The sequence below is a fragment of the Streptomyces sp. NPDC018019 genome, assembly GCF_044327805.1.
In the GTDB taxonomy this organism is placed as follows: Bacteria; Actinomycetota; Actinomycetes; order Streptomycetales; family Streptomycetaceae; genus Streptomyces.
The window spans coordinates 1-230686 of record NZ_JBIRGD010000013.1; the positions used below are offsets into that span (position 1 = coordinate 1).

Here is a 230686-nt window from a genome sequence, read left to right on the forward strand (position 1 = left end):
GCGTCCTTCACCACCGCGAAGGCCGACAAGGTCAACAAGCTCACCAACACCCCGTCCGACGGGCAGACCGTCGGCACCGGCATGCCGATCTCGATCCTCTTCGACAACCCGGTCGCCAAGGACCGGCGCGCCGAGATCCAGAAGGCGCTCAAGGTCACCACGCAGCCGCAGGTGGAGGGCGCCTGGGGCTGGGTCAGGGACTGGTCGGGCAAGGACCGGATCGACTGGCGGCCCAAGACCTACTGGCCGTCCGGCACCAAGGTGTCCGTCAAGGGCGGCCTGGGCGGGATCGACTCCGGCAAGGCCGGCGGCTGGTTCGCGCGCGACTACGACTTCGGGTTCACCATCGGCCCGGACCACAAGGCCGTCATCGACGTCCCGTCGCACAGCATGACCCTCTACGAGAACGGCAAGGCCGTCGGGACGATCCGCGGCTCCGCGGGCTCGCCCCAGGACCCGACCCGCGGCGGCGTGCACACCGTACGCAGCAAGAACGCCGCCGAGACGATGGACTCCTCCACCATCGGCCACGGCAACGAGTGGATGCTGGACTCGAAGTGGGTGACGCATCTCACCGCGTCCGGCACCTTCCTGCACTCCGCGCCCTGGAACAAGTCGGTCGGCGTGGTCAACAACAGCCACGGCTGCTTCGGTATGACCACCTCGGACGCCAAGCGCGCCTACGACTTCCTGACGATCGGCTCCACGGTCGAGGTGAAGAACACCACCAGCACGAAGAAGACCGATGTGGGCAACGGCCTGGAGGTCTGGCAGGAGAGCTGGGAGCAGTGGCAGCAGCGGAGCGCCGTGAAGTAACCGTCACGGCGGCGGTGCCGCCCGGGCGCGTCGGCGCCTGAGTGTGCGAGCGTGCAGGTGGGGCTCCCCCGTCAGGCGGGGCGAGCCCCACCTGTGGTTGCGGACGTGTTCGGACCACACCCCCGTGCCGGTCCGAACTGTCCGCCCGCTTCACACCAGAGTCTTTGACTCAGGTGTGAAGAATAGAGGCTCCGGGCGGAGCGTGCCAGCCCACGGGGGTGGGAGTGCCGATCCGCCCCGCCGACCGGACCACTACAGTGGAAGTCTCACGTTTGGCCTTGAAGGGAGCGCGGCGCGATGGGGGACGAGGACCGCGGGCCGGTCAGCCTGGCCGAAAAGCTGGACCGGCTGTTCCAGGAGAGAAGTCGTGAGCGGGGCAAAGCGCTGTCCGCCAACGATGTCGCCACCGAGATCAACATCAGGGCCGGCGAGCAGGTGATCTCCGGCAACTACATCTGGCAGCTGCGCAAGGGCAAGCGGGACAATCCGACCAAGCGCCACATCGAAGCGCTTGCGGAGTACTTCGGCGTGCCGGCCGCGCACTTCCACGACCAGCAGGACGCGGGCCCCGGTGGCGCGTCCGCCGACCGGGCCGGGCAGGCGCCCGAACTGCTGGAGGCGATGCAGGACGCGGGGGTCATCGCGATGGCCGCCCGCTTCATGGACATGTCCGCCGAGTCCCGTACGGCCGTGCTGGAGATGATCGACCGGGTACGGAAGCTGGAAGGGCTGCCGGACGTCGGCGGTACGGCGGCCAACCCGGCCGGCAATCCGGGAGAAACCTGGCGTACCGCTCGCTGAGCCATGCCCCTGACCGACGTACGCTCCGCACCGTCCCCGGCCGCTCCCCCGCCCGCTTCCGGGCCGGGGAACCGGCCGGCCGGGACCGCGGCAGCCCGCGGAACCGTCCACGACCCCGTCCGGGAGGGGCCATCCCGCGCTGCATGAGACTGGCACGTGTACCTTTCATGGCCGAGGCCGAAGGAGAGCACGCCATGAAGTTCACACGGCGACCGGACCGTGTGGTGGCCGACTGTTCGGACCGGCTGCGGGAACTGCACATCCCGCGCCCCTTCGAGCTGGGTGCCTTCCTGGACCGGCTCGCCGGACAACGCGGTCGCCCGATCCATCTGGAACCGCAGGTCACCCCGCCCGCCGGGCCCTGCGGCCTGTGGATCGCCACCAGCCGGGCCGACTACGTCTTCTACGACGCGGCCACCACCGCGCTGCACCGCGACCACATCGTGCTGCACGAGGTCGGCCACATGCTCAGCGGCCACTCCAACCTGCTCTCCGGTGAGGTCGCGCAGACCCTGGTGCCCGACCTCGACCCCGGGTCGGTGGAATCCGTCCTGGGCCGCAGCCACTACAGCGACCAGGACGAGCAGGAGGCCGAGATGATCGCCTCGCTGATCCTGCGGCGCGCCGACCGCACCCCCGCCCGCCGTCCGGCGACGTCCCAGCAGGCCGAGGTCCTCAGCCGTATGGACGACGTGTTCGGCTCTCCCAAGCGACGGCAGAACTGAAGATGGTCAACGTTCTCTTCCTCTCCATAGCGGCCGTCCTGCTGCTGGCCGCCGCCTACAAGGCGCGGCCGCTGCTGCGCCGGCCACGGCCGCGCGGCCTGGGCGCCCTGTGCGGTTTCCTGACCGGACTGGGCGCCTCACTGGTGTTCCTGACGCCCGCCGTCGGCGACGCGCTGAGCGTCGTCACGCCCAAACTGGGCCGCCTGCTGGGCAACTGCAGCACGCTGGCCGCCGCCACCTGCATCTCCATCCTGCTGCTGCGCTTCAACGAGGAGCCGCCGGACGCGGACCGCAAAGCGCGCCGCCGGCTCGTCTCGCTGGGCGTCGTCCTGGTCGCGATGGCCGTGCTCTTCTTCTCCTCGCCGGTGGACGACGCCCCCGGCGCACCCACCTTCGGCGAACTGCCGCGCACCGAGCCGCTGCTGAACGTCTATGTGCTGGTGTTCACCGCGCACCTCGGCGCCGCGATCGTGGACCTGCTGCGCCAGGCCCTGCGCTACTCCCGGCACGCGCCGCGCACCAGCCTCCGGTACGGGCTGCGCGTCATCGCCGGCGGCTGCGCGCTGGGCATGGTCTACATCGGCTACAAGATCGTCCACGTGGTCGGGCTGTGGACCGACGCCGCCTGGCTGCCGCCCGAGCAGCTGTGCACCTCGCTGGTGACGCCCGCGACCTGCACCTTCAGCGTCGGTCTGCCCGCGATCTGCAGCCTGCTGCTCGTCATCGGCGTCCTGCTGCCCGCCGTCGGCCCGGCGCTGGCCTGGCCCTGGCGGCGCATCCGGCTGTGGCAGCTGCACCGCGGGCTGCACCCGCTGTGGGCCGCGCTCTCGGCGGCGGTGCCGGAGATCCAGCTCACCGCCACCGAGCACCTGTACGCGGCGCCCGACCCCGAGTTCCGGCTCTACCGCCGGGTGATCGAGATACGGGACGGCATGCTGGCGCTGCGTCCGCACCGCAGCGACGAGGTCAGCCGCGCCGCCGCGGAGCGGCTGCGGGCGGACGGGGCCGACGCGCGGGAACTGGACGCCGGGGTCGAGGCGGCGGTGCTGGCGGCGGCGCTGGAGTCCCGGCGCAGCGGACGTACGCCCGCGCACCCGGTCAGTGTCGAGGACGCGACGCTGACCCGTCCCGAACTGACCAACCTGATCGACGAGGCCCGCTGGCTGCGCAGGGTCTCGCACGCCTTCGTCGCGTCCGGTGCCGGTCCCGCTCCGGCGCCGGAGTCCCGGCCCGCCGCAGGAATCTGAGGTCACACGTGAGCCACCCCATGGAGTCACCGGAGTTCTTCCGCGATCCGTACCCGCTGCTCGCCGCGCTGCGCGAACGCGGTCCCGTCCAGCGGGTACGGTCCGGGCCGCACGGCGCGACCTGGCTGGTCACCGGCTGGGCCGAGGCCCGCACGGCGCTGGCGGACCCCCGGCTCTCCAAGGACACCACCCGCTACTTCGCCGACAAGCCGTCCAAGCGCGATCTGGCGCCGGCCGTCAGCGCCACCATGCTGGCCACCGACCCGCCGGACCACACCCGGCTGCGCCGGCTGGCCGTCAAGGCGTTCACCCCGGCGGCGGTGGCCCGCCTGGAGCCCCGCGTGGCCGCCCTCGCCGACGGCCTGCTGGACGGGATGGCCGCGCGCGGCGAGAGCGCCGACCTCGTCGAGGACTTCGCCGTCCCGCTGCCCATCGAGGTCATCGGCGACCTGCTCGGCGTCCCCCGTGAGGACCGCCCCGCACTGCGCCGCTGGTCCAACGACCTCTTCGCGGCCGGTGCCCCGGACACCATCGACGCGGCCTCCCACGCCATCAGCGACTACATGACGGAGCTGATCGCGAAGAAGCGGGCCGAGGGTGCCACCGGGACGGACGGCGGCACCCGCACGGACCGCGACCTGCTCACCGAGCTGATCGCCGCGCGCGACGAGGGCGACCGGCTCAGCGAGTTCGAACTGGTCTCGCTGGCCGTCCTGCTGGTCGTCGCCGGTCACGAGACGACCACCAACCTGATCGGCAACGGCGCGCTCGCCCTCCTTGGGGACGACGCGCTCCGTACCCGTCTGCGGCAGGACCCCGCGCTCATCCCGGACGCCGTGGAGGAGTTCCTCCGGTACGACTCCCCGATCACCACGGCCACGTTCCGGTACGCCGCCGAACCGCTCGCCCTCGGCGGCGCCGAGATCGCGGCGGGCGACGTCGTGCTGGTCTCGCCGGGCGCCGCCAACCGCGACCCCGCCCGCTTCACCGACCCCGACACCCTCGACCCCGCGCGCCGTGCCGGCCACCTCTCCTTCGGGCACGGTCCGCACCACTGCCTGGGCGCCCCGCTGGCCCGCCTCGAAGCCCGGATCGCCTTCCAGGCGCTGCTCACCCGATTCCCGGGCCTGCGCCTGGCCGTCCCGCCCGCCGACGTCCGGTGGCGCCACACCCGCCTGATGCGCGGCCCGGTCCGCCTTCCGGTGACCTGGTCCGCTCAGGAGTTGTTCAGGTAGGCGAGGACGGCGAGGACCCGGCGGTTGCCGGACTCGTCGTCGGTGATGCCGAGTTTGCCGAACAGGGACGTCGTGTACTTGCTGATGGCGCTGTCGCTGAGGAAGAGCCGCTGCCCGATGGCCTGGTTGGACAGCCCCTCCGCCATCAGGGCGAGCACCGCGTGTTCCCGTTCGGTGAGCCCGCCGAGCCGCCGGTTCGAGGAGCCGCTGGACAGCAGTTTGGCGATGACGGCCGGGTCCATGGCGGTCCCGCCGCCGGCGACGCGTTCCAGCGCGTCGATGAACTGGTCGCCGTCGAACACGCTCTCCTTGAGGAAGTAGCCGATCCCGCCCGCGCCGTCGGCCAGCAGTTCGCGGGCGTACAGCTGCTCGACGTGCTGGGAGAGGATCAGGACCGGCAGTCCGGGCACCTCCGCGCGGGCGGCGAGCGCCGCGCGCAGCCCCTCGTCCGACTGGTCCGGCGGCATACGGACGTCCACGACGGAGACGTCCGGCCGCCACTTCAGCAGCGCGTCGAGCGTCTCGGGTCCGGTGGCCGCCGTCGCCACCACCTCGTGCCCGTACGCCTCGATGAGGCGGACCATCCCGTCACGCAGGAGGTAGAGGTCTTCGGCTACAACGATACGCATGGCACCATCATCCTCACCCGGGTCGGGCCGCCGGCCGGGCTGGTGATTTCCAGGGTGCCGTCGAAGACCGCGAGGCGGCGGCGCAGCCCCTCAAGTCCGCCGCCGGGCCGCACGGCGGCCCCGCCGCAGCCGTCGTCCTCGACCTCGGCGACGATGCCGGTGCCGTCCCACGTGAGGGAGATCCGCGCCTGGGTCGCTCCGGCGTGCTTGACCGCGTTGGCCGTCAGTTCGGCGACGCCGAAGTACACGGCGGACTCGACCGGCGGGTCCAGGCGCGACGGCACATCGGCGCTGACCGTCGTTTCGAGCGGGCTGTCCAGGGCGAAGGCGCGCACGGCGTCGGCGAGTCCGCGCTCGTTCAGCACCGGCGGGTTGATGCCCCTGACCAGGTCGCGCAGCTCGGTCAGGGACGCGGCGGCACCGGCCCGCGCTTCCCGCATCAGCGCCTTGGCCCGGTCGGGGTCGGTCTCCATCAGCTTCTCCGCCGTCGCCAGGGAGAGTCCGAGCCCGACCAGCCGGGCCTGCGCCCCGTCGTGCAGGTCCCGTTCGATCCGCCGGATCTCGGCGGCCTGCGCGACCGTGGTGTCCGCGCGCTGGGCGGTCAGTTCGTCCACCCGGTCCGCCAGCGCCATCGCGGGCGACGGGCGCAGGAAGCGTACGGCCACCGGCTCGACGGGCCGCCAGGCGTACGGGGCGGTGGCGACCGCCAGGACCAGGCCGAGCGCTCCGGCCAGGCGCCCGGGCAGTGCCGGCTGGCCGAGCCCGAGGACCGCCACCGCGACCCCGGCCGGCGGGACGGCCGCCACCACCCCCGCGGTGAACGGCACGATGGCCACGAACCGCAGGTCACGCCAGGTCGCGGGGTCGCTCCACCGGTTCCGCCACCGCTGGTCCAGAAGGGCGTCCCGGCGGGTGCGCTCGTAGGAGGAGCCGTTCCACCAGAAGCCGGTGGACATCTGTACCGGCGGCGCGGCCTGCCGGTACCCGGCGGGCACGACGGTGGCCGTCCACCGCGCGACGAGGTGGCGGACCGTCCGGCAGACCGGGCGGGACAGCGCGAGCGTGCCCACGCACACCAGCACCAGCGGCCCCACCCAGGACCACGGATTCTGCGCTCCCCACCCGATCCCCCACGCCACGGCACCGGCCCACACGGCCGGGACCAGCATGCTGACCACCGTCACCGCGCAGGCCCGTACGAATCCCCCGCAGGCGCTCGCCGCCCACGACACCACCTTCTGCATGGCTCTTCCTTCTGCTCCGACCAGGTGCGTTCACTGCGCACCGAACGGAGTCTGGCACCCGCCGGGCCTGCTCCGAAGTGGGTCTGGACCCACTCTTGCGTACGTCTGGACGGATACCGCGCGGCCTCGCCGCTCCCTAATTTCGACATCACGCCAGAGAACACAAGGGAGCAGCGAAACCATGGACACCACCATCCGCACCACGACCGAGGCCGTCCCCACCGACCGGCCGGGCCCCCGACGGGACTTCGGCCGGGCCAAGATCCTCGTCGCGGCCTACGGCGCGCTGAGCGCCGTTGTCCTCCTCACGGTCGCCGTGCTCGCCGGCACGGGACACGAGGTGACGCCGTTCATGTGGGGCCGGTCGGCGGGCGTGCTCGCAAGCGCCGGGGTCGCCTACTGGTTCACGGTGCTCGCCGCACGCGGCGCGCGCTGGGCCTACCGGCGGATACGCGTCCTCTCGGCCGTCATGCCGGTCGCGATCGTCGCCATCGACTCGATCCCGGGTGCGCTTCCGGGCTGGTTCATCGCGATGCAGGCCGTCTGCGCCGTGGCCATCGGCGCGGCGGCCTGCATCGTCAACGGATCGGGGCCGCGTGCGGCCTTCCGCGCAGGGCGCTGATCCTTCCGGGCCGGTCCCGCTCACTCCCCCAGCGCGAAGTCCTCCACCACACGGAACACCGCGGCAGCGTGCTCGGCGAGGTAGAAGTGGCCGCCGGGGAAGGTCTCCTCGCGGTACTCGGCCGCGGTGTGGGTCTTCCAGGCAGCCGCCTCCTCCCGGGTCACCCGGGGGTCCGCGTCGCCGGTGAGGCACAGCAGCGGGATGTCGAGCACGGCGTCGGCGGGGGGCCGGTACGTCTCGACCACGCGGTAGTCGTTGCGGATCGCCGGGAGGATCAGCCGCACGATGTCCGGGTCGTCCAGGAGCTGCCCGGCGGTGCCGTCCAGGCGGGCGACCTCGGCGAGGAGTTCGGCGTCGGTGCCCTGGTGCAGGGGCGCCTCGTCCCGGAACATCGAGGGGGCGCGGCGCCCGGACACGACCAGCCTGCGGTCCGCCGGCCGTCCGAGGTCCGCCAGCCGCCTGGCGACCTCGAAGGCGATGGACGCGCCCATGCTGTGCCCGAAGAGCACCAGCGGGGTGGGGTCGTGCGGGTTCAGGCAGCCGGCCACCTCGTCGGCGAGGCCCTCCACGGAGGGGACGAAGGGGTCGTTCCACCGGTCCTGGCGCCCCGGGTACTGGATCGCCGACACGTCGAGCCGCTCACCGAGGTGGGCGGCGAACGGCCGGTAGTACGAGGCGGATCCCCCGGCGTGCGGGAAGAAGATGAGGTGGGCGGCGGGCCGCGGCCCCCGGCGTACGTCCCGTATCCAGGCGTTCTTCCCCGTCATGTTCCGTGCTCCTGTGCTCATGGGCCGCTGGTCGGGCCGCTGGTCGGGCTGCGCGTCCACGGGCCGCCGGACCGTGTCCGGGCGGACCGGTGGACGGGTCAAGGATGACCGGTCCGGGCCCGTCGGGCCAGCAGGAAATCGATCAAGCTGAGATTGGATCAGGTCGGCCGGATCCGGCCGTACCCCGTCACCGGCCTCCGGTGACCGGCTCCCTCAGCGGGACAGCGCCGCGGCCCCTTGCGCCGCCTGCTCGGCGGCCCGGGTCCGGGCGGCAGCCGCCTTGGCGGTTTCGCCGAGCCGGTCGGCCAGGCGCGCCTGGGCCAGCCAGTTGTACGGGCAGACCGGGCGCAGGTTGATGCGCTCGCTGAGCAGGGTGCGGGCCGTCTCCGCGCGTCCGGCCCGGAGCGCGGCCTCCAGCAGCGTCTTCTGTACGGCGTCCCGCTGGGCGTGGCTGCCGCCGAAAGTGTTCAGGCGGTAGCGGACGGGTGCGAGCAGGTCGACGGCTGCCGCGTAATCCTTTCGCCCGTAGGCGATCAGGGCGCGGCAGACGGGCAGGCCGGTCTCGGCGGTCATGGCGTGGTTGGACAGTTCGGGCCGCGCGCGGCCGAGCCATGCCTCCCGCTCCGCCACGAGGCGTTCGGCGTCGGCGATGCGGCCCGCGCCGACGTACGCCATGACCGCGTGCACGTCGTTGAAGGCGTAGTACGGCGGGTCCTGGCGGGCCGCCCAGGCGTCGGCGAGGCGCGCCCAGCGGTCGCCGGTGGCGCGGTCGGCCAGCAGCAGCCGCCACAGCAGGGCCGCCGCGTCCAGCAGTTCCATCGCGAGCCCCGCCGATTCCTCGTTGTGCAGCACGGCGTCGTAGATGTCGAGCGCCCGGCCGGTGTCACCGGCTTCGAGGGCGTAGAGGCAGTAGTGCCACCAGTTGTGGACGTTGAGGTAGTTGCCGGAGCCCCAGTCGTCGGTGCGGGCGTCCAGGAAGCGGATGCCCTGCGCGAACCGGCCCTGCATCTCGTACGTGTGCACGACCGCGTGGATGCCCCACACGTCGCGGGGGTGGTGTTCGACGGCGGCCAGGCCGGCCTCCTCCGCCCGGGTGTAGTGCCCCGACTCCTCCAGACCGAAGGCGTACATGCCCAGGAGGTGGCCGTAGTGCGGGTCGTCCTCGGGCCAGGCGGTCAGCGCGCCGCCGACGCGGTCGCGCAGCCGGGCGGCGTCGCCGGTGAAGAAGTCGATCTGGTGGCCGACGGCCAGCGCGAGTTCGTCGCGCGGATGGACGACGGTCAGTTCGCCGAGGACCTGGCCGGCCCGGTGGATGTCCCCGTTCAGCCAGGAGGTCGCGGCGGCGACGTGCATCCGCTCACGCGGCGTCAGTTCCTCGGGGCGGACGCCGTCCGTGAAGCGCGCGAAGGCTTCGCCGGCGGCGGTGGCGTCCTTCGCCTCCGTGCCGATCAGGCCGAGGTAGGCCGCGAGGACGTTGCCCATGACGGACTCGGGCGCGGCCTCCAGGAGGGCCTGCGAGGCGTCGGCGACCTCGCCGCGGAAGAAGAGCAGGGCGTGCAGCGCGTCCTCGTAGTGGGACACGGCTTCCGCACCGGTCCGGGACATCGCGTGACCGTGCCGGTCGCTCACCGTTCGCGGCATCATCGGCTCCTCCCGACACTCTGGCGCCGTTCCGTCCCCCGCCTTACCTTGTCAGGGGTAGGAATTCTGTTCGATCACCTTGTCATGTCCTGGACTTGAGACCACAGACAAGAGGTGCGCTGTGTTCCTTCCCCACAGACCGGCCCGGGCATACCGCGGCAGGGCCGGCAGGCTGGGTGTTCTCGCCCTCCTCCTCGGTGTGCCGGCGGCCGTCGCCGCCGGGCCCGCCCGGGCGGCGCCCGAGGCCGCGCCCGCGGCCCGGCCCCCGCTCGTACGGCCCATCGACCCGCAGAACTGGCGCAATCCCGACGACATGACCTGGGCCGAGTACCGTTCGGTCCCCGGCACGAACTGGGCCGACCCCGCCGTCGAGCCCACCCGGCGCACGTTCAAGGGCGCACTCGTCCTGCTGGACTACCCGGACGAGGAGTTCAGCGTCAGCAAGCCGGCCGGCTCGACCGTCTTCGGCAACCCGCAGCCGAGCGCCCACGACATCCCGCGCGCGCAGGTGCCCGCGTTCTACCGGGACTTCCTCAACAAGCCGGGCAAGCTCAACCACGGCCACACCATCAACGAGTACTGGATGGAGGACTCCGGCGGCCGGCTCGGCGTCGAGCTGACCGCGTTCGGCGTCTACCGGATGCCGTTCAAGTCGTACCAGTACGGCATCGAGCCGTCGATGAACCCCGGCGCCTGCCCCGTGGGCGACAGCTGCGGCAAGAACATCCGCACCGACGGCAAGGCCGCCTGGGTCGCCGACGTCGGCAGCGCGGAGACCAGGAAGTACGACTTCGTCTTCTACCTCACCGCCGGGCAGGACGAGTCCGCCGCCTGGCAGGAGTTCGGGCAGATGAAGTTCGCCTCGCCGCAGGACGTGCCGGCGGCGTTCGGGCCGCCCTCCCCCGTCCAGGGCGGCGGCAACGCGGCCCGCACCCGCTACGTGCCGTGGACCTCCTGGAAGGCCGCCGCCCGCATCTGGCCGAACGCCGAGACCGGCTCCTCCACCCAGGCCGAGAGCTCCGGCATGGCTGTGTACGCCCACGAGCTCAGCCACATCCTGGGCATCGCGGACAACTACAACAACCCGTACGGCACCCCGCTGCGCCGCGCCTACACCGGCATCTGGAGCATGCTCTCGCGCGGCTCCTTCAACGGCCCGGGCGGCCCGCACACCCGCTGGCGGATACCGGCCGCCGACGGCGCGTCGATGGGCTCGCAGCACGTCCTGCGGGACAAGCTCAAGCTCGGCATCGTCGACGAGAAGAACGTCCTGCGCCTGGACCGGGACGCGCTGAAGACGACCGGGGTCGCGGTCGCCCGGGTCACCGCCCGCTCCGCGCCGCCCGGCGCCGGGGGCCTGTCCGGCGTCAACATCACGATGGGCCGTGACCTGGCGCCGCCCTGCTCCGTCAGCACCGATCCGCTGTGCGACGGCGGCGGCTACGACAACTACACCGTCGAGGTCGTCGACCGGATGGGCATGGACTCCTTCACCCCGGACCACGGGGTCCTGCTCAGCAAGACCAAGAACGAGGACCGGGCGCCGTTCGCCTGGGTGGTCGACGCCCACCCGGAGGACATCCGCATGGTGGACTTCCGGCGCCCGGACGGCACCCCGCAGATGATCACCATGGGTGACTACCGGCAGCTCAGCGACGCGCTGTTCCACGCGGGCGCGGACTCCGGCAGCCAGTACGAGTACATCGACCGGGCCAACCGGCTGCACTTCTACGTCCTGGACATCCAGCGGGACAAGAAGGGCGTGCTCAGCTACACCGTCGCCGTCCGCTCCCTGGACGGCGCGGGCCCGCAGCGCCGCGGCGTGAAGCTGCGGCACGGCACGGCGTACGGCACGCCCGCCAAGGGCCGGGCCGTGTGCGCCTTCCCGCTGGCCAACACCGGACGGCCGGGGAGCGGCGGCGCGCACCTGGACTCGGACGTGTACCGGCTGACGGCCACCGCCGCCGGGCGCGGCTGGTCCGCCTGGCTGCCGAACCGGCTGGCCACCGCGGAATCCGGGAGCACGGTGAGCGTGCCGGTGGCGGTCGCGGCGGAGCCGGGTGCCGCCCGGCACGGCCGGGTCGTCCTGAAGGCCCGCTCCGAGAGCGATCCGCGCAAGTCCGTACAGGCCACCTGCACGCTCGGTCGCTGACCGGGGGTACGGGCCGTGCCGCTCACCGGGGTGAGCGGCACGGAGGCCGGCGGGGACCGGTCAGCCGGCGCGTACCGCCGGTGCGCCCGGCCGCGCCGCGAGTCCCGGCCCGGCCCCGGTCCCGCCCGGGTACCCGGCCCTGGCCTTGGCCTCGGTCGCGTACGTGTCGACGTACTCCTGCCCGGACAGCTTCAGGATGGCGTACATGATCTCGTCCGTGACGGCCCGCAGCACCAGCCGCTGGTCGGCCAGTCCGGCGTAGCGGGAGAAGTCCAGCGGCTCGCCGAAGCGGATGGTGATCGGGACGACGCGGGGCAGCCGGCGGCCGGCCGGCTGGGCCTCGAACGTCCCGATCATCGCGCACGGGATCACCGGCGCGCCGGACCGCAGCGCCATCTCCGCCACGCCGGTCCGGCCCTTGTACATCCGGCCGTCGTGCGAACGGGTGCCCTCCGGGTAGATGCCGAGGAGTTCACCGCGGCCGAGCACCCGGAGCCCCGCCTCGACGGCGGCCTGCCCGGCGCCCCGCCCCGAGCGGTCCACCGGGATCTGCCCGCAGCCCCGGAAGAAGGCCGCCGTCAGCCGTCCTTTGACGCCCCGGCCGGTGAAGTACTCCTGCTTGCACAGGAACGTGATCCGACGCTTGACCGTCGCCGGCATCAGGAAGCTGTCGCAGAAGGAGAGATGGTTGCCGGCGATGACGGCCGCGCCCGTTTCCGGCAGGTGCTCCGCCCCCTCGACGCGGGGGCGGAACAGGCACCGCAGCAGCGGCACGAGGACGATGGATTTGAACAAGTAATAGAACATGTAACTGATCCCCTCCCCAGAGTGATCCCCCCGCGTCGGGGGACGGTAGTGCCGCTCCTGGGGCGGGAGGGAGAGGGCCTATTGAGCCATCGTCAGCGGGGCGGCCGCAGGCACCGGATCACGCCATGCCGGGCGCGCCCCCGGCGGTCCCCGGTCATCGGTTCGCCGGTGTCTCGTCGGCGAAGATCTTGGTGACGACGCGCCCGTCCTCGGTCAGGTAGCCGTGCAGCATGCCTTCGCTGCTGTGCGGGGCGTCGAACACGCCGTCGGCGTTCAGCGCGATCACGCCGCCCGTGCCGCCCAGCTTCGGCAGCCGCTCGACCAGCACCTCGTACGCGGCGCGGGCCAGGTCCCGCCCGCCGAACTCGATCAGGTTCGAGAGGGTGACGGTGGCGGCGCCCCGCAGGAACACCTCGCCCGCCCCGGTGGCGCTGGCCGCGACCGTGCTGTTCTTGGCATAGGTGCCCGCCCCGACGACGGGCGAGTCGCCGACCCGGCCGGCCATCTTGTTCGTCAGCCCGCCGGTGGAGGTCGCCGCCGCCAGGTCCCGTTTCCCGTCCACGGCCACCGCGCCCACCGTGCCCTGGGTCAGCGTCTCGCCGGAACCCTCGATCCGGCCCTTGGCCTTGAGCAGTTCCCGCCAGCGCTTCTCGGTCCAGTAGTAGTCCTGGGTCACGGTCGGCAGGCCGCTGCGGGCCGCGAAGTCGTCGGCGCCCTCACCCGCCAGCAGCACGTGCTTGGTCTTCTCCATCACCAAACGCGCCGCCGAGATGGGATTGCGTACGTTGCGGACCCCGGCCACGGCGCCCGCTGCCAGGTCCGAGCCGCGCATGATCGAGGCGTCCAGTTCCTGGCCCGCGTCCTCGTTGAACACCGCGCCCTTGCCCGCGTTGAACAAGGGGTTGTCCTCCAGCCTGCGCACCGCGGCCTCCACGGCCGCCACACTGCTGCCGCCCTTGCCCAGCACCTTCTGCCCGGCGCGCAACGCCTCGGCCAGCCCGTCGCGGTACGCCTTCTCCTGGGCCGGAGTGGTGTCCTCGCGTTTCAGCGCGGTGCCCGCGCCGCCGTGCACGGCGAGGACGACGTGGCGGGCGTCGGGCCGCGGCTCGCCCTTGGCGGCCTGCGCCGCAACGGGCTCCGCCGTGCCGGGGCGCCCCGCGGAGACCGCGCTGCCGGGCACGATCGCCAGCAGCGCGGCCACCGACAGCGCCCCGGCTCCCACACCCATCAGCCGCCGTGTCGAGTTCCTGGTCATGGACTCACTCCCTTGGAAGAGAAGGTCATTCCCCTGGAAAGAGCAGGACTGCCCGCCCCGGGCCGGGGCGGGCAGCCGCGTCAGGCCGTACGGATCGCCGGATCGCTCACGCCCTCGGCGCCGGTCTCCACATGCCCGGCGAACCGGCGCAGAAAGGTTTTGTCCGCGTCGCAGACCACGGTCACGTCGTACCACCGCCGGCTCGCCCGCAGGTCGACGGTGTGCGTCAGCCGCTGCCCCGGCCGCACGGTGAGCTTGCGGGACGCGCCGTCGTACGCGTTGCCGATCGTGAGGGTGTGGGCGCCGTCCCCGGCGTTGGTGAGCGTCAGGACCAGGTTCCCGGTGGCCTTGTCGTGCCGCGCGGTCGCCTCGGGCCCCGCGGTCCTGCCCGGCCCCCGGAAGGTCCGCAGGAATCCGTTCGGCCCGAACACCGAGAGGTCGTACGTGCCCTTCGAGTACACCGTGTTCCAGCTGTCCGAGACCGACTTGCCCCGCTCGGTGGTGTACGTCCACGGGCCGTCGCCGCGGTTCGGCGCCGTGACGTGGAACTGCGCGCCGGCGGCGGCACCGCCGCTGAAGGTCAGCCGGAACTTCCCGGCCGCGACGTCGGCGGCGCCGTCCACGTACGGCGCGTAACGCAGCGGCCGGGTGGGGCGCGAGCCGCGCTCCTGCCGGGGCAGGCTGCCCCGCGCCGGCGGCACGGGGTGGAAGTCGGCAGGCCTGGGTTGCGTCGGCGCGTACCCGCCGGTGTCCGGCAGCGGGCCCGGCCGCCCGGTCCGGCTGAAGTCGAAGGCCGAGGTCAGGTCGCCGCAGACGGTGCGCCGCCACGGTGAGATGTGCGGCTCGGACACGCCGAAGCGGCGCTCCATGAAGCGGATGACCGAGGTGTGGTCGAAGGTCTCCGAGCACACGTACCCGCCGGTACTCCAGGGGGAGACGACGAGCATCGGCACCCGCTGGCCGAGCCCGTACGGCCCGGCCTGGTAACCGCCGCCGCCCTGGTAGTGCTCCCCTTCGGTGGAGACGGTGGACAGGCCCTGGTGCGCGTCGGCCGGCGGGTACGGCGGGACGACATGGTCGAAGAAGCCGTCGTTCTCGTCGTACGTGATGAACAGCGCGGTCCGGCTCCACACCGCCGGGTCGGAGGTCAGCACGTCCAGCACCTTGGCGATGTACCAGGCGCCGTAGTTGGCGGGCCAGCTCGGGTGCTCGGTGTACGCCTCGGGGCAGGCGATCCAGGAGATCTTCGGCAGCCTGCCGTTCTTCACGTCGGCCCGCAGGTCGTCGAGGAGCCGGCCGCCGCCCTTCACGTCCGAGCCCCGGCGGGCCTTCTCGTACAGCGGGTTTCCGGGCTTGGCGTTGCGGAAGCTGTTGAAGTACAGCAGGGAGTTGTCGCCGTAGTTGCCGCGGTAAGGGTCCTTGGTCCAGCCCCAGTGGCCTGCCGCGTCCAGGCCGTCGCCGATGTCCTGGTAGATCTTCCAGGAGACGCCCCCGGCCTCCAGCCGCTCCGGATACGTCGTCCAGCTGTAGCCCTTCTCGTCGTTGCCCAGGACCGGGCCGCTGGGGTCGCCGACGCCCTTGCCGTCGTTGCCCGTGTAGCCGCTCCACAGGTAGTAGCGGTTCGGGTCGGTGGAGCCGATGAAGGAGCAGTGGTACGCGTCGCAGACGGTGAACGCGTCGGCCAGCGCGAAGTGGAACGGGATGTCCTTGCGGGCGAGGTGCGCCATCGTCGTGGCCGTCTTGGCGGGGATCCACTGGTCGTAGCGGCCGTTGTCGAACGCCCGGTGGCTGCCGGCCCAGTCGTGGTTCAAGTCCTCGATGAAGGTCAGGCCGAGGTCGTCGTCCGCGACCTGCGGCCGGAACGGCAGGACCTCCTTGCCCTTGCCGTCCGTCTGGTGCCAGACCGGTTTGCCGCTGGGCAGCGTCACCGGCCGCGGGTCGCCGAAGCCCCGTACGCCGCGCAAGGTGCCGAAGTAGTGGTCGAAGGAGCGGTTCTCCTGCATCAGCACGACGATGTGCTCGACGTCCTCGATGCTGCCGGTGCGGCGGTGCGCGGGGATCGCCGCGGCGCGGGCGATGCTCTCGGACAGCACGGAGAACGCGGCGGCCCCGCCGGAGAGTTGCAGGAACCGCCGCCGGTTGAGTTCGGGCATGGCTGAAATGACCCCTTGGGTGGGAGACAACGGGCGCGTCTGGAGTGTTCCAAGAGGAACGAGGCCGTGGGAAGACGTCGTGACACCGGGGTGAAAGGTCGCAAGACGGGACGTGAACACCCGGAATCCGGTCCTCCGGTCCGATCGGCGCCGGACATACCGGGCCGCCACTGCCCATATCACCCCGCCCCCTTCGCAGCCGGCCGGTTGACGACGCGTCCGGTCGAAACACCGCCGGGCAGCACCCCCTCCTGCGCTCTGGCATATGCCAATTGCATACCGCCCATTTTCCGACGCCGCACGATGGACCGATTTCACCGCCAATGTCACGCAGGACACCGAAGCGGAATCAGGTAATTCCGATCACCAGTTTCGAACGGACCAGCCGCTGAGTAGGGTGTGGCACTGCCGGTGGAACTGGGGGAACAGGGCGTACCGGTCGATTTCGGCATGGCTGAAAATGCGCCGGTGGCCGACCTCACCGGCAGAACGGCAGGAGCGGCAGGGGACATGACCGCTGGGTTATTCGAGGGACAGTACGTGTGGCATCCGGCAGCCGACGACCTCCAGCTCGCGCGGGCATGCGTGGACATACGGGCGGGCCGCTACTTCAGCGCGCGCGAAATCCTGCGGGAGGCGCGCGGGGACCACGGCGTACGGGCCCACCGCTCCCTGGTGCTGGCCTCGGAAGCGGCCGACTCGGACCTGGCGGAGCGCTGGCTGGCCGAGCAGCCGGAGCCGGAAGCGGCCCTGGTGTGGGCGCGGGTGGCGGTCCTGCGGGCGGTCCGCGCGGCCGACGGCGGTGACCGGCGGGCCGAGGCCCTGGGCCGTATCGCGGTGGCCGCCTGCGACCGGGCGGCCGAAGCGGCTCCCGACGACCCCACACCGTGGGCGGCCCGCCTGACCCTGGCGCGTCTGCAACAGCCGCGCGACCCCGCTCCGCAAGGGCTGCTGACCGCGCCGCCCGGCCCTTGGACCCTCTTCTCCCACATCCTGCGGCTCGACCCCTGGAACCGTGAGGGCCACCACCGCTTCCTGTCGTTCTTCTTCCCGCGCTACGGCGGCGAGGCGAACGCCGCCTGGGACGTCGCCGCGTTCCTCAGCCAGCGCGCGCCGGTCTCCTCCCCCCTGCGGCTGCTGCCCCTGGTGGCCCTGGTCGACGGCTACAACCCGGACTCGCTCCTGGCGGAACGCACCTGGGAGCAGCCGCAGTGGAAGGCCACGGCCCTGGGCATCTACCGCAACTGGCTGCCGCACGTCGCCGGTTACCGTTTCACGCCGGTGCTGGACCTGGCCTACCTGGCGCACGCGCTGCACATGGCGCAGTGCTCCTTCGAGGCGCGGGCGGTCTTCACGGCCATGGGCCCGTACGCCTCCCGTATGCCGTGGAGTGTCTTCGGCGACCCGGAGGAGCAGCTGAACAAGGCGAGACGCGCGTGCGGCCTCCCGGTGCCCGATGCCTCCTGACCCGCCGCTCCCCGGTTCCGCGTTCCGCCGCCCGCCCGGCGGGCCGGTGCTCTCCGTACCCCCTTCCCCACCGATGTCACACGTCCCTCCCCCGGCCTGCCGGCGGCCGCCTCCGTGCGTCCCGGCACGCCCCGAAGACAGGTGCCGACACCGCGTATCGACGCTCCGCGCCGATGTCTTCCTGTCCCCACCAGAAAGGTTGCGGTTGTGTCCGATCCCGTGTCCCCCGCCCGTACGAGATCCCGCCGTGCCGCGGAGCCCGTCACCCTCGACGACGACGCGACGCTGCACGCCATGGGCTATCCGCGGAAACTGACCCGGCGGTTCCGCGCGTTCGACAATTTCGCGATCTCTTTCACCATCATCAACATCATTTCCGGGATCTTCTCCTCCTTCGGGTTCGGAATGAACGCCGGCGGGCCGGTGATCCTGGTCTTCGGCTGGATAGCCGTGGCCGCGATGGTGCTGTTCGTCGGCGCCTCGATGGCCGAGATCGCCTCCGCCTACCCGACCAGCGGCGCACTGTACTTCTCCGCCGGGAAGCTGGCCAAGCGGCACCGGGGCGCCTGGTCCTGGTACACGGGCTGGCTGAACTTCGCCGGGCAGGTCGGCGGCACCGCCGCCACCGGCTACGCCGCGGCCACCTTCATCCAGGCGTTCATCGCCATGCAGTGGCCGTCCTACGAGGCCACCCCGCAGCGGGCGGTCCTGATCACCGCGGCGGTCCTGCTGGTCCAGGCGCTCGCCAACACCTTTACGGTGCAGCTGGTCGCGGTGCTGAACCGGATCTCCGTCTGGTGGCTGCTGATCGGCCTGGTGGTCATCGTCGGCGCGCTGATCGCGCTGCCCGCGCACCACCAGTCGCCGTCGTTCGTGACGCACTTCGTCAACAACACCGGGTTCAGCAACGGCCTGTACGGCGCCCTGCTCGGCCTGCTCGTCACCAGCTGGACGTTCACCGGGTTCGACGGCAGCTTCCACATGTCCGAGGAGACGGTGCAGGCCACCGTCAACGCGCCCAGGGGCATCATGCGGGCCATCGGCTACTCCGCGGTGGCCGGCCTGGTCCTCATGCTCGCGCTGGTCTTCGCGATCCGCGACTACGCGGGCGCGGCGAGCGCCGAGGCGCCGCCGGTGCAGATCCTCATCGACGCGCTCGGCGCGGGCACCGCCAAGTTCCTGCTGCTGATCGTGATCGGCGCGATGCTCTTCTGCGGCCTGGCCAACATGACCAGCAACACCCGGCAGATCTTCGCCTTCTCGCGGGACGGCGCGATGCCCGGCTCCCGCTGGTGGCACTCGGTCTCCTCGCGCACCCGTACGCCGGTCAAGGCGGTCTGGCTGGCGGCGGCCTGCTCGCTGGTCCTCGTCATCCCGGGCTGGTGGTCGCACACCGCGTTCACCGCCGTCGTCAGCATCAACGTCGTCGGGCTCTTCCTCGCCTACGCGGTGCCGATCTTCCTGCGGCTGCGGCTGGACACCTTCCGGCCCGGGCCGTGGAACCTGGGGCGGTACGGCAAGCTGGTCGCGGCGGTCGCGGTGGTCTGGATCCTGATCAGCAGCGTGCTGTTCATGCTGCCGCAGGCGTCGCCGATCACCGCTGAATCGTTCAACTACGCGCCGATCGCGCTGGGCGTGGTGCTGATCATCGCTACGGTGTGGTGGTTCGCCACCGCACGGCGGCGCTTCCAGGGACCGGTCAGCTACGGCCGGCCCGACGAGGTGGCCGCGATGGACCTGATCTGACGGCCCGCCACCGCCGTACGGCCGCGAGAACCCACCAGGCCGGCCGTCCCGGGCCCCGGGACGGCCGGCCGACGACCGCTTCGCCCCGCCGTCCCGCACGGCGGCGGGGCCCGACAGCCAAGGACGTGCACCAGGTATGACCTCCCCCGGCGAGTTCCCGCGCCCGCACACCTCCACCGAGGCCGCCACCGACGCCACCACCGGCGCCCCGGCCGCGACGCTCACGGCCGGGCCGGACGTCCCGGCCGGATTCACCGTCCGGCCCGCCACCTCCGACGAGTGGCGCCGGGTGGCCGAGTGGGCCGCCGCCGAGAACTGGAACCCGGGCCTCGGCGACGTGGACTGCTTCCACGCCACCGACCCGGACGGCTTCTTCGTCGGCCACCTGGACGGGCAGCTCGTCTCGTCGGTCTCCGTCGTCGACTACTCCCCGGACTACGCGTTCCTCGGCTACTACCTGGTGCACCCGGACTTCCGTGGCCGCGGGCTGGGGCTGGCCACCTGGCGCGCCGCCGTGCCGCACGCCGGGGACCGGACGATCGGCCTGGACGCGGTCCCGGCCCAGGAGGACACATACCGGCGCTCCGGTTTCAGCACCGCGTACCGGACCACCCGCTACCGGGGCCGCCCCGTGCGCCCCGGCACGCCGGCGGCGCCGGTCGTGCCCGTCACCGCCGACCGCCTCGACGAGATCGCCGCCTACGACCGGCAGTGCTTCCCGGCCGACCGGCGCCCGTTCCTCGCGCGCTGGCTGACGGCCGCGGGACATCACGCGTACGCACAGGTACGGGACGGGCGGGTGGCCGGTTACGGGGTCATCCGGCCGGCCCGGGACGGATACCGCGTCGGGCCGCTGTTCGCCGACACCTCGCGTGGTGCCGAGGCGGTCTTCGACGCCCTCACGTCGCACCTCGGGCCACAGGACGAGGTGCATCTCGACATCCCCGACCCGCACCACAGCGCGAGGTCCCTGGCCCTCTCCCGCGGTCTGGCGCCCGACTCCCACACGATGCGCATGTACACGGGCCCCGTCGCCCCGGTCCGCCCCGAACGCGGTTACGCCGTGACCAGTCTCGAACTGGGCTGACGGGCGGGGCCGCACGGGCCCGATGGCCGCCGGGCCTCGGCGGCCTCGCCCGCACCGAGCGCGAAGCCACGGAGACACCGAACCGCCTGGGGAGAAGCAGCACACCCGTTCCCGGGACTCAAGTCCGCCGAATTGGTGAGGAGTTACCCAACGTCAGTACCCTCGCTACTGAAGGGTGTGACGTGTGTGACGGGTGGGGTTCAGGAGGTTGCGATGGGTGAGGGCGGGGTGGGCGGAGCGGGCGACGACGACGCGGCGGCGTTCGCGCGGCTGGTGGCGCGGTACCGGCCGGAGCTGCACGTGCACTGCTACCGGCTGCTCGGATCGTTCGAGGAGTCCGGTGAGTTGGTGACCGAGACGCTGTCCCGGGCGTGGCGGGAGCGGGAGACCTTCGCCGGGCACGCGGCGTTCCGCACCTGGCTGTACCGCATCGCGACGCACGCGTGCCTGGATCACCTGGCCGCCGCCCCGCGCGCCCCGTTGCCCCGGGAGGTCCGCGGCAACGGTCCGGTTCCGGCGACCGCGCTCCCCTGGCTCCAGCCGTGCCCCGACACGCTGCTGGAACAGGTCTGCGCGCAGGAGACGGGATCGGACGAGGTGGTGGCCGAGGAGACGGTCTCACTGGCGTTCGTGGTGGCGTTGCAACTGATTCCGCCCCGGCAGCGGGCCGTGTTCGTCCTGCGGGAGGTCCTGGGGTGGCCGGCGCGGGAGACGGCCGCAGCGCTGGGGGTCAGCGTCGCGGCGGTGAACAGCGCACTGCAACGGGCCCGGCCGGCCGTCAGGAAACGGCTGCCGGGCACCCATGAGCCGACGGACCCGGAAGATACGGCGGCCCCGAAGACACCGGGCGGCCCGGACACACCGGCGGTCCCGGACACACCGGCGGTCCCGGCTCGCGGTGAGGACGCCGTACTCCGGTTGTACGCCGACGCGTTGGCGCAGGGGGACGCCGCCGCGCTCGCCACCGTACTGCGCGAGGGCGCCAGGACCACTCGCCGTCCCGACCCACCGGACTGCCGCCACCTGCCCACCCGGATGAACCGCCAGCCCGCCGTCGCCCACTACGCCCGCAGGCCGGGCGAACACGTGCACCGTGCCCACGGCCTGGAAGTCCTCCGTATCGAGGGCGGGCACATCACCGAGATCACCGTATTCGCCCCCGGCCTCTTTCCGGCCGTGGGTCTGCCCCTTGCCCTGTGAGGACGCTCGGATGAACACAAGTGACCCCACCGGCCTGCTCGCACGCCTCGACGAGGAGCGCCGGGCGTCCGGGACGCCCGCCCCGCACGGCGCAGTCGTCCGGGAGACCTCGCCGGACGGGACGGAGTGCCGGATCGTGTACGCGCGGTGCACGGCGGAGAACGCCGACGCGGTCATCCGCGCGGAGGCCGGCCGTGCTCGTGCGCGCGGCTACGGACTGGAGTGGAAGCTCTACGGCCATGATGTCCCGGCCGGTATGGCTGATCGGCTGCGTGCCGCCGGCTTCGCGCCCGGTGACGTGGAGAAGGTGCTGATGCTGCCGCTGAGCGGGAGCAAGGTGGCGGCGTTCGCAGCCGCTCCCGGGGACGGGGCGTACGAGATACGCCATGTCCGCGATGCCCGGGGGCTGGACGACGTTGCCGAGATCTCCCGCGACCTGGGCCGCCGCGATGTCGCTGCGGAGCGGCGGCAGTTGGGCCGGATGCTGCGGGACGCGCCCGGCGCGATGAGTGTGCACGTGGCCTACGTGGACGGCGTGCCCGCGGCGTGCGGGCGGGTGCACTTCCGGCCGGGCGGCGTCCTCGCCGAGCTGGCCGGCGGGCGGACCAGACCGGCGTACCGGAAGCGGGGGCTGTTCACCGCGCTGGTCGCGGCGCGGCTGCGGGAGGCGTGCGCCCGCGGGCGCGCCCATGCGTGCGTCGACGCGCTGCCGACGTCCGAGCCGACGCTGGTCAAGCACGGGTTCACCTGTGTGGCGACCACACAGCCGTTCGTGTACGAACCGTAGACGGCGGGAAGAGGGGCGGGCGGTGCTCATGCGGACGCCGACGGCGCGCCCGCCGCGTGCGCCGCGTGGCCGCCGTCCTCCGCGTCCCAGCCCTCGGCGGTGATCCGGGCGAGCAGCGGACCGGCCACGGCGGCGGGCACCGCCAGCCGGACCGTCAGGTCGTCGCACGGCTCGGCGCCGGGGCGCACCTCGGCGTCCTCGGGTCCGACGCCCAGCTCCGCGGTGGCGCGCAGCAGCCGGGACAGCTCCCCGGGGCGGTCGGCGATCCGGACGCGTACGGACGCGGAGCGCGACGGGTGGCCCGGGTGGCCGGCGGACATCTCGTCCAGCCCGGCGATGCCCCGGTCGAGCAGGTCCACGACGGTCCGCAGGCTCTGCGCGCTGCGCCGGCCGGGCGGCCCGGCCAGGTCGTGCAGGGCGGCGAGGAGTTCGGCGAGGTCGGTCTGGAGGTCGGTGAGGACGCCCGCGACGGCCCCGGCGTTGGCCTGGAGGATGTCGCTCCAGAGCCGGGAGTCGCCGCCGGCGATCCGGGTCACGTCGCGCAGTCCCTGGCCGGCCAGCCGCGGCGCCTGCGGCGGGCCGCTGCGCAGCCGGGCCGCCATCAGGCTGGCCACCACGTGCGGTACGTGGGAGGTCAGCGCCACCGCGTCGTCGTGTGCCTTGCTCTGCATCACCAGCGGTACGGCTCCGCAGAGCCCGATCAGGGAGAGCGCGCGGTCGAGCGCCGTGCGCGAGGTCAGCCGGGACGGGGTGAGCACCCAGGCGCGGTCCTGGAAGAGGTCCACACGGGCCGCGAGGGGGCCGGACCGCTCGCGGCCGGCCAGCGGATGGCCGCCGATGTAGCGCGTCGGGTCGGGCGCCCCGGCCAGGACCGCCCGTTCCGGTTCGTGTTTCACGCTGGCCACGTCGGTGTAGGTGCTGGCCAGCCCGCGCGCCTGCTGCTGGGCGAGTACGGCGGCGACCTGGCTGGGCGGGACCGCGATCACGGCCAGGTCGACCGGTTCGGGCGGCGGTCCCGCCGTTCCGGCGCCCAGGGCCGCGGCGGTCCGCGCGGCGGCCTCGTCGCGGTCCTGGAGGTGCACCGTGACGCCCTGCCGGGCCGCGGCCAGCGCGAGCGAGGTGCCGATCAGTCCGGTGCCGACGACGGCCAGGGTGCGGATCACCGGGCACCGCCCGGACGCGGCCCGGCCGGTGCGGCGGGCGGGGTGGCGGCCCCGTCCGCCGCACCCTCCTGGTGGGCCGCGCCGCCGTTGGCGCGGAGCCGTTCGGTGATGAGCGCGGCGAGCCGGTCGAGGCCCTTCTCGATCCGTTCCGGCGTCAGGGTGCTGATGGACAGCCGGAGCTCGCGGCACTGCGCGGACGCGCCGTAGAAGTGGTGCATCGGGGTGAACAGCACGCCGTGCCGGCGGGCCGCGTACTCCAGGAAGTCGTCGGTGACCGTGAACGGCACGCTGAGCACCACGAAGAAGCCGCCGGTCGGCTCGTTCCAGGTGACGCCGGGGCAGTCGGCGAAGCGCCGGGCCAGGCCCGCGAGCACCTGGTCGAGGTTGCGCCGGTACACGGCCGTCTCGCGGCGGTTCGCCTCGACCATGCTGCACCCGTGGCTGAGCAGCTTGCCGCCGATGACCGCCTGCGCGATCGGCGAGGTGTTGACGGTGAGCATGCTCTTGATCTTCGAGAGTTCGTCGGCGAGCATTCCGTCGCCCTGGGCGCCGCCGGTCACCCGCTGGTCGGCCACCACGTACCCGACCCGGGCCCCGGGGACACCGGTCTTGGCGAACGAGCCCAGGTAGACGACCCGGCGGCCGCGGTCCAGGGACTTCAGCGTCGGCGGGCGTTCGGCGGACGTGTGGAAGACGCCGTACGCGTTGTCCTCCAGCAGCAGGAGGTTCTCGCGCTCGGCGATCTCCAGCAGGCGGTGCCGGTCGGCGAGTTCCATGCTCGCGCCGACCGGGTTGGCGAAGTCGGGCGTCACGTAGCAGGCGCGCACCCGGCGGCCCGCCGCCCGCGCGCGGCGCAGCTGGGTGACCAGGTCGTCGAGGTCGATGCCGTGCTCGCCGGTGCGCACGGGCAGGACGGGCATGTCGGCGAGGAGCGCGGCGCCGGTCAGGCCGACGTACGTGGGCCGGGGCGCGAGCACCGCGTCCCGGCTGTCGGCGCGCAGCGCGCGCAGGACGAGGAACATCGCCTCCTGGCAGCCGACCGTGACGACCACGGACCCGTCCACGGCCTCGATGCCCTCGTCCACCGCCAGGCCCCGTGCGATCAGCCCGGCGATGATCCCCTTGGTCTCGCCGTACTGGAACAGGGTCCGCGCGATTTCCGCTTCCGTCATCCGGCGCTCGGTGCCCAGGTGGTCGCAGAAGACCTGGAGGTATTGGTGCACCTGGGATGCGTCATAAAATCCTTCGTACGGCCGCCCGGCCGCGAAAGAGATCGCTTCCGGATATGTGTCCGCGATCTGATTCAGAAGATTCATGGACTCCATCGCGGCATCGGCCAGCGAGGCGTGCAGCGATGCGGTATTCAGCTCGGCGGCGGCGATTTCCGGTTGCATGATTTCCATGGCTGCCTTCTGTCAGTCAGGAAGGGGTCGGCGCGCCGGTCCGTGGCCCGCGCCGCCGGGCCCTCGGCATCCCCAGGGCCGGATCGACAGCAATGGTTGTCCGCGGGGCGTGGCGGGGTCAAGGTGATACGCGGCGGGCGGCCGGGGCGTCAATTCTTGACAGGTGCGACGGCGGTAGCGCCGGTGTAATGTCTGGCAGCACCGTAATTGTTCGCCTTCCGCCTGTCCGGCGGCAGTGGCGAACTCGCTGAAGAGGTCCGCGGATTAGGCCGGTGCCGACCGTCGGCGTGGGTCTACGGCAGGTAATCCGTCCGCTCCGGTAGGCGAGCCGGCTCGATGAGCCATGCCCAGATCAATCCTTCAAACGGGGACTCTCATGACAGTTTCACAGAGCGCAGCGGCAACGGCTGCTGTCAGCGACCTCGCGATCGACCACATCGAGATGTACGTGGAGGACCTGGACGCGGCGGCGTTCACGTGGGTCGACAAGTACGCGTTCACCGTCGTCGGCACCGGCGGCTCCGCCGACCACCGCAGCATCGCCCTGCGGCACGGCACGATCACCCTGGTGCTCACCATGGCCACCTCCGACCGGCACCCGGCGTCGGTCTACGTCGCCGACCACGGCGACGGCGTCGCGGACATCGCGCTGCGCACCGCCGACGTCGAGGGGGCCTTCGCCCGTGCGGTCGCGGGCGGCGCCCGGCCGCTGCACCGGCCGGTCCGCAACGGCGGCCGCGGCGCGGGCGTCACGGCCACCGTCAGCGGCTTCGGCGACGTGGTGCACACCTTCGTGCAGCGCGCCCCGGAGGAGGGCCCGGGGCTGCCGGTCGGCTTCGAGCCGACGCTGAAGTCCGGGCAGCCGGTGCCCAGCGAGGTGGGGCTGCTGGAACTGGACCACATCGCGGTGTGCCTGAACAACGGCGACCTCGCCGGGACCGTCGAGTTCTACCGGCGCGCGCTCGGCTTCCGGGAGATCTTCGAGGAGCACATCGTCGTGGGCGCGCAGGCGATGGACTCCAAGGTCGTCCAGAGCCCCACCGGCCGGGCGACGCTGACCCTCATCGAGCCGGACACCACGGCCGACCCGGGACAGATCGACGACTTCCTCAAGAGCCACCACGGCGCGGGCGTCCAGCACCTGGCGTTCTCCTGTGACGACGCGGTGCACGCGGTCCGCACCCTGGCCGGCCGCGGCGTGGAGTTCCTGAGCACCCCCGGCGCCTACTACGACCTGCTGGGCGCCCGGATCTCGCTCAGCGACCACAGTCTGGAGGACCTGCGGTCCACCAACCTGCTGGCCGACCAGGACCACGGCGGCCAGCTGTTCCAGATCTTCACCGCCTCCGCCCACCCGCGCCGCACGATCTTCTACGAGATCATCGAGCGGCAGGGCGCGGAGACGTTCGGCAGCTCCAACATCAAGGCGCTGTACGAGGCCGTGGAGCTGGAGAAGAAGGGCCAGCGTGTCTGACCCGGCGACCGCCGGCGGCGCGGCGGCGGCACCGCTCCTGACCCTGGAGGACGTGGAGCGGGCCGCCGCCGCGGTGCTGCCCGCCGGAGTGCGGGACTTCATCGCGGGCGGCAGCGGGCGCGAGTGCACCCTCGCCGCCAACCGGGCCGCGTTCGACCGGGTCTTCGTGCGGCCCCGGGTGCTGCGGGACGTGTCGCACTGCTCGACCGGCGCCCGGTTGCTGGGCCGGCCGGTGTCGATGCCGGTGGCGGTCGCCCCGGTGGCCTACCAGGGCCTGGTGCACCCCGAGGGCGAGCTGGCGGCGGCGCGGGCGGCGAAGACCGCGGGCGTGCCGTTCACGGTGAGCACGCTGAGCACCGTGCCGGTGGAGGAGATCACCGCCCTCGGCGGCGACGTCTGGTTCCAGCTGTACTGGCTGCGCGAGCCCGGCCGGGCCCTGGAGCTGGCGCGGCGCGCGGAGGACGCGGGCTGTACGGCGCTGATGCTGACCGTGGACGTCCCGTGGATGGGCCGGCGACTGCGCGACGTGCGCAACGAGTTCACGCTGCCGGAGCAGGTGCGGGCGGTCCATCTCACCGGTGGCGGCGCCTCTGCGGCCCACCGGCGCACCGCCGGTGCCTCGGCGGTGGCCGTGCACACCGGCCAGGAGTTCTCCGCGGCGCTGACCTGGGCACAGGTGGCGGAGCTGCGGGCGAGCACCCGGCTGCCGCTGCTGCTCAAAGGGGTGCTGGCGCCGGAGGACGCGGTGCGCGCCGCGGAGTTCGGCGTCGACGCCGTCGTGGTGTCCAACCATGGAGGTCGTCAGTTGGACAGCGCCCTGCCGAGCGTCGAGGCACTGCCCGAGGTGGCCGAGGCGGTCCGCGGGAGCTGCCGGGTGCTGCTGGACAGCGGGGTCCGCTCCGGTACGGACGTGCTCAAGGCCCTGGCGCTGGGCGCGTCCGGGGTGCTGGTCGGGCGCCCGCCGGTGTGGGGCCTGGCCGTGGCCGGGGAGGACGGCGTGCGCCGGGTGCTCGGTCTGCTGGCCGCCGAACTGGCCGACGCACTGGGGCTGGCGGGCTGTGCCACGGTCGCGGACGCGCGGCGGCTGCGTACCGTACGCGGCGGGACCGCGGCCGGTCCGGACGGCACCGGGCGCCGGGCCGGACCCGCCCGGACGGCCGGGGACCTCACAGGTGGTGACCTGACGAGCGAGGATCTGACCGCCGGCGAGGGAGCCGCCGGGCCGTAGTCCCGGCAGGGGCCTGAACACACGAAAGCTCCTGGTGGCCGAGGTTCCGAAGCATGCGGACCCCGGACCGCCGGGAGCTTTCGCCTTACCGTCACCGGTGGTGGCCCCGGTGGCCCGCTGCGGGGGCCCGGGGGCGCGCGGTCACGTACCGGAGGCGCCGGTCTCCATCTCGTGCACCGCGATGGCGCCCGCCGGGCACCGCAGGGCCGCCGTCCGCACCTTCGCCGCCAGTTCCTCGGGCGGCGCCGCGTCGGTGAGCAGCACCGTGCCGTCCTCCTCCGACTGGTCGAAGACCGCGGGCACCAGCAGCTTGCACATGCCGGAGGCCGCGCAGATCTCCGCGTCCACCCGTACCTCGACCATCGTCCCCTCCTCGTTTCCGGGCGCCGCGCGCCCTGGTCGGGCCGCACCGTCACCAGGCGACCGGCAGGCGCTCCAGGCCGTACGCGATGGAGTTCGTCTTGTGCGGCACGTCGGCGGCGGGCACGGCCAGCCGCAGGTCCGGGAACCGGCGCCACAGGGCCAGGTAGGCGGTGCGCAGTTCCATCCGGCCGAGCGCGGCGCCGATGCAGTGGTGGATGCCGTGCCCGAAGGCGATGTGCGGCAGCGGGTCGCGGTTGACGTCGAGCCGGTCGACGTCGGGGGCGAGCACCGGGTCGCGGTTGGCCATCGGGATCGAGCAGACGACCTCCTCCCCCGCCTTGATCAGCTGCCCGGCCACCACCACGTCCTCGACGGCGGTGCGCGGGGTCGGCGCGTGGGCGACGGACAGGAAGCGGAGCAGTTCGTCCACCACCCGGTCCACGTTGTTCTCGGGGTCCGCCAGCAGCACGGCGAGCTGGTCCGGGTGTTCCAGGAGGGCCAGTACGCCGAGGCTGATCATGCCGGTGACGTTGTCGAGGCCGGCCAGCACCATCAGGCCGCAGATGCCGAGCAGTTCCTCGTCGTCGAAGTTGTCGCCGTGGTCGCGGATGAGCTGGCCGATGAACCCCTCGTCGGGGTCCTTGCGCTGCCGTTTGACCAGCGCGCGCAGGTAGTTGGAGGTGTACGCCTGGGCCGCGGCGCGCTCCTTGCGGCTGCGGTCCTGCTCCAGCTGCCACTGGTGCTTGACCAGGAACTCGCGCCGGTCGTCGCGGGGCACGCCGAGCAGCTCGCACAGGACCGCGCCGGAGATGGGGCTCGCGTACAGCCCGACGAGGTCGGCGGGCGGCCCGTGCCGCTCCATGGCGTCCAGGCAGCGTTCCGCGATCTGTTCGGTCACCGGCTTGAGCCGCTGGATGCGGCGGACCGTGAACTCCGGTGTGAGCATCTTGCGGAGCCGGGTGTGCTCGGGCTGGTCGTAGTCCATGAGGTGGCCGGACATCTCCTGCGGGCGGTGCTTGCTCCCGCCGCGGGTGACCTGGGCGCGGAAACGGCGCTGGTTGCTGAAGCGGACGTGGTCGCCCATCACCTGCCGTACCGCTTCGTAGCCCAGGGCCATCCAGATGGGCTCGGGCGCGGCGCCGGGCGCCGGGGCCACCTCCTCCCGGATGAGGGCGCCCTCGGCGCGCTGCCGGCGGATGTCGTCCGACGGGCCGAAGCCCGCCCGGCGGGCGTGGTCGAACTGATGCTGGGACTCGTCCGGCATTGCTGCGTCTCCTCCTACCATTCGACGGGCAAGGATTCCAAGGCGTACTGACGGGACCGGGCGGGCCGGAAGCGGACGTGCTCGTGCGGTACGGCCAGCCGCAGGTCCGGGAAGCGGCGCAGCAGCGCCGGGAAGGCGATGCGCAGTTCCATCCGGGCCAGCGGGGCGCCGAGGCAGTGGTGGATGCCGTGCCCGAAGGCCATGTGCGCGGCCGGCTCGCGGGTGATGTCGAAGCGGTCGGCGGGCTCGCCGGCGGCCGGCACGCGGTTGGCGGCCAGCAGCGAACAGGCCACGCTCTCCCCGGCCTTGATCACCTGGCCGCCGATGGTCACGTCCTCCAGCGCGGTGCGGGGCGAGGCGGTGTGGATGACCGTCAGGTACCGCAGCACCTCCTCCACCGCGCGGTCGGTCAGCTCCGGGTTCTCGCGCCACAGGGCGAGCTGTTCGGGGTGCTCCAGGAGCAGCAGGGTGCCCAGTCCCAGGATGCTGGCGACCTGTTCGAAGCCGGCCGCCATCACCGTCGCGCCGATGCCCGCCAGCTCTGCGTCGGAGACGGCCGCGCCCTGTTCGCGGACCAGGCTGCCGAGCATGTCGTCGCCGGGGGCGCGGCGGCGCCGCTCGGCGAGCTGGCCCATGTACGCCCAGTACGCCTTCCCGGCGGCCAGCTGCTGTTCCTGGCTGCGGCCCACGTCCCGGGTGATGTCCAGGTAGCGCGCCAGTTCCGTCTGGTCGTCCCGGGGGACCCCGAGCAGCTCGCAGCTGGCCAGGCCCGGGATCGGCCAGGCGAAGTACCGTACGAGGTCGGCCGGCCGCCCGACGCGCTCCATGGTGTCCAGGCAGTCCTGGACGATCTCCTCGATGCGGGGCTCCAGCCGGCGCATCTTGCGGACCGTGTACTCCGGCGTCAGCAGCTTGCGCAGCCGGGTGTGGTCGGGCGGGTCGTACTGGAGGAGGTTGCCGGCCTGGACCAGGCTCTGGGCGTCCTCCTCGCTGTCGGCGGGCGGGCGGGTGCTGAACCGGTCCGCGTCGGCGAGCACCGCCCGCACCTCGGCGTGACCGGTGGCCACCCAGCCCACCTGCCGGGAGGGACCGATGGTCACATCGGTCTCGACCAGCGGAGTCTCCCTGGCCATCCGGACGAGTTCGGGAACCGGGTCGAAGCGGTCCCGTCGGTAGTGCGCGGGAATCTCGGGTGTCTCGGGCATCCGCTGATCCTCTTCTTCGTCGTCGTCACCCACTGCCGGTGCCGGCGGGGAGCCAGAACATGCCGTCCGGCGACGACACCAGCCCGCCGGGCAGCAGCGGCGTCTCGGGCTCGGCGTCCGCGCCGAGCAGCGCGCGCATCTGCACCTGGGAGCCCTCCCGCGTCACCTGGCCGACCACCGAGGACTTGAACAGCGGCAGCATGCTGCCGTCCTCGCTGTGCGCCATCTGGTCCACCGCGCCGGCGAACTCCGCGGAGTCCGCCCGCAGGCGCTCCGCCATGGCTTCGGCGTCGGTCAGCGCCGCCTCGCCCGAGGAGACCCCGCCGACCAGGTCGACGAACGCCTCGATCTCGGAGCGCTGGTGGTGCGTGACCTTCTTGGCCCGCCAGAAGTAGGACTGCTCGCTGTGGTGCATCTCGTAGAACGAGAGCAGGAACTCGTAGAAGACGCTGTACTCCCGCCGGTAGCGCGCCTCGAACTCCCGCAGCGCCGCGGCTTCGTCCACCAGTCCCGCCAGGACACTGTTGATGCTACGCGCCGCGAGCAGTCCGCTGTAGGTGGCCAGGTGCACGCCCGAGGAGAAGACCGGGTCCACAAAGCACGCCGCGTCGCCCACCAGCAGCATCCCGGGCCGGGAGAACGTCGTCTGGTGGTACGAGTAGTCCTTGCGCACCCGCAGCTGCCCGTACTGGCCGGTGGTCACCCGCCGGGCGTCCGCCAGGTACTCGCTGATCAGCGGGCACTCCGCGATCAGCGACAGCAGGGCCTGCTCCTGGTCGCCCCGGATCTTCTCCGCCATCTCCCGGCGCACCACCGCGCCGACGCTGGTCAGGGTGGGGCTCAGGGGGATGTACCAGAACCAGCCGCTGTCGAACGCCACCGAGAGGATGTTGCCGGAGTTGGGCTCCGGGAGCCGCTTGCCGCCCTCGAAGTAGCCGAACAGGGCCAGGCTGCGGAAGAATTCAGAGTACTTGCGCTGCCCGCCGACGCGCTGGAACAGCCGGCTCCGGTTGCCCGACGCGTCCACCACGAACGTGCCGTGCGCCTCGCGTTCGGCCCCGTCGGCGTCGGTGTAGCGCACGCCCCGGACCCGTTCCGCATCCGCGATCACGTCCGCGACCGCGCAGCCTTCGCGTACCTCCGCGCCGCAGCGGCCCGCGTGGCGCAGCAGGATCTCGTCGAACTTCGAACGCTCCACCTGGTACGCGAAGGACGTCGGGCCCGCCATGTTCTCGGAGACCGAGAACGAGAACGTCCAGGGCTCCGGTGTCGCGCCCCACCGGAAGGTGCCGCCCCGTTTGCGGGTGAATCCCGCCGCCGCCAGGTCGTCCGCCACCCCGGTCAGCCGGCACACCCCGTGCACGGTCGACGGCAGCAGCGACTCGCCTATCTGGTAGCGGGGGAAGAATTCCTTCTCCAGTATCAGCACGCGATGTCCCTGCCGCGCGACGAGCGCGCCGAGCGTCGAGCCAGCGGGGCCACCGCCGACGATCACCACGTCGTATGGCTCCGGGTTCGCCGGGTTCCCTGCGTTCGCTGAATTCGCCACGGCCCTCTCCCCCATTCTCGGCGGAATGCATCCGGCATGTGCGCACGGATTCGGCGTCCGCCTGCTATTCGATTGTTAATTTTCGCTGAGAACCCGTCAAGGAAGACGCTTTGACAGTGGAGCCGGGTGTAGTCAGCCGCCCGGTCAAGGACAGCAACGGGCCGGTCATGAAGGTGGTGATCAGAGCCATCAGCACCAGGACGGTGAACATTTCCGGGCCGATGATCCCGGCCTCCAGACCCACGTTCAGCACGATCAGTTCCGTCAGTCCGCGGGTGTTGACCAGCGCGGCCACCAGCGCGGACGGCTGCCGGCCGAGCCGGCACAGGCGCGCCGCCGCGTACGCCGGGGCGATCTTGCCGACGGTGGCGACGGCCACGATGAGCGCCAGCAGCAGGACGGCGTCGCCGTCCAGCGACCCGATGTTGAACGACAGGCCGGTGGTGACGAAGAACAGCGGCAGCAGCAGGCCGGCGCTCTGCTCCATGGGGCGCAGCACGTCGGCGTCCGGTACGCCGTCCCGGCGGGGCATCGTCAGGCCGGCCAGCAGCCCGCCGAAGACCGGGTGCAGGCCCAGCGACGCGGTGACCCAGGCGCTGCCCAGCGCGAGGGCCAGCGCGATGGTGACCTGGTTGGCCAGCAGTGCCCGGGACCGGCGCAGCCACCAGCCGAGCACCGGGCGCACGACGAGGAACATGGCGGCCACGAACGCGGTGATGAGCAGCAGCGTCAGCGCCCAGTGCCGGCCCGGCGCGTGGCCGGTGCCGACGAGGGCGGCGGCCAGCACCAGCCATGCGGCCACGTCCATGAATCCGGCGGCGGTGGTCGCCACCGTGCCGGCCGAGGTGCCCGCGAGGCCGCGCTCGCGGATGATGGCGACGAGCACCGGCAGCGCCGTGATGGACACCGCCACCACCATGAACAGCAGGAACGACTGGCCGCTCGCGCGCCGCGGATCGACCGACGAGAAGGCGCCGGGCAGCAACTGCACCGCTCCGGCGGCGAGTCCGGCCGGTGTCAGCAGCGCGCACAGCGCGACCACGGCCGCGGTCCGGCCGCCCCGGCGCAGCTGCCGCGCGTCGATCTCGTAGCCCGCCACGAACATGAAGAGCACGATGGCGACCTGGGACAGCACCGACAGGAAGGGCAGCACGTCCTTCGGGAACAGGTGCGCGGTCGGATCGCCGGGGAGCCGGCCCAGGAGGGTCGGCCCCAGGGCGATGCCCGCCACGATCTGGCCGATGACGACCGGCTGGCCGCACCGGCGGGCCGCAGCGCCCAGCAGCCAGGACACCACGACGATCAGCGCCACATCGCCGATGACCACGGTCACCACTGCGTCGGTGTTCACTTCGCACCTCCCCCACGAGGGCGGCCGGTGTCCCGGCCGCCCTCTTCATGGCTTCCCCCGTGGCGGCCTAGGACCCGTCCGCGCTCCCGCTCATTTCGGCGATGAGGCTCTTCGGCCGCATGTCGGTCCAGTGTTCGTCGATGTAGTCCAGGCATTCCTGCCGGCCGGCCTCTCCGTGTACGGAGGTCCAGCCCTCGGGAATTTCCGCGAAAGCGGGCCAGAGAGAATGCTGCCCTTCGTCGTTGACGAGAACCAGGAAGGTGCCGTTCTCGTTGTCGAACGGATTGGTCATGACGGGTTCCTTTCCCCTGTCGGCCGCGCGGCCTGGAGCTTTTCGGTGACGATGCGCCCGATCTGTGCCAAGGGCGCCGGCTGGAGCATGCTGTAGTGGTCGGTGGCGATGTCGTGCGGTTCGATGGTTCCTCCGATGAAGGGCCGCCAGCTCGCCGTGGCGTCCCACGCCTGGGAGTTCTCGGGCCGGTCGACGGTCGCGACGAAGATGACCAGGTCGCCGCCGAACCGCGGGGGCGTGTAGCCGAACGAGAGCCGGCCCGCGTTGACGGTGACCTCCCGGATGTTGGCCAGCAGCTGCTCGTCCAGGCCGCCGCCGTCGCCGCCCTGCGGGCTCTGCTCGCCCAGCTCCCGGCGGAGCACCACGTCCTCGCTCTCCCGGGCGGCGGGCGTCTCGGTGAAGACCTCGCCGGTGTCGCCGTCGAGGTAGGTGTCGAGCAGCGCGAGCAGTGCCACTTCCTCGCCCCGGGCCTCCAGCGCGGTGGCCACCGCGTAGGCGACCGTCCCGCCGAAGGACCACCCGAGGAGGTGGTACGGGCCGGTGGGCTGGACGCTGCGGATCTGCGCGACGTAGTCGGCCGCCATCTCCTCCATGGTCAGCGGCAGCGGTTCCGGCCCGGCCAGACCGCGCGCCTGGAGGCCGTAGACCGGCCGGTCGGCGGGCAGGTGCGGGAGCAGGCCCCGGTAGCCCCAGCTCAGCCCCAGGCTGGGGTGGACGCAGAACAGCGGCGGCAGGCTGCCCTGGGACCGCAGCGGCAGCAGCACGTCCAGGTCGCCCCGGCCGCCGCGGGCCGCGGTCCTGTGCCGCCGCTCGCTGCCCGGGTCCACCATGGCGATCAGACCGTCGGCGGTGCGCCGGGCCCGGTCGCCGGTGCGCAGCATCCGCGCGCCCGGCGGGCCGAAGGGACCGGCGACGAACCGCTCGGCGGTACGGGCGGGACGGTCCGCGTAACCATGGGCCGTCGCCGCGCCCGCCACGTACAGGTCGCCCGCCACCCCGGGCGGCACCGGCCGCAGCAGGTCGTCGAGCACGTACGCGCGGGTGCCGGGCACCGGGCGGCCGGTGGGCGGCGCGGCCGGTACGGACTCCCCGGGGGCGAGCCGGTGTTCGAGCCAGTGCCCGGCCGTCTCGGCGGCACCGTGGGCGGTGACCACGGTGACGTCCGGGTGCAGGGCGCGCCACTTCACCAGGTCGTCGTCGGCGGCCGGGGTGCCCGTCGACACCGCGAGGACCTCCACGGCCTCGGCCGCGTCCGGCAGTTCGGTGAGCGTCGGCAACAGCGCCCGGGTGGTCACCAGCAGCCGGATGTCCTCGGGCCCGATGGGCGTACGGACGTCCTCCGGGGCGCCGAGCCGGACGCTGCCGCCGCCGCACAGCGCCGCGAGCAGCGGGGTGACCAGCGCCGCGACGGGCGCCCGGGTGTCCAGCAGCGTGCCGCGGCGGACCGCCGGGGTGGCGTGGGCGCGGTGTGCCGTGTGGTGGGCCAGTGTCCGGTGGTCGACGACGGCGGCGGCACCGTCCGCGGTGCTGTCGAGCACCAGGGCGGGCCGGGCGGGCAGCGGCGGCCGGTGCCCGGCCGGGGCCTTCCCTGCGGTCCCGTCGGGCGCCGCCGTCACCGGGTCGTCCAGCGGCACGACCGGCACCGGGCCGCCGGCGCGCAGCTGCCCGGCCGTGGCGGTCGGGCAGACCAGGGCGGCGGGGCGGGGCTCCCGCAGGACGACCTCGATGATCTCCTCGACCGGCCGGTTGGAGTCCACCGGACGGCAGGCCGCCCCGGCCTTCAGGACGCCGGTCAGGGCGACCAGGAACGCCGTGCTGAGCGGTTCGGCCACGGCCACGACGTCCCCGGGGCCGGTCCCCTGCCCGGTGAGCCGGTGGGCCAGCAGACTGCTAGCGGCATCCAGCTCGCCGTAGGTGAGCACGCCGTTCCGGTCCACGGCCGCCACCGCGTCGGGGGTGCGGGCCGTCTGTTCGGCCAGCAGCTCGACGACGGTACGGTCCGGGACCTCGGCCGCGGTGTCGTCGGAGTCCGCCACCAGGCGGCGGAACTCGTCGTCGCCCAGCAGTACGTCCACCTGGCTCAGCCGCAGCTCCGGGTCGGCCGCGAGCTGTTCCAGGACGCGCACCAGCCGGTCGGCGAGCGCCTGTGCGGTGTCCCGGTCGAACAGGTCGGTGGCGTACTTCAGCTGTCCGTCGAGGCCGTCCGGGCCGCCGTCGGCGCCCTGGCGTTCGGTCAGGCTCAGGGCCAGGTCCAGCTCGCCGGTGGCGGCGCCCACGTCCAGCCGTGTGGTGCGCAGGCCGGGCAGCTCCCACGGGTCCCACAGTTCGATCTTGCCTTCCTCGACCTCCAGGCCGACCTGGAAGACCGGGTGCCGGTCCACCGAGGGCGGCAGGGGCAGAGCGTCCACCAGGCGCTCGAACGGCACGTCGTGGTTGTCGCGCGCGCCCCGGTCCGTCTGCTGCACCCTGCGCAGCAGTTCGAGGAAACCGGGGTCGCCGGAGGTGTCGGTACGCAGCGCCAGCGGCCCGTCGAACGGACCGACCAGACCTTCGAGGCCGTCCTCGTCCCGGCGGGGCTGGATTGTGCCGATCGTGATGTCGGTGCCCGCGCCGAGCCGGGTGAGCAGCAGGGCCAGCGCTGCCTGCACGACCATGAACGTGGTGGCCTCGCGGGGTTCGGCCGCCGCCGCGAGCCGGGCGTGCGCCGCGGCGTCCAGGCGCAGCGGCACGCTCGCCAGGCGCCGGGAGGGCAGTGCGGGCCGCGGCCGGTCGGCCGGCAGCACCGGCTCGTCGGCCAGGTCCGCCAAGGTGTCCTTCCAGTAGGACAGCTGGTCGCCGGCCAGGGTCTCCGGCTCCTCCGCGCCGCGCAGCAGCTCCTGCTCCCATCGGGCGTAGTCGGCGAACTGCAGGGCCAGCGGGGCCCGTTCGGGGGCCCGGCCCTCGCAGCGGGCGCCGTACGCCGCCGCCAGGTCGCGGAAGAGCGGGTCGAGCGACCGCTCGTCGGCGGCGATCCGGTGCACCGTGACCATCAGGACGTGTTCGGTGTCCGACAGCGCGAACAGGCGCGGCGACCAGGGTGCTTCGCGCGTCAGGTCGAACTCGTGGGCGGCGTGCGCGGCCAGCAGGTCCGGCAGTTCCGCCTCGGTCGCCGGGGTCACCGTCAGCCGCGGGCGGGCGGCGTCGTCGGTGGCGGCCAGGATGTGCTGGCGCAGCTCGTTGCGGGCACCGGAGAAGGTGGTCCGCAGGATCTCGTGGCGCGCCGCCACGTCGCCGAGCGCCGCATGGAGGGCGGCCCGGTCGAGGTCGCCGGACAGGCGCAGGGCGGCCGAGAACTGGAACGCCGCGCCGCTGTCGTGCAGCCGGGTCATCAGCCACGTCCGCAGCTGGGCGACGGTGGCGGGCGCCTCGCCGTCGTGGTCGGCCGGGGCCAGCACCGGGCGGGCCTTGGTGGCCAGCGTGCGGGCCACGCCCGCGGCGGTCGGCGCGCTGAAGAACTGCCGCAGGTTCAGCGCCGCGTCGAACTCCTCGCGGATCCGGCCGATCAGCCGCATCGCGAGGCCGGACTCCCCGCCCAGCTCGAAGAAGTCGTCGTCGGCGCCGACCTGTTCGAGCTTGAGCACGTCGGCGAAGAGGCCGCAGAGCCGTTCCTCGGTCTCGTTCTGCGGTGCCCGCCGGGCGACCCGCTCGGCGAAGTCGGGCGCGGGCAGGGCCTTGTGGTCGACCTTGCCGTTGGCGGTGACGGGCAGCGAGCCCATCACCATCACCGCGGCCGGCAGCATGTAGCCGGGCAGCACCTTGGCGGCGTGCTCGCGGACCTCGTCGGCGTCCACCTCCTGGCCGTCCGGTACGACGTAGCCCACCAGCAGCCGCTCGCCGGGGCGGTCCTCGCGGGCCGCGACCACGGCCTGGCCGACGCCGGGGTGCGCGGCCAGGGCCGCCTCGACCTCGCCGAGTTCCACCCGGAAGCCGCGGATCTTGACCTGGTCGTCGGCCCGGCCGGCGAACAGCAGCTCGCCGTCCTCCGTCCAGCGCACCAGGTCGCCGGTGCGGTACATCCTCCCCCCGCCTTCGGCCGGGGGGACCCCCATGCCGGGGGCGAACGGGCACGCCACGAAGCGCTCGGCGGTCAGCCCGGCGCGGCCCAGGTAGCCCCGGGCCAGCCCGGTGCCGGCCACGTACAGCTCGCCCGCGGTGCCCGCCGGCACCGGCTGGAGGAACGCGTCCAGGACGTAGACCTGCCGGTTGCGCAGCGGGCGGCCGATCGGCAGCACCGCGGCCGGTTCCTCGCCCGGCCGGGTCAGGTGCCAGGTCGCGCACAGCGTGGTCTCGGTCGGGCCGTACAGATGGCGTACGGCGGTGTCCGGGCAGGCCGCGCGCACCCGTGCGACGGCCGCGGCGGGCACCACGTCACCGCCGGTCAGCACCTCGCGCAGGCCGTGCAGGCACTCCGGCGACTCCTCGGCCACCACGCGGAACGTGCCGGCCGTCAGGTGCACCGCGCTCACCCCGCCGGCCACCGCGGCCCGGATGTCCTGCGCGTCCACCGCGCCCGGCGCGGCGACCACCACACGGCCGCCGGAGGCCAGCGGCACCCACACCTCGAACAGCGAGGCGTCGAAGGCGTGCGGCGCGTGCATCAGCACCGCGTCGCGCGGGCCGACCGACCAGCCCAGGTCGCCGACCAGGCCCGCGACGCCGCCGTGCGGCACCGCCACGCCCTTGGGCCGCCCGGTGGAGCCCGAGGTGTACATCACGTACGCGAGGTCCTCCGCTGCCACGCGTACCGGTACCAGGGAGTCGGCCGGGGCCACCGCGACGGCGGCCCGCACCCGGTCGTCGTCCAGCACCACCAGCTCCACGGCGGCGTCGACCGGTACCGCGTCGCGGGTGGCCGCCGTGCACACCACCGCCGACGGGCCGGAGTCGGCCAGCAGGAACGCGACCCGCTCGGCCGGGTAGCCGGGGTCCACCGGCACGTACGCGGCGCCCGTCTTCCACACCGCGAGCAGGGTCACGAGCAGGTCGGCGGAGCGGTCCATCAGCACCGCGACCCGGTCGCCGCGGGTCACACCGCGGCCGGCGAGGTAGGCGGCCAGCCGGTCGGACTCGCGGGCGAGTTCGGCGTACGACAGGGAGCGCCGCGGGTCGCTCACCGCGACCGCGCCCGGCACCTGGGCGGCCTGTCCGGCGATCAGCTCCGGCACCGTGCTGCCCGGCACCGTGGCCGCGGTGGCGTTCCACCCGGCCAGCACCAGGTCGCGCTCCGGCTCCTCCAGGACGCCGATCCGGCCGACCGGCACCGTCGGGTCGGCGGCCAGCTGCGCCAGCACCCGCACCACCCGCTGTCCGATCCGCCGGGTCGCCGCCTCGTCGAACAGGTCGGGCCGGGCGGACAGCCGCAGGCTGATGCGGTCGCCGGGGAACACGCCGAGGGTGATGGGATAGTGCGCCGCGTTGCGGGACAGTCCGGCGGGCTCCAGGGTGAGGGCCTGCGGGTCGTCCGGCCCGGCGGGCGGGCGCGGGAAGCTCTCGTAGACCACGAGGGTGTCGAAGGACGCGCCGGGGCCGGCGAGCCGCTGGACCTCCGACAGGCCCAGGTGCTGGTGCGGGAGGAGCGCCGACTGGCGTTCCTGGAGGGCGGTGAGCATGTCGATGGCCGGCTGCCCGCCGTCGAGGCGGACCCGTACCGGCAGGGTGTTGATGAACAGGCCGACCATGGACTCCACGTGCGGCAGGTCGTGCGGGCGGCCCGCGACGGTGGCGCCGAAGACCACGTCGGTGCGGCCGGCCAGCCGGGCGAGGACCAGCGCCCAGGCGCCCTGGAAGAGCGTGTTGAGCGTCAGTCCGTGGCGGCGGGCCAGTGCGGTCAGGTCGCGGGAGGGGCCTTCGGGGATGTCCATCAGGACGTCTTCGGGCACCACCGTGGCGCGGGTCCGGTCCGCCGGGACGACCAGCGTCGGCTCCCCGGCACCGGCCAGTTCGGCGCGCCACGCCTCGCGGGCGGCGTCCTTGTCCTGCCGGTTCAGCCAGGCCAGGTAGTCGCGGTAGGAGGCGGCCGGCGGCAGTGCCGCGGCGTCGCCGCCGGCCGCGTACGCCGTGGACAGTTCGGCGAGCACGATCGGCATCGACCAGCCGTCCATGAGGATGTGGTGGCTGGTGACGACCATCCGGTGCCGGCCGTCGCCGAGCCGGACCAGCAGGACGCGCAGCAGCGGCGCCGCCGCGAGGTCGAAGCGGCGGGCGCGCTCGGCCGCCGCCAGCCGCTCCGCCTCCGCCCCGGCGTCGTCCGGCGCGAGGTGCGTGAGGTCCCGCTCCTGCCAGGGCAGTTCCACCTCGCGGGCGATGACCTGCACCATGCGGGCCCCGCTGACCCGGCGGAAGCAGGCGCGCAGCGCCGCGTGCCGGGCCAGCAGGGTCTCCCACGCCGCGCGCAGCCGGCCCGTGTCCAGGGGGCCGTTGACGGCGTGTGCGGACTGCACCGTGTAGACGTCCGGCCCTTCCTCGTCGAAGGACGCGTGGAAGAGCAGCCCCTCTTGCAGTGGTGACAGCGGCCACACGTCCTCGACCATGGATCGGGTCATCGCTTTCTCCTCACAACGCCTCGTCGTGCTCGGTCGCTAGCGTTCTTCATCGGTGAATCCGGCTTCCAGCTCGTCGATCTGCTGCTGGGCGAGATCGAGCAGGCCGAAGTCGGAGGGGGTGTGACCGCCCGCGGCGGGGTCGGTGGTGTGCGCGGCCAGGCCGGTCAGCAGGTCCAGCCACGCCCGGCCGATGCGCTCGGCCGCCGCCGCGTCCGCGGCGCGGGCGGGCCGGTCGAGCGTGAGGGTCAGTTCCGGTTCGTCCGGGGTGCCCCGGGCGACGGTGCCCGCCTCCAGGAGGTACGCGGCGGGCCGGGTCGTGCCGTCGGCTGCCGCGGTACCGGCCGGCTGCCAGGGGCCGTCCGCCGGTCCGGTGCGGAGCCGGTCCCGGTGGGTGAAGGAGACGCGCGGTTCCGGCAGGGCGTCCGGGCCCGCGCCGGCCCCGGGACCGGCACGCAGTTGTTCCTTGACGGCCTTCAACAACGTACCGGCAGCCGGTCCGCCTGCCCAAGCCCCGTCCAAATCGGTGCCGGACAGGTCCAGCCGGACGGGCCGGACGGCGGTGAACCGGCCGACGGTGCGGGCCGGTCCGGCGCCGTCCCGGTCCGCCGCCGCCTCCCGGCCGTCCTGTTCGACGGCCACCACGACGGGCGCACCGCCGTCCTCGCGCGCGAGCACGCCCGCCAGGGCCGCGAGCAGCACCTCGTGGACCTCGCAGTGGTAGAGGGGCAGGGTCCGGTGCAGCAGGGTGGCGGCCGTGTCGGACGGCACGGTCCACGACTGCCGCGTACGGCCCCGGCCGGCGGACGACGCGCTCCGCTGCGGCAGTCGGCCGGCTGCCCGGTCGTCCTCGGCCGTCCGGCCGTCCAGCTCCGCCGCCCACCGCCGGAATGTCGTGCCGACGGGCGCGAGTTCCGGTACGGCTCCGGCCGCCACGGCCGCGCAGGCCGCCGCCAGGTCGGTGACGATGATGCGCCAGGACCGCTCGTCCACGACGAGGTGGTGGGCCACCAGGGCCAGCCGCCCGGCGCGTCCGGCTCCGGCGTCCAGCCACACGGCCCGGAACGCGGGGCCCGTGGCCGGGTCCAGTTGCCCCGCCGCTTCCCGCCCGGCGCGGTCCGCGACCGTGTCCAGGTCGTCGTCGGCGATGCCCGCGGCGTCGATGCGGGTGAGCACCGCGCCGGCGTCCACCGTGCCGCGTTCGCCGGCCACCAGCGCCGGTCCCGTGTCGCCGTCCGGCACCACACGGGCGCGCAGCATGTCGTGCGTGTCCAGGACGGCGGCGAGCCCGGCGGTGAGCGTGTGCGGCTCCAGGCCGGCCGGCGCGGTCACGGTGAACCACTCGGCGCGGCCCGGGTCGAAGGCGTGCCCGCCCAGCGCCCGCATCGCGGGGGTGACGGCGATCGGCCCCGTACCGACGTCCCCGGCCGCCCGTGCGCGCTCCGCCGCCCGGTCCGACTCCACGGCCTCCGCGAGGCGTTCGGGGGTCGGCTGCTCGAAGACCTGACGTGGCGTCAGCGACAGGCCGGCGCGGCGGGCCCGGGAGGCCAGCTGCATCGACATCACGGAGTCGCCGCCCACATGGAAGAAGTTGTCGTCGATGCCCACCCGTTCGAGGCCGAGCACCTCGGCGAACAGGGTGCACAGCGTCTCCTCCACCGGGGTGCGCGGTGCCCGTCCGGAGACCTGCCCGGCGAAGTCCGGCGCGGGCAGCGCCCGGCGGTCGACCTTGCCGTTCGGGGTCAGCGGCAGCCGGTCCAGCGGTACCAGGGCCGCCGGGACCATGTACTCGGGCAGCCGCTGCGCGACGTGTGCGCGCAGGGCGGCCAGCAGCGCCCCGGTGTCGCGGCCCGCGGCCGGCGCGTTGGTCCACGCCGTCAGCGGCTCCTCCGGGCCGGCGGTACCGTCCGCGGGCACGTACGTGTCCACCGGCGCGGCCCCGTCGGCCAGTCCGGCGCGGACGAACGCGACGTCCAGGCGGTCCGGCGCACCGGCGGACCAGGTGGCCCCCACCCAGTAGCCGAGGCTCTCGCCCAGCGCGTGGAACGCCTCGACGTCGGGGGCCGCCGGGTGGCCGCCGTCCGGGGGCGCCGCCGCCGGGTCCCCGCCGTCCTGGACCACGCGGGCCAGCCCCGCCTCGTACGCCACCCGGGTGTTGGGCACACCGGTGACGCGCAGCCGGTCCGGCCGTTCGCCGTCCAGGTACCGGCGCAGCGCGGCGAGGCCGCCGTCGCGGTCCGTCCAGTCGTGCTCCGGCGCGCCGCCGAGGGAGAGCACGGCGGCTCCCCGCTTGTGCAGCGTCACGTCGTAGCGGTAGCGGGTCAGCTCGTTGTGGTGCTGTCCGCGCTTGAGCCGGATGTCCACGCCCGCGGCGTCCGGCAGCCGGTCCCGCAGCGCCGTGAAGAACTCCGGGGCGACGAGGAGTTCCTTCTCCAGGACGACGCTGCGCTCCACGGCCCGCCGCAGCGCGGCCACGTCGTGGGCGTCCGCCGCGCGGTTCACGTGCACGGCGGTGGTCAGCGTGCGCAGCAGCCGTACGTTGCGCACGTCACCGACGAACAGCGCGCCGCCCGGGGCGAGCAGCCGCATCGCCAGCTCCACGACCTCCTGGAGATAGCCGGCGTTGGGGAAGTACTGGGCGACCGAGTTGAGCACGATCGTGTCGAAGTACCCGGCGGGCAGCCCGTCGGCCTCGTGGGCGGCCTGGGTGCGCAGTTCGACCCGCCCGGCCAGCCCGGGATCGCGGCTCACGTGCCGCCGCAGCTCCTCGATCGCCGACGCGGAGAAGTCGGTGCCCCAGTACGTCTCGCAGTCCGGCGCGAGCCGGGCGAGCAGCAGCCCGGTGCCGACGCCGATCTCCAGCACCCGGCGCGGGCGCAGGGCCCGGATGCGCTCGACGGTCCGCGCCCGCCATTCGCGCATCTGCTCCGGCGGGATCGGCTGCCCGTCGTAACTGCTGTTCCACCCGGCGAAGTTCTCGCCCAGCACGTCGGACTCCGGATGGGCGTGCAGGGTGTCGTACAGGTCCTGCCACTCGCCGACCTGTTCCTGTTCGAGCCGCTCGTCCCGGTCCCCGGTGGCCGTGTCCGCGACCACGTAGCCGACCAGGCGGCGGTCGCCGGGCCGGTCCTCGCGGGCCACCACGACGGCCTGGCCGACGGCCGGGTGGGTGGCGAGCGCGGCCTCCACCTCGCCCGGCTCGACCCGGTACCCGCGCACCTTGACCTGGGCGTCGGCCCGGCCGACGAAGACCAGCTCGCCGTCCTCGGTCCAGCGCGCCACGTCACCGGTGCGGTACATCCTCCCCCCGCCTTCGGCCGGTGGGACCCCCATGCCGGGTGCGAACGGGCAGGCCACGAAGCGTTCCGCGGTCGGGCCCGGCCGGTCCAGGTAGCCGCGGGCGAGGTTGACGCCGGTGACGTACAGCTCACCGGCCACCTCCGGCGGGACCGGTTGCAGGAAGGCGTCGAGCACGTACGTACGGGAGTTGGCGACGGGCCGCCCGATCGGCACCGGGTCGGCGTCCGGTGCCAGCGGCGCGCTCATCGCCGCGCACACCGTCGTCTCGGTCGGCCCGTAGGCGTTGACCATCCGCCGAGCCGCGGCCCAGCGGGCGGGCAGGTTCGCCGGGCACGCCTCGCCCGCCACGGTCAGGGTCTCCAGCGTCGCGGGCAGTTCCTCGGCCACCGCCAGCACGCTCGGCGGGACCGTCGCGTGGGTGATGTCCCAGCGGCGCAGCGCGGCGCCCAGCGAGACGCGGGGCGGCAGGCCCTCCGGGCCCGGGACGACCGACGCGGCACCGGACAGCAGGGCCATGCACAGTTCGGAGACCGCCGCGTCGAAGCTCAGCGAGGCCATCTGGAGGACGCGCGACTCCGGTGTCACCGCGAACCGTTCGATCTGGGCGCGCGCCAGGTTGCCCAGACCCGTGTGCGGGACCACGACGCCCTTGGGCCGCCCGGTGGAGCCGGAGGTGTAGGTGACGTAGGCGGCGTGGGCGCCGAACAGCGGCGCGGTCCGCTCGTCGTCGGTCACCGGACCGCCCGGCAGGGCGGCCACCTCGGCCGCCACCGCCGCGTCGTCCAGGACCACCACGGGCCCGCCGAACCCGTCCGGGACGACGTGCCGGGTCGCGGTGGTGCACACCACCGCGGACGGTGCGGCGTCCGCCAGGACGTACGCCACCCGCTCCGCCGGGTGCGCCGGGTCGACCGGTACGAAGGCGCCGCCCGCCATGGAGACGGCCAGCACGGCGGTCACCATCTCCGCCGAGCGCGGCACGGCCACCGCGGCACGCGACTCCGGCCCGACGCCGAGCCCGATCAGGTGGCGGGCCAGTCGCCCGGCCTGCGCGGCCAGTTCGCCGTAGGTCAGCGTCCCGGTGTCGGTCACCAGCGCCGCCGCGTCCCGCGACCGCGCGGCCTGGTGGGCGAACAGCTCCGGCAGCGGCGCGTCCGGGGCGGGCACCGCCGTACGGTTCCAGCGGTCCGCGACCAGGGCGCGCTCGTCCTCGCCGAGCAGCCGGATCCGGCCGACCGGTGTCCACGGGTCCGCCACCACCTGCTCCAGGGCGCGGACCAGCGCGGTCTGCATGCGTTCGGCGCGGGCGCGCGGGAAGACATCGGGCCGGTAGATGAAGTCGCCCTGTGCGCGCTCGCCGGGGGCCACGATCCACGTCAGCGGGTAGTGGCCGCGGTCCTCCGGGATTCCGGCCGGGCGTACGGCGAGGGAGTCCGGGTCGGCCGGCGGCTCGGGCGGCTGCGGGTAGTTCTCGTAGACGACGAGCGTGTCGAAGGTCGCGCCGGGACCGGCGAGGTGCTGGATCTCCGGAAGCCCGACGTGCTGGTGGGCGAGGAGCGCGGTGCGGCGCCGCTGGATGTCGGTGAGCAGTTCGGCGACGGGCTGCGCGCCGTCCAGGTGGACGCGTACCGGCAGGGTGTTGATGAACAGGCCGATCATCGACTCGACGCCGGGCAGCTCCGGCGGGCGGCCGGCGACCGTGGTGCCGAAGACCACGTCGGGGCGGCCGGTCAGCCGGGCGAGCAGCAGCGCCCACATGCCCTGGAGCACGGTGTTCGTGGTCAGCCCGAGGCCGCGGGTCAGCTCGGTCAGCCCCCGGGTGAGCTGGTCGGACAGCTCGAAGCGGATGCGTTCCGGTACGGCGGGGGCCCGGACGAGTTCGGCCGGGACCACGCTGGTCGGCTCGTCCACCCCGGCCAGTTCCGCGCGCCAGGCGTCCCGTGCGGCGTCCTTGTCCTGGCGGTCCAGCCAGGCCAGGTACTCGCGGTAGGAGGTGGCGGGCGGCAGCGTGCGGTCGTGGCCGCCCGCCGCGTACACCGACGCCATCTCGTCGATCAGCACCGGCAGCGACCAGCCGTCCTTGACGATGTGGTGGCTGGTCAGCACGAGCACGTGCCGCCGCGCGCCGAGCCGGACCAGCAGCAGCCGCAGCAGCGGTGCCACCGTCAGGTCGAAGCGGTGCTCGCGGTCGCCGTCGGCGAGCCGCTGGAGCGCGTCCGGCACCTCCTCCCCGGCCAGCCCGGTCAGGTCCGCCTCGCGCCACGGCAGCGGCACGTCCCGGGCGATGACCTGCACGGTCTCGCCGGACGCTGACGGGTGGAAGCTCGCCCGCAGAGACGGGTGGCGGACCAGCAGCGTCTGCCACGTGGCCCGCAGCCGGGCCACGTCGAGCGGGCCGGTCAGCTCCATCATCCGCTGGCCCTCGTAGATGTCCGGGCCGTCCTCGTCGAAGGCGGCGTGGAACAGCAGCCCTTCCTGGAGGGGCGACAGCGGCCAGATGTCCGCCAGGGACGGTACGGCGGCCTCCAGTTCCTCCACGGTGTCCTGGGTCAGGGTCAGGAGGGGGAAGTCGGAGGGGGTGTGCCCGCCCGCGCCGGGGCCTTCGGTGTGCGTGGCCAGGCCGTCGAGCATCGCCAGCCAGTCCTGGCCGAGCCGTTCCGCGGCGGTCTCGTCGAGGAGGCCGCCGGGCCAGCTGAGGGTCAGGGTCAGCGCGGGCCCGTCGGGGCCGTCCTGGACGACCGCGCCCGCTTCCAGGGCGTGCCGGGCGGGCATGCCCGGGTCCACGGACCCGCCGAGCGCCGATTCCCCGGCCATCTGCCACGGCGCCACCCCGCCCGTCGCCGCGTCCGTTTCCGCGCCCGCGGTGAAGCGGCCGAGGTAGTTGAACGCGATCTGCGGCGCCGGGAGGGCGGCCAGCGCGGGGCCGGTCTCCGGGTTGAGGTGGCGCAGCAGCTCGTACCCAAGGCCGTCGCCGGGCAGCGCGCGGGCCTGCTCCTTGACCCTCTTGAGCAGCGCTCCGGCGGCGGGTCCGCCCGCGCGGGCCCGGTCCAGGTCGAGACCGGCCAGGCGCAGCCGCAGTGGGTGGGTGCTGGTGAACCAGCCGACCGTACGGGACAGGTCCGCGCCGGCCAGCGGCTCGCGCCCGTGCCCTTCGATGTCCACCAGGACCCCGGCGCCGGTGTCCTGGCCGCGCTGGGCCTGCCGCCGGGTCACGGCGGCGGCCAGCGCGGCCAGCAGCACGTCGTGCACGCCGCAGTGGAAGGCGGCCGGTGTCCGGGCGGCGAGGACGGCCGCCGCGGAGCGCGGCACGGTCCAGGTGCGGCGGCACACGGTCGCCGCGGTGTCCCGCGCCGGGTCGAGGGCCCGCTCGCCGACCAGCGGGTCGGGGCCGTCCAGCAGGGCCGTCCACCGCTCCAGTTCCGCGGTGCGCGCGGGGTCCGCCGCCTGCGCGGCCAGCAGCGCCGACCACTGCTTGAAGGAGGTGCCCACCGGGTCGAGATCCGGTTCACGGTCCGCCGCCACAGCTTCGCAGGCGGCTTGCAGGTCCGGTACGAGGATGCGCCAGGAAACGCCGTCGACGACCAGGTGGTGGACGGCGAGGACCAGCCGGCCGGTCCGTCCGGGACCGGCGTCCAGCCACACCGCCTGCACCAGCACGCCGTCGGCGGGCGCCAGGCGGTCCACGGCGTCCCGCGCGGCCTGGTCCGCCAGCACGTCCAGGCCGTCGTCCGGCACGTCCGCGGCGTCGACGCGGCTGACCAGCGCGGCGGCGTCCACCGTGCCGCGCGCGGGCACCTGGAGCACCGCTTCCGGCCCGTCGCCGGTCACCCGGGCCCGCAGCATGGCGTGCGTGTCCAGTACGGCGGCCAGTCCGGCGGCCAGCACGTCCTGGCCGAGCCCGGCGGGGGCGCCCAGCACCGCCCACTGCGCGAAGGCGGCGCGCGTCGCGGCCGGTACGCCCAGCGCCCGTACCACCGGGGTCCAGGCGACCTCGCCGGCCGTGTCGTCCGGGGCGTCCTGCGCGGGCGCGTCGTCCCCGGCCACCTCGGCGACCTCGGCCAGCCGCTCGGGGGTCTTCTCCTCGAAGACCTGCCACGGCGTGACGACCACACCGGCGCGCCGGGCGCGCGAGACCAGTTGCAGCGACATGATCGAGTCGCCGCCCAGCTCGAAGAAGCTGTCCTCGACGCCCACCCGGCCGAGGCCGAGCACCTCCGCGAACAGGGCGCGCAGGACCTCTTCGGTCGCGTTGCGCGGCGCTCGCCCCGAGGCCCGTCCGGCGAAGTCGGGCGCGGGCAGCGCGGCCCGGTCGACCTTGCCGTTCGCGGTCACCGGGAGCGCGTCCAGCACCACCACGGCGGCGGGGACGAGATGGTCGGGCAGCAGCCCGGCGACGTGGTCGCGGACCGCGTCCCCGTCCACCGCCGCCCCGTCCGGCACCACGTACCCGATCAGGCGGCGTTCGCCCGGCCGGTCCTCGCGGGCCACCACCACGGCCTGGGCGACGGCCGGGTGCGCGGTCAGCGCCGCTTCCACCTCGCCGGGCTCCACCCGGTAGCCGCGCACCTTGACCTGGGTGTCGACCCGGCCGGTGAAGACCAGTTCGCCGTCCTCGGTCCAGTGCGCCAGGTCGCCGGTGCGGTACATCCTCCCCCGGCCTTCGGCCGGTGGGACCCCCATGCCGGGCGCGTAGGGGCAGGCGACGAACCGTTCGGCCGTCGGGCCGGGGCGGTCGAGATAGCCGTGCGCCAGACCCGTCCCGGCGAGGTACAGCTCACCGTCCACCCCGGGCGGTACGGGCTGGAGGAACGCGTCCAGCACGTACACCCGGCGGTGGGGCAGCGGACGGCCGATGGGCAGGGCGTCCGCCACGATGTCGCCGGGGCGCAGCCGGTGCCAGGTGGCGCACAGCGTGGCCTCGGTGGGCCCGTACAGGTGCCGGACCGTCACCTCCGGGCAGGCTTCCCGTACGCGGGCGACGGACGCCGCCGGAACCACGTCACCGCCGGTCAGCACCTCGCGCAGCCCGGCGAAGCACTCCGGCGCCTCCTCCGCGGCCACCCGGAACAGGCCCGCCGTCAGGTGCACGGCCGTCACCCCCGCCGCCACCGCCTCGCGCACGCGCCGGGCGTCGACCGTGCCGGGCGCGGCCACCACGACGCGCGCGCCGGTGGCCAGCGGCAGCCAGATCTCGTACAGCGAGGCGTCGAAGACGTGCGGTGCGTGCATCAGCACCGCGTCGTTTGGACCGAGGGACCAGCCCTGCTCGCCGGCCAGCGCCGCCACACCGCCGTGCGGCACGGCGACGCCCTTCGGCACACCGGTCGATCCGGAGGTGTACATCACGTACGCCATGTCGTCGGCGCCCAGGGTCAGTTGGGGAGCCCGCTGGTCCGCCATGGCCGCCCGTACCCGCGGCTCGTCCAGGACCACCGTCCGCCCGGCCGCGTCCGCCGGCACCACCGCTCGGGTGGCCCCGGCGCACAGCACGGCCGCCGGGCCGGAGTCCGCCAGCAGGAACGCGATCCGCTCCGCCGGATATCCGGGGTCCACCGGTACGTACGCGGCCCCGGCCTTCCACACACCGAGCAGCGCCGCGATCAGGTCGGCGGACCGCTCCAGCACCACCGCGACCCGGTCGCCGCGCCGTACGCCCAGGCCGTGCAGGTGCCCGGCGATACGGTCCGACTCGGCGTCCAACTGCGCGTATTGCACAGTCCGCTGTCCGTCCACCACGGCCACCGCGTCGCCCGCCCGCGCCGCCTGGGCGGCGAACAGCTCCGGGACCGACGCGCCGGCCGGCTTCCCGGCCGCCGTGGCGTTCCACTCCGCCACGACCCGGCCGTGCTCCGGTGCGCCCAGCACGCCGATCCGGCCGACGGGCGCCAGCGGGTCCGCCACGATCCGCTCCAGGACGCGGACCACCCGCTCCCCCAGCCGCCGGGCCTCGCGCCGGTCGAACAGGTCCGGGCGGTAGGTGACGTAGACGCGCAGCCGGTCGCCGGGCACGACGCCCACGGCCAGCGGGTAGTGGGTACCGGCCACGATGTCGGCCTGGCTGATCGTCACCTCGCCGCCCGCGCGCATGGCGCCGGACAGGGTGGCGGTGGTGCGCGGATAGTTCTCGAACATCAGCATGGTGTCGAAGACCGCGCCGGGGCCGGCCAGGCCCTGCACCTCCGAGAGCCCCAGGTGCTGGTGCGCCATCAGCGCGGACTGGCGCTCCTGGAGGCCGGTGAGCAGGCGCAGCACCGGCTGGGCTCCGTCGAGCCGGACCCGTACCGGCTGGGTGTTGATGAACAGGCCGACCATCGACTCGACGTCGGGCAGCTCCGGCGGGCGGCCGGAGACGGTGCCGCCGAACACCACGTCGGTCCGCCCGGCCAGGCGTGCCAGCACCATCGCCCAGGCGCCCTGCACCACGGTGTTGACGGTCAGGCCGTGCCGGCGGGCCAGCTCGGTCAGGGCCCGGGTGCCGTCCTCGGACAGCTCGGCGGAGCCGGTCTCGGGGGTGGCCGGTGTCCGGCCCTGGTCGGTGGTGCGGGCCACCAGCGTCGATTCCTCGGCCCCGGCGAGTTCCGCCTGCCAGGCGGCCCGCGCGGCGTCCCGGTCCTGGCGCTCCAGCCAGGCCAGGTAGTCGCGGTAGGAGGCGGTCGGCTTGAGCGCCGCGCCGTCGCCGCCCGCCGCGTAGGCCGCGCCGAGTTCGTCCAGGACGACCGGCATCGACCAGCCGTCCAGCAGGATGTGGTGGCTGGTCACCACCAGGCGGTGCCGGTCCGCCGCCAGGCGGACGAGCAGCAGCCGCAGCAGCGGTGCCGCCGCGAGGTCGAAGCGGTGGGCCCGCTCGTTCGCGGCCAGCCGTTCCAGCGCGGCCCGCTGCTCGTCCTCGGGCAGCGCCGACACGTCCGCCTCGCGCCACGGCAGGGTCACGTCCCGCGCGACGACCTGCACGGTGTCGCCGGACTCCCGCTGGTGGAAGCTGGCCCGCAGGGCGTCGTGCCGGGCCAGCAGGGCCTCCCACGAGGCGCGCAGCCGGGCGGCGTCCAGCGGCCCGGTCAGGTCCAGCAGCCGCTGGGTCTCGTAGACGTCCGGGCCCTCTTCGTCGAAGGCGGCGTGGAACAGCAGCCCTTCCTGGAGGGGCGACAGCGGCCAGATGTCCGTCAGCGACGGCACGGCCGCCTCCAGCGCCGCCACGCTCTCCTGGGTGAGGTCCAGCAGCGGGAAGTCACCGGGGGTGTGGCCGCCCGCGCCGGGGGCCTCGGCGTGGGCGGCCAGGCCGCCGAGCAGGTCCAGCCAGAGGTCGCCGAGGCGTGCCACCGCGGAGTCGTCGAGGAGGGCGGCGGGCCAGGTCAGCGCGAGGTCCAGGGCCGGCCCTTCCGGCGTGTCGCGGACGACCGCGCTCGCCTCCAGGGCGTGCCGGGCGGGCAGGTCGGGCGCGGCCGCACCGCCGATCGCGGTGGGGCCGGCCGGCTGCCACGCGGCCACCGAGCCGCCGTCCGCGCCGGCGGTGAAGCGGCCGAGGTAGTTGAAGCCGATCTGCGGTGCCGGGAGGGCGGCCAGCGCGGGGCCGGTCTCCGGGTTGAGGTGGCGCAGCAGCTCGTACCCGAGCCCGTCGCCGGGTACGGCACGCGCCTGCTCCTTGACGGTCTTGAGCAGCGTGCCGGCCGCGGAGCCGCCGGACAGCGCCTGTGGCAGGTCGATGCCGGTGAGGTCCAGACGGACCGGGTGGACGCTGGTGAACCAGCCCACCGTACGGGTCAGGTCGGTGCCGTCCAGCGGTTCCCGGCCGTGGCCCTCGACGTCCACCAGGAGTCCGGCGCCCGCGTCCGGCCGTCCGTGCGCGACGGCGCCCGCCAGGGTGGCCAGGAGCACGTCGTGCGCGCCGCAGTGGAAGGCGGCCGGGGCCCGGTTCAGTACGGTGGCCGCCGTCGCGCCGGTCACCGACCAGGAACGGCGGCGCAGGGTCGCCGCGGTGTCGGTGGCCGGGTCGGGCGCACGGGTGCCGAGCTGGGGCCCCGCGTCGGCCAGGAGTGCGGTCCAGTCGGCCAGTTCGGCCGTGCGGGACGGGTCGGTCGCCTGGGCGGTGAGGAGGTTCGCCCACCGGCGGAAGGAGGTGCCGACCGGGTCCGGTTCCGGTGCCTGTCCCGCGGCCGCGGCCTCGCAGGCGGCCCGCAGGTCGGGCGCGAGGACGCGCCAGGAGACGCCGTCCACGGCCAGGTGGTGGACGACCAGGGCGAGCCGGCCGGTGCGCCGGGGCCCGGCGTCCACCCACACGGCCCGGACCATCGCGCCCGCGGCCGGGTCGAGCCCGTCGGCGGCCTCGCCCGCCGCGCGCTCGGCGATGGCGTCCAGGTCACCGTCCGGCGCGTCCGTGGCGTCGGTACGGGTGACCAGCGCGGCGGCGTCCACCGCGCCGCGTCCCGGCACGTCGAACACCGGTCCCGCCGCGCCGTCGCGCACCCGGGCGCGCAGCATGTCGTGGGTGTCCAGGACGGCCGCCAGCCCGGCGGTCAGCGCCTCCCGGCCCAGTGCGGCCGGTGCCCCCAGGATCATCCACTGGGCGAACCCGGGCCGGGCGGCCCGCTCCCCCAGCGCCCGCATCACCGGCGTCCAGGGCACCTCGCCGACCCCCACGTCGGAGGCCGCGCGCGCCGCCGCGTCGGTACGGCCCGCCACCGCCGCCAGTCGCTCGGCGGTCCGGTGGTCGAAGACCTGACGTGGTGTCAGCACGAGTCCGGCGCGGCGGGCCCGCGAGACCAGCTGCATCGAGCCGATCGAGTCGCCGCCCAGCGCGAAGAAGCCGTCGTCGACGCCCACCCGGTCGAGGCCGAGCACCTCGGCGAACAGGCCGCACAGGATCTCCTCGGCCGCGGTGCGCGGCGCCCGTCCGGAGACCCGTCCCGCGAAGTCGGGGGCGGGCAGCGCCGCGCGGTCCACCTTGCCGTTGACCGTCACCGGCAGCGACGGCAGGACCACGACGGCCACGGGCACCATGTAGTCCGGCAGCACCTTGGCGAGGTGCTCGCGGATCTGCTCCGCGTCCGCCTCCTGCCCGTCCGGGACGACGTAGCCGACCAGCCGCCGTTCGCCGGGGCCGTCCGCGCGCGCCACCACCACGGCCTGGCCGACCGCCGGGTGCGCGGCCAGCGCCGCCTCCACCTCGCCCAGCTCGACGCGGAAGCCGCGCACCTTGACCTGCGCGTCCGCCCGGCCGACGAAGACCAGTTCGCCGTCGCGCGTCCAGCGCACCAGGTCGCCGGTCCGGTACATCCTCCCCCGGCCTTCGGCCGGGGGGACCCCCATGCCGGCGGCGAACGGGCATGCCACGAACCGCTCGGCGCTGAGCCCGGCGCGCCGCCAGTAGCCCTGCGCCAGCCCGGTGCCGGCGACGTACAGTTCGCCGGTCACGTCCGGCGGTACGGGCTGGAGGAACGCGTCCAGCACGTACACCTGCCGGTTGCCCAGCGGGCGGCCCACCGGCAGTTCGGGGCCCGTCGCGTCGCCGGGCCGCAGCAGGTGCCAGGTGGCGCACAGGGTGACCTCGGTGGGCCCGTACAGATGCCGTACGGCGAGGTCGGGGCACGCCTCCCGGACGCGGGCGACGGATGCCGCCGGGACCACGTCGCCGCCGGTCAGCACCTGGCGCAGGCCCGCGAAGCACTCCGGCGCCTCCTCCGCCACGACCCGGAACAGCCCGGCAGTGACGTGCGCCGCCGTCACTCCGCCGGCCACGGCCTCGCGGATCCGCTGCGCGTCCACCGCGCCCGGCCGCGCCACCTCGACGCGGGCGCCCGAGACGAGCGGCACCCAGATCTCGAAGAGCGACACGTCGAAGGCGTGCGGGGCGTGCATCAGCACCGCGTCGTCCGGGCCGAGGGACCAGCCCTGATCACCCGCCAGCGCGGCGACGCTGCCGTGCGGCACCGCGACACCCTTCGGCGTGCCCGTCGAACCGGAGGTGTACATCACGTACGCCACGTCACCCGCGGATACGGGAACGTGCAGCGTCGAGTCCGGTGTCTCCAGCGCGTCCAGTTCCACCAGCGGCACGCCTGTATCCACCGGAACCGCCGCCCGCGTCCCCGCACCGCACACCACCGCCGCCGGAGACGAGTCCGCCAGCATGAACGCGATCCGCTCCGCCGGATACCCCGCATCCACCGGAACGTACGCAGCCCCCGCCTTCCACACCCCCAACAACGCCACCACCAGATCAACAGACCGCTCCAACACCACCGCGACCCGATCACCACGCCCCACACCCAGACCACCCAAATACGCCGCCAGGCGGCCCGCCTCCACATCCAACTCGCCATAGGTCACAGAACGCCGACCATCCGACACGGCCACGGCATCCGGCGCCGCGACCACCCGCCGCGCGATCAGCTCCGGCACCGAGGCGGCCCCCGCAGCCTCCCCGGCCGTCGCATTCCATCCCTCCACCACCAGACGCCGCTCGTCCCCGCCCAGCACACCGATCCGCCCCACCGGCGCCGACGGATCCGCCACCACCTGCTCCAGCACCCGCACCAGCCGGCCGAAGACGGCCTCGGCGGTGTGCCGGTCGAAGAGGTCCGGCCGGAAGTCGAGCTTGCAGAGCATCCGTTCGCCCGGCACGACGACCAGCGTGAAGGGGTAGTGGGAGGTCTCCCGGCCTTCGAGGAAGCGCAGCGTGAAGGCATCGGGGCCGGTCGTCCCGCCGGGCGCCACGGGGTAGTTCTCGAACACCACCAGCGTGTCGAAGACCGCGCCGGGCCCGGCCAGCTTCTGGATCTCGCCCAGGCCCAGGTGCTGGTGGGACATGAGCGCGGTCTGCCGCTCCTGGATGCCGGCGAGGAGCCGGTGCAGCGGCTGCCCGCCGTCGAGCGGCACCCGCACCGGCAGGGTGTTGATGAACAGGCCCACCATCGACTCGACGCCGGGCAGTTCGTCCGGGCGGCCGGCCACCGTGGCGCCGAACACCACGTCGTCGCGTCCGGACAGCCGCGCCAGGAGCAGCGCCCAGGCGCCCTGTACCACGGTGTTCACCGTCAGGCCGTGGGCGCGGGCCAGGCCCACCAGGCCGCGCGTCAGGTCCTCGGGGATCTCGCCGATCAGGCTCTCGGGGACGACGGGCCGCCGGGCCGGGTCGGCCGGCGCCACCAGGGTCGGCTCGTCGTTGCCGGCCAGCTCCGCCCGCCACGCCTGCCGGGCGGCGTCCTTGTCCTGCCGGTGCAGCCAGGCCAGGTAGTCGCGGTAACGGGCCGCCCGGGGCAGCCCGGACGCGTCGCCGCCCGCCGCGTACACCGTGGTCAGCTCGTTGAGCAGGACCGGCATCGACCAGCCGTCCATCAGGACGTGGTGGGAGGTGATGACCAGCCGGTGCCGCTCGCCACCCAGCCGGATCAGCAGCAGGCGCAGCAGGGGCGGCACCGCCGGGTCGAACCGTTCGGCCCGCTCCCGCGCGGCCAGCCGCCCGGCCTCGGCCAGGGCGGCCGCCTCGCCGAGCCCGGACACGTCGGCCTCCCGCCACGGCAGTGCCACCTCGCGCGCGACGACCTGCACCGCATCGCCCGACCTGCGGCGCCGGAAGCCCGCCCGCAGCACCGGGTGCCGGGCCACCAGCGCCTCCCACGAGGCACGCAGCCGGCCGGCGTCCAGCGGGCCGTCCAGCGCCAGCGTCCGCTGTCCCTGGTAGACGTCCGGGCCCTCCTCGTCGAAGGCGGCGTGGAACAGCAGCCCTTCCTGCAACGGCGAGAGCGGCCACACGTCCTCGACAAGAGATCGGGTCATCGCTTACTCCTCAAAACGACGTGCGTTCAGCGGTCTACGAGGCGCCGACCACGGCTCGCGGGCCATGGCGCGGGGCTACGGGTTGTCGTCGGCGAAATCGGCTTCGAACTCCTCGACCTCGTCCTGGCCGAGGTCGAGCAGGGGGAAGTCGGAGGCGGTGTGCCCGCCGGCGGCGGGGTCGGCGGTGTGGGCGGCCAGGCCGTCCAGCAGGTCCAGCCAGCGCCGGCCCAGCCGTTCGACGGCGCGGTCCGCCCACAGGCCGGCGGGTCCGGCGAGGGTGAGGGCCAGTTCCGGTCCGCCCGGGGTGTCCTGGACGTAGGCCCCCGCCTCCAGGGCGTGCGGGGCGGGTGTGCGCGGGTCGGCCGAGCTGCCGACCACCGAGGTACCGGCCGGCTGCCAGGCGTCCCCCGGCGCTCCGGTGCGGCCGGCCCCGGCGAACCTGCCCAGGTAATTGAACCCGATGTGGGCGGCCGGCAGGGTGTCCAACTCCGGTCCGGTCAGCGGGTTCAGGTGGCGCAGCAGCCCGTGGCCGAGGCCGTCGCCGGGTACCGCGCGGGCCTGCTCCTTGACCTTTTTCAGCAGGTCACCGGCGGCCGGCCGGCCTGCCGCCGCCTCGTCCAGGGCCACCCCGGACACGTCCAGGCGGACCGGGTGGACGCTGGTGAACCAGCCGACCGTCCGGGACAGGTCGGCCCCGCCCGCCGACTCGCGGCCGTGCCCCTCGATGTCCACGACGAGCGGGCCCGCCGGGTGTTCGGACGCCACCGCGCCCGCCAGCGTCGCCAGCAGTACTTCGTGGAGGCCGCAGTGGAACATCGCGGGGGCCTTGCCGACCAGGGTGGCCGCCGTCGCGCCGGGCAGCGCCCAGGTGTGCCGGACCATGTCGGCCAGGAGGTCCCGGTCCGGGTCCAGTTCCCGCCCGCCGAGCGGGGTGGTGGCATCGAACAGGGCGGCCCAGTGGGGCAGTTCGGCGATCCTGCGCTCCTCGGCCGCCTGGGCCGCGAGGGCACCGGCCCACTGCCGGAAGGAGACGCCGACGGGGTCCAGTTCCGGCGTGCGCCCCTCCACCGCCGCCTCGCAGGCGGCCCGCAGGTCCGGGAGCAGGATGCGCCAGGACACGCCGTCCACCACCAGGTGGTGCACCACCAGCGCCAGCCGTCCGGGGACGGTGGGCCCGGCGTCCAGCCAGACGGCCTGCACCAGCGTGCCCGTCGCGACATCCAGCCGCTCCGTCGCCTCCCGGGCGGCGCGCTCGGCGGCGTCGTCCAGGTCGCCGGCCGGTGTGTCCGTGGCGTCGATACGGGTGACCAGCGCGGCGGCGTCCACCGCGCCGCGCCCGGAGACCACCAGGCGCGGCCCGCCCGCCGCGTCCTCCACCCGGGCCCGCAGCATGTCGTGGGTGTCCAGGACGGCGGCCAGCCCGGTGGTGAGCACGTCCGGCCGCAGGCCCGCGGGCGTGGTGACGACCATCCACTGCGCGAAGCCGCCGCTCAGCGCGTACTCCCCGAGCGCCAGCATGCCCGGCGTCCAGGCCACCTCGCCCACGCCCGCGTCCGGCGCGGCGCGCACCTCGTCGGCGAGCCGGGCCACGGCGGCCAGCGCGCCCGGTGTCTCCTGCTCGAACACGTCCTGGGCGGTGAACAGCACCCCTTCGCGGCGGGCCCGGGACGCGAGCTGCATGGACATGATCGAGTCGCCGCCCCGTGCGAAGAACCCGTCCTCCGGGCCCACGTCGTCCACTCCCAGCAGTTCCGCGAAGAGCCTGCACAGGATGTCCTCGGCCGCCGTGCGCGGCGCGCGGCCGGCCGTCTTCCCGGCGAAGCCCGGGGCGGGCAGGGCCTGGCGGTCCATCTTGCCGTTGACCGTCACCGGCAGCTCCGGCAGGACCACGACGGCCGCGGGGACCATGTGGTCCGGCAGCACCTTGGCGACGTGTTCACGGATCCGGTCCGCGTCCGCGTCCGCCGCTGCGCCCGCGTCCCGCCCGTCCGGTACGACGTAGCCGACCAGCCGCCGCTCGCCGGGAAGGTCCTCGCGGGCGACGACGGCGGCCTGGGCCACCCCCGGCGCGGCGGCGAGCGCGGCCTCGATCTCGCCCGGTTCGATCCGGTAGCCACGAATCTTGACCTGTGCGTCGGCGCGCCCGGCGAAGACCAGTCCGCCGTCCTCGGTCCAGCGCGCCAGGTCGCCGGTGCGGTACATCCTCCCCCGGCCTTCGGCCGGGGGGACCCCCATGCCGGACGCGAAGGGAGAGGCGACGAACCGCTCGGCCGTCGGGCCGGGCCGGTCGAGGTATCCGCGCGCCAGGCCCGCCCCGGCGAGATACAGCTCACCGGTCACGCCCGGCGGTACGGGCTGGAGGAACGCGTCCAGCACGTACACCCGGCGATGGGGCAGCGGACGGCCGATGGGCAGCACGTCCGCCACGGCGTCGTCCGGGCGCAACCGGTGCCAGGTGGCGCACAGCGTGGCCTCGGTGGGCCCGTACAGATGCCGTACGGCGAGGTCGGGGCACGCCTCCCGGACGCGGGCGACGGATGCCGCCGGGACCACGTCGCCGCCGGTCAGCACCTCGCGCAGCCCCTGGAACGACTCCGGTGCCTCTTCGGCGGTCACCCGGAACGAACCGGCGGTCAGGTGCAGCGCCGTGACACCCGCCGCCACCGCCTCCCGCACCCGCTGCGCGTCCACCACACCGGGTCCGGCCACGACCACCCGGGCACCGCGGACCAGTGGCACCCACATCTCGAACAGGGAGGCGTCGAAGGCGTACGGCGCGTGCATCAGCACGGCGTCGTCCGGGCCGAGGGACCAGCCCTGATCACCCGCCAGCGCGGCGACGCTGCCGTGCGGCACGGCGACACCCTTCGGCGTGCCCGTCGAACCGGAGGTGTACATCACGTACGCCAAGTCCTCGGCGGATACGGGAACGTGCAGCGTCGAGGCCGGTGTCTCCAGCGCGTCCAGTTCCACCAGCGGGACGCCCGTATCCACCGGAACCGCCGCCCGCGTCACCGCACCGCACACCACCGCCGCCGGAGACGAGTCCGCCAGCATGAACGCGATCCGCTCCGCCGGATACCCCGCATCCACCGGAACGTACGCAGCCCCCGCCTTCCACACCCCCAACAACGCCACCACCAGATCAACAGACCGCTCCAACACCACCGCGACCCGATCACCACGCCCCACACCCAGACCACCCAAATACGCCGCCAGGCGGCCCGCCTCCACATCCAACTCGCCATAGGTCAGAAAACGCCGACCATCCGACACGGCCACCGCATCCGGCGCCGCAACCACCCGCCGCGCGAACAACTCCGGCACCGAGGCGGCCCCCACAGCCTCCCCGGCCGTCGCATTCCATCCCTCCACCACCAGACGCCGCTCGTCCCCGCCCAGCACACCGATCCGCCCCACCGGCGCCGACGGATCCGCCACCACCTGCTCCAGCACCCGCACCAGCCGGCCGGTCAGCGCGCGGGCCAGTTCGGGGGCGATCAGGTCGGGCCGGTAGGACACCTCCACTTCGAGGCGGTCGCCGGGGAGGATGCCCAGGGTCAGCGGGTAGTGGGTGGCCTGGCGCAGGGCCAGCGTGGTGAAGGAGAGCGTGCCGGCTCCGGCCGATTCGGCGGCCGGGCGGGGGTAGTTCTCGTACACCACCAGCGTGTCGAAGCACGCGCCCGGCCCGGCGTGCTTCTGGATCTCCGCGAGGCCCAGGTGCTGGTGCGGCAGCAGTGCGGACTGGCGTGCCTGGACGTCCTTGAGCAGTTCCAGCACGGGTTGTGCGGCGTCGAGGCGTACGCGTACCGGCACGGTGTTGATGAACAGGCCGACCATCGACTCGACGCCGGGCAGCTCCGGCGGGCGGCCGGCCACCGTCGTGCCGTAGACCACGTCTTCGCGTCCGGACAGGCGGGCCAGCAGCAGCGCCCAGGCGCCCTGTACGACGGTGTTGGCGGTCAGGCCGTACCGGCGGGCCAGCTCACCGATCGCGCGGGTGAGCCCGGCGGGCAGGGCCGCCTCGGTCCGGTCGGGCAGGGCCGGGGCGCGGGCCGGGTCCGCGGGGGCGACGAGCGTCGGCTCGCCGTCCCCGGCCAGCTCGGCGCGCCACGCGGCCCGTGCCGCGTCCTTGTCCTGCCGGGCCAGCCAGCCGAGGTAGTCGCGGTAGGAGGGGGAACGGCGCAGCACCGAGGCGTCGCCGCCCGCCGCGTACACCGTGGTCGCCTCGTCGAAGAGGACCGGCATCGACCAGCCGTCCACCAGGATGTGATGGGCCGTCAGCACCATGCAGTGCCGGTCCGGGCCGAGCCGGACGAGCAGCAGCCGCAGCAGCGGGGCCACCCCCAGGTCGAAGCGCTCCGCGCACTCGCGGGCGGCCAGCCGGGCGACCTCGGCGAGCGCGTCGGCCCCCGGCCGGTCCGACAGGTCGGCCTCCCGCCAGGGCAGGGCGGCTTCACGGGAGATGAGCTGGACCGCCTCGCCCGACCTGCGGCGGTGGAAGCTGGCGCGCAGCGCCGCGTGCCGGTCGAGCAGCGCCTGCCAGGACGCGCGCCAGCGGGCCGCGTCCAGCGGGCCGTCGATCGTCAGGGTGCGCTGGATGACGTAGACGTCGGGCCCCTGGCCGTCGAAGCCGGCGTGGAAGAGCATCCCTTCCTGCAACGGCGACAGCGGCCACACCTCGGCCAGCGCCGAGCCCTTGCCGGATGCCGCTCCCGCGGCCGGTGGTGAGGTCCTCACAGCGACAGTCCCCCTTCGAGCCGTGCTGCTATCGCTTCGAACTCCTCGACCTCGTCCTGACCTAGGTCCAGGAGCGGGAAGTCGGAGGGCGTGTGGCCGCCCGCCTCGGGCGCGGCCGTGTGGGCGGCCAGGCCGCCGAGCAGTTCCCGCCACAGACGGCCCAGCCGCGCCGCGGCATCGTCGTCGAGGACGCCGGCCGGACCGCCCACGGTGAGCGTCAGTTCGGGTCCCCGCGGTGTGTCGCGGACGACCGCGCCCGCCTCCAAGGCGTGCGGTACGGGCATGTCCGGGTCGTCCGATCCACCGAGCGCGGTGCTGCCCGCCGCCTCCCACGGCACGGCCGTGCCCGCGGGCGCGCCCGCGGGGAACCGGCCGAGGTAGTTGAAGCCGATCTGCGGCGCCGGGAGGGCGGCCAGTACGGGACCGGTCTCCGGGTTGAGGTGGCGCAGCAGCCCGTGGCCGAGGCCGTCGCCGGGCACCGCGCGGGCCTGCTCCTTGACGGCCTTGAGCAGCGCGCCGGCCGCGGGCCCGCCCGCCGGCACCTGGTCCAGGTCCACGCCGGACAGGTCGAGCCGTACGGGATGCACGCTGGTGAACCAGCCCACCGTCCGGGACAGGTCGGCTCCGGCGACCGGGTGCCGCCCGTGTCCCTCGACGTTCACCAGGACCCCGGCCGCCGTCTCCGGCCGCCACCGCGCGACCGCGCCCGCCAGCGCCGCCAGCAGCACTTCGTGGACGCCGCAGTGGAAGACCGCGGGGGTGCGGCCGGTCAGGACCGCCGTCTGCTCCGTCGGCACCTCCCACGTGTGGTGCCGCACGGTTGCCGAGGTGTCCGTCGCCGGGTCGAGGGCGCGGGTGCCGAGCACCGGGTCCGGGCCGTCCAGTACGGCGGTCCAGTACGGCAGTTCCGCGACCCGCTGCGGACGGCCGGCCTCGGCGGCGAGCAGTCCGGCCCACTGCCGGAAGGAGGTGCCCACGGGGTCGAGGTCCGCTTCGCGCCCGTCCGCCGCCGCCTCGCAGGCGGCCCGCAGGTCCGGCACCAGAATGCGCCAGGACACGCCGTCCACCGCGAGGTGGTGCACGGCCAGCGCCAGCCGGCCGGTCCGGTGCGGTCCGGCGTCCAGCCACACCGCCCGGACCAGGACGCCGGCGGCCGGGTCGAGCCGGGCCACCGCGTCCTCGGCGGCCCGTTCCGCGAGGCCGTCGAGACCGGTGTCCGGGGTCCGGACCGCGTCCACCCGGGTCACCAGGCGGTCGGCGTCCACCGCTCCCCGGCCGCCGACGGTCAGCACCGGCCCGCCCGGGCGCGGCACCAGCCGGGCCCGCAGCATGGCGTGGGTGTCCAGGACGGCGGCCAGCCCGGCGGCCAGGACGTCCCGGCCCAGTCCGGCCGGGGCGCCCAGGACCATCCACTGCGCGAACCGGCCGCCCGCGATCCGCTCGCCCAGCAGCCGCATCACCGGCGTCCACGGCACCTCGCCGGCCCCCGAACCGGCGCCCTCCGCCCGCGGCCCGGCCGCGGCCGGCTCCGCCACCTCGGCGAGCCGTTCCGGCGTCTGCTCGTCGAAGACCTGCCGGGAGGTCACCAGCAGCCCGGCCCGGCGGGCCCGCGACACCAGTTGCAGCGACATGATCGAGTCGCCGCCCAGCTCGAAGAAGCTGTCCTGCGCGCCGACCCGTTCCAGGCCCAGGAGTTCCGCGAACAGCGCGCACAGCACCGTCTCGGCGGGCGTACGCGGTGCCCGTCCGCCGGCCTGCCCGGCGAAGTCGGGCGCGGGCAGCGCCGCCCGGTCCAGCTTCCCGTTGGGCGTCATCGGCAGTTCGCCGAGGACCAGCACGGCCGCCGGGACCATGTGGTCCGGCAGCGTCGCGGCGACGTGCGCGCGGAGGGACCGTACGTCCGGGTCCGGCCCGGCGGGCACGACGTAGCCGACCAGCCGGCGCTCGCCGGGGCGGTCCTCGCGGACCACCACCGCCGCCTCCGACACCGCCGGGTGGGCGGCGAGCGCGGCCTCGATCTCGCCCGGCTCGACGCGGAAGCCGCGCACCTTGACCTGGGCGTCCGCCCGTCCGGCGAAGACCAGTTCGCCGTCGTCGGTCCACCGGGCCAGGTCCCCGGTCCGGTACATCCTCCCCCAGCCTTCGGCCGGGGGGACCCCCATGCCGGGCGCGAACGGGTTCGCGACGAACCGGGACGCGCTCAGCGCCGGGCGTCCCAGGTAGCCGCGCGCCAGGTTGACCCCGGCCACGTACAGTTCGCCCAGCACGCCCGGGGGCACCGGCCGGAGGAAGGCGTCCAGGACGTACGCCCGGGTGTTGGTGACCGGGCGGCCGATCGCCGGCGCGCTGTCGGCGCCGAGGGGCGCGGTCACCGTGGAGGTGACGGTCGCCTCCGTGACGCCGTACTCGTTGAACAGCTCCCGCCCGGCGGACCAGCGGCGGCGCACCTCGTCGGTCATCGGCTCGCCGCCGGTGACCAGCACCCGCAGCCGGGGCAGGTCGTCGGACGGCAGCTGCGGCAGGAACGCGGCGGGCAGCACCACGTGGGTGGCCTCCCGCTCGCGCAGCAGATCGGCCAGGTCCTCGCCGAAGGTCTGCTGTCCGGCCGGTGCCAGGACGAGCCGCGCGCCCGCGCACAGCACCGGCCAGATGTCCCCCATGGACACGTCGAAGCTGGGCGAGACGAGCTGGACCAGGCGGCTGTCGGTGCCGATGCGGTAGCGCGCGACGCGGTCCGCGACGAGGTTGCGCAGGCCGCGGTGGGCGACCAGGACGCCCTTGGGCACGCCGGTCGAGCCGGAGGTGTAGATGACGTACGCCGCGTTGTCCACGCCCAGCGGCGCGGCCCGTTCGGCGTCGGTCAGGGAGCCGCCCGCGCGGCGCGCCACGGCCCCGGCCACCGCCGGGTCGTCCAGGACGACCGGGCCGCCGCCCGCGCCGGCCGGTACCGCCGCGCGGGTCCGCGTGGTGCACAGCACCACCGCGGGCTCCGCGTCCCGCAGCACGAACGCCACCCGCTCCGCCGGGTAGTCGGGGTCCACCGGTACGTACACCCCGCCCGCCATCGCCACCGCCAGCACGGCGACGATCATCGTCACCGACCGTTCGACGACGACCGCCACCCGGCACTCCGGGCCCACGCCGTGCGCGACGAGGTGCCGGGCCAGCTGTCCCGCCTCGTGCTCCAGCCCGGCGTAGGTGAGCGCTCGCCGTGCGTCCTCGACGGCGACGGCGTCCGGCGTCCGCGCGGCCTGTTCCCGGAACAGCCCGGGCATGGTCGTGGCGGCCACCGGCGCGTCCGTGCGGTTGAAGTCGGCCACCACGGTGGTGTGTTCGTCCGGGCCCAGGACGCCGACCCGGCCCACCGGCACCGAGCAGTCCCGCATCAGCTGCTCGAAGACCCGCACCAGCCGCGCGACGAGCTTCTCGGCGAGACCGGCCGCGACCTGGCCGCGGCGGTACGCCACGTGGACGCGCAGCCGCTCGCCCGGGATGACGCCGAGGGTCAGCGGGTAGTGGGTGGCCTCGCGGGTGCCCAGGACGGCGAAGGCGAGCGCGTCCGGGGCGCCCGGCGCGGCGACCGCGCGGGGGTAGTTCTCGTGCACGACGAGCGTGTCGAAGACGGCGCCGGGCCCGGCGCCGCGCTGGATCTCCGGCAGGCCGAGGTGCTGGTGGGCGACGAGCGCGGACTGGCGTTCCTGGAGCTCGCGCAGCAGGCCGAGCACCGGCCGCGCGGCGTCCAGGCGCACCCGTACCGGCACCGTGTTGATCAGCAGGCCGACCATCGACTCCATGCCGGGCAGCTCCGGCGGCCGGCCCGCGACCGTGGCGCCGAACACCACGTCCGTACGGCCCGCCAGCCGGGCCAGCACCAGCGCCCAGGCGCCCTGCAGCAGCGTGTTGACCGTCAGGCCGTGGCGGCGTGCCAGCTCCGTCAGGCCCCGGGTGGTCGTCTCGGGGATGTCGGTGATGAGGTGGCCGGCGTCCACCGGGCCCCGGTCCACGGCCCCCGGGGCGACCAGCGTCGGCTCCTCGGTGCCGGCGAACTCGGCGCTCCAGGCGGCGCGCGCGGCGTCCTTGTCCTGGCGGGCGCGCCAGGCGAGGTAGTCCCGGTAGGAGGCGGCCGGGGCGAGGGCCGAGCCGTCGCCGCCCGCCGCGTAGACCTCGGCCAGTTCCGACAGCAGGACCGGCATCGACCAGCCGTCCATCAGGATGTGGTGGCTGATGACGATGAGCCGGTGGCGGTCCGCGCCGAGGCGGATCAGCAGCAGCCGCAGCAGCGGCGCCGCGGCCGTGTCGAAGCGGCGCTCCTGTTCCCGGGTGGCCAGTTCTTCGATGCCGGACAGCGCGTCGGCCGCCGGCAGGCCGGACAGGTCGATCTCCCGCCAGGGCAGCCGGACCTCGCGCGAGACGACCTGGACGGCCTCCCCCGACGCCCGCCGGTGGAAGCTCGCCCGCAGCGCGTCGTGCCGCACCAGCAGCGCCTCCCACGACGCGCGCAGCCGGCCGGCGTCCAGCGGCCCGGTCAGCTCCAGCATCCACTGGGTCTCGTAGACGTCCGGGCCCTCCTCGTCGAAGGAGGACTGGAACAGCAGCCCTTCCTGGAGGGACGACAGCGGCCAGATGTCGGCCGGCCGCGGCACGGCGGCCTCCAGCTCCGCGACACCGTCCTGGGTGAGGTCGAGCAGCGGGAAGTCGGACGGGGTGTGGCCGCCCGCGCCGGGCCGGGCGGCGTGCGCGGCCAGGCCGCCCAGCATCTCCACCCACCGGCGGCCGAGCCGCTGCGCCGCGGCGTCGGCCCGCCCGTCCCCGGCCCGGTGCCGCCAGGTGAGTGCGAGCGTCAGCGCGGGCCCGTCGGGGGTCGCGCCGATCACCGCTTCGGCCTCCAGGGCGTACGGCGACGGCTCACCGGGACCGGCCGCGCCGGCCGGGAGGAGCGAGCCGCCCTGTTCTGGCTGTCCCGCGCAGCTGAACGCGATCCGGGGCGCCGGGAGAGCGGCGAGCGCGGGGCCCGTCTCCGGGTTGAGGTGGCGCAGCAGGCCGTGGCCGAAGCCGTCGCCGGGGACGGAACGCACCTGCTCCTTCACGGATTTGAGCAGCGTGCCGGCCGCCGGGCCGCCCGCGAGGACGTCGCCCAGGGCGGTGCCGGTCAGGTCCAGCCGCACGGGGTGCACACCGGTGAACCGGCCCACCGTACGGGACAGGTCGAGCCCGTCCGGCCCGCCGCGGCGGCCATCCGTCTCGATGTCCAGCAGGACACCGGCCCGGCCGTCCTCGCGCCCGTACACGACCGCGGCGGCCAGCGCGGTCAGCAGCACGTCGCCGGCGGTGCAGTGGAACGCGGCGGGCGCCCGGCCGACCAGCACCGCCGCTTGCTGGGGCGGCACCGTCCAGGCCATCCGGCGTGCCGGTCCGGCGGGTTCCGCGTCCGCCTCCGCGCTCTCCGTGCCCGCGGGTGCGAAACCGTCCGGGAGGCTGTCGTGACCGGGCCCGCCGTTCCATATCGCGCGCCAGCCGTCCAGTTCGGCAACGCGGTGCGGCTGCGTCGCCTGGGCGGCCAGCAGGCCCGCCCACTGCCGGAAGGAGGTGCCCACCGGGCCGAGCACCGGCTGCCGGCCGTCCGCCACGGCCTCGCACGCCAACCGGAGGTCGGGGACGAGGATGCGCCAGGAAGCCGGGTCCGCCACCGCGTGGTGGACCGCGAGCACCAGGCGGCCGGGGTGCGCGGGGCCCGCGTCCAGCCACACCGCCCGGAGGTTCACCCCGGCCGACGGGTCGAGCCGGGCCGCCGCCGCGTGGGCCGCCCGTTCGACGGCCCGGTCGAGGTCCGCCGCTGCCGTGGCCTCCCGGGTGACCAGCGCCGCCGCGTCCACGGTGCCCCGCCCGGGCACGACCAGGCGCGGCCCGGTGTCCCCGGTGACGGTCCGCGCCCGCAGCACGGCATGGGTGTCCAGTACGGCCGCGACGGCGGACGGCAATGTGTCCGGCCGCAGGCCCGCCGGTGTCTCCAGCACCGCCCAGCGGGTGAACCGCCCGCCCCGCGCCGCCGGCAGCGGCGTCCAGGGCACCTCGCCGGTCTCCGTGTCCGCGTCCGGCCGTTCGTCCGCCGCGGGCGCCAGCCGTGCCAGCCGCTCCGGGGTCACCTCGTCGAAGACCTGCTCCGTGGTGAGCACCAGCCCGGCGCGGCGGGCCCGCGCGGCGAGCTGCACCGCCATGATCGAGTCGCCGCCCAGCTCGAAGAAGCTGTCCTCGGGCCCCACCTGTGCCAGGCCCAGCACCTGGGCGAAGAGTGTGCACAGGGTTTCCTCGGCGGCGCCGCGCGGCTCCCGCGCGGAGGCCCGCCCGGCGAAGTCGGGGGCGGGCAGCGCCTTGTGGTCCACCTTGCCGTTCACGGTCAGCGGCAGGCCGTCGAGCGGTACGAACGCCGACGGCACCATGTACTCCGGCAGCCGCCCGCCGACGAACTCGCGCAGCGCGGCGAGCAGCGCGCCGGTGTCCCGGCCCGCTCCGGCGCTGCCGCCGGACGCCCCGGTGAGCAGGGCCTCCGGGGCGCCGCCCGCGCCGGCCGGCTCCCGCCCGCCGGGTTCCTCGCGGAACGGCTGCCCGTCGCGCGCCGGGGGCTCGTCACGTACCGAGGGCTCGTCGCGAGCCGGTCCGGCGGCCGGCGGCCGGTCCCGCTCCGGCGCCTGCGCGACGACGTACGCCACCAGCCGGCGTTCGCCCGGCCGGTCCTCGCGGGCCACCACCACGGCCTCGCCGACCGCCGGGTGGGCCGCCAGCGCCGCCTCGATCTCGCCCGGTTCGATGCGGAAGCCGCGCACCTTGACCTGGGCGTCCGCCCGGCCGACGAAGACCAGCTCGCCGTCGTCGGTCCAGCGCACCATGTCGCCGGTGCGGTACATCCGTTCACCGGGCACGAAGGGGCTGGCCGTGAACCGCTCGGCGGTCAGCCCGGGGCGGGCGAGGTAGCCGCGGGCCAGGCCGGTGCCGGCGATGCACAGCTCGCCGGTCACGCCGGGCGGCACGGGCTGGAGGAACGCGTCCAGCACGTACACCTGCCGGTTGTCCAGCGGACGGCCGACCGGCAGCACGGACGGCACCGGGTCCCCCGGCCGCAGCCGGTGCCAGGTGGCGCACAGCGCGGCCTCGGTCGGCCCGTACATGTGCCGTACGGCCACCTCGGGGCACGCCTCCCGCACCCGCGCCACGGCCGCCGCCGGCACCACGTCCCCGCCGGTCAGCACCTCGCGCAGACCCGCGAAGCACTCCGGCGACTCCTCCGCCACCACCCGGAACGACCCCGCCGTCAGATGTACCGCCGTGACCCCCGCCGCCACGGCCGCACGGATCCGCGGCCCGTCCACCACGCCCTGCCCGTCCACCACCACGCGCGCGCCGGAGACCAGCGGCACCCACACCTCGAACAGCGACGCGTCGAAGGCGTGCGGCGCGTGCATCAGCACCGCGTCATCCGCGCCGACGGCCCAGTCCCGCTGCCCGACGAGCCCGGCGACGCTCCCGTGCGGCATCGACACGCCCTTGGGCACGCCGGTCGAGCCGGAGGTGTACATCACATACGCCAGGTCCTCCGGCCCGATGCGCACCGCCGGGCCCTGCGCCGGGCACCCGGCCACGGCCGCCCGGACCCGCGGATCGTCCAGCTCCACGAGCCGGCCGGGCGCGCCGGGCGGCACCGCGGACCGGGTGGCGCCGGTGCACAGCACGGCCGCCGGCGCGGAGTCGGCCAGCATGACCGCCACCCGCTCCACCGGGTACGCCGCGTCCACCGGCACGTACGCCGCGCCCGCCTTCCAGACGCCGAGCAGCGCCGCCAGCAGCCCGGCCGACCGTTCCATCAGCACGGCGACGCGGCTGCCGCGCGTCACCCCCAGACCACTCAGGTACGCGGCCAGGCGGCCCGCTTCCGCGTCCAGTTCGGCATAGGTGAGGGAGCGTTCGCCGCCGGAGACGGCGGTGGCGGCGGGCCGGCCCGCCGCCTGCCGGGCGAACAGCTCCGGTACCGACGTGCCCGGCTCCTCGGCGCCCGTGGCGTTCCAGCCCTCGACGACCAGCCCGTGTTCCGGCGCGCCCAGCACGCCGAACCGCCCCACGGGCGCCTCCGGCTCGGCCGCCGCCTGCTCCAGCAGCCGTACGAAGGCCCGCTGGCCCGCCCCGGCCCACTCCTGGTCGTACAGCGCGGGGTCGGCCTCCAGGACGACGCTCGTCCCGGCGTCGTCCGGCAGCTCGCGCACCACCACGGAGAACGCCTCGACGGGAGCGCCCGGCAGGTCGTGCAGCGTGCCCCGGGCCTCTCCGAAGCGCAGGCCCGTACCGCTCGACGGGACGGCCACGGACGGGCCGAAGTTCCGCCGGCCGCCCGTCCGGCCCAGCTCCGCGTGCAGGCGTTCGCCCCGGTAGCGCCGGTGCTCCAGCAGCCCGTCGATCTCGCGCCGCGCCGCCCGGGCCAGCTCCGCGAGGCTGTCGCCGGGCCCCGCGGGCAGCCGCAGCGGCAGCACGTTGGCCGTCGCGCAGGGCGTGCGCCGGGCCGCGGTGCCCGTACGGCCGTCGACCGGGAAGCTCAGCAGCGCCTCGGCCGCTCCGGTCGTCCGGCACACGAAGGTGGCGAGCGCCGCGACGACGAGCGCGCCCCGGCTGGTGCCCGTACGGTCCACGGCCGTCCGCAGCGCCGTCCGGCCCGCGTCCGACAGCCGGCCGGACGCGTGGGGGTGGTCGTCCCGGGAGGCCGACCGGTGCCCGGGCACGGTGGCCGGCTCGGGGCGGTCCGCGAAGTGCTCGTGCCAGTACCGGCGGTCGGCCGCCCAGCGCGGCGACTCCTGGTAGGCGCTCTCCTCCCCCCAGAGGTCCCGCAGCGGGGCGTGGCCCGGCGGGCGGTACGGCTCACCGCGCAGTATCGCGGTGTAGAGGCCGGCGACGCGGCGGGCCAGCAGTGTGCTCCCGAGGTGGTCCACCAGCAGCTGGTGGTGGCGCTGGTACCAGACGTACCGGTCGGGGGCCAGCTTGAGGAGCAGGTGCGCGGTCAGGTCCCCGTCGGCGGGGTCGGCCGGGTGGCGGCCGTCCGCGCGCATCAGCGCCTGGGCCGCTTCCCACGGTTCGCCCTCGGCGCTGAGGTCGACGACGCGCAGCGCGATGTCGTCCGCGGCCGGGCCGATCACCTGCGCGGGGACACCGCCGGCCTGCGTGAACCGCAGGCGCAGCGCCTCCGTCTCGGCGACGGCCTGCCGCAGCGCCCGCCGGAAGACGTCCGTGTCGAGCGGGCCCGGGACATCGGCGTACTGCCTGATGTCGTACCGCCGGGGCGGGTGCTCCGCGCGCTGGGCCAGCCACGTCCCCTCCTGGCAAGCGGTCAGGGGCGCAGTGAACTGTGCCTGGCCTTCCATGTCTCCCCCTTCGACGGGCAACCCGTTGCTCGCTGTGCCTGCCGCGCCACCGCCGCGGTGGTCCGCAGCGGTGGCGCGGTCTTCCCCGTGTCCACGGCCGCGGTGCGGCCGGAGGTCAGCGGCCTCCGGGCCCCTGACCGGTGGTGTGCCACACGCCGCCGCCCGGGGCGCCCCCGTCGTCGGGTCCGGACCCGTCGAAGAAGAGCATGTTCCCGGGCGCCGCCTGCGGCGCCGGCTCCGGCGGCTGCCGCCCGTCCGCGCCGGCGGGCGCGGCCGGTGCCGGTCCGCTGCCGTTGGCGCCCTGCCGGGCGAACTGCGTGTGGTACAGCTCCGCGTAGAGCCCGCCGGCCGCCAGCAGCTCGTCGTGCGTGCCCCGTTCGCGGATCCGGCCCTCGTCGAAGACCAGGATCTGGTCGGCCTCGCGGATGGTGGACAGCCGGTGGGCGATGACGACGGACGTCCGGCCGCGCAGCGCCGTCTTCAGGGCCCGCTGGATGGCCGCCTCGGACTCCGAGTCCAGGTGCGCGGTGGCCTCGTCCAGGACCACGATCGAGGGTGCCTTCAGCAACAGCCGGGCCAGCGCGAGGCGTTGCTTCTCACCGCCGGAGAGCCGGTAGCCGCGGTCGCCCGCCACCGTGTCCAGCCCGCTGGGCAGCCCGCTGATGGTGTCCCAGATCTGCGCGGCCCTGCACGCCTCGATCAGCTCCTCCTCGGTGGCGCCGGGGCGGGCATAGGTCAGGTTGTTGCGGATGGTGTCGTGGAAGAGGTGGGCGTCCTGGGACACCACGCCGACGGTCCGGCGCAGCGAGTCCAGGGTGACGTCGCGCAGGTCCAGCCCGGCGATGCGGACGCTGCCCGCCGTCGGATCGTACAGCCGCGACACCAGGTGGGTGGCGGTGGTCTTGCCCACGCCGGACGGGCCGACCAGGGCGGTCAGCTTGCCGGGCGGCACCGTGAAACTGACGTCGTGCAGCACCTCGGGCGGCTCCTTGGACCGCTCGTCGGCGGGCAGCGCGTTCGACTCCAGGGACGCCAGGGAGACCTCGCTCGCCCGCGGGTAGCGGAAGGACACCTGGTCGAAGGCGATCTCCGGGGCCGGGCCGCGGTCCGGCGCGGGCAGCTCGACGGCACCGTCCCGCTCGGTGATCAGCGGTTTGAGGTCGAGCAGTTCGAAGATCCGGTCGAAGCTGACCATCGCGGTGTGCGCGTCGCCCTGCACACTGGACAGCTGGGTGATCGGCCCGTACAGCCGGGCCAGCAGCGCGGCCAGCGCCACCAGCGTGCCGACCTGGAAGGTCCCGTTGATCACCAGGGCGCCGCCGAGGCCGTAGACCAGGGCGGTGACGACGGCGGCCAGCAGCGTCATGATGATGACCGTCAGCCGGCTGAGCACCGTCCAGGTGATGCCGACGCTCCGCACCTTGCCGGCGCGCTTCGCGAACAGGTCCGCCTCGTCGCGCGGACGGCCGAAGAGCTTGGAGAGCATCGCGCCCGCCACGTTGAAGCGCTCGCCGATGGTGGCACCCAACTCCGCGTTCATCTGCATCTGTTCACGGGAGTAACGGGTCAGCCGCCGGCCGATCAGCGCGCCGGGGATCATGAACACCGGCAGGACCAGCAGCGCGAACAGGCTGACCAGCCACGACAGGTAGAACATGCTGCCGAGCACCAGGACCACCGTGAACACACTGGACAGCGAGCCCAGCAGGGTGCCGAGCGCGTGCTGCGCGCCCACCACGTCCGTGTTGAGACGGCTCACCAGGGAGCCGGTCTGGGTCCGGGTGAAGAAGGCCAGCGGCTGGCGCTGTACGTGGGTGAACGCCTCGACCCGCAGGTCGTAGCTGACGCCCTGGCTGATCCGGCCCGCGTACCAGCTCTGGGCGAGCTGGAGCAGCGCGTCGAGGAGGGCGAGCCCCGCGACGACGAGGGAGATGACGGTCAGCGTCGTGGTGTCCTTCTGCAGGATGCCGACGTCGATGATCTCCTTCAGCAGCAGCGGGGTCGAGACGATGATGAGCGAATCGAGCAGCGTCAGGAACAGCAGCAGGGCCGATTCGCGGGAATGCGGTTTCGCGTACGACAGGATGCGGCGGAGCGTTCCCGGCCGGAGCCGCTGCGCAGCCGTGGAATTGCCCGGGTCGTCGTACGTCGCCAGCATGATGCCCGAGCCTTGACCGGCAAACATATCAGCGGAGACCTCCTGGGTCGGGATTCCTGATCATGCGGTCGACCGCATGCGAACGGCGGCACCCCGCGGGCGCCCATTCCGTATTTCGGCGGACTTTCACGAAGACTGGCCGGCCGCGTCGCGGTGGCCGTCTTTTTCTCTGATTCGATGCGCCGTTGCGACGATACCCATGTCGTCTTCCACCAGCCAGGCCGATCCGCCCGGGCGGCACACGGAATTGTCTCCCGCTCATGGCCGGTGTCCGGTCACAGGCCGGCCGCCCGGGGTTCGGACACCGGCGGTTACTCAGGAATTCCCGGGCCGCGGCATCGGTCCGCACCGGCACCGGTGCACCGGTGAATTCCTCGGTTTCGGCTGCCGGGCGGCCCGGCGGGCGGCGCTTTCACATCCGCTCGCCGGTACCGACCGTAGCGCGATGCGGCACCGCGACCGGCTGGACGGTCCGGAGTCCGTCCAACCGGTCGCATTCCTCACTTGGACACGGCCGGTGCCCGTCACACGGTTTCGACGACGTTCCGCTCGGCCCGCTGGGCGAAGTCCGCCCAGATATCCGCACACTCACGGGCCAGTTGGGCGATGATGCCGCTGCAGTGCGGGGGAATGTTTGCCATGATGTCGTCCCACTCCTCCGCACTGATCGTGTGAATGCTCAGCAGCCGCAGCAGCGTGCGCCCCGTCTCGCTGAACCGCAGGGCCGGGTCCACCTTGAGCCGGCGCACCACCACCGTGCGGTCCTGCACCGGCATTCGGGCCGATGCCGCCGCGGCGTCGCCGTCGCGGGGGCCGCTGTGCCCGGTGGGCTCCTGCTCCCGCGACGTACGCGCCGGCCGGCTGCGCCCCTTGAGCAGCGGTTCCTCGCCCCGGCGCAGCCGGTTGCGCACATCGCGCGCCGTCTCGGGCGAGATCCCGGACGCCCGGGCGATCTGCCGCAGCGACAGACCCGGGTTCTCGGCGATGAGGTTGCCGGCGAGCCGGCGGCCCTCGGCGCCGTTGAGCGGCCGGAAGCGGCCGTCCTGGCCGATCCTGCCGCGCCCCGCGGCAGCGGCGCCGGACACCCGCCGGCGGATCTCCGCGACGGTGCCCGGCGCGATGCCGGTGACCGAGGCGATCATCCGGTCCGACCACAACGGGTGGCTGCGGATGATGCGTTCGGCCGCGCTCTTGCGGTCCGCCATCGACAGCGGCAGACCGTGGGTGATGTTCGATTCGACGGCGAGGACGAAGGCGTCGGCCTCGTCCCCGTCGAAGAATCTCACCGCGATCTTGTCGTCACCGCGGCGCTGCGCTGCTCGTAATCGGTGCACCCCGTCGATCACCCGCATCGTCGCGCGGTGCGCGATGATGGGCGGCAGCGGCACCTGTGCCACCGCCAGCATCTCGATGTGTTCCAGATCTTCCCCGGATATGCGCGGAGAACCGGCCACCGACAGCGAATCGATCTCCACTTCGACGACCGTCTGCATATCCATGTGCGCCTGCCCAGGTTCCACTCCAGGCTCCTCGCGTTGTGATTCCCCCGTGCGCAAGCTCGCGCTGACGCACCCTAACGACTTACGGCAGGCCCGTGCATCGGCGATGTCCGCCGGAGAGAGACATCACCGGGCCGTTCAGGCGTAGAACCCACCCCCGCTTCTCTGCCTGCTACAACTCCCGGCGGGGGGAGAAGGTTCCCGCACCGCAGGAAACTCCCGACGCGAAGCGGAACACTTATGTAAACAAACCATCTTCCCCCATTCAGATACATACTCTAACAGCGCCTTTATCTACGGGGCACCCCTACCTGCTGCACCTGAACCTGCGATGTCGCATTCCGCGCGCGACCGGACCGGCGCCTTCCCCGCGGCTTTTCCCCCGCCCCGGAATTGCTTGCATGAGCCATGCGGTCATTCGCCGCCCGGCGGGCACGGGGCGCGCGCCGGCCGCCCGTCCCGTCCGCCGTCCGCCCGCACCCAGCCGCCGGCCTTCCGCTCCGCCGCCTTCGGCGCCGGTGCCGCGTACGACCAGCCGTGACGGCGCATCATCTTGCGCACGCCCTGGACCGTGTACGTGACGTGGAAGCGCCGCGCGATCACGGTCTGGATGCGCTCCAGCGTCCAGCGCCGGTCGGCCCAGCCGTGCGCCGCCGGGCCCCTGGCGAGTTCCGCCTCCAACTGCCGGAACTGGGCCGGGCTCAGCCGCGGCCGGGACGCCGGTCCCTTCGAGCCGAGCGCCCGCGCCCCGTCGCTCCGCCAGGACTTGCGCCACCGCTGCACCGACCGCACGCTCACCCGCAGTTCCCTGGCGATCACCGCGTTGGTCTCGCCCCGCGCGAACTGCTCGACCGCCTGCAGGCGCAGCCGTGCGCGGAACTCCCGCCGCTCGGCGGTCAGTCCGCCGCCCTGTGCGTATCGCATCTCTCCCACATACCGCAAGATTCGCATCGCGTCAGCGTCCGGCGACATCACCGGTTCAGTGCCGCTACCCCTATCGCGGACTGCCCGGCGCACCGGGGAACACCCGTCCCCCGGTGCACCATCCGTCCGCCCGTACGTGCGGAAAATGGCCTGTACCAAGCGTCCGGACGGTGGGGCGTGTGCGCTTTCGTGCGAGCGCCGCTCGGGGTACCCCTACCCACGGCGCACGCTCCGCCGGCAGCGGAGCCTCCGTACGCCCCGTCCGGCGCCCGGGCCGTGCCGGCGCGTCAGGAGACGATCTCCGCCGGGGTGCGCGGCGCCGGCTGCGTGAGCGTCCGGCCCATCAGCGGCGACAGGACGGTGGCCGTATTGGCGATCTCCCGCATGTCAGCGTCGAGCAGCGCCTGGTCGCCGTCGCACAGCGCCGTCTCCGGCGCCGGATGCACGTCGATCATGACGCCGTCCGCGCCCACCGCCAACGCCGCCCGCATCAGGGGCAGCACCAGCTCGCGCCGGCCGCCCGAGTGCGAAGGGTCCACGATGACCGGCAGGTGCGACAGCCGCTGGACCACCGGCACCGCGCTGATGTCCAGGGTGTTGCGGGTGCGCGTCTCGAAGGTGCGGATGCCGCGCTCGCACAGCACGATGTCCAGGTTGCCGCGCTGCGCGATGTACTCGGCGGCCATCAGCCACTCGTCGATGGTGGCGCCGAACCCGCGCTTGAGCAGCACCGGCCGGCCCGCCGAGCCCACCGCCTGCAGGAGCGCGAAGTTCTGCATGTTGCGGGTGCCGATCTGGAGCATGTCCGCGTAGGAGGCGACCAGTTCGACGCTGCCGGGGTCGATGACCTCGGTGACCACCGGCAGTCCGGTCTCCGCCCGCACGTCGGCGAGGATGCGCAGCCCGCTCTCGCCCAGCCCCTGGTAGGCGTACGGCGAGGTACGCGGCTTGAACGCGCCGCCGCGCAGCATCGACGCCCCGGCGGCCCGGGCCATCCGCGCCGCGGTGAGCGTCTGTTCCGGCGACTCGACCGCGCACGGGCCCGCGATGACGGACAGGGTGTCGGGCCCGATCGGCACGCCGCCGACCCGGACGACGGACCGGGCGGGGTGGTGCTCCCGGCTGACCAGCTTGTGCGGCACGGAGATCCGCACGACATCGAGGACCCCCTTGCGGCTGCGCAGGTTGAGCGCCTCGAACTCGTCCACGTCCCCGACGAGCCCGACGATCGTACGGGTCACCCCCCGGCTGACGAAGGCATCACCGCCCGCCGCGCGCACCAGGCCGACGACGGTGTCGACATCCTCCTGCGTGGCCCCTGGGGCCATCACCACCACCATGAGGGTTCCTCCCGTTGACTGGACCGGCACCGGCCGGCCGGATGTGGTTGCGGGAAACCGGCGCACGCCCGCACCGCCCGTGCGCCGGTTAATCCGCCGGGGTTCCTCGGGGCCGTACGGCCGCGCCGCGGCGCCCGTTCGCGCGGCCCCGCGGGCCCGGAACGCCTCCGGGCCCGGCCCGTGCGCGCACCCCCGCGCCCCTGCGCCGCGGCACTGCCGCATCACGGCAACTACGGCTGCTCGCAAGGGAGTTCGCGGAGTGTGGTATCGCCGTCAATCATTCCACAGGTCCGCACCGGACTGTCCAACCGCGCAACGCCCACCACGGCACCGCACCGGGCGAACGGGCCCGCACCGGCAGGGGCCGCACCGGCAGCGCCCGCCCCGCCCGGGCCCGCACCGGCAGGCACCCGGGCGAACGCCTGCCTCCGCTCCCGGCCGGGGCGGCACGCGCTAACCGGCACGCAGACAGTCACGCGCAGCACCGTCACCGCACCCCTCCAGCCCGGTCCCCTCCCCGGCCTCCGGGTCGAGCCGCGTCGCCAGGTCCGTACGGCGCTGCACACCCAGCTTCCGGTACGCCCGGGTCAGGTGCTGTTCCACGGTGCTGACCGTGATGAAGAGCGCCCCGGCTATCTGCCGGTTGGTGTACCCGCGCGCGGCGAGCGTCGCGACGCGCAGTTCCGCGCCGCTCAGCTCGGTGACCGGCCGGCCCGCACCGGACCGCTCGGGCGGACAGGCACTGGCCGAACCGACCGGCGACGCCTTGAGGACCGGCGCCTTGATGCCGCACTCCCGCATCAGCTGCTGCGCCTTGCGCGCCGCCACCCGGGCCCGGCCGTCCTCGTTCCGGTCCCAGTAGCTGTACGACAGTTCCGCCATCGCGTAGGCCGTCTCCAGCCGGTGCCCGCTGCGCTGGAGGATGTCCAGTGCCTCGGCGAGCAGGCGCGGGCGGTCGGCGCGCTCGGCCAGCGCCGCCAGCACCCGCAGCGCGACACCGCGCGTCCACGGCGGGTGCGGGCCGGAGCGGGTCAGCTCCTCCTCCAGCAGGGACCGGGCCCGGCGGTCGTCGCCCAGCGACACGTACACCTGCGCGGCGTCGGAACGCCACGGCACCAGCGCGGACAGGTCCAGGCGCCAGCGCGCCATCAGGTCCCCGCACCGGTGGAAGTCCTCCAGCGCGGCGTACGGCCGGCCGGCGGCGAAGTGGTAGTGGCCGCGCGCCCAGAGATACAGCAGCCCGCCGGGCGTCCGGAACGCCACGTCGGGCACGGGGATCTTCAGGTGGGCCGCGGCTTCGTCCAGCCGCCCCAGGGCGGCCTCCGCGTACAGCAGCGCGGCGACCGGGGCGGCGACCGCCGCCCCCCACCCTTCGGGCGGGACGACGGTGAGCGCGGTGTGCGCCGACTCCTCCGCCGCGGCCAGCTCGCCGAGTCTGATCTCGATGAACGCCTTGGCCGTGGCGAACAGCGACTGCCACATCGGCGCCCGGCACTCGCCTGCCTCCGCCAGCAGGATGTCGCACCACCGGGACGCCTCCCGCAGCCCGTCGGCGACGATGAGCGCCACCAGGGCGGCCAGCCCCGCCGCCGGGGTACGGTCCTCCGGCCGGGTCTCCTGGAGGATCCGTTCCGCACGGGCGACGGCGTCCTCGGTCGCGCCCTGGTCCAGCACGGAGGCCATCAGGGCGAAGGCGCGCCGCTGCGTGCCGTGCTCCGTCACCGCACCGGGAAGCCCCTCGCCGGCCCCCGCACGCCCGTACCACCCCGGGACCGCCGCGGTCCCGTACCGCGCCGCCAGCCCCGGATACCCGTAGGCGAACCAGAGCCGGGCCGACTCCAGCGTCCGCCGCTCCCCTGCCCCGCCGGGTCCGCCCACCTCGCCGGGCTCCTCCGTACCGCCGGACTCGTCCGCTCTCCACCCCACACACACCTCGGCCATGTCGCCTGCCTCCCCCTCCTCCACCGCCCGGAGAACCTCCAGCGCGTCGTCCGCCCTGCCGAACCACAGCAGGTGGCCGATCAGCGCTTTCATGTCCCGGGGCGTGAGGCACCCGGCCAGCGCGGCTTCGGTGAGCACCGGCAGATGCCGTACGGCGGTGGACGGATCGACCCGCCACCCGGCCCGCACCAGCGCGATCCGGACCCTGAGCACCTGCCGCTCGTCCGCGCAGCTGTCCCGGGCCACACGCAGGCAGTCCAGCGCCCGGCCCACTTCGTTGCGGGCCAGCGCCGCCTCGGCCGCCTCCAGCAGCGCGGGCAGCACCCACGGCGCGTCCACGTTCTCCGCGGCGACCAGATGGCGGGCCAGTACGGTCGCGGGCGCCCCGTGTTCGTACAGCACCTGGGCGACGCGGGCCTCCAGACGCGGCGAGCGCGGCGGCTCCACCCTGCGCAGTACCGCCGACCGCCCGGCCTCGTGGCGGAACCGGCCGGCGGCGAGCAGCCCCATGTCGTGCAGCGCCCGCAGGCTGCGCTCGCCCGCGGCGTGCGACACCCCGAGCAGATCGGCGGGCACGGCCTGGGCGGCCCGCGGCCCGAGCACCGCCAGCACCCACGCGGTACTGCGCGTGAGGGCGTCGCTGCGGCTCAGGCACAGCGCGACGGCCCGTTCGTACGCCTCACCGGGCACCAGCCCGGCACTCCCGCCCCGGTCCGCGTCCGCGTAGTCGTCCAGCAGCGCGCGCATCAGCAGCGGACTGCCGCCGCTCAGCCGGTGGAATTCCGCGACGGGCGGCGCCGAACGCCGCCCTTTCCGCCCGTCGGCCAGCATGGTGCCGATACCGTCCGGCGGCAGAGGACCGACGTGCAGCAAACGGCAGGCCGGCCGCCGCAGCAATTCCCGCCGCGTCCGGCTGTCCTCCCACTCCGCACCGCTGCTTTCCCCGAGAATCACCAGAATCCTGCTGACATCCAGCCGTCGCACCACGTGCAGCAGGCATTCCACGGAATAGGCATCGGCGTGCTGCACATCATCGACACACACCACGACCGGCCGTTTCCTGGCCCGGGCGAAGAGAATTCCACTCACCCGCGGAAAGACGTCCGCGACCACCTCCGCGGGAATGGCGCCGTCGGCACCCCGCACCGGCGCGCCGGCCGCGACCGGCGACGGCAGCGGCCACACCACCGGCTCCCCGTCCGCGCCCGCCGGCTCGGCGGACCGCAGCAACCGGCCCACCACCCGCAGCGGCACATCCTTCTCCGCCGCGGTCGCCGTGGCCTGCAACCACACCGCACCCGCCGGCGCGGCCCGCTCCCGGAACGCGCGCAACAGCGCCGTCTTCCCACCGCCCACCGCACCGCCGACCAGCACCGCACCGCCGCGCCCGGCCGCACAGGCGTCGAGCATGCCCTCCAGGACGGAGAGCTCCGTGTCCCGCGCCACCAACTTCATGAGCCGGCTTCACCCCCGTATCCGGACTCCGTTGTTCATCAGGACGGATATCCAGCCGCAACCGACCCTTCGGCTCCAACGGTCACAGAAAATGCACCCGGCCGTCCCTCCACGGCCCCGGAACAGTCATCCCCCGCGTCCGCACCCGGCGACGACCCGCCCCGCCCCAACACGTCCCTTATTCCACCAACATTACCCCGGCCAAGCCCCTCGACCAGCCCGACCTGGAAACTATTTCAGGAGCGCCCCGTTCCCCCGCACCGGCACTGCCCCAGCCCCTCATTCCTTTACCAAAACCCTGACTCCGGGTAACCAAATCCCCCGGCACACCTACACCATTCACCTCCCCGCCGAATCAAGATCCTCCTCTCGCCCCACCCGGCACACCCGCCGCTCGGCCCGCCAGAACCCACCGCAGCCTCCCCAAGCCGCCCGTGGCCGGTTCCTGCCGCTCTCCGCCACGATGCACCGGCCGGGAACCCGAGACACCTGTGGGCTCGCTCGCTACTGTCTTCCGCAGCGGGATGATCCGTACCGCGCATACGGGGCGTCAGGATGGGCGAGTGGACAGCCGGCTGTCCGGGAAGCGGTGGGTGGGCCGAGACATGGGGCGGCGATTCTTCATAGCGCTGGGGAGCGGCCGCTACCGGAACTTACCCGAAGCCGATCAACTCCCCCTGGTCACCGCGGACATGGCCGCCATGGCCGCGCTGTTCGAAGGCTTCGGCTACCGGCCCGCGCTCCAGGGACTCGGCGAGTACGACAGCGCGGAACAGATCCGCCAGAAGCTGAGCCACTGGTCCACGGACAGCCGGCTGACCGGCGACGACATCGTCGTCCTCTACTTCGCCGGGCACGGCATGGTGGACAACCGGGACCGCCACTACATGCTCTGCTGGGACTCGCTCGACGACGATCCGACGGCCACGGCGCTGGCCACCGAGGACCTGGTCCGCATCCTGTGCCGGGGTGCGCTCCGGCACCTGCTGATCATCCTGGACACGTGCGCGGGCGGCGCCGGAGCCGCGGAAGCCGCCGGGCTCGCCCTGCAGACGGTCGCGTACCGGCAGAGCGGCGGCGACACCTCGGCAGGGCTGTGGTTCCTGGCGTCCGCCCGCCGCAAGGACGTCGCACAGGACGGCACCTTCGCGGCCGCCTTCTCCGCCGCCGTGGACACCGCCACCCAACGCACCGGACAACGGCAGCAGTACCTGGATCTCACCGAACTGCTCAAGGCGATCAACGAGCGCTTCGAGGCGGACGGGCACGGCCAGCGGGCGGAACTGGCCAGCGGCCTGGTCACCGGCCTGGCACCGTTCCTGCCGAACTCCCGCTTCCGGGAGGACCTCCCCCCGGTCGGCACGGACCTGGAGCTGCAACGCCGGGTGGCGAGCCAGGACTTGGCGGAGCACTTCGGGCCCCGCTCCCGCGGGGTCGAGTTCGAGTCCGAGCAGGGTCTCTACTTCAGTGGCCGGGCGCGGGTACTGGCGGAACTCGTCGAGTGGCTCACCGCGACCGCGGAGAACTGCCGCGGCACGGTCGTCACGGGAAGCCCCGGATGCGGCAAGTCCGCGGTGCTGGGCCGGGTGGTCGCACTGTCGGACGGCCTCTACCGGACCCGGCTGGACCTGTCGGGCGCCGATCCGGCGACCGTCGTTCCGCAAGGCTGCGTGTCCGCCGCGGTGCACGCCCGCCACAAGCGTCTTGAGGAAGTGGTCGAGCGGATCGCCCAGGCGCTGGACGCGGACGCCGACGGCGCGGCCGCCCTCCTGCAGGAACTGACCCGGCGCGGCAGACAGGGGCCCCCGCTCGTCATCGTGGTCGACGCCGTGGACGAGGCGGGTTCGGACACGGCGGCCGACGCGGGCGGCCACGGCGAACCCCGCCGGATCACCCGGGAACTGCTCCGCCCCATGTCGGAGATCCCGGGTGTGCGACTGCTCGTGGGGACCCGCCACGAACTCGTCACCAGCCTCGGGCCCACCTTCAGGGTGCTCGACCTGGACGACGACGCCTACCGGGCCGACGACAGCGATGTCGCGGGCTATGTGACCCGGGTCCTGCTGGCGGCCGAGGAGCCGGACGTACCGACGCCGTACCGCGGCCGGGACCAACTGGCCCGCACCGTCGCCGCGGGCGTGGCCGAACGAGCCGCGGGCGTCTACCTCTACGCACGGACAACAGCGCGTACCCTGCGCTCCGACAGCAGCGCCGTCGACGTGTCGAAGCCCGGCTGGGCCGATGAACTGCCCAGTGAGATCGGTGAGGCGTTCGACGACTACCTCGCCCGTTTCGGTCCGGACGAGCCCCGGGTCCGGCGCCTGCTGCTGTCCCTGGCCTTCTCCGAGGGCAAAGGGCTGCCACGCGGCCGGATCTGGGCCGCTCTGACCTCCGTCATCTCGGGCGCGGAGTGCACCGAGGAAGACATCTCCTGGCTGCTCGACGTGGCCGAGGCGTACGTCGCCGAAGTGACCGACGACGACAGCCGGTCCGTCTACCGGCTCTACCACAAAGCGCTGGCGGAGCACTTGAGGAGGTCCGCCGGCCGGGCTCCCGAAGAGATCCAGCGGGCCATCGTCGACGCCCTCGTCGGGACCGTCCCCCGCTCGCCCGAAGGTGCCGGACCGGACTGGTTCGCGGCGCCGCCCTACGTACGGCAGCACCTCGCCGTCCACGCGGAGGCGGCGGGGCGACTCACCGAACTGATCAAGGACCCCGGCTTTCTGCTGGCCAGTGAGCCGTTGTCCCTGCTGCGCGCCCTGACGTCGGTGTCGGTGGAAGGAGACGTGCCCCGCAGCATCCGCAGTTCCTACGAGCAGATCGCCCACCGGATGGTCCCCGACCGGCCGTTGCGCGACCGTGCCGCGGACCTGCAACTCTCGGCACGCCGGTGCGGGGCCGGCGAACTGGCCGACCGTATCGACCACATCGGGGTCCCGCTGCCGTGGTCGGCCCGCTGGGCGTGGTGGTCCGCCAGCGGGGCCCACCGCCTCCTCAAAGGCCACGCGAGTGCGGTGAACTGTGTGGCCGTGGGCGACCTGGACGGGCGGCCCATCGCCGTGACCGGCGGACACGACAAGACGGCACGGGTGTGGGACCTCGCGACGCAGCAGCAGGTCGGTGAGCCGCTGGCAGCCGGCATCGGGGTCAGCGCGGTCGCGGTCGGCGACATCGGTGACTACACCGTCGCGCTGACCGGCGGAGTGGACGGCACCGTCGAAGTCTGGGACCTGTCCGCGGGCCAGCAGTACGGAACGGGGATGAGGGGGCACACCAACCGCATCGAGGACATCGCGATCGGTGAGGTCGGCGGGCGCCCGGTCGTCCTGACGGCGAGCGGGGACGGCACCGCCCGCCTGTGGGACCTCACGACCCGGCAGCAGATCGGACGGAATCTCACGGCCCACAAGCGCACGGTGCACGCCGCCGCGCTCGGCGAGGTCGCCGGGCGCCCGGTCGCCGTCACCGGCGGCGCGGACAAACGGGCCTACGTGTGGGACCTGACCGACCTGCTGCACGGCACCGGACAGCGCATCGAGGGGGAACCGCTCACCGGGCACACCGGTGATGTCACCGCGGTGGCGGTCGGACGCCGGGACGGCCGGGCGGTCGCCCTGACCGGTGACGACAGTGGGCTGCTCAGACTGTGGGACGTGGCGGAGCGCCGGCAGATCGGCGAACCGGTGACCGCGCATGTTCACTACCTGCGAGGCGGGGTCACGGCTGTCGCCATCGGTACCCTCAACGACCGCGTGGTGGCTCTGACCAGCGGCAAAGACGACGCCAAACTGTGGGACCTGGCCACGCTCCGGCAGCTTCTGCACCCCTTGCGGGGGCACGTGGGAGCGGTCAGGGGCAGCGCTCTCGCCGATCGGCCCGACGGCCCCATGGCCGTCACCGTCGGCTTCGACCGTACGGCCCGGATCTGGGACCTGACGGCGGACCAGCCGCCGTCCGACCATGTGCAGTCCGTTCAAGCGCTTTCTTCCGCCGAGTTCCGCGGACGGTCCCTGGTCCTCACCGGAAGCGAGGACGGCACGGCCCGCGTGTGGGACCTGCGCACCCGGGCGCAGGTGGGCAGACCTCTCGAAGGGCACTCGGGTGTGGTCACCTCGGTCGCGCTCGGCGTCCTGGAGGGACGGCTGCTCGCCGTGACCGGGGGTGCCGACAGCACCGTACGACTGTGGGACGCGTCGCACGGACGGCCACTGGGGTCGCCGCTCGAAGGGCACACCAACACGGTCCGCTGCCTGGCCCTGGCGGTCGTGGGCGGCCGTACCTCCGTGGTCAGCGGCAGCGAGGACGGCACCGTCCGCATCTGGGACGCCGTCACCCACGAGGCGCCGCACCGGCCGCTGAGCGGTCACATCGGGTCCGTCGCCCATCTCGCCGTACGGCAGTCCGGGACAGGGATCGAGGTGGCCGTCGCCACCTCGCTCGACCACGCCTACGTCTGGGACGTCGGAACGGACGGACGTCAGACGACGGCGAAGCTGCGGTGCCACCTCAGTCTGAAGGAGGGGGAGCTGTCCGCTCTCGCGATCGGCGTGGGGTTCATGGGCACTCGGCCGGTGGTGCTCTCCACGCAGAAGAGCAACTGCGTGCACCTGCATGACGTCCTCACGGGTGCGCTGATCGGCAAGCCCTTGGCGGGCCATGTCGGCAGCGTGTGGTCCGCGGTCCTCGGACACGTCGGCGGGAGCGACGTCGTCACCACCATGGGCGCCGACAACACCGTGCGGGTGTGGGACCCGGCAACCGGCCGGGAGCGGGGGGAACCGCTCATCGGCCAGGTGGTGCGCATCGGTGACACACAGCTGCCCGGCGCGGTGTTCGGGCGAGTGGACGGGCGGACGGTGGCCATCACCGCGTTCTGGCGTGAGGTCCGGGTGTGGGACCTCACCTCGATGCAGCCGGTGGACGAACCGCTGTGTGGCGAGGAGCGGAACCTTCGGGCGGTGTCGATCTCGACGAGCGCGCGGGGACGCACCGTCGTCACCGGTGCCGGCAACGGGACGGTGCGCACCCACGATCTCACCGACGGTCGTGCCACGGCCCCCCACCTCCCGGCCGCCAAGACGCTCCTGGCCATGACCACCGCCGACGTGCAGGGTGAATGCATCATGCTGAAGTGCGACACCACAGCGATGGAGGCGTGGAACCTGACCCTGCGCAAGCGCTTGTGGGAACAGCCGGGACGGTGGCAGCTCACCCGCGTACACACGCTCGCCGACCGTGCGCTGGTGGTCGCCGCCTCCGAGGACCGCTCCATACACGTCTGGGACCTGTTCTCCCGAGCGCCGGCGTGCGAGCCGTTGACTGGCCACAGCGCGTACATCCTGGGGATTCGGACAGCGACGATCCGTGGGCGCGAGCTGGTCGTCAGCGCCTCGCTCGACGGTACGGTCCGGATGTGGGACCTCGCGCAGGGCGCCCCTTCCGGCCCGCCGCTGCCCGAGCACCCGGCGGGCGCGTATGCGGTGGACATCGGCCGGCTGGAGGGACGCGATGTGCTGCTCACCGGGTCCGGTGACGGACGGGCACGCATATGGGACCTGGTGAGCGGACAGCCCGTCCCGCTGCCTCTCGAAGCGTCTCCGGCCCCGGTCGCCGCCGTGCGCCTGATCACCCTGCACGACCGTGCCACCGCCGTCATCGCGGACAGCCAGGGACTGGTCCGGGCGTGGGCCCTGGACACCTTCACGTGCTTCGCCGAGGCCGACGTGGGCGGCGGGATCACCGACATGGTGGTCACCGACGACGGGCAGCTGTGCCTCGCCACGGCCATGGGGCTGGTCACCCTGGCCCTCCACACCTCCTCCCGGGAACGCGGGGGCCCGTCGTGACACGCATCGTGCTGGTGCACGGCATCGGCCGGCAACTGGCGGGACCGCATTCGCTCCTCGACGACTGGTACCCGTCCCTCGCCGACGGTCTCGCGCTCAACGGCTGCCAGGTGCAGCGCTCCGAGGTCGCCGCGGCGTTCTACGGTGACCTGTTCCGGCCCGCCGGACACCGGAGCATCGGTCTGCCCGACCTGGATGCCACCGACGTCACCGATCCCCTGGAACGTGACGTGCTGTTGTCGTGGTGGCACCAGGCAGCGCAGCAGGAGGCGCTCGTCCCGGGCCCCGAAGACCGCGGTCGGCTGCGGACTCCACAGCTGGTACAGCGCGCGCTCGACGCCCTCAGCCACTCCTCGTTCTTCGCGGGGCTGGGCGAACACCTCCTGATCTTCAGCGCCCGGCAAGTCCGCCGTTACTTCACGGAACCGGCCGTGCGCGAGAACGTTCAAAAACGTGTGAGCGCTACGGTGTCGGACGGCACGCAGGTGATCGTCGCCCATTCACTCGGCTCCGTCGTCGCGTACGAGGTGCTGTGCGCGCACCCGGAATGGCGGGACATCACGCTGGTGACCCTGGGATCCCCGCTCGCCGTCCGGAACCTGGTGTTCGACCGGCTCCGCCCCGCACCCGCCGATGGGCGCGCCCAGTGGCCGCCCTCCGTACGCCGATGGGTGAACGTCGCCGACCGCGGTGACGTCGTCGCCCTGGTCAAGACTCTCGCCCCGGCCTTCGGCGACGCCCTCACGGACCGCCTCGTCCACAACGGCGCAAAGGCACACGACGCCCGGCCATACCTGACGGCCCACGAAACCGGAGAAGCCATCGCGGCTGCGCTGGGCGAAAATGGACGTGCGCCCTGAAGACCGTGCGAAAACCCATGGGGCCAGGGGCCTCGGGGGCGTGTTGTGCGGGCCATTGCCTCCCGACGATTCCGGCAACGCATCGCCGCGGCCCGGCCCCGCCGGCCGCTCCGGACAGCTCACCGGTACGTCTTCGGTGGACTCGCCTTCCACGCCCGGTCAAGAGAATCGTCCCAAGTGCCATCCCGGTCGAAACTGGCGGCCCGGCAGCCACGGGACATGGGCGCCGCAGCAATATGGCGCCAGGGACCATCCCCGATTCGGGCTATGGCGTGGCCGCAGTGCCGACAATCCGTGTGCGTCATCAACTCAGCAGCCAGCCGCTCGAATTGCGCGGTGCGGTCCGCCACCTCCTCTCTGATGCCCCGCAGTACCTCCTCGGCACTGGAAATCCCCGACGAACCGATGACGTCGCGCACGAGTGCCACCGCTTCGATCGCGATGTCGGCCCGCCGCGCGGCATCGACCAGGCTCCGCGCAGCACCGCTGTCCGGCGACTTGCGCACCGTCCGTTCGGCCAGTTCAACCGCCGGACGGCCTGACACCGCCCGGTCATCGTCGGCCTCGTGTCCCGCGGCCCCGTCTCTCAGGCGTCTGCGAGCCACTTCGAAGGCCCATGCCTCGGTAGACGCCTTCTTGGCGACGTTGAAGTGCGTGCTGGTCGCCGCGTCCATCACCATGTGGAACTCTTCCATGAGCGTTCCCCAATGGTCGCCGCCGGCGAAATCCTCCGGACACCAGCCGTAGTGGCGCACAAGTTCGTCACGGACGCGGCCGAAATGGTGGAGGCTCTTCCGCACCGGTCCGGATGTCTCGATGTGGATGCCGATGCGTTCCGCCTTCGCCGGCGTCTCCGGTTCCCCACCCTCCCACTTCATATGGCCGTCACGTTCACAGGCGTAGTCGACCCAGGACCAGAACGCCTCGGCGTCCGCGACATCGGGCGCCTCACGGTGATGACGCGGGCAGAGGAGAGCGAAGTTACGCACGTCGTTGGAACCACCGAGCGACTCCGGGACCACGTGGGCTCTTTCCACTGGCGCCTGCCAGCAGATCAGGCAGATCGGCTCGTCGAGACCGAGGTAGTCGGCGATGGCCCGGACGGGGGGCCTGGACCGGCGCCGGTCGGGGTGACTGTCCCGGTTGCGTACGCGCAACTCATGGTGGTCGTAGGTGTGTACACGGTCGGGGTCTCGTATGTTCAGGACCTCAGGGATGTCCTCACGCTGCGGCCCGGGGTTCCTCGCCCGGTAGAGCGGAGTGCTGATCTCCGTGAGATACGGGCTGAGGACTCCGAGCAGGAACTCGCGGATGATCTCCAGAGCATCGGCGTCGTAACCACCGGCGACATTACGGTGCCCCTGGACGTCCAGGTAGAGGTAGCGCGGGGCGCCGGGGCTCATCGCCGCGGCCTTCTTGAGGATCGAGAATAGGCGGGTGGCGCACTTGGTGAAGTCCTCTTCGACCCGCATGTCGTGATACAGCGCGATGCCCTTCGGCTTCGCATCGGCTTCCGGCCCCTCGGAAGGGGCGGCGTTCTGTGTGGTCTGAGGACGGCCTGACTGCCGCGGCGCCATCGACTTCCGTGAGCTGTCGTTCATGTACGCAGAGTAGGCGCCGCCACTGACAGTCGACGCTCGCGACGTCTGGCCCGGGCTGAGCGGTGGACGCCGGCGTACCGCTGCCCAGAAGCCCAGAAATGCAGAAGACCCCAGATCAACTGGGGTCTTCGCTGGTGTCCGAGGGGGGACTTGAACCCCCACGCCCGATAAAGGGCACTAGCACCTCAAGCTAGCGCGTCTGCCATTCCGCCACCCGGACTAGGTGTGGTCTTCGCGGGGCGTTCCCCGCGGCGACATGGACAACAATACCAAGGTTTCGGAGTGGGTTTCACCTGCGTATGCGGGGTGGGCATAAGGGTGGGTTATGTCCCCGGCCCGGGCGGGGAGTGTGGTGGTCGCGGGGCCGGGGACCGGGCGGGTGGGGGTGGTCAGGACGGCATGAGGTGGTAGTCGGGGAAGTTGCCGGGGAGGCGTTCGGGGGCCGGGGGGTCGGTGACGGCGTGGACGAGGAGGGGGCCGCCGACGAAGGCGCCGCGCCAGGAGGCGCCGAAGCCGCCGAAGAGTTCCTCGCGGTCGCCGCGGGAGCGGGGGCGGCCGTGGCCGGTCTTGAAGGCGCGGATCTGGGGGGCCAGACGGGCATAGGTGGCCGGGTCGTCGGTGGAGAGGGTGGCGACCAGGGCGCCGTTGCTGGCGTTCATGGCGGCGAGGAGTTCGGCCTCGGTGTCGACCAGCACGATCGTGTCGACCGGGCCGAAGGGCTCGGCGTGGTGGAGGGGCGAGGACGGGGGCGGGGCCAGGAGGGTGGTCGGCGGGAGGTAGGCGGAGGTGTCCTGGGAGGGCAGGAACCGGCCGTCGGCGAGCGAGCCCCGGTGGAGGGGGACGGCGCCGCGCGAGATGGCCTCGGTGGTGAGGTCGGCGAGTTCCTTGGCCTTGGCGGCGTTGATCAGCGGACCGTAGTCGAGCGCGGGGAGCGGGTCGGCGGGGTCGGCGACGGCCAGGGGGTGGCCGAAGCGGACGGCGCGGACGGCCGGGAGGTAGGCCGCCAGGAAGTCGGCGAAGGCGGCGCGCTGGACGACGAAGCGCGGATAGGCGGTGCACCGCTGCTTGGCGTAGTCGAAGGTCTTGCGCAGGAGCGGGGTCAGCTCGTCCCAGCCGGAGAAGTTCCAGATGCCCCAGGTGTTCAGGCCCTCCTGTTCGAGGATGTGGCGCTTGCCGAGGTCGGCCACGGCGGTGGCGACGCGGGCGCCGGTGTCCCGGCCGCCGACGAAGGACACACAGCCGATCTCGGGGGCGCGGACCAGGGCGGGGGACAGTTCGCCGCCCGTGCCGCTGACCAGCGTCGCCGGTACGCCCGCGCGGTGGGCCAGCGCGCAGGCCAGGGTCAGGCAGGCCAGACCGCCGTCGGTGGGGGTCTTGGCGATCACCGCGTTGCCGGCCAGCGCCTGTACGAGCATCGCGTGGACCAGGACCGACATCGGGTAGTTCCAGCTGGCGATGTTGCTGACCGGGCCGGGGAGCGGCGTACGCGGCCCGGCATCGGAGACGAGCATGCGGTCGATCTCGGCCACGTACCAGCGCACGCCGTCGACGGCACGGTCGACGTCGGCCCGGGCCAGGGCCCAGGGCTTGCCGATCTCCCAGACCAGGAGCAGCGCGAGCAGGTCGCGGTGCTCGTCGAGGGCGTCGAGGGCGGCGGTGACGCGGGCCTTGCGTTCGGGCAGTGGTACATGGCGCCAGGCGCGGTGCTGGTCCAGTGCCGCGCGGACGGCTCGCAGGGCGGCGTCCGCGTCCAGGCGGGGCGGACCGGCAATGGGGGTGTTGTCGACGGGGGTGGTCGCGGGCAGCGGGTCGCCGTCCGCGTGCCAGGCGCCGGCCCAGAGGTTCAGTACGCGTTCGTCGCGGAACGCCTCGGGGGCGGCGGCCAGGCTGCGGCTCCAGGCGTCCTGCCAGGACATACCCGGTTTGAGGATGAGGGTGGGGGCGGGCGCCGGTTCGGTAGTGGTGGTGGTGTCCGCTGTGGTGCCGTGAGGGTCGGGTGCCATCGATCGTCTCCGCTCTCGGTGCACGGCCGGAGGGGCAGGGTGGTGGCGCGCGGCGGCCCGCACGGTGCGGGTACGCCGCGTTACTGGACGGTAGCGGTCCGGACGGGCGGCGCGGGACGGTCGTGCGCCAGGTATGGCGAGCGTCACTGCGGGCCGGCACGGACCGGGCGGGGAGCAGACCGGGCCGGGGCAGACCGGGCCGGGGCTAGGCCGAGCCGGGGGCAGACCGGGCCGGGGCCGGACCTCGGGCGGGCCCCCAACCGCCCCGTGGCTTGAACGATGCGGTCCGCTCTGGACAGACGCGGCCCGATGCGGGATAACGCTCCATACAGTATTCGTCGACTGTATGCGATCTATCCCGTCTGCGCTCCACTCGATCCGCCGCCGCGGAGCGGGCCGCGCCACGAACGGACGCGGCACTTCCCCGGCAGCCATCAGCAGCACGCCCGAGCCCGCCCGCACCGGGGGCCACGCATCAAGGCCCCAGCGGGACATCCCATGAAGGGACGCGATGCCCCATGCCCGACGAAGCCCAGGACCTCGACCCGGACCGGACCGCCCACGACCTCGTCTCCGGCGGCCACCTCGTCGCCAAAGCGCTCAAGGCGGAGGGCGTGGACGTCGTCTACACCCTCTGTGGCGGCCACATCATCGACATCTACGACGGCTGCGTCGACGAGGGCATCGACATCGTGGACGTACGGCACGAGCAGGTCGCCGCGCACGCCGCGGACGCCCACGCCCGGATCACCGGCAAACCCGGGTGCGCCGTGGTCACCGCGGGGCCCGGGACGACGGACGCCGTGACCGGCGTGGCCAACGCCTTCCGTGCCGAGTCGCCGATGCTCCTGATCGGCGGCCAGGGGGCCCTGAGCCAGCACAAGATGGGCTCCCTCCAGGACCTGCCGCACGTCGAGATGATGACGCCGATCACGAAGTTCGCGGCCACCGTCCCGGACACGGCGCGCGCCGCCGACATGGTGTCGATGGCGTTCCGCGAGTGCTACCACGGCGCTCCCGGACCCTCGTTCCTTGAGATCCCCAGGGACGTGCTGGACGCGAAGGTGCCGCTCCACTCGGCGCGGTTACCCCGGGCGGGCCACTACCGCGCGTCGACGCGCTCGGCGGGCGACCCGGACGCCGTCGAGCAGCTGGCCGAGCTGCTCGTCCGGTCCGAGAAGCCGGCGATCCTGCTCGGCAGCCAGGTGTGGACGACGCGCGGCACGGACGCGGCGGCCGGTCTCGTACGGGCCCTGAACCTGCCCGCGTACATGAACGGCGCGGGCCGCGGCACGCTGCCGCCCGGCGATCCGCACCACTTCCAGCTCTCCCGCCGCCACGCGTTCGCCCACGCCGACCTGATCGTGGTCGTCGGTGCGCCGTTCGACTTCCGGATGGGGTACGGGAAACGGCTGTCGCCCACCGCGGCCGTCGTGCAGATCGACCTGGACTACCGCACCGTCGGCAAGAACCGGGACATCGACCTGGGCATCGTCGGCGACGCCGGACTGGTGCTGGCGGCCGCCGCGCAGGCCGCGTCCGGGCGGCTGGACGCCGGCGCGGGCCGGCGCAAGGAGTGGATCGAGGAGCTGCGGGCCGTCGAGGAGGCCGCGGTGGCGAAACGGCTGCCGCTGCTGCGCTCGGACGCCGCGCCCGTCCACCCGTACCGCCTGGTCAGCGAGATCAACGACTTCCTGACCGAGGACTCCCTCTACATCGGGGACGGCGGCGACATCGTCACCTTCTCCGGCCAGGTGGTGCAGCCGAAGGCGCCCGGCCACTGGATGGACCCGGGGCCGCTGGGCACGCTCGGCGTCGGTGTGCCGTTCGTGATGGCCGCGAAGCGGGCCCGGCCCGACAAGGAGGTCGTGGCGCTCTTCGGTGACGGCGCGTTCTCGCTGACCGGCTGGGACTTCGAGACGCTGGTCCGCTTCGACCTGCCGTTCGTGGGGATCGTCGGCAACAACTCCTCGATGAACCAGATCCGTTACGGCCAGCGGGCCAAGTACGGCGACGCGCGGCAGCGGGTCGGCAACACGCTGGGCGACGTGCCGTACGACGCCTTCGCGCGGCTGCTCGGCGGCCACGGCGAGGAGGTCCGCGACCCGGCGCAGATCCGCCCGGCGCTGGAGCGCGCCCGGCGGTCCGGCAAACCGTCGCTGATCAACGTCTGGACCGATCCGGACGCGTACGCCCCCGGGACCGTCAACCAGACCATGTACAAGTGAGGAGCCGCTGATGCGTACCGCTCAAAAGAACGGGCCGGGCGCCAAGGCGCTCAGCGGCGTCCGGGTGCTGGACATGACACATGTGCAGTCGGGGCCGTCCGCCACCCAGCTGCTCGCCTGGCTCGGCGCGGACGTCGTCAAGCTGGAGGCGGTCACCGGCGACGTCACCCGCGGCCAGCTGCGCGACATCCCGGACGTGGACTCCCTCTACTTCACGATGCTCAACTGCAACAAGCGCAGCATCACCCTGAACACCAAGACCGACCGCGGCAAGCAGCTGCTGACCGAGCTGATCCGCCGCTCGGACGTGCTGGTGGAGAACTTCGGGCCGGGTGCCGTGGACCGGATGGGCTTTCCCTGGGAGCGCGTCCGGGAGATCAACCCGCGCATCGTGTACGCGTCGATCAAGGGTTTCGGCGAGGGCCCGTACACCCGGTTCAAGGCGTACGAGGTCGTCGCGCAGGCGATGGGCGGGGCGATGTCCACCACCGGGTTCGCGGACGGGCCGCCACTGGCGACCGGCGCGCAGATCGGCGACTCGGGGACCGGCGTGCACTGCGTCGCCGGCATCCTCGCCGCGCTCTACCAGCGCGAACACACCGGCCGCGGGCAGCGCGTCCAGGTCGCGATGCAGCACGCCGTACTGAACCTCTGCCGGGTCAAGCTCCGCGACCAGCAGCGCCTGGAGCGCGGTCCGCTGCCGGAGTACCCGAACGACGACTTCGGGGACACGGTGCCGCGCAGCGGGAACGCGAGCGGCGGCGGGCAGCCGGGCTGGGCGGTGCGGTGCGCGCCCGGCGGGCCCAACGACTACGTGTACGTCATCGTGCAGCCGGCCGGCTGGCAGCCGCTCACGGAGCTGATCGGGCGGCCGGAGCTGGCCGCGGACCCCGAGTGGGCGACACCGGCCGCGCGGCTGCCGAAGCTGGCGAAGATGTTCCAGCTCATCGAGGAGTGGAGCAGCACGCTGCCCAAGTGGACGGTGCTGGAGCGGCTGACCGCGCACGGCATCCCGTGCGGTCCGGTGCTGTCCACCAAGGAGCTCGCCGAGGACGCGTCGCTGGCCGCCGACGGCATGATCGTGCGGGTCCGGCATCCGCGGCGCGGCACGTTCACCACCGTCGGATCGCCGCTGAAGCTGTCCGACTCCCCCGTCGAGATCGACCGCTCACCGCTGCTCGGCGAGCACAACGACGAGGTGTACGGGGACGAACTGGGGCTCGACGACGAGGAATTACGGCTGCTCAGGGCGGACGGAGTCATCTGATGACGGACCGGAACAGGGACCCGGCGGCCGTGCTGCGGGCCGCGCGGGCGGCCGGGCGGACCACGCTGACGGCCCCCGAGGGCAGGGTGCTCGCGGACGCGTACGGCATTCCCACCCCGGCCGAGGGGCTGGCGGGCTCGGCGGCCGAGGCGGTGGCGCTCGCCGCCCGGATCGGCGGCCCGGTCGCGCTGAAGATCGTCTCGCCGGACATCCCGCACAAGACGGACGCGGGCGGTGTGCGGGTGGGGCTGTCCTCGGCCGCCGAAGTGCGGGACGCGTACGCGGAGGTCGTACGGAACGCCGTCGCATACGCCCCGGAGGCCCGCGTCGAGGGCGTACAGGTGCAGCAGATGGTGCCGGAGGGGCTGGAGGTGCTGGTCGGCGCGGTCACCGACCCGACGTTCGGGAAGGTCGTCGCGTTCGGGCTCGGCGGGGTGCTGGTGGAGGTCCTCAAGGACGTCACCTTCCGCCTCGCGCCGGCCTCGGCGGCGGACGCCGAATCCATGCTGGACGGCGTCCGGGCGGCCGAGGTACTGCGCGGCGTCCGCGGCGGACCGGCCGTGGACCGGGCGGCGCTCGCCGACCTGATCGTCCGGGTGTCCCGGCTGGCCGCCGACTTCCCCGAGATCGCCGAGGTGGACCTGAACCCGGTGTTCGCCTCACCGGACGGGGTGCTGGCCGCCGACGTACGCATCGTGCTCGGCGACGGGCCTCCCCCGGAGCGCCGCCGGTACACCAGGGAGGAGATCCTCGCCTCGATGGAGCGGCTGATGCGACCGCGCTCGGTGGTCGTCGTCGGCGCTTCCGGCGAACCGGGGAAGATCGGCCATGCGGTGCTGCGCAACCTGCTCGACGGCGGCTTCGGCGGCGCGGTCCACCCCGTGAACCCGAAGGGCGGTGTCATCCTCGGCCGGACGGCGTACCGGTCCGTGGCGGATGTGCCGGACGGCGCCGATGTGGCGGTCTTCGCCATTCCGGCCCAGCTGGTGCCCGCGGCCCTGGAGGAGGCGGGACGCAAGGGCATCCCCAACGCCGTACTGATCCCCTCCGGCTTCGCCGAGACCGGCGAACACGCCCTCCAGGAACGGCTGGTGACCATCGCCGAGAAGTACGGGACCCGGCTGCTCGGCCCGAACATCTACGGCTACTACTCCCCCTGGCAGCGGCTGTGCGCCACGTTCTGCACCCCGTACGACGTCACCGGACCGGTCGCGCTGACCTCCCAGTCCGGCGGCATCGGCATGGCCGTCCTGGGCTTCGCGCGCGCCACCCGCACCGGCGTCTCGGCGATCGTCGGGCTCGGCAACAAGGCCGACGTGGACGAGGACGACCTGCTCACGTACTTCGGCGCCGACCCGCACACCAGGGTCATCGCGATGCACCTGGAGGACCTGAAGGACGGCCGGGCGTTCGTGGCCGCCGCGCGGGAGACCGTGCCCGAGAAGCCCGTCGTGGTGCTGAAGGCCGGGCGGACCGGCGCGGGCGCGAAGGCGGCCGGGTCGCACACGGGCGCGCTGGCCGGTGACGACGCGGTCTACGACGACATCCTGCGGCAGGCGGGCATCATCCGGGCGCCGGGCCTCCACGAGATGCTCGAATACGCCCGCGCCCTGCCGGTGCTGCCGACGCCGCGCGGCGAGAACGTCCTCATCATCACCGGGGCGGGCGGCTCCGGCGTCCTCCTCTCGGACGCGACCGTCGACCACGGGCTGCACCTGATGGCCGTCCCCGACGACCTGGACGCCGCCTTCCGGCGCTTCATCCCGCCCTTCGGGGCCGCCGGCAACCCCGTGGACATCACCGGCGGCGAACCGCCCGCCACGTACGAGGCCACCATCCGCCTCGGTATGCGGGACCCGCGCGTCCACGCGCTGGTCCTCGGTTACTGGCACACCGTCGTCACCCCGCCCATGGTCTTCGCCGAGCTGGTGGCGCGGGTGGTGGCCGAGTTCCGGGCGGCGGGCGTCGAGAAACCGGTGGTGGCGTCGCTGGCCGGGGACACCGAGGTGGAGGAGGCGAGCGCGTACCTCTTCGAGCGGGGCGTGGTGGCGTACCCGTACACGACGGAGTGGCCGGTGGCGGCGCTGGGGGCGAAGTACCGGTGGGCGCGGGCCGCGGGCCTGCTGTGACCGGCGACCCCGCACGTCCGGAGGCCCGGCACCGCCGCGGCACCGCAACAGCTCGGTCCAGCTCCTCCATCCCTTCCCCCTCAACCGGGGGTCCCCCTCAGCCGGGAGGCGATACGAGGTGACGACTCACGACGTCCGGCGCACGGGCGGCTCCGCGGTCACCGACGTCCGCGACGCACACGGACGGATCTACCGCATCGGCGAGACGGACCGGCAGCTGCTCGGCCGTCCGCGGTGGACCATGGTGCTGCTGCCCTGGATCGCGATGCTCGGCATCAGCATCTTCGAGTACGCCTTCGGAGCCGCCGAATCCACCCTCGCCACGGCCCACCACTGGACGCACACCGGCACGTTCTGGCTGCTCAGCGTCTGGGTCTTCTTCCAGGCGGCGGTGGCCTTCCCCGCGGGCAGGCTGCGCGAGAAGGGACTGCTCAGCAGCCGCGCCGCGATGCTCTGCGGGTCCGTACTGTCGCTGGTGGGGTTCCTGAGCCTGAGCCACTCCCCCGGCATCTGGTGGGCGATCGCCGGGTTCGGCGTGCTGGGCGGCACCGGCGCCGGCCTGGTCTACGCGACCTGCATCAACATGGTCGGCAAGTGGTATCCGGAACGGCGCGGCGGCAAGACCGGCTTCGTCAACGGCGGGTTCGCGTACGGCGCCGTGCCCTTCATCTTCCTGTTCTCCTACGGTTTCGACACCGGCGACTACCAGGCCGTCCTCGACCTGGTCGGCCTGTACGTCCTGCTGCTGACCGGAGTGGCGGGCCTCTTCTTCAAGGACCCGCCGAAGAACTGGTGGCCCGCGCACGTCGATCCGCTGTCCGCGCCGCGCGACGCCCGTACGCTCATCGCGCTGCGCAGGAACCCGCCCGCGGCGGCCCAGTTCACTCCGCGCGAGGCCGTCCGTACGGGCATGCTGCCGCTGATGTGGGTCTGCCTGCTGTGCACCGCCGGTGTCTCGATCTTCGGGATCTCCTTCCAGGTGCCGTTCGCCAAGGAGGCCGGCTTCGGACCGCTGGTGGCGGCGTCCTCCATGGGACTCATGTCGGTGGTCAACGGCACCGGCCGGGGCGTGGTCGGCTGGCTCTCCGACCGGCTGGGGCGGCGGCCGACCCTGACGTACGTGTGCCTGGTCCTCGGGCTGGCGCAATTCGGCGTCCTGTGGGCGGGCGAAAGCGCCAACCAGCCCCTGTTCCTCATCTTCGCCTTTCTGTCCGGCTTCGGCGGCGGCGCGTTCTTCCCGCTTTTCGCGGCCCTCGTCCCGGACTACTTCGGCGAGAACAACAACGCGTCGAACTACGGCCTCGTCTACAGCTCGAAGCTCGTCTCCGGCCTCCTGGGCGGCGGCATCGGCGCCTCGGTGGTCGCGGCGTGGGGGTACGAGGGCGCGTACGCGGTGGCGGGGTGCGTGGGGCTGCTGGCGGCGGCCCTGTCACTGCTGCTGCGACGGCCGACGGGGAAAGGAATGGCCGTGGGCGGCCGGGCGAAGGGGATGGCCTGAAGATGCCCGCATCCCCTCCCCTTGTGTTTTCCTGCCCCTCAGCAATTCTCCTGGAATTTCACCGCTTCCAGCGTCACCGGCTGCCCGTCCAGTTTCGTGCCCGCCGCCGGGTCCTGGCGGCACACCTTCCAGTTGGATTCCACGAGCACCATCCGGCCGCGTCCCGACGCATCCTTCACGGTGATGCTGGTACCGATGTCGAAAGCGCGCCGGGCCACCTTCACCGACTTGTCCCGGAGGTCGGGCATGGCCGACCCGGGGGCGACGGAGGTGCCCGACCCGGCTCCGGCATCCTTGTCGGGGCAGGTCTCCGACAGCTTCACCGCCCCGAAATCCACCGTGGTGCGGGTGTCCGCGGCGCCGGGGCCGGGGGTCTGCGTACAGACCTTCCAGTTGCGGTCGAGCGCCTGCATGCGCCCGCGGCCGAGCGCGTCGTGGCTGCGCAGCAGCCGGAAACCGGCCGCCTGCGCGGCGTCCTGCGCGCTCTGCAGGCCCTTGCCCACCAGGTCGGGCAGCGTGGCCGTACGGGCCGGCGCGGGGCCCGGGGTGGTCTCCGTCGCCACGCTCGGCTCCGGCGCGGCCTTCGTGGGCGAGCCGCCGCTGCCGTCGGCGCTCCCCGAGGGCTGGCAGGCGGCGAGCCCGAGACAGAGGACCGCGACGGCGGCGGTGACGGTGGTGCGGTGCATGGCTCCCCCAGTACGGGACAGGGCGTCGGTACGCGCACGGTATCGGCAGGGCAATCATGCCGTGACGGACCGTGACGATGAGGGAGACCGCTGATCGCCCGGGAGGGTTGTACGGGGTGGTACGGGAATTCTTGTTCGCCGGCGCACCGGCCGCCGAAGCCGTGGCCGCTGCCGCCCCGGCCACCGGCGGCCCGGTCAGTGTTCGGCGGCCGGGACGGACACCTCGGGAGCCTCCTCCGGCCCGGGCGTTCCCTGCTGCGCGATGGCCTTGTGGTGCCGCACGACCTCGCCGATGATGAAATTCAGGAATTTCTCGGCGAACGCCGGATCGAGTCTGGCGTCCTCGGCCAGTTTGCGCAGGCGGGCGATCTGGGTGGCCTCGCGGGCCGGGTCGGCGGGCGGGAGGTGGTGGCGGGCCTTGAGTTCGCCGACCTGCTGGGTGCACTTGAACCGCTCGGCGAGCAGGTGCACCAGTGCGGCATCCAGGTTGTCGATGCTGCCGCGCAGGTAGATCAGGCGTTCGCGGGCCTCCTCGTCGGCGACGGAGGTTGCGTCGCCCGCCAGTGGTGCGGTCCCCTCGCTCATGTACGTCTCGCCAATCTGGTCGTACCGGTCGCCCCGGTCGGGCAGTGCTGATCCTGTGCACACTACCCGGCCACGGGCGTACGGCTTAACCGCGCGGCACGCGCAGGCTGCGCAGAGGCAGCGGTCGTCCGGGCGGGAGAAGTACGGCCGGGAGTGCCCACCGCTTTCTCCTCTCCGACGACACAGCGGCCCCGGTGCCGCGGCACCGGGCACACGGCGCGGGTCGGCGGTGCGCGGCGGTCCGGGGAGAATGGGCCGGTGATCTACCGCTACCGCGTTCTCGGCACCGCGCAGGCACGCCGCCCCGACGGCACCGAGGTGCCTCTGAAGGGTGCGCGGCTGCGTGCGCTGCTGGTGGCACTGGCGGCCGGCGGCGGCCGGCCGGTACCGGCGGGACAACTGATCGCCCAGGTGTGGGGCGAGGGGGCGGAGCCGCCCGCCGATGCCCCGGCCGCCCTCCAGGCCCTGGTGGGCCGCCTGCGCCGGGCGCTCGGCGGGCCCGCGGTGGCCTCGTCGCCCGGCGGGTACGCGCTGGCGGCCGAGCCGGACGCCATCGACCTCTTCCGCTTCGAGCGGCTGACGGCGGAGGGCACCGCGGCGCTGCGCGCCGGCGACCCGGCGACCGCCGCCCGCCTGCTGGACGAGGCGCTGGCGCTGTGGCACGGTCCCGCGCTGGCGGATCTGCCGGACCGGGACGGCGACCCGCTCGCCGTCCGGGCCGAACGGCGGCACGGTGAGGCCCGCCGCGCCCGGCTGGCGGCCGAGGTGGCGTGCGGCCGGGCGGCCGACACGCTGGCCGAGCTGGCGGCGCTGGCCGCGGCGGAGCCGCTGGACGAGCCCTTGCAGGCACTGCGTGTCCGGGCGCTGTGGGCGGCCGGGCGGCAGGCCGAGGCGTTGCAGGCCTGTGAGGAGGTACGCGCCGGGCTCGCCGAGCGCCTGGGCACCGACCCGGGCGCCGAACTGCGCGCCCTGCACGCGCAGCTGCTGGCCGGGACCGCGGAACCGGCCCCGGCGCCCCGCACCGCCGCACCGGCCCCTTCACCACCCGCGCAGCTCCGCGCACGCCTCACCTCCTTCGTCGGCCGCTCCGGGGAACTCGCCGTGCTGGGCGAAGCGTTGTGCACACAGCGACTGGTCACCCTGCTCGGCACTGGCGGCGTCGGAAAGACCCGGCTCGCCCTGGAGGCCGCCGACGCGGCCGGTGCGCACTCCGACCGGTGGCCCGACGGCGTACGGGTCGCCGAGCTGGCCTCCGTACGGGACGCGGCGAGCGTGCCCGAAGCCGTCCTGACCGCGCTCGGCGGGCATCCGACGCAGGTACGGGGCCCCGGCGCCGACGAGCTGCGTACGCCCGGCGGCCCTCCGGCACCGCTCGCCCAGGTGGTGGAGCACTGCGGACCGCGGCGGCTGCTGCTGGTGCTGGACAACTGCGAGCACGTGATCGACGCGGCGGCCGGGCTGGCGCACGCCGTACTGGCCGGCTGTCCCGGCGTGACGGTGCTGGCCACCAGCCGCGAACCGCTCGGCGTGCCGGGCGAGTCGGTGCGTCCCGTCGAGCCGCTGCCGCCGCGGACCGCGCTCCGGCTGCTGGCCGAGCGGGGTGCCGCCGCGCGCCCCGGGTTCCGTACGGAGGACGATCCGGCCGCGTGCGCGGAGATCTGCCGCCGGCTCGACGGGCTGCCGCTCGCGATCGAGCTGGCGGCGGCGCGGCTGCGGGCGCTGACCCCGCGGCAGATCGCGGCGCGGCTGGACGACCGGTTCCGGCTGCTGAGCGGCGGCAGCCGGACGGCGCTGCCCCGGCAGCAGACGCTGCGTGCGGTGGTGGACTGGTCGTGGGACCTGCTCACCGCGGACGAGCGGGCGGTACTGCGCCGGCTGTCCGTCTTCGCCGGGGGTTGCGAAGCGGCGGAGGCGGAGCACGTGTGCGCCGCCCCGGCCCCGGCCGACGGCCCCCGCTCCCCCGCCGACGTCCTGGACGCGCTCACTTCTCTTGTCGACAAGTCGCTGGTCACCGCCGTACCGGAGAGCCCGCGCGGCATGCGCTACCGGCTGCTGGAGACGGTCGCCGAGTACGCCGGGGAGCGGCTGACGGAGTCCGGGGAGCGGGCGTCCGTGGAGCTGCGGCACCTGACGGCGTACCGGGAACTGGCCCGTACCGGCGATTCCGGGCTGCGCGGGCCGGGCCAGGCGGAGTGGCTGGAGCGCCTGGAGACCGAGCACGACAACGTGCGGGCCGCGCTGCGCACGGCGGTCGGCCGGGCCGAGGAGCAGGAGGCGCTGTGCCTGGCGCTGTCCATGAGCTGGTTCTGGCAGCTGCGCAACCGCCAGGCGGACGCCCGGCACTGGGCCGCCGCCGTCGCCGCCCTCGGCCCCGACCCGTTCGCCCCTCCCCTACGGACCGCCGAGCCGCTGGCGGACCGGTGTACGGCGGTGCCGCCGCCGTGGTCCGGGGAGCGGCTGTGGGAGGCCCGGCGCGGGGTGCGGCTGCTGGTGCTGGCGAGCAGCGGTGAGCAGGCCGGGCCGTCCGGCCCGGTGCGTCCGGAGGCGGTCGTGGCCGCGTACCGTCCGGGGCTGCCGCAGACCGCACGGCAGCCGGGCGTCATGTGGTTCTTCGCCCGGCTGATGACCGGCGGGTTCGCGGGGCTCGACGAGACCGTCGCCGCCGTCGTACGGCACTGCCGCGAGCTGGGCGACGGCTGGGACCTGGGCCTGGCGCTGCTGCTGCGGACCAAGCTGCTCGGCAACCGGCCCGCCGGGCTGGACCGGTCGGCGCGCGACGCCGAGGAGGCTCTGGCGCTCTTCGAGGCGGCCGGGGACCTGTGGGGCATCGCCGAATCCCTGTCCGCGCGCGGCGACACGTACGAGCGCCGTGGGCAGTACGCACAGGCGGACGCGGACTTCGCGCGTGCCATGGAGTCTTCCGCACGGATCGGGGCACACGCGCAAGTGCCCGAGTTCAAGGCGCGGCTGGCGTCCGTACGGCTGGAAGGGACATACGGTGCGGCCGATGCGGAGGAAGGCACCGTGGCAGCCGACGCGCACCGTTCGCCCCGTGTCCAGGAGGCCGAGCAACTGCTGCTGGAGGCCGTGGCGGAATCCCGGGCCTCCGCCGGCGAGACGCTGAGCACGGCTCGGCTGCTGCTGGCCCGGCACTACGGCCGGACCGGGCGCACCGGCCTCGCGCGCGAGCAGCTGCGCGAGGCCGAGCAGGCGTTCACCACCGGCACGCCGGCTCTCTTCACCGGCCTGGTGACGGGGCTGTACGGCTGGCTGGACTGCCTCGACGGCGAGTTCGCCCGGGCACGTGAGCACGTGCGCCGGGCCGTCCGGCAGCTCGGCAGTCTAGCGCACCTGGTGGGTCCGCACCTGATCACCCATCAGTTCCTGTGTGCTGCCTGGGCGCTGGCCGGTCTGGGTGCCGCCGGGACGGGGGCGCGCCTGCTGGGCGCGTACGACCGGCACGCGTCCACGTCCGAAGGGTTCGGCCTCCAGCCGCTGCCGCCCGTGGCGGAGGCCCTGGTACGGCGGCGGGCCGAGGCGGCGGTGCGCGCGGTGCTGGCGGCCGACGCGTACGAGAGGGCGTATGGCGAGGGCGGCGGTCTCTCGGTGAAGGAGGCCGCCGCCCTGATCTGACCGGCTGTCCGACCATCGCGGGCACCGGTGCCTTCGTGTACCGGTGCCCTCGTGCCTACTGTGCGTCCGCCAGCCGCTCCCGCGCCTCGGCCCGGTCCTCCTCCGTCGGCGCGTCGTCCTGGGACAGCGCCCGGCGCCAGTAGCCGGTGAAGTCGACGGACCGCTTGTCCAGGCCGCGGTCCCGGACCAGGTGCCGGCGCAGCGCGCGCACCGCGCCCGCCTCTCCGGCGAGCCAGGCGAAGACCGGACCGGCGGGGAAGTTCGCCCCGCGCACCGCCTCGACGAGCAGCTCGCCGGGCCCGGCAGCGCGCCGGCCGCGGTGCAGCCAGTGCACGGTCAGGTCACCGCGGGTGGCGAAGGTCTGTTCCTCCGCCGCGTCCGCCACCTCGATGTACGCCACCGCGCGGGCGCCTTCGGGCAGCCACTCGGCGAGGGTGCCGATGGCGGGCAGCGCGGTCTCGTCCCCGGCGAGCAGCGTCCAGTCGGCCGTACCGAGGGGGACCGGCCGGGCGAAGTACGCCGAGGGGCCGAACATGCCGAGCGTGTCCCCGGGCGCGGCGCGGTCCGCCCAGGCGGTCGCCGGACCGCGCTCCGGCCCCGCACCGTGCAGCACGAAGTCGATGTCGATCGTGCCGTCCTCCGGGTGGTGCGCGCGGACGGTGTAGCTGCGCATCCACGGCCGCTCGTCCTCGGGGAGGGCGTGGTACGCCGCGTACCACCGCATCAGGTCGCCGTCGGCGGGCGGCTCGGGGAGCCGCGGAACGGTCCGCCCGGGCTTGGGGAAGTACAGCTTCACCTGCTGGTCCGGCGCGTCGAGGCGGAAGCCGGCGAGGTCCGGGCCGCCGAAGGTGACGCGGACCATGCGCGGTGAGAGCCGCCGGACCGCGGTGACCCGGAGGTACCGGACCGGCAGGGGCGCGGACGGGGAAGGCTGCGGTTGCATCGCGTCTCCGTGAGCAGGGGCCAACGGCCGGTGCCGGCCGTGGCGCGAGGGACACGGCGGCGGGGACCCCGGCGCGCCGTGCGGGACGGACCCGACCGTCGCAGCCGCCGCCGACACGCCGCCTACAGCTCGCCTGCACGAGCCGTACGCATGTGATCCGGGCGCCGTCCCGCACCCCCGGTCCGTCACCCCGGCACCCGGCCCGCTCGCACCCCACGCGCGGGTACGCCCCCGCCGCGGCCGGGCTATCCGGGTGATTCGCTCCCGTGACCGTCACTCCGGGCGCTCCCCCGTCAATACGTCTGCTGACAGGAAGAGCCCGTACCGTCCGCGTCCGGTGCCGCCGGCCGCGGACGGTGCCGCACGAGAACGGAACACACCACCATGCCCACGGACCGCTGCCGACTGCTGCCCATCGCCTCCGCGAGCGCCCTGGCCCTCGCCGCCACCCTGGGCGCCGGAACCGCCCTCATCGCCTCCCCCGCGACCGCCTCCGGGCCCGCGCGCGCCACCACTCCCCAGGACCCGCGGGAGGCGACGGTGCGGGTGGGGACCGGCACCGCCGACTTCTGCCTCACCCCCGGCGCCACCCGCGCGCTCGCCAAGTCCGGCATCCGTCTGGCGGCGCTCGCCCCCGCGAAGGTCACCGGACCGGCCGAACGCCGCTGTGTGACCACGCCGATCTCCGGCGGTGCCTTCAGCCCCCGCTTCACCTCCGGGCACCTCGACTTCAAGGGCGGCTTCGACTTCGTGCGCAAGGACAACCGCCACCTCAAGGTCGACGCGCTGCGGGGCGACCTCGCCACCTCGCGTCTCACCGGCCACGTCGGCGCCTCCAAGGCGCGTCGCACCGACTTCCTGGCGTTCCGGGTGGACCCGAACCGGGTCAAGGTGGGCGGCGGGCAGGTGCGTGCCCGGCTGGCCTTCACCCTGACCGACCGCGGCGTCGGTGCCTTCCGCGGCGCCTTCCGCGGGCAGTCGCCGTTCACCGTGGGCCAGCGGGTGTTCGACGCGGACGGCACGGCGACGCTCGGCACCAAGCAGGCCGGCAGCCCGGCGCCGGGGTCCGGCACCGCCCACGGCCAGGCGTCCGGGACGGCGCAGCGCCCGTCGGCCGGCGCCTCCCCGGCCCAGGCACCCGCCCGGCAGAACGACGTGGCGATGGACCCGATCAACGCCATCACGGCCGACTGAGCGGCCCGCCGGACACCGGGGCTGACCGCCGGACCCGGGGACCGGCCGCCGGACACCGGGGCTGACCGCCGCGCGGCGGTCAGCCCCTGGCGCGCTCGTGGTACGTACGCCGGGTGTGTTCCGTGTGGGCCCGCATGACCGCGGTCGCCCGCGCCTCGTCCCGGTCGGCGATCGCCGCGATCAGCTCACGGTGCTCGTCCCAGGACCGCTGACCGCGCTGCCGGGCGACGGGGGTGTGGTACCAGCGCACCCGTCGCCCGACCTGCGCCGCCAGGTCGGCGAGCACCGTGTTGCCGGCCAGCTCCATCACCTTGGCGTGGAACTCCGCGTTCGTGGCGACCGCGGTCTCCACCGCGTCGTCCCGCACCGCCTGCTCGCCCTGGTCGCACAGCGCTTCCAGCTCCGCGATGCCGCCCGACCCGGCGTTGGCGGCGGCGAGCCGGGCGGCCTCCGCCTCCAGGAGGGTGCGCACGGTGAGCAGTTGGTCGGCCTCCTCCTCGGTGGGCTCGTGCACGAACGCGCCCTGCGCGGGGCGCAGATCGACCCAGCCCTCCGTGTTGAGCCGCTGCAACGCCTCGCGGACCGGCTGCCGGGACACACCGAGGTGGCCCGCCAACTCGCTCTCGACCAAGTGCTGGCCGGGGCGCAGCGCGCGGGTGGTGATCAGTTCGAGGAGCGCTTCGTAGACGCGCTCGCGCAGCGGGCCGGGGCGTTCCAGCTTCGGCACGGTGCCCTGCGGCAGCCCTGTGGACAGCATCGAGATACCCCTCCGTGGACGCGACCGGGACGGCGCGCGAGGGCGCGGCCGGCCGGGCGGCCGATTGGTTATCGTCTACAGTCTACCGAGCACCGCCGTCTGCGCGCAGGCCGTCCACCGCCCGCGCCCCGCCCGGTCATCGCTCCCCCCGGACAGCGGCAACTCCTGCGAGAATACGTACGCTTGAAGCACCTCGGACCAGCGCGGACCGCCACCCACCGGACCGCGGGGAGGGCCAGGCCCCGATGCGCGGAGGAACGGTCGCCGTCGTGGGCGGGAGCATCGCCGGATGCGCCGCCGCACTCGCCGCACACCGGGGCGGCGCCACGCGCATCACGGTCCACGAACGCGCCGCCGGCCGCCTGGCCGACCGCGGCGCCGGCCTGGCCGTGCACGACGCCCGCTACGCGGGACTGGGGGCCGCTCTGGCGCGAACTGCGCGACCGGATGCCCGCGACCGCCGAGTTCCGCGGGGCCGGTCCGGTCCGTACGGTCGAGACGTCGCCCGACGGCGCCGCGGTGCACCTGGAGGACGGCAGCACGCACCACGCCGACCTGGTCGTCGGCGCGGACGGCTACCGTTCGGTGGTCCGCGCCGCCGCCTTACCCGGCGTACGGCCCGTGTACGCCGGGTACCTCGCCTGGCGCGGCGCGTTCCCCGCCGCCCGGCCGGGGCGTGGCCGGTCGAGGACTGCGTCTTCGCCGTCTTCCCCGGCGGCCACGCCGTCGTCTACCGCATCCCGGACGGCATGGGCGGCCACCGCGTCAACCGGGTGCTCTACACCGCCCCGCCCCCGGGGCCGGACCTCGGCCTGGACACCCCGACCAGCCTGCCGCCCGGCACCCTCGGCGGCCCGCTGCACGCCTCCTTCGCGCAGGTCACCGGCGAGCTCCTGCCGCCGTACCGGGGCGGCCTGTTCCAGCTGACCCGGCCCGAGGAACTGTTCTGTTCATCCAGCCGCCGTACGACTTCTCGGCGCCCCACTACGCCGCGGGCCGGCTGCTGCTCGCCGGTGACGCGGCCACGGTCGCCCGCCCGCACACCGGCAGCGGAGCGGTGAAGGCCCTTCAGGACGCCGTCGCCCTGGAGGCGGCCTGCGCGGCCGCCGGTGACTGGTCCGAGGTGGCCGCCGCGTACGACGCGGCCCGCGGCCCCGTCGGCATGTCGGTGATGGAGCTCGGCCGCCGCCTCGGCGACGTGCTGGTCCTGCGCGGACCGGACTGGCGGACGGTGCACCAGGCGGACCTGGACGCGCTGTGGGCGGAGGCGGACGAGGGCGCGTTCGGCGGCCGTGCCCTGCCGGGGGCCCCGGGGCCCGGGGGCCCGGGGGCCCGGGGGCCCGGACCGGCGGCCGGGCCCGTACCGGACAATGGAACGGCCGAGGCCGACCCGCCACCACGGGCCGGCACACCAGGGACGGACGGGACTGATCAGACATGGGACGGGTCACCGAGCGGCGCCGCGTCATCCGCATCCGCGACGGAGCCGTGAGCACGCGCCCGGACACCCTCGTCGGCGAGGAGCCGCTGGAGATCCGCCTCGGCGGCAAGCCGCTCGCCATCACGATGCGCACGCCGGGCGACGACTTCGCGCTGGCCGCAGGCTTCCTCGTGAGCGAGGGCGTGCTCGGCGACGCCGGGGAGCTGGCGAACATCGTGTACTGCGCGGGCGCGACCGAGGACGGCTCGAACACGTACAACGTCGTGGACGTGCAGCTCGCGCCCGGCGTTGCCGTCCCGGACATCACCCTGGAGCGCAACGTCTACACGACGTCGTCCTGCGGGCTGTGCGGCAAGGCCAGCCTGGACGCGGTCCGCACGGCCGCCCGCTGGCGCCCGGACCCGCCCGCCGAGGCCGCGGCCCGTATCACCCCCGCGACGCTGGCCGCCCTCCCCGGGCGGCTGCGGGCCGCGCAGCGCGTGTTCGACCGGACCGGCGGGCTGCACGCCGCCGGGCTCTTCGGCACCGACGGCGAACTCCTCGACGTACGCGAGGACGTGGGCCGGCACAACGCCGTCGACAAGGTCGTCGGCCGCGCCCTCCAGGACGGGCGGCTGCCGCTGCGCGACACCATCCTGATGGTCTCCGGACGGGCGTCGTTCGAACTCGTCCAGAAGGCGGTCATGGCGGGCATCCCGGCCCTGGCCGCGGTCTCCGCGCCGTCCTCCCTCGCCGTGGACCTGGCCGCCGAGAGCGGCCTGACGCTGGTGGGCTTCCTGCGGGGCACCTCGATGAACGTGTACGCGGGCGAGGAGCGGCTGGCGCTGGGTGCGGTCGCGGGCCGGGCCTGACCGGGCCGGGGGCGGGCCGCCGGCCGGCGCGGGCCGTCAGGCCGCGTCCGGCCCCGGCCGCTCCCCCGGGTCCACCACCCGCGCCAGCAGCGCCATCAGCTGCTCGCGTTCGGCGGGGGTGAGACCCGCGGTCAGTTCGTCGTTGGCGCGGTCGCCCAGCCGCTCCGTACGGCGCAGCCGGCGCTCCCCGGCGGCGGAGATCTCGATGGCGTTCTTGCGCCGGTCCCTGGGGTCGGGGGTACGGGTCACCAGTCCGTCGGCCTGGAGGTCGTTGAGGACCGCGACCATGTCCTTGGGGTCGATGCCCACGCTCCGGCCCAGCTCGGCCTGGGAGACCGGCCCCAGTTCGCCGACGGCCGACAGCACCGCGTGGTGCATCATCCGCATCCCCTCCTCGGCCAGCGCCTCGGCGACGAGGCGGTGTCCCCGGGCGGCGGCCCGGCCGAGCAGCCAGCTGGGGAGGGCGCGGATACGGGACGGCGCGTAAGGGGTCTCTGCCATGGCACCAGCCTATCCGTAAATCCATTGGCGCACCCAACGGTTCTGTTATCGTTGGGCCACCCAACGGTTCCGTGGTCGCCCGCTGCCCCGGCCGTTCGGTCCCCCGTCCCCTGCGCGCGTCCGGCGACGCCGCGCCCCACGTCCCGGAGGTACCCGTGCGACGCGTCCGCTTCCATTCCTACGGCGGTCCGGAAGTCCTGCGGCCGGAGGAGGCCGAGGTGCCCGAGCCGGGACCCGGCGAGCTGCTCGTCCGTACCGAGGCCATCGGCGTGAGCCTGCCGTCCGTACGCCGGACGCGCGGTGACGGCGCGGGCGGCGGTGTGCCGCTGCCCGCCGTCCTCGGCGGCGAAGTGGCCGGTGAGGTCGTGGGGCTGGGCCCGGACGTCACCGGCTTCACGGCCGGCGACCGGGTCACCGGACTCTCCTTCACCGGCTCGTACGCCGAAGCGGCCACCGTGCCCGCCGCGCTCGCCTCCCGGATACCGGACGGCGCGACCGGCGAGGACGCCGTCGCGCTGGTCCGCGGCGGCCAGGTCGCGCTCGCCGCGCTGGCCACCGCCGCGCCCGCCGGTGCGGAATCGGTCCTGATCACCGGTGCGGCCAGTGCCACCGGGCACCTCGCGGTGCAGCTCGCCAAGCTGCGCGGTGTGCCACGGGTGGTGGCGGCCGTCAGCTCCGTCGCCAAAGCGGACTTCCTGTACGGGCTCGGCGCCGACGAGGTCGTCACGTACGGGGACGCGTCCTGGGGCGCGCCCGCCGACATCGTCCTCGACGGCGTCGGCGGGGACCTCCTGCCGCGCGCGGTGGCCGCCCTCGCCCCCGGCGGGCGACTGGTGTTCTTCAACTCGGGCGGCGGCACCGTCCCGGCCCACGACCTGCTCGCGGGCTCGAAGACGGTCACCGGGCTGACCATGGCGCGGTTCGCGGCCACCCGTCCGGAGCGGTACGCGCGGCACGGCGCCGAGCTGTGGGAACACTTCCTCGCCGGCCGGCTGCGGGCCGTCGTCCACGCGCGGATCCCGCTGGCGGAGGCCGCCAGGGCACACGAGATCATCGAGGCGCGCGGCAACCTGGGCAAGGTCATGCTGATTCCCTGACCCGCCCCGTACAGACATGCCCCGCCTCCTCCGGACGGGCGGAAATCCGGCCGGGTGCGAAGAACCGCCGCGCGTGGCTTGTGGCGGTGCCGGGAGCCCAGTAGCTTCCTGCGCACCGCGCGGAGGTAGGACGTTCTGCGTACGCCGCCGATGCCCCGTCTACGCCCCGAAGGGCAGGTCGGACCATGACGTCACCGTTCCGCACCCGTGACAACCACCGCGGCAGACCCGCCAACGGGCCCCGGCCGCGGCGCCGCGCGCTGACCGCGCTCGCCGCCGCGGCCACCGTCCTGGTCCCGGTGGCCACTGCCCAGGCCGACCCCACCACCGCTGCGGCCCCATCCACCGGCTTCGACCAGCAGGTGCTGTTCAAGGCGTCCCAGGAACACGGCTACGCGTGCTTCCGCATCCCGGCGATCGTCCGGTCCGCCCGCGGCACCCTGCTGGCCTTCGCCGAGGGCCGGGTGCGCACCTGCGGCGACGCCGGCGACATAGACCTCGTCCTCAAACGCTCCACCGACGGCGGCCGTACGTGGGGTCCCCTCCAGGTCGTCAACGAGGGCGGCGGTGACACCCACGGCAACCCGGCCCCCGTCGTCGACCGCCGAACCGGCCGCATTCTGCTCGCCGAGACCTACAACAAGGGCCGCCCCGACGCCGGGAACTGCGACGTGCCCTGCGACCGCACCCCGCACCTCCAGTACAGCGACGACGACGGCGCCACCTGGTCGGCTCCGCGCGACCTGACCGCCGAACTCCGGCCCGCCGGCTGGAACTCCTGGTACGCGACCGGCCCCGTGCACGGCATCCAGCTCGCCCGCGGGCGGCACGCCGGGCGGCTGGTCTTCACCGTCAACGCCGAGAGCTACGCGGGCGGCCGGATAACCGCCAACCACGCGGCGCTGATGCTGAGCGACGACGGCGGCGACAGCTGGCGGGCCGGCGCCGTGGACAGCTATCCGACCGCCGCCGACGGCACGTTCCGGCAGAAGCCGTCCGAGATGAGCCTGCTGGAACGTTCCGACGGCTCGGTGTACGTCAACGGGCGCGAGCAGGACGGCACCGACCTCGGCCACCGCACGGCCGCCGTCAGCCACGACGGCGGGGAATCCTTCGCCCGCCCCTTCCGCACGCTGCCCGGCCTGTACGCGCCGATGGTGCAGGGCTCGGTCCTGCGACTGCCCGCCCGGCCCGCCGGCGCGCCCGCCCGTACCCTGTTCGCCGCGCCCGCCGACCCCGACCGCCGCCGCACCATGACCCTCCGCTCCTCCTACGACGAGGGCCGCACCTGGGAAGGCGTGGACCGGGGCGCCCGGGTCACCGCCGACTGGTCCGGCTACTCGGACCTGGTGGCCGTCTCCCCCGGCCTGACCGGTCTGCTCTACGAGGGCGGGGTGGCCGACGCCCGCGACGAGATCCGCTTCGCCCGCTTCACCGACGCCTGGCTCGGGCCGCGCCGGGGCCCCGACCCGACGACCCCCGACCGCGGGCGGCACGCCCGGCCCGCCCTGGTCCTGGGCGGCGCCCGTCCGGTGCCGGGCCGCTTCGGCGCCGCCCTCGCCTTCGACGGCCGGGACGACGCCGTCCGGCTGCCCTTCCGCCGCTCGCTCCCCCTGGGCAGCGGGGACTTCACATGCAGCCTGTGGTTCCGCTACCGCGCCGCCTCCGGCGAACAGCCGTTCCTGTGGATGGGCGGGGTGGGCGTCCGCAGCCCGCAGGTGGCCCTGCGCGGCGACCCGGCGCGCGGCCGGATCAGCGCCTTCGTCACCGCGCTCGACGGCGCCCGGCCGGCCGCCACCGCCGAGGTCGCCACCACCGCCCCGTACAACGACGGCCGGTGGCACCACCTGGCCCTGCGGCGCACCGGCGGCCGGCTGACGCTCGGCGTCGACGGCACCGAAAACCGCACGGTCCCCGACGTCCCCGGCTCCGTGAGCCGCAACTCGGTCTTCGGCGTCCACGCGGGCCAGAAGGTGGACAGCCGCGCCCACCTGACCGGCGCCCTGGACGAAGTACGCGTCTACGGACGGGCGCTGAGCGACGGCGAGCTGGCCCGGGTACGCGAGGGGAACGGGCGCGACAAGGGGCCGGTCGTGCTGAATCTGCCCTTGGACGACGTGGACGACGAGTAGGAGCGGGGCCGCTGGTCAACGCCTTCCGTAGAAGGCGTCGACCAGCGACTCCATGCTCTTCTGGAAGGAGCAGCAGAGCGCGATCCACGACCCGTCCACGAAGACCAGGTCGAACCGGCCGCGGGGCAGCGTCGTGCGCGGCTTGGGCCGCAGTTCGGCGATGTCCTGGCGCGGGACCTCCACGGCGAGGGCCGGTTCGGGGTCGCGGGCCCGCCACCCGGTGGCGTGATCGGTGACCACGAACAGCCGGCGGTCGGTGACCGCCTGGTGCCGGGGGGTGCCGCCCGCGTTGGTGACCTGCACGAGGAAGCGCCCGGCCATGCTGGTCCAGCCGCCTTCCATGGGCTTGCCGTACATCATGCGCTCGGCCGCGGCGTCGGCGGCGTCCTCGATGTTCTCCGGGGCCTCGCTGATCCCCTCGGCGACGTTGCCCACGGCGCGGGTCAGCCGGTTGTTGGTGAACCGGTTGTCGGTGACCGCGTCGATGGGCCGCGACGCCTTGTTCAGCACGTTGCCCAGCACGCCCCGGATCCGCTTCTCCAGGGCCGACTGCTTGGGCGGCAGCCGCAGGTGCGCGGGAACCAGCGGCAGGGACGGGTACACGTCGTACTGTTCGCTCTGCAGCAGCACCTCGCCGGGCTGGAGGAACTGCCGACAGGGGGTCTCGTGGTCGATCACGCGGCCGTTCTCCTCGCCTCAGCCGAAGGGGTTGTCGGGGTCGCGCGGCTGCTGGGCCGACGACGGGCGGGACATCAGGCGGATGTCCTGGTCGGCGGCCGGCTTCCGGTAGCGGCCGAGCGGGTCCGGGTCGGCCGGGGCCGGGTCGGCGGGAACCCCGTGCTTCGACGGCGGGCTCAACGGTCCGCTGACGGCGGGCCCGCCGACCGTACCCCCGCCGGAGGGCGACGGGTCGAAGTCCGACGCCGGCGGCAGGTGGACCTCGCCGTGCCGCCGCGCGCCACCACCGGATGCGGCGCCCCCGCCGTCACCGCCGTCGATCATGTCGTCGAGCTTTTCGGCTCCCGCCTGGACGACGGGCGAAAGCGCCTGCGTCGGATCGCCCGAGAATCCCAGGCCTCCCATGCCGAGGCCGACGGCACCCTTCATCGGCACCTTGACGGCCTTCAGCGCCTTTTTCGCGGCGATCCCCTTCAGGAACTTCTCGGCCTCGACCGGGTCCTTGATGTGCTTCCAGGTCCACGGCTTGAGCTTTTTGACCTTCGACATCTTCTTGGCCTTCTTCAACAACTTGATGATGTTGACGAAGGCCCTGAGTTCGGTGGCCAGTTCCTCCAGTACCCGGGCGATACGCGTCGAGACGATCCCGGCCTGGGCGACGGCGGTGGCGGCGGCCGCCGCGGCCGAGGCGCCGACCGTGATGATCGAGGTGGCCAGCGCCACGGCCAGCTCGATGATGGCCCACTCGATCAGCTCGCGGATCAGCGTCTCCACGACCTGCTCGGCCAGCTTGGCCCGCTCGCCCGCCTGCTCCAGGACGTCCGCCACCGCGTCCATGTCGGCGGCTTCCTGCTCCAGCGCCGCTTCCATCTCGGCGAGGTGCCCCTGGAACGCGTCGGCCGCCTGGCCGGTCCATTCGTGGGCGAGGTCCGCGCGGTCCCGGCGCTGGTCGGCGATCAGGTTGCGCAGTTCGGTGGCCTGTTCGCGCCACAGCTTGGCGGCTTCCTGGATGCCCTCGTCATCACCGGTGACGCATTCCAGGTGCTCGGCGAGCGGTTCGACGAGCGGGCGCATGATGGCGTCCACCGCCGAGTCGAACCCGCTCATCCAGTCGTTGACCTTGTTGTAGGCGCTGAGCGCCCCCGTCGCCACGCCGCTCACCGGGCGCCCCCGGGCCCGCCCTGGACGTGCCGCATCGTGCGCACGGTCTCGTCCTCGTCGGACTGGTACGCCCGTGCCGTCTCGGTGATGCCCTCGCCGACCTTCTCCTCCAGCGTCGCCGCCTTGTCGAGGATGTCCAGGCAGTCCTCACTCTGCTCCGCGTAGGCGCTGTACAGTTCGCCGGCCTCCGGGAGCTTTCCGAAGGCCTGCTGGTTCAGCGAGTGCGAGGCGAGTTTGCTGCGGATCGCCCGCAGCTTCTCCGCGCGCTGGTCAGAACTTTTGGCGAACTTGTGCAGAGCTTCTTGAGCAGCGGTGAATTGCTCGGACACAGATCTCCCCCGATCCGTTGGTCATAGTGCGGGCGGACGCCGGGGCGCCGCGAAAGCCCGGACAACAGTACGGCGTCATCGCCGACGGGCGGGACGGGGGGCGTTGATGCCCATTGTGCAGATTTGTGGGGTCAAGAGATGACGGGTGACACCGGGCCACGCTCGCCCTTTGCCTTTTATTGGTAATCCCTGGTGATTCTCTTGCCCATCATTTGAGATTGGTGTGCAACTCCCGAGCCGGTGGCGCGGCAGCGGCGACGGCAGGCGAAGAACCGGCGTCCCGGGCCGGATTCCCTTCGGCCCCCGCTCCGAAGCCCGCCTCCTGCGGGGCCCGTGCCGCGTACCGCTTCGCCAGCACCGCGCACACCATCAACTGCATCTGGTGGAACAGCATCAGCGGCAGTACGGCCAGCCCGGCCCCGCCGCCGAACAGGACGGTGGCCATGGGGAGTCCGGCGGCCAGGCTCTTCTTCGAGCCGGCGAAGGTGATGGCTATCCGGTCACCGCGGCCGAAGCCGGCCTTCTTCGAGCCGTACGACGTGATCGTCAGCATCAGGGCCAGCAGCACGGCCTCGACGCCCAGCAGGCTCAGCAGGCGCCACGGGGAGACCTGGTGCCAGATGCCCGCGACGACGCCCGCGCTGAAGGCGCTGTAGACGACGAAGAGGATGGAGCCGCGGTCGACGAAGCCGAGGATCTTCTTGTGCCGGGTGAGGAATCCGCCGATCCAGCGGCGCAGCAGCTGCCCGGCGAGGAACGGCACGAGCAGCTGGAGGACGATCGACATCAGGGAGTGGGCCGAGAACCCGCCGCCGTCCCCGCCCAGCACGAGCGCCGCCAGCAGCGGTGTCAGCACAATGCCGACCAGGCTGGAGAAGGAGCCCGCGCAGATCGCCGCCGCGACGTTGCCGCGCGCCATGGAGGTGAAGGCGATCGAGGACTGGACGGTGGAGGGGACCAGGCAGAGGAAGAGCAGGCCGGTGTAGAGGGGCTGCGTCAGGACGTACGGGACGAGACCGCGGGCGGCCAGACCCAGCAGCGGGAAGATCACGAACGTACAGGCCAGGACCGCCAGGTGCAGCCGCCAGCTGCGCATCCCGGCGAGCGCTTCGCGGGTGGAGAGCCGGGCGCCGTAGAGGAAGAAGAGCAGCGCGACGGCGGCGGTGGACGCGTCGTCGGCGACGGCGGCGGCCGTGCCGCGGGCAGGCAGCAGCGCCGCGAGGCCGACGGTGCCGACGAGGGCCAGGATGAACCCGTCCACGGGGAGCCAGGAGGGGAGCTTGAGCTGAGGGGGGCGCATGTTCTCTCTTCGACGGTCGGTGCTGGCGGTGTGGACGGTTCAGCTGGTGTGCTCGGTGCCGGTGGGGTGGACGGTGCCCTCTCCAGCCTGCCTGGCCCCGCGGCCATCGGGAACCCCGCTCACCGTGGTGACTGCTATCACGGTTCGTGATGAAGGGCGGTAGGCTGATGCGATGTTCGACCCGGTGCAGTTGCGTACGTTCCTCGCGGTGGCCCAGACGCTGAGCTTCACCCAGGCCGCGCACCGTCTCGGCGTGCGGCAGTCCACCGTCAGCCAGCACGTGCGCAAGCTGGAGGAGGCGGCCGGGCGGCGGCTGTTCGCCCGGGACACCCACGCCGTGGACCTGACCGAGGACGGCGAGGCGATGCTCGGCTTCGCGCGCACGATCCTGGAGGCCAACGAGCGGGCCACGGGCTTCTTCACGGGGACGCGGCTGCGCGGCCGGCTGCGGTTCGGCGCCTCGGAGGACTTCGTACTGACCCGGATGCCGGAGGTGCTGGAGGAGTTCCGGCGCGATCACCCCGAGGTGGACCTGGAGCTGACGGTCGAGCTGTCCGGGACGCTGCACGAACTCCTGGCGGCCGGCCGCCTCGACCTCGTCCTGGCCAAACGCCGTCCCGGCCCGGCGCGCGGCCGGCCGGCGGCGCCGACCGGCCGGCTCGTCTGGCGGGACCGCCTCGTCTGGATCGGCACCGACCGGCTGCGGCTGGACGCGCGGCGGCCGGTCCCGCTGGTGGTGTTCCCGCCGCCCGCGGTGACCCGGGCCCGCGCGCTGGAGGCGCTGGAGCGGCAGGGCCGCGACTGGCGCATCGCCTGTACGAGCGGCAGCCTGAACGGCCTGATCGCGGCCACCCGGGCCGGGCTGGGCGTGATGGCGCACAGCCTCGGCATGATCCCGCCCGGCCTGGTCCGGATGCCGTCCCGGGCCGGGCTGCCGGACCTCGGCGGGGTGGACTTCGTCCTGCTGTACGGCGACGAGCGGAACGGCGCGGCCAGGGGCCCGGCGGACGCCCTGGCCGACGCGATACTGGCCGGCGGCGACCGGTTGCAGCTGCCGTAGGACGGACGGCGCCCTGGGTCCCGGCCCGTGCGGCATCGGGGCCCTCGGCGACGTGGAGTCCCCCCGCCGGCCGTCCCCGGCGCCCCGGTTCGAGCCGTTCGGAGAGATTCGGTGCAGATCCGGTCCCGGCGTCGTGATCGTTCGGCGGGTGTCGCCACCACCGATGTCCGGGCTTCTCCGGAGTAGCCCGTTTTCGCCGCATGACCAGGGACTATGCCATCCGTCCGCCGGCGGAGGACGCCCCTCCCGCGGGCCGTCCTGTTGGGGTACGGTCGCGGCCCTGTGAGAAGCACCACGAGGAGCTGGGTCATTGCGCGAGTTCACCGTCCCACCTTTGGCGACGGCGCCCCGCGTCGGCGGGTTGGCGGACGCTGTATTCGATCATGCCGACTCGGATCCCGGCCGGGTCGCGCTGGCACGCAAGGACGCCGCCGGAGTGTGGCGGGACGTGACCTCGGCGCAGTTCCGCGACGAGGTGCTGGCCCTGGCCAAGGGTCTGCTCGCGCAGGGCGTCCGCTTCGGCGACCGGGTCGGCATCATGTCCCGCACCCGCTACGAGTGGACGCTCTTCGACTTCGCCCTGTGGTCCGTGGGCGCCCAGTCCGTACCGCTGTACCCGACCTCGTCCGCCGAGCAGGTCTACTGGATGCTGCACGACGCGGGGGTCACCGCCTGCATGGTCGAGCACGAGGACCACGCGATGACCGTCGGCTCGGTCATCGACCGGCTGCCGCAGCTGCGCCGGCTGTGGCAGCTGGACGCCGACCCGGTGGCCGAGCTGACGGCGGCGGGCGCGCACCTGGAGGACGACGTGGTGCACCGCCACCGCATGGCCGTCACCCCGGACGCGACCGCCACGGTCATCTACACCTCCGGCACCACCGGCCGTCCCAAGGGCTGTGTGATCAGCCACGCCAACTTCATGGCCGAGGCCGACAACGTCGTCCGGCGCTACGAGACGGTCTTCCACTCCAAGCCCGGTGACGAGGCGTCCACCCTGCTGTTCCTGCCGCTCGCCCACGTCTTCGGTCGGATGGTGCAGGTCGCGGCGGTACGCGGCCGGGTCAAGCTCGGCCACCAGCCCGAGCTGGCCGCCGCCGCCCTGCTCCCCGACCTCCAGTCGTTCCGGCCCAGCTTCATCCTGGCCGTGCCGTACATCTTCGAGAAGGTCTTCGCGGCGGCCCGGCGCCGGGCGGAGGCGGAGGGCCGGCTCGGCCCGTTCGAGAAGGCGGTCGAGGTGGCGGTGCGCTACGCGGAGGCGCTGGAGCACAAGGCGTTCGGCACCGCGTCCGGCCCCGGCGCACCACTGCGCATGCAGCACCAGGTCTTCGACAAGCTGGTCTACAGCAAGGTGCGGGAGGCGATGGGCGGCCGGGTGCGGCACGCCATGTCGGGCGGCTCCGCGATGGAGCGCCGGCTCGGCCTGTTCTTCGCCGGCGCCGGCGTGACGATCTACGAGGGGTACGGCCTGACGGAGTCCACCGCCGCCGCCACCGCCAACCCGCCCGAGCGCACCCGCTTCGGCACGGTCGGCTCCCCCGTCCCCGGAACGACCGTGCACATCGCCGAGGACGGCGAGATCTGGCTGCACGGCGGCCAGATCTTCCAGGGCTACCTGAACAACCCCAGGGCCACCGACGCCGTGCTGCACGACGGCTGGCTGGCCACCGGCGACCTCGGCGCGCTCGACGAGGACGGCTACCTGACGATCACCGGGCGGAAGAAGGAAATCCTCGTCACCTCCGGTGGCAAGACGCTCTCCCCTGTCGTCCTGGAGGAGCGGGTACGGGCCCACCCCCTGGTCGCCCAGTGCATCGTCGTCGGCAACGACCGCCCGTACGTGGCCGCGCTGGTGACGCTGGACCCGGAGGCGGTCGCGCACTGGCTCGCCATGCGCGGCAAGCCGGAGCTGCCGCCGACGGACCTGGTGCACGACCCGGACCTGGAGACCGAGATCCGGCGGGCCGTCGTCGCCGCGAACACGCTGGTCTCGCAGGCCGAGTCGATCCGTACGTTCCGGATACTGGCGCACCAGTTCAGCGAGGAGCACGGCCTGCTGACGCCCTCGCTCAAGCTGAAGCGCAAGGCCATCGAGGCGGCGTACGCGACGGAGGTGGACGCGCTGTACCGGACGTGAGGGGGCGGCCGGTGCGTGCGCGGGCCGGTCCTGCCCGAGCTGGACGAGGCGATCTTCTGAAGAGCGGCCCGTACGCGCACGCGCCGGCCGCTCCCCCGCACGGCGGAGGGGGTTCATCCCCCGGCCGGAGGCGCCGTCCGCGAGCCGCCGGAAGGCTCGTGGTCATGAACACCGACAAGCGCACGGACCGCCAGGTCCTCCTGGGCCGCGTCGCCGTCGCGGCCTGCGCCCCGTACCTCCTCCTCAAGCTGCTGTGGGTGCTGGGCTCCGACATCGGCGTCGTGGACCTGGGGGGAATCGGCCGGGGCACGTGGATCGCGGCCAACGTCGTCACCTTCCTGATGGACGCCATCGCCGCGGCCGTCGCGTACACGCTCACCCGCCCGGCGGGGCTGCGCGCCCCCGCCTGGCTGCTCGCGCTGCCGCTGTGGATGGCGTCCGGGCTGCTCGCGCCCCTGATGATCGCCGTACCGGCGGGTTCCGCGGTCGCCGCCGTCACCGGGGCGGCGAACCCGATGACGGCCGGCGACTTCCTCCGGCCGTGGGTCTTCGTCCTCGTCTACGGCGCGTTCATCGTGGAGGGCATCGCCCTGCTGGGCGCCTTCACGGGGTACGCGCACCGGCGGTGGGGCGCGCTGCTGCGCCGGCCGCTGGCGTCCGTCCCCGCGCCCGGCGCCGGGGTGCGCGCGGCGCGGCGGCTGCTGGGCGTGCCCGCGGCGCTGCTCCTCGCCGTCATCGGCACCGTCGACGTGCTGTGGGGACTGGGCATGCCGTCGGGCGCCGGGGCGGCGGGCCTGCCAGCCCGTACCGCCGTCACGGCCACCTCCGACGTCGTGCAGGGCCTGCTGTCGCTCGCCGGCGCGGCCGGGCTGGCCGCCCTCCTCTTCCCCCACCGCGGCCCCTGGTGCCGCCTGCGGACGCGAGTACCGCTCGCCTTGGCCTGGCTGGGTTCGGCGACGGTGTTCGCGTGGGGCGGCACCCTGTGGCTGTCGTGGACCACGGCCGACGCCCTGACCGGCGGGAGCACGGCCCCGGCCCGCGGCGTGCCCGGCCTGGTGGGCGTGCTGGAGCTGGTCGCGGGACTGGTGGTGCTCTGCCTGGGCGTCCTGACCCTGGCGGCGGAAACGTCGTCGGACACGTTGGACACGTCGTCGGACACGTCGCCGGAAATCGCTTCGGGATGCACGGGAATGCTCCGTACCGGATGATCGTTGACGTTGGAGAACATGTACGTCGACCTAAGGATCGAATCCCTCGTGAGCAAGGTCCCCCACATCACCCTCAACAACGGCGTCGCCATGCCGCAGCTCGGGTTCGGCGTCTGGCAGGTGCCGGACGACGAGGCCTTCACGGCCGTCGGCACCGCCCTGGAAGCCGGGTACCGCAGCATCGACACCGCCGCGATCTACGGCAACGAGGAGGGCACGGGGAAGGCGCTCGCCGCCTCCGGCATCGCCCGTGACGAGCTGTTCGTGACGACGAAGCTGTGGAACGACGCGCAGGGGTACGACTCCACCCTGCGCGCCTTCGACGCCTCGCTGGACAAGCTCGGGCTGGAGTACGTCGACCTGTACCTGATCCACTGGCCGCTGCCCGCCAAGGGCACGTTCGTGGACACGTACCGGGCGTTCGAGAAGATCTACGAGGAGGGCCGCGCCAAGGCGATCGGCGTCTCCAACTTCCAGCCCGCCCACCTGGAGCGTCTGCTGGGCGAGACCTCGGTCGTCCCCGCGGTCAACCAGATCGAGCTGCACCCGCAGTTCCAGCAGTCCGAGGCCCGCGCCTTCCACGCGCGGCACGGCATCGCGACCGAGGCCTGGTCGCCGCTGGGCCAGGGCAAGGACCTCCTGAAGGACGCGACCGTCACGGCCCTCGCCGAGAAGTACGGCCGTACCCCCGCGCAGATCGTGCTCCGCTGGCACCTCCAGCTCGGCAACGTCGTCATCCCGAAGTCCGTGACCCCGTCGCGGATCAAGGAGAACATCGACGTCTTCGGCTTCGAGCTGGACGACGCCGACATGGCGGCGCTCGCGGCCCTCGACTCGGGCACGCGCCTGGGTCCGGACCCGGACACGCTCAACAGCTGAGGTCCCGGGCGTCCGATCTCTGCGGACGCCTCCTCTCCCGCGGCGCCGCCGGCTCTCTTCCCCGGGCCGGCGGCGCCGCCGCGTCTTCTCCCTCCGCTTCGTCCCAGCTGACGGCCGGTTTCCCGGTTTCCCTCCGTGTCCGGGGGTCGGGAAACCCCTTGGCCCCGGCGCTGAACAGGACGAATGTCCTGAGTGCCGGTCCGGGCAGTCGGCCGGGCCGGCACCGGAAAACCCTTAACGGAGGAGAACCGCATGTTCCGCATCCCTCGCGCCGCCGCCGCACTCGCGGCCACCGCGGCCGTGTTCGCACTCGCCGGCAGCACGGTGGCCACCGCCGCCACCGGCTCCGCCCCCGCCCAGCGGACCGCGGCGCCCGCGGCCAAGGCCGTCGTGTGCACGGTCAACGACAACGGCGTCAACTACCGCGGCGGCCCCGGCACCAACTACCCGGTCCTGGGCCAGGTGAACAGGGGCCAGAAGATGAACGCGAGGGGCCGCGAAGGCTCCTGGATCATGGGTGACCTCTGGGGCGGCCGTACCGGCGTGTGGATCCACGTCGCCTACCTGGACTGCTGAGACCCGGCTCGCCGGCCCGGTCCACGCCCGCGCTCCGGGCCGGCGAGCTGATCACACGGCGGGGTGGTGGAAGGGTTTCCCGGCCCGGGAGGGCCACCACCCCGCCCGGCACCGGCCGACCGCCGCACGGCCACGACCGCACACGCACGCGAGCACACAACGGGGGCGTGCGACGACAGCGGCCGTGGCCGCCGGGGGGCGGCGACCGGCCGGCACCGGCATCGGACCCGCCACCTCCCAGGGCGGGCCGGGCACTCAGCGCAGGGCGTACCCCCCGTCCGGGTAGAGGGTCGAGCCGGTCATGTACCCGTTGGTGAAGAGGAAGAGCACGGCTTCGGCGACCTCCCCCTCCGTACCGAGACGACCGAGCAGGGCATCACCGCGGTACTGCGCGGCGGCCGGTTCCCGGACGTCGGCGGGGCGAGCGGCCCAGAGACTGCCGTCGATCATGCCGGGCGCCACGACGTTGACCCGCACGGGAGCAAGCTCAACGGCCAGCCCGCGCCCGAGGCCCTCGATCGCGGCGTTGCACGCGACGTAGGCGGGCGCGACACCGGCCGGGCGCACGCTCGCGGCACCGGACATCAGAACGACGGAGCCGTCCGCGGACAGCCGGGGCGCGGCGTGCCGGACCGCGTGGTACTGCCCCCAGAACTTGGACGTGAACGGGCTCTCCGCGTCCTCGTCGGACAGCTCGCGCATCGGGCCGGTCCGATAGGAGGCGGCGGGGGTGAAGAGGTGGTCGATGCGGTCGATGTCCGTGAAGAAGGCGGCGATGGACTGTTTGTCGGTGTTGTCGACGGTGCGCCACCGGGCCGCCGGGCCCAGTTCCCGGGCGGCCTCGGCGAGCCGCTCCTCGTTGCGGCCGCCGAGGACGACGGAGGCTCCGGCGGCGACGGAACGGCGGGCCACTTCCAGGCCGATGCCGGAGGAGCCGCCGATGACGACCACGGTGCGGTCGGCGAGCCGGTCGTACGGGGGCGGGGTGGCGCTCATGCGGTGCGGATCCCTTCGGCGGGGAGATCGTCTCGGCTGAGAGATCATCCGGTCGTGGTGGTATGAACACCAACCGGAGGCAGGCACCGGTCATTCCGCGGGAGTTGTGCCCGCCCCGTGCGCTCCCGGCCTACGCCGCCCGTGCCGTGTGGAAGGTCTGGGCGGAGAGCCAGAAGAGGTCCGGGCGGTGGGTGATGCCTGATGGGTCGGCGGGGTCGAGGAGGCGGGTGAGGGTGGCGCGGTCCTCCGCGTCGAGGGCGTCGCCGAAGCCCTCGGCGTAGCGGGTCAGTTGTGTGGTGACGTACTCGCGCTGGGCGGTGTCCAGCGGAGCGGGCAGGTCCAGCAGGAAGCTGCGGCTGCGCGGGGATTCCAGGCCCGCGGCGGTCAGCATGCCGGGCCAGTCCTCGACGGCCTCCCGGGCGCCGGGCAGGGCCGCGCGCATCTGGACGAACCAGTCCTCGTGCACCGCGTTGAGACGGGCCTGGAAGCCGGGGCGGCCGATGCCGAAGTCGCGGGGCAGCATCCGGGCCGGGAGGCCGCCCTCGGACACGGCGAGCAGACCGCGCGGGCGCAGCCGGCCGGCCAGGGCGGTCACCGCCGCCGCCTGGTCGCCGACGTGGTGCAGGGCCTTGCTGGACCAGATGAGGTCCGCGTCGCCGATGCCGTCGATGCCGTCCGGCAGCTCGGCGACGCGGGTGTCGAACCGGTCGCCGAGGCCGAGGCGGGCGGCGCGGTTCCGGGCGCGTTCCAGGAGCGCCTCGGTCGGGTCCACCGCCACGACCTCGGCCTGCGGGAAGGCCAGGGCGAGCAGGCAGCTGGTGACGCCGGGGCCGCTGCCGACGTCGAGCACCCGGCGTACCGCGTCGGGGCCGGGGCCGGACGGCTCCGCCAGCAGGTCCCGCAGCCAGGCGATGGCCTGTTCGAGCAGCGGCGTCTGGAACTCCGCCTCGCCTTCGAGGTGGGCGGCGAGCGCGTCCCAGTCCATGACCGCGCTGTCGTGGTGGTGATGGTGGTGGCCCTGGCCGGCCTGCGCACCGTGCTGGTGATCGTGGGCGGCGGCCGGGGCGGTGGCGCCGTGGTGGTGGTCCGTCATAGGGCCGAGGGTGCGACAGGGCGCGCCGGAGCGCAAGCTTTGTTGCCGGTCCGGCAAGGCCCCCCGCGTCCCGGCCGGTGGGCGGCCCACCGTAAGGTCTGGTCCGTGGGAACTCCAGGATGGATGCCGCCGACCGAGACGGAACGGCGGCTGTGTGAGGCCGGCGCACGGGGCGACTGGGAAGGCCAGGTCGCGGCAGTGGCCGGCGAGGACCTGTATCTGGTGGTGCCCCAGCAGGGCCAGGACCCGCTGCCGGTCTACGAGGACCCGGCCGTGGGCGGCACGTGCATCCCGGTGACCACCCGCGGCATGCTGCCGCCCTGGCACCCCCAGCAGCTCTTCGACCGGGTCTCGGTCGAGGAACTGGCGCAGGACTGGCCGAACGACAAGTGGCTGCTGGCGGTCAACCCGGGGACGCCGTGTGCCGCGTACCTGCCGGCCACCGCCGCGCACCGCGCCACCTGGGCACGGGTCCGCGCCCAGTACGGCGTCCGGCCCGGCGGGCTGCTCAGCACCCACTTCGGCGGGCCGCTGCACGGTCCGCTCGCCCAGGGCCTCGCCTGCGGCGCACCGGTCGCGGTGCACCACAGCGTGCCGTGGAACGAGCTGGGCACCGCCTTCCTCGACTACGCAACCGACGCCCAACTGCTGCGCGAGCAGTGGTCGGTGGTCGATCCGCCGTCCTGGCAGCAGCGCCTCGACCAGCTGCTCGGCGCGCAGTTCGTGCCCGCCGAGACGGAGGCCGCGCTGCGCGCCCGGGACGGTGGCACGGAAGGCGGAACCGAGGCCGTGCCCGCGGCGGAAGCCGGTGCCGAGGGTGGGAAGAAAGCGGCCGAGGCGGGTTCCGGGCAGGTGCCGGAGCTGGTGACGAAGTACGAGGAGCGGTTCCGCGCGGACGGGCTGCTGCCCGCCGACGGGCAGGTGAAGTCGCTCGTCGCCCTGGATTACGCGCACGCCGTCGCCCTCGTCCGCTGGGGCCTGGGCGCCCGCTTCTGCACGCCGCCGCAGGCCGAGCAGGCCGTACTGCGCGCCGGGGAGCTGGCGCGGGCCGCGTACGGCTCGTGGCAGGAGTTCTCGGCCGGATACGCGCTGGGCCGGGCGCTGGCCTTCGACAACGGCTGGTTCGGTACGGCGTACCAGGAGGCCGTGCACATCCACCGTGTCCTCACCCAGGACCCGGCCTCTCCGTGGGTGGGCCTGCCGTTCTCCTGACGGCGTACGGCAGCGGGTCCATGCCGCTGCCGTACGGGGTCGCCCGTCGCCGCGTCAGGTGATGTCCGTGACCGTCACCGTCACGGTGACCGTCGGCGCGGCTTCGCCCGCCTCCCGCAGCGCCTCCCGTACCACCGCCGTGACGCGTGGCCGGACCGCGCGGGTCACGTCCAGGGCCCGGTGGCCGCGCCGCACCGCCAGATGGACGCGGATCCGCCACTGGCCGGGTCCGGGCCCGCGCTCGGCGCGCACCCCGGCGACGCGGCTGTTCCGCAGCGCGGGGGCGGCCGGTGTGGCGGGGGCGGCCGGAGCGGCGGATCCGGCGGTGCCGGTGCGCGGCGGCCGTTTGGTCACCGTTCCGCGCAGGAGTTCGCCCCAGCCGGGCCGGAGGAAGGCGACGCCGGGCGTGTCCTTGGCGGCTCCGGCCGCGGCCCGCAGGACCGCCCCGTGCAGCTCGGCTTCGCCGTTCACGACGTGCTCCTCTCCCCGGTGCCCCCGGTGCCCCCGGCGCCCCCGGCCTCCCCGGCGCTCCCAGCTTCCGGATCGCCGCCGGTGTCGCTCTCGACGAGGTCGAGGACGGTGACGTCGACCTCCTCGACGGTCAGGCCGACGCCGTCCCGCGCCGCCGCGCGGACCCGTTCACGCACCCGGTCGGCCAGGTCGGGCAGCGGCCACTCGTACCCGGCGACCAGTTCCAGCGCCACCTTCATCGGCCCTTCCGGCGCGAGCAGCGTGACGCGGCAGCTGCCCGCCTGGACGCCCGGCAGCGTCTCGGCCGCGGCGCGGAAGGTCTTGGCCGCCGCCGCTTCGGTGATCCACGCGTCGTCCTCCGGCTCGCCCAGCGGCAGCGTCCGCCCCGGCCGGAGTTCGGTTCTGACCAGATCCATCACCCGGGCGGTGAAGCGTTCGGCGTCCCGGTCGTCCGCGTCCCGTTCGGCGGCCCTGGCGGCCTGCCGGGCCTCGCGTACGTAACTGTCCAGCACGCCGAGACCGGCCAGCGCCTCCTGGCAGTACGGGCACTGGGCGGTGTGCGGATCGGGGGCGGTGCGCGGATCGGGGCCGGGACCGGTGCGCGGACCGGTCCCAGGGCCGGTGCGCGGTGCCGCGCCCTCGCCCCCGGCGGCGGACTCGTTCTCCTCCCACACGGACGACAGCGTGCGGCCGCACGGCAGGGTCGGGTCGTCGTGGTCACCTAGCGCCATGCGCCCATCGCCTCCGTCAGATAGCGGCGTGCTCGGAAGACCCTGCCACGGACCGCCTGGAGGCTGATGCCCACCACGTCGGCGATGTCCTCGTACGGCAGGCCGTGCAGTTCGCGCAGCACCCAGCAGGCGCGCTGCTCCGGGGTGAGTCCGTCCATCGCCCGCATCAGCGCCTCGACGGCGGCGGTCGACTCGGCCGCCCGTACCGGTGAGGACGCGTGCTCGGGCGCGGTCGGCTCCGGCACCGAGCCGAGGTCCTGGGTCGGTCTGCGGGCCCGCAGCAGGTTCAGACAGCGATTGGTGACGATGCGGTACATCCACGTCGCGAACGCGGCGTCACCGCGGAATTCCGGGATCCGGCGCCAGGCGCTCACGAAGGCGTCCTGTACGGCGTCCTCCGCGTCGGCGCGGCTGCCGAGCAGCCGGGTCGCGAGGCGCAGCAGCTGGGCACTGTGCCGGCGTACGAGCACCTCGAAAGCCCCCTCGTCCCCCTCCCCGGCACGCACGGCCAGCAGGGCGTCACTGGGTTCGGGCACTCACCGGCTCCTTCCTCGCCTGTTCCTCCGGCCACGGGGCCCGCTCTCCTCCCTCCGGTCCCGGCCGCGTGTTCCCGCTCCTGGTCATAGCCCCGTACACCCCGTCGGACACCTGCCGGCGCGAAACGTCACGCGGACACCGGACCCGGCCGGCGGACGGGGCGCTGCCGCACCGTGCCGCCCACCGCGCGACGGAGCGCCTCCCACACGCTTGTACGCTGCGGAAACGGGCAGACGGAACGGGCCGGGCGCGTCGCCCGGCCCGGCAGCGGGGAGAGGACGGACACACGATGAGCGGGAGCGGTACCGACCGCCGGCCACTGCGGGCGCTGCTCACCACCGGAGCCGGCCGGCCGCGCGAACGGAGCGCGGCGGCGCTGCCGAGCTGGTCCCGGATGCGGACCGCGGCCCGCCGTACCCCGGTCTCGATCTGGAACGACGACGTGTCGGACTGGGCGGCCAGCCTGACGTACTACTCGGTGCTGGCCCTGCTGCCGTCCGTGATCGTCACCATCTCGCTCGTCGGCCTGGCCAACCCCGCGTCCACCGAGGAGCTGATCAACCACATCAGCTCGATCGCCCCGGCCGGGTCGGGCCCGACCGTCCGCCGGGCGCTGGTGGCCATGGCCCACCAGCGGACCGCCGCATGGCTGCTCGTGGGCGGCGCGACGGTCAGCGCCCTGTGGTCCTCGTGCAGCTATCTGGCGGTGTTCCGGCGGGCCCTGCACGCCATGTACCGGGTGCAGGACGACCGGCCGCCGTGGCGCAAGGCGCCGCGCATCCTGGCGACGGCGCTGCTGCTGATGGCGCTGCTGATCAGCAGCGCGGTGGCCCTGCTGGTCAGCGGGCCGATAGCGCGCGCCGCCGCACGGTGGCTCGGGCTGGGCGAAGCGAACGGGGCGATGTGGGACCTGTTGCAGTGGCCGCTGCTGTTGCTGGTGGCGGTCGTACTGGTCATGGTGCTCTTCCGTACGGGGCCCTCCCGCGCACGCGGGCGGCGGGCGGTGCCCGGCGGAGTGGTGGCGGTGCTGCTGTGGCTGGTCGCCTCGGCGGGCTTCACGTTCTACGCGTCCTACGTCGGCACGTTCAACCGGCTCTACGGGGCGCTCGCCGGACCCGTGGTCTTCCTGATATGGCTGTGGTTCTCGCATCTGTCCCTGCTGAGCGGCGCCCAGTTCAACGCCGAGCTGGCCCGTATGGAGAACGCGGAGCGGGGCGCGAGCGGCGGTACGGACAGCGGCGCGGGCGGCCGTACGGACAGCGGCACGGGGAGCGACACCACTGCGGACGCGGGCCAGGACGGCAGCACCGCCACGGGTCCGGGCCAGGACACTGCCACGGGCGCGGGCCCGGACGCCGCCGCGCGCAAGAACGCCTGAACCTGTCCGCTCAGCGTGCCCCGTGGCCGGTGGCGATCTCCTCGATCCGGTGCGCCAGGGTGAAGTCGAGTGCCGTGACCGCGTTGCCGGCGCTGTGGGTGTTCACGGCGACGGTGAGCGTGTTGTAGCCGAGGGTCAGTTCGGAGTGGTGGTTCAGCTCCTCCTGGAGCTGGGCCACGTGCACCACCATCGCGGCGGCCGGCAGGTGCCGGTCGAAGCTGTACGTACGGGTCAGCCGGCCGTCCGCCACCGACCAGCCGGGCAACTCCGCGAGACGGTCCTCGATCTCCTTGTCCGTCAGCGGGTCCACCTGGGCATCCATCTCGCTCCGCCTCTCCGTTGCCGCGCATGGTCTGACACACCGCCCGCACCACCGGGCCGCCCGTGTCCTGTCGATTGCCGCGCTACCGGTCGATACCAACAGTTGCCGTCGATTCCAGCAGTCGCAGTCGATTCCAGCAGTCGCAGTCGATTCCAGCAGTCGCAGTCGATTCCAGCAGTCGCAGTCGATTCCAGCAGTTGCCGTCGATTCCAGCAGTCGCAGTCGATTCCAGCAGTTGCCGTCGATTCCAGCAGCTCCAGCGTGGCACGCCGAGGACGCTTTCGCGCCAATGTACGGACGGCCACGCCACGGACTTCCGGGGTACGCGGGCCGCTCCTATGCTCCTGCGCCTGACGAGGCGGCCGTTACCTGGCGTAGTGGGGAGCAACCGTGGGCAACCTGATCCGTATGGACCACGAGGGCACGGACGGTGGCGGAAGCCCGCGGCGGGCGTTCCTGGGGCGGGCCGCGGCGGTGGGCGGCGCGCTCGCCCTCGGGACGGGTGGTGCGGCCGTCGCCGCGCCCGCGCCGGGCGGCGGCCGACGCCGCGCCGCGGGCCGGACCGTGGCCGTCCTGGGCGGCGGCGTGGCCGGTCTGACCGCCGCTCACGAACTGGCCGAACGCGGCTTCCAAGTCACCGTCTACGAGCGCAAACCGGGCGGGCTGGGCGGCAAGGCCCGCAGCATGGACGTATCGGGCAGCGCGCGCGGCGGGCGCAAGCCGCTGCCCGGCGAGCACGGCTTCCGCTTCATCCCCGGCATCTACCACAACCTGCCGGACACCCTGCGCCGCATCCCGTTCCCCGGCAACGCCAACGGCTGCCACGACAACCTCGTCGCCTCCACCGAGGTGCTGTTCGCGCGCACCGGCGGCCGGGAGGACATCCGCATCCCGTTCTCCGTCGTCGGCACTCCCCCGCCCGTGCTGACCCCCGACGCGTTCCTGCGCATGCTGACCGGGCTGCTGGAGACCGCCACCAGCCTGCCGGTCCACGAGATCGCGTACTTCGCCAACCGGCTGCTGGTCTTCCTGACCAGCTGCGACCGGCGCCGGCTGGACGTCTGGGAGCACACGCCGTGGTGGCGGTTCGTCCGGGCCGCGTCGATGTCCGCCGACTACCAGCGGCTGCTGGCCGTCGGCCTGACCCGCAACATCGTCGCGACCAAGGCCGAGATCGCCTCCACCCGGACCGTCGCGACCTGCGCCGAGGCGTTCGTCTTCAACCTGCTGGGCCGGGGCGCGGACGGGCAGCCCGACCGGGTGCTGAACCTGCCCACCAACGAGGCGTGGATCGATCCGTGGGTGCGGCATCTGCGGTCGTTGGGCGTGACGTTCCGCGTCGGCTGGTCCGTACGGGACCTGCGGCTCGCGGGCGGCCGGATCGCGGAGGCGGTCGTCACCGACCCGCAGGGCGCGCGGCAGTCGGTCGTCGCCGACCACTTCGTCCAGGCGATGCCGGTCGAGCACGCCCGGACGACCTGGAACACCGCCGTCCGGGCCGCCGACCCCCAACTGGCGCGCTGCGACAAGCTGGCGACGGACTGGATGACCGGCATCCAGTTCTACCTGACCGAGCCGACGCCCATCATCCACGGGCACATCAACCACATCGACTCACCGTGGTCGCTGACCGCCGTCGGTCAAGCGCAGTACTGGAAAAACCGCGACTTCCCGGCCGACTACGGGGACGGGTCGGCCGCCGACTGCCTGTCCGTGGACATCTCGGAGTGGGACCAGCCGGGCATCCTGTACGGGAAGACGGCCAAGCAGTGCACCCGCGAGGAGGTCGCGCGGGAGGTGTGGGCGCAGATGAAGGCCGGCCTCAACGACACCGGCAAGACCGTGCTGCGCGACGCGACGCTGCACTCCTGGTTCCTGGACCCGGCCGTCGACGGGCTCGGCACGCCGCATCCCACCAACGACGAGCAGTTGCTCATCCACCCGACCGGTTCCTGGTTCCACCGGCCCACGTCCCGTACGGCGATCCCCAATCTCTTCCTCGCCGGTGACTACGTGGCCGTGGACATCGACCTGGCCACGATGGAGGGCGCCAACGCGTCCGCGCGGCAGGCCGTGAACGCGCTGCTGGACGCGGCCGGTTCCGGTGCCGAGCGGTGCCGGGTCACCCCTCTGTACCGCGCCCCGGAGTTCGCGGCACTGAAGCGACACGACGAGACGCGCCACCGGCTGGGCCTGCGCAACGCCTTCGACTTGGGGTGAGACACCGCCGAGGACACCGACCGCACCCTGACCCCCTGCCGGCCCGGCTCACCGCAGACAGCGCCGCCGCCGACCGCCGCGCCACGGCCCCGGCCCTGCCCGCCCGCATCCCTCTGCTGCGGGTGCGATGCACTGGACACGGCAGAAACGATGGGCCCGGGCATATCGGCTAAAGCACAGACAGAAAGTCCGATCCGGCAGGGTCTTGTTCGCCGGTACAGAGGTTGACTGGGCTCAGCCCCTGGAGGAGGCGTCTTTGACTGGTGTCCTCACGCACTGCCTGCTCTCGGCCCTGCCGGATTCCGGCGACGGGTGAGGAGGAACGCCACCCCGAGGCGATGTGGCACCTGCCGTGACAGGCAGCGGGTGGAGCCGACCGTGTCTCGATCGGGCGTCTGTCCGTCTGCGGTGAAGGGTGGGTATGGACACGCCCCTCGTACTCGCCGCCCACGCGCCCGTCCTGACCATCGACACCACTACCAGATCCCGCCCGGCCGGATGACAGGTGCCCGATTTCCCGCGCCCGCACCGAGGCCATCGCCAAGCTCCGGCGGCACCAGCACCCCACCGTGCCCCGGAGGAATCGTGGACATCCGATCCGCGCAGAAACACACCTGGGAAACAAGATCGAGAAGGGGTTCAATACCACCGACGTGCCATTGGAGGTGGCCCTGCTCGTCAGCGAAGTCGGCGAAGCCTTCACCGCCTGACGCAAGAACCGAGCCGCCCTCGGCGGGGAACTGGCCGACATCGCCCTCCACACCTCGGCCCTCGCCCAGATGAACGGCCGTGACCTGCACGCCGAACTCCAGCACAAGGTCACCAAGAACCGCGGGCGTGTCTACACCCGAAACGAACACGGGGTCCCCATCCGAGTCCGCGAACACACACCGCCGGCTCAAGGCGCTGACGGGTAACGGCCTCACCACCGTCTAACCCAGTTCATTGGGATGGCGAGTCAGTCCTTGGTTCCGCGGCGGCAACAATCGCTCAGATGAGCCTTCTAGCAGGGCGAAGCACTCACTGAAATTCGGTAAGGACGGCCTTGACCGCCCTCTTCCGCAGTGTGGCTTCGGCGGCTGCTTCGATGTCGGTGAAGCGGAATTCGGTGATGAGTTTCTCCAGCGGGAGCCGGCCCTTCCGATAGAGGTCGATCAGTTGCGGAATGGTGCGGGCCGGTACGGCGTCGCCTTCGGTCACGCCCCGGATCGTGATGCCCTTCGTCATGACCGGCATGGTGTCGAACTCGGCTTTCCCGATTCCGACCAGGGCGAGCGTGCCACGCTTGCGCAGGGCTGTGATGGCCTGGGACACCACCGTCGACTTGCCAGTCGTGTCCATGGCGCAGTGCGGCCCTCCGCCAGTGAGATCGCGGAGGGCCGACGCCACATCGTCTCCGGTGGTGGGGTCGATTGCCGCCGCGGCGCCGAGTTCCTGGGCAAGCGCGCGGCGCGAGGCGACGGGGTCGATGGCGATGACGGTGCAGTCCTCGGCGGCTGCTGCCATGACGGCGCTGAGCCCGACGCTGCCGGCACCGAAGACAGCCAGAGTGGTGCCCGCTGCCGGACGCAGAACAGTACGTACCGTCCCCACGCCGGTCTGGACGCTGCAACCCAGGGGAGCAGCCACGGCCGCGGGTATGTCCGCAGGGATTTTGACGGTGTTGCTCTCTGTGGTGAGGCAGTGAGAGGCGAAGGCGGACTGGCCGAAGAAGGCGCTGTAGACCGGGCTGCCGTCCGTGTACGAGACGGGGGAGCTGCCGTCCGGGCGGGATCCGCCGGCGTTCAGGGGAGCCGAATGCTCGCAGTAGGCAGGCTCTCCTGTCGCACACTGTTCGCAGACGCTGCAGCTTCGGTAAGTGAGGCACACGGTGTCACCGGGGGCGACGGTGGTCACGGCATGTCCCACTGCCTCGACGACACCGGTGCCCTCGTGGCCGAAGACCATGGGCAGACGCCCCGTCGGCCAGACCTGCCGCATGCTGAGGTCGGTGTGGCAGATGCCTGAGGCGGTGATCCGCACCAGGATCTCGTCCGGCTTCGGCTCCTCAAGGTCGACCTCGTGGACGGCGAAGGGGCCGCCGGGGGTCTCCACCAGTGCTGCCTGTATACGCATGCGTCTTCCTAGTGTGTTGTCCGCCGGGCGGTGTTGCCGTCCCGGCGGCTGGGCGGGTGTCTGTCCTGGAGTGTGGTGTCCGTGGGGTGAGGCTGGGCGTTTCAGGGACGTTCGAGGATGGAGGAGAAGTGGTGGCCGTTGTCCAGGGGGTTCTTGACGTTCATGCACGCCGGGAACCTTGCCCGAGACGTCGAGGCCAGCCATGCCGACGACTACGACGCGGCCGACCGCATCCGGTCCTGGCGCGTCGGGCCACCGGCCCGTAGCCGCAACCGGCCTTGTCGAACGTGCGGCCTGGAGTGGCTCCCCAGCCCCGCCCGCGGCCTCGCGCACGAGGCTTTGCCGTGTCCGGACGGGTGACGCCCCGTTGAAAGCCGGGACCGCGCTGACGGCGGAGAACGCCAGGCCGGAATGAGACTGGCAGGGCCGTCGGTGGTCTCGCATCCTGGGCCCCACCCACACTCCTTCGGAAGAGGGCCCTCATGAGAAAAGCAACCACACGCCGAAGAGCGGCCGCAACTGTCGTAGCAGTTGGGCTGTCCGTCATACCTTTCACGGCTCCGGCACAAGCCGCCGATGCGGACCGTGCAGAGCACTGCGTCATCGTCATCGACAAACTCCGGCCGGGGCAGAGCGCATCGCGGGTGCTCTCCCGCACCTGCACCACCGGCACCGCACCGGTCCTGACGAAATCCGCCGCGCGCAGCACGCTGCTGATGACGTGGTACGCGGACATCAACTACGGCGGCGCCAGCACCCAGATCCGGGGCAACGCCGGCCCCTGTGACAGCCAAGGCTACGGGTTCGCCTATGTCGGCGACGCCTGGAACGACCGCATCAGCTCGTTCCGTACCTTCAACGGCTGCAACACACAGGAGGGCTACGACCACCGGAATTATGGGGACACGATCTACTACTGCGGCAAGTGCGGCGACGACGGCTCCTTCGAGCCCTGGGTCGGCGCCCAGGCCAACGACCGCATCAGCTCCTGGTGGATCCGCCGAATGTAGGTGTCTGCGGTAGAGCCGTAGGTCCTTGCCCGCGATGGGCACCACGACATGCGGGGCCGTGCCCCTGTCGGCTACCCGACGGGTCCTGTCGGGTAGCCGGATGACCTTGTCGGAGACGTCCGGTCATGCCCTCCCCGGCCGAGATCGCCGCCCGCATCTGGGATGCGGAGCACGGGCCGGCCAAGGCCGAGAAGGCCGTCTCCCACGCCAATGTGCCGGCCACCGCCGCGGCCGCCGTGCCCTGCCCGCACTCCGCCCAGCAGCTGATTCGAACTGACCGACGCCGTGCTCACCACCGCCAAGGACACCACCGGACGGGCGGCCTGGCGCACCGACGCGAAACCTGACGCCGAGGAGGTCGGTGAGGATCTCACCGGTCCGCCCCGGCTCCCCGACGGATGGAGGCTTACGCGGTCAGCCGCTCACGTGGGCGGTGATCAGCGTTCGCCGGTCCCACGCCACTGCCGGACCGGCTGATCTCGGCCCACACCTCGTCGAGGGAGAGGCCGAGGACGTCGGTGATCGCGGCGATGGTCGGGAAGGCGGGGGTGGCCACCCGGCCCGACTCGATCTTCCGAAGCGTCTCCGGCGAGACGCCCGCGTCGAGCGCGACATCGAGCATCGAGCGCTCTCCCCTGGCCAGACGCAGGAGGACACCGAGGCGCTGTCCACGTTCGATCTCTTCGGGGGTGAGCGGCAACCTGACCATGACCCCGATTCTAGTACCGGTATAGTCATCCCGGTATAGTTATTGGAGCGCGAGAAGGACACCGCATGATCGAGATCCTGAACCCCACCCTGCTGGCCCGGGCGAAAGACTCCGGCGCCCTGGTTGCCGACATCCTGCAGACGCTGAAGAGCCGCAGCACGATCGGCACGAACCTGCTGGAGATCGACCGGTGGGCCGAGAAGATGATCGTTGAGGCGGGAGCGCAGTCCTGCTACGTCGACTACGCGCCGTCCTTCGGACGCGGCCCGTTCGGCCACTACATCTGCACGGCCGTAAACGACGCCGTACTCCACGGGCGGCCGTACGACTACACACTGGCCGACGGCGACCTGCTGACGCTCGACCTCGCCGTTTCCCAAGCCGGAGTCGCCGCGGACGCCGCCATCAGCTTCATCGTGGGCGACGCGCGGCCCCCGGAGAGCGTCGCGATGATCGCCGCGACCGAACGCGCGCTGGCCGCGGGGATCGCCGCCGCCAAGCCCGGGGCACGCATCGGCGACATCTCCCATGCCATCGGCACGGTCCTCAGCGAGGCCGGGTACCCGATCAACACCGAGTTCGGAGGCCATGGCATCGGATCGACGATGCACCAGGACCCGCACGTTGCGAACACCGGGCGACCCGGCCGCGGATACAAACTGCGCCCCGGACTGCTGCTGGCACTGGAGCCGTGGGTCATGGCGGACACCGCCGAACTTGTCACCGATGCCGACGGGTGGACGCTCCGGAGCGCGACGGGCTGCCGGACGGCACACAGCGAGCACACGATCGCCATCACCGAGGACGGAGCCGAAATCCTCACGCTGCCGAAGCCGTCACAGCCGTAAGGCGAAACTCTCGCGCCCCTCTTCGCCTTCCGATGAGGCGTATCACGTTACTCGCAGCGCCTTCCGGAGCACGTGACATGCCCGTCGTTGCGTTCATCGCGAGAGTCTCCTTGATGCACAGGTCGATCTTGTCGATGGCTGTCGAGCCGTGGTCCTCCATGGCCTCATCAGCAGGACGTAAGGGCAGCTCCGGGCGGCACCGGTCTTCCGCGGCAGTACGGCTAGAAGGCAGCGTTGGTGGGCCGGGGCGGCCAGGTTCCTTCGGCGGGCTGCTGGAGGCGGGGGAGCAGGAGGTGGCATGGGCGACGGCTTGGTGGAGGTATCCGAGTCGGGGGAGGTGGTGGGCGTGGTGGCGTGCGGGCCGCAGGCCCGTGGTGGTGGCCAGGGGAAGGTGAGGTCGGACAGCAGGTTGCTGAATGTGGCGGACTGCGAGAGGTCAGCGCGGTCGGGAGGCGGAGCGGGACGCCTTTGTCAGGAGTAGTTCGCGTTCGCGTGCGTTGTGGGTCAAGGTCGCCGCCCGCTCGAATTCCTCGCGTGCTTCGGTGGTCCGGCCCAGGCGCTCCAGTAGGTCGCCGCGGACGCTCGGCAGTAAGTGGTAGCTCTTCAGGGCGGGTTCGGCGGTCAGGGCGTCCACCAGTTTCAGGGCGGCGGCGGGGCCTTCGGACATCGAGACGGCGACCGCCCGGTTCAGCTCCACCACCGGGGACGGGGACAGCGCCAGCAGCCGGTCGTAGAGGGTCGCGATGGCGGCCCAGTCGGTGTCCTCGTAGCGCGGCGCCACGGCGTGGCAGGCGGCTATCGCGGCCTGGAGCGAGTACGGGCCGCGGCCCGCGCGGTGCAGGGCTTCCACGCCCCGGCGGACGAGCATGCGGTTCCACCGGGCGCGGTTCTGGTCGGCGAGCAGGACCGGCTCGCCGTCCGGCCCCGTACGGGCGGGGATGCGCGACGCCTGGAACTCCAGCAGCGCGGCCAGGCCGTGCACTTCGGGCTCGTCGGGCATCAGGTTCGCCAGGACGCGGGCCAGGCGCAGCGCGTCCTCGCACAGGGCCGGGCGCACCAGGTCGTCACCGGCGGTCGCGGCGTACCCTTCATTGAAGATCAGGTAGATGACTTCGAGGACGGAGGAGAGGCGGGCCGACCGGTCGGTGCCGTACGGGACCTCGAAAGGGACCCGGGCCCTGGCGAGCGTCCGCTTGGCGCGGACAATCCGCTGCGCCACGGTCGCCTCCGGCACCAGGAAGGCCCGGGCGATCTCCGACGTCGTCAGCCCGCCCAGCAGCCGCAGGGTGAGCGCGATGCGGGCCGGGGCCGCCAGCACGGGATGGCAGGCGGTGAAGATCAGCCGGAGCAGGTCGTCGTCGATGTCCTCGGCGTCCGCCGGCTCGGGCGGCGGCACGTCCTCCAGCGCCCGTCCGACCTCGGCCAGCTTGCGTGCGTACGTCTCCTTGCGGCGTACCAGGTCGATCGCGCGGTGTTTGGCGGTGGCCGTGAGCCAGGCGCCCGGCTTGTCCGGCACGCCCGACTCCGGCCACTGCTCCAACGCGGCGACCAGCGCGTCCTGCGCGATCTCCTCGGCGATGCCCACGTCCCGCACGATGCGGGTGACACCGGCGATGATCCGCGCGGACTCGATCCTGAACACCGTCTCGACCGCGTCGGTCGTGCTTGCCGCCGTATGTGCTGCCGTCACGGCCACCCATCAGAACAGCCGGACGCGGGAGCGGCAAGCACGGCCGGGTCAGCAGTTTTCGTTGATCTCGCGAACCTCGGTGGTGACGGTCCAGTGCTCCTCGTGGGCACGCAGGAAACGGCCGGCCCACTCCAGCGCCTCGGCCTTGTCCTTGGCCTGGAGGAGCAGGTAGCCGCCGACGACCTCCTTGGTCTCGGTGAAGGGGCCGTCGGTCGACGTGACCTTGCCGCCCGACCAGGTGAGCCGGGTGCCCCGGGAGGTCGGGGTCAGCCCGGCGTTGTCCAGCATGACCCCGGCCTTGGTCATCTCCTCCAGCAGCGCGCCCACGCGCTTCTGGAGTTCGGGGCTGGGACCCCCCTCAGGGACGTTCTGCTCGTCGATGCGGATCAGCGTCAGGAAGCGCGGCATGGTGACTCCTCGGTCGTACGGCGGGTACTTTCCCCGCCTCTCACCCCTGCGTCGAACGGGAGACCGCCGGATCGACAGCCCCGCCGGATTTTTTCCGGGAATTCTTTCCGGCGGTGTCGCGCCGTGGCCCGCGGACACCGCACCCTATCCGTATCCGTGCAGGCGTACGGGCGTACGGCATCGGCTACGGTTCCGCCCATGACGACTGCTGCGGTCCCCCCGAAGACGGCGTCCGGAACGGCGGGCGTGGGCGCGCTGTTGCGCGAGTGGCGGCTGCGGCGCCGCGTCAGCCAGCTCGACCTGGCCCTGCGTGCCGACTCCTCCGCCCGGCACATCAGCTTCATCGAGACCGGCCGGGCCCGGCCCAGCCAGGAGATGGTGCTGCGGCTGGCCGAGCACCTCGACGTACCCGTACGGGAGCGCAACGCACTGCTGATCGCGGCCGGTTACGCGCCCGGCTTCCCGGAGACACCGCTGGACGATCCCGCGATGGACGCGCTGCGCACCGGTATGGAGCGGCTGCTGACCGGCTACGAGCCGTTCCCGGCGCTGGTCGTCGACGGTACGTACCACGTCGTCGCCGCGAACCGCGGCATCCGGGCGCTGCTCGCGGGCGTCGGCGGTGAGCTGCTGGAACCGCCGCTGAACGCCATGCGCATCACTTTGCACCCGGCGGGCCTCGCGCCCCGTATCCGGAACTTCCTGGAGTGGCGGGAGCACCTGTTCGCGCAGATGCAGCGGCAGTTGGCGGTGCTGCGCTCCGCGCCGCTGCGAGCGCTGTTCGAGGAGGTGAGCGGCTACCCGCTGCCCGAGGGCGGGCGGGCGACGGCCGGGGACGGCGGCCACGCGCCGTACGCGCTGCCGATGGTGATCGAACACGACGGCCGGGTGCTGTCGTTCATCTCCACGATCGCCACCTTTAACACCCCGATGGACGTGACCGTCTCCGAACTCGCCCTGGAGACCTTCCTCCCGGCGGACCGGGAGACGGCCGACCACCTGCGGACCTGGCTGCCGTAGGCCCGCCCCCGGGGTGGCCGCCGCCCCGTGCCGGTGCCCGCTCAGGCGGCGGGCACCCGGTCCAGGAAGCCGGCGACGGAGCTGATCCGGCCGTCCGCGGCGAGGGCGGCGACGTCGGACCCGGCGACCGGGGCCGAACCGTCCGGCGCCACCAGCTCCCAGCCGAACCGGACGAGGCCGTGGTGCCCGTCCGGGTCGCCCAGCGGCCGGAACACGAAGCCGGGGAACTGGGCGTGCACCCCGGCGATGACGGCGGCGAGCCCGTCGTGCCCGGCGACGTCCGCGAGCGGGTCGGTGTACGTGGCGTCCTCGGTGAAGGCCGCGGCGACGGCGCCGGCCGTCCCGTCCCCGTCCGCGTTCCACGCCGCGAAGTACCGTGCGACCGCGTCCGTGTACCGCTCCGTGCCGGTCTGCCGGGTGCCCGTCTGGGTCATGGCCGTACTCCTCATGTCATGTCGTCGAGTGGCGCGGCGCCCGCTGTGCGTCACGGCCCCGCGTTCGGGCCGGTCGGCGGGCCGGAGTGCGCCGGCCCGCCGAACCGGTGCCTCAAAGATGCCGGGAGGCGGGGAACGGGTCGATTACGTCCCGGGTAATGGGTGGAGTCCGGGCCGGCAGGGGGCGGCCTATTTCGGTGGTGGCTCCGGACATCCGCGCACTACCCTGCGCCGATGACGCGGTGACCGGCGGTCCGGCCGCCGGTACCGGCGCGTGAGGAGAGGGCAGTTGGGCCAGCAGTACACCGACCCGGCCGATTTCTACACCGGCATCGTCGCCGACTCCTACGCCCCGTTGAAGTCCTTCTCCCCGGACCCGGAGATCTACGCGGCCTTCGTGCGCGAAGCGGGCGCCCCGGCGCTGGAGCTGGGCTGCGGAGACGGTGACCCGCTGCTCGCCCTGCGCCGCGACGGCCTGGACGTCGAGGGCGTCGACTCCTCCGCCGACATGCTGGAGCGCTGCCGCCGCCGGGCCGACGCGGCGGAAATCGCCGTCACGCTCCACCACCAGCGGATGGAAGCACTCACCCTGCCGCGCCGGTTCCGGGCGGTCTTCCTGGCCGGGCCGACCTTCAATCTGCTGCCGGACGACGCCAGCGCGGCAGCGGCCCTCGACGGCATCCGCCGCCACCTGTCCGACGGCGGATTCGCGCTGATCCCGCTGCACATTCCGGACCCCACCCCCGCGGAACAGATCGGCCGGGTCCGCACGGCCGTCGCCGACGACGGCGCCGAGCTGCGCTTCTCCCTGGTCGCCGAGGAGCGCGACGAGGCCCTGCGGACCCGGACCAGCCTGCTGCGCTACGAACGGCACGGTGCCGGTGCGCCCACCGTGGTGGAGCGCCCGTGGCTGCTGCACTGGTACACCCGTGCCGGGTTCGAGGAGCTGGCCGCGGCGGCCGGGCTGAGCACGGTGGCGGTCACGGACCCGGACGGCAACGCCGTTGCCGACGACGCCTCGTACATGGTCTTCCGGCTCCGGGCCGGCCTCCGCCGCAGCCCTGGAACGGGCCTGGGCAGTGCCGCCACGTGAGCGTCAAACGGGCCTGGGCAGTGCCGCCACGTGAGCGTCACCGGCCGAGCAGGGCCGCCAGTGTCCTCTTGACGGCGGTGCCGGGGTCGGCGGCGAGGCCGTCCGCGCGCCAGGCCACGAAGTGGTCGGGGCGGACGAGTACGGCTCCGTCGTGGGCGAGGCCGGGAAGGGTGCCGGCGGGGACCCGGTGCGCGGTCAGGGTGATGCCGAAGGCGGCGGCCGCCTCCGTGGCGGCGGGGAGCCAGGGGGCGCCCTGTGGCCCGGCGATCAGTGCCCAGTCCGCGCCGGCCAGGTCGTGGGTGGAGGTACGGCCGTCCTCGGCGGGCTCCAGCGGGCGGTGCGGGAGCCGGTGGCCCGGGCGCACCTCGTCGGAGAGGACGTCCGCGGCGGCCTCGTCGCCGGTGGCCGCGGGCGCGCCGTCGGGCGGGACGACGGCGCCGGACGGGTACGCGTAGCGCATCATCGCCCGCACGTAGTCCCGCGCCGCCCGCGCGTACAGCTCGTTCGGATCGGACCCGCCGAGCGTCCGGTAGCCCTGGTGCATGCCGCGGGAGAGGGCGAGCGAGGCGCGTACCGCGGCGCGGCGCTCCGGCTCGTACGTGTCCAGCAGCCGCTGCGCGGCCTGTCCCCGCAGGACCGCGGCGAGTTTCCAGGCGAGGTTGTGACCGTCCTGGATGCCGGTGTTCATCCCGAGGCCGCCGGCCGAACTCTGTACGTGCGCGGAGTCGCCGGCGAGGAAGACCCGGCCGTTCCGGAACGCCGAGGCGGCGCCGATGGCCGCCTCCCAGGCGTTGACCGTCACCAGGTCGACGGGCAGTCCGGGATCGCCGATGGCGGTCCGCAGCAGGGCCAGGGCGCGGTCCACCGGGAGCGGGGCGATGCCGTCCGTGTCGTCCGGCCGGCCCGGGTAGTCCATGAGGTGCGAGACCCACTGGTCACGGCCGTTCATGGAGAAGACCGTCGCGTAGACGGCCGGGTTCCGTATGAAACTCATCAGGTCGCGCCGGCCGTCGGCGCCGGGCGGGAGATCGGCGCGGTAGAAGGCGGTGTGCAGCCGGGCGACCACCTCGCGGCCGGGCACGGTGATGCCGAGCAGGCGCCGGACGGTGCTGTGCGCGCCGTCGGCACCGATCACGTAGCCCGCGGTGACGGTGTGCTCCTCGCCGGTGCGGGCGTCGGCGAGCCGCACCCGTACGCCGTCCGCGTGCTGTTCGAGGGCGGTCACGCCGAGGCCGAACCGCGCGTCACCGCCGTGCCGCAGCAGCGCGTCCAGCGCCAGCCGCTGCACCTGGAGATGGTTGAGCCACAGCCGGCTGTCGACCGGGCTACAGGTCCGCAGCCAGCGTGCGTACGGCTCGGGCGGTGCCACCTGTTGCCGTGCGCTGCCCAGCGCGCTGTCCTTGAACACCGCATGGAACGGCTCGGACCCGTACCAGCCCGTCTCCTCTACGGCGTCCATCAGGCCCGCCGACCGCAGGAGTTCCAGCGTGCGGACGCTGCTCATCGCCCGCGGCGGGCCGGTGAGCGGGTCCCGCTTGTCCACGACGAGCGCCGGGACGCCCCACCGCGCCAGGAACATCGCGGTGACCAGGCCGACCGGTCCGCCGCCCGCCACCAGCACCGGTACGGCTCCGGGGAGGGGCCGCCCGGCCGCCGGCCGCTCCCCCGCCGCCTCGGTGCCCGTCGTTCCGGTCGTCGCTTCCGTCTTCGTATCGCGTATGCGCACAGCACACCGTCCTCGTGTCCCCCGGTCCGGTCCGTCGCCGGGTCCGGTCCGGCCAGCCTGGACGCTCAAGCCGACTTGAGCGCAAGATGGGTCCGTGCCGTCCCGCGACGTAGACGACGAACTGCATTCGATCAGTGAAGTGGCGCGCTGCTTCGGCCTGTCGGTGGCCACGCTGCGGTATTACGACGAACTGGGGCTGCTGCCGCCCGCCGGGCGCCGGGGCAACGTACGGCACTACGGCCGGCGGGAGCTGCGGCGTCTCGCGCTGATCCAGCACCTGCACCACGGCGGCATGCTGAGCCTCGCGGACACCGCCGCCGCGCTCGGCGAGCGCGGCCCGGACGGGGTGCGGCGGCCGCCGGGGCGGGCGGTGCTGACCGGAGCCCTCCAGCTCATCGAGGAACGGATGGCGGACCTCCAGGCCGCGCGGCAGCGCCTCGCCCACCTGCTGACCTGCCCGACGCGCGATCCGGTGCGGGAGTGCACGCTGCTGCGCGCGGAACTGGACCGGAACGTGGCGCAGGCGCTGGGCCGCTGACCGGGCGGTTCGCGTCACGGACCGGTCCGTACGTCGGCCGGTCCGTACCGTTGGCCCGTCCGCACGTTGACCGGTCCGCATTATTGACCGGTCGGTCTCGAAAGCCTAGGGTTCCCCTCATGGCACGGACCAAGGCTTTTGATCCGGACGCCGCACTTCAGGCAGCTCTCGAACTGTTCTGGCAGCGCGGTTACGAGGCGACGTCGATGGCCGACCTCGTCGACCACCTCGGCATCGCCCGCGCCAGCCTCTACGCGACCTTCGGCGGCAAGCACGACCTCTACCTCAAGGCCCTGGAGCGCTACAGCCGGCTCTCGGACCCGGGGCTCATCGAGGAGCTGTCGCAGCCGGGGCCCGCGCTGCCCGCCGTACGCGCGCTGGTGACCCGGTTCGCGGAGGAGGCCGCCCGCGACGAGCTGGGGCGCGGCTGCTTCGTGACGAACACGGCCGCGGAGCTGGCCGCGCGCGACCGGCACGCCGCCCGGCAGGTCGAGGCGAGCTGGACGGTGCTGGAGACGGCACTGACCTCGGCGCTGACGCGGGCGCGGGCCCAGGGCGAGCTGCCCGCCGGCCGGGATCCGCGGGCCCTGGCCCGGATGCTGCTCGTGCTGATGCAGGGGCTGCGCCTGATGGGCAAGTCGGGCCGGGAACCGGGGCGCCTCCGCGACGCGGCGGAACAGGCGCTGGCCCTGCTGGACTGAGGGGCGCCGCCGAAACGGGAAGCGTCACCGGACCGACAGGCGGCGCCGGGCCGAAGGGCGGTCCGGGGCTTCCGTCCGCGCCTTCGTGCGTCCTCATTCTAGACCGATCGTTCTCTATACATGGCGTCATCCGGCGCGACGACAGGAAGGCCCACCACCATGAACACCACCCCCGCACGCTTCGCCGGAAAAACCGTCCTGGTCACCGGCGGCGGCACCGGCATCGGCCGGGCGGTGGCCCGCGCGTTCGCGGCCGAGGGCGCGAACGTCGTGGTCGCCGGCCGTACCGACGGGACGCTGAAGGAGACCGTCGCCCTCGTGGAGGCCGCCGGCGGCCGGGCGGCGGCCGTCACCGCCGACGTGACCCGCGGCGCGGACCTGGCCGCCCTGGTCGAGGAGACGGTGCGCCGCTTCGGCGGGCTGCACGTGGCCGTCAACAACGTCGGGGTGTTCGTGCCCCCGGCGCCGACCGCCGACATCTCCGAGGAGGACTGGCGGCATGCCCTGGACACCAACCTCACCGGCACGTTCCTGGCGATGAAGCACGAGATCGGCCACATGCGGGCGCACGGCGGCGGCGCGATCGTCAACATCGCGTCCAACCTGGGCGCCTCGCTGCGCCGCCCCGGGGTCAGCGCCTACGTCGCGGCCAAGGCCGCGGTGAGCGCCCTGACCAGGAACGCCGCGCTCGACCACATCACGGACGGCATACGCATCAACGCGGTCTCGCCCGGCAAGGTCGACACTCCCATGTCGACGCTGCCGGGCGAGACCGCGGAGCAGAAGGCCGGGCGGATGCGGCGCGAGGTGCCCGCCGGCCGCTCGGCCGCGACCGCCGAGATCGCGGCGGCGGTGCTCTACCTGGCGTCCGACGCGGCCTCGTTCACCGTGGGCGCCGAGCTGGTGGTGGACGGCGGCGTCACCGCCTGATCCTCCTCCGCGCGCCGGGCGCGGCCGGTGCGGCGGGCCGCCATCCAGGCGTAGACGAGGATGCCGGCGAACAGGAACAGCACGCCCTGGTAGATCGCGGCGTATCCGGCGCCGGCGACCAGCCAGAAGGTGAAGCCGAAGGCGACCAGGGCGAGCACCAGGTCGCGGGCGAAGCGGGCCGGGCGGACCTGGTCGCGCCGCCCGGTGAGCAGGAAGTAGATCTGGGCGCCGGCGGCGAGCAGGTACGGGACGGTCGCGGAGAACGTGGTGATCAGGACGAGGATCTCGAAGACGCCGCCCGCGCCGATCAGGTAGTTGATCACGGTCAGGGCGGTGGCCAGCACCGAGGCGGCCAGCACCCCGAAGGTCGGCACCCCGCGCTGCTTCTTCAGGAAGGCGGCCGGGAACAGGCCGTCCTTGGCGGCGGCGTACGGCGACTGGGCGCTCATCAGCGTCCAGCCGTTCAGCGCGCCGACGATCGAGATGACCGCGGCGACCGCGATGACGGTGCCGCCCCACTGCCCGCCGAACATGGCGTTCACCGCGTCGGAGAACGGCGCCTTGGAGTCCACCAGCTTGTCGTGCGCGACCGTGCCGAAGACCGAGACGGTGCCGAGCAGGTAGACCACGGCGGCGCCGATGGTGCCGAGGACGGTGGCACGGCCCACGTTGCGCTCCGGGTCGCGCACCTCGCCCGCGCTCATCGCGGCGGACTCCACGCCGACGTAGCTGTAGAGCAGGATGGCCGCCGCGGCGGACATGCCGCCGATCGCGCTGCCGCCGCCCTCGTGGAACGAGCCGAGCTTGTCCGGGTCGAAGAAGAACAGGCCGACGACCGCGATGAACAGCAGCGGGACGAACTTCAGGACCGTGGAGACCAGCTGGACGGCGCCGACGTAGCGGGTGCCGGCGAAGTTGGAGAGCGCCGGCAGCCAGAGCGCGACCAGCGCCACCAGCAGGTCCGTGCCCTTGGAGTCGTGGCCGGGGAAGAGCACGTGGACATAGCCCACGGCGGCGACCGCGAGGGCCGCGTTGCTCACCCACGTCATGGTCCAGTACGACCAGGCCGACAGGAAGCCGGCGAAGTCGCCGAACGCCTCGCGGGCGTAGACGTACGGGCCGCCGGTGTCCGGGTGGCGCTCGGCCAGCCGCCCGAAGACCAGGGCCAGCGCGATGGCACCGACGGTCAGGACGCCGAAGGCGACCAGGCTCACGGTGCCGAAGGGCGCCACCGAGGCGGGCAGCAGGAAGATGCCGCCGCCGATGATGTTGCCCATCACTAGGCAGGTTGCGGTCCCCAGACCGAAGCGGCGGGTGTGCCGGTCGTGCATGGCGTGGTGGGCCTCTCGTCGTGCTGTGCGGGCCCGGAGTTGCCGGGCGACTGCATATCGTCTTCGACCTGCAACGTTGCACAAAATCAGCGGGTTTTGTCCCGCACGGCACCGTCGGCCGGCGGAAATACTTCGGGCCCGGGGCCCTCCCGCCGCAGTTCGTCCGCCGGGCCCCCCAGGGGTATCTGCGGCCCGTCCACCTCGCGCAGCCAGCGCCGCAGGATGGCGTGGACCTGCTCCGCACCGGCCGGTTCCACGCCGTCGGCGGTGGGCGGGGACAGCTCGGCGGGCCACAGCAGGAAGGGCCGGCTCTGCTCGCCGCCCAGGCCGCCGTGCGAGCCGATCTGCTCCTCGAAGGCGTGCACCGCGCCGGTGTCCGGGTGGCAGGCGGAGTTGACCATGACGTCGGCGGCGTGCGGGAAGCCGTCCGTGCGCCGTACGGTGTCGGCCGCGCCCGGGCCGAACCCGGCGAGGGGATCGCGGCCCACGATCCGGCCGGTGTCGAGGTGGTGCTCGGCGCCGCCCGGCCCGAGCACCACGGCGCCGTGCGCGGCGGAGCGCACGAGCAGGAAGCCGATGCCCGGGTGGTTGGCGAGGGTGGCCAGCAGCGCCGGGTGGCGGCGCTCGATCTCCTCGCGCGTCACCCGGCCGGGCAGGTCGGGGAAGGACACCAGGCCCAGGTTCCCGGAGGCCAGCACGACCGGGTCGGAGGGGCCGCAGCCGTCCGTGCCCTCCGGGCGGTGCAGCGCGGCGCGGGCGGCCTCGCGCGCCTCCGCCCCGCTCGCGGTCCGCCCGGCGCGCCGGGACACCGGCAGGCCGCAGCCGGCCCGCACCAGGTCCTCCAGGCCGAGCCCGTAGGCCTCCAGGAAGGTCGGGCCGGGGCTCTGGCCGTGGTCGGAGAGGAGTACGACGCGGTAGCGGCGGGGGGCGTACTGCGCGGCGTCGGCGATCAGGCCGACGGCGCGGTCCAGGCGGCGCAGCACCTGGTGGGTGTCGCGGTGCCGGGGGCCGGAGTGGTGGGCGACCTCGTCGTAGGCGACCAGGTCCGCGTAGACGGCCGTGCGGCCGGCGAGCAGGTCGCCGATCACGGCGGCGACCACCACGTCGCGCTCGACGACGGTCGCGAAGGCCCGGATGAAGGGGTAGAGGCCGCCGCGCCCGACCCGCGGGCGCTCCCGGCGGAACCGGGCCCGCAGGGACTGGACCACCTCCCGGACGATCTCGGCGGCGAAGGACACGGCCGTACGGGTCGCGTTGGCCGGGTCGGAGAAATAGGCGAAATAGCCGGCGCGGGAGCGGTTGTGCCGGCCGCGGCGGGCCGCCACCGACATCACCAGCGCCAGCTGGTCGGCGCCGCCGCTGAAGAGGTTGCCGCGGCTGGCGCCGTCGAAGGCGAGCAGCCCGGCGTCGCCGGTGCGGGCCACGGCGCGGCGCTGCAGCTCGGCCGCGCCGCTGGGCCGGTTGCTGACGACCAGCCGGCCGGTCTCCTTCTCGTACCACCGGAACGCGGGCAGGTCGTGGTTGGTGCCGTGCAGGAGGGCGAGCTGGCTGGCGCCGGTCTGGCTGGACCAGTCCGTACGCCACGGGGTCAGCCGGTGGGTGCTGCCGAGCCAGCCGGCGACCGTGCCCATCAGGGGCCGCTCGCCGCTGACCGCCTCGCACAGCACGTCGTGGCCCAGGCCGTCGAGCTGGAGGAAGACCGTGCCGGGCGCGACGGGGCCCGGGTCGCCAGGGGCGCCGCGGCGGCGGCCGTGCCGGCGGCCGGCCAGCCGCACCAGGCGTCTTCGGTACGCCTCGTCGTCGCGCACCGCGAGGAAGGTGGCGGTGGCGGACGAGGTCGCGGACATCACGGCGGCGACGATCACGGCCGTCTCGGGCGCGGCCTGGCCACGTCCCTCGGGGATCAGGCCGAGGGCGACCAGCAGCAGGGAGCCGTTCAGGAAGAAGACCAGCAGGCCGAGGACGAGGGCGGGCACCAGCAGCAGGGCCCGTACGAGCAGCGGCCACACCAGGGCGCTGAGCAGGCCGAAGGCGCCGGCGCCGAGCGCGGCGGTGAGGAACGTACGGGTGAGGCTCTCGCCGCCGGCGGACTGGAGGCGGAAGTCGGGCAGCAGGGCGGCGAGCACGAGCAGCGTCAGCGAGGACACTGCCCAGACCGCGGTCACCCGCAGCAGGGCACCGCCCGCCGTCCGCCACCGCGGCCGTCGCATCAGCGCTCACCTCACTCCGCCGCCCGTCACGCTCGGACACCTCATCGGGCATCACGCCTACAGCGTGTCACAGCCCACTGACAGCGCGGCCGGACGGCGGCGCGGGAGAGGGCCCGTGCCTCCACCTCCGCCCGCGCACGTACCGGTAACGCCCGGCCCCGCCGGAGAAACCGCGTCCGAGGGGGCCCGGCGCCACCGTGCTGCCCGGCCGGAGACCGTCCGACGCCCTGCCGGAGCCCGCCCGGCGCCCGCGCGCCCGGCCCGACGGACCATGAGGCAGGATCGGAGGAGGACGTACGGCGGCACGCGCCGGGCGCCCGGCGCGTCGGGTCGGTTCCGGTCGGGAGGTCGGTGTGGCGGTGGAGGTCACCTGGTGGGGGCACGCCACCGTCACGGTCGCGGACTCGGGCGTGCGGGTACTGACCGACCCGCTGTTCGCGCGGCGGCTGGCGCATCTGCGGCGCCGCCGGGGCGCGCTCCCGCCGCCGGCCGCGGCCCGCGCCGATGCCGTGCTCGTCTCCCACCTGCACGCCGACCACCTGCACCCCGCCTCCCTGGCGCGCCTCGCCCCGGGCACCCGGCTGGTGGTGCCGTACGGGGCCGCCGCCGCGGTGCCGGGGCTGCGGCGGGTGGCGGCGGCCCGGGGACTGCCGGTGACCGAGGTGCGCCCCGGTGACACGGTCGCGGTCCGCGCCGCGTCCCCGGACGGGTACGGCCCCGGTGAGGTGACCGTCCGCGCGGTGCACGCGGCGCACGACGGGCGCCGGCTGCCGTACGGACCGCACCGGGTGCCCGCCCTCGGGTATGTGGTGCACGGCGCGGCGACGACGTACTTCGCGGGCGACACCGGGCTCTTCGACACCATGGCCGCGGAAGTCGGCCCCTGTGACGTGGCGCTGCTGCCGGTCGGCGGCTGGGGCCCGTTCCTCGGGCACGGGCACCTGAACGCGCGGCGGGCGGCCGAGGCGGCGGCGCGGCTCGGGCCGGCCGGCGCGGTCCCGGTGCACTACGGCACGTACTGGCCGATCGGCCTGGACGCGGTGCGCCCGTACGAGTTCCACTCCCCCGGCGACGAGTTCGCGCGGCAGGCCGGGTTGCTGGCACCGGGGGTGACGGTGCACCGGCTCGCGCACGGCGAGTCCGTACGGCTGGCGGGCTCGCGATGATCGGCGGGCTGGCGGCCGGCGGGGTGCCCGCCGAACCGGCGCAGCAGGTGGTGGGCTATCCGTCGCTGTTCCTGCTGGTGGTGCTGGGGTCGCTGGTGCCGGTGGTGCCGACCGGCGCGCTGGTCAGCTCGGCGGCCGTGGTGGCCTTCCATCAGGGCTCGCCGTGGGCCCTGCCGCTCGTCTTCGGGGTGAGCGCCCTGGCCGCCTTCCTCGGTGACCTGGGGCTGTACTGGCTCGGCGGGCGCGGTGTGCGGTCCCGCAACGGATCGCGCCGGCTCGACCGGCTGCGCGACCGCGCCGCGCCGGAGCGGCTGGCACAGGCGCAGGACCGGCTGCGCACGCACGGGGTGCCGGTGCTCGTACTGTCGCGGCTGGTGCCGGCCGGGCGGGTGCCGGTGATGCTGGCGTGCCTGCTGGGGCGGATGCCGCTGCGCCGGTTCGCCCGCGGCGATCTGCCGGCCTGTCTGGCCTGGGCGGTGACGTACCAGCTCATCGGCCTGCTCGGCGGCTCCCTGTTCAGCGAGCCGTGGCAGGGCGTGGCCGCGGCGGTCGGGCTGGCGCTGGTGCTCAGCGGGGCGCCCGCGGTGTGGCGCCGGCTGCGCCACGGGAGGAACGGCTGAGCGGCCGTACGCGTCACCCGGCCTGCGGCCCTTCGCCGGGCGTGGCCTCCAGCACGCGCGAGGCGCCGACCGCGAGGTCCCAGAGGTCGGCGCGCGGGCGCCCGGTGGCCTCCCAGGCGGCGCGTACGCGGCGCAGCGGCTCCAGGGGCGCCTCGGCGGACAGCAGGAACGTCGACCAGTGCATCGGGGCCAGCGCGTGGGCGCCGAGGTCCTGGCACGCGCGGACCGCCTCCTCGGGGTCGGTGTGCACCGGACGCAGCATCCAGCGCGGGTCGTACGCGCCGATCGGCAGCAGCGCCAGGTCGATGTCCGGGTAGCGGCCGCCGATCTCCTCGAACCAGTGGCCGTACCCGGTGTCGCCCGCGAAGTACACCCGCCGCCCGTCCGGTGCGGTCAGGACCCAGCCGCCCCACAAGGAGCGGCAGGTGTCGGTCAGGGTGCGCTTGCTCCAGTGGTGGGCGGGCACGAAGTCGAAGCGGACCGGGCCGGCCGGCCCGGGCAGTTCGACGGCCTCCCACCAGTCCAGGTCGGTGACGTGGGTGAAGCGGCGCCGGCGGGCCCAGCGGGCGAGCCCGGCGGGCAGCAGGAGCGGGGTGTGCGGCGGCAGCCGTCTGAGGGTGGGCAGGTCGAGGTGGTCGTAGTGGTTGTGGCTGATGACGACCGCGTCGACGGGCGGCAGGTCCTGCCAGCGGACGCCGACCGGGGTGACGCGGGGCGGGGTGCCCAGGATCTTGCGGGACCACACGGGGTCGGTCAGGACGGTCAGGCCGCCGATGCGCAGCACCCAGCTGGCGTGCCCCGCCCAGGTGACGGCGATGTCCCGGGGTCCGGCCTCGGGCAGCGGGCCCGGTTCGAAGGGCAGTTCCGGGATGTCCAGGAGGGCCTGGGCGGAGGGCCGCAGTTTGCCCTCGCGGGCGATGCGGGCCAGCGCGCGGACGCCGGGCAGCGGCGCGGTGAGCCGGTCGGTGAAGTCGCGGGGCCACTGCCGGACCTCGCGCAGCGGGCGGACCGGTGCGCCGGCACCGGTCGCCTGCGGTCCGGCGGCCGGCCGGCCGTCCGCAGGCGGGAGAGGCTCGGTGAGGGAACGTTCGGTCTGTTCGGTCATCGAGGGGCTCCATTCGGTGGGCATGACCGGTCGGGGGCCGGCCGCGGGCGAGAGCCGGAGGTGTCGGGGGTGACGGGTGTGACGGGGAAGGCCGAAAGAGGCGTACGGGCGGTACGCGGACCCCGCGGCGGGCCGGGCCGCTAGGAAGGGCCCGGGTCCGTGAGCGACGCGAGCGTGGCGGACAGCGCGCTCAACGCGTCGGCCACATGCGGGAGTTGCAGCGGGTCGGGAGCGTCGAGGAGCTGCTGCCGGTGCTGGGGCCCGGGCCCGAGCAGCGCATCGGTGCTCAGGCGTACGCGCAGGGCGTGCGGGTCGTCACCGAAGCGGTGCCCGCCGCGCGCGGCCCAGGAGGCGAGCGCGCTCTCCAGCTCGGCCGGTCCGGTGACGCCCCGGCCGGCCAGCACGGGGCGCAGCGGGTCGAAGTCGGCGTACAGGTGGCTGCCCGCGTGCGGCGGGCGGCAGACGGCACCGCACGCGGTGAGGGCGTGGTGGAGCGCGCCGGCGAGCGCGCCGTGCACCCGGGCCGCGGCGGCGGTGCGGGCGCGTACGGGCTCCGGTTCGGCGAGCGCCTCGGTGACGGCCGCGGCGACCGGCCCGGCCACCGGGGTGCGCAGCGCCGCCAGCCGGTCCAGCGTCGCGGCGCGCAGCCGGGCGCCGCGCCCGGTGTCCGGGAACCGGGCCAGCGCGGCGGGCCAGGAGGCCGGCGCCAGGGTGGCCCGCAGGTCGGTCAGGACGACGACGTCGTCCGGCAGCATCTCGGCCGGGCTCAGGACGACCGTGTCGTGCGGGTCGTGCAGCAGGTCGCGGCCGGTCTCGTCGCTGACGATCCACAGCCCGTCCGCCGCGGCCGCCTCGCACACCTCGTGGACCAGTTCGGGCGGCGGGCAGGTGCCGCTGGGGTCGTCGGCGACGGAGACCAGCAGGACCCGCGGCCCGTCGCCGGCCAGCCGGGCCCGGCGCACCGCCTCCAGGAGGACGAACGCGTCCGGTACACCGCCCGATTCGGCCGGTACGGGGACCCGGTGCACCTGCCGGCCGAGCAGCCCGGCGCCCGGCGCGTACCACTCGGCGCAGGGGCGCGGCAGCAGGACGTCGCCGCCGGCCGCGGCGAGCAGCGCGAGGAGCAGGGCGGGCGCGCCCGGCGCGGCGAGCACCCGTTCCGGCGCGGTCACCAGGCCGCGGCGGCCCCAGTAGTCGCAGGCGGCGGCGCGCAGCGGCCGGGAGCCGCCGGGCGGCTCGGGTTCCGTGCGGTCCGCGGCGGCGGCGAGGTGCGCGGCGAGTTCCGGGAGGACCGGCAGCCCCGCCGGGGGATCCGGCTCCGGGGCCGGATCCGGATCCAGGGCCGTCCGCTGCATCCGTACCTCCACACTCCACGGCAGGTCGATCGTGGGCCCATCACATGAGTGCGGGCCCCGACCACCTTTGCAGATCGCGGGGGCCGGGAGGCGGGGCGACACGTCACCGGTCGGCTGAGAGCCGGGGTACGGGCGCGGCGGGGCCGGGGGCCGGGCGTGCGGGGCCGGGGTACGGGCCCGGACCGGAGCGGTCCCGGGCGGCCTACCCTTCGGGGCCGGCGTCCGGCGCGGCGGTCCGGCCGGGCGCCGCAGCGTCGCGCGCGCCGCCGGCGCGGCCGGAGTCGCGGCGCTGGTCACCCAGGCACCGCAGCTCCGCCTCCATCCCGTGTCCGCGGGTGCGGACCAGGGCGCCGGCGAGGTCGGACAGTTTGCGGTTGGTGCGCTGCGAGAGCCGGCGCAGCGTGTCGAAGGCCGTGTCCGGGTCGCAGCCCAGCACGTACATGAGGATGCCGCAGGCCTGGTCGACCACCGGCCGGGTGCGCAGGGCCGTGTCGAGCTGGTCCACCTCGGCGAGCGCTTCGCGGTAGCGGCGTTCCCGGGCCAGTCCGGTGGCGGCCAGCTCACCGAGCACGTCCGTGGCCGTGCAGCCCTTCTCGACCTTCAGGCCGGGGCGGAAGCCGTAGACGGTGATGGTGAGGGTGATGCCGTCCCGGCGGTACGGGAGGGTGGCGCTGGAACGTACCCCGGCCTGCAGGGCCTCGGCCCGGTATTCGGGCCAGCGGTCCTCGTGCAGCAGGTCGTCGGCGCCGGTGGCCCGGCCGCTGTCCAGGGCCGTGGGGATGGGGCCCTCGCCGGACTCCCACTGCACATTGACCAGGGCGGACAGATCGGGGTGGGTCACCGCGACGGGTGCTTCGGCGGTGTCCTCGTCGGTGCTCACCGTGGCGGCGGCACCGCAGCTGCCAGGGGTGCACCAGGCGGCCTGTTCGGCGAGGTGGGCGAGGCTGCGTGCGTGCGTCCCCTCGTCGAGGTCGGACGCCCCGGTGGCGAAGAGCGTACGGATGGGCATCGTTGCGTTCACTTCCGGGTCAGTCCCTTCGGGTCCGTGGACGGCAGGTCCGTGGGCCCCGCAATGAGTCGGCTGCCCGGTGCGAACGGTCGAAAACGCCGGTTTCCCGTCGAGTTCCGATGGTTCGGCACCGGCGGCCGGTCGGCTTGCCGCCTCGGGGGTACGGTCCGGGGACGCAGCGGATAGCGTGAGGGGCATGGCCGAGGTCGAGCGCGTGGCGGCGGAACTCGCCGATTTCCGCAGACGAGTCGAAGAGCTGCGCGCCGCCCGCGCCCTGCCTTCCACCGAGCGGCTGTCCGTCCTGGACGCCGCTCTCTTCGAGCTCCAGCACGTGGTCGACGTGATCCTGCCGCGCCTGGAACGGGGCGGTGCGGTGGAGCGGGACAACGGCGCCCGGCGGGCCGCCGACGAACAGCAGTTGCTGCGGGCGCTGTTCCAGCGGATGCCGTACGCGGTGGCGCTGCTGGGCCCGGACACGGTGATACGGCGGCTGAACTTCGCCGGCACCCGGCTGTTCGGCATGCGGGCCGGCTACGCGGCGGGCCGCCCGCTGACCGCCTCGCTCGCCCCCGAGGAACGGGCCGCCTTCCGCTCCCAGGTGGCCGCGGTCTCCCGCAACGAGGGCGACCGCAGCCTGGTGGTGCGGCTGTTGCCGCCGCCGGTGGGGGCGCGGCAGGACGGCGAGGCGCTGCGCGCGACGATGACGGCGCTGCGGCCACGGGGCGAGCAGGGCACGTCCGTGCTCACGGTCTTCCTCACCGGTCCGGAGGCGCTGGCGGCGGACCGGGTCAACCACGCCGGCCGCGCCGGGGCGCCGCCCGGGCTGTCCGAGGTGACCCGCAACGCCGAACTGATGGACCTCCTGGACGACATGACGATGACGCTCCTGGAGTCGCCGCGGGAGCCCATCGCGATACTGGACCGCGCCTGTCAGATGCTGCACGGCCGGTTCGCCGACTGGGTGACGGCCGATCTGGTGACCCGCGGCGGCGGCCCGTTGGTGCGGGTGGCGGTGTACGGGGGTGCCGGTCCGGAGGCCGGGCACGACGACCAGGACGGCAAGGGCCCGTGCGACGGCCGGGGCGCGGCACCGGACACCCCGGTGGAACGGCGCCGCGCCACGCCCCGGGACGGCCGGCAGAACGCGTCCGCCACCGGAAACCCGCACGGCACGGACGCCCTGACGGCCACCCTGGCCTCCCAGCCGCCCGGAGAGTGCCCGGTCGTCGTCGAGGCGGCCCGCGCGGGCAACGCCCATCTCCAGGTGCGCCCGGAGGACCTGGGCGCATTCGGCCACGACGCGGACGGCGTGCCGATACTGGCCCGGGCCGAGGTGACCTCGCTGCTGTGCGTACCGCTGCGGGCGCGGTCGGGGCCCGTGCGCGGCGTGCTGACGCTGCTGCGCACGGGCGGGCGGCGGGCCTTCAGCATGGCGGAGGCGGGTGCCGTCGACCGGATGGCCCGCCACCTGGGGCGCGCGCTGCACCCCTGACCGGTGCGGGCGGGCGTCACGGCCGCCCGGCACCGGCCGTGTCCCGGCTAGGCCGCTTCCTGGCCCCCCACCTGGTCGCACAGGCGGGTGCAGGTGCGGTTGATGAGCCGTGAGACGTGCATCTGCGAGATGCCGAGCCGGTCGGCGATCCGGCTCTGCGTCATGTCGCAGAAGAACCGCAGGTAGAGGATCTGCCGCTCGCGTTCGGGAAGCATCCGCAGCTTGGGCCGGATCGCCTCCCGGTCGACGACCAGGTCGAAGCCGGGCTCCGGGCCACCGAGGGTGTCGACGAGCGCGTACCCGTCGTCCGCGCCGGGCAGTTCGGCGTCCAGGGAGAGCGTCGAATAGCTCTCCAGGGCCTCCATGCCGAGCAGCACCTCCTCCAGCGACATACCGGTGTGCCGGGCGATGTCCCGGGCCGGGGGGCGGTGGTCGTCGGGCGCGTGGGTGAGCTCGATCGTGGCGGTGCGGACGCGGTTGCGCAGTTCCTGGACCCGGCGGGGCACGTGCAGGCCCCACATGTGGTCGCGGAAGTGCCGCTTGACCTCGCCGACGATGGTGGGCACGGCGAAGCTCTCGAAGGCGCAGCCGCGGTCCGGGTCGTACCGGTCCACGGCCTTGACCAGGCCGAGCGCCGCGACCTGCGTCAGGTCCTCGGTGGTCTCGCCGCGGTTGCGGAACTGCCGGGCGAGGCGTTCGGCCATCGGGATCCAGGCGCAGACGATGGCCTGGCGCAGCGCGTCCCGTTCCGGCCCGTCGGGCAGCGCCGTCAGCCTGCGGAAATCGGCGCCGGTGTCCGGCGCGTCGTCGTGCGGGTGCTTGTTCTGGGGACGTCGCGCTCCGGCCGCGTGGTCGGCGGGCCGGCCGCGCGGGACGCCCCGGCGGTGGGGTGCGCGTACAGAGGGCATGGTCTCGGCTCCCTGATCGGTGGACGGGGGGGTCCTCCGTGGGAGCGCAGCCGGACGGCACGCTCGGAGAGCGGGTCCGCTCCCACGGGCGTGCCTCCGGTCCGAAGCACACCGGTCGCGTGCCCGGAGCCGGTGCCGGTAAACGCTCCGCGCGCCGAATCCGCCGCAGCGCGGACCCGTCCGGAGGTTTCCGGCCCGCGGGCCCGGTAACCCGTCCGGGACGGCCCGCTGACAACCGGTCATGGTCCGGTCGGCAGTGCCGGAACGGCGGCCACGGCGCCCGGCGGCGCGTACGCGGAACGGTGGAGCGCCTGCGCGGACGGCAGGCGCAGCAGGGCGTGCGCAGCGGATCCGGGACCACACCGAGACGGAAGAGGAGCCACCCCACACCATGAACGTCGAGCGGCTGGACGTCACCGCCTACACCGTCCCCACCGACGCGCCCGAAGCCGACGGCACCCTGGCGTGGGACACCACCACGGTCATCGTCGTCGAGGCCCGCTCCGGCACGACCACCGGCCTGGGCTGGACCTACGCCGCCACCGACACCGGTTCGGTCGTACGCGACCTGCTCACCCGGCCGGTCCTCGGCCGCAGCGCGCTGGACGTGCAGGGCGCGTACGAGGCGATGAGCCGGACGGTGCGCAACGCCGGCCGGCCCGGCCTGGTCGCCTGCGCGCTGTCCGCGGTGGACATCGCGCTGTGGGACCTCAAGGCACGGCTGCTGGAGCTGCCGCTGCTGCATCTGGTGGGCGCGGTGCGCAGCGCGGTGCCGGTGTACGGGTCCGGCGGGTTCACCACGTACCACGACACCCACCTGGCGACCCAGCTGAACGGGTGGGTGCACGGCCAGGGCATCGAACGGGTCAAGATCAAGATCGGTGAGGAGTGGGGCCGGGCCGTCGAACGCGACCTGTCCCGCGTGCGCCACGCCCGTTCGGCCATCGGGCCGCGCGCCGAGCTGTACGTGGACGCCAACGGCGCCTACACCCGCAAGCAGGCCGTACGGATCGGCCAGGCCCTCGCCGACCAGGGCGTGGGCTGGTTCGAGGAACCGGTGTCCTCCGACGACCTGGAGGGCCTGGGAGTCGTCCGGGACCTGGTGGTGTGCGACGTGACGGCCGGTGAGTACGGCTACGACCTGCCGTACTTCGCCCGGATGGCGCCGGTCGTGGACTGCCTCCAGATGGACGCCACCCGCTGCGGCGGGCTGACCGTCTGGCTGCGCGCCGCGGCCCTCGCCGAGGCGCACGGCCTGGAGGTCTCCGCCCACTGCGCCCCGCACGTGCACGCCCACCCGGCCGCGTGCGTACCGAATCTGCGGCACATCGAGTGGTTCCACGACCACGTGCGCATCGAGTCGATGCTCTTCGACGGCGGCCTCGACCCGTCGGGCGGCACCGTACGCCCCGGCGGCAGCCATCTCCCGGGCCACGGCCTCCGGTTCCGCCACGAGGAGGCCACACCGTACCGGGTGCTGTGAGAGAGGGGCGCCGCGGGAGAAGGGCGCCGGTGCGGAGTCCGGTGTGCTCCCAGGCGGGGCGGAGTCCGGGCGCGGGACCCCACATCCCGCGCCCGGACGTTCCCCACCATCCCTGCCCCGGTGTCCCGGGGCTCCCCGGTTTTCTCCGTGGCCGCTCGGCCGCGAGCCGGGTACCTGATCCCGGTGCGGCTCAAACATCCCCGGGTCAGGGGCCGGTGCGGGCGCGGGCTCCGGAGCGGGTGCGGCCGGGGGCGACCCGGCGGCGCGGGTGGCGCCGCAGGTACTCGCCCTCCAGCTCCGCCATGCGCGCGTTGTGGGTGGCCAGCGCGTCGGTGGAGCCGTGCAGCAGCGTGTCGTGCCGGGTGCGGTGGATGGTCTCCAGCTCGCGCAGCAGCCGGCTCTCGTCGAGCCGGGCGGGCGGGACCCCCGGCCTGGCGGCCTGCGCCGGCGCGGGCCGCGGGAAGTCGGCGGACGTGTCGTGGGACGGCATCGGGGCTTCTCCCTCCGTGTCGGGTGCCTCCCTTCGGGTACCCGCTGGCACAACCGTCCGGACACATCCGGCGGCAGGCCCGCAGCGAGCCCCGGAGGCGGACATGGAACTCGGCTTCCTCACCCCACTCACCACCAGGACGGGCCCCGGCTCCGTGGGCCGTTCCGGCACCTCGGGCTCTTCGGTCCGCCCGGTCGCCTCCTTCGATCGTACGAGCACGGCTCCCGCTCGGCGCGGCGACCGGACGCCGCGCGGCGGGCCCGGAGCCGGCCGCGCGTTCCCGGACGGCGCCCCGGGGTGACGCCCCGGGGCGCCGCCGCGCGGCGTCCGGCCGTCCCCGCCGAGCTCCTGCCACCGCCACCGGCCCGACCGAGAGAAGGCGAACAGCTATGGCACAGTTCGTGAGGGACGTCATGACCGCCGGTGTCGCGGCGGTCCAGCCGGACGCCTCGCTCGTCGAGGCGGCGCAGCTGATGCGTGCGCAGGACATCGGCGACGTGCTGGTGACGCAGGACGGTGTGCTGCTGGGGGTGGTCACCGACCGCGACATCACGCTGCGGGCGGTGGCCGACGGCGTCGATCCGCTCGCCGTGTCCTGCCGCTCGGTGTGCACGCCCGAGCCGGTCTGCGTGGGCCCCGACGACCACATCAGCGAGGCGGTGACGCTGATGCGCACCAACGCGGTACGGCGGCTGCCGGTGGTGGAGAACGGCACGCCGGTGGGGGTGGTCAGCATCGGTGACCTGGCCCGGGCGCAGGACCCGGACTCGGCGCTCGCGGACATCAGCCGGGCGGCTCCGGACAGCCGGCCGGACAGCGGCACGGCGGGCCCCGGCCTTGTCTGACGCCTGCGGGGACGCACCGGAGCCACGCACCCGACCGACCGATCCCCTCGATTCGACCCGTTAGGAGCCGGTTGCGGATGAAGCGGATGTTGCCGGGCGAGTCGGCGCTGCTGTCTGCGCCCCGCCCTTTGGGGTACAGGTGGCGCATGCGGAAGCTGTTGAGCACATGGGACCGCCAGATCTTCGACACCGTCGCGGGACGGCACTGGCCGGGCGCGGAGCGGGTGCTGCCACGGCTGACGCGCACCGCCGACCACGGCCTCCTGTGGATGGGGATCGCGGCGGGCGCGGCGGCCCTGGGCGGGCGGCCGATGCGGCGGGCCGCGCTGCGCGGGGTGGCGTCGCTGGCGACGGCGTCGGCGACGGTCAACACCCTGGGCAAGCGCTCGGTCCGGCGCGACCGGCCGCTGCTGGACGCGGTGCCGGTCATACGGCAGCTCAGCCGCCAGCCCTTCACCACCTCCTTCCCGTCCGGCCACGCGGCCTCCGCGGCCGCCTTCGCCGCCGGTGTCGCCTTCGAGAACAAGTGGTGGGGCCTGGCGCTGGCGCCGGTCGCCGCCTCCGTGGCGTTCTCCCGCGTCTACACGGGCGTGCACTACCCCGGCGACGTCCTGGCGGGCGCCGCGCTCGGTGTGGGCGCGGCCCTGGCGGTGCGCGGTCTCGCGCCGACCCGGGCGCAGCTGGCGCCCCCGGCGCGGCCCGCGGCCGACGCGCCCGCGCTGCCGGCGGGGCGCGGGCTGTTCGTGGTGGCCAACCACGCGTCCGGGCAGCGCACCGGGCCGCGCCCCGACCGGGTGCAGGAGGTGCGCGGCGTGCTGCCGGAGGCCGAGGTGGTGCTGTGCGGCGATCCGGAGTGCCCGCCGATGGAGAAGGCGCTGGAGGAGGCCGCCGGGCAGGCCGAGCGGACCGGCGGCGCGCTGGGCGTCCTGGGCGGGGACGGCACCGTCTGCGCCGCGGCGGCGGTCGCCGTACGGCACGGTGTGCCGCTGGCGGTGCTGCCCGGCGGCACCCGCAACCACTTCGCGTACGACCTGGGCATCGAGACGCTCGGGGACGCGGCGCGCGCGGTGGAGAGCGGCGAGGCGGTCGCGGTGGACCTGGCCGGCATCCGTACCGCGCCGGGCGAGGACCCCACGTACTTCCTCAACACCTTCTCCATCGGCGCGTACCCGGAGCTGGTGCGGGTGCGCGAGGAGTGGGCGGGCCGGATCGGGGCCTGGCCCGCCGGGGTGCTGGCGGCCTGGAAGACGCTGCGGACGGCCGACCCGATGACGGTGGAGGTCAACGGCAAGCGGCGGGAAGTGTGGCTGCTGTTCGCGGGGAACTGCGCGTACCGCGGGCTGGGTCTGGCGCCGGTGCGCCGGCACGACCTGGCGGACGGCGTGCTGGACGTGCGGGTGGTGCACGGCGGGCGGCTGGCCCGTACGCGGCTGCTGACCGCGGCCCTGACGGGTGCGCTGCGGCACTCCCCCGTGCTGAGCGAATCCCGGGTGCGCTCGGTGCGCATCGGCGGCCTCGCGGAGGGCGGCGTGCTGGCGTACGACGGCGAAGTCGCTCCGGCTCCGAGTGAGTTGACGATCTGCAAGGAGAACGAGGCGCTGACCGTCTACCGTCTGCTGCCCGAATAGCAAGACGGCATTCTCATGATGCGGTCATCCGGCGTACGGTGAGGACGGCCACCGACCGGGAGAGCGAAGGAGCCGTCCGCCATGCCGCACGAGTCCGCCGTCCACGCCCACGAATCCCACGGGCACCGTGAGTCCGCCGTCTACACGCACGGGCACCACGAGTCCGTGCTGCGCTCGCACACCTGGCGCACCGCGGCCAACTCGGCCGCGTACCTGCTGGGCGCGCTCGAGCCGCACATGGAGATCCTGGACATCGGCTGCGGCCCCGGCACCATCACGGCCGACCTGGCCGCGCTGGTGCCGCGGGGCCGGGTGACCGGGCTGGAACGCGCACCGGAGGTGCTGGAACAGGCGCGGGCCACCGCCGAGGCGCGCGGTCTGACCAACGTCCGCTTCGTGACCGGCGATGTCCACGCCCTGGACTTCCCGGCCGGCTCCTTCTGCGTCACCCACGCCCACCAGGTCCTCCAGCACGTGGGCGACCCGGTCCGGGCGCTGCGCGAGATGCGGCGGGTGACGAAGCCGGGCGGCGTGGTGGCCGTACGGGACGCGGACTACGCGGCCATGACCTGGTACCCGGCCGTCGACGGCATGGACGGCTGGCTGGACCTCTACCACCGGGTGGCCCGCGCCAACGGCGGCGAGCCGGACGCCGGGCGGCGCCTGCGCGCCTGGGCGCGGGAGGCCGGTTTCGCCGATACCGCGATCACCTCGACCGCCACCGCCTGGTGCTACGCGGCCCCCGAGGAACGCGCCTGGTGGAGCGGCCTGTGGGCGGACCGCACGGTGGCCTCCTCGTACGCCCGGCTGGCGGTGGACGGCGGGCACGCCACCGAGGACGAACTGCACCGGATCGCCGGTGCCTGGCGGGAGTGGGGCGCGCGGGAGGACGCCTGGTTCGGCGTGCTGCACGGGGAGATCCTCTGCCGGGTCTGACACCCGGTGCCGCGGTACGGGCCCGGGCTGGTCCGCCGCCCGGGCCCGTACGACGGCCGCTGACCCGACCGCCACGCCCGACGCGCACCATCCCCGGGGCGCCGGTAGGAAAGATCCGTGAGACCGATGCACGGACGGGCCGCTCCCGCCGCCCTGGCCGCCCTGGCGGCGCTGACGCTCCTCTCGGCGGCCTGCGGCCCCCAACGGCCCGCCGCGGGGCGCCCCGGCGCCACCTCCGGGCAGCCCGCCAAGGCCGCGCGGCCCGGTGGCTTCACCCTCCTGGCCACCGGGGACGTGCTCCCGCACACCGAGATCATCGAACAGGCCCGCAAGGACGCGCACGGCCGCGGCCACGACTTCGGGCCCATGTTCGCCGCGGTCCGCCCCCAGGTGTCCGGCGCCGACCTGGCGATCTGCCACATGGAGACGGTGTACGGCCCGGACGGCGGCCCCTTCACCGGCTACCCCGCCTTCCAGTCCCCGCCACAGGTCGCCGCCGCCCTCAAGGCCACCGGCTACGACTCCTGCTCCACCGCCTCCAACCACACCCTGGACGCGGGCGCCGACGGGGTGCGCCGCACGCTCGGCGCCCTGGACGCGGCGGGCGTACGGCACGCCGGCTCGGCCCGCTCCGCCGACGAGGCCGCCCGCCCCACCCTCCTCAAGGCCGGCCGGGCGACCGTCGCGCAGCTCGCGTACACGTACGGCACGAACGGCATCGCCGTACCCGAAGGGCGGCCCTGGACGGTCAACCTCATCGACCGGGACACGATCCTCGCCGACGCGCGGGCCGCCCGCCGGGCGGGCGCCGACGTGGTCGTGGCCAGCCTCCACTGGGGCACCGAGTGGCAGCAGGAACCCGACGCGCAGCAGCGCTCCCTCGCCCGGTCCCTCACCGCCGCCCGTACCGGGGGGCGCCCCGACATCGACCTGATCATCGGCACCCACGCGCACGTCCCGCAGGCGTACGAGAAGGTCAACGGCACCTGGGTCGTCTACGGGATGGGCGACCAGCTGGCCGGCTACATGTACAACCCGCAGGGCGCGGTGGACTCCCGCGGCAACCAGAGTTCGATGGCCCGCTTCACCTTCGCCCCGCCGGACGCCGCGGGGCGGCGCTGGACCGTCGCCAAGGCGGAGTTCACCCCCCAATTCACGGACGTGGACCACGCCTTCCGCGTGGTGCCGCTGACCGCCGACGCGCCCGGCGGGTCCGCCCACGCGCGGGCCCGCGACGCCGTACGCGAGGTGGTGCTGTCCCGCGGTGGCGCCGCCGACGGCCTGACGATGACCGGTTGACCGGGGAGCGGGGCGGGGAAGCGGAGCCGGATCACCCAACTGATCGCATGGGGCGCGGCACCCCAACTACGCTTCCCCCATGGACATTCTGGGGACCTCTCTGCGCGTGTGCGTGACCGATCTCGACGCCGCGATCGGTGTCTACGAACGGCTGACCGGCGCCGAGGCGATGCGCTTCCACCACGGCGGCGTCTCGGTCGCGGCCGTCGGCTGTTTCTTCCTGATGAGCGGTCCGGAGGCACAGCTCTCGGTGCTCCGCAAGATCACCGCGACGCTCGCCGTCGACGACGTGGACGACGCGGTGGCCGACCTGACGGCGGTCGGCGCGCAGATCATCGCGGGCCCGCTGCCGACGCCGATCGGCCGCAACGTCGTCGCCCGCCACCCGGACGGCTCGGTCTTCGAATACGTCGACCGCAAGGCGGCCTGACCCGCGCCGCCGGGCGCGGTGTCAGGAGACCTCCAGCACGATCTTCCCGCGGGTCCGGCCCTGCTGGCTGCGGCGGAACGCCTCGGCCGCCTCGGACAGCGGCAGCACCGTGTCCACGTGCACGGTGAGCTTCCCGGCGTCGGCGAGGTCGCCCAGCGCCGCCAGACCGGCGCTGTCCGGCCGTACCCACACCATGTGCCCGCCCTTCGCCGTCACCTCGTTGTCGGCGACGGAGGCGATCCGGGAGGTGTCCCGCAGCACCTCCTGTGAGACGTCGACGACGCCGTTGCCGACGAAGTCCACGGCCGCGTCCACCCCGTCGGGGGCCAGTTCCCGCACCCGCCCGGCCAGGCCGTCGCCGTACGTCACCGGCTCGGCGCCCAGGGAGCGCAGGAAGTCGTGGTTGCGCTCACTGGCCGTACCGATCACACGGGCGCCGCGGGCCACCGCGATCTGCACGGCGAGCGACCCGACCCCGCCCGCCGCGGCGTGCACCAGGACCGTCTCGCCCTCGGCCACCCCGGCCCGGTCCAGGGTCTGGCGGGCGGTGAGCCCGGCGAGCGGCAGCCCGGCGGCCTGCTGCCGGCTCAGCGCGGCGGGCTTGCGCGCCAGGGTCCGCACCGGCGCGGCGACCAGCTCGGCGAAGGTGCCGTGCTGGACCTCGTCCTTGCGCACGTACCCGACGACCTCGTCACCGACCGCGAACTCGGTCGCGTCCAGCCCGACCGCCTCGACCACACCGGCCACGTCCCAGCCGGGGATCAGCGGGAAGTGCACGTTCATCAGCGGATCGAGATACCCCGCCAGCACCTTCCAGTCCACCGGGTTGACCCCGGCCGCCGCCACCCGCACCAGCACCGAGTCCGGCCCCACCTTGGGGTCCGGCCGGTCGGTGTATTCGAGCACGTCGGGGTCGCCGTAGCGGTGTGCGATGACTGCCTTCATGGTGATGTCTCCCGGGTGGGTCGACCGAGGGGACCGCCGCCCGTCCGCGGACGCCGGCTCACCGCGGTGTCATGGTCATGTGCAGGGTGCTGGGGTGCGGGTGCATCCCGTTGATCTCGCGTACGGTCTCGCCGGGCACCGGACGCAGTTTCCAGCGGGGCAGCAGCAGGGCGACGGCGGTGAGCATCTGTGCCCAGGCGAAGTGTTCCCCGATGCAGCGGTGGCGGCCGGCGCCGAAGGGGATGAAGGCCCCCTTCGGCAGGGGCGGGGTCCTCGGAAGCAGCCATCGGTCCGGGTCCAGGCGCAGTGGATCGGGGTAGTGGACAGGGTCACGCTGGAGGCTGTGGGGGCTGTAGCCGAGTTCGGTTCCGGCCGGCAGTTCGACGGTGCCGAGGCGTACGGGCGCCGTGGTACGCCGCATCACCAGCAGCACGCCGTGCATGCGCAGGGTGTCCTGCACGGCTCGTCGCGTGTAGTCCAGCCTGCCGAGGCATTCCCCGGGCGGCACGTCCCCGTCCGCCACGGCGCCGGCCTCGGCCACCACCCGCTCTTCCACCCCGGGGTGACGGGCCAGTTCGTGGAAGGCCCAGGAGAGGACGGCCGCGGTGGTCCCCACCCCCGCGAGGAGGATGCCGAAGGCCTCGTCGTGGACCTGCTGGGGCGGCGTCGGCTCGCCGGTCACCGGGTCACGGGCCGACAGCAGTGTGCTGATCAGGTCCTCGCCCGGGGCGGCGAGCCGGCGGGTGACGGCGTCCGCGATGGTCCGGTGAACGGCGCGGCCGGTGGCCGCGACACGCCGGTTGAAGGGCAGGGGGAGGCGTTCGAGGAAAGCCGGGCTCTGGTACTGGCGCACGAGATTGTCGAGCAGTTCGGGCAGGGCACGGCCCAGGGTCCGGACGGTGGCCTCGTCGGGGTCGTGGCCGAACAGGGCGTCCATGGTGTTGCGGAGGACCAGACCGGTCATGGCCTGCTGCACGTCGACCACCTGGCCGGGGCGCCAAGAGGCACTGAGGCGCAGGGTGTTGCGCCTCAGCAGCGCGGCGTGGGCGACGGTGCCGGTGCGCCGCAGGGCGGGCTGCATCAGCCGGCGTTGCCGGAGGTGGAAGGCGCCTTCGGAGCCCAGCAGGCCGTTGCCCACCAGCTTCCGTCCGCGTTCGAAGAGGATGCCACGGGTGATCTTGTGGGCGTCGGTGACGAGGATGGTGTGCAGGTACTCGGGCTCGTTGAGCATGTACATCGGCGTACCGCCGATCCGGATGCGCACGATGTCGCCCAGGTCGCGCACCGCCTCCAGGAACGCGAAGGGCCGGTTGACCAGCGGCAGGGCATGGCCGAGCAGTGGCAGCCGCCCCGGTGGGCACGGCAGGTCGGCGAGCCGTCGCGGCACAGCGGCGGCGGTCTCGGACAGCATCCGGCGGCACTCCTCGGAAGTCGGTTCCCGGCTCATCCTCGGCGGCGTACGGCCCGGAACCGGCGCGCCACACCCTCCGGCACCGTGCACAGCCGCCATTCGGCGGTCAGCGGCCGTCGGCCCGGCCTGCGTCCCGGCGCTCGTGTCACCCGAGTGGCCCGCGCCCGGTGGGCCTGGAGGCGGGCCGTGTGGTCGCGTGGAAGGAGGCCGGCCCGTGCGGGGGCGGAGGCCGGTCAGCGAAGCGGCGCACCACTGGTCGCCGCCGTCGACAGGAGTCGCTGATGTCACTGCCCCGCTGGAGCCGTACCGCCGTGCCGGCCTGTGCGCTGGCCGCCGCAGGCTGCGTCCTGTCCTGGGCCGGCGCGGCGGCCGGGGTGACCCCGAGCGTGCTGCCCGCTCCCCAGGTGAAGGTCGGCAAGGCGCAGACGGACCTGTGTCCGACGCCCGCCGTCGCCACAGCGCTGGCCGACCAGGGGGTGGCGCTGGAGGCGAAGAGCCCGGGCACCGTCATCGATTCGGGCGGGCGCCGGTGTGTCCGGCTGCCGATCACCCGGGGCGAGTTCGCGCTGGACCTCAGCAAGGGGTCCGTACCGGCCGACGGCGGCATCGTCTTCACGAAGGCCGGGGGCCGCAGCGTGTCCTTCACGGACGTGGTGTTCGACTTCGGCTCCCACAAGGCCAACGGTACGGCCACCGCCGACGGCACCAAGGCCGGGCGGGCGCGGCAGCAGGCGGTGGAGCTGTTCTCCTTCAGCTTCCAGATGGAGAAGACCAAGGTCGATCTCACCAAGGGCGCCGCCCAGGGCGCCGCGGCCCTGAGCCTGGGCACCGGCGGCCACACCGCGCTCAAGGACGCCTTCGGCACCAGCCCGCTGCCCGCCCAGGGAACGGTGTTCGACGGTACCGCCGGTGGTGACGTCGCCCAGGCGGCGCAAGCACTCTCCCGCGCCCTGCTGCCGTGACGACCACCCAGGACGGTGCCCTCGGCCGGGCCGCCCCCGGTGTCCGGGTACCCCGTGCCGCAGAGCAGATCCGTGTCGTGCTCCCCCCGCGGTACTGCCCGCTGCCCAGCGCCGTACATCCGGACACCGACCGGCTGAACGCCCGCGCGGCGGCCTGGCTGAACGGGTACGGCCTGTGCCGGGACGGCGCGCAACGGGTGCGGATGACCGGCAACGACGTCGGAGGGTTCTACGGCCGGATCATGCCCCGGGCGCCGGCCGGCCGGCTGCAACTCGCGGTCGACTGGTGCGCGCTGATGTTCGCCTTCGACGACCTGCACTGCGACGAGGGCCCGGCCAGCCTGCGCCCCGGGGACTTCGCCGGCTTCGCCACGCGCCTGCTGCGCGTGCTGGAGGCGCCGGGGACCGTGCCGGACGGGGCCGGGGACCCGTTCCTGGAGGCGGCGGGCGACCTGGCGGCGCGCTGTCGCGCCGAAGGCACACCGGTGCAGGTGCGGCGCATGGTGGACGGGCACCGCGCCTGGTTCCTCGCCGTGCTGTGGGAGTTCGGCTGCCGCCTGGACGACCGTACGCCGTCCCTCGACGACTACGCCCACCTGCGCCAGCACACCGCGGCCGGTACGGCGACCACCAGCTGGATGGAGATCGTCGACGGCGCGGAGATACCCGGCGGGGACATGGACGCGCCCGCGGTGCGCGCGTTGAGCGAACTGGCCTTCACCACCGCGGCCTTCGACGACGACCTGTTCTCGTACGGCAAGGAGCGCTGGCTGGCCGCCCGCGCGCCCCGGCCCGCGCGCTGCCGGCTGAACCTCGTCGACATCCTGGCCGCCGAACACGGCCTGGACCTCGAAGCGGCGACCGCCACGGCCGTGGACCTGTGCAACCGGCTCACCCTGCGCTTCGTACGGCTGCGCGAGCAGGTGCTGCCCCGGGCCGGGGAGCCGCTGCGGCAGTACCTCGACCACCTCTCCCACCTGATCCGCGGCAACCTCGAATGGGGCCTGCGCGCCGGCCGCTACACCGACCCCGACGGCCGGCACCCCGGGGCCGTCCGTACCACCGGCTCCTTCACCTCGGCCGCGCCGCGCGCCGACGCCCCGCCGCCGATCCCGTCCATCGCCTGGTGGTGGGACCGGTTCTGAGGCCGCCGGGGCGACGGCACGCCGTCAGCGCCGTGGGCTGAGCACCAGGTCGACGCGGCCCCGCGGCCGCAGCGCGACCGCGGCCCTCGGTTCCGCGCGCGTCGGCACGGCGATACGGAACCGGCTCGTCATCGCGGCCACGACGAGGGCCGCCTGCTGGAAGAAGAACGACTGGCCGACACACTGGTGGGGCCCGTCCCCGAAGGGCAGGTACGCGAGCGGGTGCCGACCGCGGACGCGCTCCTCGGTGAAACGGCCGGGGTCGAAGCGCAGCGGCTGCTCCCAGAAGGCGGGCAGCCGGTGGGTCAGATAGGGGGAGAGCACCAGGGTGGCGCCGGCCGGGATGGCCACCCCGTCGATGACGTCCTCGGCGGCGGCCGCCCGCGGCACCGCCCACGCCATCGTGTACAGACGGCAGACCTCGGCCAGCACCCTCCGGGTGAGCTCCAGGTTGCGGGCGTGCCCGGGCCGGGGCGGCCCGCCGCCCAGCACCGCGTCGGCCTCGCGGCGGACCTCCGCCGCGAGGCCGGGGTGCTCCGCGAGGGCGACCCAGGTCCAGGTCAACGTGAGCGCGCTGGACTCCGAACCCGCCACGAACAGGGCCACGATGTCCTGCGCCACCTGCGCGTCGCTCAGCGCCCGGCCGTCGGCGTCCGCCCCGTCGAGCAGCGCGCTCATCAGGTCCGGGCCGCTGTGCCGCGCGTGCCGCGCCCGACGGATCAGCGGCAGCAGGATGCCGTTGACCGTACGGGTGGCACGGGCGAAGGCGCGGTCGCCCGGCAGCGGCACCGCGAGCGGCACGAAGGGCAGCGCCATCCGCCACAGCAGCGAGTCGAAGGCGACGGCGACCGCCGCGGCGAGCCGGTCGCACTCCCGCTGCGGGATGCGCGAGCCGAAGAACACCGGGTTCACGACCCGGAGCACGATCCGGGTCATCTCCGTCACCGCGTCCACGGTCGCGCCCGCCGCCACCCGCGCCTCCAGCTCCGCCACCGCGTCGGCGACCGCGGCCGCCGTCCCGTCGGCGAAGGCGTGCGCGCCACCCGCCAGGCCCTTGCACCACAGGTCCCGGCTGGCCCGCCACTGCGGCCCCTCGCCCGCGATCCCCAGCCCCGTCAGACGGCCCATCGCCTTCCACATCGCCGTGCCCCGGCGGTAGTTCGCACCGTGGTCGCGCAGGACGTGCCGCAGATGGTCGGGGTGGGTGACCAGGAAAGGCCGGAAGGCCCCCAGGTCCAGCCGGGTCAGCGCGCCCTGCGACTGCCGCCCGGCACGCTCCATCAGCTCCAGCGGGCCGCCCGCCCGCAGGCCGCCGAGGACGTGCCGCAGGGCGACGGTGTGCGGCCGGTTGTCGGTACGGGTCGGCATGGCGGTGCTCTTTCGCGGCGCGGTGTGACGGACACGGCCGGGCACCCCGAGCGAGCCCGGTCACTGCCGGCTCGCACCCCGGCCCGCGCACCGCACCCTACGCACCGTCCACCGCTCCCCCGCCCAGCCACACCGGGCCATTCGGTCACGACCGGCCGAACACGGCCGTTCGGTCACGGCCATTCGGTCACGACCGGCCGGACACGATCGCCCGGTCACGCCCCTTCCGTATGGATGCGCTGGCCGTCCGCCCCGACGGTGACGCGGTGCTCGCTCCAGCCGGGCCAGCCCAGCTCTCCGTAGGAGCGGCGGGGGCGTTGGGCGCGGGTCTTCATGAAGGAGACGGCTTTGACGAGGTGGCCGGTGGCGTTGCCGTGGCCGTCGCAGACCAGTCTGAGCAGGGCGTCGGTGTGGTAGGGGGTGTCGAGCGGGGTGACGATCACTCCCCCGGGGCGGACCTGGCGCGGCCAGGCGGCGGGGACGTGGCGGACGGCCGCCGTGGACAGGATGCGGTCGTACGGCGCGGCCTCGGCGTACCCGGCCTCGCCGTCCCCGACCACGGTGTGCGGGGCGAGACGGAGTGCGGTGAGGTTGCCGGCGGCCCGCCGGGCCAGCTCGTCGTCGATCTCCACCGTGACGATGTTGGCGGCGCCGACACGGCGGGCGAGCAGCGCGGTGGTGTAGCCGCTGCCCGTACCGATCTCCAGGACCTTGTCGAGCGGCTGCGGATCGAGGTGGTGCAGCATGTCGACGATGACGGCGCTGCAGGAGAGGGAACTGGTGAAACACCCGCCGGCGGCGGCGGGCCCGTCCTCGGGCCGTACCCGGCCGTCGTCGATCTGCGTGATCAACGCGGTCAGAGGGCGGTAGACCGCCTTGAGCCACTGCCGCGGGCGCTCGGTGCGGTCCAGCACCGGGTAGCGCCCGTCCTGCGGGTTGGGCCACCACACCCGGTCCGGTACGAAATGCTCCCGCGGCACCTCCAGGAACGCCGCCCGCAGCCAGTCGCGGCCGTGGAAGTAGCCGCCGTCGTACCCGTCGATCGCGGCCGCACACGCCCGTCGCAACGACGCCGCGTCCACCATCCCGGCACCGGGCCGCGCTACTCGTCGTCCTCGTGCTCCGGCGGCGTGTCGTCCCGCGGCATCGGACTGCCCGGCTCCCCCGGACTCGCGTGCTCCCCGCCGACCTGCCCGTTCTGCTCCTGCCGATGCCCCACCACGACGCACCCCTCCCACCGACCGACCCCACCGGCAACCAGTCTCCGGCCCCGCCCCGGGAAAACGCCACCTCTCCCCAGAGCTGGGGTGCGACGGCGGGTCGGGCCGGGTTCGTCCGCTGTGATGCGCGGCCCCATTGTGGCGGAGGCGCCGTTCCCCGCAGGCCGGTGACTCATCTGTCTCGGTGCAGGTCGGTGATGTGGGTGAGGACCTCTGCCACGTGGGGGCGCAGCCGGGCCTTCAGGGCTTGGGACCATTCCTCTTCCGTGTAGAGGCAGTTGAGGTACAGGTGTCTGGCGTGTTCCAGGACGGGGCGGTGTGGTGCGGGGAGGCGGGCGAGGGCCCAGTCCGCGGCGGCGTCCTTGGGTCTGATCTCGCCCGTGGCGAGGGTGGTCCAGACGCGGGCGAGGGTGAGCAGGACGTTGCGGGTGTCGTCGGCCAGGGCGTCGAGGAGGTCGGGGATGCCCGCGACGCTCGCCCGGACGAGGTCGGTGTGCGGCACGGGGTCGAGGAGCGCGGCGGGAGGCGGGCCGGTGAGCGGGTGGTCGCCCGCCAGCACCGCCGTGAGCGCCAGGGCCAGGTCCGGCATCGGGCCGGGCCGTGGTGGCCCGCCCGTCCGGAGTTCGTCGCGCAGCCACTCGCCGTACAGGAAATCCCCGGTCGGTGGGTACCGCCAGGGGCGCACCTCGGACCGGACGACGACGGTCAGTTCGTCCGGTGGTCTGCTCAAGCTGCTCCATCACGTCAGTGTCGGGCACCGCCCGCTTACCGGCACGCGCGTTTCCGGCGGCCGGCCCGGCGCCCGTCACCGGTGCCGTGCCTCACACCGCCCGCATCCGGAATTCGTAGCGCTCCGGGAGCGGGTGGTCGGCGCGGGCCCTGGCCCGGACGGTGTCGGTGACCGGGCCGGTGCCCGCGGTCATGCGCTCGGCGATGGCGTACCAGGTGTCGCTGAGGACTTCGTCGCCCTCGCGGAGGTCGGGGACCTCGAAGCCGCGGTCGAAGACGGCGCGGGCGGCCCGTACGTCCCCCTGCGCCAGGGCGGCCTGGGCGGTCAGCAGGGCGAAGCGGCCGTCGGCGCGGAGGTCCGCCGGGAGACGGCCGAGGGCGGCGGCGGCCTCGTCGCTCCGCCCGGCCGCGAGCAGCGCGGGGACCGCGGCCCGTACCAGGGCCGGGAGGAGCGGCGCGGTGTCCGCCGCCGGTTCCTCCTCGGTGTCGTCGGGAGCGCAGGCCAGCGCCTCGGCGTAGCGCTGCGCCGCGCGCGCCGTCTCGCCCGCGGTCTCCTCGGCGACGGCGAGGCAGTACAGGGGCCGGCAGTCCGCGCCGTGCGCCAGGGCCCGTTCCCAGCTGCGGACGGCCTGGGCCCGGTCGCCCGCGTGCCACTGGGCGATGCCGAGGTGGTGGTCGGTGGCCGGGCCGGGCGGCGCGGACTCCAGCAGGTCCCGCCACGGCGGGGCGACCAGGGACGCGGTGGGCACATCCGCCCCGCGCGGGAAGTCGCCGGTGTGCAGCAGGGTCAGCCAGGGGCGTTGTTCGGGGCCGAGGGTGGACTCGGCGAAGGGGGTGCCGGGCAGCTCGTGGCCGGTGCGGGCCTGTTCCAGGGCGCCCCAGCCGGAGCCGGTGGCCAGCGTCTCCTTCGGTTCGAGGTCGGCGTACGGCCGCCAGGCGGCGTAGGCGGCGTCCACGCTGTCGCGCGGCAGCGCCGCTTCGAGCCGGTCGCCGACCGCGCGGCGGGCCGCGTCCCAGTCCCGGCCGTGCACCGCCGCGGGGTCGGCGGCGAGCGGCCCGTACGCCTCCAGCCAGGCGAACTCCGCGCCGCCGTCCAGGCGCAGATGTTCCAGCTGCGTACGGGCCAGGCCCGCCTGGATCTCCGCGTAGCCGCCGGTGCCGGGCTCGGTGAGCCACTGCTGCCAGCGGCGTCCGGCGCGGCCCGCGCCCCACAGGAACAGCTTCCGGCCGCGCAGCGTGTCGGTGGAGGTGTGCACCAGGCCGCGGCCGGTGGCGTCGAGCGAGGCGATCCAGCGGCGCTCGCCGTCCGGGATGTCGTAGAAGTGGTCGGCGGGGAATTCGCTGCGCAGCGGGTACGTGCGGTCGGCGCCGTCGGACTCGGGTACGGGGATGCGGCGCAGCCGGTGCTCGTAGCCGAAGTGCCAGGCCGCGTCCGCCGGGGCGAGGACGCGAGTGTGCTCGTCCTCCGGTACGGCGGTGTTGGACCACCAGTAGGCGGGCACCGCGGTCAGGTGCGGATTGCGGATGCGGACGCCGACGTGGAGGAAGTCGGAGCTTTCCGGGAGCCAGAGGTCCACCTGGAAGGGCAGGTTCCGCAGCCGTTCCCACTCCCACAGCCGCAGCATCTCGCCGCCGTCGGGCGCCGGTACGGTCGCGGCGTGCACCGGGGCGCAGGAGAGCGTGGTGTGGCCGGTGGCGCCGATGTTCCACTCGATGCCGCCGGAGAACCAGGCGCCGTTGAGGGCGAAGTGGGCGGGCTGGAGCACGGGGTTGCGGTACAGGAGTTCGCGGCCGGTGGGCTTGTGGTGCAGGGAGTGCACCCGGCCGCCGAGGCCGGGCAGGACGGTGGCGCGCAGCCGGTCGTTCTCGATGACGAGCGCGTCGAGGGTGGTGTCGGCGCGCGTCCGGCCGTAGCCGTCGCGGATGCTCACGGGCAGCAGGGAGTCCAGCGGCGCGTAGCGGAGCTGGCGCGCCATGTCGGGCGGCAGGTCCAGGTCCGTGGACAGCTCGACGCGGTGCACGTCGGCCGGGGCACGTAGGGCGGGCAGCGGGCTGGCCGGGCCGACGGGTGCTGCGGGAAGGGACAGGGTCGTGCGTCGCACACTCGTGGCCACGGCTCGCCTCGCATGGTGGTACCGGGCCACCTCGGGTGCGGTGGCCGCCTGTTGACCATGGAACCCTGTCGGCGCGCGCCTGAACAGGGCCTATTGAGGCCGACTGCGGTCAGGGCCGCGCCAGGACGCTTTCGAGGAGGCCGGCGAGGAGCACCGCGCCGGTGCCCTCGGGGTCGAGGTCCGGGTCGTAGATGGCGAGGTCGAGCCCCACGCAGCGCGGCGAGGCGGCCAACGGCGCCAGCAGCTCGCGCAGTTCCGCGGGGAGCAGGCCGCCGGGGTCGGGGCTGTCGACGGCGGGCATGACGCTCGGGTCGAGCACATCCGCGTCCAGGTGGATCCAGAAGCCGTCCGGGGTGGTGTTCTGGATGTCGCGCAGCACCTTGCGGGCGACGGCGGCCGGTTCCTGCTGCCGGATCTCGGTGGCCGTGCGGTGGGAGATGCCCAGGCCGGTCAGTTCCGAGCGGTCCTCGTCGTCGTCGCGGATGCCGAGGATGTGCAGGTCGGTGTCGCGTACGTACGGTCCGAGGCCGTCGATGCCGGTGAGGTCGGGCTGGCCGCGGCCGGTGATCTGGGCGGTGCCCTCGCCGGCCGCGGCGCCGACCGGGCCGCTGCGGCCGGTGTTGCCCGGGTGCCGGAAGTCGGCGTGCCCGTCGAGGTAGGCGACGCCGTACCGGCCGGTGCGGCGCAGGGCCAGGGCGGCGCCGAGCAGGATGGAGCAGTCGCCGCCCAGGAGGACCGGGAACTCGCCCGCGCGCACGTGTGTCTCGACGCGGGCGGCGAGCCGGCGCGTGTAGTCCGCGATGGCGGCGGCGTTGAAGTCGCCGTCGCCCTCCCGCCAATCGCCCAGGTCGTAGCGGGGCGGGACGACCACGCCGCCTTCCAGGGCGCCGAGCCGCCGCAGCAGGCCCTGTTCGCGCAGGGCGCCGGCCAGCTTGTAACAGCCGGGGACGGTGCCCGGGGCGGGCGGGCGCAGGCCGAGGTTGGAGGGGGCGTCGAGGAGCACGATGCGGCGCATCCGGTCATCTCACCGCACCGGACGCCGAGGGGCAACGGGGTTCCGGGGGCCGGAGAGCGGGGCGGGCGGGCACGTCGGGGGCCGGGCGCCGGGAAAAGGGAACGCGCGGCCGGGCACCGTATCGTACCGTTGCAAGCGCATCGATACGAATGGCGACGGAAAGAGGGCACGGCGATGGCGACGGAGCACACCTACCGGGTGATCGTGCGCGGCCGGTGGGACGGCCTGACCGACCGGGCCAGGGCGCGGCTGCTGGCCGAGGCGGACCGACACGGGCTGGCGCAGCACCGCTTCACGCCCGAGGGCTCGCTCGTCTACGACACCGCGCTGCGGTCGTTCACCTACCGGTACGTGATCGTCTCGGACGCGGCGGACGGCGAGGAACTGGCGGCGGCCCTCGCCGAGGAGAAGGCGGAGGCGGCGCTCACCGCGGCCGGGTACGGCTACCGGGACCTGCGTTCCTCGGCCACCGACATGGACACCATGAAGATCAACCGGAAGGGCCGCTGAGCCCGGAGGCCGGGCACCGGGCCCCGCTCACCGCTCCGGCGGCTCGTTGCACCGCAGCTGGTTCCCGAACGGGTCGGTGAGGGTCAGCGACAGCCCGATCTCGTTCTCCTCCAGGCCGGGCTTGAGGAACGGGTAGTCCTTGCCCGCCAGTTCGGCGTGCAGCGCGCGCACGCCGGCCAGCTCCACGTACACCACCGAGCCCGGCGTCCCGTCGCCGTGGTGCTCGGAGAGGTGCAGGACCAGGCCGCCGCGGGACACCTGCGTGTACAGCGGCAGCTCCGGCGCGAAGCGGTGCTCCCAGTCGACGGCGCAGCCCAGGTAGCCGAGGTAGAACGCGTGCGCCTTGGGCACGTCGAAGACGCGCAGCACCGGGACGGGGTGCCGGAAGGTGATCTCTGACATCAGGCCGCCTCGAACATGTCGCTCGTGATCGCCCAGCGTTCGTGGTCCCGCCAGGCGCCGTCGATGAACAGGAAGTCGGGTGAGTAGCCCTCCAGCCGGCAGCCCGCGCGCCGGGCCAGCGCGACCGAGCGTTCGTTGGCCGGCTGGACGTTGATCTCCAGCCGGTGCAGCCCCAGCTCGTCGAAGGCGTACCGCATGGCCAGCCGCAGCCCTTCGCTCATCAGGCCGCGCCCGGCGGCGTGCGCGAACGCGCCGTAGCCGACCGCGCCGCAGCGGAAGGCCGCGTACACGATGTTGTTGACCGTCAGGAAGCCCGCGATGCGGCCGGAGTCCAGCTCACAGATCAGGAACCCCTCGCGCGTCGGCTCCTGCAGCTTGGCGAAGTAGCCGTCGTACGCCGCGTCGGTGGTCGGCGGCGCCAGCCACGGCCGGTGCAGCCGCACGCTCTCGCGCGCCCGCGCCGTGAACTCCGCGCGGTCCGCGGCGGAGAAGTGCCGGATGCCGACCCGCGGACCGGTGGCGAGATAGTGATCGTCACCCATCGTCCGATCGTACGAAGTGCCGCGCCGCGGCGCCAGGCATTTCGGCCGGGTGCGCGAGCCGCGGGCGTCCGGTCCGCCGGTCCCGCCGGGGCGTGCGCCGCGCCCCGCGGGTCAGCGGTCCGCCCAGACCGGCGCGTCGGCGCCCAACCGGCCCGGCGGCCGGTGCCAGTTGGCCGGGCCGCCGTCGAAGGTGACGGGCGGCAGGGCGTGGCGGAGGTGGCCGAGGGGGCTCGGGGTCTCGGTGAGGTACGGGGCCGGGTCGTACGGAGGGGCCGTCGGCCGGGCGGCGGAAGGCGGCTCGGCCGGGCCGTTGACCAGCCAGCCGGCGGTCCGGGCCAGGGCGAGGGTGGCCAGCCGGGTGCCGCCGGTGCGGGACTGTTCGGTCAGCGCGCGCAGGACCGCCGCGGCCAGCAGGTACCCCGTTCCGTGGTCCAGGGCCTGGGCGGGCAGCGCTCCCGGAGTGCCGTCCGTGGCCGCCTCGGTGACGGCGATGCCGGTGGCCGCCTGCACCAGGCTGTCGAAGCCGCGCCGCCCGCGCCACGGCCCGTGGTCGCCCCAGGCGGAGAGCCGGGCGACGACCAGGCCGGGCCGGCGTTCCGCCAGGGCCTCGGGCGCCAGCCCGTACCGGTCCAGGGCGCCCGGCCGGTAGCCGGTGACGACCACGTCGGCGGTGGCGAGGAGGGCGTCGAGGGCCGCGCGGCCGGACCGGGACCCGAGGTCGAGGGTGGCCGAGCGCTTGCCGAAGCCGGTGTCGCCGTGGGCGTCCGGGCTCTCCGGCAGGTGGGGCGCGTCCAGGCGCAGCACGTCGGCGCCGAGGAGCGCGAGGGTCCGGGTGGCGACCGGCCCGGCGATCACCCGGGTCAGGTCCAGCACCCGCAGCCCGGCGGCCGGGAGCAGCGGCCCGTCGCCGGTGCCGAGCGCGGTGAGGCGCCGCCGCGGGGCCCCGGCGCCGATGCTCTCCAGCGTCAGCAGCGGCCGGGCGGCCACCGCCGCGCCCTGCTCGTGCGCGGCCCAGCGGCCGGGCGTACGGACGGCGACCGCCAGTCCGCCCGCCGCGTAGACGGTCTCCTCGGCCTCCTCGGCGCGCCGCCCGGCGAGTTCGGCTGCCACGTCCGCCACGTCCGCCGTACCCGGCAGGCCGAGCGCGGCGAGCAACCGGGCCCGGTGGTGCGGGTAGTTGGCGTGGGTGCGGACCCAGCCGTCGGCGGTCCGCCAGAAGCGGGAGAGCGGCGCGAAGGCCGCAGGGGCGCGGCCGTCGATCAGCAGGTGGCGTTCGCTGCGGAAGGCGGTGGCGACCGCGCCGTCGTCGACGCGTACGTCCGGTACGGCGCGTCCGGTACGGCGGGCGGTCAGCTCGGCGGCGGCGAGCGCGCAGACGGCGACGGCCGAGCGGGCCGCCGGGAGCACGGGGAGCCGGGCCGCGAGCGGGCCCTCGGCCACACCGGGAGGGCCGCCGTACGCGATGCGTTCCAGCAGGGCGGGAGCACCGCCGAGGGCCGCCCAGGCCGTGTCCGTGGTGGGCGCGGCGGTGTGGCCGGCCCGGCCCGCCGCCCCGGTCACCGCGCCGTCCGCCGTACCGCCGTGTACATGCACCATGCAGGAAGTCTGACACCCGGCGCGGTACGGCGTCGGTCAAGAACGATCAAATCCTGTCGGCCGCGGTACGGATCGCGCAGGCCGCCGCGTACCCGTCGGGCACCGTGACGTCCGCCATCTCCCACCCCGGCACCGGAATCGGCACCGGCCCCGCGCCGACCAGCGTGGTGGTCATCAGGTCGCCCGCCAGCCCGCTGCCCATGCCCTTCAGACACGCCTCCTTGCGGGTCCAGCAGCGGGCGAAGGCGGCCGGCCGGCCGGCCTCCGGCAGGGCGTCCAGCGTCGCCCGCTCCTGGGGGTGCAGCATGCCCGACACCTCGGCCACGGTCCGCGGCGACGCCTGCTTCTCGATGTCCACGCCCACCGGCGTACGGGCGACACCGATCAGCGCCATGTCGCCGGTGTGGGAGAGCGAGAAGTGCAGCGGCACCCCGGCGCCGGCCAGCGCGGGCCGCCCGTGCGGCTCGTCGCAGCAGGGGCAGGGTTCGCGCACGAAGCGGAGCGCCGCCGGGTCGCGGTCCAGGCAGGCGCCGAGCAGGCGGCGCAGCGCGGCGTGCGAGGTGGCGTAGGTGTCCCGGTCGCCGGGCCGGACGAAGGCGGCGGTGCGCTTGCGCTCGGTCGCGTCCAGCACCGCGGTGTCGTGCAGTCCGGCCTCGGGCACGGTGCGCACCAGCCACAGCGCCACCGCCGGTGCGCCGTCCGCGGGCAGCGGGTCCGGCAGCGCTGCCGGGTCGTACGCCTCGGGTATCAGGGCGGGCCGCGCGGCGCCGCACTCCTCGCTGGGGGCCCAGGTATCGCCCGTGGTCATCGGTCGTACTCCCTCGTCCTCTTGTCGCGCATCCGCCCGGGGCCGTTACGGCCGTACCCGGTGACCGTACCCGGCTTGCGGGGCGCGCGCGGCCCACTCGCGCTCCCCCGCGCTCGGCGCGGCCAGCGCGAGCCGGCGGTGCGTCCGGCGGAGCAGCGCACGGGCGAGGACCGGGTGCACCCGCCGGACCACCGCGAAGTACAGTCGCCCACCGGCGTCGTGGGTGCGCACGACCGTGCTCAGCGTCACCCGGCCGCCGTGGCCCGCGGTCCGGCCGTCCGCCCCCGCGGCCGGACTCTCGACCAGGACCGACGCCCGGAAGTCCAGGTGGCGGGCGTCCCGGCCGAGCAGGATCTCGCCACCGTCCGCGGTCTCCGCGCGGCCCCGCTCGGGGAACGCGCCGCGCAGCACGTCCTTCCAGGCCGCCGGGTCGCGCGGCATCCCGGGCGGCAACGGCAGCTGCCAGGCGTCCTGGAAGTCGGTGCGCGCGAAGGCGCCACGGGCCAGCCGGGCGCCGGGCGGGACGGCGACGGCGGTGGGGCGCGCCCACAGGAGCCGGTTGAGCAGCCGGACCCACGGCGACCGGCGGACCGGGGCGCGGATGGTACCGGTGGCGGCCCGTTCGGCGTTGTCGAGGACCTCTTCGACGACGGTGGCGTGCACCCACCGGATCGCCGGCGGCCACAGCAGGCGCTGGACGCCCTTGAGCCGGTCCTCCAGCACGTGCGTCACCCGGCAGCTCCCGGCGTCGAGCGGCGTGATCTCGACGGCGTGGTGGCCGCCGCCGGGGAAGTCGAAGCGGACCCGGCGCCCCGGCTCGTACGCCGTGACGCGGTAGCGGACGAAGCCGTGGCCGCCGGTCGCGCCGACGCCCAGCGGACGGTCGAAGCGCATGGCGGGCCAAACGGGCACCGGGAACAGCGGGTCGTCGTCGGCGGCCAGCCGGTCGAGCAGGGCTCCGACCGTCTCGGCCGGCGCCGCGACGGTGCGGGCGTGGACATCGCGGACCGTGCGCATCGGCACCTCCATACGGTGGCGTATGTTTGACCGTACGGTAGCGTATGGACATGGCACGACGGCGAACTGACGGCCCTTCGGAGGGCCTCTCGGGCGGCACCGGGCAGGGCACACGGGAAGACAGCGGCCCCGGGAACACGCGGCGCGGCGGGGCCCGCCGGCGTCTGACCGCGCAGGACTGGGCCGAGGCCGCCCTCGCGGCCATCGGCGAAGGCGGCCTGGCGGCAGTGGCCGTGGAGCCGATCGCCGCCCGCCTCGGCGCCACCAAGGGCAGCTTCTACTGGCACTTCGCCAACCGGGAGGCGCTGATCGACGCCGCCCTGGAACGCTGGGAGCAGCTGCACACCGAAGTGGTCATCAAGGAGCTGGCGGCGGAAGCCGACCCGGAGTGGCGGCTGCGCGCCCTGTTCGCGTACGCGACCGCGGCGGCGGCCGAGGACCCGCTGGAGGTGGCGCTGCTGGCGACGGCGGCGGACCCGCGCGTCGCGGCGGCCCTGCGGCGGGTGACGGACCGCCGTGTCGGCCACGTGGCCGGGCTGTTCGCCGCGCTGGGCTTCCCGGAGGCGGAGGCGCACCGGCGGGGGCTGCTCGCGTACACGGCGTATCTCGGCCACACGCAGTTGAACCATGCCGTCCCCGGGAGCCTGCCCGACGGGGCGGACCGCGACGGCTATCTGGACTCGGTGATCGACATCCTGCTCCGCCGGGACTGACCGGCTGTGCCCCCCCGAACCGGCCCGCGCGGGCCGGCAGACCGCGCCTCCCGGAACGACGGCCTCCGCCCGGCTGCGCCCGGCGCTGCCCGACACACCGCCGCCCGGCCGAAATTGGCCGGTCTGCGCATAGACGTATTCCGTGCAGGGAGCATGGGGTGGAGAGGCACCGGACCCGCCCGCGCGCACCACACCCGCCCCTCCCTCCTCCCCTCTCCCAGCCCTTATCTCCTCCCGACCCGCCGTCCGACAGCCTTGCCACAGGAGCCCGCCGGCCGCACCGCCCCCGCCGCCTGCCCACCTGGAGCCCACCTGGAGGTCCCATGACCGAGGCGCCGCCCTTCCCGCAGGACCGCACCTGTCCCTACCACCCGCCCACCGGCTACCAGCCCTTACGCGACGCCCGCCCGCTGACCCGCGTGAGGCTCTACGACGGGCGCTCCGTCTGGATGGTGACCGGGCACGCCGAGACCCGGGCGCTGCTGACCGACCCGCGGCTGTCCGCCGACCGGCAGAACCCGGCGTTCCCCTCCCCCGTCCCCGCCTTCGAGACCCTGCGCAAGGTGCGGACCCCGCTGCTGGGGGTCGACGACCCCGAACACAACACGCAGCGCCGGATGCTGATACCGAGCTTCAGCCTCAAGCGTGTCGCCGCGCTGCGCCCCCGCATCCAGGAGATCGTCGACCGGCTGCTGGACGCCATGGAGGAACAGGGCCCGCCGGCCGAGCTGGTGTCCGCCTTCGCGCTGCCCGTCCCGTCCATGGTCATCTGCGCGCTCCTCGGCGTCCCGTACGCGGACCACGAGCTGTTCGAGGGCCTGTCCCGCACGCTCCTGCAGAGCACCGACCCGCAGGAGATCGACGGGGCCCGGACCCGGCTGGAGGGCTACTTCACCGACCTGGTGGCCCGCAAGCGGCGGGAGCCGGGGGACGGCCTGCTGGACGAGCTGATCGCCGAGCGGCTGGCCACCGGCGAGCTGAGCCACCGCGAACTGGTCAACATGGCCATGCTCCTGCTGGTGGCCGGGCACGAGACCACCTCGAACATGCTGTCCCTGGGCACGTTCACGCTGCTGGAACACCCCGAGCAGTTCGCCGCGCTGCGCGCCGACGCGTCGCTGCTCCCGGACGCGGTCGAGGAGCTGCTGCGGTTCCTGTCGATCGCCGACGGCATGGTGCGGGTGGCGACGGCGGACATCGAGGTCGGCGGCGAGACGATCCGGGCGGACGACGGCGTGCTCTTCTGCACCTCGGTCGTCAACCGGGACGGCGCCGCCTACGCCTCCCCGGACACCCTGGACTGGGACCGCTCCGCCCGCCACCACGTCGCCTTCGGCTTCGGCGTCCACCAGTGCCTGGGCCAGAACCTGGCCCGCGCGGAGATGGAGATCGCCTTCGCCTCGCTCTTCGCCCGCTTCCCCGGCCTGCGGCTGGCGGTGCCCGCCGCCGAGGTCCCCGCGAAGCCGGGCCACTCGCTCCAGGGCCTGGTCGAACTGCCCGTCACCTGGTAGCGGCGCAAGCCGCCCGGCCCTCGCCCCACCGTGTAACGCCGACGAACGGAAGAATCACGCCATGAAGATCGCCATCGATACGTCCGTGTGCATCGGCTCCGGTCAGTGCGTACTGACCGCGCCGGGTGTGTTCACCCAGGACGACGAGGGGTTCAGCGCCCTGCTGCCCGGCCGCGAGGACGGCGCCGGCGACCCGCTCGTACGGGAAGCCGCCCGCGCCTGCCCGGTCCAGGCCATCTCGGTCTCGGACGACTGAGGACCGCGCACGGCCGCTCGCTTGGTGGCCGGAACCGGCTCTAGGCCGTGTCTTTGGATCAGCCAGGCGCCGCGGGCCCAGGATGATCCGAAAGGCACGGCCTAGTCCTCCGGCTCGTCCAGCGGCCCCCCCACGACGGGCAGTTCGAGCGTGCCGGCCTCCGTGGGGGAGCTGCGCACGGTCACCGGCTTGCTGCCCCGGTTGCCGAAGTACGCGGTGTCGCCGGCGGACATGACCAGGCGCAGCCGGTGCCCCGGTGCGAAGCGGTGCACGACCGCGGGCAGGTCGACGGTGAACTCCCGGGTGACGTCGGGCACCCGGACCGGGGCCACCAGCCGGTGGACGAGGCTCTTGCCGCCGTTCGGCGCGATGTCGTAGAGCTTGAGGAAGAGCAGCAGCCGGTCGGCCGCGTCGCCGGAGCGCTGCGTCCGCGCGGCCTCGGGGGAATGGACGCGGAGGGTGGCCCGGGGTGCTCCGACCACGTCCACGGGCTGCCCGCGCACCGGCTCGGACGTCCAGTCCAGGTAGGTGCCGCGGGTGTCGTACGGCTTGGGGTTCGGCAGTTTCAGCAGGGCGGCCAGCGAGCTTTCCGAATGGCTGGGCGCCACCCGCCAGTTGCGGTACTGGCGGCTGCCGGGGACCACGTCCGCTGGGGTGTCCACGAGCCTGCCGTCCCCGGACAGGTACAGCCGCTGCGGCATGCCGACGGGGTAGACCTCCGAGGTGGCGTAGGACGGGGCCTGGGGCGCCCAGTCGCGGTAGTACGCGAAGGCCGGGCCGGTGTCGGTGTCCCACTCCCGGCGCAGATAGCGGCCGAACCAGGCGAGGACCCGCCGGCCCACGTAACTGTCCTCGAAGTTCCCCTTGGCCAGGTCGAGTTCCCCGGGCGCCGGGTCGGTCATGCCGCCGCTGTGGCCCCAGGACTGCCAGATCATCGCCGTGTCGGTGCCCTGGGCCCGCAGGACCTCGAACGTCGCGGCGGCCTCGTTGAGGTTGAAGAGGGTGTCCGCCTGCCCCTGGACGAGCAGGGTGGGGGTGCGGACCGTGGCGAGGTAGGAGGCCGGGGAGACGCTGCGCGCGTAGGCGAGCGCGGCGCGCGTGCGGGCGGCCGGGTAGCGGCCGGAGTTCAGCAGCTTCTTCAGTTCGCACGCCTGCGCGACGAAGTGCACACAGCCCGCGCCGCCGCCCCGGGACGGATCCAGCCGCGGGTGGAGCAGCCCCTGGGCCTCGCCGATGAGGTAGAAGCCGTTGGTCCACTGGTACTTGTACGCACCCGGGCCGGGCCCCGCCACGCCGGTCGTGCGGTCGGCGTTGTTGGGGGCCAGCGAGTACCCGAGGTCGTGCCACGTGATCAGCGGGACCAGGGCGTCCAGCCGCTCGTCCACCGAAGCGGTGGCCAGCTGGATCGCGCCGCCGTACGAGCCGCCGAACATCCCCACCCGCGGGTCCCGCGGGCCGTCCCGGGTGACGAAGTCGATACGGGTGCCGTCCCGCGCCGTCCGCTGCCCGGCGAGCAGGTCGAGGAGCCGGCCGGCCGCCTGCCCGTCGATCCGCGGGTCGTCGAGGGAGATCGGGCAGCCGGTCCGGCCGAAGCCGAGGCCGGAGTAGGCCAGCGCGACGTAACCGCGGGAGGCGAAGGCGCGGGCGATGGCGTCGGTGGAACCGTCCGACTTGCTGCCGCCGAAGCCGTTGGTGGTCAGGACGGCGGGCGCCGGGTGAGCGGCGTCCACCCCGGCGGGGCGGTAGAGGTCGGCGTCCAGCGTGCAGTCCCGGCCGCCGGCCCGTACCGGCACCTTGAGGGCGGTGACCGTGTACCCGGGGTGCCGCGAACCCGCCGCGCCGGCCGGCCCGGTGGCGAGCGGCCCCAGCAGGGCGGCGCAGGCCGCCAGGCACACGGAGGCGGAGAGGGGCAGCCGCGCCGGACGGGTGCGCGCAGCGCGCCGGACGGGCCGGGACACGGCACCGGGCAGGGCTCTGGACACGCTGGGCACGCAGACCTCCACAAAGGCACGCCGTACCAAGCGGTCGGTAACGGCCGGCTCATGGTGTGACACGGGTAACAGCGGTGTCAACGCTCGCACCGGGGATTGTCCCCCGGCCGCGCCAGGTCCATCCGAAAGGCTCCGCCCGGGCCACTCGATGGGCTGCACGAACACCCGGAACCCGGGCCGCCGGACCACCCGTACGAGACCGGCGCGGGGACCCGTCGCGGGCGACGGGGTCGCTCGACCGGGTGGCGCGGCCGGCGCCCGCCGTCAGGTGCGCCCGCGCAGCGCCGGTACGTCGTACGCCAGCGTCCCGGCCGCCGCGTCCAGTTCCGCCCGTACGCCCAGCGCCATGGTCAGCGCCGAGTCGCCGTGCCCGAAGCCGAACTCCTCCACCACCGGGACGCCGAGCGGCCCGAGACGGTTCAGCAGCACCGCACGGATATCGTCGTACGGGCCACAGCGGGCCCACGAGCCGAGGACGACACCCGCGACGCCGTCCAGCCAACCGGCGCGCAGCAGCTGGGTCAGCGCGCGGTCCACGCGGTACGGGGGCTCGCCCACGTCCTCCAGCAGGAGCAGCCCGCCGGCCGCGCCCCGGCGGGCGTGCGGTGTGCCGAGGTCGGCGGCGAGCAGGGACAGGCAGCCGCCCAGCGTGACGCCGCTCGCCCGGCCGGACACCAGCGGCCGGGCGGTCGGCGGGGCGACGGTCCGCACCGACCCGGGCTCGAAGAGCGTGCGCCGCAGGTGCTCGCGGGTCGGCTCGTCCTTGAGGAACACCTCGCCCGCCACAGCCGGGCCGTGCAGCGTCACCACCCCGGCGCGCACCGCGAACGCCTCGTGGAGCGCCGTCACATCGCTGAAGCCGATGAGCGGCTTGGGGCCGTGTGCGCGAAAGGCCTCCCGCACCGCCGCCCAGTCCAGGAGGTCCGTCACCCGCTGCGCGCCGTAGCCGCCGCGCGCCGCGAACACCGCCGCGACGTCCGGGTCGCACAGCGCCTCCTGGAGGTCGCGCGCCCGCTCTTCGTCCGTGCCCGCCAGGTACGGCAAGCCGGCGTGCCGGCCGCGTACGTGCTGTGCCTCGACCGGGTCGAGGTCCCAGCCGCGCAGCAGGTCGGCCCCGGCATCCAGCCGCTCCGGCGCGACCGGGCCGCTCGGTGCGACGATGCGGACCCGGTCGCCGGGCGCCAGGCACCGGGGGCGTGCCGCGGTCCGCGCGAGGGTGTCCTCCACCGTCACTTCGTCAGCTCCAGTACGGGGACGTCCCCGCGGTCGATGCCGAAGGTCTGGGCGTACAGCGAGAGTTCCGCCTCCAGGGCGCGGACGATGGTGTCCGCGCGGCGGAAGCCGTGGCCCTCGCCCTCGAAGGCCAGGTAGGCGTGCGGGATGCCGTGGCCGGCGACCTTCGCGAGGAAGCGGTCGCACTGGGCGGGCGGGCAGACCGCGTCGTCCAGGCCCTGGAGGAGCAGGAAGGGCACGGAGATCCGGTCCGCGTGGTGCAGCGGCGACCGGTCGCGGTAGCGGTCCGGCACCTGGTCGCGCGGGCCGATCAGGCTCTCCAGGTACCGCGACTCGAAGTCGTGGGTGCCGTCCTCGGACCAGCCCGCCAGGTCGAGGACCGGGTAGCTGATCGTGGCGCAGGCGTACCGGCCGGTCGTCACGAGCGAGGCCGCGGCGGTCCAGCCGCCCGCGCTGCCGCCGCGGACGGCCAGCCGGGCCCGGTCGGCGGTGCCCTCGTCGGCCAGCGCCCCGGCGACGGCCGCGCAGTCCTCGACGTCCACCACGCCCCACTGTCCCCGCAGCCGCTCGCGGTAGGCCCGTCCGTAGCCCGTCGAACCGCCGTAGTCGACCACGGCGACACCGATGCCGCGGGAGGTGAAGTAGGCGGTCTCCAGGTTCAGTGCGAGCGGGACGCGGCTGGTGGGGCCGCCGTGCGCCCACACGACGTAGGGCGGCAGCTCGCCGTCGGGGGCGCGGTGGCCGGGGCTGTGCGGCGGATGGATGTACGCGTGGATGTCGCGGCCGTCGGGGCCGGTGAAGGTGCGGACCTGCGGCTCGGGGTAGTACGCCGGGTCCACCGCGTCGGTGTGCCGCGCCCCGATCACCCGGGCCCGGCCGGTGCAGATGTCCAGTTCCACGATCTCGTACGCGCTGCGCGGGCCGGCCGCGATGCCGATCACCCGGCTGCCGTGCACGGCCAGCGACGGTGCCCACTCCGTCCACGGCCCGGCCGCGTCCACCAGGTCGCCGCTGACCGGGTCGAGGATGCCGAGCGCGGTGGCGCCGCGGCCGTGCAGCACCGCGATGGTGCCGCCCTCCAGCGGCAGGAACCAGCGCGTCCCGATCTGCCAGAGCGGGCCGCCGAACTCCTCCTGCCGGGGCCGGCACAGGCGCCGCCCCGGCGTCCCGTCCGGCGCCGCCGGGTCCGCGCGGCGCAGCTCCCACCAGCCGTCGGCGTCGGAGACGTACAGCAGCGTGCCGTCCGCGTCCCACTCGACCTGCGCCACCGACTCCTCGGGCCCGCCGGCGAACTCCCGTACGCCGGTGAGGACGCCGTCGTCGGTGACGCCGGCGAGCAGCACGACCGTGCCGTCCCACGGCATCCGCGGGTGGTCCCAGGCGAGCCACGCCACGTGCCGCCCGTCCGGCGAGATCCGCGGGCCCGTCACGAAGCGGTGCCGGTCGTCGCTCAGTTCGCGCACCGCCGCGCGGTCCCCGGCCGCCGAGCCGTCCAGCGGCACCGCGGCGATCACCCGGCGCACATCGGTCGGCCGGGGGCCGGTGAACTCCTCCAGGACGCACCACACCTCGCCGCGGTCCGGGCGCAGGACGGGGTCGGCCCAGCGCAGCCCGCCGCCGACGGCCGAGACCGGGGTCAGGGGACGGGGCGGGGCGTCGTCGTCCGGTGCGTACGCGTACAGCCGCTGGTCGGCGAAGTCGCAGAAGACCACGACCGTGCGGCCGTCCGCGTCCACCGCGCCGGCCCAGGGCCGGCCGCCGTACTCGATGACCCGGTTGCGCACGTTCCACGGCGCGGGCAGCACGGTCTCCTCCGTGCCGTCGAACCGCCTGCGGACCAGGGCGCGCCGGCCGCCCTCCGCGGGGCGGGACTCGGTCCACCACACCTCGGCACCGACCACGCCGACGAATTCGGGGCGGCCGTCGTGCTCGGCGACCAGCCGGGCGTCGATCGGGGACGGCCAGGCTCCGTAGGGGGCCGTGGTCACCATGGTGGCGTTCCTCCTCAGTCGCTGGAGCCGCCAAGCCTGTCGTACGCGCGGCCGGGCATCAACCCGTACGTATCACCCTTCGACCGACCTCAGGAAGTGGTCCAGGACCCGCACGCCGAAGTGCAGCGCCGCCACCGGCACGCACTCGTCCACCCCGTGGAACAGCGCCTGGTAGTCGAAGCCCGCGGGCAGCTTGAGCGGCGAGAAGCCGTAACCGGCGATGCCCAGCCGGGAGAACTGCTTGGCGTCCGTCCCGCCCGACATGCAGTACGGGACCACGTGGCCGGCCGGGTCGAAGCGCTCGATCGCGGCCCGCATCGCCGCGTACGTGGGCGAGTCGACCGGGGCCTGGAGGGCCACCTCCCCGTGGTCGTACGCCCAGGTGACGTCGGGACCGGTGAGCCGGTCCATGGTGGTGCGGAACTCCGCCTCGCCGCCGGGGACCACCCGCCCGTCCACGTGGGCGACGGCGTTGCCCGGGATGACGTTGACCTTGTAACCGGCCTCCAGCATCGTCGGGTTGGCGCTGTTGCGGACCGTCGGCTCGACCAGCGCCGCCGACGGTCCGAGCTTGCTCAGCAGCGTGTCCACGTCGAAGTCCGGGGCGTCCAGGCGGGCCTCGATGCCGTGCAGGGCGGCCAGTTCGGTGAGCGCGGCGCGCACGGTGTCGGTGAGCCGCACCGGCCACCGGTGTTCGCCGATGCGGGCGACGGCCGCCGCGAGCCGGCTGACGGCGTTGGCCCGGTTGACCTTGGAGCCGTGCCCGGCCCGGCCCTCGGCGGTCAGTTTCAGCCAGGCCGTGCCGCGCTCGCCCGTCGCGACCGGGTACAGCCGCATGCCGCCGCCCGCGTGGAAGGTGAAGGCGCCGGACTCACTGATGCCTTCCGTACAGCCCTCGAACAGGCCGGGGTGGTGATCGGCGAGAAAGCCCGCGCCGTCGATGGCGCTGGCCTCCTCGTCGGCCGTGAAGGCCAGTACCAGGTCGCGCTTCGGCCGGACGCCGCTGCGCGCCCACTGCCGGACGGCCGCGAGCACCATCGCGTCCATGTTCTTCATGTCCACGGCACCCCGGCCCCACACGATGCCGTCCGCGACCTCGCCGGAGAACGGGTGCCGGCTCCAGTCGGCCGGCTCGGCGGGCACCACGTCCAGGTGCCCGTGCACCAGCAGGGCCGCCGCGCCGGGGTCCGAACCCTCGACGCGCGCGACCACGTTCGTACGGCCCGGACTGCGCTCCAGCAGCACCGGCTCCAGCCCGGCCTCCGCGAGGCGCTCCGCGACGTACTCGGCGGCCGGGCGCTCCCGGCAGTCGCCGCCGCCGCGGTTGGTGGTGTCGATCCGGATCAGGTCGGAGGTGAACCGCACCACCTCGTCGAGGGCCTGTCCGCCCACCGCGTCACCGGCGTGCTCGTCCGGCGCGCCCGCGCTGTCACCCATACTGTTCCTCCACCGCCGACGACACGACGGTGGTGACCGTCTTGAAGCAGCGAATCGCTTCGTACATGTTCTCGCTGGTGTACGCGGCGCGCCGCTCGCCGGTGCGCTCGACACCGGGCACACAGGTCGCCTGGCCCACCAGGTGCTCGGCGTCGAACTCCATCTCCACCGTGTACGGGCCGCCGCGTACGGGCTCGGTGCGCACCGCGAGCGCCGCGGCCTCCCGGGCCGCCGCCCGGATGTCGGCCGCCGTACGGGCCGGCGGCCGGCACACGGCCGCGTAGCGCGAGACGTAGTCCTTGACGGCCACCGCCCGCGCGCCGGGCGCGTACCCGGCGGCGTCCTCACAGGTCCGGTCGTCGCCGGTCACCAGCACCACGGGCACACCGTATTCGGCCACCACCAGGGAGTTGAGGTATCCCTCGCCGGCCCGCGTGCCGTTCACCCACACGCCCGTCAGGGAGTTGGCGAGGTAGGTGTGGGCCAGGACGCCTTCGGTGCCGGCGCCCGCGTGGTAGCCGACGAAGGCGATGCCGTCCACGTCGCCGTACTGCACGCCCTCCACCATGCTCAGCGCCTTGTGCTTGCCGGTGAGCAGCTGCGCGCGCTCGTCCAGCTCCTCCAGCAGCAGGTTGCGCATCGACCAGTGGGCCTCGTTGACCAGTACCTCGTCGGCGCCGCCGTCGAAGAACCCGGCGATCGCCGCGTTGACGTCGGAGGTGAACACCGGCCGGAACCGCTGCCACTGGGCGTGGCCGGGCAGGACGTCGTCCGGCCAGGTCACTCCGGTGGCGCCCTCCATGTCGGCGGAAATGAGGATCTTCACCATGCACCCGTCCCATCGCAGCTAGGAGGCGGCCCGCTCCGGCACCGGCCCGGCGGGCCACGCCGTAGCGCGCGCCACCGGGCAGGCTTTCCACCATAACCAGGACCGGCCACCGCGCTCCCGACCCGGCACGGGTGCGTCCGTACGGCCGGGTGCCGGGCCACACCCCCGTGGCGGTCCGGCACCCGGCCCTGCGGCGAGCCGTCCATGGACCAGCTGTAGGCGAGCCGGTCCTGCTTCCCGTCGTCCGGCACGGCGAAGCCGGACCGCTTGCCTCTGAGGTCACCGGTCTCGGGCAAGCCCGGCGCGCCGGCGAAGTGCGACTCGGTGACTACCGCGACCGGCCCGCCGGTCAGCAGACAGTCGATACGGTCCTGACGGGGCGACGGCGGAGAGAGGACGGCGGACGCGCGGCATGGTTCCTCCTGGATCGGGGCGCCGGTGGGGCCCACCGGTGGCCGGTGCTCCCGGCCGTGCACCACCGTGCCGCCCGCCGCGCCCGCCCCGCATCGCACTCCGGGCCGGGACGCCTCCGCCGTACGGGGGAAGCGCGGCGGTACCGCGGGCCGATGCGCGGGCGGCCCCGGTCCCTCCGGCGCCGGGTCGGGCGCCCGCCGCGGTCAGTCCGCCGCGCCCGCGACCAGCCAGTTGGTCGGGATCTCGATACGGGAGCCGTCCGCCCGGTACTCGGTCGTCATCAGCGGCAGCCGGCCGGTGCCGAGCACCCGCAGCCCGTAGGCGGCCAGCAGGCCGGGGACGACCGAATCGGCCATCTCGCCGGGCGCGATGCCGTGCGCGAGGACGGCCCGGAGCTTGCCGGGCGGGCCCTCGGGGCGCTGCGCCAGCGACACGAAGACGTCCCGCGATGCCTCGGCCGGTTCGACCGCGAAGATCCGGCCGCGCCGGCCCAGCAGCGTCGCGATGTTCGCCACGATCCGGGGCCGGTCGTCGGGCGCGCACTGGTGCAGTACGCCGCGCAGGTACACGTTGACGTCGCCCAGTTCACCGTGCAGCGCCCGCACCGCCGCCGGGTCGGCCGCGTCCAGGCACCGGTATTCGGCCACTCCGGACGGGTCGTCGGCGCGGGCGTGCGCGACGGCCGCGGCCGACAGGTCGACGCCGATCGCGCGCGGATAGCGCCCGGCCAGGAAGCGGGTCTGGGTGCCGTTGCCGCAGCCCAGGTCGACGACCGGCAGCGCGGCGTCGAAGTGGTCCGCGAACAGCGGCAGGTGCAGCTCGGCGGTCAGCGACGGATCGGAGTCCCAGAACACCTCCCCCTCGCCCGCCGGCGCGTCGCGCCAGAAACCTTCCCATGCCCGCAGGTAGTGGCTCGAACCGCTCATGGCCAATTGCTACTGCCGCACCCGAGCCCCTCGCAAGACCACTGACCGTTCTTTCATGCAAGGTTCGAGCCCGGCTCACGACCACTGCGCGTCCAGGTGTGTCCCGTACGGGGCAGATTCTGCTCGAACCACACCGTCTTGCCGGTTGCGGTCCGGCTCGTACCCCACTCCCGCGCGAGTCTGCTGACCACCCGCAGCCCGCGCCCGTACTCGTCGTCGTCCGCGGCACCCAGCATCTGCGGCAGGGCGTGGTCGTCGTCGGACACCTCGCACAGCAGGGCTTCCGTACGGACCAGCCGCAGCAGCACGTGCTGGGTGTGCGCATGCCGCACCGCGTTCGTGACGACCTCGCTGACCAGCAGCTCGGCGGTCTCCGACGCCGCCTGCAACCCCCACTGCGCCAGCCGGCCGCGGACGAGCCGGCGGGCCCGTCCCACTTCGCGCGCGTCGATGGCCAGCCGCCACTCGGCCACATCCTCGGGGGCGATCCCGTTGAGCCGCGCCATCAGCAGCGCCACGTCGTCCTTGCGGCCGCCGCGCACGTTCAGCGCGCGGATGATGGCGTCGCAGGCGTCGTCCATGGAGGCGGCCGGGTGGGCGGCGGACTCGGCGAGCGCCGCCAGCCCGACGCCTATGTCCTCGCCCCGCACCTCCACCAGGCCGTCGGTGCACAGCACCAGCCGGTCCCCCGCCGCGACCGGCACCGTGACCGACTCGAACGGCACGCCGCCGACGCCGACGGGCGCGCCGGTCGGCAGGTCCAGCAGCTCGCTGCGGCCGTCCACGGCCCGCACCAGGACGGGCGGGATGTGCCCGGCGTTGGCGATCACCACCTGCTGGCCGATCGGGTCGTAGACCGCGTACAGGCAGGTGGCGAGGTAGCTGTCGCCGAGCCGTTGTGCCAGGTCGTCCAGACTGCGCAGCAGCTGCGCCGGGTCCATGTCGATGGCGGCCATGGTCTGCACGGCCGTCCGCAGCTGGCCCATCATCGCGGCCGAGTTCAGGCCGTGGCCCATCACGTCGCCGACGACGAAGGCGGTGCGCGACCCGGGCAGCTTGATGGTGTCGAACCAGTCGCCGCCGACCCGGCCGAGGCGGGTGCCGGGCAGGTAGCGGGTGGCCGTGTCGCAGCCCGCCATGCGCGGTGCGATGTGCGGCAGCATGCTGTCCTGGAGCGTCTCGGCGACGTTCTCCTGGTAGGTGTACATGCGGGCGTTGTCCAGGACGAGGCCGGCCCGGGCGGCCAGTTCGGCGCCGGTGACCCGGTCCATGTCGTTGAACTCCATGCGCTCCGGGTGGCGCAGCAGGATCATGAAGCCCAGCACGACGTTGCGCGCCTTCAGGGGCACGATCAGCATCGAGCGGTTGTTGATCAGCGGGCTGATGTCCCGCTTCTCGAACTGGGCTGCGATCGCGTTGCCCAGCTGCTCGCTGATGCGCGGGATCAGCACCGGCTCGCCGGTGGTCATGCACTGGAAGAACGGCGTGTGCACGGGGAACGGCATCGACTCGCCGACCGGCACCACGTCGTCCCACCGGCCCGGCTCGTCGTTGTGCTCCACCGCGACGCGGTGCCACAGGGTCGTGGCGTCCGGCGGGCCGTCGGGGAACCCTTCGCCCGCGATGACCTGTTCGCGCAGGTAGGTGCCGGCGACATCGGTGAAGCGCGGCACGACGGCCTCGCTGACCTCCTGGATCGTGCGGGCCAGGTCCAGGGACGAGCCGATCCGGCCACTGACCTCGTTCAGGAACTCCAACCGCTCGCGGACGGCGGCGTATTCGAGGTCGGACTCCAGCTCCGCCCGGGCCGCGGCGGCGGCTCGGGCGTCCGGTGCGGTGTCCGCGGCGCGCTGCAGCCGGGCCCGCCGCTCCACCCGGCGCGGCACGCCCCAGTCCGGCGTGACCGGGAAGCGCTCCTGCTGGCTGATCTCCAGCACCGGATAGCCCAGTTCCAGCACCTGGGAGACGATCCGGGCGCTCTCCTGGGGGCTCATGCTCGGCAGGATCTGCGGCAGTTGGGCAGCCAGCACCTCCGAGCCGGGGAAGTCCGTGTGCAGGGCGAAGCCGGGCGCGAAGCGCTCGTTCTCCCCGGTGGTGCCGTCCGCGTCGCCGTGTCCGTGCAGCTGGTCGGCGTCCGCCGCCAGCACCAGCAGCCGCTCCGTACCCGGACCCACCAGCGGATACGCCCACCACAGGAGGTCGACGGTGCCGCGCTCCACGTCCGCCATGCGGGCGCGGCCCGCGGTGGGGTAGCCGGCCCGGCCGCCGAGCGATGCCTCCAGGTCGGGTCCGTCGAGCCGTTCGCCGTCCGGCTCCTGCGCCCGGTCCCGCGCCGACCACTCCTCCTCGCGGAGCGCTCCGGAGACCGGCATCAGATCCACGGCGGGCGTGCCCACCGCTTCCTCGCGGGTGGGTCCGAAGAGCCTGCGCGCGCCCGTGCTCCAGTGGGAGACCAGCCCGTCGGCGTCCACCACCACGACGGCGAGCGGTATCCGGCCGGGCACCAGGTCCCGCGGCGCCGGCACCCGAGGCACGGCGCCCACCCTGTCGTCGCCGTGCGACGGGCCACGCTCCATGGGCGGTTGCTCCTTCGTACACCGATCTTGCACCACCGCTACCACGGTACGACCGCGGGGTGACGGTGCGGGCGGCATTCACCGAATAGGTGGTGCGCCCCGCGCGAACGACCATGGCGCAAGCCGGCCGGTCGTCCCGCGGCGTACCGGAACGAGCGCCCCCGGTCGGGGTCTTGCGGGCGCCCGTATGGTGAGGACGTGCCCAGACGGACCGAACAGGTGACCGCGGGGGCCCGCCGGACCGCCACCCACCGGGCCGGGCGGCAGGCCGGCCCCGCACCGGACGTCTTCGCCCCGCGCGGCGGCAACGTCCAGGCCGACGGCCCGGTGCCGCTGCACCGCCTCGACGTTCCCGCCCCGCACCTGCTGCCCTTCGCCATCGGCTCGTTCGACACCATCGGGCCCCTGTCGCGGGCCGGGTTCCCGCACCGGCACTCCTTCCACGAGATCGTGTACGTGACGGGCGGCACCGGCAGCCACGTCCTCGACGAGTTCCGGTGGCCGCTGCGCCCGCCCCACCTGTGCTTCATCACCCCCGGCCGGGTGCACTACTGGGACCACGTCTCCGGCCTGCGCGGCTGGGTCATCCTGTTCACCGACGACTTCCTGCTGGCGCACCCGGGCGACCGGGACGCGCTGGCCGAACTGGGCGAGCGCCCGTGGATGCGCCCCGGACCGGAGGACGCGGCGCGGCTGGCCGGGCTGGTGCGCGAGATGCTGCGGGAGTACGGCGAGCGGGCCCCGTCCTTCAGGTCGGTGCTCCAGGCGCAGTTGCACATCCTCATCGCCCGTGCAGCGAGACTGTCCGCCCCGCCCAGCACACCACACCTCAAGGAGGCGGACGGTCCCGGCGAAGCGTCGGCCCGTCCCGGCGCCCGGCGCACCGACTCCGTGTCCGGCCGGGCCGCCCTGGTCGCCCGGGAGTTCACCCGGCTGCTCGCCCAACCGGGCTCGGCCGGCCGCTCCGTCCGGTCCTACGCCGATGAACTGGGCGTCTCCGTAGGGCACCTGACCGAGCTGGTCAAGCGCAGCACCGGCCGCACGCCCGGCCGGCTGATCCGGCACGCGCAGACCGTGGAGGCCAAGCGGCTGCTGGCCGGTTCCGGCCTGACGGTGGCTCAGGTGGCCCGCCGGGCGGGCTTCGCCGATCCGGCGTACTTCTGCCGCTTCTTCCGCCGGGAGACGGGTCTGAGCCCCGGCGACTTCCGCCGCGCGGCGGGCGGCACCGGAGGAATTCACCATGACCTCCGCGCCGAGTCCATCGAAGTGCGGCCACGGCCCGAATAGCGTCTGTCGCGGCCGTCGGCCGACCGGCGGCGCGGGCGCCCCGGCCCCTGCCACCCCGTACCCGGGCTCCGCGCTGCCCCGTCCCCCTTCCCCCTGCTCACAGGAGCGATGCGATGGAAGACGAACGTACGGACAGCACGGAGACCGCGCAGGACGGCGGTCCCCGCGGCGGGATCACCCGCAAGAACGTGCTCAAGGCCGCGGTCGCGGCGGTGCCGCTGCCGCTGCTGCTCGGCGGTGTCGCGCTGGCCCGGGACACCGAGCCCGCCGACGGGCCGCTCACCCCGACCCCGTACTGCGACGACGGCGACGACCCGACGCCGCCGCAGACCGAGGGCCCGTACTTCAAGCCGAACTCGCCGCTGCGCGACTCGCTGGTCCAGCCCGGTACGCAGGGCACCCGGCTCACCGTCAGCGGCTTCGTCTTCGGCCTGACCTGCCAGCCGCTGGCCAACGTCCTGCTGGACTGGTGGCAGGCGGACGTCAACGGCGCGTACGACAACGTGGGCTTCCGCTTCCGCGGGCACCAGTTCACCGACCAGCGCGGCGCGTTCCGGCTCACCACGATCGTGCCGGGCCTCTACCCGGGCCGCACCCGGCATCTGCACGTGAAGGTGCAGGCGCCCAACCAGCCGGTCCTGACCACGCAGCTCTACTTCCCCGGCGAGCCGCGGAACAACACCGACCCGATCTTCAACCCCGCGCTGCTGATGAACGTGCGGCAGAACGGGCCGGCCAAGGAAGGGTCGTTCGACTTCGTCCTGCGGGTACGCGGCTCGTCCACCCCGTCCCCGACCGGCCGGCCGACCACGCCCGGCGGCACCTGGGCCGCCGGGACCGACTACCGCACGGGGGACCAGGTCGGCTACGACGGTGTCGCGTACACGTGCCTGCAACCGCACACGGCGCGCGCGGGGTGGGAGCCCCCGGCCGTCCCGGCACTGTGGCGCCGCACCTGAGCCGGGACGTCCGGTGACCGGCCCGCGTACCCGGGCCGGTCGGGCCGGTGCCGGTGTCGCGTGACCGGCGCCGGCCGTGCGCGGGCGCGCGGTCAGTCCCCGTGGCCGAGGTGGAGATCGCGCTCGGTCCGGCCGCCGCCCGTGACCTGGAGGACCGTCGCCACCGGCGGGTAGCCCGCGGCGATGACGGTGTACTCGCCCGCCGACAGGTCGACGAAGCGGAACAGCCCGTCCGGGCCGGTGGTCGCGGTGTCCACCACGTTGCCGGCCGCGTCCAGCAGGGTGACCCGGGCGTCCCCGACGGGCCGCCCGTCACCGGCCCGGACGGTGCCCCGCAGCACCGCGCCGCCCGTCAGCTCGATGTCCTGCCGGGTCTCCCGGGCGGCCTGGACGGCGACCGGCAGCGCGACGGGCCGGCAGGCGGGGGCACTGGCGGCGAGGGTGTAGTCGCCGGCCACCAGCTCCGGCAGGACGTAGCCGCCCTCGCGCCCGCTGCGGGCGGTGGCCACCACCTCGCCGCGCACGTCCGTCAGCGTGACCGTGGCGTCGCGTACCGGGATGCCGTCGGCGGTGGTGACCGAGCCGGTCAGCCGGCCGGCCCCGGCGAGCACCACGTCCAGGCCGACCGGCCGTTCGCCGACCGTGACCGCGACCGCCTGCGGCCGGTGCCCGCCGGCTGCGGCGATCAGCACATACGCGCCGGAGCCCGGTGTGCTGAGCGCGTACCGGCCGTCGTCGCCGGTCGCGCCGCGCCCCACCTGGCGGCCGCCGGGGTCGATGAGCGTGAGGGCGGCGCGGGGCACCGTGCTGCCGTCGCGGTGCCGGACCGTGCCGCACACCGGGACTCCGGGTACGGACGGGTCGTCGGCGGCCGGTGCGTACGGCGCGGGCGCGGGTGCAGGGGCAGGCGGGGGCGCCGGCTCCGGGCGTTCCGGTGCGGGCGGGGCGGCCGCCTCGGTACGCGCCTGCGGAACGGGGAGCACGTCCCGCTGCCCGACGGGCGGGGAGCCGGGGAGCGGGGCGGGTGAGACGTACGGGACATGGGGCACCAGAGGGGTCTCTTTCAGGAAGACGGCAAGCAGCAGGCCCAGCAGGAGCACCGGCAGCAGGTAGAGGAAGACGCGCGGCACGGTGTGCGCGTAGGCCGCGGCCGGACTGTCGCGCAGCACCGCGGGCACCGCGCCGACCAGCCCCGGAACCAGCGACTCCGGCTCGGTGTGCCGGCCGGTCCCGGCCGCACCGCGGACGAGGTGCGCCGCCAGCCGGTCGGCGAGGAAGGTGACGAAGAGGCCCGCGGCAACACTGCCGCCGAGCCGCCGCAGGGTGGTGCCGGTGGCGGGGACGGGCCCGGCACGGCGTACGGAGTGGCGTACGGCCTGCACGAGCACCGGCAGCACACAGCCGACGCCCAGGCCGAGCACGCCCGTTCCGAGGCTGTGCACCGGCCGGCCAGGGTCCTGCGGCATCCGGCACAGCAGCCACATCGCGCCGCCCGCCAGCGCGCAGCCCAGGACCGGGAAGACGCGGTGGCGGCCGGTACGGCGGACGAGGTGGCCGCAGAGCGCCGCGCCCAGCACGAGACCGGCCGTCGCCGGCAGCATCAGCAGGCCGGACCGGGTGGGCGACGCCCCGTCGGCGACCGGCAGGAAGGTCGGCAGGTAGCCCGCGGCGCCGAAGAGCGCGGCGCCCAGGACGGCGCCGGTCAGCCCCGTGACGGCGAACACCGTGTCCCGGAACAGGTGGAGCGGCAGCAGCGGGTCGGCGGCGAAGTACTCGACGGCGACGAACAGCAGGGCGGTGCCGAGCGCGCCCAGCGCGAGCCCGATGACCGTCCGTGAGGTCCAGGCGTACTCCGTACCGCCCCAAACGGCCAGCAGGACGAGGCAGGTGGCGCACGCGGCCAGCGACAGGGCGCCCGCCAGGTCCGCCTTGGGCCGTACGGTCGGCCGCGGCAGCCGCGGTACGAAAGCGGTCGCGAGCAGCGCGAGGACGCCGAACGGCGCGCCTGCGAGGAAGCACCAGCGCCAGGAGGCGTGGTCGGTGAGATAGCCGCCGAGCGCCGGGCCCGCCGCGCCGACGAGCCCGCAGACGGCGCCCGTCAGCCCGGTGAAACGGCCGCGTACGCCCAGCGGTACGAAGGCCGCGAGGACCGACTGGACACCGATCACCAGTCCCCCGGCGCCGACGCCCTGGAGGGCGTGGAAGGCGGTGAGTCCGCCCGTCGTGTGTGCGCGGCCGGCCAGCACCGAGCCCGCGGTGAACAGGAGGGCGGCGACGACGAGGGCCGTCCGGCGGCCGGCCACGTCGCCGAGCTTGCCGTGCAGGGGCAGGCCGGCCGCGGCGGCGAAGAGGAACGCGGTCAGCGCCCAGGACACGGGCGCCGGGCCGCGCAGCTCGCCGGCGATCTCCGGGAGCGCGGTGACCGCGGCCGTCGGGCCGAGGGCCGCGGGCAGCAGGGCCAGCGGCAGACCGAGGAGGAAGCCCGGTGTCCGGCGCAGGCCGGCGGGCGGGCCGGCACCGTCCGGCCAGGCCGGACGGGCATCCGGTTCCCCCGCCCACCGTCCCTGTTCGATCAGGGTGGTACCGCCCACGTACTGCTCCCCTCGTCACGCCTGCGCCACCGCCCCTTTCTCGCACCGGGCGACGAGGGCGTTCAAGCGCGGTGGACGGGGGTGCGCGGGGTGGCGCCGGGCCCAACTACGGTGCCGGGAGCGCCCGTCGGGCGCCCATCAGGGGTTTCCCGGAGGTGGCGGTACGTTCCGGCACGGACGGCGGGCCGCCGGAAACCACCCGAACCGGTGAGCTTGCCGCGGCTCCCGGAGGGGCCGCGGCGGCGCCCGGTGCGTCGGCGGGGGCGGGCTACTTCTCCATCTCCGTGGCGAGGTTGGCGAGCACCGCGTCGTAGATGCGGCCCAGCCCCTTGGGCGCGAAGGTCCGCTCGAAGAAGCCGCCGATGCCGCCCGCGCCCTGCCACGTCGTGGTGACGACGACCTTCGCGCGGCCCTGGCCGGCCGGGGTGACCACCCAGGTCGTCACCATGGAGGAGTTGCGGTCCTTCTCCACCAGCTGCCCGTCGGCCGGCTCGTCCACCTCCAGCAGGCAGTCGCGCACCCGCTTGCTGGTGGCCTGGAGCTTCCAGTGGACGAGGGTGCCCTTGCCGTCGCCGCCCTCGCGCACCTCGTACTCGCTGAAGTGCTCGGGCAGCAGCTTGCGGCGCGTACCGCTGTAGTCGGCGAGCGCGTCGAACACGTCCTCCGGGTCCGCCGCGATCTCGCGCTGCGTGGTGGCCTCGACCTGGCCCATGTGTCTCTTCCTCCGGTGCTCGTCTGCCGTACCCGCGGCCCCGCGGGTACGACCGGCGCCGTGCCGCGCCGCAGGGACACCACCTTAGGCGCGCCCCGGACCGGTGGACGCCCCGCCGTACAGGCGGCCCCCGGCCCGGCGACGCGTCCGGGGCGTGGCTTGACAGGCCACATGGGAACAGTTGTTCTATTATCGCCGACAGCGGGGCCGCCGGGCCCCGGGGAACAGCGCCCGGGCGGGGGAGCCGTGGCGCCGGGACACAGCCGGGGACAGACCGCCGGGGGGCCGAGGGACGCAGGAGGAAGCGCGATGCGCTGGGAGAATCTGGGCGAGCGGACCGCCGCCCTCTTCGGCACGGACGTCGTCAGCCGTACGGTCGACACCCCCGAATTCCGGGGGATCACCTTCCATGAGGTGCGCGCCCGCTCGATCATCAACCAGGTGCCCGGCGCCTCCCGGATGCCGTTCGAACGGACGGTGAACCCGTACCGCGGCTGCACCCACGCCTGTGTGTACTGCTTCGCCCGCAAGACCCACGGCTACCTCGACCTCGACACCGGGCTGGGCTTCGACTCCCAGATCGTGGTGAAGGTCAACGCGCCCGAGCTGCTGCGGCGCGAGCTGGCCGCACCGCGCTGGCACGGCGACCACATAGCCATGGGCACCAACGTCGACTGCTACCAGCGCGCCGAAGGCCGCTACCGGCTCATGCCCGGCATCCTCAGCGCCCTCCGCGACCGCGCCAACCCCTTCTCCATCCTCACCAAGGGCACGCTGATCCTGCGCGACCTCGATCTGCTGCGGCAGGCCGCCGCGGTCACCGACGTCGGCGTGTCCGTCTCGGTCGGCTTCGTCGACCGGGAGCTGTGGCGCACCGTCGAGCCCGGCACGCCCGCACCGGAGCGCCGGCTGGACGTCGTGCGCACCCTGGCCCGCCACGGCATCCCGGCCGGGGTCCTGATGGCACCGGTGATCCCCTTCCTCGGCGACTCCCCCGGCCGGCTGCGCGCGACCGTCCGGGCCGTCGCGGCCGCCGGCGCCACGTCCGTGACCCCTCTCGTCCTGCATCTGCGCCCCGGCGCCCGGGAGTGGTTCATGGCCTGGCTGGCCCGGCACCACCCGCATCTGGTGGGCCGCTACGAGCGGATGTACGCGGACGGCGCGTACGCCCCCAAGTGGTACCAGCGCCGTATCACGCGCCAGGTGCACGACCTGGCGGCCGAGTACGGTATCGGCCCCGCCCGCGCCGGGGAGGCGCGGCGCATCACCCGGCCGGCACCCGGCACACCACGGGAGCGGGCCACCGGCACACCGGCCCCGCACGGTCCCGCTCCCGCGCACACGCAGCTGGCGCTGCTGTGACCACCCGCCGGACTACGCCCCGGCCGTCGCGAGGGCGCGGGCGAGCCGGTCCCGGGCCCGGGTCTGCGCGGCTATCCGCTCGTCGATGACGGCGAGCCGCTCGCGGGCTATGCGCAGCCCCTCCGCCGACGGTGGTGCCGTCGTCATGTCGCCGTCCAGGCAGGCCGCGAAGCAGCCCACGTCGGACAGGGTCAGTCCGGCGTCCAGCAGATGGCGGATGTTGCGCACGCGGACGGCCGCGCCCGCGTCGTACGTCCGGTATCCGTTGTCCGCGCGGACCGACGCGATCAGTCCCGCCCGCTCGTAATGCCGCAAGGCCCGCGGGGACGCCCCCGTCACCGCCGCCAGCTCACCGATCCGCACCGGCCCCACCTCCCGCCATTGTTGTAGCAGCAGGTACCGACAACGCCCGCGAGAGGGCGGTTGCTCGCAGGTCGGACGGCCGGGCGGGCCGGGCGGGCCGGGCGGACGGGCCGCGCGGGCAGCGGGCGTCAGGCGACCACCGCCCCGCCGTCGACCGGCAGGATCACCCCCGTCACGAACGACGCCCCGGGCGACGCGAGCTGTACGACGGCCCACGCGACCTCCTCCGGCCGCCCCACCCGCCCCAGCGGCGTGTGCCCGACCTGCCACTCCCGTATCGCCTCCCGCTGCTGCGCCGACAGCCCCTGGTGCTCGCCGATCGGGGTGTCGATGGCGCCGGGCGCGACCCCCACGACGCGCACGCCGCGCGGCGCCAGCTCCACCGCCCAGCTGCGGGTGAGCAGTTCGAGTCCGGCCTTCGTGGCGCCGTAGACGGCGTTCCCCGGCCAGGCCCGCTGACCGACCGAGGTGCTGATGTTCACCACCACCCCGCCGGTCTCCTCCAGGTGCGGCAGCGCCGCCTGTGTCAGCAGCACCGGTGCCACCAGGTTCGTCGCGAGCTGCGGTGCGATCCGCTCCCGGGTCAGTGTCCCCAGGCGCCCGCTGCCCACGATCCCGGCGTTGTTGACCAGCACGTCCACCCGCCCGTGCCGCCGTACCGCGAACTCGACGATCTCCTCGGCGGCCCCGTCGGCGGTGATGTCGGCGGCGTACGGCTCGATCGTCCGGTACCCGTCCGCCGCCTCGGCCAGCGGTCCGGGGCGGCGGCCCACCGCGACCACCCGGTCCCCGCCCGCCGCGAACCGCCGCGCCGTCGCCCGCCCGATCCCGGTCCCCGCCCCGGTCACGACGACGACGCAGCCCTGCTCCTGCTGCCGCTCACGCGGCTGTTCCGTGCTCATGCGCCGCAGTCTGAAACGTTGTCGCCAGTGGCAAGGTCAACCGCATAGCCTCCGGCACATGCACACCGTGCGGATACGGGACATGACCGCGGACGACATCGACGCGGTGGCGGCCATCCGGGTACGCGGCTGGCAGACCGCCTACGCGGGGCTCATGCCGCAGACGTACCTGGACGGCCTGAGCGCGGCGGAGGAGGCCGGACGCCGGCGCGCGTTCTTCGCCGCGGCGCCGCCCGAGGTGGTCGATCTCGTGGCCGAGCGGGACGGCGGCCTCGTCGGCTGGGCCGTCTTCGGCCCGGCCCGCCTGCCCGGCGGGAGCCCGCCGAGCACGTCCGAAGGCGAGCTGTACGCCCTCTACCTCCCTCCGGAGCAGATCGGTACGGGCGTCGGGCGCGCCCTGCTGGACGCCTGTCTGCTGCGGGCCGCGCGGAACGGTTTCCGCACCCTGAGCCTGTGGGCGGTCAAGGGCAACGCGCGCGCCCGCCGCTTCTACGAGCGGGCCGGTTTCCTGGCGGACGGCGCGGAGGACACCTCCGACGTCGCGGGCACGGCCGTACCGGAGGTGCGCTACCGGCGTACCCTCGCGCCGCCCGCTCCCGGCCGGCGGCCACGCCCTGCCCCCGGCCCGTAGCGGCGCCCGCCTCCGGCCCGGAGACGCCCCCGGCGCTCCCTCATGACCCCGCCCGCTCCCCCGGCTCCTCCTGGACGCCCAGGCGGGCCAGGGAGGCGGCCGCCGCGGCGGCGAGGCGGGGGTGGGCGCGGGCCGCGGTGAGGGCCGGGACCGCACGGCGGTCGCCCAGCGCGCCCAGGCCCTCGACACAGGCGAGGGCCACGCGCCAGTACGGGTTGTGCGGGGTGAGGAGGCGTTCCAGGGTCGCGATCAGGGCGGGAACGGATTCGGGGGCGCGCAGTTCGGCGAGCAGGCGGACCGGATGCAGGGCGTAGGCGGTGCGCAGCGGGTTGGTGGCGAGCGCGGCGGCGGCGCGGGCGGTGCGCGGGTCGCCGAGGCGGCCGAGGGCGTGCGCGGCGGTGGCGCAGCGCACCGGGTCGCGGTAGTTGAGCAGCAGGACGAGGGTCTCGAAGGCGCGGCGGTCGCCCGCGCTCCCCAGGATGAACGCCGCGATCTCCCGCGCCCACAGCGGGCGCTCGACCGCGGTGAGCACCCGGGCCAGTTCCTCGCGCCCCGCCGGGGTGTTCTTCCGCGCCAGCCCCAGCAGCCGCTCGTAGGCGACGAGGTCCTGCGGGGAGCGGAGTTCGGCCCGCACCCGGTCCGTCAACTCGTGGAATTCGTCTTCCATTTGCCGCTCCCTCCCGCGGATTTCTCACGGTACGTGCGACGTGGCCCGAGCCACAGCCTAAATCCCGGCGCCACCCCTGGCGCTGTTGGTTACCGGCGAGTTAATCTGCTGGGCACGGGCAGCACCCCTGCCCCGGCGGCCTGGTGACGCAGCCGCCACAGCGTGCAGTCGGTTCGGCGTCCAGCACGACGCTCACGGCGCGGCCCCGGGACAGGGCCCGCCGCGGCAACACCCGCCCGGTCCATGCCTGGTGTGCATGTGCCCGGCCCCTCCTCAGTCGTCACTTCCCGCCTGCGCACACGGGCCCTCCTCGCTTCGGGAACCTCTGTCGCACGGGATCCACTCCCTGGAGTCTCGCGATGGACCCTCAGTCCACACCCGACCGCCCGGCCGGCGCCGCCGCCGTCCCCAAGGTCTCCACCGTCTCCACCGGCCCTTCGCCCGCCGCGGTGCCCCGCACGCCCGCCACCGTGGCCGTCGTCGGCCTCGGCACGATGGGCACCGGCATCGCCGAGGTGCTCACCCGCGCGGGCCACGAGGTGATCGGCATCGACATCGACGACGCCGCCGCCCGCCGGGCCGTCGCGGCCCTGGAGGCGTCCACCGCGCGGGCGGTGCGCCGGGAGCGCGTCACCGAGCGCGAGCGGCAGGACGCGCTGGCCCGGTTCCGTACGTTCCGCGACCTCCAGGCCGCCGCCGAGGCGGACCTCGTCATCGAGGTCGTGCCGGAGGACTACGAGCTCAAGCGGCAGGTCTTCACCGCGCTCGACGACATCGTGCGGCCCGACGCCATCCTCGCCACCGGCACCAACGCCCTGTCCGTGACCCGGCTGGCGGCCGACTCCCGGCGCCCGGAGCGCGTCCTGGGCCTGCACTTCTTCAACCCGGCGCCGGCCATGCGGCTGGTCGAGGTGGTCTCCTCCGTGCTGACCGCGCCGGCCGCCGTCACGGCCGTCACCGAGCTGGCCCGGGAGCTGGGCAAGGACCCGATCGCGGTCGGCGACCGGCCCGGCTTCGTCGCCGACGGCCTGCTGTTCGGCTACCTGAACCAGGCCGCCGCGATGTACGAGTCGAAGTACGCCACCCGCGAGGACATCGACGCCGCGATGCGGCTGGGCTGCGGGCTGCCCATGGGGCCGCTGGCACTGCTCGACCTGATCGGGGTGGACACCGCCCGCACGGTGCTGGAGGCCATGTACGCCGCCTCCCGCGACCGGCTGCACGCGCCCGCGCCGATCCTGGGCCAGCTCGCCGAGGCGGGACTGACCGGCCGCAAGGCGGGCCGCGGCTTCTACACGTACGAGGCGCCGGGCAGCGCGGTCGTCGTGCCGGACGACCGGTCGCCCGCCGAGACCCACGACCTCGCCGCCGGGCGCCCGGTGCGCGGTGTCGGAGTGGCCGGTTCCGGGACGATGGCGAGCGGGATCGCCGAGGTCTTCGCCAAGGCCGGGTTCCCGGTGGTGCTGGCGGCCCGCAGTCTGGAGAAGGCCGAGGCGGCCAAGGCGCGGATCGGCAGGTCGCTGGACCGCTCGGTGGCCAGGGGGCGGCTGACCGCCGAGGCGCGGGACACCGCGCTGGCCGCGGTCACCGCCGCCGGGTCGCTGGACGCCTTCGCCGACGTGGACCTGGCGGTCGAGGCGGTCGCGGAGGACCTGACGGTCAAGCAGCAGCTCTTCGCGCACTTGGACAAGGTCTGCAAGCCGGGCGCCGTGCTCGCCACCACGACCTCCTCGCTGCCGGTCGTGGCCTGCGCCCGGGCCACCTCGCGCCCGCAGGACGTGATCGGCATGCACTTCTTCAACCCGGCGCCGGCCATGAAGCTGGTCGAGGTGGTGCGGACGGTGCTGACCGCGGACGACGTGCACGCGACCGTGCGCGCGGTCTGTGCCCAGGTGCGCAAGCACCCGGTGGACTGCGGCGACCGGGCCGGGTTCATCGTCAACGCGCTGCTGTTCCCGTACTTGAACAACGCGGTCAAAATGGTGCAGGAGCACTACGCGACCCCGGACGACATCGACGCCGCGATGAAGCTGGGCGGCGGCTACCCGATGGGCCCGTTCGAACTGCTGGACGTGGTGGGCCTGGACGTGTCGCTGGCCATCGAGAAGGTGCTGCACGCCGAGTTCCGCGACCCGGGCCTGGCACCGGCCCCGCTGCTGGAACACCTCGTCGCCGCGGGCTGCCTGGGCCGCAAGACCGGCCGCGGCTTCCGTGAGTACGCCCGGCGCTGACGCGTGGCGGACGGCCCGGCCGCCGGCCGGCGGCGGATGGGGCGGGCTGCTGGATCCCCCCGGCGGCCCGCTCCCGCCCGGAGGGGCCCGTGCGACGGCTGATGCCGCAGGCAGCGGGAATATGCAGTACCGTCCCCACATGTCCCAGCCCGCCCGTACGCAGCCGTCCGACGGAACCGAAGCCACCACCCCCGGCACCCGCCGGGCCGCCGCCCAACGCCTGAAGATGCGCCGCGAACTGGCGGCCGCCGCGATGGAGCTGTTCGCTGCCAAGGGCTACGAGGCGACGACGGTCGACGAGATCGCGGCCGCGGCCGGCGTCGCCCGCCGCACGTTCTTCCGCCACTTCCGCTCCAAGGAAGAGGCGATCTTCCCGGACCACGACGACACCCTCGTACGGGCCGAGGCCGTCCTGGACGCCGCGCCGCCGCACGAGCACCCGCTCGACACGGTCTGCCGCGGCATCAAGGAGGTCATGCGGATGTACGCGGCCTCCCCCGCCGTCTCCGTGGCCCGCTACCGGCTGACGCGCGAGGTGCCCACCCTCCGCGAGGCCGAGATCGCCTCGGTGGCCCGCTACGAACGCCTCTTCACCCGCTACCTCCTCGGCCACTTCGACGAGGGCGCCCACCATGAGGGCGACGACGACCCGCTGCTCGCGGAGGTCGCCGCCTCCGCCGTGGTCACCGCGCACAACCACGTACTGCGGCGCTGGCTGCGGGCGGGCGCCGAGGGGGACGTGGAGGCCCAGCTGGACCACGCCTTCGCGATCGTCCGCGCCACCTTCGGCACGGGCATCGGCGCGGGCCGCGGCCGGTCCGGTGAGGCGCGTCAGGAGCCGCCGGCGCGGGCGGCGAAGCAGGGTGAGGTGCTGGTGACCGTGGCCCGTACGGACGCGCCGCTGGACGAGGTCATGCGCACGATCGAGAAGGCGCTCAAGCAGCGGCCCTGAGGACGGACGGCGGCCGGGGGTGGTGTGCACCACCCTCGGTGCCGGTGCCGCATCTGTCGCCTGGCCCCTTAAAAGGCGACATTTCACCATAGCGACCGGACACCCGGCCGCTCATGCGTGCCCCTTGGGCGACAACTGAGAGAAATTGTTGGCACTCAGTGTCTTGTCGGCTGGCACGCGGTGTCATACCTTGATGTTGTCCGGGCGGCCGGAGCGCAGCGATCCACGCGCGCCGGCTGTCCCAGCAGGCCCTTCGTGCCTGCCCGCCCGGACGCCTGCGTCACAGGCACCCTCACCGCGCTCACCAGCGCTGCCGGAACACCCCTCAGCCGAACCGACGGCATCGCCTCTGCACCACCCCCGACGTTCCCTCAAGCCGTTCCCTCGACAGGCTTCGCCGGAGGCACACCGTGAACCAGATACTTGATGCGATCCTCGCGCCGGAGAGCACCAGCGAGGACTTCGCCGCTCTGCCCCTGCCCGACTCCTACCGCGCGGTGACCGTGCACAAGGACGAGGCCGACATGTTCGACGGCCTCTCCACCAAGGAGAAGGACCCCCGCAAGTCACTGCACGTCGAAGAGGTGCCGGTGCCCGAACTGGGCCCCGGCGAGGCCCTGGTGGCCGTCATGGCCTCCTCGGTCAACTACAACAGCGTGTGGACATCGATCTTCGAGCCGGTCTCCACGTTCGCCTTCCTGGAGCGCTACGGCAGGCTGTCCCCGCTCACCAAGCGCCACGACCTGCCGTACCACGTCATCGGCTCCGACCTGGCGGGCGTCGTGCTGCGCACCGGCCCCGGTGTGAACTCCTGGAAGCCCGGTGACGAGGTCGTCGCGCACTGCCTGTCCGTCGAGCTGGAGTCCGCCGACGGGCACAACGACACGATGCTCGACCCCGAGCAGCGCATCTGGGGCTTCGAGACCAACTTCGGCGGCCTCGCCGAGATCGCGCTCGTCAAGTCCAACCAGCTGATGCCCAAGCCGGGCCACCTGAGCTGGGAGGAGGCGGCGGCCCCCGGGCTGGTCAACTCCACCGCGTACCGCCAGCTGGTCTCCCGCAACGGCGCCGGCATGAAGCAGGGCGACAACGTGCTGATCTGGGGCGCCAGCGGCGGACTCGGCTCGTACGCCACGCAGTTCGCGCTGGCCGGCGGCGCCAACCCGGTCTGCGTCGTCTCCAGCGAGGACAAGGCGGAGATCTGCCGGAAGATGGGCGCCGAGGCGATCATCGACCGCAAGGCCGAGGGCTACCGGTTCTGGAAGGACGAGCGGACCCAGGACCCGAAGGAGTGGAAGCGCTTCGGCAAGCGCATCCGTGAACTCACCGGCGGCGAGGACATCGACATCGTCTTCGAGCACCCCGGCCGCGAGACCTTCGGCGCCTCCGTGTACGTCACCCGCAAGGGCGGCACCATCACCACCTGCGCCTCGACGTCCGGCTACATGCACGAGTACGACAACCGCTACCTGTGGATGTCGCTGAAGCGCATCGTGGGCTCGCACTTCGCCAACTACCGCGAGGCGTGGGAGGCCAACCGCCTGATCGCCAAGGGCAAGATCCACCCGACGCTGTCCAGGACGTACCCGCTGGAGGAGACCGGGCAGGCGGCGTACGACGTGCACCGCAACCTCCACCAGGGCAAGGTCGGCGTGCTCGCGCTGGCCCCCGAGGAGGGCATGGGCGTGCGCGACGCGGAGAAGCGCGCCGAGCACATCGACGCCATCAACCGGTTCCGGAACGTCTGACCCGGACGGACCCCGAGAGTACGGACCAACATGACCGAACGTCACAAGGATCGTCCGTGGCTGATGCGGACCTACGCCGGGCACTCCACCGCCGAGGCGTCCAACGCGCTCTACCGGCGCAACCTCGCCAAGGGCCAGACGGGCCTGTCGGTCGCCTTCGACCTGCCGACGCAGACCGGTTACGACCCGGACCACGTCCTCGCCCGCGGCGAGGTCGGCCGGGTCGGGGTCCCCGTCTCGCACCTCGGTGACATGCGGCGGCTGTTCCAGGACATCCCCCTGGAGCAGATGAACACCTCGATGACCATCAACGCCACCGCCATGTGGCTGCTGGCGCTGTACGAGGTCGTCGCCGAGGAGCAGGGCGCCGACATCGCCAAGCTGTCGGGCACGACGCAGAACGACATCGTCAAGGAGTACCTCTCGCGCGGGACGCACGTCTTCCCGCCGGGGCCGAGCCTGCGGCTGACCACCGACATGATCGCGTACACGGTGGCGCACATCCCCAAGTGGAACCCGATCAACATCTGCAGCTACCACTTGCAGGAGGCGGGCGCCACGCCGGTGCAGGAGATCGCGTACGCGATGAGCACCGCGGTCGCCGTGCTCGACGCCGTACGCGACTCGGGGCAGGTGCCGCCGGAGAAGTTCGGTGACGTGGTCGCACGGATCTCCTTCTTCGTCAACGCCGGGGTCCGGTTCATCGAGGAGATGTGCAAGATGCGGGCCTTCGGCCGCATCTGGGAGCAGGTCACCCGCGAGCGGTACGGCGTCCGGAACCCCAAGCAGCGCCGCTTCCGCTACGGCGTCCAGGTCAACTCGCTCGGCCTGACCGAGGCGCAGCCGGAGAACAACATCCAGCGGATCGTGCTGGAGATGCTGGCCGTCACCCTCTCCAAGGACGCCCGGGCCCGCGCCGTCCAGCTCCCGGCCTGGAACGAGGCGCTGGGCCTGCCGCGGCCCTGGGACCAGCAGTGGTCGCTGCGCATCCAGCAGGTGCTGGCCCACGAGTCGGACCTGCTGGAGTACGAGGACATCTTCGCCGGGTCGCACGTCGTCGAGGCCAAGGTCGAGGAGCTGGTCCGGGGCAGCCTGGCGGAGATGGCCCGGATCGAGGAGATGGGCGGGGCGCTGGCCGCCGTCGAGTCGGGCTATCTGAAGGCGCAGCTGGTCTCCTCGCACGCGGAGCGGCGGGCCCGCATCGAGGCGGGCGAGGAGAAGATCGTCGGCGTCAACTGCTACGAGTCGACCGAGCCGAACCCGCTCACCGCCGACCTGGACACCGCCATCATGACCGTCGACCCGGACAACGAGGCGGGCGTGGTGCGGGCGCTGCACGCGTGGCGGGACAACCGCGACGAGGCCCGTGCGCAGGAGGCGCTGTCGGCCCTGAAGAAGGCCGCGGCCGGCGACACGAACCTGTTCGCCGCGACCCTCGAATGCGCCCGCGCGGGGGTCACCACCGGCGAGTGGGCCTGGGCCCTGCGGGACGTCTTCGGCGAGTTCCGGGCGCCGACCGGCGTCTCCGGCGCGCCGCTCGCCGTCACCGCCGAGGCCGGCACCCCGCTCGCCGCGGTCCGCGCGAAGGTCGAGCGGACCGCCGCCGACCTGGGCGGCGGCCGGCTGCGCCTGCTGGTCGGCAAGCCCGGCCTGGACGGGCACAGCAACGGCGCGGAGCAGATCGCCGTACGGGCCAGGGACGCCGGCTTCGAGGTGGTCTACCAGGGCATCCGGCTGACCCCGGAGCAGATCGTCACGGCGGCCGTCGCCGAGGACGTGCACTGCGTGGGCCTGTCGATCCTGTCCGGCTCGCACGCCGAGCTGGTGCCGGACGTGCTGGCCCGGCTGCGCCGCAGCGGCGCCGCCGACATCCCCGTCATCGTGGGCGGCATCATCCCCGCCGCCGACGCGGCGGCCCTCCGGGAAGCCGGAGTGGCGGCCGTCTTCACCCCGAAGGACTTCGGTATCACGGAGATCATCGGCCGTATCGTCGACGAGATCCGTACCGCGAACAAGCTCGACCCCCTGGAGGTCCCCGCATGACCCAGCCGTCGCCCGCCACCACCCCGGCCCCCGCCTCCGGTGGCAACCGCCTTCGCCCGCGCCGTTCCTGCCTGGCCGTGCCCGGCAGCAACCCGCGCTTCCTGGAGAAGGCCCAGGGCCTCCCCGCCGACCAGGTCTTCCTGGACCTGGAGGACGCCTGCGCGCCGCTGGCGAAGCCGGGGGCGCGGCACACCATCGTCGACGCGCTGAACAACGGCGACTGGACCGGCAAGACGCGCGTCGTGCGGGTCAACGACTGGACCACGGAGTGGACCTACCGGGACGTCATCACCGTCGTCGAGGGCGCCGGCCAGAACCTGGACTGCATCATGCTGCCCAAGGTGCAGGACGCCCAGCAGGTCGTCGCGCTGGACCTGCTGCTCACCCAGATCGAGAAGGCCATGGGCTTCGAGGTGGGCCGGATCGGCATCGAGGCGCAGATCGAGAACGCCAAGGGCCTGGTGAACGTGGACGCCATCGCCGGCGCCTCGCCGCGCCTGGAGACCATCATCTTCGGCCCGGCCGACTTCATGGCCTCCATCAACATGAAGTCGCTGGTGGTGGGCGAGCAGCCGCCCGGGTACGGCGCGGACGCGTACCACTACATCCTCATGCGCATCTTGATGGCGGCGCGGACCCACGACCTCCAGGCGATCGACGGCCCCTACCTCCAGATCAAGAACGTGGAGGGCTACAAGGACGTCGCCCGGCGCGCGGCGGCGCTGGGCTTCGACGGCAAGTGGGTGCTGCACCCGGGCCAGGTCGAGGCCGCCAACGAGGTCTTCTCGCCCACCCAGGAGGACTACGACCACGCGGAGCTGATCCTGGACGCGTACGCGTGGCACACCTCCGAGGCGGGCGGGAAGAAGGGCTCCGCGATGCTCGGTGACGAGATGATCGACGAGGCCAGCCGCAAGATGGCGCTCGTCATCGCCGGAAAGGGCCGGGCCGCCGGTATGACCCGTACCTCGAAGTTCGAAGCCCCGGAGGCGTGAGCGCGATGCAGTTCGGCCGTACCTATGAGGAATTCACCGTCGGGGACGTCTACAAGCACTGGCCGGGAAAGACGGTCACGGAATACGACGACCACCTCTTCTGTCTGCTCACGATGAATCACCATCCGCTGCACCTGGACAGCAACTATGCGGAGCGGACCACCGACTTCGGCAAGAATGTCGTCGTCGGCAACTACGTCTATTCGCTGTTGCTGGGGATGTCGGTGCCGGATGTGTCGGGCAAGGCCATCGCGAACCTGGAAATCGAGTCGCTGAAGCATGTGGCGCCCACTTTCCACGGGGACACGCTGTACGGCGAGACGACGGTGCTCGACAAGACGCCGTCGAAGTCCAGGAGCGACCGCGGGATCGTGTCCGTGGAGACCAAGGGCTACAAGCAGGACGGCACCCTGGTGTGCGTCTTCCGGCGCAAGGTGATGGTGCCCACCGCCACGTACGTCGAGGAGCGCGGCGGGGAGCAGCCGGGCCGTCCGGAACTGCGGGAACCGGCCCGGAAGGAGAAGTGAGATGAGCGGACGCCTGGCGCAGACCGAGGGTCTGACGGACATCCAGCGGGAAATCCTCTCGACGGTCCGTGACTTCGTCGACAAAGAGATCCTGCCGGTCGCCACCGAGCTGGAGCACCGGGACGAGTACCCGACGCAGATAGTCGAGGGGCTGAAGGAACTCGGCGTCTTCGGGCTGATGATTCCCGAGGAGTACGGGGGCCTCGGCGAGTCGCTGCTGACCTACGCCCTGACGGTGGAGGAGATCGCCCGCGGCTGGATGAGCGTGTCGGGCATCATCAACACCCACTTCATCGTGGCGTACATGCTCAAGCAGCACGGCACGCGGGAGCAGAAGGAGTACTTCCTGCCGAAGATGGCGGCCGGTGAGATCCGCGGCGCCTTCTCGATGTCGGAGCCGGCGCTCGGCTCGGACGTCTCGGCCATCACGTCCAAGGGGGTCGCGGACGGCGGCGATTATGTACTGACCGGTCAGAAGATGTGGCTGACCAACGGCGGTTCGTCAACTCTGGTCGCGGTGCTGTGCCGTACGGACGAGGGCCATCCGGAGGGCACCCCGCCGCACAAGTCGATGACCACCTTCCTCGTGGAGAAGGAGGCGGGCTTCGGCGAGGTCCGGCCGGGTCTGACCATTCCCGGCAAGATCGAGAAAATGGGCTACAAGGGGGTGGACACCACCGAGCTGATCATGGACGGGCTGCGCGTCCCCGCCGACCGGGTCCTCGGCGGCGAGACCGGGCGTGGCTTCTATCACATGATGGACGGCGTCGAGGTCGGCCGGGTGAACGTGGCCGCGCGGGGCTGCGGCGTCGCGCAGCGCGCCTTCGAGCTGGGCGTTTCCTACGCGCAGCAGCGGCACACCTTCGGGAAGCCGATCGCCCAGCACCAGGCGATTCAGTTCAAACTTGCCGAAATGGCGACAAAGGTGGAAGCCGCCCATGCGATGATGGTCAACGCCGCACGCAAAAAGGACTCCGGGCAGCGAAACGACCTGGAGGCGGGCATGGCCAAGTACCTGGCCTCCGAGTACTGCAAGGAGGTGGTGGAGGACGCCTTCCGCATCCACGGTGGCTACGGGTTCTCCAAGGAGTACGAGATCGAGCGCCTCTACCGGGAGGCACCGATGCTCCTCATCGGTGAAGGTACCGCCGAGATCCAGAAAATGATCATCGGTCGGCGACTACTGGAGGAGTACCGAATCCAGGGGTGAACGCCCGATTTGAGGGGATTTCTTCAGGACGAAGATCACACCCCGTCATCGTGGTTCGGCCACGGATTGGCGCTGGCTCTTGGCCAGTTGCCGCTCGCAACCGATACCATCCCCGGAAAGCCGCCGTCCCCCATTGCATATGCGGCATCCTCCGCTACGAAGGTCATCCATGCCCCACAGCCAATCCTCTGCACAACGCGGTCGCGTCCGCCTCGCGCGCGGAGCGTCGCCGTGGCTCCTGCCGACCGTCGCGACGGCAGCGGTCAGCCTGGCCCGTTCCCGTCGCTCGGGACGCTGGGCTGCCGCCGCCGTGCCCGCCACCGCCCTGGCGGCGGGCATGCTGTGGTTTTTCCGCGACCCTGAGCGCGAGATCGCTCAGGGCCGGGTCATCTCCCCGGCCGACGGCGTGGTGCAGAGCATCATGCCGTGGAAGGACGGGCGCACCCGCGTCGCGATCTTCATGAGCCCGCTGAACGTCCACGTCAACCGCGCGCCGCTGGCCGGCACGGTGACGTCCGTGGAGCACATCCCCGGCGGGTACGTCCCGGCGTTCAACAAGGAGAGCGAGCACAACGAGCGGGTGGTCTGGCACTTCGACACCGAGCTCGGCGACATCGAGATGGTGCAGATCGCCGGTGCCGTGGCCCGCCGGATCGTGCCGTACGTACCCCAGGGCTCGAAGGTGGAACAGGGCGAGCGCATCGGCCTGATCCGCTTCGGGTCGCGCGTCGACGTCTACCTCCCGGCGGGTGTCGAGGCCGCGGTCGAGGTCGGCCAGGCCACCACCGCGGGGGTGACACGTCTTGACCGTGATTGATCCCGACACACAGCCCGGCTGGGTCGCGGACGTCGACGAGGAGGACGTGGCCGACGACATGCCGCTGTCGACGCGGCTGTCGATAGCGGACACCCTCACGCTCGGCAACGCCATCTGCGGCTTCATGGCCGTCTACTTCACCACCACCGGTGTCCTGATCCCGCACCTGACGGGCAACGAGGACGGCGGGATGGCGCGGCACAGCGCCGCCATGGCGGTGATCCTGATGCTGCTCGCCTCCATCTTCGACCTGTTCGACGGGCTCGTCGCGCGCAAGCTGCGCGCCTCGGCGATGGGGGCCGAGCTCGACAACCTCTCCGACCTGATCAGCTTCGGGCTGGCGCCGGCGTACTTCGTCGTCACCTGGGGCATGGTCGCCCCGGACTCACACCAGCGGGTCTCGGTGGTCGCGGCGGTGGTGGTGCTGCTGGCGGTGATCCTGCGCCTGGCCCGGTTCTCCTGTGTGACGCTGCGTGACGGGATCTTCCAAGGCATGCCGAGCCCGTTCGGCGCCCTGACGGTCGTCGCGATCGTGCTGCTGGAGCTGCCGTTCGTACCGACGCTGCTGGCGATCATCGGCGTGGCCTGGCTGATGGTGAGCCGGGTCGAGTACCCGAAGCCGCGGGGACGGCTGGCGGTGGCGATGCTCAGCTGGATCGTGCTCAGCATGGGCATGCTGGCGGCCTGGGCGCTGGACGCCCCCGGCGGCCAGACGCTCCTGCAGACCGGCTGCGCCCTCCAGATCGTGCTGGGCGCGATGATCCCGGTCTTCGCGACGGCCCGCCGGGTCAACACCTTCCGCGACAACCGCCGCGAGGCGCGCAGCGCGCAGGTCCAGCAGATCCAGTAGCGGCCACCGGCCTTCGGACAGGAAAGGCCCCCACCGAGCGCAGCAGCTCGGTGGGGGCCTTTCGCCGTATCCGGGGGCACGCAGGGCGCCCGGGGCGCACTCGGGTGCCCTGCGCGCGCCCTGGCGCCGCGGTTCAGCGCCGTGCCGTCACCGCAGGAAGTCCAGCGCCAGCGCCTCCGCGGCCCGCTCCAGGAGGGGGCCCGCCTCGGCCATGCAGCGGGCCGGGTCCGGCTCCAGGTCGGTCAGCGGATAGGCGCGGCGGATACCGGCCCGGCCCAGGGCCTCCGGCGGCAGGGCCAGCCGCCCGCAGACCGCCGCCACGTCCAGGCCCGCGGCCCGGGCCGCCGCCGCGACGCCGGCCGGTGCCTTGCCGTGCAGGGTCTGCGCGTCCAGCGACCCCTCGCCGGTGACGACGAAGGTGGCGCGGGCCAGGGCCGGGGCGAAGCCCAGCACCTCCAGCATCACGTCGATGCCCGGCCGGAAGGCGGCGTCCAGGCCGACGAGGGCGCCGTAGCCGATGCCGCCCGCCGCGCCCGCACCGGGCGCGTGGGCGTACTCCGCGGCGCGCGGCCCCACCGCGGTCTCCAGGACCTTGGCGTAGTGGGCGAGGGCCGCGTCCAGCGCCGCGACGTCCTGCTCGTCCGCGCCCTTCTGCGGCCCGTAGACGGCGGGTGCGCCCGTCGGTCCGGTGAGCGGGTTGTCCACGTCGCTGGCGAGCACCACCTCGGTGCCGGCGAGCCGGGGGTCCAGGCCCGACAGATCGGCGGTGGCCAGGTCGCGCAGCGGGCCGCCGCCCGGGGCGAGCGGGGCGCCCGCGGCGTCCAGGAAGCGGGCGCCGAGCGCGGCGAGCATGCCCGCGCCGCCGTCGGTCGTGGCGCTGCCGCCGACGCCGAAGACGATCGTGGTGGCGCCCGCGTCCAGCGCCGCGCGCAGCAGCTCACCGGTGCCGTACGTGGTGGCCGTCAGCGGCGCGAAGCGCCCCGCGGGCAGGTGCTGGAGCCCGGAGGCCTCCGCCATCTCCACCACGGCCGTGCCGTCCGCGCGCAGCGCGAAGGTGGCCGTCACCGGGTCGCCGACCGGGCCGGTGACCCGGACCTCGTGCCGCGCGAAGCCCGCCGCCAGGGCGGCCGCGACGGTGCCGTCGCCGCCGTCCGCGACCGGGACGGACTCCACCGCGAGGCCCGGCACGGCCCGGCACAGCCCGGCCGTGACGTGCTCGGCGACCTCGACGGCGGTGAGCGAACCCTTGAATTTGTCCGCGGCGACCAGCACCCGCGGTGCCCGGTCCCGGTCTGCCGCCGGTGTCCTTGCTGCGTCCGCCACTGTTTCCCCTTGCTTTCGAACTGGCAGTCGCGCCGCTGCGACCTTATCCGGCGCGCGGCCCGGCGAACAGGGAGCGGCGGAGCCGGACGGCGCGCCCACCCGGCAGAGCATCGCTTTTCCGGCCATAGTGGGACGCCATGAGCGTGCAGACGTCCGAGGAACCGACACCGAATTCCGAGCCGGGCCGTGCGGAGCACGATCCGCCGCCGGATCTCGCCCTGGTCGGTGTCGGGGTGGCCGCGGTGCTCGCGGTGGTGGCGTGGGCGGCACTGGGCAAAAGGAATTTCGAATCGGTCACCGATTCCGCGCTGAACTGGGTGCTGGGGAATTTCGGCTGGCTGTTCGTGGTGGCCGCCGATGTCTTTCTCGTCCTGTGCGTACTCATCGCTTTCAGCCGTTTCGGCCGGGTCCGGCTCGGCACGGACGACGCGGAGCCGGAATTCAGCAATCTCGCGTGGATCGCCATGATGTTCAGCGCCGGAATGGGCATCGGCCTGATGTTCTACGGCGTGGGCGAACCGCTGCAGCACTACGTCTCCCCGCCGCCCGCCAGCGGCGTCACACCGCACACCGGAGCCGCGGCCCGTACCGCGCTGGAGTACTCGTTCTTCCACTGGACCCTGACACCGTGGGCCATCTACGGCATCGCGGGCCTGGCCCTGGCGTACGCGGGCTTCCGCAAGGGCCGCAGCAACCGGCTCAGCTCCGCCTTCGTGCCGCTGATCGGCGAGCGGCGGGCCGGCGGGCGGCTGGGGCACCTGATCGACCTGCTGGCCGTCTTCGCGACCGTCTTCGGTACGGCCACCAGCCTCGGCCTGGGCGCCCTCCAGGTCAGCAAGGGGCTCAACATCACCACGGGCGCGACGGACAGCACGGCCGTCCAGCTGGTCATCATCGCCGCGCTCTCCGCCGCGTTCGTGGCCTCGGCCTTCTCGGGCCTGCACAAGGGCGTCAAGTGGCTGTCCACCCTGAACATCGTGCTGGCCGCGCTGCTGATGCTGTTCGTCTTCGTACTCGGCCCGACCGTGTACGTCCTGGACAGCATCCCGGCCAGCGTCGGCGGCTACCTCGCCGATCTGCTGCCGATGGCCTCGCGGACCGGCGCGTTCACCGACGCGGACTGGCTCGGCGTCTGGACCGTCTTCTACTGGGCGTGGTGGCTGTCCTGGGCCCCGTTCGTCGGCACGTTCATCGCCCGCATCTCGCACGGGCGCACCGTCCGGGAGTTCCTGATCGGCGTCCTGCTGGTGCCCAGCGGCGCGACGATGGTCTGGTTCTGTGTGATGGGCGGCAGCGCCATCCGGCTGGACGCCAGCGGCCTGGCCGATCTGGCGAAGCACGCCAAGGACGCGGAGGCGTCGCTGTTCGGCATGCTGGACGCGCTGCCGGCCGGGGCCGTGACCTCCTGGGTGGCGATGATCCTGGTGATGACGTACTTCATCACCAGCGCGGATTCCGCGTCCCTGGTGATGGGGTCGCTGACCAGCCGGGGCGCGCTGCACCCGCGGACGTGGCTGGTGGTCACCTGGGGCATCCTGATGGCCGCGGTCGCCGCGGTGCTGCTGGTGGCCGGCGGGCTCGGCGCGCTCCAGACGGCGACGATCCTGGTCGCGCTGCCGTTCGTGTTCGTGATGCTGGCACTGTGCTGGGCGCTGCTGAAGGAGCTGCGCGAGGACCCGGGCGCCGGGCCCGCCCGGCACCCCGCGATGCACGGGCTGCGGGACGCGGTGCGCACCATCGTCGGCGAGGAGATCACCGAACGCGGCCGGACCCGGCACCCGCGGCTGCGCCGGGCGGCGGACGCCAAGCGGTCGGGCGACGACACGGACCCGGGCACGCCGGGAGCGTAGGCCCCCCGGGGCCGGGCTCCGGCAGGCGCGCGGCCCGGTGACCGGCCCCACTACGCTCGCCGCATGACCATGGACTACGCCACATACATCGCCGGTCTCCCCCGGGTGCTCGCGGGGGCCGGTGTCATCCTCCGGGACGCCGACGACCGGGTGCTGTACGTCGAACCGAACTACCGCGACACCTGGAACCTGCCCGGCGGCACCGTCGAGTCCGACGCGGGCGAGTCGCCCCGCCAGGCCGCGCGGCGGGAGACCGCCGAGGAGATCGGCCTGGACATCGCGCCGGGACCGCTGCTGGCCGTCGACTGGGTGCGCGGGCCCGGACGGCCGCCGCTGGTGTCGTACCTGTACGACGGCGGTGTGCTGGACGCGGAGCAGCTGGCGGCCATCCGCCTCCAGGAGTCGGAGCTGCTGTCCTGGTCCCTGCTCACCTGGGAGGAGGCCGAACCGCGGCTGTCCTCGCCGATGGCGCTGCGCATGCGGGCCGCGCTGGACGCGCTGGCGCGCGGCGGCGGGCCGGTGGAGCTGGAGGACGGAGTGGCGCCGACCGCCCCTTGACTTCAAGTCGCCTTGAAGTTGCATCGTTCAGCGCATGACGTTCTTCCCGGATTCGGCGGTCCCGCCGGGCCGCCTGGCGGTGGGCGTGGTGCTGCCGTCGCTCGCCGTGCAGCGGGAGCAGAAGCTCACCCTCGCCGAGGCGGCCCGGCACGCGGAACGGGCCGGGCTCGACCTCGTCGCGTACCGGGACCAGCCGGCCGGTGCGCCGGCGCTGGACGCCGCGGTGGCCGTGGCGGCGGTGGCCGCGGCGACCGAGCACGTCACCGTGGTCAGCGGGGGCTACGCGCCGGCGCTCCGGCCCCCGGCCCGGGCCGCCGAGCAGATAGCGAGCTTGCAGTACGTCGCGGACGGGCGGCTGGTGCTCGGCGTGGGGACGGGTGGCGGGCGCGCGCGGTGGGCGGCGGCCGGTGTGCCGTACGAGGAGCGGGGGCGCCGGACCGACGCGGCGCTGCGGCTGCTGCCCCGGCTGCTCGCGGGCGACCGTTCGGCGCTGCCGTACGAACCGGCCGTGCCCTCGGGCGAGTTGCCGCCCGCCGTACCGATGCCGCCGGTCTGGATCAGCGGCAACGCGCACAGCGCGGTACGGCGTGCCGCACGCCTCGGCGACGGCTGGTTCCCCGCCCTGGCCCCGCCCGCCGACGTGGCCGCGGGCACCGTGCGCCTCGCCGAACTCGCCGCCGCGTTCGGCCGGCCGGCCCCGTCCGTCGCCGTCGGCACCGTCGGCGCGCTCGGCGCGGAACCGGACCTGCCCGGCCGCGCGGACCTCGCGGCGGGCCTGGCCGCGGCGCGCGGCTCCGCGCCCGAACGCTTCGCGGAGGTCCCGGTGACCGGCAGCGTCCGGGAAGCCGCCGAACACCTGCACAGCTACTGCGGCGCGGGCGTCTCCCGCGTCCTGATGAGCTTCCCGGGCGGCGACTGGCGCCACCAGGTGGACCTGCTGGCGGACGTACGGGAGCTGCTGCGCTGAGCTTGTCCATTTATCGAGTTCGACGCGGTTTCGTTCCGACCTTGTGGTGCGCTGGACGACTGGACGCCGCGCCGGTGGCAAGGACTCTGCCCACGTCGTGACGTGGGGCCCGGCGGGGGTTCTTCGATCCCGGTGGCCTTCCGGGTCCGGGGCGGGATGGTTTTGGTGCACTGGCTGGTGAGCCGGCCTTCGCGGGCAGGTTTCTGAACCCTCTGCGGACGCGGGCGGGTGTCAGTCTGTTCGGCTCGGTGGGCTTCTCCCAGGGCCTGCGGAGGTCGGTGGCCAGTGGACGGGCGAGCCGGAGCTGGGCATAGGCGGCGATCACCAGCCAGGTCCACCGGCCGGCGGCTCCGCAGCTGCGGAGCCGGGGCTTGGTCCAGCCGAGGGTCTGCTTGAACAGACGAAAGGTGTGCTCGATGTCGAAGCGGCGGAGGAAGGACTGCCGGCAGCGGTCGACGCGCCACGAAAAGGAAGGAGCTGGCGATCACTGTCGTTCGCCAAACGGTCACAGTGACGGTAGTGCGAACCGAGCCACTGGGACAAAAGAGGCGCTCGGGGCGGAAACCAAGTTGCCCGTGGGGGGCTCTGGCCCAGGCGGCCGGCTTGGTGGCCAAAGTATGGGAACTGCCGCCCCCGCCCTCGCGGCTCAGTCGCCTGTGCCCACCGGGCACGGCAGTTGGGCAACCGCCGTGCCCCTGTGTCGCCTGCGGTCAGAGGATCCTTATCTTCTCGATTTTGACCCCGCCGGGGTGGTTCGGCCATTGGAAGACGGTCCACTTGTTGATGCCGCCCTCGGGCTGCCACCTTCCGTTCCCGAACCACTGAACGCGGTTGTTGCCGGTCCAGATCCGGGTAGCCCAGTAATAGCTGCCGCGAAGGTCCCACTCCCCGGCGTTGGCAAGACAGAGGTCGCGGCTGGACTCGCCTGTGTAGTGGTAAGTGAGCTTCAGGTACTCGTCGGTGACGCCACATGTGACCCCATTGATCGCAGCCGCCTCAGTGGTGGTGATGGCGGTCAGCGAGGTGGTCAGCATCAAGGTCGTCAGCCCGGCCAGGACGGCCCGTTTGGGGGCGATCGGTCTCATCGAAATTCTCCTCTGTGGGAAGGTACAAGCCGCTTTGCTCAGCCCCGGCCCAGGGACTGACCGGAGGACAGTACGGATTTCCTGCCGGTCATTGGTGGCCCCTTGGCTCATCGGTTACGGAAGGCTGCGGCAGGTGGCCCTGCGGGCCAAAAGGGGACGCAATCGGGGAGGGTCACCTTCCCCGACACCACAGGCGGTTCAGAGAATCCTGATCGCCTTCAGGCGGACCCCGCCGGGGTGGTTCGGCCATTGGAAGACGGTCCACTTGTTGATGCCGCCCTCGGGCTGCCACCTTCCGTCCCCGAACCACTGAACGCGGTTGTTGCCGGTCCAGATCCGGGTGACCCACAAATCCCCAGCGGGGTAATCTATGAATCCGGCGTTGGCAAAACACCGGGTAAATGGGGTTCCGGCTCCCGAATGAAGATCGATTTGCAGGAAGTCGTTCTGGGTGCACGGCACTTGGTCCATCGCGAGGGCCTGGGGTGCGCTGGCGAGGGTGAATGAGGCCGCCGCCGCGAAGCTCGTCAATGCGGTCAGGACCGCCCGTTTGGTACTTCTTTTCATGACGCCCCCCTCTGGGGTTGCTGGTTGAGCGTTGAGTCCTGCGAATACCCGGCTTCGCGCCCCAGGAGACCCGCACCCATCGAAGCGGTGTGTCACCGGGGGTGTGCGCGCGGTTTCGCAAGCGCCGGTCGTACAACCTTCCACAGTCGCCCGGCATCTGAATGTTAGGAAGATCACGACGGCGCAGAGTTGGACCACAGCGACTTTCCGACAGGACATCTGCGCCACGAGCGCGTGTCACAACGGCCCATGCGAAAGGACTGGTCGGCGATGGACAGCACTGCCGCGAAGGCCGACGGCCCGATCTCCCTGGACACCACGGCCACACCCAGGGAGTGCGATGCCGCGCCACACGGGCGGGAACGGCAGACCGGCGGCTTCCGGGCCACAGCGCGTGCCGCCAGGGTGCGCGGCGCGGCGATCATCGATGTCGCCGACGAGTCGGCCATCCGGACCGTGGGCACTGCGGGCGGCATGGCGGATCAGATACGGCTGTACGTGGTCAGATGCGGCGCCTGGAGGGGCGGCGTACACGATCGCGACGAACGTACCGTGGCATCCGGGCAGTTCCTCCTCCGGTACATCGGCCGGCCATCGCACTTTCGAACGGCTCCGCACACATCGGGGAACACCGTCGCACTGCCCGCCGTGTTATGCGCACCCTTACTCGGAGACCAGGGCACCGCCGGGCCGGCGGACCCGGCGAGGGTGCGCCTGCTGGTGGCCCGGGCGAACAGTGTCCACGAGACCGTGACCGGCCTTGGTCCGGCCGCAGTACAGGCCGCCCACAGCATCCTCATCGAGTTGGCCAAAGCGACAATGATGCGCCGGTTGGACGACGTGGAAACCCAGTTGGCCCTGCTCGCCCAGACCGCCAGGAATCTCACGGACAGCCGTCTGCCCGACCCCGAGTTATCACCTGCGACGCTGGCGCGCGGACTCAATGTCTCCATACGCACTCTCCAGCGGGCGTTCGCGGTGTCAGGAGAGTCCGTAGCCTCCTACATCCGCCGCCGGCGACTCGAAGAGGCCCGGCTCGCCCTCACCACGCCGACCTGCCGGCGAAGCATCTCGGAACTGGCCGCCCACTGGCAGTTCGCGGACAGCAGCCACTTCATCCGGGCCTTCAAGAAGCAGTACGGCCAGACCCCCAGGGAGTACGCGCGCTCGCACAAGGCCGGCGACCGGTACCCCTGAAGCCACCCGGCCACGTCACCGTTGCTTCGCCGGGCGAACTAGGCGCGGCGAGGCACGCCTTACCCGATCCGGTTTTCAGGGTCGTGCAGCCTCATGTGCTGCCCCGCCTTGTCGACCATCAACCCGAAGCTGCGAGGCCCCGGCCGTCCCTGAACCGTCCACCAGGCGTGTATCGGCATCGATGATGACCTGCACGTTCGCGGAGTACCGGCAGTTGCGGATCGAGGCACCGGCCTGCGGACCCGCACCGGACCAGGGCGAAGCGTGACGCTTCCGCGAACCCACCCCGATGGATGCCCTGATGCTCCGAGCTCACGACCACGGCCTTCGCGTTGATCCACTCTGTGACGGAGCACAGGATCGGACGAAGGCCACCCACACGTCCGCCGAACTGCGAAAACGCTGACCAAGCGCGAGCCGCGTTCGACGCCGGTCGTTGAATGACAAGCTGAGAGTCCGGTGCCGCGCCGCCCGGCCGTACGAGAGCGGAAGGGGGCGCCTAGGCTGCCCGCATGAAGGAGAACACGGAGGCCGGGAGCACCGACCGTACCGAGGGAGCGTGGGAGGACGACTACTGGGTGGCGGGCGGGGCGGCTGCCCTGGCCGACGTGCCCGGGGTCGTCGGTGTCACGCTGGGCGGCAGCCGGGCCCGGGGCACCCACCGCCCGGACTCCGACTGGGACCTCGGCGTCTACTACCGTGGCGAGCCCGGCCTCGCCGCCCTCGCGGAACTGGCCGCCGAGATCACCGGGGCGCCGGTGGAGATCCACGGGCCGGGCGCCTGGGGCGACTGGGTCAACGGCGGGGCGTGGCTGGTGATGCCGGACGGCCGGCACGTGGACTGGCTGCTGCGGGACCTCGACCGGGTGGAGCGGGTGTGGCGGGACTGCCGGGCGGGCCGGTTCGAGATCGGCGCCCAGGTGGGCCACCCGCTGGGGTTCTGGTCCCCGGCGTACGCGGGCGAGCTGGCGCTGGCGCGCGTCCTGGCCGACCCCACCGGTGAACTCGGCCGGCTCCGGGCGGAGACGCAGGAATACCCGGAGCCGCTGCGTGCCGCGCTGACCGGCACGGCGGTCTGGGACGCCGGGTTCTCCGTGGCCATGGCGGGCACGTCGCACGCCACCGCGGACACCCTGCACGCGGCCCTGTGCCTGGCCCGGGCGGTGGGCGACCTGACCCAGGCCCTGCACGCCCACCACCGGTCCTGGCTGATCAACGAGAAGCGCGCGCTCGCCGCCGCGGCGGCCCTGCCCGACGCGCCGCCCGGCTTCGCGGAGCGGGCGGGCGCGCTTCTGGGGCAACTCGGTTGCACAGGGCCGGAGTTGGTGCGTTCATTGAAAGCGGCGGAGCAGCTGGTGGCGGACGTACGGGCGGTGGTGGAGGGCGCGGGCTGACCGCTTCCCGCACTCACCCGAACAGCGGCTGCTGCCCGCCCGCGTCCACGCGCCCGCGCGGGGCTCCGCCCCGCTCGAAGTCCAGCAGCCGGCGCTTGCGGTCGAGCCCGCCGCCGTAGCCCGTGAGGCTGCCGCCGGCCCCGATGACCCGGTGGCAGGGGATGATGATGCCGATCGGGTTCTTCCCGTTGGCGAGGCCGACCGCGCGGGCGGCGGAGGGCTTGCCGAGGCGTCCGGCGAGCTGCCCGTACGAGAGCGTGGCACCGTACGGGATCTCGCGCAGCGCGGCCCAGACGCGGCGCTGGAAGGGCGTGCCCCGTGGGGCGAGGGGCAGGTCGAAGTCGGTGAGCGTGCCGTCGAAGTAGGCGCGCAGCTGCTGGACGGCCGCGGCGAACGGCGGCGCCGTCACGTCCTCCGGCGGCCCGAAGGACTCCTGGGGCGGGCGGTGGCGCTGATCGGTCATGTAGAGGCCGGTGAGCGCGTTCCCCTCGGCCACGAGAGTCAGCGGGCCGTACGGGGTGTCGGGCAGCAGGGCGTGGCAGCGGGCGCCGCCGTCGGGTGCGGGAGCGGGAGTGGACATCGGTCGCCTCAGTCGGTGGGGAGGTGGTTGATGGGGTGGTCGTCGGTGGCCCAGAGGTACTGGACGGCGTACGCGCGCCACGGGCGCCAGCGCGCCGAGTGCCGGATGAGCGCCGCCGGGGTGGCCGGCAGTCCGAGGCCCGCGGCGGCCCGGCGCAGGCCCAGGTCGGTCGGGGTGAACGCGTCGGGGTCGCCGAGGGCCCGCATGGCAATGCACTCGACGGTCCAGGGCCCGGCCCCGGGCAGCGCCGCCAGCTGGGCGCGGGCCCGGTCGCGGTCGCTGCCGACGCCGAGCTGAACGGTGCCGTCGGCGAGCGCGGTGATCAGTCCGGTCAGGGTGGCCCGCCGGGTGCGCGGCATGGCGAGCGCCTCCGGGTCCAGTCCGGCCAGCTCGGCGGCGGCCGGGAAGAGGCGGGTCAGGCCGCCCGCCGGGTCGTCGATCCTCCGGCCGTGCGCGGTGACCAGCCGGGCCGCGTGTGTACGGGCCGCGGCGGTGGAGACCTGCTGGCCCAGCACGGCCCGTACCGCGAACTCGTCCGCGTCCACCGTGCGCGGCACCCGCCGTCCCGGCGCCTTGCGGACCAGCGGCGCGAGCACCGGGTCCGCGCCCAGCAGCCCGTCCACCGCCTCCGGGTCGGCATCCAGGTCGAGCATCCGGCGGCAGCGGGCGATGGCGCCCGCGAGGTCGCGCAGGTCGGTCAGGGAGAGCCGGCAGGCGATGTGGCCGGGGCGCGGGGCGAGGGCGACGATGCCGTGCCCGTACGGGAGGGCGAGCGTGCGCCGGTACGCGCCGTCCCGCCACTCCTCCACACCCGTTACCGCGGTCGCGGCCAGGTGCCCGAAGAGGTTGTCCGGGCACAGCGGCTGCCGGAAGGGCAGCCGCAGGGCGAGCGCGCCGGGCAGGGCCGCGCCGGCGCCGGGGCGGGCGCGCCGCCGCAGTTCGGTGGGGGCGAGCGCGAACACCTCCCGCACCGTGTCGTTGAAGGTGCGGATGCTGGCGAACCCGGCGGCGAACGCCACGTCGGCCATGGGCAGTTCGGTGGTCTCGATGAGCAGCCGCGCGGTCTGGGCGCGCTGCGCGCGGGCCAGCGCGAGCGGTCCGGCGCCGAGTTCGGCCAGCAGCTGCCGTTCGATCTGCCGGGTGCTGTAGCCGAGCCGGGCGGCCAGGCCGGGTACGCCCTCGCGGTCCACGACACCGTCGGCGATCAGCCGCATGGCGCGCGCCACGAGGTCGGCGCGCTCGTCCCACTGCGGCGATCCGGGGCTGGCGTCCGGGCGGCAGCGCTTGCAGGCGCGGTAGCCGGCCTGCTGCGCGGCGGCGGCGCTCGGGTAGAAGGTCATGTTCTCGGGCTTGGGCGGCACCACCGGGCAGCTGGGACGGCAATAGATGCGCGTGGTGCGCACCGCCGTGTAGAACCACCCGTCGAACCGGGCGTCCTTGGACCGGACGGCGCGCAGACAGCGCTCGAAGTCGGTGTGCATGCCTCCAGGATCCGGCAGCCGCCGACGCCGGGCTGGCGGTTTTCCGACATCAGCGTCCGGTGACCAGCGGTGCCGCGGGAAACCGTGCCCGGTAAGGCCGTTCCGTGCCCCACACGGACGGGTGGCATACGGCACTCTCCGAGGATTTGCGCCCGGCCGGGGGCGGTGTGCGAGAGTTGGCCACCCGGTCGGCCGGGCGCGCACGTGTGCGCAGCCGCTGCCGGGACCCCCTTACTTCAGACGAACGGTTCCGGCCGGGCCTCCAGCGTGTCCGGAGTCGTTCCCCTCCCTACGTCCTTCTCAGAGAGTGATGCAGGCAACGACTCTTCTTCCCCGGACCGAGGACCTGTTCACCCAGGGCCTGGAGCTCCAGGAGGGTGCCGCCCTCCTGCGTTTCGGCGCCGCCCGGCAGCGGCCCGCCGACCGGACCAGTTGGTGCAATTCCGGTGCCGTCGCCTGGCTCGACGCCGCCCGCGGGCACGTATGGAGCGTCGGCGAGGCGGAGGCCGCCGCCGGTCTCGTCCTCCGTGCCGCGCAGGGCTTTCCCGACCAGGTACGGGAGTTCACCGGGCCGCGCGGCACCGAGACGCTGGCCGGCCGCCATCTGGCGCTCACCGACGTGGTCGAGTGGGTCTTCCGCTGGACGCTGGAGGAACCGGCGGTCCACCCGGCGGAGGACCGGGTGGTCACGCTCGACGAGCGTCACCACGACGAGCTGCTGGCCTTCCTCAACGCGCACAGCCCGGCCCACTCCACCGGCCCCGGCTCGGCGGACGTCAGCCTGTGGGCCGGCATCCGCGGCGCGGACGGGCGCCTGGTCGCCTGCGGCGCGATGAGCAGCCTGCGGGACAGCGGCGCCCCGCTGATGGCGTCCGTCGCGACCGACACCGCCCAGCGCGGCCAGGGCCTGGGCGCGGCGCTGACCTCGTGGCTGACCCGGCACACCGTACGGAGGCACGGCTTCTGCACGCTGTGGCAGCTGGCCGACAACGCGCCCGCCGAACGGCTCTACGACCGGCTCGGCTACCGCAACGAGGACCCCTGCGTGTCCGCGCGGATCGTCCCGGCCTGAGCGGCGGGCCGTACGGGCGCCGGCCGGCGGACCCGCCCGAGCGGTTCCCGGCCGGCGCCCGGTCAGCCCACCCGCGCCGCGAACGCCGCGTACGCCCGCTCGTCGAAGAGCACGAAGCGCACCTCTTCGACGGCCGTCTCCGCCGCCCGTACGGTCTCCACCGCGATGCGGGCCGCGTCGTCCAGCGGCCAGCGGTAGACGCCGGCGGAGATGGCGGGGAAGGCGACCGTACGGGCGCCCAGGTCGTCGGCGACCCGCAGCGACTCGCGGTAGCAGGAGGCGAGCAGGTCCGAGCGGTCCTCGGACTCCGCCCAGACCGGGCCGACGGTGTGGATCACCCAGCGGGCCGGCAGCCGGCCCGCCGTGGTGGCCACGGCCTGCCCGGTGGCCAGGCCCTTGCCGTACTGGGAGGCGCGCAGCGCGCGGCACTCCGCCAGGATCTCGGGACCGCCGCGGCGGTGGATCGCGCCGTCCACTCCCCCGCCGCCGAGCAGCGAGGAGTTGGCGGCGTTCACCACGGCGTCCACCGTCTGTTCGGTGATGTCGCCGGCGACGAGGGTGAGGGCGGGGATGTGCGCGGTCATACGGCCATCATGCCCCGTCGTCCGGCTCCCGGGCGCAGGTGGCCGCCATCGCCCGGGGCCATGTGATCTCGAAGTACTTCACCCGCTCGTCCTCGCCCACCGGCAGCATCCCGGCGGCGGCCATGACCCGCTGGGACGCGGTGTTGTCATGGTCGGCGTCGCCCCGCACGCAGGTGACGCCGCGTTCCCGGGCGAGGCGCAGCAGCCCGCGCAGGGCCTCGGTCGCGTATCCGTGGCCGCGTGCCCCCGGGACCAGGCCGTAGCCGATGGTCACACTGCCGTCCGCGGCGGGCGGCCGGTTGAAGCCCAGGCTGCCGATGACCAGGCCGTCCGCCCGGCGGCGTATCTCGTAGTCCCCGAACGGCTGCGGGTCGCCGGTGGCCGCGCAGTGCCCCAGGAAGTCCTCGGCGGATTCCACGTCCCCGTCGGTGGGGTAGCCGGGTGCCCAGCGGTCACCGTCCGCCGGGGTGCGCGCCACCAGCCGCTCGGCCTCGGCGACGGTGAGCGGGTGGAGCACCAGCCGCGCGGTCTGAAGATCGTCCATGACAGGGGGGTACCACGCGCGGCGAGCGGGCCGCACCGGAATTTCCGGCCGTGACGCCCGCCGGCGCGGGCGGGAGCCCGTACCGTCACCGGGCCGTCGTGAGGTAGCCGGTGAGCATGGCGACGACTTCGTTTTCGAGCCGGGTGACGTCCACCGGGTCCGGTGCCGCCAGGAGCTGGTGGATGACGAGTTCGGTCGTGGCCACCGCGAGCCGGGCGGCGACGCCGGTGTCCGCGACCCGGACCTGCGGGTGGCGCTCGAACAGCTGCTGCACGGAGGCGACCCGCGCCCGGTGGTGCCGGGTGACCTTGTCGATCAGTTCCGGGGTCCGGGGCCCCTGCTCGGCCATGACCCGCAGCAGCTGGGGATCGTCCCGGTGGTTGTCGATCGAGGTGCGCACGAAGAGCCGGATGGTCTCTTCGAGGGAGTCGGGCAGCTGCCCGGCCAGACGTTCCCCGACGGCGGCGACCCCGGCGTCGAGGTGCTGGATCAGCAGCTCCACCAGGATGGCGTCCTTGTTCGGGTAGTACTGGTACAGCGATCCGATCGACACCCGCGCCCGTTCGGCGATGCGGTTGGTGGTCCCCGCGGCGTAGCCGTACTCGGCGAAAACGTGAGCAGCCGCGGTGAGGATGCGCTGCCGGGTGGCTTCCGCGCGGGCCTGGCGCGGCTGTTTACGTGGGGCCAGTCCCCGGCTGTCCGCCGCCATGGCACCTCCTGGAGAGCCCCTCGAATGCGAGTGGCGAAGACCTGAGCAATTACTCACAATAGTGCCATGAGCTGCGGCGGAGCGGCAGCTGCCGCCGCGGTCGGCGGAGCGTGGCAGGTGCGGGGCGAGCGCCGTCGCCGCCCCGGCCGCCCGCCGTGCCGCCCTTCCGGAAGGAGCCTCCATGACGCACGTCCGCACCCGCCCCCGCCGGCTGTCCCCGGACGAGGTCCGCGCCCGGCTCGGTGAGCCCGAGTCCATGCTGGAGAACAAGAAGATCGACCACATCGACGTGTTCGCCCGCCGCTTCATCGCGCACTCGCCCTTCCTGTCGCTGGCCACGGCGGACGCCGCCGGACATGCCGACTGCTCGCCGCGCGGCGACTATCCGGGCTTCGTGAAGGTCCTCGACGAGCACACGCTCGCGATACCCGACCGGCCGGGCAACCGGATCGCCGACTCGTTCCGCAACATCGCGGAGAACGGCGAGGTGGGGCTGCTCTTCCTGGTCCCCGGCATGTCGGAGACCCTGCGGGTCAACGGCAGCGCCTACCCCACCGACGAGCCCGACGTGCTCGCCCGGATGCGCACCGAGGCCAAGTCGCCGGTCCTGGCGATCGTCGTCGAGGTGGCCGAGGCGTACTTCCACTGCGGCCGCGCGCTGCTGCGGTCCCGGTTGTGGGACCCGGCGAGCCAGGCCCTCGCCGACGAGCTGCCGGCGGTCGGTGAGATCGCCGCCGCGCAGTTCGGGGGCGACATCGACCCGTCGGTGTTCGAAGCCGTCCTCGCAGAGTCCTACCGCAAGCTCTACTGACCGTGCCGGAAAGGGAATCACCGATGCAGCGGACCCTCCTCGACCGCCTCGACCCGGTCGCCGACGACGTCGTCTCCCTCGTGCTGCGCGGCGCCGACGGCCCGCTGGCGCCCTGGGAGCCGGGCGCCCATGTCGACGTGGCCCTGCCGAACTGGCTGACCCGGCAGTATTCCCTGTGCGGGGACCCCGCGGACCGCGAGACCTATCGCGTGGCCGTACGGTACGACCCGCTCAGCCGGGGCGGTTCGGAGTACATCCACCGCTTCCTGCGCGTGGGCCGCCCGCTCGACGTGTCACTGCCGCGCAACCACTTCCCCCTCGTCCCCGCGCCGCGCTACCTCTTCCTCGCCGGCGGGATCGGCATCACCCCGGTCCTGCCGATGCTGCGTGCGGCGACCGCGGCGGGGATACCGGCCTCGCTCGTGTACGTGGGTCCCTCGCCCGACACCATGCCCTTCGCCGGTGAACTGCGCGCCGCCTACGGAGACGCCGTACGCATCGTCGCCACGCGGGAGCACGGCAGACCGGACTTCGCCGAGCTGGCGGCGGAGCTGGACCCCGCGACCCTGGTCTACTGCTGCGGCCCGGCCTCCATGCTCGCGGCGGCGGAGGCCGCCTTCCCGGCCGGGCGGCTGCACGCCGAGCGGTTCCAGCCGCTGCCCAGGGTGTTCGCGCCCAACACGGCGTTCGACGCCGTGTGCGCGCGCTCGGGGCGGACGCTTCCGGTGCCGGACGACGAGTCGCTGCTCGACGTCCTGAACCACGCCGGGTTCCGCGTGCCGTCCGGCTGCCGCGAGGGCGTCTGCGGCAGTTGCGAACTCACCGTCCTGGACGGGGAGCCCGAGCACCGGGACGACATCGGCGCCCCCGAAGGCCGGATGTACGCCTGTGTGTCGCGGGCGCTGGGGCCGCGGTTGGTGCTGGACCTCTGAGGACGCCACGGCATGGCGGGCGGCGGGCGACGCGTCGGCAGCGGCCCGCCGGAAAGGCGGTCAGCCCTTTTCGAGGATCGTCTTGAGCTCCGACAGCATCATGATCCAGCCGCCGCTGACGCCCTCCAGCATCTTGGAGTCGGCCGACGTGAAGCCGTCGTGGGTGATGGTCAGCTTGACGCCCAGCTCCGGCTCCTCGGCCGGCTCGATGTCGAAGGCGACCTTCGAACGCTCCTTGACCGCCTCGGCGAACTCCGCGTCGCTCATGCCGAACATCTCCTGGTGCATCGGCTGCAGCGTGTGCCAGGTGTAGGCGAGCCGCTTGCCGGGCTCCGACTCGGTGACGACCTGGCCGAGGTCCTGCGGCTCGCCGCCGTCCTCGACCGGCCACAGCACCTTCGAGCCGACGCGCCAGTCCGAGGAGGGCGCCCAGCCGCCGTGGTACTGCTTCAGGAACTCCGGGCTGGTCAGCCCCTCCCAGAGCTTCTCGGGCGTGGTGTGGATGTAGATCGTGTAGACGAACTCGGGCCTGCTCATCGCCGTTCCTTCCAGGGCGTGCTTCAGGTTGCCGAGCGCGGCCATCCGGCCCCGCTCGTACCGGCCGATCCAGCGGTCGGCGAGATCGTGGATGGGCACGGGGTTGAGGTAGTGCAGCCTCTCCCGGCCGTGCCGGACCGTCGTGACCAGGCCCGCGCCCTCCAGCACCGCCAGGTGCTTGGACACCGCCTGCCTGGTCATCTCCAGCCCGGCGCACAGCTCCCGCAGACTCTGCCCGGCCCGCTCGTTCAGCCGGTCCAGCAGCTGCCTGCGGCTCGGGTCCGCGAGCGCCTTGAACACCTCGTCCATGCCGTCCTACCCCCTCACTTCCAGATTGGCAACCGCATGGTTGCATGTCAAACCGAGGAGGTACGGCAACAGCGGATCGTGCGGTGTTCCGGCCGACGCCCTCCTCAGCGGACGGCCCGCGGCCCGCTCAGCGGACGTCCCGCAGCCGCCGCCAGACCGCCCGGGCGGCGTGGTGCCCGGACATGCCGTGCACGCCGGGACCCGGCGGGGTGGACTGGGAGCACAGGAAGACCGCCGGGTGGGCGGTCGTGTACGGGACGCGGGCCAGCTTGGGGCGGATGACCAGGCCGAGGCCCGCGGCGGAGCCGGCGCCGATGTCCCCGCCGACGTAGTTGGCGTTGCGGGCGGCCAGTTGGGGCGGACCGGCGACGGCGCGGGCCAGCACCAGATCGCGGAACCCGGGCGCGAAGCGCTCCAGCTGGCGCTCCACGGCTTCGGTGGCGTCGCCTTCCCAGCCGTGCGGCACGTGTCCGTACGCCCAGAAGGTGTGCTTGCCCTCGGGCGCGCGGGTCGGGTCGATCAGGCTCGGCTGCGAGGTGATCAGGAACGGTACGGACGGGGCGCGGCCGTCCGCGGCGGCGCGCAGCGCGGTGCCGATCTCGCCGCTGGTGGGGCCGAGGTGGACGGTGCCCGCCCGGCGGGCCGCGGCCGAGGTCCAGGGCGCCGGGCCGGCCAGCGCGTAATCGATCTTGAAGACACCGGGGCCGTACCGCACGCCGCGGTAGGCGTGGCCGAGCCCGGCGATCCGGGCCAGGGCGGTCGGCGAGGTGTCGAAGACGTAGGCGCGGGCGGGCGGCAGGTCGTCCAGCCGTTTGACCTCGTAGTCCGTGTGGACCACACCGCCGTGCAGGCGCAGCAGCGCGGCCAGGGCGTCCGGGATGGCCTGCGAGCCGCCGCGCGGGATCGGCCAGCCGCCGGAGTGCGCGGCGAGGGCGAACATGATGGCGGCGCCGGCCGTGCCGGGGCTGCTGAGCGGGGCGATGACATGGGCGGCGAGCCCGGCGAACAGGCCGCGCGCCTTCTGGTCCCGGAAGCGCCGGTTCAGCAGGGCGGCCGGCTGGGCCGCGGCCAGGCCGAACCGGGCGTACGTCACCGGGTCGCGCGGCAGGCCGAGCCACTGGGTGCGCAGGAAGTCCGCGGCCAGGGTCTCCCACTTGCCGAGGAAGGGGGTGAGCAGTCTGCGGTACGTCCCTGCGTCGTGCGCGCCGAGGGACATCGCCGTCTCGCCGACGGACCGGGCGAGCACCGCGGCGGTGCCGTCGGGGAAGGGGTGGGCCAGCGGGAGGTCCGGGTGCAGCCACTGGAGGCCGTGCCGCTCCAGGCCCATGGCGGTGAAGGCGGGCGAGCCCGCGGCGAGCGGGTGCACCGCCGAGCAGGGGTCGTGCCGGAAGCCGGGGAGGGTCAGTTCCTCGGTGCGGGCGCCGCCCCCGATGGTGTCCCGGGCCTCGAAGACCTCGACGGCCATGCCGCGGCGGGCCAGTTCGACGGCTGCGGTCAGCCCGTTGGGGCCCGCCCCGATCACCACGGCATCGAGCATCGTCGGCACCTGCGCCACTCCCCTCGTGTGCGACCCTCGCCCTTGAGGATCAGTCGGCGGCCGCCAGCAGTCCGAGGATACGCCGGGCCGTGGCCGCGTCCCGGGCCGCGGTGAACGGCAGCGCGTTGCCCCCGGTAATACGGAACGGCTCGCCGGCGACCGTGCCGCTCGCGCCGCCCGCCTCGTGGACGAGCAGCAGCCCCGCCGCGTGATCCCACGCGTTCTCCCAGCTGAAGGCCACCGCGTCCAGTTCACCGCGGGCGATGTGCAGATACTCCAGGCCCGCCGAGCCGCAGGGGCGCGGCGCGACGCCGTCGGTCTCCAGCAGGGCCAGGACCCGCTTCTGCTCGTCGTCGGTGAAGTCGTAGTGCGATATCGCCACGTCCAGCACCGCGCCGGGCGCCGGGGAACCGGGGCGCAGCGGCTCCCCGTCCAGCTCGGCGCCGGCACCGCGGCGGGCGACCGCCATCAGGTCCAGGGCCGGGGCGTACGTCCAGGAGGCCAGCAGCTCGCCGCGCAGGGCCAGGGTGACCAGGGTGGCGAAGCCCGGGTCGCCGTGCACGAACTGGCGGGTGCCGTCGACCGGGTCGACGATCCACACCGGCGCGTCGCCGCGCAACGCGTCGAGCACGGCCGGATCGGCGTGCACCGCCTCCTCGCCGACCACCAGCGAGCCCGGCAGCAGGCTCGTCAGGGCGGCGGTCAGGTGCTCCTCGGCCAGCCGGTCGGCGACCGTGACGAGGTCGTGCGGGCCGTTCTTCTCCAGCACCTCGTGGGCGGCGAGCTGCCGGAACCGCGGCATGATCTCGGCCGCCGCGGCCTTGCGGACGGCGTCCTCGACGGCGGCCGGGTCCAGCGCGCACAGCACCTCGTCCGCCGTGTGCGCCGCGGAGCCGCCCGCCGCGCCGGTCCCTTCCGCCGTGTCTCCCGTGTCCGTGTGCATCGCTTCGATCATGTCTCCATCGAACCACGCCCCACTGACACGGGGCCTGGACAGGACGTGAACTCCGGGTGCCGGGCCGGGCGGGCCCGGCACCCGGTCAGCAGCCCGCCGCGCCTACCGCCCCACCGCGTACCCCTGCATGCCGCGCGGGTTCGCCGCGGCGGACAGCACGCCGGTCTCCGGGTCCCGCGCCACCGCCGAGAGCCGCCCTTCCGACCACGCGTCGCCGACCGTCACCGCGTGCCCGCGCCGCCGCAGCTCCCCGATCACGTCCGCGCCGGCCCGGGACTCCACGGTGACGCTGCCCGGCCGCATGGCGCGCGGGAAGAACGAGCCCGGAAAGGAGTCGTTGTGCCAGTTCGGCGCGTCGATGGCGCCCTGGAGGTCGAGGCCGCCGCGCACCGGTGCGCGCAGGGCGGCGGCGAGGAGGAAGTGCAGCTGCCACTGGTCCTGCTGATCGCCGCCGGGGGTGCCGAAGGCCAGCACGGGGACGCCGTCGCGCAGTGCCAGGGAGGGCGTGAGGGTGGTGCGCGGCCGGCGGCCGGGCGTCAGCGAGTTGGGCAGTCCCTCCTCCAGCCAGGCCATCTGGAGGCGCGTACCGAGCGGGAAGCCGAGCGCGGGGACCACCGGGTTGGACTGGAGCCAGCCGCCGGAGGGGGTCGCGGAGACCATGTTGCCCCAGCGGTCCACGATGTCGATGTGGCAGGTGTCGCCGCGTGTGGCGCCGCTCCGGTCGACTTCGGGAGCGATGGCGGGTGCGGCACCGGGCGTGCCGGCGGTGGCCACGGTGGGCTCCCCCGCACCGGCGGCGCCCGTCGCCCCGGCCGCGTCCGCGCCCGCCGCGACCGCCAGAGCGTGCTTGCTCAGCCGCGGCGTACGGCCGTCGGGACTGCCGGGCCGCAGCTCGTACGAGGCGTGCTCCCCGATCAGCGCCCGCCGCGCCGCGTTGTACTCCTCGCTCAGCAGCGTGCCGACCGGCACCTCGGCGGCGTCGCCGTACCACGCCTCGCGGTCGGCCATGGCCAGCTTGCACCCCTCGATCAGCAGGTGCAGATACTCGGGGCTGCCGTACGCGGGCAGTTCCGCGGGCAGCAGGGCCAGTTGCTGGAGCAGGACCGGGCCCTGCGACCAGCCGCCCGCCTTCGCCACGGTCCACCCGTTCCAGTCGTAGGTGACCGGTTCCTCGTACGTCGCGGAGAAGGCCGCGAGGTCGTCGCCGGTGAGGGTGCCGGCATGCCGTTCGCCGGTGGTGTCCATGGCGGGGCGGGCGGCGAACGCGGCCAGCGCCTCGCCGATGAAGCCCTCGCGCCAGATCCGCCGGGCGGCGTCGATCTGCGCCTCCCGGCCGGTC

General features: G+C 73.8%; 168 protein-coding genes, 1 tRNA gene and 4 pseudogenes (1 of these 173 cut by a window edge). 79 read left to right on the top strand and 94 right to left on the bottom strand.

Annotation, left to right across the window (positions count from 1 at the left end):
• The 5 genes from ACH4FX_RS21670 to ACH4FX_RS21690 all read left to right on the top strand — a co-directional run.
• Positions 1-816 (top strand): Ig-like domain-containing protein (locus tag ACH4FX_RS21670; protein ID WP_398481269.1); only part of this gene is annotated, 816 nt, incomplete at its 5' end.
• A gap of 297 nt (positions 817-1113) precedes the next feature.
• Positions 1114-1617 (top strand): helix-turn-helix domain-containing protein, encoded by a 504-nt coding sequence (locus ACH4FX_RS21675; RefSeq protein ID WP_398481271.1) that lies wholly within the window; start codon positions 1114-1116, stop codon positions 1615-1617.
• 194 nt (positions 1618-1811) lie between these two features.
• Entirely contained in the window at positions 1812-2342 is a 531-nt protein-coding gene (locus ACH4FX_RS21680) for a hypothetical protein (RefSeq protein ID WP_398481272.1), read from the top strand.
• A 2-nt stretch (positions 2343-2344) separates the two neighbouring features.
• Entirely contained in the window at positions 2345-3589 is a 1245-nt protein-coding gene (locus ACH4FX_RS21685) for an MAB_1171c family putative transporter (protein ID WP_398481274.1), read from the top strand.
• 8 nt (positions 3590-3597) lie between these two features.
• Positions 3598-4824 (top strand): cytochrome P450, encoded by a 1227-nt coding sequence (locus ACH4FX_RS21690; RefSeq protein ID WP_398481276.1) that lies wholly within the window; start codon positions 3598-3600, stop codon positions 4822-4824.
• Here the strand turns inward: ACH4FX_RS21690 and ACH4FX_RS21695 are convergent.
• On the bottom strand, positions 4806-5453 hold the full coding sequence (locus ACH4FX_RS21695; RefSeq protein ID WP_398481277.1) for a response regulator: 648 nt from the start codon (positions 5451-5453) through the stop codon (positions 4806-4808). The genes ACH4FX_RS21690 and ACH4FX_RS21695 overlap by 19 nt on opposite strands.
• On the bottom strand, positions 5438-6697 hold the full coding sequence (locus ACH4FX_RS21700) for a sensor histidine kinase (protein WP_398481279.1): 1260 nt from the start codon (positions 6695-6697) through the stop codon (positions 5438-5440). Before ACH4FX_RS21700 ends, ACH4FX_RS21695 begins: the two co-directional genes overlap by 16 nt.
• Positions 6698-6878: 181 nt before the next feature.
• Here ACH4FX_RS21700 and ACH4FX_RS21705 point away from each other — a divergent pair, with 181 nt between their 5' ends.
• Entirely contained in the window at positions 6879-7319 is a 441-nt protein-coding gene (locus tag ACH4FX_RS21705; protein WP_398481281.1) for a hypothetical protein, read from the top strand.
• Positions 7320-7339: 20 nt separating this feature from the next.
• On the opposite strand, the gene ACH4FX_RS21710 is transcribed toward ACH4FX_RS21705, so the two are convergent.
• Both ACH4FX_RS21710 and ACH4FX_RS21715 read right to left on the bottom strand, forming a co-directional pair.
• Positions 7340-8086 carry a thioesterase II family protein gene (locus ACH4FX_RS21710; RefSeq protein ID WP_398481283.1) on the bottom strand — a complete coding sequence of 249 codons (747 nt, stop codon included), beginning with the start codon at positions 8084-8086 and terminating at the stop codon, positions 7340-7342.
• 213 nt (positions 8087-8299) lie between these two features.
• The gene (locus ACH4FX_RS21715) at positions 8300-9691 is read right to left on the bottom strand and encodes a tetratricopeptide repeat protein (protein WP_398481285.1); all 1392 of its coding nucleotides are present in this window, start codon (positions 9689-9691) and stop codon (positions 8300-8302) included.
• Between the two features lie 157 nt (positions 9692-9848).
• On the opposite strand from ACH4FX_RS21715, the gene ACH4FX_RS21720 reads away from it, so the two are divergent.
• A complete protein-coding gene (locus tag ACH4FX_RS21720) occupies positions 9849-11879 on the top strand; it encodes a M6 family metalloprotease domain-containing protein (protein ID WP_398481286.1) in 2031 nt (676 codons plus the stop codon).
• Between the two features lie 60 nt (positions 11880-11939).
• Here ACH4FX_RS21720 and ACH4FX_RS21725 read toward each other — a convergent pair whose 3' ends face one another.
• From ACH4FX_RS21725 to ACH4FX_RS21735, 3 genes are all read right to left on the bottom strand, one after another.
• Positions 11940-12686 (bottom strand): lysophospholipid acyltransferase family protein, encoded by a 747-nt coding sequence (locus tag ACH4FX_RS21725; protein WP_398481288.1) that lies wholly within the window; start codon positions 12684-12686, stop codon positions 11940-11942.
• Between the two features lie 154 nt (positions 12687-12840).
• A complete protein-coding gene (locus ACH4FX_RS21730) occupies positions 12841-13941 on the bottom strand; it encodes an isoaspartyl peptidase/L-asparaginase family protein (RefSeq protein ID WP_398481290.1) in 1101 nt (366 codons plus the stop codon).
• An 80-nt stretch (positions 13942-14021) separates the two neighbouring features.
• Positions 14022-16094 (bottom strand): phosphocholine-specific phospholipase C, encoded by a 2073-nt coding sequence (locus ACH4FX_RS21735; RefSeq protein ID WP_398481292.1) that lies wholly within the window; start codon positions 16092-16094, stop codon positions 14022-14024.
• Positions 16095-16604: 510 nt separating this feature from the next.
• Here ACH4FX_RS21735 and ACH4FX_RS21740 point away from each other — a divergent pair.
• The 5 genes from ACH4FX_RS21740 to ACH4FX_RS21760 all read left to right on the top strand — a co-directional run bounded on the left by ACH4FX_RS21740 (position 16605) and on the right by ACH4FX_RS21760 (position 22381).
• Complete coding sequence (locus ACH4FX_RS21740) at positions 16605-17561, top strand: hypothetical protein (protein WP_398481294.1); 957 nt, start codon at positions 16605-16607, stop codon at positions 17559-17561.
• Positions 17562-17855: 294 nt separating this feature from the next.
• Entirely contained in the window at positions 17856-19307 is a 1452-nt protein-coding gene (locus ACH4FX_RS21745; RefSeq protein ID WP_398481638.1) for an amino acid permease, read from the top strand.
• 136 nt (positions 19308-19443) lie between these two features.
• Positions 19444-20394 carry a GNAT family N-acetyltransferase gene (locus ACH4FX_RS21750; protein WP_398481295.1) on the top strand — a complete coding sequence of 317 codons (951 nt, stop codon included), beginning with the start codon at positions 19444-19446 and terminating at the stop codon, positions 20392-20394.
• A gap of 213 nt (positions 20395-20607) precedes the next feature.
• Positions 20608-21594: an RNA polymerase subunit sigma-70 gene (locus tag ACH4FX_RS21755; protein WP_398481297.1), complete on the top strand. Its 987-nt coding sequence runs from the start codon at positions 20608-20610 to the stop codon at positions 21592-21594.
• Positions 21595-21604: 10 nt separating this feature from the next.
• Positions 21605-22381 (top strand): GNAT family N-acetyltransferase, encoded by a 777-nt coding sequence (locus ACH4FX_RS21760; RefSeq protein WP_398481299.1) that lies wholly within the window; start codon positions 21605-21607, stop codon positions 22379-22381.
• 26 nt (positions 22382-22407) lie between these two features.
• Here ACH4FX_RS21760 and ACH4FX_RS21765 read toward each other — a convergent pair whose 3' ends face one another.
• Together ACH4FX_RS21765 and ACH4FX_RS21770 are read right to left on the bottom strand one after the other, a co-directional pair.
• Positions 22408-23544: a prephenate dehydrogenase gene (locus ACH4FX_RS21765; RefSeq protein WP_398481301.1), complete on the bottom strand. Its 1137-nt coding sequence runs from the start codon at positions 23542-23544 to the stop codon at positions 22408-22410.
• A complete protein-coding gene (locus ACH4FX_RS21770) occupies positions 23541-24947 on the bottom strand; it encodes a PLP-dependent aminotransferase family protein (protein WP_398481303.1) in 1407 nt (468 codons plus the stop codon). The genes ACH4FX_RS21765 and ACH4FX_RS21770 overlap by 4 nt, the downstream gene beginning before the upstream one ends.
• Positions 24948-25323: 376 nt before the next feature.
• On the opposite strand from ACH4FX_RS21770, the gene hppD reads away from it, so the two are divergent.
• The gene (hppD, locus tag ACH4FX_RS21775) at positions 25324-26421 is read left to right on the top strand and encodes a 4-hydroxyphenylpyruvate dioxygenase (RefSeq protein WP_398481305.1); all 1098 of its coding nucleotides are present in this window, start codon (positions 25324-25326) and stop codon (positions 26419-26421) included.
• On the top strand, positions 26414-27649 hold the full coding sequence (locus ACH4FX_RS21780; protein WP_398481307.1) for an alpha-hydroxy acid oxidase: 1236 nt from the start codon (positions 26414-26416) through the stop codon (positions 27647-27649). The genes hppD and ACH4FX_RS21780 overlap by 8 nt, the downstream gene beginning before the upstream one ends.
• 141 nt (positions 27650-27790) lie before the next feature.
• On the opposite strand, the gene ACH4FX_RS21785 is transcribed toward ACH4FX_RS21780, so the two are convergent.
• From ACH4FX_RS21785 to ACH4FX_RS21855, 15 genes are all read right to left on the bottom strand, one after another.
• The gene (locus tag ACH4FX_RS21785) at positions 27791-28012 is read right to left on the bottom strand and encodes a ferredoxin (protein ID WP_398481309.1); all 222 of its coding nucleotides are present in this window, start codon (positions 28010-28012) and stop codon (positions 27791-27793) included.
• A gap of 49 nt (positions 28013-28061) precedes the next feature.
• Entirely contained in the window at positions 28062-29276 is a 1215-nt protein-coding gene (locus ACH4FX_RS21790) for a cytochrome P450 (protein WP_398481311.1), read from the bottom strand.
• Positions 29277-29290: 14 nt separating this feature from the next.
• Positions 29291-30481 carry a cytochrome P450 gene (locus tag ACH4FX_RS21795; protein ID WP_398481313.1) on the bottom strand — a complete coding sequence of 397 codons (1191 nt, stop codon included), beginning with the start codon at positions 30479-30481 and terminating at the stop codon, positions 29291-29293.
• A 25-nt stretch (positions 30482-30506) separates the two neighbouring features.
• The gene (locus ACH4FX_RS21800; RefSeq protein WP_398481315.1) at positions 30507-32045 is read right to left on the bottom strand and encodes a tryptophan 7-halogenase; all 1539 of its coding nucleotides are present in this window, start codon (positions 32043-32045) and stop codon (positions 30507-30509) included.
• Positions 32046-32094: 49 nt separating this feature from the next.
• Positions 32095-33381 (bottom strand): cation:proton antiporter, encoded by a 1287-nt coding sequence (locus ACH4FX_RS21805; protein ID WP_398481317.1) that lies wholly within the window; start codon positions 33379-33381, stop codon positions 32095-32097.
• A gap of 67 nt (positions 33382-33448) precedes the next feature.
• Positions 33449-33673, bottom strand: coding sequence for an MbtH family protein (locus ACH4FX_RS21810; protein WP_398481319.1), 225 nt, complete (start codon positions 33671-33673; stop codon positions 33449-33451).
• Positions 33670-40254 carry an amino acid adenylation domain-containing protein gene (locus tag ACH4FX_RS21815; protein WP_398481321.1) on the bottom strand — a complete coding sequence of 2195 codons (6585 nt, stop codon included), beginning with the start codon at positions 40252-40254 and terminating at the stop codon, positions 33670-33672. Before ACH4FX_RS21815 ends, ACH4FX_RS21810 begins: the two co-directional genes overlap by 4 nt.
• A gap of 36 nt (positions 40255-40290) precedes the next feature.
• Positions 40291-55323 (bottom strand): amino acid adenylation domain-containing protein, encoded by a 15033-nt coding sequence (locus ACH4FX_RS21820; RefSeq protein WP_398481323.1) that lies wholly within the window; start codon positions 55321-55323, stop codon positions 40291-40293.
• A gap of 75 nt (positions 55324-55398) precedes the next feature.
• Entirely contained in the window at positions 55399-60063 is a 4665-nt protein-coding gene (locus tag ACH4FX_RS21825; RefSeq protein ID WP_398481325.1) for an amino acid adenylation domain-containing protein, read from the bottom strand.
• Entirely contained in the window at positions 60060-69461 is a 9402-nt protein-coding gene (locus ACH4FX_RS21830; RefSeq protein ID WP_398481327.1) for an amino acid adenylation domain-containing protein, read from the bottom strand. The genes ACH4FX_RS21825 and ACH4FX_RS21830 overlap by 4 nt, the downstream gene beginning before the upstream one ends.
• Before the next feature lie 115 nt (positions 69462-69576).
• Positions 69577-71646, bottom strand: coding sequence for an ABC transporter ATP-binding protein (locus tag ACH4FX_RS21835; RefSeq protein WP_398481329.1), 2070 nt, complete (start codon positions 71644-71646; stop codon positions 69577-69579).
• Positions 71647-72143: 497 nt separating this feature from the next.
• Positions 72144-73139, bottom strand: coding sequence for a ParB N-terminal domain-containing protein (locus tag ACH4FX_RS21840; protein ID WP_398481331.1), 996 nt, complete (start codon positions 73137-73139; stop codon positions 72144-72146).
• Positions 73140-73532: 393 nt separating this feature from the next.
• On the bottom strand, positions 73533-74042 hold the full coding sequence (locus tag ACH4FX_RS21845) for a winged helix-turn-helix domain-containing protein (protein WP_398481640.1): 510 nt from the start codon (positions 74040-74042) through the stop codon (positions 73533-73535).
• Positions 74043-74329: 287 nt separating this feature from the next.
• Positions 74330-75382: a 3-deoxy-7-phosphoheptulonate synthase gene (aroF, locus tag ACH4FX_RS21850; RefSeq protein ID WP_398481332.1), complete on the bottom strand. Its 1053-nt coding sequence runs from the start codon at positions 75380-75382 to the stop codon at positions 74330-74332.
• Positions 75383-75835: 453 nt separating this feature from the next.
• Positions 75836-78778 (bottom strand): AAA family ATPase, encoded by a 2943-nt coding sequence (locus ACH4FX_RS21855; protein WP_398481333.1) that lies wholly within the window; start codon positions 78776-78778, stop codon positions 75836-75838.
• A gap of 605 nt (positions 78779-79383) precedes the next feature.
• On the opposite strand from ACH4FX_RS21855, the gene ACH4FX_RS21860 reads away from it, so the two are divergent.
• Both ACH4FX_RS21860 and ACH4FX_RS21865 read left to right on the top strand, forming a co-directional pair.
• Positions 79384-84624: a caspase family protein gene (locus ACH4FX_RS21860; protein WP_398481335.1), complete on the top strand. Its 5241-nt coding sequence runs from the start codon at positions 79384-79386 to the stop codon at positions 84622-84624.
• On the top strand, positions 84621-85484 hold the full coding sequence (locus tag ACH4FX_RS21865) for a hypothetical protein (RefSeq protein WP_398481337.1): 864 nt from the start codon (positions 84621-84623) through the stop codon (positions 85482-85484). The genes ACH4FX_RS21860 and ACH4FX_RS21865 overlap by 4 nt, the downstream gene beginning before the upstream one ends.
• Positions 85485-85603: 119 nt before the next feature.
• Here ACH4FX_RS21865 and ACH4FX_RS21870 read toward each other — a convergent pair whose 3' ends face one another.
• The 3 genes from ACH4FX_RS21870 to ACH4FX_RS21880 form a co-directional block, all read right to left on the bottom strand.
• On the bottom strand, positions 85604-87085 hold the full coding sequence (locus ACH4FX_RS21870; protein ID WP_398481339.1) for an HNH endonuclease: 1482 nt from the start codon (positions 87083-87085) through the stop codon (positions 85604-85606).
• Positions 87086-87217: 132 nt separating this feature from the next.
• Positions 87218-87305: transfer RNA gene (locus ACH4FX_RS21875), tRNA-Leu, on the bottom strand.
• Positions 87306-87474: 169 nt separating this feature from the next.
• Positions 87475-89088, bottom strand: coding sequence for an aldehyde dehydrogenase family protein (locus ACH4FX_RS21880; RefSeq protein ID WP_398481341.1), 1614 nt, complete (start codon positions 89086-89088; stop codon positions 87475-87477).
• 518 nt (positions 89089-89606) lie between these two features.
• Here ACH4FX_RS21880 and ACH4FX_RS21885 point away from each other — a divergent pair.
• The 4 genes from ACH4FX_RS21885 to ACH4FX_RS21900 all read left to right on the top strand — a co-directional run bounded on the left by ACH4FX_RS21885 (position 89607) and on the right by ACH4FX_RS21900 (position 96210).
• Positions 89607-91316 carry a thiamine pyrophosphate-binding protein gene (locus ACH4FX_RS21885; RefSeq protein ID WP_398481343.1) on the top strand — a complete coding sequence of 570 codons (1710 nt, stop codon included), beginning with the start codon at positions 89607-89609 and terminating at the stop codon, positions 91314-91316.
• 10 nt (positions 91317-91326) lie between these two features.
• Positions 91327-92583: a formyl-CoA transferase gene (gene frc, locus ACH4FX_RS21890; protein ID WP_398481344.1), complete on the top strand. Its 1257-nt coding sequence runs from the start codon at positions 91327-91329 to the stop codon at positions 92581-92583.
• Positions 92583-94712: an acetate--CoA ligase family protein gene (locus ACH4FX_RS21895; RefSeq protein WP_398481346.1), complete on the top strand. Its 2130-nt coding sequence runs from the start codon at positions 92583-92585 to the stop codon at positions 94710-94712. The genes frc and ACH4FX_RS21895 overlap by 1 nt, the downstream gene beginning before the upstream one ends.
• Before the next feature lie 118 nt (positions 94713-94830).
• Positions 94831-96210 carry an OFA family MFS transporter gene (locus tag ACH4FX_RS21900; protein WP_398481348.1) on the top strand — a complete coding sequence of 460 codons (1380 nt, stop codon included), beginning with the start codon at positions 94831-94833 and terminating at the stop codon, positions 96208-96210.
• Between the two features lie 38 nt (positions 96211-96248).
• Here the strand turns inward: ACH4FX_RS21900 and ACH4FX_RS21905 are convergent, their stop codons facing one another.
• Both ACH4FX_RS21905 and ACH4FX_RS21910 read right to left on the bottom strand, forming a co-directional pair.
• Positions 96249-96896: a hypothetical protein gene (locus tag ACH4FX_RS21905; protein ID WP_398481350.1), complete on the bottom strand. Its 648-nt coding sequence runs from the start codon at positions 96894-96896 to the stop codon at positions 96249-96251.
• 195 nt (positions 96897-97091) lie between these two features.
• The gene (locus ACH4FX_RS21910) at positions 97092-97481 is read right to left on the bottom strand and encodes a chorismate mutase (RefSeq protein WP_398481352.1); all 390 of its coding nucleotides are present in this window, start codon (positions 97479-97481) and stop codon (positions 97092-97094) included.
• 258 nt (positions 97482-97739) lie between these two features.
• Between ACH4FX_RS21910 and ACH4FX_RS21915 the strand changes: the two genes are divergently transcribed.
• The gene (locus ACH4FX_RS21915) at positions 97740-101114 is read left to right on the top strand and encodes an ATP-binding protein (protein WP_398481353.1); all 3375 of its coding nucleotides are present in this window, start codon (positions 97740-97742) and stop codon (positions 101112-101114) included.
• Between the two features lie 55 nt (positions 101115-101169).
• On the opposite strand, the gene ACH4FX_RS21920 is transcribed toward ACH4FX_RS21915, so the two are convergent.
• The gene (locus ACH4FX_RS21920; RefSeq protein ID WP_398481355.1) at positions 101170-102057 is read right to left on the bottom strand and encodes a siderophore-interacting protein; all 888 of its coding nucleotides are present in this window, start codon (positions 102055-102057) and stop codon (positions 101170-101172) included.
• A 384-nt stretch (positions 102058-102441) separates the two neighbouring features.
• On the opposite strand from ACH4FX_RS21920, the gene ACH4FX_RS21925 reads away from it, so the two are divergent.
• Positions 102442-103251 (top strand): hypothetical protein, encoded by an 810-nt coding sequence (locus ACH4FX_RS21925; protein ID WP_398481357.1) that lies wholly within the window; start codon positions 102442-102444, stop codon positions 103249-103251.
• A gap of 79 nt (positions 103252-103330) precedes the next feature.
• Here ACH4FX_RS21925 and ACH4FX_RS21930 read toward each other — a convergent pair whose 3' ends face one another.
• On the bottom strand, positions 103331-104008 hold the full coding sequence (locus tag ACH4FX_RS21930) for a GntR family transcriptional regulator (protein WP_398481359.1): 678 nt from the start codon (positions 104006-104008) through the stop codon (positions 103331-103333).
• 749 nt (positions 104009-104757) lie between these two features.
• Here ACH4FX_RS21930 and ACH4FX_RS21935 point away from each other — a divergent pair.
• From ACH4FX_RS21935 to fdhD, 3 genes are read left to right on the top strand one after another with little or no spacing between them, the layout of a single operon-like run.
• Entirely contained in the window at positions 104758-105069 is a 312-nt protein-coding gene (locus ACH4FX_RS21935) for a hypothetical protein (RefSeq protein WP_398481658.1), read from the top strand.
• Positions 105012-105500 (top strand): hypothetical protein, encoded by a 489-nt coding sequence (locus ACH4FX_RS21940; RefSeq protein ID WP_398481642.1) that lies wholly within the window; start codon positions 105012-105014, stop codon positions 105498-105500. The genes ACH4FX_RS21935 and ACH4FX_RS21940 overlap by 58 nt, the downstream gene beginning before the upstream one ends.
• Positions 105446-106300 carry a formate dehydrogenase accessory sulfurtransferase FdhD gene (fdhD, locus tag ACH4FX_RS21945; protein WP_398481360.1) on the top strand — a complete coding sequence of 285 codons (855 nt, stop codon included), beginning with the start codon at positions 105446-105448 and terminating at the stop codon, positions 106298-106300. The genes ACH4FX_RS21940 and fdhD overlap by 55 nt, the downstream gene beginning before the upstream one ends.
• Before the next feature lie 36 nt (positions 106301-106336).
• On the opposite strand, the gene ACH4FX_RS21950 is transcribed toward fdhD, so the two are convergent.
• Positions 106337-106801, bottom strand: a complete 465-nt coding sequence (locus ACH4FX_RS21950; RefSeq protein WP_398481362.1) for a MarR family winged helix-turn-helix transcriptional regulator — start codon at positions 106799-106801, stop codon at positions 106337-106339.
• Between the two features lie 155 nt (positions 106802-106956).
• On the opposite strand from ACH4FX_RS21950, the gene ACH4FX_RS21955 reads away from it, so the two are divergent.
• Entirely contained in the window at positions 106957-107898 is a 942-nt protein-coding gene (locus ACH4FX_RS21955; RefSeq protein WP_398481364.1) for a zinc-binding alcohol dehydrogenase family protein, read from the top strand.
• Positions 107899-108083: 185 nt separating this feature from the next.
• Complete coding sequence (locus ACH4FX_RS21960; protein ID WP_398481365.1) at positions 108084-110030, top strand: exo-alpha-sialidase; 1947 nt, start codon at positions 108084-108086, stop codon at positions 110028-110030.
• 15 nt (positions 110031-110045) lie between these two features.
• Here the strand turns inward: ACH4FX_RS21960 and ACH4FX_RS21965 are convergent, their stop codons facing one another.
• The 4 genes from ACH4FX_RS21965 to ACH4FX_RS21980 form a co-directional block, all read right to left on the bottom strand.
• Positions 110046-110708: a hypothetical protein gene (locus ACH4FX_RS21965; RefSeq protein WP_398481367.1), complete on the bottom strand. Its 663-nt coding sequence runs from the start codon at positions 110706-110708 to the stop codon at positions 110046-110048.
• Between the two features lie 18 nt (positions 110709-110726).
• Positions 110727-111869, bottom strand: coding sequence for a WXG100 family type VII secretion target (locus tag ACH4FX_RS21970; protein ID WP_398481369.1), 1143 nt, complete (start codon positions 111867-111869; stop codon positions 110727-110729).
• Positions 111866-112198: a hypothetical protein gene (locus tag ACH4FX_RS21975; protein WP_398481371.1), complete on the bottom strand. Its 333-nt coding sequence runs from the start codon at positions 112196-112198 to the stop codon at positions 111866-111868. Before ACH4FX_RS21975 ends, ACH4FX_RS21970 begins: the two co-directional genes overlap by 4 nt.
• Positions 112199-112406: 208 nt before the next feature.
• Complete coding sequence (locus tag ACH4FX_RS21980; protein WP_398481372.1) at positions 112407-113498, bottom strand: bile acid:sodium symporter family protein; 1092 nt, start codon at positions 113496-113498, stop codon at positions 112407-112409.
• 172 nt (positions 113499-113670) lie between these two features.
• On the opposite strand from ACH4FX_RS21980, the gene ACH4FX_RS21985 reads away from it, so the two are divergent.
• From ACH4FX_RS21985 to ACH4FX_RS22005, 5 genes are all read left to right on the top strand, one after another.
• Positions 113671-114558 (top strand): LysR family transcriptional regulator, encoded by an 888-nt coding sequence (locus tag ACH4FX_RS21985; protein ID WP_398481374.1) that lies wholly within the window; start codon positions 113671-113673, stop codon positions 114556-114558.
• A gap of 310 nt (positions 114559-114868) precedes the next feature.
• Entirely contained in the window at positions 114869-116695 is a 1827-nt protein-coding gene (locus ACH4FX_RS21990) for an AMP-dependent synthetase/ligase (RefSeq protein ID WP_398481376.1), read from the top strand.
• A 164-nt stretch (positions 116696-116859) separates the two neighbouring features.
• A complete protein-coding gene (locus ACH4FX_RS21995) occupies positions 116860-117903 on the top strand; it encodes a hypothetical protein (protein WP_398481378.1) in 1044 nt (347 codons plus the stop codon).
• 48 nt (positions 117904-117951) lie between these two features.
• Positions 117952-118782, top strand: a complete 831-nt coding sequence (locus ACH4FX_RS22000) for an aldo/keto reductase (protein ID WP_398481380.1) — start codon at positions 117952-117954, stop codon at positions 118780-118782.
• A 252-nt stretch (positions 118783-119034) separates the two neighbouring features.
• A complete protein-coding gene (locus ACH4FX_RS22005) occupies positions 119035-119358 on the top strand; it encodes an SH3 domain-containing protein (protein ID WP_398481382.1) in 324 nt (107 codons plus the stop codon).
• A 255-nt stretch (positions 119359-119613) separates the two neighbouring features.
• Here ACH4FX_RS22005 and ACH4FX_RS22010 read toward each other — a convergent pair whose 3' ends face one another.
• Both ACH4FX_RS22010 and ACH4FX_RS22015 read right to left on the bottom strand, forming a co-directional pair.
• Positions 119614-120354, bottom strand: a complete 741-nt coding sequence (locus ACH4FX_RS22010; protein ID WP_398481384.1) for an SDR family oxidoreductase — start codon at positions 120352-120354, stop codon at positions 119614-119616.
• 130 nt (positions 120355-120484) lie between these two features.
• A complete protein-coding gene (locus ACH4FX_RS22015; protein ID WP_398481386.1) occupies positions 120485-121447 on the bottom strand; it encodes a class I SAM-dependent methyltransferase in 963 nt (320 codons plus the stop codon).
• 105 nt (positions 121448-121552) lie between these two features.
• On the opposite strand from ACH4FX_RS22015, the gene ACH4FX_RS22020 reads away from it, so the two are divergent.
• On the top strand, positions 121553-122659 hold the full coding sequence (locus ACH4FX_RS22020) for a DUF1266 domain-containing protein (RefSeq protein WP_398481388.1): 1107 nt from the start codon (positions 121553-121555) through the stop codon (positions 122657-122659).
• Positions 122660-122713: 54 nt separating this feature from the next.
• On the opposite strand, the gene ACH4FX_RS22025 is transcribed toward ACH4FX_RS22020, so the two are convergent.
• The 3 genes from ACH4FX_RS22025 to ACH4FX_RS22035 are packed head-to-tail and all read right to left on the bottom strand — an operon-like array spanning position 122714 to position 124397.
• The gene (locus tag ACH4FX_RS22025; protein ID WP_398481390.1) at positions 122714-123130 is read right to left on the bottom strand and encodes an Asp23/Gls24 family envelope stress response protein; all 417 of its coding nucleotides are present in this window, start codon (positions 123128-123130) and stop codon (positions 122714-122716) included.
• On the bottom strand, positions 123127-123861 hold the full coding sequence (locus tag ACH4FX_RS22030; protein WP_398481391.1) for a hypothetical protein: 735 nt from the start codon (positions 123859-123861) through the stop codon (positions 123127-123129). Before ACH4FX_RS22030 ends, ACH4FX_RS22025 begins: the two co-directional genes overlap by 4 nt.
• Positions 123852-124397 (bottom strand): RNA polymerase sigma factor, encoded by a 546-nt coding sequence (locus tag ACH4FX_RS22035; RefSeq protein ID WP_398481393.1) that lies wholly within the window; start codon positions 124395-124397, stop codon positions 123852-123854. The genes ACH4FX_RS22030 and ACH4FX_RS22035 overlap by 10 nt, the downstream gene beginning before the upstream one ends.
• A gap of 290 nt (positions 124398-124687) precedes the next feature.
• Here ACH4FX_RS22035 and ACH4FX_RS22040 point away from each other — a divergent pair, with 290 nt between their 5' ends.
• Positions 124688-125776, top strand: coding sequence for a YihY/virulence factor BrkB family protein (locus tag ACH4FX_RS22040; RefSeq protein ID WP_398481395.1), 1089 nt, complete (start codon positions 124688-124690; stop codon positions 125774-125776).
• A 10-nt stretch (positions 125777-125786) separates the two neighbouring features.
• Here ACH4FX_RS22040 and ACH4FX_RS22045 read toward each other — a convergent pair whose 3' ends face one another.
• On the bottom strand, positions 125787-126098 hold the full coding sequence (locus ACH4FX_RS22045; RefSeq protein WP_398481397.1) for a 4a-hydroxytetrahydrobiopterin dehydratase: 312 nt from the start codon (positions 126096-126098) through the stop codon (positions 125787-125789).
• A gap of 408 nt (positions 126099-126506) precedes the next feature.
• Between ACH4FX_RS22045 and ACH4FX_RS22050 the strand changes: the two genes are divergently transcribed.
• Positions 126507-128318 carry an FAD-dependent oxidoreductase gene (locus ACH4FX_RS22050; RefSeq protein ID WP_398481644.1) on the top strand — a complete coding sequence of 604 codons (1812 nt, stop codon included), beginning with the start codon at positions 126507-126509 and terminating at the stop codon, positions 128316-128318.
• A gap of 476 nt (positions 128319-128794) precedes the next feature.
• Here the strand turns inward: ACH4FX_RS22050 and ACH4FX_RS22055 are convergent, their stop codons facing one another.
• Together ACH4FX_RS22055 and ACH4FX_RS22060 are read right to left on the bottom strand one after the other, a co-directional pair.
• The gene (locus ACH4FX_RS22055) at positions 128795-129178 is read right to left on the bottom strand and encodes a hypothetical protein (RefSeq protein ID WP_398481399.1); all 384 of its coding nucleotides are present in this window, start codon (positions 129176-129178) and stop codon (positions 128795-128797) included.
• 160 nt (positions 129179-129338) lie between these two features.
• On the bottom strand, positions 129339-130433 hold the full coding sequence (locus tag ACH4FX_RS22060) for an NAD(P)-dependent alcohol dehydrogenase (RefSeq protein WP_398481401.1): 1095 nt from the start codon (positions 130431-130433) through the stop codon (positions 129339-129341).
• Between the two features lie 644 nt (positions 130434-131077).
• On the opposite strand from ACH4FX_RS22060, the gene ACH4FX_RS22065 reads away from it, so the two are divergent.
• On the top strand, positions 131078-131443 hold the full coding sequence (locus tag ACH4FX_RS22065) for a hypothetical protein (RefSeq protein ID WP_398481403.1): 366 nt from the start codon (positions 131078-131080) through the stop codon (positions 131441-131443).
• Positions 131444-131568: 125 nt separating this feature from the next.
• Positions 131569-131790 (top strand): hypothetical protein, encoded by a 222-nt coding sequence (locus ACH4FX_RS22070; RefSeq protein ID WP_398481405.1) that lies wholly within the window; start codon positions 131569-131571, stop codon positions 131788-131790.
• A 59-nt stretch (positions 131791-131849) separates the two neighbouring features.
• Here ACH4FX_RS22070 and ACH4FX_RS22075 read toward each other — a convergent pair whose 3' ends face one another.
• Positions 131850-132152, bottom strand: coding sequence for a helix-turn-helix transcriptional regulator (locus tag ACH4FX_RS22075; RefSeq protein ID WP_398481407.1), 303 nt, complete (start codon positions 132150-132152; stop codon positions 131850-131852).
• Positions 132153-132217: 65 nt separating this feature from the next.
• On the opposite strand from ACH4FX_RS22075, the gene map reads away from it, so the two are divergent.
• Positions 132218-133000, top strand: coding sequence for a type I methionyl aminopeptidase (gene map / locus ACH4FX_RS22080; RefSeq protein WP_398481409.1), 783 nt, complete (start codon positions 132218-132220; stop codon positions 132998-133000).
• Positions 133001-133436: 436 nt separating this feature from the next.
• On the opposite strand, the gene ACH4FX_RS22085 is transcribed toward map, so the two are convergent.
• A complete protein-coding gene (locus ACH4FX_RS22085) occupies positions 133437-134690 on the bottom strand; it encodes an RNA polymerase sigma factor (RefSeq protein ID WP_398481411.1) in 1254 nt (417 codons plus the stop codon).
• Between the two features lie 48 nt (positions 134691-134738).
• Complete coding sequence (locus ACH4FX_RS22090; protein WP_398481413.1) at positions 134739-135098, bottom strand: YciI family protein; 360 nt, start codon at positions 135096-135098, stop codon at positions 134739-134741.
• Positions 135099-135296: 198 nt separating this feature from the next.
• Here ACH4FX_RS22090 and ACH4FX_RS22095 point away from each other — a divergent pair, with 198 nt between their 5' ends.
• Positions 135297-136118: a helix-turn-helix domain-containing protein gene (locus ACH4FX_RS22095; protein WP_398481414.1), complete on the top strand. Its 822-nt coding sequence runs from the start codon at positions 135297-135299 to the stop codon at positions 136116-136118.
• A gap of 41 nt (positions 136119-136159) precedes the next feature.
• On the opposite strand, the gene ACH4FX_RS22100 is transcribed toward ACH4FX_RS22095, so the two are convergent.
• A complete protein-coding gene (locus ACH4FX_RS22100) occupies positions 136160-136552 on the bottom strand; it encodes a nuclear transport factor 2 family protein (RefSeq protein WP_398481416.1) in 393 nt (130 codons plus the stop codon).
• A 289-nt stretch (positions 136553-136841) separates the two neighbouring features.
• On the opposite strand from ACH4FX_RS22100, the gene ACH4FX_RS22105 reads away from it, so the two are divergent.
• Entirely contained in the window at positions 136842-137645 is an 804-nt protein-coding gene (locus ACH4FX_RS22105) for a class I SAM-dependent methyltransferase (RefSeq protein ID WP_398481418.1), read from the top strand.
• 37 nt (positions 137646-137682) lie between these two features.
• Here ACH4FX_RS22105 and ACH4FX_RS22110 read toward each other — a convergent pair whose 3' ends face one another.
• Positions 137683-139371, bottom strand: a complete 1689-nt coding sequence (locus ACH4FX_RS22110) for an FAD-dependent monooxygenase (RefSeq protein ID WP_398481420.1) — start codon at positions 139369-139371, stop codon at positions 137683-137685.
• Positions 139372-139465: 94 nt separating this feature from the next.
• Between ACH4FX_RS22110 and ACH4FX_RS22115 the strand changes: the two genes are divergently transcribed.
• The 3 genes from ACH4FX_RS22115 to ACH4FX_RS22125 all read left to right on the top strand — a co-directional run bounded on the left by ACH4FX_RS22115 (position 139466) and on the right by ACH4FX_RS22125 (position 141540).
• Entirely contained in the window at positions 139466-139909 is a 444-nt protein-coding gene (locus ACH4FX_RS22115) for a MerR family transcriptional regulator (RefSeq protein ID WP_398481422.1), read from the top strand.
• 119 nt (positions 139910-140028) lie between these two features.
• On the top strand, positions 140029-140610 hold the full coding sequence (locus tag ACH4FX_RS22120) for a TetR/AcrR family transcriptional regulator (protein WP_398481424.1): 582 nt from the start codon (positions 140029-140031) through the stop codon (positions 140608-140610).
• Between the two features lie 159 nt (positions 140611-140769).
• Positions 140770-141540, top strand: coding sequence for an SDR family NAD(P)-dependent oxidoreductase (locus tag ACH4FX_RS22125; protein ID WP_398481426.1), 771 nt, complete (start codon positions 140770-140772; stop codon positions 141538-141540).
• Here the strand turns inward: ACH4FX_RS22125 and ACH4FX_RS22130 are convergent.
• Complete coding sequence (locus ACH4FX_RS22130; protein ID WP_398481428.1) at positions 141468-142871, bottom strand: amino acid permease; 1404 nt, start codon at positions 142869-142871, stop codon at positions 141468-141470. The two genes, ACH4FX_RS22125 and ACH4FX_RS22130, sit on opposite strands and share 73 nt — an antisense overlap.
• A gap of 86 nt (positions 142872-142957) precedes the next feature.
• The gene (locus tag ACH4FX_RS22135; RefSeq protein ID WP_398481429.1) at positions 142958-145081 is read right to left on the bottom strand and encodes a phage holin family protein; all 2124 of its coding nucleotides are present in this window, start codon (positions 145079-145081) and stop codon (positions 142958-142960) included.
• Between the two features lie 353 nt (positions 145082-145434).
• Between ACH4FX_RS22135 and ACH4FX_RS22140 the strand changes: the two genes are divergently transcribed.
• Together ACH4FX_RS22140 and ACH4FX_RS22145 are read left to right on the top strand one after the other, a co-directional pair.
• Complete coding sequence (locus ACH4FX_RS22140; RefSeq protein ID WP_398481431.1) at positions 145435-146247, top strand: MBL fold metallo-hydrolase; 813 nt, start codon at positions 145435-145437, stop codon at positions 146245-146247.
• The gene (locus ACH4FX_RS22145) at positions 146244-146867 is read left to right on the top strand and encodes a DedA family protein (protein WP_398481433.1); all 624 of its coding nucleotides are present in this window, start codon (positions 146244-146246) and stop codon (positions 146865-146867) included. Before ACH4FX_RS22140 ends, ACH4FX_RS22145 begins: the two co-directional genes overlap by 4 nt.
• 13 nt (positions 146868-146880) lie before the next feature.
• Here ACH4FX_RS22145 and ACH4FX_RS22150 read toward each other — a convergent pair whose 3' ends face one another.
• The 3 genes from ACH4FX_RS22150 to ACH4FX_RS22160 all read right to left on the bottom strand — a co-directional run bounded on the left by ACH4FX_RS22150 (position 146881) and on the right by ACH4FX_RS22160 (position 150336).
• Positions 146881-147972 carry an MBL fold metallo-hydrolase gene (locus ACH4FX_RS22150; protein ID WP_398481435.1) on the bottom strand — a complete coding sequence of 364 codons (1092 nt, stop codon included), beginning with the start codon at positions 147970-147972 and terminating at the stop codon, positions 146881-146883.
• A gap of 140 nt (positions 147973-148112) precedes the next feature.
• The gene (locus ACH4FX_RS22155; RefSeq protein WP_398481436.1) at positions 148113-149327 is read right to left on the bottom strand and encodes an aminotransferase class I/II-fold pyridoxal phosphate-dependent enzyme; all 1215 of its coding nucleotides are present in this window, start codon (positions 149325-149327) and stop codon (positions 148113-148115) included.
• A 202-nt stretch (positions 149328-149529) separates the two neighbouring features.
• Entirely contained in the window at positions 149530-150336 is an 807-nt protein-coding gene (locus ACH4FX_RS22160; protein WP_398481438.1) for an ANTAR domain-containing response regulator, read from the bottom strand.
• Between the two features lie 196 nt (positions 150337-150532).
• Between ACH4FX_RS22160 and ACH4FX_RS22165 the strand changes: the two genes are divergently transcribed.
• On the top strand, positions 150533-151828 hold the full coding sequence (locus tag ACH4FX_RS22165) for a PAS domain-containing protein (RefSeq protein ID WP_398481440.1): 1296 nt from the start codon (positions 150533-150535) through the stop codon (positions 151826-151828).
• A 47-nt stretch (positions 151829-151875) separates the two neighbouring features.
• On the opposite strand, the gene ACH4FX_RS22170 is transcribed toward ACH4FX_RS22165, so the two are convergent.
• Positions 151876-152736 carry a SigB/SigF/SigG family RNA polymerase sigma factor gene (locus ACH4FX_RS22170; protein ID WP_398481442.1) on the bottom strand — a complete coding sequence of 287 codons (861 nt, stop codon included), beginning with the start codon at positions 152734-152736 and terminating at the stop codon, positions 151876-151878.
• A 391-nt stretch (positions 152737-153127) separates the two neighbouring features.
• Between ACH4FX_RS22170 and ACH4FX_RS22175 the strand changes: the two genes are divergently transcribed.
• On the top strand, positions 153128-154219 hold the full coding sequence (locus ACH4FX_RS22175; protein ID WP_398481444.1) for an enolase C-terminal domain-like protein: 1092 nt from the start codon (positions 153128-153130) through the stop codon (positions 154217-154219).
• A gap of 205 nt (positions 154220-154424) precedes the next feature.
• Here ACH4FX_RS22175 and ACH4FX_RS22180 read toward each other — a convergent pair whose 3' ends face one another.
• Complete coding sequence (locus ACH4FX_RS22180; protein WP_398481446.1) at positions 154425-154709, bottom strand: DUF6158 family protein; 285 nt, start codon at positions 154707-154709, stop codon at positions 154425-154427.
• Between the two features lie 389 nt (positions 154710-155098).
• On the opposite strand from ACH4FX_RS22180, the gene ACH4FX_RS22185 reads away from it, so the two are divergent.
• The 5 genes from ACH4FX_RS22185 to ACH4FX_RS22205 all read left to right on the top strand — a co-directional run bounded on the left by ACH4FX_RS22185 (position 155099) and on the right by ACH4FX_RS22205 (position 159847).
• Positions 155099-155554, top strand: coding sequence for a CBS domain-containing protein (locus ACH4FX_RS22185; protein ID WP_398481448.1), 456 nt, complete (start codon positions 155099-155101; stop codon positions 155552-155554).
• Between the two features lie 146 nt (positions 155555-155700).
• Positions 155701-157182, top strand: a complete 1482-nt coding sequence (locus ACH4FX_RS22190) for a bifunctional phosphatase PAP2/diacylglycerol kinase family protein (protein WP_398481449.1) — start codon at positions 155701-155703, stop codon at positions 157180-157182.
• A gap of 81 nt (positions 157183-157263) precedes the next feature.
• A complete protein-coding gene (locus ACH4FX_RS22195; RefSeq protein WP_398481451.1) occupies positions 157264-158118 on the top strand; it encodes a class I SAM-dependent methyltransferase in 855 nt (284 codons plus the stop codon).
• Positions 158119-158244: 126 nt separating this feature from the next.
• Positions 158245-159417, top strand: coding sequence for a CapA family protein (locus tag ACH4FX_RS22200; RefSeq protein ID WP_398481646.1), 1173 nt, complete (start codon positions 158245-158247; stop codon positions 159415-159417).
• Positions 159418-159496: 79 nt separating this feature from the next.
• Positions 159497-159847: a VOC family protein gene (locus ACH4FX_RS22205; RefSeq protein WP_398481453.1), complete on the top strand. Its 351-nt coding sequence runs from the start codon at positions 159497-159499 to the stop codon at positions 159845-159847.
• A 21-nt stretch (positions 159848-159868) separates the two neighbouring features.
• On the opposite strand, the gene ACH4FX_RS22210 is transcribed toward ACH4FX_RS22205, so the two are convergent.
• Together ACH4FX_RS22210 and ACH4FX_RS22215 are read right to left on the bottom strand one after the other, a co-directional pair.
• Positions 159869-160792, bottom strand: a complete 924-nt coding sequence (locus ACH4FX_RS22210) for an NADP-dependent oxidoreductase (RefSeq protein WP_398481455.1) — start codon at positions 160790-160792, stop codon at positions 159869-159871.
• 58 nt (positions 160793-160850) lie between these two features.
• A complete protein-coding gene (locus tag ACH4FX_RS22215) occupies positions 160851-162203 on the bottom strand; it encodes a cytochrome P450 (protein ID WP_398481457.1) in 1353 nt (450 codons plus the stop codon).
• Positions 162204-162484: 281 nt separating this feature from the next.
• Between ACH4FX_RS22215 and ACH4FX_RS22220 the strand changes: the two genes are divergently transcribed.
• Positions 162485-163165 (top strand): hypothetical protein, encoded by a 681-nt coding sequence (locus tag ACH4FX_RS22220; RefSeq protein ID WP_398481459.1) that lies wholly within the window; start codon positions 162485-162487, stop codon positions 163163-163165.
• Positions 163162-164310: a glutamate dehydrogenase gene (locus tag ACH4FX_RS22225; RefSeq protein ID WP_398481461.1), complete on the top strand. Its 1149-nt coding sequence runs from the start codon at positions 163162-163164 to the stop codon at positions 164308-164310. The genes ACH4FX_RS22220 and ACH4FX_RS22225 overlap by 4 nt, the downstream gene beginning before the upstream one ends.
• Positions 164311-164334: 24 nt before the next feature.
• Here the strand turns inward: ACH4FX_RS22225 and ACH4FX_RS22230 are convergent, their stop codons facing one another.
• The 5 genes and pseudogenes from ACH4FX_RS22230 to ACH4FX_RS22250 all read right to left on the bottom strand — a co-directional run bounded on the left by ACH4FX_RS22230 (position 164335) and on the right by ACH4FX_RS22250 (position 170756).
• Positions 164335-165678: a cytochrome P450 gene (locus ACH4FX_RS22230; RefSeq protein WP_398481463.1), complete on the bottom strand. Its 1344-nt coding sequence runs from the start codon at positions 165676-165678 to the stop codon at positions 164335-164337.
• 215 nt (positions 165679-165893) lie between these two features.
• Complete coding sequence (locus ACH4FX_RS22235; RefSeq protein WP_398481465.1) at positions 165894-166763, bottom strand: methyltransferase domain-containing protein; 870 nt, start codon at positions 166761-166763, stop codon at positions 165894-165896.
• A gap of 307 nt (positions 166764-167070) precedes the next feature.
• Positions 167071-167616: pseudogene (locus ACH4FX_RS22240) on the bottom strand (aminoglycoside adenylyltransferase domain-containing protein); the annotation flags it as partial.
• A 103-nt stretch (positions 167617-167719) separates the two neighbouring features.
• Positions 167720-169741 carry a DUF5107 domain-containing protein gene (locus ACH4FX_RS22245; RefSeq protein WP_398481466.1) on the bottom strand — a complete coding sequence of 674 codons (2022 nt, stop codon included), beginning with the start codon at positions 169739-169741 and terminating at the stop codon, positions 167720-167722.
• A gap of 109 nt (positions 169742-169850) precedes the next feature.
• A complete protein-coding gene (locus tag ACH4FX_RS22250) occupies positions 169851-170756 on the bottom strand; it encodes an arginase family protein (protein ID WP_398481468.1) in 906 nt (301 codons plus the stop codon).
• 174 nt (positions 170757-170930) lie between these two features.
• On the opposite strand from ACH4FX_RS22250, the gene ACH4FX_RS22255 reads away from it, so the two are divergent.
• On the top strand, positions 170931-171266 hold the full coding sequence (locus tag ACH4FX_RS22255) for a DUF6204 family protein (protein WP_398481470.1): 336 nt from the start codon (positions 170931-170933) through the stop codon (positions 171264-171266).
• A gap of 27 nt (positions 171267-171293) precedes the next feature.
• On the opposite strand, the gene ACH4FX_RS22260 is transcribed toward ACH4FX_RS22255, so the two are convergent.
• The 5 genes from ACH4FX_RS22260 to ACH4FX_RS22280 all read right to left on the bottom strand — a co-directional run bounded on the left by ACH4FX_RS22260 (position 171294) and on the right by ACH4FX_RS22280 (position 175631).
• Positions 171294-171668 (bottom strand): glyoxalase superfamily protein, encoded by a 375-nt coding sequence (locus tag ACH4FX_RS22260; RefSeq protein ID WP_398481472.1) that lies wholly within the window; start codon positions 171666-171668, stop codon positions 171294-171296.
• Positions 171668-172210: a GNAT family N-acetyltransferase gene (locus tag ACH4FX_RS22265; RefSeq protein WP_398481474.1), complete on the bottom strand. Its 543-nt coding sequence runs from the start codon at positions 172208-172210 to the stop codon at positions 171668-171670. The genes ACH4FX_RS22260 and ACH4FX_RS22265 overlap by 1 nt, the downstream gene beginning before the upstream one ends.
• A gap of 111 nt (positions 172211-172321) precedes the next feature.
• Positions 172322-173806 (bottom strand): CoA transferase, encoded by a 1485-nt coding sequence (locus tag ACH4FX_RS22270; RefSeq protein ID WP_398481476.1) that lies wholly within the window; start codon positions 173804-173806, stop codon positions 172322-172324.
• 46 nt (positions 173807-173852) lie between these two features.
• Positions 173853-174614 (bottom strand): 4'-phosphopantetheinyl transferase family protein, encoded by a 762-nt coding sequence (locus ACH4FX_RS22275; RefSeq protein WP_398481478.1) that lies wholly within the window; start codon positions 174612-174614, stop codon positions 173853-173855.
• Positions 174615-174659: 45 nt separating this feature from the next.
• Positions 174660-175631, bottom strand: a complete 972-nt coding sequence (locus ACH4FX_RS22280) for a DUF2867 domain-containing protein (protein WP_398481479.1) — start codon at positions 175629-175631, stop codon at positions 174660-174662.
• A gap of 50 nt (positions 175632-175681) precedes the next feature.
• On the opposite strand from ACH4FX_RS22280, the gene ACH4FX_RS22285 reads away from it, so the two are divergent.
• The 3 genes from ACH4FX_RS22285 (at position 175682) to ACH4FX_RS22295 (ending at position 178111) form a co-directional block, all read left to right on the top strand.
• On the top strand, positions 175682-176344 hold the full coding sequence (locus ACH4FX_RS22285) for a TetR/AcrR family transcriptional regulator (RefSeq protein WP_398481481.1): 663 nt from the start codon (positions 175682-175684) through the stop codon (positions 176342-176344).
• 323 nt (positions 176345-176667) lie between these two features.
• Positions 176668-177855 carry a cytochrome P450 gene (locus ACH4FX_RS22290; protein ID WP_398481483.1) on the top strand — a complete coding sequence of 396 codons (1188 nt, stop codon included), beginning with the start codon at positions 176668-176670 and terminating at the stop codon, positions 177853-177855.
• Between the two features lie 61 nt (positions 177856-177916).
• Positions 177917-178111 carry a ferredoxin gene (locus ACH4FX_RS22295; protein WP_398481484.1) on the top strand — a complete coding sequence of 65 codons (195 nt, stop codon included), beginning with the start codon at positions 177917-177919 and terminating at the stop codon, positions 178109-178111.
• Between the two features lie 101 nt (positions 178112-178212).
• Here the strand turns inward: ACH4FX_RS22295 and ACH4FX_RS22300 are convergent, their stop codons facing one another.
• From ACH4FX_RS22300 to ACH4FX_RS22330, 7 genes are all read right to left on the bottom strand, one after another.
• Positions 178213-180102 carry a CocE/NonD family hydrolase gene (locus ACH4FX_RS22300; RefSeq protein ID WP_398481486.1) on the bottom strand — a complete coding sequence of 630 codons (1890 nt, stop codon included), beginning with the start codon at positions 180100-180102 and terminating at the stop codon, positions 178213-178215.
• 264 nt (positions 180103-180366) lie between these two features.
• Positions 180367-181335, bottom strand: coding sequence for an LD-carboxypeptidase (locus ACH4FX_RS22305; protein WP_398481488.1), 969 nt, complete (start codon positions 181333-181335; stop codon positions 180367-180369).
• Positions 181332-183326 (bottom strand): prolyl oligopeptidase family serine peptidase, encoded by a 1995-nt coding sequence (locus ACH4FX_RS22310; RefSeq protein WP_398481490.1) that lies wholly within the window; start codon positions 183324-183326, stop codon positions 181332-181334. Before ACH4FX_RS22310 ends, ACH4FX_RS22305 begins: the two co-directional genes overlap by 4 nt.
• Before the next feature lie 72 nt (positions 183327-183398).
• The gene (locus tag ACH4FX_RS22315; protein ID WP_398481491.1) at positions 183399-184763 is read right to left on the bottom strand and encodes a M20/M25/M40 family metallo-hydrolase; all 1365 of its coding nucleotides are present in this window, start codon (positions 184761-184763) and stop codon (positions 183399-183401) included.
• Positions 184756-185589, bottom strand: a complete 834-nt coding sequence (locus tag ACH4FX_RS22320; RefSeq protein WP_398481648.1) for a M55 family metallopeptidase — start codon at positions 185587-185589, stop codon at positions 184756-184758. The genes ACH4FX_RS22315 and ACH4FX_RS22320 overlap by 8 nt, the downstream gene beginning before the upstream one ends.
• 620 nt (positions 185590-186209) lie before the next feature.
• Positions 186210-186932, bottom strand: coding sequence for a class I SAM-dependent methyltransferase (locus tag ACH4FX_RS22325; protein ID WP_398481493.1), 723 nt, complete (start codon positions 186930-186932; stop codon positions 186210-186212).
• Positions 186933-186985: 53 nt separating this feature from the next.
• Positions 186986-189508, bottom strand: coding sequence for a SpoIIE family protein phosphatase (locus ACH4FX_RS22330; RefSeq protein WP_398481495.1), 2523 nt, complete (start codon positions 189506-189508; stop codon positions 186986-186988).
• 333 nt (positions 189509-189841) lie between these two features.
• On the opposite strand from ACH4FX_RS22330, the gene ACH4FX_RS22335 reads away from it, so the two are divergent.
• The gene (locus ACH4FX_RS22335; RefSeq protein ID WP_398481650.1) at positions 189842-190795 is read left to right on the top strand and encodes a helix-turn-helix domain-containing protein; all 954 of its coding nucleotides are present in this window, start codon (positions 189842-189844) and stop codon (positions 190793-190795) included.
• Between the two features lie 113 nt (positions 190796-190908).
• A complete protein-coding gene (locus tag ACH4FX_RS22340; RefSeq protein ID WP_398481497.1) occupies positions 190909-191754 on the top strand; it encodes a carbohydrate-binding protein in 846 nt (281 codons plus the stop codon).
• Positions 191755-191846: 92 nt separating this feature from the next.
• Here ACH4FX_RS22340 and ACH4FX_RS22345 read toward each other — a convergent pair whose 3' ends face one another.
• Both ACH4FX_RS22345 and ACH4FX_RS22350 read right to left on the bottom strand, forming a co-directional pair.
• Positions 191847-194345, bottom strand: a complete 2499-nt coding sequence (locus ACH4FX_RS22345; protein ID WP_398481499.1) for an MFS transporter — start codon at positions 194343-194345, stop codon at positions 191847-191849.
• Between the two features lie 268 nt (positions 194346-194613).
• Complete coding sequence (locus tag ACH4FX_RS22350; RefSeq protein WP_398481500.1) at positions 194614-195057, bottom strand: SRPBCC family protein; 444 nt, start codon at positions 195055-195057, stop codon at positions 194614-194616.
• A 309-nt stretch (positions 195058-195366) separates the two neighbouring features.
• Here ACH4FX_RS22350 and ACH4FX_RS22355 point away from each other — a divergent pair, with 309 nt between their 5' ends.
• Complete coding sequence (locus ACH4FX_RS22355) at positions 195367-196419, top strand: Rv2578c family radical SAM protein (RefSeq protein WP_398481502.1); 1053 nt, start codon at positions 195367-195369, stop codon at positions 196417-196419.
• Positions 196420-196431: 12 nt separating this feature from the next.
• Here the strand turns inward: ACH4FX_RS22355 and ACH4FX_RS22360 are convergent, their stop codons facing one another.
• Both ACH4FX_RS22360 and ACH4FX_RS22365 read right to left on the bottom strand, forming a co-directional pair.
• Positions 196432-196782 (bottom strand): MerR family transcriptional regulator, encoded by a 351-nt coding sequence (locus ACH4FX_RS22360; protein ID WP_398481504.1) that lies wholly within the window; start codon positions 196780-196782, stop codon positions 196432-196434.
• A gap of 128 nt (positions 196783-196910) precedes the next feature.
• On the bottom strand, positions 196911-197684 hold the full coding sequence (locus ACH4FX_RS22365) for an SDR family NAD(P)-dependent oxidoreductase (protein ID WP_398481506.1): 774 nt from the start codon (positions 197682-197684) through the stop codon (positions 196911-196913).
• Positions 197685-197742: 58 nt separating this feature from the next.
• On the opposite strand from ACH4FX_RS22365, the gene ACH4FX_RS22370 reads away from it, so the two are divergent.
• The gene (locus tag ACH4FX_RS22370) at positions 197743-198315 is read left to right on the top strand and encodes a GNAT family N-acetyltransferase (protein ID WP_398481507.1); all 573 of its coding nucleotides are present in this window, start codon (positions 197743-197745) and stop codon (positions 198313-198315) included.
• Positions 198316-198355: 40 nt separating this feature from the next.
• Here ACH4FX_RS22370 and ACH4FX_RS22375 read toward each other — a convergent pair whose 3' ends face one another.
• On the bottom strand, positions 198356-198982 hold the full coding sequence (locus ACH4FX_RS22375; protein WP_398481509.1) for a HEAT repeat domain-containing protein: 627 nt from the start codon (positions 198980-198982) through the stop codon (positions 198356-198358).
• Between the two features lie 359 nt (positions 198983-199341).
• On the opposite strand from ACH4FX_RS22375, the gene ACH4FX_RS22380 reads away from it, so the two are divergent.
• From ACH4FX_RS22380 to pssA, 9 genes and pseudogenes are all read left to right on the top strand, one after another.
• Positions 199342-201213: a 3-hydroxyacyl-CoA dehydrogenase family protein gene (locus ACH4FX_RS22380; RefSeq protein WP_398481511.1), complete on the top strand. Its 1872-nt coding sequence runs from the start codon at positions 199342-199344 to the stop codon at positions 201211-201213.
• 139 nt (positions 201214-201352) lie between these two features.
• A complete protein-coding gene (locus ACH4FX_RS22385; protein ID WP_398481513.1) occupies positions 201353-202165 on the top strand; it encodes a TetR family transcriptional regulator in 813 nt (270 codons plus the stop codon).
• Between the two features lie 410 nt (positions 202166-202575).
• Complete coding sequence (gene ccrA, locus ACH4FX_RS22390; RefSeq protein WP_398481515.1) at positions 202576-203913, top strand: crotonyl-CoA carboxylase/reductase; 1338 nt, start codon at positions 202576-202578, stop codon at positions 203911-203913.
• Between the two features lie 12 nt (positions 203914-203925).
• Positions 203926-205956, top strand: a pseudogene (locus ACH4FX_RS22395) (protein meaA); the annotation flags it as partial.
• Positions 205953-206951 carry an HpcH/HpaI aldolase/citrate lyase family protein gene (locus ACH4FX_RS22400; RefSeq protein WP_398481517.1) on the top strand — a complete coding sequence of 333 codons (999 nt, stop codon included), beginning with the start codon at positions 205953-205955 and terminating at the stop codon, positions 206949-206951. The pseudogene ACH4FX_RS22395 and the gene ACH4FX_RS22400, both read left to right, overlap by 4 nt.
• Before the next feature lie 5 nt (positions 206952-206956).
• Positions 206957-207478 (top strand): MaoC family dehydratase, encoded by a 522-nt coding sequence (locus ACH4FX_RS22405; protein WP_398481652.1) that lies wholly within the window; start codon positions 206957-206959, stop codon positions 207476-207478.
• Between the two features lies 1 nt (position 207479).
• Entirely contained in the window at positions 207480-208688 is a 1209-nt protein-coding gene (locus ACH4FX_RS22410; protein WP_398481519.1) for an acyl-CoA dehydrogenase family protein, read from the top strand.
• Positions 208689-208857: 169 nt separating this feature from the next.
• Entirely contained in the window at positions 208858-209505 is a 648-nt protein-coding gene (locus ACH4FX_RS22415; RefSeq protein WP_398481521.1) for a phosphatidylserine decarboxylase, read from the top strand.
• Complete coding sequence (pssA, locus tag ACH4FX_RS22420) at positions 209492-210355, top strand: CDP-diacylglycerol--serine O-phosphatidyltransferase (protein WP_398481522.1); 864 nt, start codon at positions 209492-209494, stop codon at positions 210353-210355. Before ACH4FX_RS22415 ends, pssA begins: the two co-directional genes overlap by 14 nt.
• A 147-nt stretch (positions 210356-210502) precedes the next feature.
• Here the strand turns inward: pssA and ACH4FX_RS22425 are convergent, their stop codons facing one another.
• Positions 210503-211627: a glycerate kinase gene (locus ACH4FX_RS22425; RefSeq protein ID WP_398481653.1), complete on the bottom strand. Its 1125-nt coding sequence runs from the start codon at positions 211625-211627 to the stop codon at positions 210503-210505.
• A 188-nt stretch (positions 211628-211815) separates the two neighbouring features.
• Here ACH4FX_RS22425 and ACH4FX_RS22430 point away from each other — a divergent pair, with 188 nt between their 5' ends.
• The 3 genes from ACH4FX_RS22430 (at position 211816) to ACH4FX_RS22440 (ending at position 215053) form a co-directional block, all read left to right on the top strand.
• Positions 211816-213528 carry a BCCT family transporter gene (locus ACH4FX_RS22430; RefSeq protein ID WP_398481524.1) on the top strand — a complete coding sequence of 571 codons (1713 nt, stop codon included), beginning with the start codon at positions 211816-211818 and terminating at the stop codon, positions 213526-213528.
• Positions 213529-213591: 63 nt separating this feature from the next.
• Entirely contained in the window at positions 213592-214086 is a 495-nt protein-coding gene (locus ACH4FX_RS22435; RefSeq protein WP_398481526.1) for an NUDIX domain-containing protein, read from the top strand.
• A gap of 34 nt (positions 214087-214120) precedes the next feature.
• Positions 214121-215053 (top strand): LLM class flavin-dependent oxidoreductase, encoded by a 933-nt coding sequence (locus ACH4FX_RS22440; protein WP_398481528.1) that lies wholly within the window; start codon positions 214121-214123, stop codon positions 215051-215053.
• Between the two features lie 10 nt (positions 215054-215063).
• Here ACH4FX_RS22440 and ACH4FX_RS22445 read toward each other — a convergent pair.
• The 3 genes and pseudogenes from ACH4FX_RS22445 to ACH4FX_RS22455 all read right to left on the bottom strand — a co-directional run.
• A pseudogene (locus ACH4FX_RS22445) lies at positions 215064-215510 on the bottom strand (transposase); the annotation flags it as partial.
• 253 nt (positions 215511-215763) lie between these two features.
• Positions 215764-216138, bottom strand: a complete 375-nt coding sequence (locus tag ACH4FX_RS22450; protein WP_398481529.1) for a hypothetical protein — start codon at positions 216136-216138, stop codon at positions 215764-215766.
• 198 nt (positions 216139-216336) lie between these two features.
• Positions 216337-216705 (bottom strand): hypothetical protein, encoded by a 369-nt coding sequence (locus ACH4FX_RS22455; protein ID WP_398481531.1) that lies wholly within the window; start codon positions 216703-216705, stop codon positions 216337-216339.
• A gap of 189 nt (positions 216706-216894) precedes the next feature.
• Between ACH4FX_RS22455 and ACH4FX_RS22460 the strand changes: the two genes are divergently transcribed.
• Entirely contained in the window at positions 216895-217902 is a 1008-nt protein-coding gene (locus ACH4FX_RS22460; protein WP_398481533.1) for a helix-turn-helix domain-containing protein, read from the top strand.
• A gap of 150 nt (positions 217903-218052) precedes the next feature.
• Here ACH4FX_RS22460 and ACH4FX_RS22465 read toward each other — a convergent pair.
• A pseudogene (locus tag ACH4FX_RS22465) lies at positions 218053-218130 on the bottom strand (IS5/IS1182 family transposase); the annotation flags it as partial.
• Positions 218131-218414: 284 nt separating this feature from the next.
• Here ACH4FX_RS22465 and ACH4FX_RS22470 point away from each other — a divergent pair.
• Positions 218415-219296, top strand: coding sequence for a nucleotidyltransferase domain-containing protein (locus ACH4FX_RS22470; RefSeq protein ID WP_398481535.1), 882 nt, complete (start codon positions 218415-218417; stop codon positions 219294-219296).
• Positions 219297-219309: 13 nt separating this feature from the next.
• Here ACH4FX_RS22470 and ACH4FX_RS22475 read toward each other — a convergent pair whose 3' ends face one another.
• Positions 219310-219876, bottom strand: coding sequence for a methylated-DNA--[protein]-cysteine S-methyltransferase (locus ACH4FX_RS22475; RefSeq protein WP_398481537.1), 567 nt, complete (start codon positions 219874-219876; stop codon positions 219310-219312).
• An 8-nt stretch (positions 219877-219884) separates the two neighbouring features.
• Positions 219885-221357, bottom strand: coding sequence for an AlkA N-terminal domain-containing protein (locus ACH4FX_RS22480; RefSeq protein WP_398481539.1), 1473 nt, complete (start codon positions 221355-221357; stop codon positions 219885-219887).
• 310 nt (positions 221358-221667) lie between these two features.
• On the opposite strand from ACH4FX_RS22480, the gene ACH4FX_RS22485 reads away from it, so the two are divergent.
• Entirely contained in the window at positions 221668-222429 is a 762-nt protein-coding gene (locus ACH4FX_RS22485) for a GNAT family N-acetyltransferase (protein WP_398481541.1), read from the top strand.
• Between the two features lie 62 nt (positions 222430-222491).
• Here the strand turns inward: ACH4FX_RS22485 and ACH4FX_RS22490 are convergent, their stop codons facing one another.
• From ACH4FX_RS22490 to ACH4FX_RS22500, 3 genes are all read right to left on the bottom strand, one after another.
• Positions 222492-223013 (bottom strand): O-acetyl-ADP-ribose deacetylase, encoded by a 522-nt coding sequence (locus tag ACH4FX_RS22490; RefSeq protein ID WP_398481543.1) that lies wholly within the window; start codon positions 223011-223013, stop codon positions 222492-222494.
• Between the two features lie 7 nt (positions 223014-223020).
• Positions 223021-223557: a GNAT family N-acetyltransferase gene (locus tag ACH4FX_RS22495; RefSeq protein WP_398481545.1), complete on the bottom strand. Its 537-nt coding sequence runs from the start codon at positions 223555-223557 to the stop codon at positions 223021-223023.
• 85 nt (positions 223558-223642) lie between these two features.
• Positions 223643-224266, bottom strand: coding sequence for a TetR/AcrR family transcriptional regulator (locus tag ACH4FX_RS22500; protein ID WP_398481547.1), 624 nt, complete (start codon positions 224264-224266; stop codon positions 223643-223645).
• 181 nt (positions 224267-224447) lie between these two features.
• On the opposite strand from ACH4FX_RS22500, the gene ACH4FX_RS22505 reads away from it, so the two are divergent.
• Both ACH4FX_RS22505 and ACH4FX_RS22510 read left to right on the top strand, forming a co-directional pair.
• Entirely contained in the window at positions 224448-225077 is a 630-nt protein-coding gene (locus tag ACH4FX_RS22505) for an MSMEG_1061 family FMN-dependent PPOX-type flavoprotein (RefSeq protein ID WP_398481549.1), read from the top strand.
• A 23-nt stretch (positions 225078-225100) separates the two neighbouring features.
• Positions 225101-226009 (top strand): PDR/VanB family oxidoreductase, encoded by a 909-nt coding sequence (locus ACH4FX_RS22510; RefSeq protein WP_398481551.1) that lies wholly within the window; start codon positions 225101-225103, stop codon positions 226007-226009.
• Positions 226010-226069: 60 nt separating this feature from the next.
• On the opposite strand, the gene ACH4FX_RS22515 is transcribed toward ACH4FX_RS22510, so the two are convergent.
• The 4 genes from ACH4FX_RS22515 to ACH4FX_RS22530 form a co-directional block, all read right to left on the bottom strand.
• Positions 226070-226855 (bottom strand): ArsR/SmtB family transcription factor, encoded by a 786-nt coding sequence (locus ACH4FX_RS22515; protein ID WP_398481552.1) that lies wholly within the window; start codon positions 226853-226855, stop codon positions 226070-226072.
• Between the two features lie 127 nt (positions 226856-226982).
• Entirely contained in the window at positions 226983-228392 is a 1410-nt protein-coding gene (locus ACH4FX_RS22520) for a phytoene desaturase family protein (RefSeq protein ID WP_398481655.1), read from the bottom strand.
• Between the two features lie 49 nt (positions 228393-228441).
• Entirely contained in the window at positions 228442-229347 is a 906-nt protein-coding gene (locus ACH4FX_RS22525; RefSeq protein ID WP_398481554.1) for an inositol monophosphatase family protein, read from the bottom strand.
• Positions 229348-229449: 102 nt separating this feature from the next.
• Positions 229450-230686: the 3' portion of a gamma-glutamyltransferase family protein gene (locus ACH4FX_RS22530; protein ID WP_398481556.1), read on the bottom strand. Its footprint extends 608 nt past the window's final position; 1237 of the gene's 1845 nt are visible here — the last part of the coding sequence; the start codon falls outside the window, past its right edge; it ends in the stop codon at positions 229450-229452.

What these genes read in the sequence shown, in the direction of transcription:
- ACH4FX_RS22480 (WP_398481539.1), bottom strand. Translation starts at nt 221,357, where the DNA reads ATGCACACCGACTTCGAGCGCTGTCTGCGCGCCGTCCGGTCCAAGGAC.
- ACH4FX_RS22015 (WP_398481386.1), bottom strand. Translation starts at nt 121,447, where the DNA reads ATGACGGACCACCACCACGGCGCCACCGCCCCGGCCGCCGCCCACGAT.
- ACH4FX_RS21675 (WP_398481271.1), top strand. Translation starts at nt 1,114, where the DNA reads ATGGGGGACGAGGACCGCGGGCCGGTCAGCCTGGCCGAAAAGCTGGAC.
- ACH4FX_RS22190 (WP_398481449.1), top strand. Translation starts at nt 155,701, where the DNA reads ATGCGGAAGCTGTTGAGCACATGGGACCGCCAGATCTTCGACACCGTC.
- ACH4FX_RS21880 (WP_398481341.1), bottom strand. Translation starts at nt 89,088, where the DNA reads ATGGCACCCGACCCTCACGGCACCACAGCGGACACCACCACCACTACC.
- ACH4FX_RS21950 (WP_398481362.1), bottom strand. Translation starts at nt 106,801, where the DNA reads ATGGCAGAGACCCCTTACGCGCCGTCCCGTATCCGCGCCCTCCCCAGC.
- ACH4FX_RS21755 (WP_398481297.1), top strand. Translation starts at nt 20,608, where the DNA reads ATGGGTGAGGGCGGGGTGGGCGGAGCGGGCGACGACGACGCGGCGGCG.
- ACH4FX_RS22205 (WP_398481453.1), top strand. Translation starts at nt 159,497, where the DNA reads ATGGACATTCTGGGGACCTCTCTGCGCGTGTGCGTGACCGATCTCGAC.
- ACH4FX_RS22280 (WP_398481479.1), bottom strand. Translation starts at nt 175,631, where the DNA reads ATGCGCACGGTCCGCGATGTCCACGCCCGCACCGTCGCGGCGCCGGCC.
- ACH4FX_RS22440 (WP_398481528.1), top strand. Translation starts at nt 214,121, where the DNA reads ATGACGTTCTTCCCGGATTCGGCGGTCCCGCCGGGCCGCCTGGCGGTG.
- ACH4FX_RS21685 (WP_398481274.1), top strand. Translation starts at nt 2,345, where the DNA reads ATGGTCAACGTTCTCTTCCTCTCCATAGCGGCCGTCCTGCTGCTGGCC.
- ACH4FX_RS22135 (WP_398481429.1), bottom strand. Translation starts at nt 145,081, where the DNA reads ATGCGACGGCCGCGGTGGCGGACGGCGGGCGGTGCCCTGCTGCGGGTG.
- ACH4FX_RS22505 (WP_398481549.1), top strand. Translation starts at nt 224,448, where the DNA reads ATGACGCACGTCCGCACCCGCCCCCGCCGGCTGTCCCCGGACGAGGTC.
- ACH4FX_RS21885 (WP_398481343.1), top strand. Translation starts at nt 89,607, where the DNA reads ATGCCCGACGAAGCCCAGGACCTCGACCCGGACCGGACCGCCCACGAC.
- ACH4FX_RS22125 (WP_398481426.1), top strand. Translation starts at nt 140,770, where the DNA reads ATGAACACCACCCCCGCACGCTTCGCCGGAAAAACCGTCCTGGTCACC.
- ACH4FX_RS21680 (WP_398481272.1), top strand. Translation starts at nt 1,812, where the DNA reads ATGAAGTTCACACGGCGACCGGACCGTGTGGTGGCCGACTGTTCGGAC.
- ACH4FX_RS22490 (WP_398481543.1), bottom strand. Translation starts at nt 223,013, where the DNA reads ATGACCGCGCACATCCCCGCCCTCACCCTCGTCGCCGGCGACATCACC.
- ACH4FX_RS22410 (WP_398481519.1), top strand. Translation starts at nt 207,480, where the DNA reads ATGAGCGGACGCCTGGCGCAGACCGAGGGTCTGACGGACATCCAGCGG.
- ACH4FX_RS21700 (WP_398481279.1), bottom strand. Translation starts at nt 6,697, where the DNA reads ATGCAGAAGGTGGTGTCGTGGGCGGCGAGCGCCTGCGGGGGATTCGTA.
- ACH4FX_RS22510 (WP_398481551.1), top strand. Translation starts at nt 225,101, where the DNA reads ATGCAGCGGACCCTCCTCGACCGCCTCGACCCGGTCGCCGACGACGTC.
- ACH4FX_RS21740 (WP_398481294.1), top strand. Translation starts at nt 16,605, where the DNA reads ATGACCGCTGGGTTATTCGAGGGACAGTACGTGTGGCATCCGGCAGCC.
- ACH4FX_RS22295 (WP_398481484.1), top strand. Translation starts at nt 177,917, where the DNA reads ATGAAGATCGCCATCGATACGTCCGTGTGCATCGGCTCCGGTCAGTGC.
- ACH4FX_RS22220 (WP_398481459.1), top strand. Translation starts at nt 162,485, where the DNA reads ATGTCACTGCCCCGCTGGAGCCGTACCGCCGTGCCGGCCTGTGCGCTG.
- ACH4FX_RS22375 (WP_398481509.1), bottom strand. Translation starts at nt 198,982, where the DNA reads ATGGAAGACGAATTCCACGAGTTGACGGACCGGGTGCGGGCCGAACTC.
- ACH4FX_RS22310 (WP_398481490.1), bottom strand. Translation starts at nt 183,326, where the DNA reads ATGGTGACCACGGCCCCCTACGGAGCCTGGCCGTCCCCGATCGACGCC.
- ACH4FX_RS22010 (WP_398481384.1), bottom strand. Translation starts at nt 120,354, where the DNA reads ATGAGCGCCACCCCGCCCCCGTACGACCGGCTCGCCGACCGCACCGTG.
- ACH4FX_RS21935 (WP_398481658.1), top strand. Translation starts at nt 104,758, where the DNA reads ATGGGCGGCCACCGCGTCAACCGGGTGCTCTACACCGCCCCGCCCCCG.
- ACH4FX_RS22285 (WP_398481481.1), top strand. Translation starts at nt 175,682, where the DNA reads ATGGCACGACGGCGAACTGACGGCCCTTCGGAGGGCCTCTCGGGCGGC.
- ACH4FX_RS21760 (WP_398481299.1), top strand. Translation starts at nt 21,605, where the DNA reads ATGAACACAAGTGACCCCACCGGCCTGCTCGCACGCCTCGACGAGGAG.
- ACH4FX_RS22475 (WP_398481537.1), bottom strand. Translation starts at nt 219,876, where the DNA reads ATGTCCACTCCCGCTCCCGCACCCGACGGCGGCGCCCGCTGCCACGCC.
- ACH4FX_RS22430 (WP_398481524.1), top strand. Translation starts at nt 211,816, where the DNA reads ATGAGCGTGCAGACGTCCGAGGAACCGACACCGAATTCCGAGCCGGGC.
- hppD (WP_398481305.1), top strand. Translation starts at nt 25,324, where the DNA reads ATGACAGTTTCACAGAGCGCAGCGGCAACGGCTGCTGTCAGCGACCTC.
- ACH4FX_RS22450 (WP_398481529.1), bottom strand. Translation starts at nt 216,138, where the DNA reads ATGAGACCGATCGCCCCCAAACGGGCCGTCCTGGCCGGGCTGACGACC.
- ACH4FX_RS21835 (WP_398481329.1), bottom strand. Translation starts at nt 71,646, where the DNA reads ATGTTTGCCGGTCAAGGCTCGGGCATCATGCTGGCGACGTACGACGAC.
- ACH4FX_RS21725 (WP_398481288.1), bottom strand. Translation starts at nt 12,686, where the DNA reads ATGTTCTATTACTTGTTCAAATCCATCGTCCTCGTGCCGCTGCTGCGG.
- ACH4FX_RS21845 (WP_398481640.1), bottom strand. Translation starts at nt 74,042, where the DNA reads ATGCGATACGCACAGGGCGGCGGACTGACCGCCGAGCGGCGGGAGTTC.
- frc (WP_398481344.1), top strand. Translation starts at nt 91,327, where the DNA reads ATGCGTACCGCTCAAAAGAACGGGCCGGGCGCCAAGGCGCTCAGCGGC.
- ACH4FX_RS21960 (WP_398481365.1), top strand. Translation starts at nt 108,084, where the DNA reads ATGACGTCACCGTTCCGCACCCGTGACAACCACCGCGGCAGACCCGCC.
- ACH4FX_RS22235 (WP_398481465.1), bottom strand. Translation starts at nt 166,763, where the DNA reads ATGGTGGACGCGGCGTCGTTGCGACGGGCGTGTGCGGCCGCGATCGAC.
- ACH4FX_RS22040 (WP_398481395.1), top strand. Translation starts at nt 124,688, where the DNA reads ATGAGCGGGAGCGGTACCGACCGCCGGCCACTGCGGGCGCTGCTCACC.
- ACH4FX_RS22400 (WP_398481517.1), top strand. Translation starts at nt 205,953, where the DNA reads ATGACCCAGCCGTCGCCCGCCACCACCCCGGCCCCCGCCTCCGGTGGC.
- ACH4FX_RS22405 (WP_398481652.1), top strand. Translation starts at nt 206,957, where the DNA reads ATGCAGTTCGGCCGTACCTATGAGGAATTCACCGTCGGGGACGTCTAC.
- ACH4FX_RS22100 (WP_398481416.1), bottom strand. Translation starts at nt 136,552, where the DNA reads ATGACCCAGACGGGCACCCGGCAGACCGGCACGGAGCGGTACACGGAC.
- ACH4FX_RS22160 (WP_398481438.1), bottom strand. Translation starts at nt 150,336, where the DNA reads ATGCCCATCCGTACGCTCTTCGCCACCGGGGCGTCCGACCTCGACGAG.
- ACH4FX_RS22355 (WP_398481502.1), top strand. Translation starts at nt 195,367, where the DNA reads ATGCGCTGGGAGAATCTGGGCGAGCGGACCGCCGCCCTCTTCGGCACG.
- ACH4FX_RS22520 (WP_398481655.1), bottom strand. Translation starts at nt 228,392, where the DNA reads ATGCTCGATGCCGTGGTGATCGGGGCGGGCCCCAACGGGCTGACCGCA.
- ACH4FX_RS21985 (WP_398481374.1), top strand. Translation starts at nt 113,671, where the DNA reads ATGTTCGACCCGGTGCAGTTGCGTACGTTCCTCGCGGTGGCCCAGACG.
- ACH4FX_RS22200 (WP_398481646.1), top strand. Translation starts at nt 158,245, where the DNA reads ATGCACGGACGGGCCGCTCCCGCCGCCCTGGCCGCCCTGGCGGCGCTG.
- ACH4FX_RS22070 (WP_398481405.1), top strand. Translation starts at nt 131,569, where the DNA reads ATGCCCTCCCCGGCCGAGATCGCCGCCCGCATCTGGGATGCGGAGCAC.
- ACH4FX_RS22455 (WP_398481531.1), bottom strand. Translation starts at nt 216,705, where the DNA reads ATGAAAAGAAGTACCAAACGGGCGGTCCTGACCGCATTGACGAGCTTC.
- ACH4FX_RS22145 (WP_398481433.1), top strand. Translation starts at nt 146,244, where the DNA reads ATGATCGGCGGGCTGGCGGCCGGCGGGGTGCCCGCCGAACCGGCGCAG.
- ACH4FX_RS22470 (WP_398481535.1), top strand. Translation starts at nt 218,415, where the DNA reads ATGAAGGAGAACACGGAGGCCGGGAGCACCGACCGTACCGAGGGAGCG.
- ACH4FX_RS21745 (WP_398481638.1), top strand. Translation starts at nt 17,856, where the DNA reads ATGGGCTATCCGCGGAAACTGACCCGGCGGTTCCGCGCGTTCGACAAT.
- ACH4FX_RS22340 (WP_398481497.1), top strand. Translation starts at nt 190,909, where the DNA reads ATGGAAGACGAACGTACGGACAGCACGGAGACCGCGCAGGACGGCGGT.
- ACH4FX_RS21930 (WP_398481359.1), bottom strand. Translation starts at nt 104,008, where the DNA reads ATGCTGTCCACAGGGCTGCCGCAGGGCACCGTGCCGAAGCTGGAACGC.
- ACH4FX_RS21995 (WP_398481378.1), top strand. Translation starts at nt 116,860, where the DNA reads ATGAACACCGACAAGCGCACGGACCGCCAGGTCCTCCTGGGCCGCGTC.
- ACH4FX_RS22330 (WP_398481495.1), bottom strand. Translation starts at nt 189,508, where the DNA reads ATGGAGCGTGGCCCGTCGCACGGCGACGACAGGGTGGGCGCCGTGCCT.
- ACH4FX_RS22215 (WP_398481457.1), bottom strand. Translation starts at nt 162,203, where the DNA reads ATGCTGTCCGAGACCGCCGCCGCTGTGCCGCGACGGCTCGCCGACCTG.
- ACH4FX_RS22075 (WP_398481407.1), bottom strand. Translation starts at nt 132,152, where the DNA reads ATGGTCAGGTTGCCGCTCACCCCCGAAGAGATCGAACGTGGACAGCGC.
- ACH4FX_RS21830 (WP_398481327.1), bottom strand. Translation starts at nt 69,461, where the DNA reads ATGGAAGGCCAGGCACAGTTCACTGCGCCCCTGACCGCTTGCCAGGAG.
- ACH4FX_RS21695 (WP_398481277.1), bottom strand. Translation starts at nt 5,453, where the DNA reads ATGCGTATCGTTGTAGCCGAAGACCTCTACCTCCTGCGTGACGGGATG.
- ACH4FX_RS21910 (WP_398481352.1), bottom strand. Translation starts at nt 97,481, where the DNA reads ATGAGCGAGGGGACCGCACCACTGGCGGGCGACGCAACCTCCGTCGCC.
- ACH4FX_RS21905 (WP_398481350.1), bottom strand. Translation starts at nt 96,896, where the DNA reads ATGCACCGCACCACCGTCACCGCCGCCGTCGCGGTCCTCTGTCTCGGG.
- ACH4FX_RS22270 (WP_398481476.1), bottom strand. Translation starts at nt 173,806, where the DNA reads ATGGTGCATGTACACGGCGGTACGGCGGACGGCGCGGTGACCGGGGCG.
- ACH4FX_RS21815 (WP_398481321.1), bottom strand. Translation starts at nt 40,254, where the DNA reads ATGACCCGATCCATGGTCGAGGACGTGTGGCCGCTGTCACCACTGCAA.
- ACH4FX_RS22155 (WP_398481436.1), bottom strand. Translation starts at nt 149,327, where the DNA reads ATGCAGCGGACGGCCCTGGATCCGGATCCGGCCCCGGAGCCGGATCCC.
- ACH4FX_RS22290 (WP_398481483.1), top strand. Translation starts at nt 176,668, where the DNA reads ATGACCGAGGCGCCGCCCTTCCCGCAGGACCGCACCTGTCCCTACCAC.
- ACH4FX_RS21810 (WP_398481319.1), bottom strand. Translation starts at nt 33,673, where the DNA reads ATGACCAATCCGTTCGACAACGAGAACGGCACCTTCCTGGTTCTCGTC.
- ACH4FX_RS22250 (WP_398481468.1), bottom strand. Translation starts at nt 170,756, where the DNA reads ATGCGCCGCATCGTGCTCCTCGACGCCCCCTCCAACCTCGGCCTGCGC.
- ACH4FX_RS22210 (WP_398481455.1), bottom strand. Translation starts at nt 160,792, where the DNA reads ATGAAGGCAGTCATCGCACACCGCTACGGCGACCCCGACGTGCTCGAA.
- ACH4FX_RS22350 (WP_398481500.1), bottom strand. Translation starts at nt 195,057, where the DNA reads ATGGGCCAGGTCGAGGCCACCACGCAGCGCGAGATCGCGGCGGACCCG.
- ACH4FX_RS22130 (WP_398481428.1), bottom strand. Translation starts at nt 142,871, where the DNA reads ATGCACGACCGGCACACCCGCCGCTTCGGTCTGGGGACCGCAACCTGC.
- ACH4FX_RS22045 (WP_398481397.1), bottom strand. Translation starts at nt 126,098, where the DNA reads ATGGATGCCCAGGTGGACCCGCTGACGGACAAGGAGATCGAGGACCGT.
- ACH4FX_RS22005 (WP_398481382.1), top strand. Translation starts at nt 119,035, where the DNA reads ATGTTCCGCATCCCTCGCGCCGCCGCCGCACTCGCGGCCACCGCGGCC.
- ACH4FX_RS21710 (WP_398481283.1), bottom strand. Translation starts at nt 8,086, where the DNA reads ATGACGGGGAAGAACGCCTGGATACGGGACGTACGCCGGGGGCCGCGG.
- ACH4FX_RS22050 (WP_398481644.1), top strand. Translation starts at nt 126,507, where the DNA reads ATGGACCACGAGGGCACGGACGGTGGCGGAAGCCCGCGGCGGGCGTTC.
- ACH4FX_RS21920 (WP_398481355.1), bottom strand. Translation starts at nt 102,057, where the DNA reads ATGCAACCGCAGCCTTCCCCGTCCGCGCCCCTGCCGGTCCGGTACCTC.
- aroF (WP_398481332.1), bottom strand. Translation starts at nt 75,382, where the DNA reads ATGGTGGTGGTGATGGCCCCAGGGGCCACGCAGGAGGATGTCGACACC.
- ACH4FX_RS21795 (WP_398481313.1), bottom strand. Translation starts at nt 30,481, where the DNA reads ATGCCCGAGACACCCGAGATTCCCGCGCACTACCGACGGGACCGCTTC.
- ACH4FX_RS22180 (WP_398481446.1), bottom strand. Translation starts at nt 154,709, where the DNA reads ATGCCGTCCCACGACACGTCCGCCGACTTCCCGCGGCCCGCGCCGGCG.
- ACH4FX_RS22415 (WP_398481521.1), top strand. Translation starts at nt 208,858, where the DNA reads ATGCCCCACAGCCAATCCTCTGCACAACGCGGTCGCGTCCGCCTCGCG.
- ACH4FX_RS22090 (WP_398481413.1), bottom strand. Translation starts at nt 135,098, where the DNA reads ATGCCGCGCTTCCTGACGCTGATCCGCATCGACGAGCAGAACGTCCCT.
- ACH4FX_RS21895 (WP_398481346.1), top strand. Translation starts at nt 92,583, where the DNA reads ATGACGGACCGGAACAGGGACCCGGCGGCCGTGCTGCGGGCCGCGCGG.
- ACH4FX_RS21980 (WP_398481372.1), bottom strand. Translation starts at nt 113,498, where the DNA reads ATGCGCCCCCCTCAGCTCAAGCTCCCCTCCTGGCTCCCCGTGGACGGG.
- ACH4FX_RS21855 (WP_398481333.1), bottom strand. Translation starts at nt 78,778, where the DNA reads ATGAAGTTGGTGGCGCGGGACACGGAGCTCTCCGTCCTGGAGGGCATG.
- fdhD (WP_398481360.1), top strand. Translation starts at nt 105,446, where the DNA reads ATGGGACGGGTCACCGAGCGGCGCCGCGTCATCCGCATCCGCGACGGA.
- ACH4FX_RS22260 (WP_398481472.1), bottom strand. Translation starts at nt 171,668, where the DNA reads ATGTCAGAGATCACCTTCCGGCACCCCGTCCCGGTGCTGCGCGTCTTC.
- ACH4FX_RS22175 (WP_398481444.1), top strand. Translation starts at nt 153,128, where the DNA reads ATGAACGTCGAGCGGCTGGACGTCACCGCCTACACCGTCCCCACCGAC.
- ACH4FX_RS22185 (WP_398481448.1), top strand. Translation starts at nt 155,099, where the DNA reads ATGGCACAGTTCGTGAGGGACGTCATGACCGCCGGTGTCGCGGCGGTC.
- ACH4FX_RS21790 (WP_398481311.1), bottom strand. Translation starts at nt 29,276, where the DNA reads ATGCCGGACGAGTCCCAGCATCAGTTCGACCACGCCCGCCGGGCGGGC.
- ACH4FX_RS22365 (WP_398481506.1), bottom strand. Translation starts at nt 197,684, where the DNA reads ATGAGCACGGAACAGCCGCGTGAGCGGCAGCAGGAGCAGGGCTGCGTC.
- ACH4FX_RS21715 (WP_398481285.1), bottom strand. Translation starts at nt 9,691, where the DNA reads ATGTCCCGGACCGGTGCGGAAGCCGTGTCCCACTACGAGGACGCGCTG.
- ACH4FX_RS21870 (WP_398481339.1), bottom strand. Translation starts at nt 87,085, where the DNA reads ATGAACGACAGCTCACGGAAGTCGATGGCGCCGCGGCAGTCAGGCCGT.
- ACH4FX_RS21770 (WP_398481303.1), bottom strand. Translation starts at nt 24,947, where the DNA reads ATGGAAATCATGCAACCGGAAATCGCCGCCGCCGAGCTGAATACCGCA.
- ACH4FX_RS21800 (WP_398481315.1), bottom strand. Translation starts at nt 32,045, where the DNA reads ATGGGGGAGAGGGCCGTGGCGAATTCAGCGAACGCAGGGAACCCGGCG.
- ACH4FX_RS21860 (WP_398481335.1), top strand. Translation starts at nt 79,384, where the DNA reads ATGGGGCGGCGATTCTTCATAGCGCTGGGGAGCGGCCGCTACCGGAAC.
- ACH4FX_RS21730 (WP_398481290.1), bottom strand. Translation starts at nt 13,941, where the DNA reads ATGACCAGGAACTCGACACGGCGGCTGATGGGTGTGGGAGCCGGGGCG.
- ACH4FX_RS22370 (WP_398481507.1), top strand. Translation starts at nt 197,743, where the DNA reads ATGCACACCGTGCGGATACGGGACATGACCGCGGACGACATCGACGCG.
- ACH4FX_RS22230 (WP_398481463.1), bottom strand. Translation starts at nt 165,678, where the DNA reads ATGCCGACCCGTACCGACAACCGGCCGCACACCGTCGCCCTGCGGCAC.
- ACH4FX_RS21785 (WP_398481309.1), bottom strand. Translation starts at nt 28,012, where the DNA reads ATGGTCGAGGTACGGGTGGACGCGGAGATCTGCGCGGCCTCCGGCATG.
- ACH4FX_RS22060 (WP_398481401.1), bottom strand. Translation starts at nt 130,433, where the DNA reads ATGCGTATACAGGCAGCACTGGTGGAGACCCCCGGCGGCCCCTTCGCC.
- ACH4FX_RS22525 (WP_398481554.1), bottom strand. Translation starts at nt 229,347, where the DNA reads ATGATCGAAGCGATGCACACGGACACGGGAGACACGGCGGAAGGGACC.
- ACH4FX_RS22315 (WP_398481491.1), bottom strand. Translation starts at nt 184,763, where the DNA reads ATGGGTGACAGCGCGGGCGCGCCGGACGAGCACGCCGGTGACGCGGTG.
- ACH4FX_RS22500 (WP_398481547.1), bottom strand. Translation starts at nt 224,266, where the DNA reads ATGGCGGCGGACAGCCGGGGACTGGCCCCACGTAAACAGCCGCGCCAG.
- ACH4FX_RS22030 (WP_398481391.1), bottom strand. Translation starts at nt 123,861, where the DNA reads ATGGCGCTAGGTGACCACGACGACCCGACCCTGCCGTGCGGCCGCACG.
- ACH4FX_RS22435 (WP_398481526.1), top strand. Translation starts at nt 213,592, where the DNA reads ATGACCATGGACTACGCCACATACATCGCCGGTCTCCCCCGGGTGCTC.
- ACH4FX_RS21735 (WP_398481292.1), bottom strand. Translation starts at nt 16,094, where the DNA reads ATGCCCGAACTCAACCGGCGGCGGTTCCTGCAACTCTCCGGCGGGGCC.
- ACH4FX_RS22255 (WP_398481470.1), top strand. Translation starts at nt 170,931, where the DNA reads ATGGCGACGGAGCACACCTACCGGGTGATCGTGCGCGGCCGGTGGGAC.
- ACH4FX_RS22385 (WP_398481513.1), top strand. Translation starts at nt 201,353, where the DNA reads ATGTCCCAGCCCGCCCGTACGCAGCCGTCCGACGGAACCGAAGCCACC.
- ACH4FX_RS22165 (WP_398481440.1), top strand. Translation starts at nt 150,533, where the DNA reads ATGGCCGAGGTCGAGCGCGTGGCGGCGGAACTCGCCGATTTCCGCAGA.
- ACH4FX_RS21820 (WP_398481323.1), bottom strand. Translation starts at nt 55,323, where the DNA reads ATGACCCGATCTCTTGTCGAGGACGTGTGGCCGCTCTCGCCGTTGCAG.
- ACH4FX_RS22095 (WP_398481414.1), top strand. Translation starts at nt 135,297, where the DNA reads ATGACGACTGCTGCGGTCCCCCCGAAGACGGCGTCCGGAACGGCGGGC.
- ACH4FX_RS22150 (WP_398481435.1), bottom strand. Translation starts at nt 147,972, where the DNA reads ATGACCGAACAGACCGAACGTTCCCTCACCGAGCCTCTCCCGCCTGCG.
- ACH4FX_RS22380 (WP_398481511.1), top strand. Translation starts at nt 199,342, where the DNA reads ATGGACCCTCAGTCCACACCCGACCGCCCGGCCGGCGCCGCCGCCGTC.
- ACH4FX_RS22515 (WP_398481552.1), bottom strand. Translation starts at nt 226,855, where the DNA reads ATGGACGAGGTGTTCAAGGCGCTCGCGGACCCGAGCCGCAGGCAGCTG.
- ACH4FX_RS22325 (WP_398481493.1), bottom strand. Translation starts at nt 186,932, where the DNA reads ATGAGCGGTTCGAGCCACTACCTGCGGGCATGGGAAGGTTTCTGGCGC.
- ACH4FX_RS22120 (WP_398481424.1), top strand. Translation starts at nt 140,029, where the DNA reads ATGGCACGGACCAAGGCTTTTGATCCGGACGCCGCACTTCAGGCAGCT.
- ACH4FX_RS21750 (WP_398481295.1), top strand. Translation starts at nt 19,444, where the DNA reads ATGACCTCCCCCGGCGAGTTCCCGCGCCCGCACACCTCCACCGAGGCC.
- ACH4FX_RS22170 (WP_398481442.1), bottom strand. Translation starts at nt 152,736, where the DNA reads ATGCCCTCTGTACGCGCACCCCACCGCCGGGGCGTCCCGCGCGGCCGG.
- ACH4FX_RS22195 (WP_398481451.1), top strand. Translation starts at nt 157,264, where the DNA reads ATGCCGCACGAGTCCGCCGTCCACGCCCACGAATCCCACGGGCACCGT.
- ACH4FX_RS21925 (WP_398481357.1), top strand. Translation starts at nt 102,442, where the DNA reads ATGCCCACGGACCGCTGCCGACTGCTGCCCATCGCCTCCGCGAGCGCC.
- ACH4FX_RS22485 (WP_398481541.1), top strand. Translation starts at nt 221,668, where the DNA reads ATGCAGGCAACGACTCTTCTTCCCCGGACCGAGGACCTGTTCACCCAG.
- ACH4FX_RS22275 (WP_398481478.1), bottom strand. Translation starts at nt 174,614, where the DNA reads ATGACCACGGGCGATACCTGGGCCCCCAGCGAGGAGTGCGGCGCCGCG.
- ACH4FX_RS22495 (WP_398481545.1), bottom strand. Translation starts at nt 223,557, where the DNA reads ATGGACGATCTTCAGACCGCGCGGCTGGTGCTCCACCCGCTCACCGTC.
- ACH4FX_RS22265 (WP_398481474.1), bottom strand. Translation starts at nt 172,210, where the DNA reads ATGGGTGACGATCACTATCTCGCCACCGGTCCGCGGGTCGGCATCCGG.
- ACH4FX_RS21705 (WP_398481281.1), top strand. Translation starts at nt 6,879, where the DNA reads ATGGACACCACCATCCGCACCACGACCGAGGCCGTCCCCACCGACCGG.
- map (WP_398481409.1), top strand. Translation starts at nt 132,218, where the DNA reads ATGATCGAGATCCTGAACCCCACCCTGCTGGCCCGGGCGAAAGACTCC.